The organism is Hyunsoonleella aquatilis (genome assembly GCF_014270105.1).
Taxonomy (GTDB): domain Bacteria; phylum Bacteroidota; class Bacteroidia; order Flavobacteriales; family Flavobacteriaceae; genus Jejuia; species Jejuia aquatilis.
In genome coordinates, this window is the sequence record NZ_JACNMF010000002.1 from 115343 (window position 1) to 346028 (window position 230686).

The 230686-nt window shown below is 39.1% G+C and carries 199 protein-coding genes, 3 tRNA genes, 1 pseudogene and 1 riboswitch (1 of these 204 only partly in view); of the genes and pseudogenes, 81 read left to right on the plus strand and 122 right to left on the minus strand.

The genetic code is table 11. The features are described 5' to 3' along the window. Positions 1 to 127 precede the first annotated feature (127 nt). The 9 genes from porN to H7U19_RS06000 all read right to left on the minus strand — a co-directional run bounded on the left by porN (position 128) and on the right by H7U19_RS06000 (position 11282). The gene (porN, locus tag H7U19_RS05960) at positions 128 to 1018 is read right to left on the minus strand and encodes a type IX secretion system ring subunit PorN/GldN (RefSeq protein WP_186560134.1); all 891 of its coding nucleotides are present in this window, start codon (positions 1016 to 1018) and stop codon (positions 128 to 130) included. 56 nt (positions 1019 to 1074) lie between these two features. Then, complete coding sequence (porM, locus tag H7U19_RS05965) at positions 1075 to 2637, minus strand: type IX secretion system motor protein PorM/GldM (protein WP_186560136.1); 1563 nt, start codon at positions 2635 to 2637, stop codon at positions 1075 to 1077. A 45-nt stretch (positions 2638 to 2682) separates the two neighbouring features. Then, the gene (porL, locus tag H7U19_RS05970; protein ID WP_186560138.1) at positions 2683 to 3312 is read right to left on the minus strand and encodes a type IX secretion system motor protein PorL/GldL; all 630 of its coding nucleotides are present in this window, start codon (positions 3310 to 3312) and stop codon (positions 2683 to 2685) included. A 70-nt stretch (positions 3313 to 3382) separates the two neighbouring features. Beyond that, positions 3383 to 4750 (minus strand): T9SS ring complex lipoprotein PorK/GldK, encoded by a 1368-nt coding sequence (porK, locus tag H7U19_RS05975; protein WP_186561500.1) that lies wholly within the window; start codon positions 4748 to 4750, stop codon positions 3383 to 3385. Positions 4751 to 4913: 163 nt separating this feature from the next. Continuing rightward, positions 4914 to 6080: a formimidoylglutamase gene (locus H7U19_RS05980; protein ID WP_186560140.1), complete on the minus strand. Its 1167-nt coding sequence runs from the start codon at positions 6078 to 6080 to the stop codon at positions 4914 to 4916. Positions 6081 to 6095: 15 nt separating this feature from the next. Beyond that, positions 6096 to 8603: a type I DNA topoisomerase gene (gene topA / locus H7U19_RS05985; RefSeq protein ID WP_186560142.1), complete on the minus strand. Its 2508-nt coding sequence runs from the start codon at positions 8601 to 8603 to the stop codon at positions 6096 to 6098. A 137-nt stretch (positions 8604 to 8740) separates the two neighbouring features. Continuing rightward, positions 8741 to 9508, minus strand: a complete 768-nt coding sequence (locus H7U19_RS05990; RefSeq protein ID WP_186560144.1) for a hypothetical protein — start codon at positions 9506 to 9508, stop codon at positions 8741 to 8743. Positions 9509 to 9599: 91 nt separating this feature from the next. Beyond that, positions 9600 to 10847, minus strand: coding sequence for an LVIVD repeat-containing protein (locus H7U19_RS05995; protein ID WP_186560147.1), 1248 nt, complete (start codon positions 10845 to 10847; stop codon positions 9600 to 9602). A gap of 36 nt (positions 10848 to 10883) precedes the next feature. After that, a complete protein-coding gene (locus H7U19_RS06000) occupies positions 10884 to 11282 on the minus strand; it encodes a hypothetical protein (protein WP_186560149.1) in 399 nt (132 codons plus the stop codon). 256 nt (positions 11283 to 11538) lie between these two features. Between H7U19_RS06000 and miaB the strand changes: the two genes are divergently transcribed. From miaB to groL, 9 genes are all read left to right on the plus strand, one after another. Further along, entirely contained in the window at positions 11539 to 12987 is a 1449-nt protein-coding gene (gene miaB / locus H7U19_RS06005) for a tRNA (N6-isopentenyl adenosine(37)-C2)-methylthiotransferase MiaB (RefSeq protein ID WP_186560151.1), read from the plus strand. Between the two features lie 6 nt (positions 12988 to 12993). After that, positions 12994 to 13335 carry an avidin-fold protein gene (locus H7U19_RS06010; RefSeq protein ID WP_186560153.1) on the plus strand — a complete coding sequence of 114 codons (342 nt, stop codon included), beginning with the start codon at positions 12994 to 12996 and terminating at the stop codon, positions 13333 to 13335. Then, positions 13336 to 14604, plus strand: a complete 1269-nt coding sequence (locus H7U19_RS06015; RefSeq protein WP_186560155.1) for a sigma-54 interaction domain-containing protein — start codon at positions 13336 to 13338, stop codon at positions 14602 to 14604. Between the two features lie 108 nt (positions 14605 to 14712). Next, positions 14713 to 15216 carry an LPS assembly lipoprotein LptE gene (gene lptE / locus H7U19_RS06020; RefSeq protein ID WP_186560157.1) on the plus strand — a complete coding sequence of 168 codons (504 nt, stop codon included), beginning with the start codon at positions 14713 to 14715 and terminating at the stop codon, positions 15214 to 15216. Positions 15217 to 15240: 24 nt separating this feature from the next. Continuing rightward, the gene (gene lptE, locus H7U19_RS06025) at positions 15241 to 15747 is read left to right on the plus strand and encodes an LPS assembly lipoprotein LptE (protein ID WP_186560159.1); all 507 of its coding nucleotides are present in this window, start codon (positions 15241 to 15243) and stop codon (positions 15745 to 15747) included. A 15-nt stretch (positions 15748 to 15762) separates the two neighbouring features. Further along, the gene (locus H7U19_RS06030) at positions 15763 to 16704 is read left to right on the plus strand and encodes a hypothetical protein (RefSeq protein ID WP_186560161.1); all 942 of its coding nucleotides are present in this window, start codon (positions 15763 to 15765) and stop codon (positions 16702 to 16704) included. Further along, positions 16704 to 17069 carry a preprotein translocase subunit SecG gene (secG, locus tag H7U19_RS06035; RefSeq protein WP_186560163.1) on the plus strand — a complete coding sequence of 122 codons (366 nt, stop codon included), beginning with the start codon at positions 16704 to 16706 and terminating at the stop codon, positions 17067 to 17069. Before H7U19_RS06030 ends, secG begins: the two co-directional genes overlap by 1 nt. A 167-nt stretch (positions 17070 to 17236) precedes the next feature. Further along, positions 17237 to 17512 carry a co-chaperone GroES gene (locus H7U19_RS06040; RefSeq protein ID WP_186560165.1) on the plus strand — a complete coding sequence of 92 codons (276 nt, stop codon included), beginning with the start codon at positions 17237 to 17239 and terminating at the stop codon, positions 17510 to 17512. Between the two features lie 105 nt (positions 17513 to 17617). Next, positions 17618 to 19249, plus strand: a complete 1632-nt coding sequence (groL, locus tag H7U19_RS06045) for a chaperonin GroEL (RefSeq protein ID WP_186560167.1) — start codon at positions 17618 to 17620, stop codon at positions 19247 to 19249. Positions 19250 to 19363: 114 nt separating this feature from the next. On the opposite strand, the gene H7U19_RS06050 is transcribed toward groL, so the two are convergent. The 8 genes from H7U19_RS06050 to xrtF form a co-directional block, all read right to left on the minus strand. Continuing rightward, positions 19364 to 19726 carry a DUF2200 domain-containing protein gene (locus tag H7U19_RS06050; protein ID WP_186560169.1) on the minus strand — a complete coding sequence of 121 codons (363 nt, stop codon included), beginning with the start codon at positions 19724 to 19726 and terminating at the stop codon, positions 19364 to 19366. A gap of 18 nt (positions 19727 to 19744) precedes the next feature. Continuing rightward, a complete protein-coding gene (locus tag H7U19_RS06055) occupies positions 19745 to 20095 on the minus strand; it encodes a ribose-5-phosphate isomerase (RefSeq protein ID WP_186560171.1) in 351 nt (116 codons plus the stop codon). 20 nt (positions 20096 to 20115) lie between these two features. Next, the gene (locus H7U19_RS06060) at positions 20116 to 20481 is read right to left on the minus strand and encodes a heavy-metal-associated domain-containing protein (protein WP_186560173.1); all 366 of its coding nucleotides are present in this window, start codon (positions 20479 to 20481) and stop codon (positions 20116 to 20118) included. A 100-nt stretch (positions 20482 to 20581) separates the two neighbouring features. Further along, a complete protein-coding gene (locus tag H7U19_RS06065) occupies positions 20582 to 22819 on the minus strand; it encodes a TonB-dependent receptor (RefSeq protein WP_186560175.1) in 2238 nt (745 codons plus the stop codon). Further along, positions 22820 to 23542: a heavy-metal-associated domain-containing protein gene (locus H7U19_RS06070; RefSeq protein WP_186560177.1), complete on the minus strand. Its 723-nt coding sequence runs from the start codon at positions 23540 to 23542 to the stop codon at positions 22820 to 22822. A gap of 128 nt (positions 23543 to 23670) precedes the next feature. Further along, positions 23671 to 24072, minus strand: coding sequence for an HYC_CC_PP family protein (locus H7U19_RS06075; RefSeq protein WP_186560179.1), 402 nt, complete (start codon positions 24070 to 24072; stop codon positions 23671 to 23673). 58 nt (positions 24073 to 24130) lie between these two features. After that, positions 24131 to 24559 carry an exosortase F system-associated membrane protein gene (locus H7U19_RS06080; protein WP_186560181.1) on the minus strand — a complete coding sequence of 143 codons (429 nt, stop codon included), beginning with the start codon at positions 24557 to 24559 and terminating at the stop codon, positions 24131 to 24133. Continuing rightward, positions 24552 to 25103, minus strand: coding sequence for an exosortase family protein XrtF (gene xrtF / locus H7U19_RS06085; protein ID WP_186560183.1), 552 nt, complete (start codon positions 25101 to 25103; stop codon positions 24552 to 24554). The genes H7U19_RS06080 and xrtF overlap by 8 nt, the downstream gene beginning before the upstream one ends. A gap of 64 nt (positions 25104 to 25167) precedes the next feature. On the opposite strand from xrtF, the gene H7U19_RS06090 reads away from it, so the two are divergent. From H7U19_RS06090 to H7U19_RS06130, 9 genes are all read left to right on the plus strand, one after another. Further along, positions 25168 to 25629 carry a GAF domain-containing protein gene (locus tag H7U19_RS06090; protein WP_186561502.1) on the plus strand — a complete coding sequence of 154 codons (462 nt, stop codon included), beginning with the start codon at positions 25168 to 25170 and terminating at the stop codon, positions 25627 to 25629. 254 nt (positions 25630 to 25883) lie between these two features. Continuing rightward, positions 25884 to 27416 (plus strand): bifunctional phosphoribosylaminoimidazolecarboxamide formyltransferase/IMP cyclohydrolase, encoded by a 1533-nt coding sequence (purH, locus tag H7U19_RS06095; RefSeq protein WP_186560185.1) that lies wholly within the window; start codon positions 25884 to 25886, stop codon positions 27414 to 27416. A gap of 266 nt (positions 27417 to 27682) precedes the next feature. Then, positions 27683 to 28711: a rod shape-determining protein gene (locus H7U19_RS06100; protein ID WP_186560187.1), complete on the plus strand. Its 1029-nt coding sequence runs from the start codon at positions 27683 to 27685 to the stop codon at positions 28709 to 28711. A gap of 20 nt (positions 28712 to 28731) precedes the next feature. Beyond that, entirely contained in the window at positions 28732 to 29550 is an 819-nt protein-coding gene (mreC, locus tag H7U19_RS06105) for a rod shape-determining protein MreC (RefSeq protein ID WP_186560189.1), read from the plus strand. Then, a complete protein-coding gene (locus H7U19_RS06110; protein WP_186560191.1) occupies positions 29543 to 30049 on the plus strand; it encodes a rod shape-determining protein MreD in 507 nt (168 codons plus the stop codon). Before mreC ends, H7U19_RS06110 begins: the two co-directional genes overlap by 8 nt. After that, complete coding sequence (mrdA, locus tag H7U19_RS06115) at positions 30046 to 31989, plus strand: penicillin-binding protein 2 (protein WP_186560193.1); 1944 nt, start codon at positions 30046 to 30048, stop codon at positions 31987 to 31989. Before H7U19_RS06110 ends, mrdA begins: the two co-directional genes overlap by 4 nt. Continuing rightward, positions 31982 to 33259 (plus strand): rod shape-determining protein RodA, encoded by a 1278-nt coding sequence (gene rodA, locus H7U19_RS06120; RefSeq protein ID WP_186560195.1) that lies wholly within the window; start codon positions 31982 to 31984, stop codon positions 33257 to 33259. The genes mrdA and rodA overlap by 8 nt, the downstream gene beginning before the upstream one ends. 126 nt (positions 33260 to 33385) lie before the next feature. Beyond that, complete coding sequence (def, locus tag H7U19_RS06125; protein WP_186560197.1) at positions 33386 to 34015, plus strand: peptide deformylase; 630 nt, start codon at positions 33386 to 33388, stop codon at positions 34013 to 34015. A gap of 112 nt (positions 34016 to 34127) precedes the next feature. Beyond that, positions 34128 to 36413, plus strand: a complete 2286-nt coding sequence (locus tag H7U19_RS06130) for a hypothetical protein (RefSeq protein WP_186560199.1) — start codon at positions 34128 to 34130, stop codon at positions 36411 to 36413. Positions 36414 to 36575: 162 nt separating this feature from the next. Here H7U19_RS06130 and H7U19_RS06135 read toward each other — a convergent pair whose 3' ends face one another. From H7U19_RS06135 to H7U19_RS06145, 3 genes are all read right to left on the minus strand, one after another. Continuing rightward, positions 36576 to 37655, minus strand: coding sequence for a hypothetical protein (locus tag H7U19_RS06135; RefSeq protein WP_186560200.1), 1080 nt, complete (start codon positions 37653 to 37655; stop codon positions 36576 to 36578). A 135-nt stretch (positions 37656 to 37790) separates the two neighbouring features. Beyond that, positions 37791 to 38564: a hypothetical protein gene (locus H7U19_RS06140; RefSeq protein WP_186560202.1), complete on the minus strand. Its 774-nt coding sequence runs from the start codon at positions 38562 to 38564 to the stop codon at positions 37791 to 37793. Beyond that, entirely contained in the window at positions 38551 to 39126 is a 576-nt protein-coding gene (locus H7U19_RS06145; protein ID WP_246454653.1) for an RNA polymerase sigma factor, read from the minus strand. The genes H7U19_RS06140 and H7U19_RS06145 overlap by 14 nt, the downstream gene beginning before the upstream one ends. A gap of 239 nt (positions 39127 to 39365) precedes the next feature. On the opposite strand from H7U19_RS06145, the gene H7U19_RS06150 reads away from it, so the two are divergent. The 3 genes from H7U19_RS06150 to H7U19_RS06160 are packed head-to-tail and all read left to right on the plus strand — an operon-like array spanning position 39366 to position 42737. Then, complete coding sequence (locus H7U19_RS06150) at positions 39366 to 40808, plus strand: circularly permuted type 2 ATP-grasp protein (RefSeq protein ID WP_186560204.1); 1443 nt, start codon at positions 39366 to 39368, stop codon at positions 40806 to 40808. A gap of 10 nt (positions 40809 to 40818) precedes the next feature. Next, complete coding sequence (locus tag H7U19_RS06155) at positions 40819 to 41742, plus strand: alpha-E domain-containing protein (protein ID WP_186560206.1); 924 nt, start codon at positions 40819 to 40821, stop codon at positions 41740 to 41742. Between the two features lie 8 nt (positions 41743 to 41750). Further along, positions 41751 to 42737: a transglutaminase family protein gene (locus H7U19_RS06160; RefSeq protein WP_186560208.1), complete on the plus strand. Its 987-nt coding sequence runs from the start codon at positions 41751 to 41753 to the stop codon at positions 42735 to 42737. A gap of 33 nt (positions 42738 to 42770) precedes the next feature. Here the strand turns inward: H7U19_RS06160 and H7U19_RS06165 are convergent, their stop codons facing one another. Next, positions 42771 to 43748, minus strand: coding sequence for a polyprenyl synthetase family protein (locus tag H7U19_RS06165; RefSeq protein ID WP_186560210.1), 978 nt, complete (start codon positions 43746 to 43748; stop codon positions 42771 to 42773). 155 nt (positions 43749 to 43903) lie between these two features. On the opposite strand from H7U19_RS06165, the gene H7U19_RS06170 reads away from it, so the two are divergent. Together H7U19_RS06170 and H7U19_RS06175 are read left to right on the plus strand one after the other, a co-directional pair. Continuing rightward, positions 43904 to 44920: a T9SS type A sorting domain-containing protein gene (locus H7U19_RS06170; RefSeq protein WP_186560212.1), complete on the plus strand. Its 1017-nt coding sequence runs from the start codon at positions 43904 to 43906 to the stop codon at positions 44918 to 44920. 138 nt (positions 44921 to 45058) lie between these two features. Continuing rightward, positions 45059 to 46078 carry a T9SS type A sorting domain-containing protein gene (locus H7U19_RS06175; RefSeq protein WP_186560213.1) on the plus strand — a complete coding sequence of 340 codons (1020 nt, stop codon included), beginning with the start codon at positions 45059 to 45061 and terminating at the stop codon, positions 46076 to 46078. Between the two features lie 55 nt (positions 46079 to 46133). Here the strand turns inward: H7U19_RS06175 and rlmN are convergent, their stop codons facing one another. The 9 genes from rlmN to H7U19_RS06220 form a co-directional block, all read right to left on the minus strand. Continuing rightward, entirely contained in the window at positions 46134 to 47174 is a 1041-nt protein-coding gene (gene rlmN / locus H7U19_RS06180; protein WP_186560221.1) for a dual-specificity RNA methyltransferase RlmN, read from the minus strand. A gap of 207 nt (positions 47175 to 47381) precedes the next feature. Beyond that, on the minus strand, positions 47382 to 48431 hold the full coding sequence (gene queA / locus H7U19_RS06185; RefSeq protein WP_186560229.1) for a tRNA preQ1(34) S-adenosylmethionine ribosyltransferase-isomerase QueA: 1050 nt from the start codon (positions 48429 to 48431) through the stop codon (positions 47382 to 47384). A 90-nt stretch (positions 48432 to 48521) separates the two neighbouring features. After that, positions 48522 to 49745: a 3-phosphoshikimate 1-carboxyvinyltransferase gene (locus tag H7U19_RS06190; protein ID WP_186560231.1), complete on the minus strand. Its 1224-nt coding sequence runs from the start codon at positions 49743 to 49745 to the stop codon at positions 48522 to 48524. Positions 49746 to 49814: 69 nt separating this feature from the next. Beyond that, complete coding sequence (locus H7U19_RS06195; protein ID WP_186561505.1) at positions 49815 to 50141, minus strand: nucleotide pyrophosphohydrolase; 327 nt, start codon at positions 50139 to 50141, stop codon at positions 49815 to 49817. After that, positions 50141 to 52063: a transglutaminase family protein gene (locus H7U19_RS06200; RefSeq protein ID WP_186560233.1), complete on the minus strand. Its 1923-nt coding sequence runs from the start codon at positions 52061 to 52063 to the stop codon at positions 50141 to 50143. The genes H7U19_RS06195 and H7U19_RS06200 overlap by 1 nt, the downstream gene beginning before the upstream one ends. Positions 52064 to 52065: 2 nt before the next feature. After that, the gene (locus H7U19_RS06205) at positions 52066 to 53976 is read right to left on the minus strand and encodes a DUF3857 domain-containing protein (RefSeq protein WP_186560235.1); all 1911 of its coding nucleotides are present in this window, start codon (positions 53974 to 53976) and stop codon (positions 52066 to 52068) included. Positions 53977 to 54109: 133 nt separating this feature from the next. Then, positions 54110 to 54562, minus strand: a complete 453-nt coding sequence (gene dtd / locus H7U19_RS06210) for a D-aminoacyl-tRNA deacylase (RefSeq protein ID WP_186560237.1) — start codon at positions 54560 to 54562, stop codon at positions 54110 to 54112. Then, complete coding sequence (rsgA, locus tag H7U19_RS06215) at positions 54559 to 55509, minus strand: ribosome small subunit-dependent GTPase A (RefSeq protein ID WP_186560246.1); 951 nt, start codon at positions 55507 to 55509, stop codon at positions 54559 to 54561. Before rsgA ends, dtd begins: the two co-directional genes overlap by 4 nt. A 43-nt stretch (positions 55510 to 55552) precedes the next feature. Beyond that, positions 55553 to 56188, minus strand: coding sequence for a carboxypeptidase-like regulatory domain-containing protein (locus tag H7U19_RS06220; RefSeq protein ID WP_186560255.1), 636 nt, complete (start codon positions 56186 to 56188; stop codon positions 55553 to 55555). 186 nt (positions 56189 to 56374) lie between these two features. On the opposite strand from H7U19_RS06220, the gene H7U19_RS06225 reads away from it, so the two are divergent. Beyond that, positions 56375 to 56824, plus strand: a complete 450-nt coding sequence (locus H7U19_RS06225) for a hypothetical protein (RefSeq protein WP_186560257.1) — start codon at positions 56375 to 56377, stop codon at positions 56822 to 56824. Between the two features lie 46 nt (positions 56825 to 56870). Here H7U19_RS06225 and H7U19_RS06230 read toward each other — a convergent pair whose 3' ends face one another. The 4 genes from H7U19_RS06230 to H7U19_RS06245 form a co-directional block, all read right to left on the minus strand. Then, positions 56871 to 57953 carry a bifunctional 3-deoxy-7-phosphoheptulonate synthase/chorismate mutase type II gene (locus H7U19_RS06230; protein ID WP_186560259.1) on the minus strand — a complete coding sequence of 361 codons (1083 nt, stop codon included), beginning with the start codon at positions 57951 to 57953 and terminating at the stop codon, positions 56871 to 56873. A 213-nt stretch (positions 57954 to 58166) separates the two neighbouring features. Next, the gene (locus H7U19_RS06235) at positions 58167 to 59018 is read right to left on the minus strand and encodes a prephenate dehydrogenase (protein WP_186560261.1); all 852 of its coding nucleotides are present in this window, start codon (positions 59016 to 59018) and stop codon (positions 58167 to 58169) included. A gap of 174 nt (positions 59019 to 59192) precedes the next feature. Beyond that, positions 59193 to 60338 (minus strand): pyridoxal phosphate-dependent aminotransferase, encoded by a 1146-nt coding sequence (locus H7U19_RS06240; RefSeq protein ID WP_186560275.1) that lies wholly within the window; start codon positions 60336 to 60338, stop codon positions 59193 to 59195. Then, the gene (locus H7U19_RS06245) at positions 60335 to 61162 is read right to left on the minus strand and encodes a prephenate dehydratase (RefSeq protein WP_186560277.1); all 828 of its coding nucleotides are present in this window, start codon (positions 61160 to 61162) and stop codon (positions 60335 to 60337) included. Before H7U19_RS06245 ends, H7U19_RS06240 begins: the two co-directional genes overlap by 4 nt. A gap of 281 nt (positions 61163 to 61443) precedes the next feature. On the opposite strand from H7U19_RS06245, the gene gldA reads away from it, so the two are divergent. The 3 genes from gldA to H7U19_RS06260 all read left to right on the plus strand — a co-directional run bounded on the left by gldA (position 61444) and on the right by H7U19_RS06260 (position 65795). After that, a complete protein-coding gene (gene gldA / locus H7U19_RS06250) occupies positions 61444 to 62337 on the plus strand; it encodes a gliding motility-associated ABC transporter ATP-binding subunit GldA (protein WP_186560279.1) in 894 nt (297 codons plus the stop codon). Positions 62338 to 62515: 178 nt separating this feature from the next. Then, positions 62516 to 64606 (plus strand): phosphate acetyltransferase, encoded by a 2091-nt coding sequence (gene pta / locus H7U19_RS06255; protein WP_186560281.1) that lies wholly within the window; start codon positions 62516 to 62518, stop codon positions 64604 to 64606. 1 nt (position 64607) lies between these two features. Then, a complete protein-coding gene (locus tag H7U19_RS06260) occupies positions 64608 to 65795 on the plus strand; it encodes an acetate/propionate family kinase (RefSeq protein WP_186560283.1) in 1188 nt (395 codons plus the stop codon). Here the strand turns inward: H7U19_RS06260 and H7U19_RS06265 are convergent. The 22 genes from H7U19_RS06265 to H7U19_RS06370 all read right to left on the minus strand — a co-directional run bounded on the left by H7U19_RS06265 (position 65781) and on the right by H7U19_RS06370 (position 91906). Then, complete coding sequence (locus tag H7U19_RS06265; protein ID WP_186560285.1) at positions 65781 to 66530, minus strand: head GIN domain-containing protein; 750 nt, start codon at positions 66528 to 66530, stop codon at positions 65781 to 65783. The two genes, H7U19_RS06260 and H7U19_RS06265, sit on opposite strands and share 15 nt — an antisense overlap. Positions 66531 to 66533: 3 nt before the next feature. Further along, positions 66534 to 66932: a VOC family protein gene (locus tag H7U19_RS06270; protein WP_246454657.1), complete on the minus strand. Its 399-nt coding sequence runs from the start codon at positions 66930 to 66932 to the stop codon at positions 66534 to 66536. A 29-nt stretch (positions 66933 to 66961) separates the two neighbouring features. Continuing rightward, positions 66962 to 68062, minus strand: a complete 1101-nt coding sequence (locus H7U19_RS06275; RefSeq protein WP_186560287.1) for an acyloxyacyl hydrolase — start codon at positions 68060 to 68062, stop codon at positions 66962 to 66964. Between the two features lie 30 nt (positions 68063 to 68092). Continuing rightward, positions 68093 to 69049 (minus strand): methylenetetrahydrofolate reductase [NAD(P)H], encoded by a 957-nt coding sequence (gene metF, locus H7U19_RS06280; RefSeq protein WP_186560288.1) that lies wholly within the window; start codon positions 69047 to 69049, stop codon positions 68093 to 68095. 276 nt (positions 69050 to 69325) lie between these two features. Next, a complete protein-coding gene (gene metH, locus H7U19_RS06285) occupies positions 69326 to 72001 on the minus strand; it encodes a methionine synthase (RefSeq protein ID WP_186560290.1) in 2676 nt (891 codons plus the stop codon). 7 nt (positions 72002 to 72008) lie between these two features. Beyond that, a complete protein-coding gene (locus H7U19_RS06290) occupies positions 72009 to 73028 on the minus strand; it encodes a homocysteine S-methyltransferase family protein (RefSeq protein WP_186560297.1) in 1020 nt (339 codons plus the stop codon). A 57-nt stretch (positions 73029 to 73085) separates the two neighbouring features. Then, positions 73086 to 73976: a cysteine synthase CysM gene (gene cysM, locus H7U19_RS06295; RefSeq protein WP_186560299.1), complete on the minus strand. Its 891-nt coding sequence runs from the start codon at positions 73974 to 73976 to the stop codon at positions 73086 to 73088. Continuing rightward, positions 73960 to 74703, minus strand: a complete 744-nt coding sequence (gene epsC / locus H7U19_RS06300) for a serine O-acetyltransferase EpsC (protein WP_186560302.1) — start codon at positions 74701 to 74703, stop codon at positions 73960 to 73962. The genes cysM and epsC overlap by 17 nt, the downstream gene beginning before the upstream one ends. A 131-nt stretch (positions 74704 to 74834) precedes the next feature. Further along, entirely contained in the window at positions 74835 to 75890 is a 1056-nt protein-coding gene (locus H7U19_RS06305; protein ID WP_186560303.1) for an NAD(P)/FAD-dependent oxidoreductase, read from the minus strand. Between the two features lies 1 nt (position 75891). After that, positions 75892 to 76476 carry a precorrin-2 dehydrogenase/sirohydrochlorin ferrochelatase family protein gene (locus H7U19_RS06310; RefSeq protein WP_186560305.1) on the minus strand — a complete coding sequence of 195 codons (585 nt, stop codon included), beginning with the start codon at positions 76474 to 76476 and terminating at the stop codon, positions 75892 to 75894. Between the two features lie 3 nt (positions 76477 to 76479). Then, on the minus strand, positions 76480 to 77241 hold the full coding sequence (gene cobA / locus H7U19_RS06315) for a uroporphyrinogen-III C-methyltransferase (RefSeq protein WP_186560307.1): 762 nt from the start codon (positions 77239 to 77241) through the stop codon (positions 76480 to 76482). 8 nt (positions 77242 to 77249) lie between these two features. Continuing rightward, on the minus strand, positions 77250 to 79355 hold the full coding sequence (locus H7U19_RS06320) for a HEPN domain-containing protein (protein WP_186560309.1): 2106 nt from the start codon (positions 79353 to 79355) through the stop codon (positions 77250 to 77252). A 9-nt stretch (positions 79356 to 79364) separates the two neighbouring features. Then, positions 79365 to 80612, minus strand: a complete 1248-nt coding sequence (locus H7U19_RS06325; protein ID WP_186560317.1) for a sulfate adenylyltransferase subunit 1 — start codon at positions 80610 to 80612, stop codon at positions 79365 to 79367. Positions 80613 to 80733: 121 nt separating this feature from the next. Then, entirely contained in the window at positions 80734 to 81639 is a 906-nt protein-coding gene (cysD, locus tag H7U19_RS06330; RefSeq protein WP_186560324.1) for a sulfate adenylyltransferase subunit CysD, read from the minus strand. 117 nt (positions 81640 to 81756) lie between these two features. Further along, on the minus strand, positions 81757 to 82377 hold the full coding sequence (locus tag H7U19_RS06335) for a phosphoadenosine phosphosulfate reductase domain-containing protein (RefSeq protein ID WP_186560332.1): 621 nt from the start codon (positions 82375 to 82377) through the stop codon (positions 81757 to 81759). Between the two features lie 12 nt (positions 82378 to 82389). Next, the gene (locus tag H7U19_RS06340; protein ID WP_186560334.1) at positions 82390 to 82647 is read right to left on the minus strand and encodes a DUF2061 domain-containing protein; all 258 of its coding nucleotides are present in this window, start codon (positions 82645 to 82647) and stop codon (positions 82390 to 82392) included. Between the two features lie 168 nt (positions 82648 to 82815). Then, positions 82816 to 83229 (minus strand): RrF2 family transcriptional regulator, encoded by a 414-nt coding sequence (locus tag H7U19_RS06345; protein ID WP_186560335.1) that lies wholly within the window; start codon positions 83227 to 83229, stop codon positions 82816 to 82818. A gap of 16 nt (positions 83230 to 83245) precedes the next feature. Beyond that, positions 83246 to 84043 carry a PhzF family phenazine biosynthesis protein gene (locus tag H7U19_RS06350; protein WP_246454658.1) on the minus strand — a complete coding sequence of 266 codons (798 nt, stop codon included), beginning with the start codon at positions 84041 to 84043 and terminating at the stop codon, positions 83246 to 83248. A gap of 4 nt (positions 84044 to 84047) precedes the next feature. Next, positions 84048 to 85217 carry a trans-sulfuration enzyme family protein gene (locus H7U19_RS06355; protein WP_186560345.1) on the minus strand — a complete coding sequence of 390 codons (1170 nt, stop codon included), beginning with the start codon at positions 85215 to 85217 and terminating at the stop codon, positions 84048 to 84050. 39 nt (positions 85218 to 85256) lie between these two features. Continuing rightward, a complete protein-coding gene (gene thrA, locus H7U19_RS06360) occupies positions 85257 to 88655 on the minus strand; it encodes a bifunctional aspartate kinase/homoserine dehydrogenase I (protein ID WP_186560347.1) in 3399 nt (1132 codons plus the stop codon). A 103-nt stretch (positions 88656 to 88758) separates the two neighbouring features. Continuing rightward, the gene (locus H7U19_RS06365; RefSeq protein WP_186560349.1) at positions 88759 to 90033 is read right to left on the minus strand and encodes an O-acetylhomoserine aminocarboxypropyltransferase/cysteine synthase family protein; all 1275 of its coding nucleotides are present in this window, start codon (positions 90031 to 90033) and stop codon (positions 88759 to 88761) included. A gap of 118 nt (positions 90034 to 90151) precedes the next feature. Continuing rightward, a riboswitch (SAM riboswitch) is annotated at positions 90152 to 90276 on the minus strand. 79 nt (positions 90277 to 90355) lie between these two features. Continuing rightward, entirely contained in the window at positions 90356 to 91906 is a 1551-nt protein-coding gene (locus H7U19_RS06370) for a hypothetical protein (RefSeq protein ID WP_425489554.1), read from the minus strand. Positions 91907 to 92055: 149 nt separating this feature from the next. On the opposite strand from H7U19_RS06370, the gene H7U19_RS06375 reads away from it, so the two are divergent. Together H7U19_RS06375 and leuB are read left to right on the plus strand one after the other, a co-directional pair. Beyond that, positions 92056 to 93231 (plus strand): 2-isopropylmalate synthase, encoded by a 1176-nt coding sequence (locus H7U19_RS06375; protein WP_186560353.1) that lies wholly within the window; start codon positions 92056 to 92058, stop codon positions 93229 to 93231. Between the two features lie 10 nt (positions 93232 to 93241). Next, positions 93242 to 94360: a 3-isopropylmalate dehydrogenase gene (gene leuB / locus H7U19_RS06380; RefSeq protein WP_186560354.1), complete on the plus strand. Its 1119-nt coding sequence runs from the start codon at positions 93242 to 93244 to the stop codon at positions 94358 to 94360. A 101-nt stretch (positions 94361 to 94461) separates the two neighbouring features. Here the strand turns inward: leuB and argH are convergent, their stop codons facing one another. From argH to H7U19_RS06470, 18 genes are all read right to left on the minus strand, one after another. Then, a complete protein-coding gene (argH, locus tag H7U19_RS06385; RefSeq protein ID WP_186560356.1) occupies positions 94462 to 95736 on the minus strand; it encodes an argininosuccinate lyase in 1275 nt (424 codons plus the stop codon). A 95-nt stretch (positions 95737 to 95831) separates the two neighbouring features. After that, positions 95832 to 96914, minus strand: coding sequence for a M20 family metallo-hydrolase (locus H7U19_RS06390; protein WP_186560358.1), 1083 nt, complete (start codon positions 96912 to 96914; stop codon positions 95832 to 95834). Beyond that, positions 96911 to 97687, minus strand: coding sequence for an acetylglutamate kinase (argB, locus tag H7U19_RS06395; RefSeq protein ID WP_186560360.1), 777 nt, complete (start codon positions 97685 to 97687; stop codon positions 96911 to 96913). The genes H7U19_RS06390 and argB overlap by 4 nt, the downstream gene beginning before the upstream one ends. 33 nt (positions 97688 to 97720) lie before the next feature. Further along, entirely contained in the window at positions 97721 to 98197 is a 477-nt protein-coding gene (locus H7U19_RS06400) for a hypothetical protein (protein ID WP_186560361.1), read from the minus strand. Positions 98198 to 98228: 31 nt separating this feature from the next. Then, positions 98229 to 99167 carry an N-acetylornithine carbamoyltransferase gene (locus H7U19_RS06405; RefSeq protein WP_186560363.1) on the minus strand — a complete coding sequence of 313 codons (939 nt, stop codon included), beginning with the start codon at positions 99165 to 99167 and terminating at the stop codon, positions 98229 to 98231. A gap of 37 nt (positions 99168 to 99204) precedes the next feature. Continuing rightward, a complete protein-coding gene (gene proB, locus H7U19_RS06410; protein ID WP_186561509.1) occupies positions 99205 to 99966 on the minus strand; it encodes a glutamate 5-kinase in 762 nt (253 codons plus the stop codon). A gap of 4 nt (positions 99967 to 99970) precedes the next feature. Beyond that, positions 99971 to 101167, minus strand: a complete 1197-nt coding sequence (locus tag H7U19_RS06415; protein WP_186560365.1) for a glutamate-5-semialdehyde dehydrogenase — start codon at positions 101165 to 101167, stop codon at positions 99971 to 99973. Between the two features lie 24 nt (positions 101168 to 101191). Continuing rightward, the gene (locus H7U19_RS06420; protein ID WP_186560367.1) at positions 101192 to 102340 is read right to left on the minus strand and encodes an aspartate aminotransferase family protein; all 1149 of its coding nucleotides are present in this window, start codon (positions 102338 to 102340) and stop codon (positions 101192 to 101194) included. 2 nt (positions 102341 to 102342) lie between these two features. Further along, the gene (gene proC, locus H7U19_RS06425) at positions 102343 to 103137 is read right to left on the minus strand and encodes a pyrroline-5-carboxylate reductase (protein WP_186560374.1); all 795 of its coding nucleotides are present in this window, start codon (positions 103135 to 103137) and stop codon (positions 102343 to 102345) included. A gap of 172 nt (positions 103138 to 103309) precedes the next feature. Next, on the minus strand, positions 103310 to 104293 hold the full coding sequence (gene argC / locus H7U19_RS06430) for an N-acetyl-gamma-glutamyl-phosphate reductase (RefSeq protein ID WP_186560376.1): 984 nt from the start codon (positions 104291 to 104293) through the stop codon (positions 103310 to 103312). Between the two features lie 157 nt (positions 104294 to 104450). Further along, a complete protein-coding gene (locus H7U19_RS06435) occupies positions 104451 to 105626 on the minus strand; it encodes an argininosuccinate synthase (protein ID WP_186560378.1) in 1176 nt (391 codons plus the stop codon). Continuing rightward, the gene (locus H7U19_RS06440; protein ID WP_186560380.1) at positions 105627 to 106253 is read right to left on the minus strand and encodes a GNAT family N-acetyltransferase; all 627 of its coding nucleotides are present in this window, start codon (positions 106251 to 106253) and stop codon (positions 105627 to 105629) included. It abuts the gene before it with no gap. A 465-nt stretch (positions 106254 to 106718) separates the two neighbouring features. After that, the gene (locus tag H7U19_RS06445; RefSeq protein WP_186560382.1) at positions 106719 to 107813 is read right to left on the minus strand and encodes an adenylate/guanylate cyclase domain-containing protein; all 1095 of its coding nucleotides are present in this window, start codon (positions 107811 to 107813) and stop codon (positions 106719 to 106721) included. Between the two features lie 111 nt (positions 107814 to 107924). Beyond that, positions 107925 to 108719: a 3-keto-disaccharide hydrolase gene (locus H7U19_RS06450; protein WP_186560384.1), complete on the minus strand. Its 795-nt coding sequence runs from the start codon at positions 108717 to 108719 to the stop codon at positions 107925 to 107927. A 2-nt stretch (positions 108720 to 108721) separates the two neighbouring features. Further along, positions 108722 to 109774, minus strand: a complete 1053-nt coding sequence (locus tag H7U19_RS06455; RefSeq protein ID WP_186560386.1) for a sugar phosphate isomerase/epimerase family protein — start codon at positions 109772 to 109774, stop codon at positions 108722 to 108724. Positions 109775 to 109911: 137 nt separating this feature from the next. Next, entirely contained in the window at positions 109912 to 111060 is a 1149-nt protein-coding gene (locus H7U19_RS06460; RefSeq protein ID WP_246454670.1) for a Gfo/Idh/MocA family protein, read from the minus strand. A 7-nt stretch (positions 111061 to 111067) separates the two neighbouring features. Beyond that, a complete protein-coding gene (locus H7U19_RS06465) occupies positions 111068 to 112240 on the minus strand; it encodes an MFS transporter (RefSeq protein ID WP_186560388.1) in 1173 nt (390 codons plus the stop codon). 23 nt (positions 112241 to 112263) lie between these two features. Then, a complete protein-coding gene (locus H7U19_RS06470) occupies positions 112264 to 113229 on the minus strand; it encodes a sugar phosphate isomerase/epimerase family protein (protein WP_186560390.1) in 966 nt (321 codons plus the stop codon). 177 nt (positions 113230 to 113406) lie between these two features. Here H7U19_RS06470 and H7U19_RS06475 point away from each other — a divergent pair, with 177 nt between their 5' ends. Genes H7U19_RS06475 through H7U19_RS06490 form a run of 4 tightly spaced genes read left to right on the plus strand, consistent with a single transcriptional unit; the run spans position 113407 to position 117252 of the window. Beyond that, on the plus strand, positions 113407 to 115116 hold the full coding sequence (locus H7U19_RS06475) for a GMC oxidoreductase (protein ID WP_186560392.1): 1710 nt from the start codon (positions 113407 to 113409) through the stop codon (positions 115114 to 115116). Then, the gene (locus H7U19_RS06480; protein ID WP_186560394.1) at positions 115113 to 115700 is read left to right on the plus strand and encodes a gluconate 2-dehydrogenase subunit 3 family protein; all 588 of its coding nucleotides are present in this window, start codon (positions 115113 to 115115) and stop codon (positions 115698 to 115700) included. Before H7U19_RS06475 ends, H7U19_RS06480 begins: the two co-directional genes overlap by 4 nt. A 10-nt stretch (positions 115701 to 115710) precedes the next feature. Beyond that, positions 115711 to 116505, plus strand: coding sequence for a 3-keto-disaccharide hydrolase (locus tag H7U19_RS06485; RefSeq protein ID WP_186560396.1), 795 nt, complete (start codon positions 115711 to 115713; stop codon positions 116503 to 116505). A gap of 15 nt (positions 116506 to 116520) precedes the next feature. After that, positions 116521 to 117252 carry a ThuA domain-containing protein gene (locus H7U19_RS06490; RefSeq protein ID WP_186560398.1) on the plus strand — a complete coding sequence of 244 codons (732 nt, stop codon included), beginning with the start codon at positions 116521 to 116523 and terminating at the stop codon, positions 117250 to 117252. Between the two features lie 14 nt (positions 117253 to 117266). Here the strand turns inward: H7U19_RS06490 and azu are convergent, their stop codons facing one another. The 8 genes from azu to ilvD all read right to left on the minus strand — a co-directional run bounded on the left by azu (position 117267) and on the right by ilvD (position 127251). Further along, positions 117267 to 117785 (minus strand): azurin, encoded by a 519-nt coding sequence (gene azu, locus H7U19_RS06495; protein ID WP_186560400.1) that lies wholly within the window; start codon positions 117783 to 117785, stop codon positions 117267 to 117269. Positions 117786 to 117894: 109 nt separating this feature from the next. Further along, positions 117895 to 118368, minus strand: a complete 474-nt coding sequence (locus H7U19_RS06500) for a hypothetical protein (protein WP_246454671.1) — start codon at positions 118366 to 118368, stop codon at positions 117895 to 117897. Between the two features lie 30 nt (positions 118369 to 118398). After that, on the minus strand, positions 118399 to 119991 hold the full coding sequence (locus H7U19_RS06505) for an NADP-dependent glyceraldehyde-3-phosphate dehydrogenase (protein ID WP_186560402.1): 1593 nt from the start codon (positions 119989 to 119991) through the stop codon (positions 118399 to 118401). 253 nt (positions 119992 to 120244) lie between these two features. Beyond that, a complete protein-coding gene (gene ilvA / locus H7U19_RS06510) occupies positions 120245 to 121504 on the minus strand; it encodes a threonine ammonia-lyase IlvA (protein WP_186560404.1) in 1260 nt (419 codons plus the stop codon). 183 nt (positions 121505 to 121687) lie between these two features. Beyond that, a complete protein-coding gene (gene ilvC / locus H7U19_RS06515; protein ID WP_186560406.1) occupies positions 121688 to 123163 on the minus strand; it encodes a ketol-acid reductoisomerase in 1476 nt (491 codons plus the stop codon). Positions 123164 to 123233: 70 nt separating this feature from the next. Further along, positions 123234 to 123767 carry an acetolactate synthase small subunit gene (gene ilvN / locus H7U19_RS06520; protein ID WP_186560408.1) on the minus strand — a complete coding sequence of 178 codons (534 nt, stop codon included), beginning with the start codon at positions 123765 to 123767 and terminating at the stop codon, positions 123234 to 123236. 22 nt (positions 123768 to 123789) lie between these two features. Further along, a complete protein-coding gene (gene ilvB, locus H7U19_RS06525; protein WP_186560417.1) occupies positions 123790 to 125523 on the minus strand; it encodes a biosynthetic-type acetolactate synthase large subunit in 1734 nt (577 codons plus the stop codon). 42 nt (positions 125524 to 125565) lie between these two features. Then, positions 125566 to 127251 carry a dihydroxy-acid dehydratase gene (ilvD, locus tag H7U19_RS06530; protein ID WP_186560419.1) on the minus strand — a complete coding sequence of 562 codons (1686 nt, stop codon included), beginning with the start codon at positions 127249 to 127251 and terminating at the stop codon, positions 125566 to 125568. Positions 127252 to 127852: 601 nt separating this feature from the next. On the opposite strand from ilvD, the gene metK reads away from it, so the two are divergent. The 3 genes and pseudogenes from metK to H7U19_RS16860 all read left to right on the plus strand — a co-directional run. Then, positions 127853 to 129106, plus strand: coding sequence for a methionine adenosyltransferase (gene metK, locus H7U19_RS06535; protein ID WP_186560421.1), 1254 nt, complete (start codon positions 127853 to 127855; stop codon positions 129104 to 129106). A 170-nt stretch (positions 129107 to 129276) separates the two neighbouring features. Next, a complete protein-coding gene (locus tag H7U19_RS06540; RefSeq protein WP_186560423.1) occupies positions 129277 to 131070 on the plus strand; it encodes a carboxypeptidase-like regulatory domain-containing protein in 1794 nt (597 codons plus the stop codon). A gap of 292 nt (positions 131071 to 131362) precedes the next feature. Beyond that, positions 131363 to 132442 (plus strand): annotated as a pseudogene (locus H7U19_RS16860) (YCF48-related protein); the annotation flags it as partial. Between the two features lie 197 nt (positions 132443 to 132639). Here H7U19_RS16860 and H7U19_RS06550 read toward each other — a convergent pair. The 3 genes from H7U19_RS06550 to H7U19_RS06560 all read right to left on the minus strand — a co-directional run bounded on the left by H7U19_RS06550 (position 132640) and on the right by H7U19_RS06560 (position 137208). Beyond that, positions 132640 to 135345: a carboxypeptidase regulatory-like domain-containing protein gene (locus H7U19_RS06550; RefSeq protein ID WP_186560440.1), complete on the minus strand. Its 2706-nt coding sequence runs from the start codon at positions 135343 to 135345 to the stop codon at positions 132640 to 132642. Positions 135346 to 135369: 24 nt separating this feature from the next. Continuing rightward, the gene (locus H7U19_RS06555; RefSeq protein WP_186560442.1) at positions 135370 to 136227 is read right to left on the minus strand and encodes a GLPGLI family protein; all 858 of its coding nucleotides are present in this window, start codon (positions 136225 to 136227) and stop codon (positions 135370 to 135372) included. Between the two features lie 120 nt (positions 136228 to 136347). Continuing rightward, positions 136348 to 137208 (minus strand): GLPGLI family protein, encoded by an 861-nt coding sequence (locus H7U19_RS06560; RefSeq protein WP_186560444.1) that lies wholly within the window; start codon positions 137206 to 137208, stop codon positions 136348 to 136350. A gap of 149 nt (positions 137209 to 137357) precedes the next feature. Between H7U19_RS06560 and H7U19_RS06565 the strand changes: the two genes are divergently transcribed. The 3 genes from H7U19_RS06565 to H7U19_RS06575 all read left to right on the plus strand — a co-directional run bounded on the left by H7U19_RS06565 (position 137358) and on the right by H7U19_RS06575 (position 140949). After that, entirely contained in the window at positions 137358 to 138143 is a 786-nt protein-coding gene (locus H7U19_RS06565; protein WP_186560446.1) for a hypothetical protein, read from the plus strand. A gap of 3 nt (positions 138144 to 138146) precedes the next feature. Further along, positions 138147 to 138761, plus strand: a complete 615-nt coding sequence (locus tag H7U19_RS06570) for a deoxynucleoside kinase (RefSeq protein WP_186560456.1) — start codon at positions 138147 to 138149, stop codon at positions 138759 to 138761. Positions 138762 to 138897: 136 nt separating this feature from the next. Then, positions 138898 to 140949, plus strand: a complete 2052-nt coding sequence (locus H7U19_RS06575; RefSeq protein ID WP_186560458.1) for a protein-disulfide reductase DsbD family protein — start codon at positions 138898 to 138900, stop codon at positions 140947 to 140949. A 126-nt stretch (positions 140950 to 141075) separates the two neighbouring features. Here H7U19_RS06575 and H7U19_RS06580 read toward each other — a convergent pair whose 3' ends face one another. The 6 genes from H7U19_RS06580 to hutH all read right to left on the minus strand — a co-directional run bounded on the left by H7U19_RS06580 (position 141076) and on the right by hutH (position 149978). Then, positions 141076 to 143433: a sodium-translocating pyrophosphatase gene (locus H7U19_RS06580; RefSeq protein ID WP_186560460.1), complete on the minus strand. Its 2358-nt coding sequence runs from the start codon at positions 143431 to 143433 to the stop codon at positions 141076 to 141078. A 134-nt stretch (positions 143434 to 143567) separates the two neighbouring features. Beyond that, on the minus strand, positions 143568 to 144098 hold the full coding sequence (locus tag H7U19_RS06585) for an inorganic diphosphatase (RefSeq protein WP_186560462.1): 531 nt from the start codon (positions 144096 to 144098) through the stop codon (positions 143568 to 143570). 178 nt (positions 144099 to 144276) lie between these two features. Then, on the minus strand, positions 144277 to 145242 hold the full coding sequence (gene hutG / locus H7U19_RS06590) for a formimidoylglutamase (RefSeq protein WP_186560464.1): 966 nt from the start codon (positions 145240 to 145242) through the stop codon (positions 144277 to 144279). A 2-nt stretch (positions 145243 to 145244) separates the two neighbouring features. Next, positions 145245 to 146483, minus strand: a complete 1239-nt coding sequence (gene hutI / locus H7U19_RS06595; protein WP_186560466.1) for an imidazolonepropionase — start codon at positions 146481 to 146483, stop codon at positions 145245 to 145247. After that, the gene (locus H7U19_RS06600; protein WP_186560468.1) at positions 146483 to 148480 is read right to left on the minus strand and encodes a urocanate hydratase; all 1998 of its coding nucleotides are present in this window, start codon (positions 148478 to 148480) and stop codon (positions 146483 to 146485) included. The genes hutI and H7U19_RS06600 overlap by 1 nt, the downstream gene beginning before the upstream one ends. A 7-nt stretch (positions 148481 to 148487) precedes the next feature. Next, positions 148488 to 149978, minus strand: coding sequence for a histidine ammonia-lyase (gene hutH, locus H7U19_RS06605; RefSeq protein ID WP_186560470.1), 1491 nt, complete (start codon positions 149976 to 149978; stop codon positions 148488 to 148490). Between the two features lie 83 nt (positions 149979 to 150061). Here hutH and H7U19_RS06610 point away from each other — a divergent pair, with 83 nt between their 5' ends. After that, a complete protein-coding gene (locus H7U19_RS06610; RefSeq protein ID WP_186560472.1) occupies positions 150062 to 150955 on the plus strand; it encodes a LysR family transcriptional regulator in 894 nt (297 codons plus the stop codon). Between the two features lie 264 nt (positions 150956 to 151219). Here H7U19_RS06610 and H7U19_RS06615 read toward each other — a convergent pair whose 3' ends face one another. The 3 genes from H7U19_RS06615 to H7U19_RS06625 form a co-directional block, all read right to left on the minus strand. Continuing rightward, complete coding sequence (locus tag H7U19_RS06615; protein ID WP_186560474.1) at positions 151220 to 152755, minus strand: NADP-dependent isocitrate dehydrogenase; 1536 nt, start codon at positions 152753 to 152755, stop codon at positions 151220 to 151222. Positions 152756 to 153087: 332 nt separating this feature from the next. After that, the gene (locus H7U19_RS06620; RefSeq protein ID WP_186560476.1) at positions 153088 to 155595 is read right to left on the minus strand and encodes a DUF5686 and carboxypeptidase-like regulatory domain-containing protein; all 2508 of its coding nucleotides are present in this window, start codon (positions 155593 to 155595) and stop codon (positions 153088 to 153090) included. A 161-nt stretch (positions 155596 to 155756) separates the two neighbouring features. Continuing rightward, positions 155757 to 156734, minus strand: coding sequence for a pyruvate dehydrogenase complex E1 component subunit beta (locus tag H7U19_RS06625; RefSeq protein WP_186560478.1), 978 nt, complete (start codon positions 156732 to 156734; stop codon positions 155757 to 155759). Between the two features lie 130 nt (positions 156735 to 156864). Here H7U19_RS06625 and H7U19_RS06630 point away from each other — a divergent pair, with 130 nt between their 5' ends. From H7U19_RS06630 to H7U19_RS06665, 8 genes are all read left to right on the plus strand, one after another. Next, the gene (locus H7U19_RS06630) at positions 156865 to 157941 is read left to right on the plus strand and encodes a T9SS type A sorting domain-containing protein (RefSeq protein WP_186560480.1); all 1077 of its coding nucleotides are present in this window, start codon (positions 156865 to 156867) and stop codon (positions 157939 to 157941) included. A gap of 125 nt (positions 157942 to 158066) precedes the next feature. Beyond that, on the plus strand, positions 158067 to 158819 hold the full coding sequence (locus tag H7U19_RS06635; protein ID WP_186560482.1) for an electron transfer flavoprotein subunit beta/FixA family protein: 753 nt from the start codon (positions 158067 to 158069) through the stop codon (positions 158817 to 158819). 73 nt (positions 158820 to 158892) lie between these two features. Then, positions 158893 to 159852 carry an electron transfer flavoprotein subunit alpha/FixB family protein gene (locus tag H7U19_RS06640; RefSeq protein ID WP_186560484.1) on the plus strand — a complete coding sequence of 320 codons (960 nt, stop codon included), beginning with the start codon at positions 158893 to 158895 and terminating at the stop codon, positions 159850 to 159852. Between the two features lie 124 nt (positions 159853 to 159976). Next, complete coding sequence (locus tag H7U19_RS06645) at positions 159977 to 160594, plus strand: bifunctional nuclease family protein (protein ID WP_186560492.1); 618 nt, start codon at positions 159977 to 159979, stop codon at positions 160592 to 160594. 15 nt (positions 160595 to 160609) lie between these two features. After that, positions 160610 to 162139, plus strand: a complete 1530-nt coding sequence (locus tag H7U19_RS06650; RefSeq protein ID WP_246454673.1) for a NupC/NupG family nucleoside CNT transporter — start codon at positions 160610 to 160612, stop codon at positions 162137 to 162139. Between the two features lie 275 nt (positions 162140 to 162414). Continuing rightward, positions 162415 to 162753: a hypothetical protein gene (locus H7U19_RS06655; RefSeq protein WP_186560494.1), complete on the plus strand. Its 339-nt coding sequence runs from the start codon at positions 162415 to 162417 to the stop codon at positions 162751 to 162753. Between the two features lie 213 nt (positions 162754 to 162966). Further along, on the plus strand, positions 162967 to 163821 hold the full coding sequence (locus tag H7U19_RS06660; protein WP_186560496.1) for a thymidylate synthase: 855 nt from the start codon (positions 162967 to 162969) through the stop codon (positions 163819 to 163821). Positions 163822 to 163926: 105 nt separating this feature from the next. Beyond that, positions 163927 to 165135: an acyltransferase family protein gene (locus H7U19_RS06665; RefSeq protein WP_186560498.1), complete on the plus strand. Its 1209-nt coding sequence runs from the start codon at positions 163927 to 163929 to the stop codon at positions 165133 to 165135. A 268-nt stretch (positions 165136 to 165403) separates the two neighbouring features. Here the strand turns inward: H7U19_RS06665 and H7U19_RS06670 are convergent, their stop codons facing one another. After that, on the minus strand, positions 165404 to 165700 hold the full coding sequence (locus H7U19_RS06670) for an isoamylase early set domain-containing protein (RefSeq protein ID WP_186560500.1): 297 nt from the start codon (positions 165698 to 165700) through the stop codon (positions 165404 to 165406). Positions 165701 to 165704: 4 nt separating this feature from the next. Continuing rightward, on the minus strand, positions 165705 to 165836 hold the full coding sequence (locus H7U19_RS16975; RefSeq protein ID WP_281386150.1) for a hypothetical protein: 132 nt from the start codon (positions 165834 to 165836) through the stop codon (positions 165705 to 165707). Between the two features lie 145 nt (positions 165837 to 165981). On the opposite strand from H7U19_RS16975, the gene H7U19_RS06675 reads away from it, so the two are divergent. The 4 genes from H7U19_RS06675 to lspA are packed head-to-tail and all read left to right on the plus strand — an operon-like array spanning position 165982 to position 168944. Beyond that, a complete protein-coding gene (locus H7U19_RS06675; RefSeq protein WP_186560502.1) occupies positions 165982 to 166914 on the plus strand; it encodes a dihydrofolate reductase in 933 nt (310 codons plus the stop codon). A gap of 30 nt (positions 166915 to 166944) precedes the next feature. Next, on the plus strand, positions 166945 to 167487 hold the full coding sequence (locus H7U19_RS06680) for a sugar O-acetyltransferase (protein ID WP_281386152.1): 543 nt from the start codon (positions 166945 to 166947) through the stop codon (positions 167485 to 167487). Positions 167488 to 167531: 44 nt separating this feature from the next. Then, a complete protein-coding gene (gene fabD / locus H7U19_RS06685) occupies positions 167532 to 168425 on the plus strand; it encodes an ACP S-malonyltransferase (protein WP_186560506.1) in 894 nt (297 codons plus the stop codon). Further along, complete coding sequence (gene lspA / locus H7U19_RS06690; RefSeq protein WP_186560508.1) at positions 168426 to 168944, plus strand: signal peptidase II; 519 nt, start codon at positions 168426 to 168428, stop codon at positions 168942 to 168944. A gap of 43 nt (positions 168945 to 168987) precedes the next feature. Here the strand turns inward: lspA and H7U19_RS06695 are convergent, their stop codons facing one another. The 6 genes from H7U19_RS06695 to H7U19_RS06720 all read right to left on the minus strand — a co-directional run bounded on the left by H7U19_RS06695 (position 168988) and on the right by H7U19_RS06720 (position 178476). Beyond that, positions 168988 to 169692, minus strand: coding sequence for a DUF4843 domain-containing protein (locus tag H7U19_RS06695; RefSeq protein ID WP_186560510.1), 705 nt, complete (start codon positions 169690 to 169692; stop codon positions 168988 to 168990). A gap of 22 nt (positions 169693 to 169714) precedes the next feature. Further along, positions 169715 to 171175, minus strand: a complete 1461-nt coding sequence (locus tag H7U19_RS06700; RefSeq protein ID WP_186560511.1) for a RagB/SusD family nutrient uptake outer membrane protein — start codon at positions 171173 to 171175, stop codon at positions 169715 to 169717. A gap of 11 nt (positions 171176 to 171186) precedes the next feature. Next, the gene (locus H7U19_RS06705; RefSeq protein WP_186560512.1) at positions 171187 to 174312 is read right to left on the minus strand and encodes a SusC/RagA family TonB-linked outer membrane protein; all 3126 of its coding nucleotides are present in this window, start codon (positions 174310 to 174312) and stop codon (positions 171187 to 171189) included. A 240-nt stretch (positions 174313 to 174552) separates the two neighbouring features. Next, the gene (locus H7U19_RS06710; RefSeq protein WP_186560513.1) at positions 174553 to 176079 is read right to left on the minus strand and encodes a helix-turn-helix domain-containing protein; all 1527 of its coding nucleotides are present in this window, start codon (positions 176077 to 176079) and stop codon (positions 174553 to 174555) included. Positions 176080 to 176297: 218 nt separating this feature from the next. Further along, positions 176298 to 177323 (minus strand): UDP-glucose 4-epimerase GalE, encoded by a 1026-nt coding sequence (gene galE / locus H7U19_RS06715; protein WP_186560514.1) that lies wholly within the window; start codon positions 177321 to 177323, stop codon positions 176298 to 176300. Further along, positions 177316 to 178476: a DegT/DnrJ/EryC1/StrS family aminotransferase gene (locus H7U19_RS06720; RefSeq protein WP_186560516.1), complete on the minus strand. Its 1161-nt coding sequence runs from the start codon at positions 178474 to 178476 to the stop codon at positions 177316 to 177318. Before H7U19_RS06720 ends, galE begins: the two co-directional genes overlap by 8 nt. Positions 178477 to 178626: 150 nt before the next feature. On the opposite strand from H7U19_RS06720, the gene H7U19_RS06725 reads away from it, so the two are divergent. After that, a complete protein-coding gene (locus tag H7U19_RS06725; protein WP_186560518.1) occupies positions 178627 to 179862 on the plus strand; it encodes a 3-deoxy-D-manno-octulosonic acid transferase in 1236 nt (411 codons plus the stop codon). Between the two features lie 136 nt (positions 179863 to 179998). Then, complete coding sequence (locus H7U19_RS06730; RefSeq protein ID WP_246454675.1) at positions 179999 to 180325, plus strand: hypothetical protein; 327 nt, start codon at positions 179999 to 180001, stop codon at positions 180323 to 180325. 167 nt (positions 180326 to 180492) lie between these two features. Here H7U19_RS06730 and H7U19_RS06735 read toward each other — a convergent pair whose 3' ends face one another. The 6 genes from H7U19_RS06735 to H7U19_RS06760 form a co-directional block, all read right to left on the minus strand. Next, positions 180493 to 181740: an NAD(P)/FAD-dependent oxidoreductase gene (locus H7U19_RS06735; RefSeq protein WP_186560522.1), complete on the minus strand. Its 1248-nt coding sequence runs from the start codon at positions 181738 to 181740 to the stop codon at positions 180493 to 180495. Next, positions 181741 to 184005 (minus strand): S9 family peptidase, encoded by a 2265-nt coding sequence (locus H7U19_RS06740; protein WP_186560524.1) that lies wholly within the window; start codon positions 184003 to 184005, stop codon positions 181741 to 181743. 10 nt (positions 184006 to 184015) lie between these two features. Then, positions 184016 to 185026, minus strand: a complete 1011-nt coding sequence (locus H7U19_RS06745; protein ID WP_186560526.1) for a 4-hydroxyproline epimerase — start codon at positions 185024 to 185026, stop codon at positions 184016 to 184018. Next, positions 185019 to 186779, minus strand: a complete 1761-nt coding sequence (locus H7U19_RS06750; RefSeq protein ID WP_186560528.1) for a DUF885 domain-containing protein — start codon at positions 186777 to 186779, stop codon at positions 185019 to 185021. Before H7U19_RS06750 ends, H7U19_RS06745 begins: the two co-directional genes overlap by 8 nt. 14 nt (positions 186780 to 186793) lie before the next feature. Next, entirely contained in the window at positions 186794 to 188326 is a 1533-nt protein-coding gene (locus tag H7U19_RS06755; RefSeq protein WP_186560530.1) for an aldehyde dehydrogenase (NADP(+)), read from the minus strand. Between the two features lie 72 nt (positions 188327 to 188398). Then, complete coding sequence (locus H7U19_RS06760; RefSeq protein WP_186560532.1) at positions 188399 to 189355, minus strand: dihydrodipicolinate synthase family protein; 957 nt, start codon at positions 189353 to 189355, stop codon at positions 188399 to 188401. 164 nt (positions 189356 to 189519) lie between these two features. Here H7U19_RS06760 and H7U19_RS06765 point away from each other — a divergent pair, with 164 nt between their 5' ends. Further along, positions 189520 to 190362, plus strand: coding sequence for an AraC family transcriptional regulator (locus tag H7U19_RS06765; RefSeq protein WP_186560534.1), 843 nt, complete (start codon positions 189520 to 189522; stop codon positions 190360 to 190362). On the opposite strand, the gene H7U19_RS06770 is transcribed toward H7U19_RS06765, so the two are convergent. The 4 genes from H7U19_RS06770 to mutS form a co-directional block, all read right to left on the minus strand. After that, complete coding sequence (locus tag H7U19_RS06770) at positions 190359 to 190496, minus strand: hypothetical protein (protein ID WP_186560536.1); 138 nt, start codon at positions 190494 to 190496, stop codon at positions 190359 to 190361. The two genes, H7U19_RS06765 and H7U19_RS06770, sit on opposite strands and share 4 nt — an antisense overlap. 378 nt (positions 190497 to 190874) lie before the next feature. After that, positions 190875 to 190959, minus strand: a tRNA-Leu gene (locus tag H7U19_RS06775). 52 nt (positions 190960 to 191011) lie between these two features. Then, positions 191012 to 191083 (minus strand) — tRNA-Gly (locus tag H7U19_RS06780). Positions 191084 to 191177: 94 nt separating this feature from the next. Then, a complete protein-coding gene (mutS, locus tag H7U19_RS06785; RefSeq protein ID WP_186560538.1) occupies positions 191178 to 193790 on the minus strand; it encodes a DNA mismatch repair protein MutS in 2613 nt (870 codons plus the stop codon). A gap of 221 nt (positions 193791 to 194011) precedes the next feature. On the opposite strand from mutS, the gene H7U19_RS06790 reads away from it, so the two are divergent. Both H7U19_RS06790 and H7U19_RS06795 read left to right on the plus strand, forming a co-directional pair. After that, a complete protein-coding gene (locus H7U19_RS06790; RefSeq protein WP_186560540.1) occupies positions 194012 to 194548 on the plus strand; it encodes an RNA methyltransferase in 537 nt (178 codons plus the stop codon). After that, complete coding sequence (locus tag H7U19_RS06795) at positions 194549 to 195211, plus strand: class I SAM-dependent methyltransferase (protein WP_186560542.1); 663 nt, start codon at positions 194549 to 194551, stop codon at positions 195209 to 195211. A 102-nt stretch (positions 195212 to 195313) separates the two neighbouring features. Here H7U19_RS06795 and H7U19_RS06800 read toward each other — a convergent pair whose 3' ends face one another. Both H7U19_RS06800 and folK read right to left on the minus strand, forming a co-directional pair. Continuing rightward, a complete protein-coding gene (locus tag H7U19_RS06800) occupies positions 195314 to 196249 on the minus strand; it encodes a hypothetical protein (protein ID WP_186560544.1) in 936 nt (311 codons plus the stop codon). 192 nt (positions 196250 to 196441) lie between these two features. Then, positions 196442 to 197581 (minus strand): 2-amino-4-hydroxy-6-hydroxymethyldihydropteridine diphosphokinase, encoded by a 1140-nt coding sequence (gene folK / locus H7U19_RS06805; RefSeq protein WP_186560546.1) that lies wholly within the window; start codon positions 197579 to 197581, stop codon positions 196442 to 196444. Positions 197582 to 197650: 69 nt separating this feature from the next. On the opposite strand from folK, the gene H7U19_RS06810 reads away from it, so the two are divergent. The 3 genes from H7U19_RS06810 (at position 197651) to rpsU (ending at position 201379) form a co-directional block, all read left to right on the plus strand. After that, entirely contained in the window at positions 197651 to 198355 is a 705-nt protein-coding gene (locus H7U19_RS06810; RefSeq protein WP_186560547.1) for a queuosine precursor transporter, read from the plus strand. An 88-nt stretch (positions 198356 to 198443) separates the two neighbouring features. Continuing rightward, positions 198444 to 201110: an AsmA family protein gene (locus H7U19_RS06815; RefSeq protein ID WP_186560549.1), complete on the plus strand. Its 2667-nt coding sequence runs from the start codon at positions 198444 to 198446 to the stop codon at positions 201108 to 201110. Positions 201111 to 201184: 74 nt separating this feature from the next. After that, the gene (rpsU, locus tag H7U19_RS06820; protein WP_186560551.1) at positions 201185 to 201379 is read left to right on the plus strand and encodes a 30S ribosomal protein S21; all 195 of its coding nucleotides are present in this window, start codon (positions 201185 to 201187) and stop codon (positions 201377 to 201379) included. Between the two features lie 73 nt (positions 201380 to 201452). On the opposite strand, the gene H7U19_RS06825 is transcribed toward rpsU, so the two are convergent. Both H7U19_RS06825 and H7U19_RS06830 read right to left on the minus strand, forming a co-directional pair. Beyond that, entirely contained in the window at positions 201453 to 201671 is a 219-nt protein-coding gene (locus tag H7U19_RS06825; protein WP_186560553.1) for a hypothetical protein, read from the minus strand. 66 nt (positions 201672 to 201737) lie between these two features. Beyond that, positions 201738 to 202532: a DUF2797 domain-containing protein gene (locus H7U19_RS06830; protein WP_186560555.1), complete on the minus strand. Its 795-nt coding sequence runs from the start codon at positions 202530 to 202532 to the stop codon at positions 201738 to 201740. Positions 202533 to 202575: 43 nt separating this feature from the next. Between H7U19_RS06830 and H7U19_RS06835 the strand changes: the two genes are divergently transcribed. The 3 genes from H7U19_RS06835 to H7U19_RS06845 all read left to right on the plus strand — a co-directional run bounded on the left by H7U19_RS06835 (position 202576) and on the right by H7U19_RS06845 (position 206595). Then, positions 202576 to 204090, plus strand: coding sequence for a GH3 auxin-responsive promoter family protein (locus H7U19_RS06835; protein ID WP_186560557.1), 1515 nt, complete (start codon positions 202576 to 202578; stop codon positions 204088 to 204090). A 128-nt stretch (positions 204091 to 204218) separates the two neighbouring features. Then, positions 204219 to 205823 (plus strand): OmpA family protein, encoded by a 1605-nt coding sequence (locus H7U19_RS06840; RefSeq protein WP_186560559.1) that lies wholly within the window; start codon positions 204219 to 204221, stop codon positions 205821 to 205823. 265 nt (positions 205824 to 206088) lie between these two features. Further along, on the plus strand, positions 206089 to 206595 hold the full coding sequence (locus H7U19_RS06845; RefSeq protein WP_246454676.1) for an alpha-ketoglutarate decarboxylase: 507 nt from the start codon (positions 206089 to 206091) through the stop codon (positions 206593 to 206595). A 2-nt stretch (positions 206596 to 206597) separates the two neighbouring features. Here the strand turns inward: H7U19_RS06845 and H7U19_RS06850 are convergent, their stop codons facing one another. After that, positions 206598 to 207029 (minus strand): RrF2 family transcriptional regulator, encoded by a 432-nt coding sequence (locus tag H7U19_RS06850; RefSeq protein ID WP_186560561.1) that lies wholly within the window; start codon positions 207027 to 207029, stop codon positions 206598 to 206600. Positions 207030 to 207146: 117 nt separating this feature from the next. Between H7U19_RS06850 and H7U19_RS06855 the strand changes: the two genes are divergently transcribed. The 8 genes from H7U19_RS06855 (at position 207147) to H7U19_RS06890 (ending at position 214095) form a co-directional block, all read left to right on the plus strand. Beyond that, complete coding sequence (locus H7U19_RS06855) at positions 207147 to 207641, plus strand: c-type cytochrome (protein ID WP_186560563.1); 495 nt, start codon at positions 207147 to 207149, stop codon at positions 207639 to 207641. Positions 207642 to 207647: 6 nt separating this feature from the next. After that, on the plus strand, positions 207648 to 208220 hold the full coding sequence (locus H7U19_RS06860) for a fasciclin domain-containing protein (protein ID WP_186560565.1): 573 nt from the start codon (positions 207648 to 207650) through the stop codon (positions 208218 to 208220). A 29-nt stretch (positions 208221 to 208249) separates the two neighbouring features. Beyond that, positions 208250 to 210214 (plus strand): Sec-dependent nitrous-oxide reductase, encoded by a 1965-nt coding sequence (nosZ, locus tag H7U19_RS06865; protein WP_186560567.1) that lies wholly within the window; start codon positions 208250 to 208252, stop codon positions 210212 to 210214. 100 nt (positions 210215 to 210314) lie between these two features. After that, positions 210315 to 210905 carry a hypothetical protein gene (locus H7U19_RS06870; protein WP_186560569.1) on the plus strand — a complete coding sequence of 197 codons (591 nt, stop codon included), beginning with the start codon at positions 210315 to 210317 and terminating at the stop codon, positions 210903 to 210905. Between the two features lie 36 nt (positions 210906 to 210941). Beyond that, positions 210942 to 211379 (plus strand): nitrous oxide reductase accessory protein NosL, encoded by a 438-nt coding sequence (locus H7U19_RS06875; protein WP_186560571.1) that lies wholly within the window; start codon positions 210942 to 210944, stop codon positions 211377 to 211379. Positions 211380 to 211383: 4 nt separating this feature from the next. Further along, positions 211384 to 212619 (plus strand): nitrous oxide reductase family maturation protein NosD, encoded by a 1236-nt coding sequence (locus tag H7U19_RS06880; protein WP_186560573.1) that lies wholly within the window; start codon positions 211384 to 211386, stop codon positions 212617 to 212619. Beyond that, a complete protein-coding gene (locus tag H7U19_RS06885; RefSeq protein WP_186560575.1) occupies positions 212613 to 213320 on the plus strand; it encodes an ABC transporter ATP-binding protein in 708 nt (235 codons plus the stop codon). The genes H7U19_RS06880 and H7U19_RS06885 overlap by 7 nt, the downstream gene beginning before the upstream one ends. Beyond that, complete coding sequence (locus H7U19_RS06890; RefSeq protein ID WP_186560577.1) at positions 213313 to 214095, plus strand: ABC transporter permease; 783 nt, start codon at positions 213313 to 213315, stop codon at positions 214093 to 214095. Before H7U19_RS06885 ends, H7U19_RS06890 begins: the two co-directional genes overlap by 8 nt. Here the strand turns inward: H7U19_RS06890 and H7U19_RS06895 are convergent. Together H7U19_RS06895 and H7U19_RS06900 are read right to left on the minus strand one after the other, a co-directional pair. Then, positions 214092 to 214442 carry a hypothetical protein gene (locus H7U19_RS06895; RefSeq protein WP_186560579.1) on the minus strand — a complete coding sequence of 117 codons (351 nt, stop codon included), beginning with the start codon at positions 214440 to 214442 and terminating at the stop codon, positions 214092 to 214094. The genes H7U19_RS06890 and H7U19_RS06895 overlap by 4 nt on opposite strands. Beyond that, complete coding sequence (locus H7U19_RS06900) at positions 214443 to 215417, minus strand: polyprenyl synthetase family protein (protein ID WP_186560581.1); 975 nt, start codon at positions 215415 to 215417, stop codon at positions 214443 to 214445. It lies immediately after the preceding gene. 502 nt (positions 215418 to 215919) lie between these two features. On the opposite strand from H7U19_RS06900, the gene H7U19_RS06905 reads away from it, so the two are divergent. Beyond that, positions 215920 to 216870 (plus strand): IS1595 family transposase, encoded by a 951-nt coding sequence (locus H7U19_RS06905; protein ID WP_186560583.1) that lies wholly within the window; start codon positions 215920 to 215922, stop codon positions 216868 to 216870. A 254-nt stretch (positions 216871 to 217124) separates the two neighbouring features. Here H7U19_RS06905 and H7U19_RS06910 read toward each other — a convergent pair. Together H7U19_RS06910 and H7U19_RS06915 are read right to left on the minus strand one after the other, a co-directional pair. After that, a tRNA-Arg gene (locus H7U19_RS06910) sits at positions 217125 to 217198 on the minus strand. Between the two features lie 21 nt (positions 217199 to 217219). Beyond that, positions 217220 to 217666, minus strand: coding sequence for a hypothetical protein (locus H7U19_RS06915; RefSeq protein ID WP_186560585.1), 447 nt, complete (start codon positions 217664 to 217666; stop codon positions 217220 to 217222). 377 nt (positions 217667 to 218043) lie between these two features. Between H7U19_RS06915 and H7U19_RS06920 the strand changes: the two genes are divergently transcribed. From H7U19_RS06920 to H7U19_RS06955, 8 genes are all read left to right on the plus strand, one after another. Continuing rightward, complete coding sequence (locus H7U19_RS06920; protein ID WP_186560586.1) at positions 218044 to 218649, plus strand: TetR/AcrR family transcriptional regulator; 606 nt, start codon at positions 218044 to 218046, stop codon at positions 218647 to 218649. Position 218650: 1 nt separating this feature from the next. Further along, positions 218651 to 219964 carry a TolC family protein gene (locus H7U19_RS06925; RefSeq protein WP_186560588.1) on the plus strand — a complete coding sequence of 438 codons (1314 nt, stop codon included), beginning with the start codon at positions 218651 to 218653 and terminating at the stop codon, positions 219962 to 219964. Positions 219965 to 219972: 8 nt separating this feature from the next. Continuing rightward, positions 219973 to 221151, plus strand: a complete 1179-nt coding sequence (locus tag H7U19_RS06930) for an efflux RND transporter periplasmic adaptor subunit (protein WP_186560590.1) — start codon at positions 219973 to 219975, stop codon at positions 221149 to 221151. 18 nt (positions 221152 to 221169) lie between these two features. Continuing rightward, on the plus strand, positions 221170 to 224709 hold the full coding sequence (locus tag H7U19_RS06935; protein WP_186560592.1) for an efflux RND transporter permease subunit: 3540 nt from the start codon (positions 221170 to 221172) through the stop codon (positions 224707 to 224709). Positions 224710 to 224928: 219 nt separating this feature from the next. Further along, positions 224929 to 226683, plus strand: coding sequence for an aspartate--tRNA ligase (gene aspS, locus H7U19_RS06940; protein WP_186560594.1), 1755 nt, complete (start codon positions 224929 to 224931; stop codon positions 226681 to 226683). A 110-nt stretch (positions 226684 to 226793) separates the two neighbouring features. Continuing rightward, the gene (locus H7U19_RS06945) at positions 226794 to 227441 is read left to right on the plus strand and encodes a DUF6503 family protein (RefSeq protein ID WP_246454682.1); all 648 of its coding nucleotides are present in this window, start codon (positions 226794 to 226796) and stop codon (positions 227439 to 227441) included. Then, positions 227438 to 229219: a chloride channel protein gene (locus tag H7U19_RS06950; protein ID WP_186560598.1), complete on the plus strand. Its 1782-nt coding sequence runs from the start codon at positions 227438 to 227440 to the stop codon at positions 229217 to 229219. Before H7U19_RS06945 ends, H7U19_RS06950 begins: the two co-directional genes overlap by 4 nt. 2 nt (positions 229220 to 229221) lie before the next feature. Next, positions 229222 to 229458: a hypothetical protein gene (locus tag H7U19_RS06955; protein ID WP_186560600.1), complete on the plus strand. Its 237-nt coding sequence runs from the start codon at positions 229222 to 229224 to the stop codon at positions 229456 to 229458. Between the two features lie 95 nt (positions 229459 to 229553). On the opposite strand, the gene H7U19_RS06960 is transcribed toward H7U19_RS06955, so the two are convergent. Next, the gene (locus tag H7U19_RS06960; RefSeq protein ID WP_186560602.1) at positions 229554 to 230003 is read right to left on the minus strand and encodes a nucleoside deaminase; all 450 of its coding nucleotides are present in this window, start codon (positions 230001 to 230003) and stop codon (positions 229554 to 229556) included. Between the two features lie 39 nt (positions 230004 to 230042). Between H7U19_RS06960 and dxs the strand changes: the two genes are divergently transcribed. Beyond that, a protein-coding gene (dxs, locus tag H7U19_RS06965; protein WP_186560603.1) for a 1-deoxy-D-xylulose-5-phosphate synthase crosses the window boundary here: on the plus strand, positions 230043 to 230686 show its start. It continues 1114 nt past the right edge of the window; 644 of the gene's 1758 nt are visible here — the first part of the coding sequence; it begins with the start codon at positions 230043 to 230045; its stop codon lies beyond the right edge, outside the window.

Consider the following 230686-nt stretch of genomic DNA (forward strand, 5'->3'; position numbering starts at 1 on the left):
GAAGGGGAGGAGTTGGTTATCTACTAATTTTTGGGTTTTCGAATGCCATAAATAATAGCTCATAAATTCTGTGCAAATAAAAACGCCCGCTAAAAGCGGGCGTTCAAATTATACTTTAGGTTTTAAACTAGTATGTCCACATATCCAATTCAAAATCCCTGATTTTTGTTTTGATGCGCTCAGATTCAAGAAGCTGCATTAAAGCATTATCCGAAACGTATTCGCTAATCTTTCTATCGCCCTGCACATTTTCTTCTTTATAAATATAACCTTGAAAACGTCTGGCATTCAAGATATGATCAAACGAATGCGGAATGGCACTATTGGAATTGTTAAAGGCTTTAGCCTCATGCAATACTTCTCGGGCATCTGGAAAAAATACCCAGAATAACTCTACTAAATCTGGATTATCATCATCGATGAAGTTAACATCTGGCGCTACTGGAGCAATTCCCAAAAGTCTGTACTTCATTTCAGCGTGACGCTTATCGAAATACCAAAGTCCCTTAATATGGTACTCTTGAATTTCGGCGGCAGTAATTTCCCTTACGTCTATATACTCATCTGATAATTCTTCACCTGCATTCAACTGTTCAATACCCAATTCGGTAGTATCAATACTTTTCAATGCTGCTTGAATATCTTTAAGTGTACGCTTAGTAGTAAAATAAGAATCATCATAAATGTTTTTGATTTTCCCATTTTTGATGTTCTTCATCAAAACATCGTAAAGAGATCTCCTGTCGTTTCCAATATTATTTGTGTCTATTGGATAATACAATGGAAAGTTGGCGCGCTCATCAAGAACAACTTTTTCCCACGTCATTTTAGAAAAAAGGATATCTCTATCGTCAACATATCCATATTCCAATGGCTTATCGTTGTCAATTTCCTTTTGTTCCGCCGTTCTTACCCCGATTTCCTCAGGACTTTTGGCATTTAATATATTCGCTTGGGCAAATACACTAGATACCGTAAAAACAGCAACAACAGCTAACAAAACACTTTTCAAATTCATCTTATTTTCAATTTTATAAATATTGGGCCAACCGAGGTTAGCCCAATAGTTTCTTTTTAATTTGTAAGCTCAATAAATACTGGGGATACCTTTTTAAGTATCACACTTACGCCACTGGCTTTAGCTTCGATATCAAATATCTGAACACCAGAACCACGCTTGGCCTTACGCAAAGCACTTTTGGCTCTACTATCTAACTTACTTCCTCTAACATTTATTGTTGGTTGTCCAGGAACTTTAAATTTAAATCCTGTAACACGCAATGGTAATTCAAAGTCAAAGTCTTCAAACATAGCACCAACAGTAGATTTTTCTAAACTCTGACGTTGCATTTTTGCAGAAGTTTCACCTCTAATAGTACCTGTTGGTCTTGGTAAATCCTTAATTCTGAAGGTTGCTCTATCTGAAACAGGTTTACCATCAGGTAATTTCCCCGTAACGTTAATAGTTATTTCTCTACCTTTAGCTAATGTAGCATCCATAACATATTTGCTTCCACTAACTCTTTTTAAGTATTGTCCAGCACTAGCCGAAACTTTGTTATCAGGAATACCGGCGAAAGAAATCGTCATTGGGTTTTTTACACCACGGTACACTACGTTCATTTTATCAGCAGAAATAGTTGCTGAATTTGGTTTTGCCACAGTAGCGAAAGATGAGTTTACAGGAACTTTAATTTCCTCTCCACCTTCACCAAAAATAAGGTCACCTGTGATTTTGTGCTCTCCAACACCACCAGTTCCTAATTTCAATTTCACCTTACCATCTTCAATTGTATATTGGTTTTCAGAAAGCGGTCTGCCATCCAATTTTAATTCTACTCTTTTAGGCTTGGTTGTAGCATCTTTACGACCTAGTACTATCTGACCATCAAACTGCTCTCCATTAAAGTAGGCAGATTTAGAGGTCTCCATTAAAGTGGTATAATTTGTCATAGATACCTGGCTAGACAACTCACCCTCTAACATTTTTGATAAAATCTCAGATTCGGTAGTCTTGATATCAGCTTGTAATTGTGTCATCTTGGTTAAAGAAGCTACCAATGGGAACCCTTTGTAGTGGTAATCCAACCAATCTACCTTGATTCCATCACGGTTTACTTCTTGCTCAGTACTAAATTTGTCCTGAACTTCCTTGATGATGCCTTCCATAGCTTTGTCACCTGAAAGTACTTTAATTACACCATCTCTAAATCCATTGATCTGATTTAGGAACTCCTCTCCTTCAGGTTTCAGCTTGTCCCCTTTAAAGAAGTTTTGATCTAGGTAATCGCCCTTATCCATGATTTCATAATCTGTAGGGTCGTCTACCGTAGCGGTCATCTTACCCTTTAAATCCACTAAATAAGAATCAAACTTATGCGCTAGAGCATCAATCTGATCTGCTTTAGCCTTTAAAGGCTTGTATTTTTCAGGCTGATCTGAAGCCTTTTGATCCAAACTAGCTACGAAACTCGCGTTTCTAGCCTCGGTAGCCTCATTAGACTCCGTAAGCTTTTCGTTCATTAATCCGAAGGCTGATAAAACTTCCTTTGACATATTTAATGCGAGCATCGCAATAAATATCAAATACATTAAGTTTATCATCTTCTGTCTTGGTGATAAATTTCCTCCTGCCATGTTAATTAGGTTTTAATGGTTAATTAAATTTGGGTTAACCCCTAATTACTTTTTGTTCATTGCAGACAACATACCACCGTACACACCGTTAAGTGAGGATAAATGAGACGCTAAAGATTCCATTTGTTCTTTTACCTTGGCTGCGTTTTCAACAGACTCTTCGTTGATAGAAGCTTGTTTGTTAATGCTATCCAATTGAACTTTATATAAGCTGTTCAAAGATTCCATTTGAGCGGCCGCTAAAGATAATTCTTCACCATATTTTTGAGTAGCTTGAATTGAATCTACTGTAGGAGAAATGCTTTTAGCAGCACCTTCAAAGTTCTTAATGCTATCGCCTAAACTGGCCATTAATTCTCCATCAATCTTAGCTTCCTTTAATAATTCATCTAATTTTTGAGATAATACACCTTTAGGGTTCTCTTTTTCCTTAGCAGATCCTCCAGCTAATTCTGGGTATACTAAAGACCAATCTAAATCGTCATCTACTGGTTCAAACGCTGAGAGCGCGAATATAATTGCTTCGGTAACAAGACCTATCGTTAACATAACGTTTCCGGTAAGGAATCCAATTTCAAAGTGTGTAATTTTGAATAAAGCTCCAACAATTACAATTGATGCTCCCAACCCGTAGGCCATATTCATGAACCTTTTACTTGCTTTTGACTGTGCCATAATTTCTGGTTTTTAATTTTGAGTAGTCTAACTACTCAAGTAGGTTAAATTAATAGTTATTATTTTGATTTTACTTGTTTCTTGCGTTCCGGGTTACGTTTGTCCCCATGTAATCCTGAACTGTTCTGAAACCTATATAACTTCTCGCAGAATCTGCGTATTCGTAATCTCTAGTACTTACCTGTAAAAAGTAAGCCACATCTTTCCAAGACCCACCACGTATGATTTTACGCTTGTTGTCTGGATCATTAACGCTTGGGTTAATGGTTGAATTATACTCATATGATGCAGGGTCGTATGATGCGTTTACCCATTCAGCAACATTACCTGCCATATTGTATAAGTTGTAATCGTTTGGTTCATAGCTTTTCGCCTCTACCGTGTACAATGCTTGATCTGCTGCATAATCTCCGCGTACTGGCTTAAAGTTAGCCATAAAACATCCTCTATCACTTTTGGTATATGGGCCTCCCCAAGGATAAGTTGCCGCTTGCAGACCACCTCTGGCTGCGTACTCCCACTCTGCCTCGGATGGCAATCTAAAGGTATTGACCATAGCCGCTCCTTTTCTTGATTTTTGATAAGAATTCTTGTTGATGGTTCTCCACTCACAGAAGGCCTTGGCCTGTTGCCAAGTTACACCTACTACAGGATAGTCTCCATAAGCCTCGTGCCAGAAATAATCATTGTGCATTGGCTCATTATAAGAGTATTGAAAATCGCGGATCCAAACGGTTGTGTCCGGATAAATTTCGATTTCTTCCTTTTTAATTACTTTACTTCGCTTTACACCTCTATTCCTAGCAGCTTCCTGAATGTCCATAAAGCTATACTGGAACTTGAATTTCTTCACATCCCAAGTGCGTTGTCCGTTATAAGATTCTTCCAAAGGCAAATACATTGTATCCATTACCTCTGCATAGAATTCATCCGGATAGTCTGCTGTATCCAAAATCAAATCGATATCTCTATTGATTTTTCTACCTTCATAACCAGTCGGGCCCAATCCAGTATAGTTTTCAAACATATATTTTTCGTAAACGGACATATTAGCAGTATCAGCATCCTTAAATGCAAACTCACCAATACCACCATCTTCAGGAGTTTTCCCAACTTCATCGGCAAGAATTGCCAATTTCATACGTAATATAGAATCTCTTACCCAATGAACGAACTGTCTGTATTCGCTATTTGTAATTTCGGTAGCATCCATATAAAAGGCTCTAACCGTCACGGTTTGACCAGGAGCATCATTTACCCCGGCAAGATCATCGTCAGCTTTACCCATTATAAAAGCACCACCAGGCACCAATTCCATACCATAAGGTTTTTCTGGATGCCATTTTTTTCCTTTAACTCCTACCAGTTCACCCTTATCGTTAGAGCCACAACTAGTGAGCAGAGCTAAAACTGCGGTTAATAAAACAAACTTCTTCATATTCATAGAAAACTCGAGGTTAATTATTTATGCTTCAATTTTGAGAGCGTAAACATATTTATATATTTTAAGAAAAACAACTATTTGTCTAAAAAATTAACGTTTCATCGTGAAAAGAAAGCATTTCATCGATAAAATTAACCGTTTGACCATACTTTGTCTATTACACGGAATTCTTCTGGAACGCTTTATACCAGCGGTCTGGGACCGTATTTTTAGTGGCATCTACATAATCCTGGTGCGTGCATGGTAATAACGTATGTCTTTTTAATTTATTATTCACTTCTGATAAAAAAGGAATCTCAATCCACCAACGCCCCGTTTTATTGCTTTTATAAAAGACAAGCTCTTGTTCTTCAACCAATACGGTAAACTTTTGATAGCTACTTTCATCCGTGAAATCATCATCCTTCACCCGGCAGTTAACACCTTCGATAAAATACCAAATGATTTGAGCTACAAGCATCGACGAAAGGGCATCGTCACTTGAAGGTTTATATTCATAAATACCGAAAGAGCTGACTTTATTACTGATGCCAGCATAACGGGCAATGGCACAAACCTCTTTGCCATCCAATCCATTAGGCGAAAACTTTTGGCGCAAACTCACTTCGGCGCCCTTTACGCATCTTAAATCTAAGCTTACGATATTGGCATCCCGCAATACAGGCTCTACGACGGTGATGTCCTGATTAATTTGCCCCAGGCGATAGGATTCAAAGTAGAGGCGCTCCATCAAATCGATTTCTTCCTGTGAATTAAAATAGGTTTGGTACCCAATATTGGAATAGTTGAATAGATTATAGGGTTCGTCGAGAATAATTTTCCCAACATAGCTATTGTTTTTGATGGGCTTAGCCGAATCGCCCAAATCGAACTTGCAATCTACATTGACCAAATTCACCATTGGGATAACACTATCATAGGCCCTATAGTTGGCATAGGTCAAATCCTGACTGCCTCCCAACAAAATGGGAATGATATTTTTCTTTACCAGAATGGCAATGGTTTCCTGAAGAGCAAAATAAGTATCTTCAACACTTTCACCGGCATTGATATCTCCCAAATCTGCAATGGTTGTAGACCAACTTCCCGGGAACAGGGCGTAAAGGGATTTTCTAACTTCATCCAATTCAAAGGTCCCACCAATATAATCTACATCATTTCTATTTTCAATGATGCCCAATAAGGCGATATTGACCCCGTCCAAATCCGGAATACCGTGCTGATTAGAATGCACCCGTAGCTTCCTTCCCAGGCCTTGCATCGACAATAATTCGTTATGGGCTAAAACATTGTCAGATACTGGGGAGAGAAAATTGAAGTTCATGTTTGGGTATTGTGTTTATTTTTTTGCGCTTGCTTTTTTTGTAGTTCGCTTTTTGGTCGCTCTTTTCTTTGGTGCTTTTGTCTCGATATGGGCTTTGGCTTCCTCCAAGGTCATATCCGTAACATCAACGGTTTTGGGCAATTCTACTTTTATTTTGCCTTTGATGACATTGTGCCTGCCCCAGCGAGCCTTCTCAACTCGGATACCTTCATCTTCCCAATGGTGAATCAATTTATCCTTTTCCTTTTGAATTTTATCTTCAATCAATTCCACAATATCGGAATCAGACAAATTATCCCAATCGTACTTTTTGTTCACATTGATGAACATATTGTTCCATTTGATGAATGGTCCAAAACGCCCTTTACCTTTTTGTACCGGCAAATCCTTATACATATATATAGGTGCATCCGCCTTTTTCTTTTCTTCTATTAAATTAATCGCTTCGTCAAGCTCCACACTTAAAGGATCGACACCTTTTGGCAAGGACACGAATGACGAACCAAATTTAACATAAGGCCCAAAACGCCCATTGTTCACCTGAACCTCCTCACCCTCATATTTTCCCAGGGTTTTTGGTAGTTCGAACAAAGCCATGGCCTCATCGTAAGTGATGGTATTCAATTGCTGGTCTGGGCTCAGGCTGGCAAACAATGGCTTTTCTTCGTCATCCACTGTACCTATTTGAACCATTGGTCCAAATCGTCCAAGTCGAACACTGACTTGTCGCCCTGTTTTTGGGTCTTCACCTAAAATACGTTCACCAGATTCCCTATCGGCATTCTCTTTTACATCTTCCACCACGGGGTGAAATTTCTTGTAAAATGATTGCATCATTTCCGTCCAATCTTCCTTGCCATCTGCAATGTCGTCAAAATCCTCTTCAACTTTGGCCGTAAAATTATAGTCTAAAATAGCTTCGAAATGGTTTACCAAGAAGTCCGTTACTATCATTCCTATATCGGTTGGGACCAATTTTCCTTTATCGGCTCCCGTTTTTTCGGTAAGGTTCTTTTCTTTAACAGTCCCGCTTTTAAACACAAATTGCTTGTACTTTCTTTCAACACCTTCATTGGAACCTTTTTCAACATAATTTCTATTTTGAATGGTGGAAATAGTTGGCGCATAAGTTGACGGACGACCGATACCCAATTCCTCTAATTTCTTTACTAAAGATGCCTCGGTATATCTGGATGGAGGGCGGGTAAAGCGCTCCGTTGCCGTGATGTATTGGTTATTTAGGGTTTCACCAACTTTCATATCCGGTAAAATACCATCCTGCTCCACATCTTCGTCATCGGTACCTTCTAAATACACCTTTAAAAAGCCGTCAAAGGTGATGATTTCACCATTGGCCACAAATTGCTGACTAACAGCCTTTGAACTGTTGACTTTGATTTTCAAATTGGTACGCTCCAATTCAGCATCACTCATTTGAGAGGCGATGGCACGTTTCCAAATCAATTCGTATAATCTAGCTTGGTCCCTTTCGATAGCCAAGGAATGTCTTGAAAAATCAGTTGGACGAATGGCCTCATGTGCTTCCTGCGCTCCTTTGGATTTGCCCTTATAATTTTGAGGTCTGCTGTATTTATCACCATAGGCCGAAAGAATTTCGGCTTTTGCCCCGGCCCTGGCCTCATCAGATAGATTCACACTATCCGTTCTCATATAAGTAATCAAACCTGCCTCATACAAACGTTGGGCATTGGTCATGGTCCTACTCACAGAAAACCCAAGCTTTCTGGAGGCTTCCTGTTGCAAGGTTGATGTTGTAAATGGGGGTGCCGACGTCTTTTTTGCAGGTTTCTTTTCTAAATCTGAAACCTGATATGTGGCACTGATATTTTTATTTAGAAACTCAAGGGCTTCCTTTTCGGTTTCAAAATTCCTTGGCAATTTCGCCTTAAAGGTCTGACCGTCTTCATTTGAGAATTCTGCATCGATTCTATAAGAAGCAACCGGCGTAAATCCTTCAATTTCCCTTTCTTTTTCAACAATCAATCGTACCGAAACGGATTGCACCCGTCCGGCAGACAAACCGCCTTTCACCTTTCGCCATAAAACGGGGGACAATTCATACCCTACAATTCTATCCAGCACACGACGCGCCTGTTGCGCATCCACCAAATCGTAATCGATACCTCGTGGATTTTCAATTGCTTTTTGAATGGCCGATTTGGTAATTTCATGAAACACGATACGCTTCGTTTTGGATTTATCCAATTTCAGCGTTTCGGCCAAATGCCATGCAATAGCTTCTCCTTCCCGGTCTTCATCACTGGCCAACCAAACCATTTCAGCTTTTTTGGCAAGTTCTTTCAATTTTTTTACAACATCTTTTTTGTCTCGGGATACTTGATATTTCGGTTTAAAATCCCCATCCACATCAACGCCCAACTCCTTTGAAGGGAGGTCAGCAATGTGTCCGAAACTGGATTCTACCTTAAAATCCTTTCCTAAAAATTTCTCTATTGTTTTGGCCTTTGCAGGTGACTCAACTATTACTAAATTCTTCGCCATACATCATTTTTGAGGCTACAAATGTATATGAAAAAAAGTTTATCTACCTAATTTTCGGATGAACTGTATATTAATTAAATAAAAAAAGCCCGCTTTTAAATACTAAAAAGCGGGCTTTAAATTTTGGCTTTGGAATATTATATTTCCCCAGTCCCTATGCGGTCTATATCGGTTTTCTCATCAAAGCCTACGGATTCTTTATAAATGTAATATAAAGGTATATAAGCAAATGCAGAAGTAGCAAGGATTCCAATAAAGCACATCAAAAATCCGACTAAGGATGCCAAAATGCCTGCAACTATCATCAAGCCAAAGGTGATTAGCCATTTTTTATTTCCAAGCTTAAAACCAGCTTTAACTATATCAGAAGTTGATAAATCAGGGTTAAAGGCGTAAATCACATTTATAATAGAAATGGGCACAACTGCGTAAATAATGGGCAAGAAGCACAGCAAATACGCCCCAATCATAATACCAAAGGAGATGGCTCCTACACCGAACGTTTTCCCGAAATAAGGTTTCTTGAAGAAATAAAAGTAGTCGTCATTTTTAGCTTCGTTGAAATCCTTCTGTTTGCATATTCTGAAAAATGCACCTTTAAGCCCAACACCGATAATCGTTGCAAAAAATGAAAATACGGCGCCCAAAGCATAAAAAGGAATAAGCACCGATATATCCGGTTGCCCTCCACTGTTGAAAGACTCTGAATCCATCATTCCTGAGGCAATAAGTGGCACATACATTAAAAGGTAAAAGGGCATCATTAAAAGCATGGTTAACAAAATGGTGACCAAACCCTGTACCCAAACCTTCTTAAACAGTTCTATAGATTGATTAAAAATAGTACCAAAGTCCAAATCCTTGGCATTCTCTATCCTTTCTAATAAAACATTGATTGCATTCATTTTTAATAATTTGGTTAGTATCTAATTTCAATACAATAATACACAAAAAAAATCTGCCCGAAGGCAGATTTTCCAACAACGTTTAGTTTATTTAGTTGAGTCTGAAAGAGCTAATTAGCCCTACGTTGTTTGCCATGTATTTGTATTGATAAAGGGTATTGTCCCCAATCATTATTAGACTGTTTTCTAAAGGAATCACATCCGTTGCTTGTATATTCTTTAGATTTCTCACCATGTTTAACTCCACTGGTGTTTCGCGTTTAAATAGCTTCAAACCAGCTGTACCGTCGCACACATAAAGCATATTCCCTTTTACGCCCAGCCCGTATGGGTTTTCTAAAGTGTAGCGTTTCGCCAAGGTTGGATTTCCTTTATCACTGATATCAATCACTTCAAGTACACTTTCCAGTTGCCCGCATAAATTACCTCCTCTTAAAGTTAAATAAGCATAATCGCCATCCACAACAACGGGATCGCAACCTTCCCAGTGCACAAATTCGGATACATATTCCGGGGAGGCTGGATTCTTTAAATCATAAATGTACATCCCGTTTACACTACCGAGGTACAAATAATTATCGGCAGCAAACATGGTTTCAATATTCCAACCTGCGCTTTGAGTGGCCTCTAAAGTGGGATTGGCCAAATCTTCAATATCAAAAATCGCCATACTGTAAGAACCCACAGTATATAGATACTTATCCACTATTTGAAAACGCGCCAAAGACCCCCCTGTCCCAACGGTATTGGTAGACTCCAGAACCCTAGGGCTACCATCAAAAGCAACATCAATCCACAAAAGTTCCTCAACATCTTCCCTGCGCTCTTGCTTTGTAGTCCATCCTACGATAATGTCGGTTTCATAATTAAATTCAGCCCAATCAGTGGCTTCGGCTTCTAATGGCACATTATAATTGTAGCGCTCAAACACATCCTCCAAACGCTCCACCATTTTAATCCCATTGATATCCGAAAGATCAAACACCACCAGATCCGTAGCACTATCGGCATATAAAAAATTATTCTTCACCGAAATATCTTCGTTTCCGGGAATGGTTAAATATTTGATAGCCTTTGGAAACTTTGGGTTGGTATTATCAATAATATGCACACCTTTATTGATGTCATTCACAAAAAGATAGTCGCTGTAGGCATAAATTTTACCGGGAGTCTGTATCGGCTGTGGCGGCAGGATGTCCACAGATTTTCTGAATTGTGATTTGCTCATGATTTCGGGCGTAGCCACAGTGACCAAATCAAGGTTTTCATCGTCGTTGCTATCGCATGAAATACATGTGAAGGCAATAAAAAAGACGCAAATGGCAAATTTTAGTTTCATTTTAGTTTGATTTTTTAGTTTTTAGCTAACTTTTATTTAATAGTTATAGGTTAAACTCTCTGAGAACCCCTCAATATTCAAAATGATTTGATTACTTCCTTCAATTTGTAAGGGTCTTATATCAAAACTTTGCTCTCGGGTAAAAAATGCCAAACAATCTTCATTATTAACAAGTTGAAATTTCAAAAAACGCTGTTCCGGCAAGGATTCGGCTACGGCTCCAGAATCTACCATCTTGTACTCCCAAGAGCTACCGCTACATCCGGAGGCACCGAAATTTATGATGAGACAATCTCCCGCTATAGTTGCACTGCTTAATCTATAAGTGTCCGAGGAAGTATTTTTATACAATTCCGAATCAATTATAACCACATCCTGACATATGGTATCTTCTGGCAAATCCACATCATCATCATCATCATCTTTACATTGCATGTTCAAACAGCAAAGTGATATTGACGATATGAACAGCAGTTTTTTCAATAAGTTAAAAGTCATAGCTAGTTGATTTGAAGTTTATTTTATAGATACCCAAAAGTAAAAATGGTTGCGTTATATCTTGTTTTATTTCTGAAAAATCAGGTCTAAAAATAAACTGCCACTTTGTCATAAGAAACGATTTAATTGTATCTTTGCACCCTCCTGATTCAGCAGGGCACGAAAATTGACCCACAGTGGTTTCAAGCAAGATATGGAAAAGATTATTGACGAAAGTAAGCAAGGCGAATCCTTAGTTCTGGATAAAAAAGAGGGCAATACCCGCAAACTTTTTATCGAGAGCTATGGTTGCCAAATGAATTTTAGTGACAGTGAAATCGTGGCTTCCATTTTGACCGAACAAGGATACAATACCACCCAAAGTTTGGAGGAGGCCGATTTAGTTTTGGTAAACACCTGTTCCATTCGTGATAAAGCGGAACAGACTGTCCGAAAACGTTTGGAAAAATACAATGCCGTAAAGCAAGAACTGAACCCAAATATGAAAGTTGGGGTATTGGGCTGTATGGCAGAACGTCTGAAAAGCAAATTTTTGGAGGAAGAAAAAATCGTGGATCTGGTGGTTGGCCCTGACGCTTACAAGGATTTACCTAATCTTTTGGCCGAAGTTGAGGATGGGAGGGATGCCATAAACGTAATTCTTTCCAAAGAGGAAACTTATGGCGATATTTCGCCAGTGCGATTGAATTCCAATGGGGTAACAGCATTTGTATCTATTACCCGTGGCTGTGACAACATGTGTACCTTTTGTGTGGTACCCTTTACCCGTGGACGTGAGCGCAGTCGCGACCCGCAGAGCATTATTGAGGAAATCAATGGACTTTGGGACAATGGCTTTAAGGAAGTAACTTTACTTGGCCAAAATGTGGATAGTTATTTATGGTACGGCGGTGGGTTAAAAAAGGATTTCGATAAAGCCAGTGAAATGCAAAAGGCTACCTCCGTAAACTTTGCCATGCTCTTGGATATGTGTGCCAAAGCACAGCCCAAAATGCGCTTTCGTTTTTCTACCTCAAATCCTCAGGATTTTACTTTGGACGTAATTGAAACGATGGCCAAACATCGCAATATTTGTAACTATATTCATTTACCTGTTCAAAGTGGTAGCAATCGTATTTTGAAGGCTATGAACCGTCTGCACACCCGTGAAGAGTATTTTGAATTGATTGATAACATCAAGCGTTTAATTCCCGATTGTGCCATTAGCCAGGATATGATTGCCGGTTTTCCAACGGAAACGGAAGAGGACCACCAAGATACCCTGACTTTGATGGAGTACGTCAAATACGATTTCGGATTTATGTTTGCTTATTCCGAAAGACCAGGCACTTTAGCCGAACGCAAAATGGAGGATGACATTCCCGAGGATGTGAAAAAACGTCGTTTGAATGAAATCATCGCACTACAGCAAAAACATAGCTTATTGCGCACCAAAGCCCATGTTGGTAAAGTTGAAGAAGTGCTAATTGAAAAACCATCAAAACGATCCGACGCCCATTGGTCAGGCAGAAATACGCAAAATACCGTGGTAGTTTTTCCAAAAGAAAATTATGAAGTTGGAGATTTTATAAACGTAAGAATTACGGATTGCACGAGTGCCACATTGATTGGAGAGGCTGTGGGATATTCAGAAAACAACTAAATTCTCATGTCAGAATTCAACTTTAACGACAAAGTTTTTTCGCTTTTAGACAACTCTGAAAACGGAAAGGTGAATTCCGACACAAAGTTCTACTATAAGCAAAACGGACATTTGATAACGGCCGACTACTATGGAGGAACGATAAAATATGGCAAAATTATCGGGCATTTAAAAAACGATAAAATTGAAATGCTGTATCAGTGTTTAACCACTGAAAATGAATTGAAGGCAGGGAAAGCCTTGGCTTCAATAAGCAAAACACATACAAATAAATTAAAACTGAAGCTGGATTGGGAGTGGCTAAACGACGCCAATGAAAAAGGAACTTCAGAATACATAGAAAATTAAATGGAATCCATTCAAGCAATAAAACAGCGCTTTGGCATTATTGGGAATACCCCATCGCTTAACCGTGGCATAGAAAAAGCCATTCGTGTGGCGCCCACCGACATTTCGGTTTTGGTTACAGGGGAAAGCGGCGTGGGAAAGGAAAGCATCCCTAAAATTATTCATTCCCTTTCGCACCGAAAGCACAACAAATATATCGCGGTAAACTGTGGCGCCATTCCCGAAGGCACAATTGACAGCGAATTGTTTGGCCATGAAAAAGGGGCCTTTACAGGTGCCACACAAACGCGTAGTGGTTATTTTGAAGAAGCTGATGGCGGTACTGTTTTTTTAGATGAAGTTGGAGAACTGCCTTTAACAACACAGGTGCGATTGCTTCGTATTTTGGAAAATGGCGAATTCCTAAAGGTAGGATCGAGCAAGGTGCAAAAAACCAATGTTCGCATCGTAGCTGCTACCAACCTCAATATGATCGAAGCCATTGAAAAGGAAAAATTCCGCGAGGATTTGTACTATCGTTTAAGTACTGTGGAAATCCATTTGCCACCACTTCGAGAGCGACAAGAGGATATCCATTTGCTGTTCCGAAAATTTGCCAGCGATTTCGCTTTAAAATATAAAATGCCAACCATAAAGCTTACGGATAGCGCTATACAATTATTACTAAAACACCGTTGGGCGGGAAACGTTAGGCAGTTGCGCAATGTGGCCGAGCAATTATCGGTGTTGGAACAGGATAGAACTGTTACAGCTGAAACGTTGCGAAGTTACCTCCCGGCTTCGGCTTCCACTAACCTGCCGGCCGTTGTTAAAACCTCCAAAAGCGAGAGCGATTTTAGTAGTGAGCGTGAAATCCTATACAAAGTGCTTTTCGATATGAAAAGTGATTTGAACGACCTTAAGAAGCTCACTATGGAATTGATGAAAAGTGGCAACTCAAAGGATGTGGAGCGCGACAACGAGCATTTGATTCAAAAAATATATGGCGACAATACTGATGCTGAAGATGATTTCTCTTTTGAAGAGGAGGTTGCCGAAAGCCCAGAAGTATTATCCATTCCAGAGCATGTAAACGATACTAACAGCTCGGATAAATACCACTTTGCTGAGGAAATTGAAGAAGAAGAAACTTTATCGCTTCAAGACAAGGAGCTCGAATTGATTAAAAAATCATTGGAACGCCACAACGGAAAACGTAAATTGGCTGCCGCGGAATTGGGCATTAGCGAACGTACGCTTTACAGGAAGATTAAGCAGTATGACCTTTAGTTTAGTTGGCAGTGCCCAGTTGGCAGTAGGCCAGTTCGCAACATATTCAAAAATTAATCGTTACAATTAACTAATCTGTCATTCCTGCGAAGGCAGGAATCCATTCAAATGAAATTGAAGTCGTTCTACGCAATCATTATACTTTTTCTTTTTTCAACAAATTGTAAAGTAAGATATTCTCAGACAGGAATTAATATTGGAGATGCCAAGACCTTTCAGGTGAATTTATTCGAAAACAATGCCAACCTAATTGAACCAGGGATTCATAGAGATTTAACCCTGAACTTACAAGATTTTATTTTGAATCAAACACCTTTGCAATTGGTAAAATCCAATGGAGATATTTTTTATGAAGGTGAAATTTCGGAATATCGCATTTCACCTACAACAGCAACATCACAGAATACGGCGGCACAAAATAGACTAACGGTTTCCGCAAAAATCCATTTCATCAACAAAATCAAAAACAAGGAATTCGATAAGGTTTTCTCTTTTTTTCAAGATTACCCGGCAAACAGCCAATTAACAGGAAACCTAAAAAATGAAATTCATCAAGACATTTTAAATCGATTGTCTCAAGACATTGTTAATGCCTCTTTGGACGACTGGTAAAATTCATTTAAATTGACCCCTCAAATGAAAAACATAAAATTTATAGCCCTTATTTTAATTGCAGCTTTGGTTTCAAGTTGTGGCATATACTCCTTTACAGGTGCCTCCATTTCACCTGACACCAAAACATTTCAGGTGAACCGATTTGAAAACAATGCGCTGTTGATTGAACCGGGACTGGACCTTTTGGTAAGAAACACGATGATTGAGATTTTGGAAAATCAAACCAATCTCAACAACGTAAACTCTAATGGTGATATCGTTTATGAAGGCGAAATTACAGAATACCGTATTTCTCCCACAACGGCTACTTCACAAAATACGGCTGCCCAAAACCGATTGACCATTAGCATTAAAGTGCATTTTTATGATAAAAACGACCCAGAGGCCGAATTTGACAAGTCTTTTTCGTTTTTCCATGATTTTGACGGAAGTGCCCAACTAATTGGTGCCCAGAAAGACACGGCGCATGAGGAAATATTGGAACGTATCACGCAGGATATCTTTAACGCGTCATTGGCCAAATGGTAAGCATAAATTTTTAATTTGAACAGTCACGATTTTACATATCTGCTACAAAATCCCAAGGAGGTTAACCTTCAGAAAACTGAGGCATTACGGTCTATTTTAGAAGACTATCCCTATTTTCAATCTGCAAAAGCCCTTTATTTAAAAGGACTAAAACATCAGGAAAGCAGTGATTATAATCAGGCCTTAAAAACTACTGCAGCCTATACGACAGATCGAAGTATTCTCTTTGATTTCATTACTTCCGACAGTTTTGTTCAAAATGAAATTTCAAAAGCGATAAAGAAAAATGTAACCTATCTCAATGATATTGAGGTTGTGGCCGATGACATTTCGGTAAACAAAAGCACCACGATTGATGATGCGTTAAAACAACAAATCAAAGAAACCTCTGGGGTTTTGGATCCCGAATTGTTTCAACCGAAAGACCCTTCAGAAAAACGGACAGTGCCTTTCAAATTGGACGAATCCGAAAAAATCGAAGACGTTACCGGAAACACCAAAACTCAGGAAGCCAGCGCAGAGGATATTTTAAACCTCGGGAAGCCCTTGCAATTTGATAGACGCGAATCGCATTCCTTCAACGAATGGCTGAAACTCACCAGATATAAGCCCATCAAAAGGGATGAAAGCCAAAAAATATCGGAACCTCCGAAGACGGAACAAAGCCGTGAAAAAACGAAAAAATCAGAACTTATTGATAGGTTTATTGCAGAAAATCCGAAAATCACACCTTCAAAATCCCCATCAATAAAAGGCAATCTGGCAAAAGCGCAAATGATACAGCCCGAAACCTTGATGACAGAGACTTTGGCGCGTATTTATGTAGAGCAAAAAAACTATAAAAAAGCCATTCAATCCTATAAAATTTTAAGTTTGAAATATCCAGAAAAAAGTAGTTTCTTTGCAAACCAAATTAGAGCTGTAGAACAATTACAGGAACAAAATAAAAAAGAATAATGAGCACGTTTACAATATTTTTAATACTTATCATATTTGTAGCATTTTTGCTTATAGTAGTCGTTATGGTGCAAAACCCTAAAGGAGGCGGATTATCATCTTCATTTGGAGGCGGTGGCACACAACAATTGGGAGGCGTTAAAAAAACCACAGACTTTTTGGATAAAAGTACATGGACGCTGGCCACGTTATTATTGGTGTTGATTTTATTATCAAACGTAGCCATACATGGTGGTGGTGATACTACTGACTCTAAAGCCTTGGATCCAAATGCGCAAAGCACCCAACCATTGCCATCACAAGATGGAGCGGTTCCACTTCCTACTAATGACAATAGCACAACTACTGTTGGAGATTCGCTTTAAAAAACAAAATAATCACAAAAAATGCCAACTTTACAACGTTGGCATTTTTTGTTTCTGCCTATCTTCAATCAAGTCTGAAAGTTTGTCAGTTTCCCCGCCATGGCACATTTTTGGCTTAAAGAATAATCGTTAAATAATAACCTTAATAAATAAAATATAAAACAAAAATGGGAGTAAACATCAAACCATTAGCAGATAGAGTTCTTATTGAACCTGCTGAAGCTGAGACCAAAACAGCATCAGGAATTATAATTCCAGACAACGCCAAAGAAAAACCACAAAAAGGAACTGTTGTTGCGGCCGGGCCTGGCACCAAAGACGATCCAATTACCGTAAAAGTTGGTGATACCGTTTTATATGGGAAATATGCCGGAACCGAATTGAAATTTGAAGGCAACGATTATTTAATCATGCGCGAGAGTGATATTCTTGCGATAATCTAAAAGACAATTAGCTATTAGCCCTTGGCTTTTAGCTCCAAAAAATTAATCAATAAACTTCACGCTAATAGCCAATGGCTAAAGGCAAAAAGCTAAAAAACATTAAAAATGGCAAAAGACATAAAATTTGATATTGATGCTCGCGACGGATTAAAACGCGGAGTAGATGCATTAGCAAATGCAGTAAAAGTAACCTTGGGCCCAAAAGGGCGTAACGTAATCATCAGCAAAAGTTTTGGTGCACCTCAAGTCACCAAGGATGGAGTTACTGTTGCAAAAGAAATTGAACTGGATGACGAGCACGAAAACATGGGTGCTCAAATGGTGAAAGAAGTGGCTTCCAAAACCAACGATTTAGCAGGTGACGGTACTACTACAGCTACTGTTTTGGCTCAGGCTATCGTTAAAGAAGGTTTGAAAAACGTAGCTTCTGGCGCTAATCCAATGGATTTGAAACGTGGTATCGACAAAGCTGTTGAGGCTATCACTGCCGATCTTCAAAAACAATCCCAAGAAGTGGGCAATTCTTCTGAAAAAATAAAACAAGTTGCTGCAATTTCTGCAAACAATGATGATACCATTGGTGAATTGATTTCAAAAGCATTTGAAAAAGTTGGCAAGGAAGGTGTGATTACCGTTGAGGAAGCCAAAGGTATGGACACCTATGTTGACGTTGTGGAAGGTATGCAGTTCGACAGAGGATATTTATCCCCATATTTCGTTACCGATTCTGATAAAATGATCGCTGATTTGGAAAATCCGTACATTTTATTGTTCGATAAAAAGATTTCCAACTTACAGGAGATTCTTCCAATTTTAGAGCCTGTGGCGCAATCTGGCCGTCCATTGTTAATTATAGCCGAGGATGTTGATGGACAGGCTTTGGCAACTTTGGTAGTAAATAAATTACGTGGTGGGTTAAAAATCGCTGCAGTAAAAGCTCCAGGATTTGGTGATAGAAGAAAAGCGATGCTTGAGGATATTGCTATTTTGACAGGCGGTACCGTTATTTCAGAAGAAAGAGGCTTCACTTTGGAAAATGCCGACTTAAGCATGTTAGGTACTGCGGAAACGGTAACGGTTGATAAGGACAATACTACCATCGTAAATGGCTCAGGCGACGCAGAAGCTATTAAAGCTCGGGTAAACCAAATCAAAGCACAGATTGAAACTACCACTTCAGATTACGACAAAGAAAAACTGCAAGAACGTTTGGCTAAATTGGCCGGCGGTGTTGCTGTATTGTACGTTGGTGCGGCTTCTGAAGTTGAAATGAAGGAAAAGAAGGACCGTGTGGATGATGCGCTGCATGCCACTAGAGCTGCCGTTGAAGAAGGTATTGTTGCCGGTGGTGGTGTAGCTTTGGTGAGAGCGAAATCAGTTTTGGAAAAATTGGAAACGGTTAATTTGGATGAAACCACAGGTGTTCAAATCGTAAATAAAGCTATCGAAGCACCATTAAGAACCATTGTTGAAAATGCAGGTGGAGAAGGTTCGGTTGTTATCAACAAAGTCTTGGAAGGCAAGAAAGACTTTGGATACGATGCCAAGTCTGAGGAATATGTAGATATGCTAAAAGCTGGTATTATCGATCCTAAAAAAGTAACGCGTATTGCTTTAGAAAATGCGGCTTCGGTTGCTGGAATGATTTTAACAACAGAGTGTGCTTTAATCGACATAAAAGAAGATGCGCCTGCTATGCCTCCAATGGGAGGCGGCGGTATGCCAGGGATGATGTAAGTCGAGAGGCTCGATAATCAATTTATACAAAAACGCTTCCACAAATGGAAGCGTTTTTTCTTTAATACTATCGTCTCTATTTAATATATTAGGAAAAACATTCTCAGAATTGTGTTAAGACCGCAAGATTTTTTCCATTTTTCGGCCTTTTGCCAATTCGTCTATCAACTTATCCAAGTACCTACACTTCTTCGTTAATTCATTATCGATTTCCTCAATACGATAACCGCAAATTACGCCCTTAATTAATGTTGCATTTGGGTTAAGATTTGCTTCATTAAAGAACTCTTCAAAAGTAACTTTCCTTTCTATAAGCTCTTGTATTTTGGCTTCATCAAACCCAGTCAACCATTCAATTACAGCATGCAGCTCTTCTTTGGTTCTTCCCTTTTTCTCAACTTTCGTAACGTAGTGGGGGTACACTGAAAAGAACTTCATGGTCCTTATACGTTCGTTGTGCTCTAGCGTAGTTTTCATACTATAATTATTTAAGTTTTAATTAAACCAAACCGCATAACCCTTTCTGCGTAATTCCAAAGCTAAGGCTTTTTCCTTTTTTAATGCATCCGCTCTGGAGGACATTGGGTCAATATGATTATACAAGCTGGGTCTCAAATACGACCCATATTTCTCGACAATATTGGAAGATAGTTTATATCCTTTTTTATTTCGGTATCCCGATTTATGTTGCAAAAATCGCTCTTTAGGCGTTTTACTGGTCATCCCCACATACAAACATTCCAAAACACCGTTGAATTGCGGATTGGCATTTCTGAATTTGGCATTTTCCGTAAACACACGTTTCTTCAATTCAATGACATAAATGCGATATTCGGTTTTGGGCATACCTAAATCAATGGGGTACTTTAAGACTTCTTTTCGCCCTCATGAGCATCCTTAATAGCATCATCTCGATACTGGCAACAGGGATGTACTTGCGCGTAGGCCTCATCAGTTGCCTTTTGCTCCTGAACGTCATGCCCAGCTTCCAAAACACTATTTGTAATAATTGCCGTATTCGTTTTACGTTCATCAAAAATCAGCTTCAATTCGTGGGTATCGATATTCCACTGGGCATATTTCACCCCTTTGGTATTTAAACAGGCTTTTTCGATTCGAGCTTTGCACATGCCGCATACGCCATCCACCTCCATCGAAGCTTTGGCGTTTTTGTTTTGGGCAAAGGTTGTTGTTGCTATCAGTAATAGTACTATTGTTATTATGTTTTTCATTTTGTTTTTCATTTTGTCATTGCGAGGAGGTACGACGTAGCAATCTAGGATTTTGTATTTCTTTAGAGATTACTTCGTCCTTCGTCCTCGTAATGACGGTTTAATTCAATTTGTATCGCAATCCAGCATAATACATACTCCCAAAAATGGGGCCGTACACAAAAGTGGAATCAAAATTCGCACCAAAGGGATCATCCGCACCTAAAATGGGGTTGGGTTGTCTAACATTCGTTACATTTTCCCCTCCTAAATATACTTCAAATTTAGGAGAAAACACTTTTGTGATCTGGGCATTCAATGTTGCTACCGTGGGTGTTCGTTCTGGTAATCGGTATTGTATAGGGTTACTTTCAGTGGACGCAAAACGTTGATCTCCCAACCAATTGAAGGTGGCATCAAATTTCCATCGTCCACCATTTTCCTTTGCTTCAGTTTTGTAACCCGCATTGGCAAAAAACCGATGCCTTGGCGTTAACGGGCGCTCCAATCTACCTGGATTGTAATCCGTTTTCACGTCGTAAAACTTATAGGCAGTACGAATATCGGCACCTTCAAAAGGACTATAATTCAGTTCCACCTGAAAGCTGTTGGCAAAACTTTTTCCTTCCAAATTGTAAAAGCTAATTTCCTGAGGATTTTCCCAATCCACCACAATTTGATTGGTGAAATCGGTTTTATAAAAATCGAAAGTGATATCGCCTTCCCGTCCGAAAAGATTAAATCCTTGAAGGTAGGACACTCCATAATTCCAAGCAATTTCAGGGTCAAGTCCGTAAATTTCACCACCGGAATTCATCACATTGATTTGCCGTGAAGTAGCGAACAGTTGCTGGTTTTCCGTAAAGATATTGGCACTTCGTTTTCCTTTTCCGAAGGAGGCCCTAAAGGCCGATTTCGACCATGGCGAATAGCGCAGGTGAAATCGTGGGGTAATGAAAGTTCCCAATAAATTATGTCGATCAATCCTAATTCCTGCGGTTAAATTCAACAATTCCAAATTATCGTAACTGTATTCGAAAAATGCCCCGACGGAGTTCTCGGTTCGCTCATAATTGTTTGTGTTCACCAATTCATCATAATGGTCGTAAGTATAACTCAAACCGGTCTTAATTTTATGCCTGGAATCGCTAATTATGGAATTATAAATCGCATTGGTATACAGGCTGTTGTGTCGAATCTCATAAATATTTATCCCAAAATAGGAGTCTTGTTTATGATGACTAAATGCCGTTTGAATCCCTAAACTCTGCCAAGGTATTTCGGGATTGACGTAGCCCATTTTTGCAGAGGCTTCAAAACGTCTTGTATCAATTTCACTACCCCAACTGTTCGTTGTGAATTTATCCAAATCCGGATCAAAGTCCAATTGACCCGTTTGTTTTTCATCATTTAAAAATTTCACATTAATGAAACTTACGAACCCATTTTGAGCATCGGTATATTGCCAACGATTCATCACATTAATTTGACTGGAAATTGGCATATCCAAAAACCCGTCATCATTCACGTCATGCTCCTGTTGTAAAGTGTTTCCATGGATGTATAATCCTGAGTGCCATCTGTTGCCAATCTGCGTATTCAAATGGGTATTCAACTCTAAACGCGAGCTATTGGCCCCGTATAAATTAACAAATACCTTATCATCCGTCGATGGCTTTACTAGCTCCGTATTGATTTGCCCCGCGATGCTTTCAAAACCGTTGACCACACTACCGGCACCTTTTGTGATTTGAATGCTTTCCACCCAAGTCCCCGGAATAAAACTTAGACCATAAGCTTGCGATGCCCCCCTTACGGATGGAATATTTTCCGTAGCAATCAAAATGTACGGACTGGTCAAACCCAGCATTTTGATTTGCCGTGTCCCGGACACCGCATCGGCAAAATTCACATCAATAGACGGATTGGTTTCAAAACTTTCAGACAGATTACAACAGGCCGCTTTTAGCAATTCATCACTGCTGACAACAGAAACGTTTTCAGCCTTTAAAAAAGATTTCGCCGTGGCTTGTTTTCTGGTAGTTACTGTAACTTCCTCCAAATCATCCGTTGGTTGCAACCAATGACGAACAAACCTTGGCGCATCAATGGTGAGGGTATCCGTTTTGAAACCCACGTAACTAATAATGAGTTTTTTGTACCACGGCTCATATGAAATGGTAAATTTTCCATCAATATCCGTCACTGTTCCCACTTCGGTATTCAGCCAATACACATTGGCACCAGCCAAACCTATACGCTCGTTTTCGGGGTTGGCCTCCATCACCATGCCGTTGATATGGTCTTGTGCAAACCCAACAAATGAGCATAACATTATAAAATATATAGCCCGTTTCATTTAACTGTAAATTTTAATCAGCATCAAAATCGCCATCACAATCATAATGCTGTTTTCAATAAACGTAGCTTTGGTCATCGGGAGTTTTAATGCCGTTCCCAAGCAGGCGCATTGAATCGTTTTTTTATCCAATAATTCCTTAGTAACCCCAATGGTGGTTACTCCTAAAACAAGGAGCGTGGCGATTAATACAATTGGAATTTCAAAACGCATTAAAAACATAAGCCCCAGCGCCACCTCGATAAATGGATAAATCCAAGCATACACAGGCACAACCTTTGCCAGCGGGTCGTACTTTCTGAATGATGCCGGAAATCCTTTTAAGTCCAATAGCTTAAAAAAGCTAAAAACAATATAAAACAGCCCCATAAAATCGAGCATAAAGCTATTGGTGTTCCAAGGGTTTCGGTTCAATAAAACAGAAGCAATTGTGATGTATCCAAAGATTAAAAACAATGGAAATAATTGTTGCAATTCGCTTTTTTCTTCGACTTCGGTAGTCTTGCCAACATCGAAAATATTTTGTTCCGAAATGGAATATTTATCAGAAAGTGCTTGTTGCAGTTTCACTGTTGAAATGTGTTCGGTCATTTCAATAATTGCTTTGGAAGCTTCTAAATCCACTGAAGCCTTTTTTACTTCGGGAAGTGCATTTAAAGCCTCTTCCACTGAAGTTTTGCATCCGTTACAGGTCATTCCTGTAACTGTATATGTATGTTTCATTTTGAAATGTTTTGATTTGATGTATTTAATTAGACTTGTCATTCCTGCGAATCCCGATAGCAATCGGGAACGAATCCATTAAATTTCCAATCTTACTTGGACGAGATTCCCGCGTACGCGGGAAGTAATCAAATCAAAAAAACCTGGTCTAACACCTGAATGTCGTGGACCAAATTGGGTGGTGAGTAATCTTTATGGGGGATGACCTGCCTTGGCAGGCTTTCAAAAAGATTGATATAAAATTGGGTGAATGCAACCAAGAATTGTTGCTGTTCTATCTCTAAATCTTCAAATAAAGTGATTTTGAGTTCGTCCTGTCCTTCAACAATATCGACTTCGTCTTTACAACAGGATTTTTTTTGAGCCATTGCCATGGCCTCCATACCACATTTTTCAGCTTCAGCAAACACGGAAGCATCCACTAAAACATCACCGCAATAGTGCTTTTCAATAGTAAAGGATACCGTTGAAAACAGCACTAAAAAAGAGAGTGCAACTGAAAATAACTTATGTGCAATGGTTTGAATCATCGGTGCAAATTTACAAAAATTGGATTTTAACCTTTAATGTTTATCAAATCCTTAACACTCAGGATTTCAGCTTATGGTAATAAAATGCCGGTAACAGCAGTATCAAAATAATGGGTTGAATCAAAAAACGGCGTACGTTAAAAAACAGGTAGTAGTCTTCTTGCCGTGGGTTTACCACAAAATACAAGTAAATGGCCATCAACACCACAAAGGCAATACTATAAATTATCCCAGAGAATTTCACAATACTTTTATCTTTAAATACCACGAACAAAATAGCTAACGAAATCAGTGTATTCAAAGCAAAGCGCAATGTGGTAAAACCCACCAGTTTTGCAACTTCCCTCCTAGGACTGTCAATGTACAGGTAGTCATTTTGAAAAAATTTCAAATAGGGGTCGTAAAACAATGCGTCTTCAAAAAAGCGGATTAAAACCAGTAACCCCACCAGCAAAATTAGCCCTATAAATTTCATCGGTTTACGCATGTTTTCGATTTAATTTTGAAAACCGATTCACCCAAAAAATCCAAAGTAAAAACACCATGCCGTAAATTATCGCTGGGAAGATTACAGTATGGAGCACATCTTCATATTGGGGGTAATGGTAAAGCCCAATGGTCAACAGTACAATGCGAATCAAATTCACCACATAAATCAGAACGCTACCCGAAAGGATGTAAAAAAAAGTAGTTTTTAATTGCCCCGAAAATGCTACAATAAAGGACAAAAACAGAATGATGACACTTATGGAATTACAACCCTCAACCACCCTTGCCAAATAGTTGCCATTGAGCATCACTTTTAAGGAAGGTTCATCCGCGTGAGGGAGTAATTGGGCTTGGTAACCAAAATTGTTTAACAAAACTTCGGTTTGTAATCCCACTAAATTTGTAAAATAATCGGGGTAGAATTTTGAGCCATCCGAATATTGCAAGTAAAATTTATAAATGACCGCACAGGCAATATACACCACCAAAAAGGTCAAAATAAATTTGATGACCGACCTGTATTTTATGAAAAGTGCTTTCAAGTATTTTAATTGTGAAGATCGAAATTACGCCTTTTTAAATACTTTTGCCAAAATTCTTGACCATATGATTTTTGAAACCCTAAAACCTCAAGTACTTGCCATTGTTGAAAACCAAAAACAATCTGTAGATGAACGTTTATTGGCCATCTGCAAATTACTGGAAACCCATGTGGACTACTACAACTGGGTAGGCTTTTATTTTCGGAATGGCAACAAGGAAGAGTTAGTTTTAGGCCCTTATGTTGGCCCACCTACGGACCACACGGTTATTCCTTTTGGAAAAGGTATTTGTGGACAAGTGGCCGTGAGCAACCAAAATTTTGTGGTGCCTGACGTTTCGGCTCAGGACAATTATATAGCCTGTAGTATTTCGGTGAAATCTGAAATTGTTATTCCGATTTTTGTGGACGGTAAAAACATTGGGCAAATTGATATTGATTCCGAAACTCCTGACCCCTTCACGGAAGATGATGAGCGGTTCTTAGAATTTGTCTGCGGGAAAGTATCTGAGTTACTTGAACCCTAAAATCATAGACCATTATTCATTTTTTTTCGAGTCTTGACCAACTTTAAACCTTGAACTTTAAACTTGGAACTTTTAAGTGTTAACAACTTCCCTTTTTCGTTAAAAAAAGCCAATCTTTTTGCAGATTTCCCAATTGAAATTCTAAAGGAAATAACTACTTTTGCACTTTATTAAAAAATCAGAGGTAACTCCCTGAAAAACAATAACTATTTGGTTCCTTTCAAAAGGAATATAAAACATTTTATTACAACAACATGAGCAACGAAAAACGTATCAAATCGGCATTAATTTCTGTATTTAGCAAGGACGGTTTAGCGCCTATTGTAAAAGAATTGGATAAACAAGGGGTTACCATTTATTCTACCGGTGGTACAGAAAAATTCATAAACGATTTGGGCGTAGGTGTGGTTCCCGTTGAGGACGTTACCTCCTACCCTTCCATTTTGGGTGGTCGCGTGAAAACATTGCACCCAAAGGTGTTCGGCGGTATTTTGAACAGACAAAACCACGATGGGGATGTTGCTGAATTGGCTGAATACGAAATTCCTCAAATTGATATAGTGATTGTGGATTTATATCCGTTTGAAAAAACTGTTGCATCGGGTGCTAGCAATCAGGATATTATCGAAAAAATCGATATCGGTGGTATTTCTTTAATTCGAGCAGCAGCAAAAAATTATGCGGATGTGATTTGTGTGTCTTCCGTTGATGATTACGCTGAATTTTTAGAATTGATTTCTGAAAACGATGGCACCATTTCGGAAGAAGACAGAAAGCGTTTTGCGGCTAAAGCTTTTAACGTGTCGTCTCACTATGATTCTGCGATTTTCAATTATTTCAATCAGAGTAATGAAGAAACAGTTTTAAAAATCAGTGAAAGCAACGGCAAGGTGTTGCGTTACGGTGAAAACCCACATCAAAAAGGGTTTTTCTTTGGAAACTTTGACGAATTATTTACTAAACTTCACGGCAAAGAATTAAGTTACAACAACCTTTTGGACGTGGACGCGGCGGTTAATTTGATGTTGGAGTTTAAAAATGACGCACCAACTTTTGCCATTTTAAAACACAACAACGCTTGTGGTTTGGCGCAAAGGGACACCCTACACCAAGCTTATGTGGATGCGCTTGCCGGCGACCCGATTTCTGCTTTTGGTGGTGTATTAATCAGTAATACTGAAATTGATTTGGCCACTGCCGAAGAGATTCACAAGTTATTCTGTGAAGTTGTGATTGCACCTTCTTTTTCAGCTAAAGCTTTGGAAATTCTTAAAGGCAAGAAGAATAGAATTTTGCTACAAATCCACGATGTAGAAATGCCTCAAACCAACGTCAGAAGCTGTTTGAATGGTATTTTGGTTCAGGATAGAAATAACATTACCGATAAAGCCGAAGATTTAAAAACGGTAACCAGTATTGCCCCAACAGATGCCCAAATAGACGATTTACTTTTCGCTTCAAAAATCTGTAAGCATACCAAATCCAACACCATTGTTTTAGCTAAAAACAAACAATTGTGCGCTAGTGGCACAGGACAGACCAGCCGTGTGGATGCTTTGCAACAAGCTATTCATAAAGCAGGAACTTTTGATTTTGATTTAAACGGTGCGGTGATGGCCAGTGATGCGTTTTTCCCGTTCCCGGATTGTGTCGAAATTGCCGATAAAGCTGGCATAACCGCTGTAATCCAACCAGGAGGTTCCATTAAAGACCAATTGAGCATCGATTATTGTAATGAAAATGATGTGGCCATGGTAATGACGGGCACTCGCCATTTTAAACACTAATTTATTAGGACTGGATTAAAATGTTAACCACTAACGGCTCATAAAAAGCCGAAGTTCCGCGTTAGGGATTGAACGTCCCGATAGCTATCGGGAGTGGGTAACGCCCAAATAATAAATTACAACATCCAAACATCGACGAACGACGTATAAATCAAAGTTGCATTGATTTAAAAAAGATTTTGAAGCCCCGAATAACTTATATATTTATGAAGTTTTATTACATTTACGGGATTCGTTTTTAAACCGCCAAAAATTATTAATAGCACATGGGATTTTTTGACTTCCTAACTGAAGATATAGCCATAGATTTAGGTACCGCAAACACATTAATTATCCATAATGACAAGGTTGTTGTGGATGCACCGTCCATTGTGGCCCGCGACAGGGTTTCAGGAAAAATTATTGCTGTGGGTCAAGAAGCTAGTTTGATGCAGGGAAAAACCCATGAAAATATTAAAACCATTCGTCCTTTGAAGGACGGCGTAATTGCCGATTTTGATGCTTCAGAGCAGATGATCAGTATGTTTATCAAAAACATTCCTGCCTTAAAAAAGAAGTTTTTCGCACCGGCCTTACGTATGGTAATTTGTATTCCATCAGGTATTACGGAAGTGGAAATGCGTGCGGTTAAGGAAAGTGCCGAGCGTGTGAATGGCAAGGAGGTATATTTGATTCACGAGCCTATGGCGGCGGCTATCGGTATTGGCGTGGATATCATGCAACCGAAAGGAAATATGGTGGTGGACATCGGTGGTGGCACAACTGAAATCGCCGTGATTGCCTTAGGGGGTATTGTTTGTGACAAATCTGTTAAAATAGCGGGTGATGTGTTTACCAACGACATTGTGTATTATATGCGAACGCAACACAATTTGTATGTGGGCGAGCGCACTGCAGAAAAAATAAAAATCCAAATTGGTGCAGCCACTGAAGATTTAGAATTACCACCTGAAGATATGAGTGTTCAAGGTCGGGATTTGTTGACCGGAAAGCCAAAACAGGTCTCTATATCTTTCCGAGAGATTGCAAAAGCTTTGGATAAATCCATTTTACGTATCGAAGATGCCGTAATGGAAACCTTATCCCAAACACCACCAGAATTGGCTGCGGATATTTACAATACAGGAATTTATTTAGCTGGTGGAGGTTCCATGCTACGCGGACTGGACAAACGTTTATCACAAAAAACGGACTTACCGGTTTACATCGCTGAAGACCCATTGAGAGCAGTGGTTCGCGGTACCGGAATTACACTAAAAAACTTACCGAAATACAAAAGTGTATTGATAAAATAGGGCAACAACAGCCGTAACCCATGCAGCAGATTATAAATTTTATAATACGGAACAAAAACTTTTTATTGTTCGCGTTGCTCTTTGGGATTTCCCTGATTTTCACTATCCAATCGCATTCATACCACAGAAGTAAGTTTATCAATTCGGCCAATTTTTTAACCGGCGGTATTTATAATTCGGTGAACAATGTGAGCTCCTATTTCAACTTAAAATCTCAAAACCAGTTATTGGCTGAAGAAAATAATAGATTGAATGCTCGTCTCTTCAACCAAAATATGGAATCGGATTCCATTCCAACGGATAGCAGTTCGACTTTAAAATATAAGTTTACGCCAGCTAATATTATACGAAACAGTTATGCCTCAAGTTCTAATTTCTTGTTATTGAACAAAGGTAAAAACGACAGCATTCAGGAAGATTTTGGGGTTATTTCGTCCTTGGGACTGGTTGGAATTATTGATCACACCTCTGGCAATTACGCCACAGTTATCTCGATTTTGAATACCAGTAGCCAGATTAGTGCACAGTTGCAGAAGACGAATCATTTTGGTACACTGAAATGGGATGGCAAATCCCCAGAAATTGTGCAATTAATCGATATCCCAAAGGCGGCCACTTTCACAAATGGCGACACGATTGTGACTTCAGGGCGCTCCTCTATTTTCCCAAAAGGCATTCTTGTTGGTACGGTTGAAAATTCAAAACTGGATGTTGCCGAAAATTTCTATGAAATTAATGTGCGATTGTTCAATGACATGACCAATCTGGAACACGTTTACATTATTGAAAATAAGGATAGGGAAGAAATTGAAAACCTTTTGAACACCGCAGATGAATAGCTTGGTTACGGCACATATCATCCGATTTGTCCTGCTTGTACTCTTTCAAGGGATACTGTTTAACCATATAAACTTTTTGGGGTATATCAACCCCTTTGCTTACATCCTGTTCATCATCTTTTTCCCGGTGAAAAACAATCGGTTAGCCTTTATTTTTATAAGTTTCATTTTAGGGCTCACCATTGATATGTTTACCGATTCCGGGGGCATTCATGCGGCGGCCTCGGTGACTATTGCATACATCAGACCCGTCTTTTTAAAGTTTGCCTTTGGCTCCATGTACGAGCACCAAAACATAAAGTTTGACAATACCGACTTTAGCGCCAAAGTGGTATACATCGCCATCTTGACGATTCTGCATCACATTATCCTGTTTTCATTGGAAATTTTTAATATTTCCAACATACTATCCATCCTTCAAAAAACGTTATTCTCTGGAATATTTACTATCTTAATGATTGTACTGTTATCCATCATTTTTAGTCGAAAAACCAAATGAGGCAACTCTTACTTTTTTTATTGGTCATTTTATGCGGTTTTACCTTTATAGGGCGATTGTTCTATCTGCAGATTTATAAGGGCAGTTCCAGCAACCTCTATGAGGATAATGCCATCAGAAAGGTATTTGATTTGCCCAAACGGGGCTTTGTTTATGATAGGAACGGCAAACTTTTGGTGTCCAATCAGCCCTCCTATGACGTGATGGTGATCCCCCGTGAAGTGGAACCTTTAGATACTTTGGAATTCTGCAGGCTGCTGAAAATTTCAAAAGAAGATTTCATTAAAAAATACAACAAGGCACGTCATTATTCACCCCGTTTGGAATCCGTTTTTGTATCGCACTTATCCAAAGAAGACTATGCTGTATTGCAAGAAAAAATGCGAAAATACAAAGGGTTTTATATCCAGAAACGTTCGTTGCGACATTATGAAACCACGATTGGGGCGAATGTTTTAGGTGATATTGGGGAAGTAAACAATCGTATTATTAAGAAAGACCCATATTACCGAATGGGCGATTTGATTGGCAAACAGGGTATCGAGGCTTCTTACGAAAAAACCTTGCGCGGTGTAAAAGGCATAAAATTCATTCAAAAGGACAGGTTCAATCGGGATATTGGGCCATATAAAGATGGTAAGTTTGACACCATTCCAGAGCAGGGAAAGGACATTACCATCACCATTGATGCCACATTACAGGAGTACGGCGAACTACTGATGAAAAACAAACGCGGTGGTGTAATTGCATTAGAACCTTCCTCGGGCGAAATTTTAGCGATGGTGGCGGCCCCAACCTACGACCCCAACATTTTGGTGGGACGAGAGCGTTCGAAAAATTTCAACAGGTTATTGCGGGATTCTATTGCCAATCCTTTATTCAACAGAAGTATTCAAGGTGTTTATGAACCTGGCTCTCCTTTTAAATTAATGAATGCTTTGATTGGTCTTCAGGAAGGTGTAATCACGCCAAATGAAACCGTAACTTGCTATATGGGGTACAGATACGGCAACCGTATTATGAAATGCCACTGCAATTACGGCACACGAAACAACCTTATTGGAGGTATTCAACGCTCGTGCAATGCTTATTTTGCAACCACTTACAGAAAGATTCTGGACAAAAATGGCAACGCCTCCGAAGGCATCGATACTTGGAGCAAACACGCACAAAGCTTTGGTTTGGGCAACTTTTTGAATAACGATTTATACGTCGGCCAAAAAGGGAGAATTCCTGACAGGGATTATTATAAGCGTATTTACCCAAAAACGTTTTATTCCACTTATACGATTTCCAATGCCATCGGCCAGGGAGAAGTAGCTACTACTCCGATTCAATTGGCAAATATGGCGGCCGCAATTGCCAATAGAGGGTATTACTATACGCCTCATGTTATTAAAAAAATCGAAGGCGAAATCCTCCCGGAGAATTTTACGAAACCAAAACGAACAACAATTGACAGAGCGCATTTCGAGCCTGTAATTGAAGGCATGCTTCAGGTTTACAAAAAAGGGACGGCAGCTTCCCTTCAGGTGAAAGACATTGAGATTTGTGGAAAAACAGGAACGGTGGAGAATTTTGCAATTATTGATAGTTTGAAAACACAGCTGACCGACCACTCTATTTTTGTGGCCTTCGCACCCAAAGACGACCCTAAAATTGCTATTGCGGTATTTGTGGAAAACGGGTATTGGGGTAGCCGATTTGCGGGCAAAGTAGCCAGTTTAATGATTGAAAAGCATATCAAAGGCTATATCACTAGAACCGACCTTGAAGACTGGTTATTGAGACATTCGCTTGAGGACGAATATGCCAAACCTTATTCTGGAGAGCCTTTTAGAATCAATGGGGAAACGAAGCTACAGCTTGTGGACGACAAAGAATACCATCGCCTAAAGAAAGAATTGAAACGACTGAACGCAACTACGGAACATGGTTAGGGAAACAAACAAATATTTTAAATTCGATTGGGTAACCATTGTTTTGTTTTTGCTTCTGACCGGTTTTGGATGGCTTAATATTTTATCGGCATCACATACAGGGGCAACCGTCAACTATTTTGATTTCTCACAACCTTTCGGAAAGCAATTGATTTTTATTTTCCTTACGTTCATTTTGATTATACTGCTACTTGCTATTGATGCTAAGTTTTATGAGCGCTTTTCAAGTATTATTTATATCGCTTCCATGCTGTCCTTGGTAGGCTTGTTCCTCTTCGGAAAAACTGTAAACGGGGCAACTTCTTGGTACGCCATCGGGAGTTTTACTCTTCAACCCAGCGAATTTGCGAAGGCTGCTACAGTTCTGGCTGTGTCGAAATACGTCAGTGATTTAAATACCAACATCAACAATTTTGGTGACCAACTGCGCACCTTTGCTATCATACTGATTCCGGCCCTATTGGTATTGCTTCAAAATGACACAGGAAGCACTGTCGTTTATGGAGCATTCTTTTTTGTACTATACCGTGAAGGATTACCAAAGATCTACCTCATCATAGGCGTATTAGTTGTATTGCTTTCTGTTTTGGCTTTAAAATTTGGAGCCATTATTACGACTATAATTGCAACCGTAATTACATTAGTTTTAAGGTTTTTCAATAAAAGAAAGCTGTCGATTTTACAATCGGCATTTGTTATTATTTTAAGTGCTTTACTGTGTTTTGGTGTACAATTCTTTTACAAGGACGTTTTAAAACCGCATCAGCAGGACCGAATTAGCTTATGGCTGCGTTTGGAAAAAGATCCTCAAAAACTGGAGGAAATGAAGCGCACATTTGCATACAACCTCAACGAATCAGAAAAGGCCATTAGTTCGGGCGGATTTACCGGTAAAGGCTTTTTGGAAGGCACGCGCACCACAGGAAAATTTGTGCCAGAACAGCATACGGATTATATTTTTAGTACCGTTGGCGAGGAATGGGGCTTCTTGGGGAGTACCTTCGTGGTTGTACTTTTTGTGTTGCTATTGTTGCGTATTCTGCATTTAGCCGAACTTCAAAAATCACAGTTTAGTCGCGTGTATGGTTATGGGGTAGCCTCCATTATTTTTATGCATTTTATGATTAATATCGGAATGGTGATGGGCCTGATTCCTACTATTGGTATTCCTTTGCCTATGTTTAGTTATGGTGGTTCGGGACTCTGGGCATTTACCATTTTACTATTTATTTTTATTAAATTGGATTCCAATCGCATCAACGAATGGTGAGTCGATAATCGACATTAGATTATCTCACTCGGACGGGAATTGACACGTAATGTCATGTTGAGCCCTTCGACTGTGCTCAAAATGACAAGTGCGTATTTTTTAGTTACAATAGTTACATCATTACTTATGAATAGAATTGTAATAATTGCCTTAATTGGACTTTTTTTTGTTGGATGCTCAGGTTCGAAAAACCTGAAATCGGATGGGTTTTCTTCGGAGGAAAAAGGACTCATTTTGAAGGCCGATAGTTTGAAACCCATGCGTGTTTATAAAATCACCAATACAAGCGATTCCCTGTTATTACGCAAAAAAAGCACCTATATCAAACCCGACCCGAAAAATAAAACACTTCAACAATTTGTAAAACGGTTGTATGCCACCGTAACCGATAGCCTGTCGTTGGGCGTGGGTATTGCTGCGCCACAAGTCGGTGTTTTAAAAAACATCATATGGGTACAGCGTTTGGATAAGGATAACTTACCTTTTGAAGTATACCTCAACCCCAAAATCGTTAAATATTCTGAGGGGACGCAAACCGTTAGGGAAGGCTGTTTATCAATCCCTGATAGAAGTGAAACCCTCAACAGTCGCTCGCAAAACATTAAAATTGAGTACTACACCATGAAGGGCGAGCACCAATCCGAAACTGTGGAAGGCTTTACCGCCGTAATCTTTCAGCATGAAATTGACCATTTAAATGGGATTTTGTATTTGGACCATTTAGAACGGGAGATGAAAACTTCCAATTTGAAATAGAAAGACAACTTGACTTTGTAGAAATTTTCCGCTAACTTCGCCTAACAGACGATAAAGTTCATTAAAACGCAACTCTATCTTAGTGTTACATGCAAGCCAAAAAAAATCTTCAATGGAAATCAATAAAAGATTAAATTACATTTTAGTATGTCTCTATTTTGTTTCTTGTGTACTCCATTCACAAGTTAATAGAAATGTCATAGATACTATGGCAGATAATTTCCAAAAATTAACAGACAACCAATCCTTAGATAATATTTACCTTCAAACAAGCAAGGATATTTATGAAACCGAAGACGACTTATGGTCCAAAGCCTATATTTTAGATGCAGAACATCTTATTCCTTCTCAAAAAAGTAAAACACTTTACGTACAGTTAATTAATAAAGAAACACAACAAGCCGTTTGGGAAGAAAAATATGAAATAGAAAATGGCTTTGTTGATGGGCATATTTATATTCAAAATTCATTAAAAACAGGACAGTACGTTCTTGTCGCTTATAGCGAACATTCATACTTTGAAAACCAAAAAGCACTTTATGCACTTAAAAAAGTTCACATTGTTAAAAATATAAAAGAATATATCAAAGCTACTTCCATTAAAAATGATACCATATCTCAATTTTCATTATTTCCAGAAGGGGGTTATTTAGTTTCTGGTTTAGAAAACAAACTTGCATTTAAAGCTATAAACAATGAAGGACTACCTGTAGAATTTTCAGGAACTTTATACGAGAACAGTTTACCCATTTTTAATATTAAGAGCGCGCATGCAGGAATGGGAAGTTTAAATTTTACACCAAAAAAAGCAAACACTTATTATATCAAACTATCTGAGTCTGATAAAAAATATCAATTACCTAAAATTAAAACTACGGGAAAAACACTAGGTTTAACAGAAAGCACAAGAGATTTTTTAACCTTTAAAATATCTCAAAGTAAAAACCAAAAACCAGAAACTATATACTTAAGGCTACAGATAAGAGGTGTTATTTACAGTATAGCATCTGCTAAATTAAATGAAGAAATAATTGTAAAAATGCCTTTAGAAGATGTGCCTCAGGGCATTGCAGAAGCAACCCTCTTTAATTCTGATTTAAAACCAATTGCTGAACGATTAGTTTATGTAAAACAGGATCAAAAATTAAACATAAAAACAATTTTAGATAAAAGTGAATATGAAACCCGAGAAAAAGTAACCTTAAAAATAATAACTACTAATGAGAACGGAGAACCCGTTATGGCACATTTAGGTTTAAGTGTTTACGACAAAGTTTATCAAAATAAATTTGAACCAAAAAATATACTCACCCACTATCAACTATCTACGCAATTATATGGAAATATTTATAACCCGATTTATTATTTTAATGAAGATAACAAAAATAGATACGAAGCTTTAAATCTACTACTGCTCACACAAGGGTGGAGACGGTACGTATGGAATGAAGACAACTTAAAAGAAAACAAAAAACTAAGAAAAAAGATACTTTCAGACACCATTATTGGTAAGGTTCGATTAGCAAAAATAAAGAAGCAACCAGAAATACAAGGACAACAACTTGTAGCGTACTTTGCCCCAGAATCTCCAAAGGAGCAGGATACTTTCGAGACAGATTCCATGGGGGTTTTTACCATAAATTATAAACATTTAAAAGCGACAGAAAAGGGTTATTTTTATTTGAAACCGTTAACACCAAAAAAACCTAAATATGTTATTGATATTACAGATACTTCATTTAATATTATTGATAAGAATAATGAAGCAGTGACAACAAATTATCCGTTTCCAAAATTAATTGAAGAAAAATTTGAATATGTAAGACCACCATTAATTGTATCGGATGACGTTAATAAGCTTGACGAGGTTGTCGTTTCAGCAAAGAAAAAGCAGGTGTTCAGAGATAAGTTTTTAAGCTCTTTGGCCAATTCACTACCATCTCCAGATTATGTCTGTGGCTATGGTTTATTAAATTGTGTAAATTGTATAAGTAATAATCAACGATTCAAAATTAGAAAACCTATTGATGGTGAGACATACATAGCTGAGGATAGACGAAGTAAAATTATATACAGAAAAAACAATAATCTAAACTATACAGAAGAAGAAGTTCTAGAAAAGTTCAATCTAAAAATAATAAAAGGGTACTACGGTAAACGAGAATTCTACCAGCCTATTTATAATAATGAAACTATAAATGACCCTTTCCCTGATTACAGAAATACCGTGTTTTGGAAACCAGATATAATTACTAATGCAAAAGGCGTAGCTAGAATAGAGTTTTATTGCTCTGATATAAATACTATTTTTACAGGAACTATTGAGGGAATTGGTGGTACTGGCTTACTTGGTGCTGAAGGTTTTAATTTTAAAGTATATAAAAGAGAAATTAAATAAAAGCCTGTGTAACACCTTTTAAAAATAATTTCCTGGTTCTTGGCTCCCTGAAAAAAACCTGAAAGATTTTCATCTGGCTCGTTTCATTTTTGGCAAGTTTGCTACTTAATTAGGCAACTATTCTTATACGCACGGTTAAACGAAACAACCCAAAATCGAGCCTCAATCCATATCAAATCGTACCCCTACCGAAATATTATTCTGGTCAATCATTTGGTCTTTAAAAATGGGGGATAAATCATATTTTACGTAAAGGGCAGTGTCTCCAAAGGCAATATAACCGCTAAGGCCGTACACAAAATTACTGGTATTAAAACTACGTTTTTCTTTGTCCTTTATCCTTTGACCATCCAATTCGTATTTTAGTTTTTGGCGCGTCCCAATATTAAATCCGGCGTAGCCCCCTAACCCAATTTTAAATTGGCTGTGAGTGGAATACCTAAAATAGGTATCCTTTTCAATCTTTTTGGAAGGCCCAAATTCAAAATGTACTGGAAAGACCAAATTGCTTATCGTCAGTTTGGATTTATCCAAGTTTTCTTGAAACTCTTCCAATCGGGTAGTATTGCCATCCATCACAAAATACTGGTTGTTGTCCGGTTTTAGTCCATTGATCTGCACGGACGCCCCGTATTTAAATCTCATAAAATTGGTGTTTTGAAACACACGGGTGCGCCAGGCCCACCCGATTTCAAAGAAGCGGGAACCTCCAATTTTATAGGGCGTATCGTCAAAACTTTGCCCATCAATAATGGCATTGTTAAACCCAAGCGCCAATACAAAATCGCTTTCTGTGCGTCGGTCATACTTCTTCGGTTTATTTTCCTTTTTGATTTTGAATCCGGCAAAACTACCTTCGTCATTGCCAATGCTAATGCCTACCTTATCCATATCTTCTTCATTAACGATAACGTAGCCCTCGTCATTCCTTTCTAAAAGCGCAATTTTGTTAGATAAAATTGCTGTACGGTTTTCAATATTCAATGCCCGCTTTTTCGCCACTTTCATTTTTAGATCGCTGGCTTCCTCGGCAGTGATTTCACCCTTTTCCAATCGCAAATTTATGGCTTCTACCTCCAGCTTTAAATACTCCTTTTCCTCTGCTTCAATTTGGGCTTTTGTTGTTTTTAGAATTTTGATGCGCTCGGCATTCGGTGTTGCGGGAATACTATCCTGTGCGTTGATGAGGTGCACGCTTAAACTTAAAATTAATAGAATAGAATACTTAATAATGGTTTGCATAACTGTTCGTTTTCGCCCACACTGGGCTTTGATTAATGATGAATTTATTTTGATTGATGATGAATTTTGTTGTCTAAAACTATTATGAGATTCCTGCTTTCACTTCGACTCCTCTCAGCGACCGCACAGGAATTACTAATCATTTCGATGGGCTATGGCTGTTTTTACAGAGCCATAGCTTTTCTTGAGGGTTTCAAATACTTTATCCCTAAAGGATTTATCCAGTTCGAATTCCACTTCCTGCAAGAGCAGGGCGACATCTACGACAGCTTTGTTCTCCCCCTTCATTCTGTCCAGAAGTATTTCACGTTGCGCCACCTTCAGCAACGAATCAATATTCTCGCTGGTAACACCGGAATCGGTTTCACTTAAATTAAAAATGGCATCTGCCACCTCCTGCACTTTTTTAGTTTCAAAAGTTAAGGCCTCGGCATTTTTAATGGGTATAACTTCTTTTTCCAGTTCCTCCTTTTGAACGGTCTCTTCTTGAGCGATCTGCACCGAAGCTTCCTTTGGCACTAGTAATTGTTCCTTAGATTGACTCCGAATCCTTTGCTTGGAGCCCACTTGTTTTTGAACTGGAACTTCAGTTTCAACAGCAACTGTGCTTTTTTCAGCATTCACTAACTCAACATCCTGCTCCTTCTTGGGTTCAATAACACTATCCTTAGTATCCACAATCACAGGTGACTGCTGTTCCGTTTCCCTATTGAAAAATTGAAATGCAACAAATAATAGTCCTACAACACTGGCGGCCACGGCAAACCACCAAATGCCCTTGGACTTTTGGGTTTCGCCGTCTGCTTCATCCAATTGCGCCGACAGTTTTTCCCAAGCATCTTCGGAAGGTTTAATTGTACGCTGGTCCAACTTATCTTTAAAATCGTCTTCAAATTTAATGGGTGCCATAGTTTGTTTTATTTACTATTTTTATCTGTTCCTGAAGCATCTTTCGTGCTTTAAACAATTGTGATTTTGAGGTGCCCTCACTAATATTGAGTGCATCGGCAATCTCATGATGCTTATACCCTTCAACGGCATACATCATAAATACGACGCGATAGCCTTCGGGCAAATCATCGATAAGCTTTTGAATGTCGTTGACTTCCAAATCAGTTTGAATACTAGCACTATTATCGCTCGAACTCACATCTGCGTCGGATAAAAACTCAACCTGTTTTTTATATCTGAGATATGAAATGGACTCCCGCACCATTATCCGTCTTATCCAACCTCCAAAACTGCCTTTGCCCTTAAAGCTTTTCAAATTTTTAAAGACTTTGAAAAACCCGTTCAACATCGCTTCCTCGGCCTGATGAATATCCTTGATATAGTAGCGACAAACACTCAACATTTTTGGAGCATGCATTTCAAAAAGCACGCGTTGTGCCTCGCGATTGTGCTTTATCGCTTTATTTATCAATGCACTTTCGTTTTTATGCAGTGGTATAACCTTCAACAAGGATTTCATTTAGTGTTCTATGTATTAAGACGCAAAAAGTTTGAAAAGGGTTGCCTGTTATTTTATTTTTTAAAGTAAATGATTTCTGTAGACTTTTTAAAGATTCACATTTTATCAAAATTATTTTACTGAAAAATCATTTTTATTCAACGAATTAAATATTTTGATAATTTATTTTTATTAGAATAGTTAAATTTTTGAAAACAATTTAGCAATACCTATCTTTGAGAAGCAAGATTATCCAGTGTATGCACAATTCTCCGCTTTTTTCTTCATATGATTTCCTCAAGGATACTTGGGACGAAATGTATACCAACGACGCCAAACTCAGGTTGCAATACCAAACTATTATCGATTACCTGAAAAAAACGCCGATTGATGAACTAAGGAAAAAAGAGGACCTATCAAAAACCCTTTTTATGAATCAGGGTGTTACATTTACCGTGTACAGCGATAAAAAAGGCATCGAAAAAATATTTCCCTTCGATATCTTGCCCCGTATTATTACCCACGACGAGTGGGCCAAAATTGAAAAGGGCATCAAACAGCGCCTAATTGCCCTAAACCTTTTTATCAAGGATATTTACCACGATCAATTTATTTTGAAGGACAAAGTTATCCCTTCTGAATTGATTTATTCCTGTCCGTACTTTTTAAGGGAAATGAAGGATTTGGCGCCTCCGTTTGATATTTACACGCATATTTCGGGGATAGACCTGATACGAAACAATGATGGCGAATTTTATGTTTTGGAGGATAATCTGAGAACCCCTTCTGGGGTGAGCTATATGCTGGAAAACAGAGAAATTTCTAAACGGATTTTCCCGGGGGTGTTGCCACAAAACAATGTGCTGTCGGTATCTAACTATCCCGATTTACTATATAAAAAATTACAAGGTTGCAGTAATCAGAGCAACCCCAACGTGGTACTGCTAACACCAGGTATTTATAACTCCGCTTATTACGAGCATACTACCCTCGCAAGAATGATGGGCATTGAGCTTGTTGAAGGTACAGATTTGGTGGTGAACAACCATTTTGTGTACATGAAGACGACAAATGGCCTAAAAAGGGTAGATGTGATTTACAGACGGGTGGATGATGATTTTTTAGACCCCTTGGAGTTTAATCCCAATAGTGTTTTGGGCGTTGCCGGAATCATGTCGGCCTACCGAAAAGGTAATGTTACCATTGTGAATGCTCCCGGTACCGGGGTGGCGGACGACAAGGCCATTTACATATTCGTTCCGGATATGATTCGGTATTATTTAAATGAGGAGCCTATCTTGAAGAACATTGAAACATATCAACTGGGCAAGCCTGATGAATTGGAGCATGTTAAAAAGAACATCTCCAAAATGGTAATTAAAAAAACAGACGGCAGTGGCGGTTACGGTATGCTCATGGGGCACGAAGCCAGCGAAAAAGAAGTTGCGGATTACTTCAAAGTTGTAAAACAAAATCCTTCGGCATTTATCGCCCAGCCCATTTTAAGGCTGTCCACCGCCCCGTGTTTTATTGATGGAACTTTATCCCCACGTTGTGTGGATTTAAGGCCTTTTGCGCTTTATGGCCCAGATGGCATTGATATTTGTCCAGGCGGGCTGACACGGGTGGCACTTAAAAAAGGCTCCTTGGTGGTCAATAGTTCGCAGGGGGGAGGCAGTAAGGACACGTGGGTAATCAAATAACAGAATCAGTATGCTAAGCAGGGTTGCAAATAATTTGCTTTGGATGAACCGTTATATGGAACGCGGTTATGGCATCATTAGGTTGCTTAAGGTTAACTTTTACGCCAATCAGGATTCACCAGAGTTGTTTTGTTGGTCGCCAATTATCAAAAATTATACGGATGCTAGCAATACATTTTCTACCGAAAACACCATTGAATGTATCGATTTTATGGTATTCAATCTGGATAACCCTAATTCAATAATCAACTTGGTTACAAAATCCAGGGAAAATGCCAGAAGCGCGCAGGAGCACATCCCACGGGAATTGTGGCTGGGTTTAAATAGCTACTTTTTATATTTGACAGATCAAAACCTGCCCAACAGGCTGTACACCGAAGACCCTTTAGACTTGCTGGACAGTCTTTTAAACTATCACCTGCTTCACTATGGCAATATAGACATCACCCAAGAACGCGGTGCGGCCTATTATTTTATGAATGTTGGGAAATTTTTAGAACGTGTTACTCTTATTTCCGATTTAACATCTATGAAGCTCAGGGAAATTGAGAAAACTTCTGACGAATTGGAACGTAGCTCCCATTGGAAAAATCTTTTGCTATCCATTGGGGCATCTCAGTTGTTTTTGAAAAAATACAAATCTTCGTTTCAAAAGGATTTGGTAATCAAAACCGTTTTTCAGGAGGAACTATTCCCAAAATCCATGTATTACTGCATCAATAAATTAAGCCGTCATATCCAGGAGCTTATCCGTATGAAGGAATTGGAAGGCTATGAAATGGAATTTTTAATAGGAAAGTTGGAAAGCACGGTAAAATACACTACTATTGATAGTATCAACGAGCAGGGTCTGGATAATTTTATCGAAAGCATTAAAGCGGACATTAGAAATATTTCCGTGACCATAAACAAGGTTTATTTTTCTAAATACTAAGGGTTAGCATGTCGTTATACTATATTAAGCATATCACTAAGTATGATTATAGCGGATACGTGTATGATGGTGCCAATCAGATAAGGCTATACCCTTTGAACAATGAATTTCAAAAGGTAAATTGGCAAAGGATTACCATAAATGGTAACCCCGATGTTCATAATTATCAGGATTTTTATTCGAATAAAGTAGGTTCGTTTTCTTTAGTAGAACCGCATAGTAACCTTTCCATTGTTTCGGATATTGAAGTAGAAACTTTTCCTATTGTGTTTCCAATGGACTCAAAGCCAGTTTCGGAACAATGGCAGGAGCTGGAATCCATAAAGTTTGATACGCAATTTATGGATTACCTAAAGTACATAACTTTTGATGGCACTAAGGAAATCTTTGAAATGATACAAACTAAAGATCTTTCTCAATTATCACCATATAAGATTGCCCTTGAATTTTGCGAATTTATTTACACTAATTTTAAATACCATCAAGGGATTACCAATGTAGATTCTAAACTAGACCATGTTTGGGCACTTCGGGCAGGCGTTTGTCAGGACTTTACTAATATTTTATTGCAGATGATGCGGATGCTTGGTATTCCTGCGCGCTATGTTAGTGGGTACATTTGTCCGGGTGGATCAAAAACCCGCGGTGAAGGCGCCACCCACGCCTGGATTGAGGTGTTTATCCCTTTTTATGGCTGGCTGGGACTAGACCCTACCAATAATTTGATAGCTTCGGACCACCATGTAAAACTAGCCGTTGGCAAAAACTACAAAGATTGCGCACCCATAAAAGGTGTCTATAAAGGATTGGTAAAAGACACCCTTTTCGTAAAAGTGCACATCAGTACAACAAAAACATTCGAGGAAGAAATTACTGTGTCTCCATATGACGTGGAGAAGTCGAAAACAGAGGAAAAACCAAAACAGAAAAACAGCTACCGGCAACATTTGGAGTTCATCCAACAACAGCAACAGCAACAATCCTATTTTGATTGATTGTAATTAATGAAATATTTTAGGATTGGTCTCCTATTTCTTCCTATCAATCACATAATTTACCATCAATTCCAACGAATTTTTATAGACAGAATCTGGATAACTTTGCAATAATTGGAGTGCCTCTTCCTGAAACCCTTTCATTTTTGAAATGGCATAGTCCAAACCACCATTGTCTTTTACAAAAGCAATGACTTCTTTAACTCGCTTTTTGTCTTTGTTGTGATTCTTTATGGAATTTATGAGCCAGTTTTTATCTTTTTTGCTAACATTATTTAAGACATATATCAAAGGCAAGGTCATTTTTTGCTCTTTGATATCTATACCCGTTGGCTTCCCGATTTCTGTCTCACCATAATCGAACAGATCATCTTTAATCTGGAAGGCCATTCCAATGAGTTCTCCAAATTTCCGCATGGTATCCACATGTTGGGATTCCGGCTTTACGGAAGCGGCGCCAAGGCTACAACAAGCTGCTATTAAAGTCGCTGTTTTTTGACGGATTATGTCATAATACACGGCCTCCGTAATGTCCAGTTTTCGGGCCTTTTCAATTTGAAGTAATTCTCCCTCGCTCATTTCCCTAACAGCAATAGAAATGATTTTTAGCAAGTCGAAATCATTATTGTCAATAGAAAGTAAAAGTCCTTTCGATAAAAGATAATCCCCAATCAACACCGCAATTTTATTCTTCCAAAGTGCATTTACTGAGAAAAAACCACGTCTTCTATTGCTATCATCCACCACATCATCATGCACCAGCGTTGCCGTATGAATCAATTCAATAACCGAAGCCCCACGATAGGTACGTTCACTAACCTCACCTTCGGACACCATTTTAGCCACCAAAAACACAAACATAGGGCGCATTTGCTTCCCCTTTCGGTTTACGATATAATGGGTAATCCGGTTTAAAAGTGCCACTTTGCTAGACATAGAAAGCTGAAACTTTTGTTCAAAAAGTTCCATTTCAAAGGCTATGGGCTGTTTTATTTGCTCTACGATTTTCAAAGCGAAGTACCGTGTTTGATTCGACAAACCTACTAAAAAAGCGGATGAATTCCATAAATAATTTCGCCCCTCTAGCAATTAACATTTTGATTTCCAAATCCTCAATTTTATTTTATATATTGTTACTCTATTAATCCATTCATTCTCTATTGCTTATGAAAAAAATTACTTTATTTACCACCACCCTCTTTCTTTTTTTAAGTTTTAATTTAAATGCCCAATTACTTCAATCCATAGACTTAGAGGGACTTGTTATTGGTGATGTAGGCACGGATATTAACGGTGTTACACCAGGCCAAGACGGCTTGTTTACCCTCACTAATTCTGGAGGAAACTCAGACTTTCAGATTGTTAGTATTGGAGGCGTTATTGGTCAGGCCCTTCAAATTACTGGTTCAGATTCGCCTACAGGCTCAAAGTTTGTTTGGAAGGACGGACTTGGTACCGCTTGGGCATCGCGCACTACAGGAAATGATTACATACAAGTAGAATACAATTTCTATACTGGCAGCGCCACTACAAGTAAAAATGTTGAGGATGTTTTGCTCTATAATAGTGATTATTCCATTCTAATTGCGGGATTACGGTTTATACCCGAGACAAAAGAAATTTTAGGACTGGCCTATTTCGATAATGCTGGAACTCTAGATACGTTCCTATTCAACCTTGCGGCATCTCCCGTGGTTTTGACAGCAGATACTTGGTATCGAGTTGGTTTTGCATTTAATCCTACCAATGGTGAGGTGATTTGGAGAGGTGTCGATTTTTATTCGGGCGTTATGGGAGCCGCAACAGGAGTCGATCCATTTGAGGTAGATTTATCCGTTCTCCCTGGAACCGGAAATGCAGTATCCTCTACCTCCTATTTTGATAATATCAGAGTAAAAGCGGAAGCCACTGAAAACTTGCTTTTAAGCATTGAGGACAACCAGATTTCGAAATCTATTGCGTTGTTTCCAAATCCTGCGAATGATGATATTAATTTAACAATTCCTACGGATGTTAATGTGACCAAAATTGAAGTTACCGATATTAGTGGAAGGACGATTAAGACTATTGGAGAGAAGAACATTAATTCACCGATCAACGTTTCAGACCTAAGTAGCGGTCTCTATCTCTTAAATATTTATTCGCCCATAGGAAAAGCCACAAAAAGGTTTATGAAAAACTAATAGTATTCTTTTAAATTTATAAATAAAAAAAGCTGCATATGCAGCTTTTTCTTTTTAGTGAACCAAGAGCCACGAAATGCCCCCTTATATTATATTTCCTATATTGCACCTCCGAATCAACCTAAAATTATACCACTTATGAAAAAAAATACTTTTTTACTTTCTTTGTTTTCATTTGCCTTTTTAATTTGGAAGGCTAACGCTCAAGTTTTACAATCTGATGACTTTGAAGCACTAACTACTGGAAATGTAGGCACTCATATTAACGGCTCCACAATGGGGCAGGGAGGCTATTATACGCTGACCAGCAATGGACAAAACTCTGATTTTCAAATTGTTGATATCGGAGGTTCTAACTCAAAAGTACTACAGATTACCGGCTCAAACAGCCCTACCAATTCAAAATTTGTCTGGAAAGATGGCCTGGTCGGTAGTTGGGCATCAAGGACATCTGGAAATGATATTCTTGAAATAGAATACGATTTTTATACCGGTGGTATCACCGCAAGTAAAAATGAATCCGGTGTAGATTTCTTCAACACTTCCTTTGTTGTAGTAGCAGGCTTTGTCTTTTACCCGGAGACTAAAATCCTTGCTGGTCGTGCTTATTACAACAAAGCAGGAGATTTAAATACACATGTTATTAAGTTGGGCGCGGGAGATACGGATCTTGTTTTGACAGCCAATACATGGTATAGGGTTGGTTTCTCATTTAACAAATCAACTGGCGAAATAAAATTCAAAGGATCTGGATTTGACGTAAATCAAGCCGGAGATGCCACTGGTACGGATGCAGCAGAGATTGATTTTACGGTCAATCCCGGAAGCAGTAACGCGGTGTCCTCCATAAACTGGTTTGATAATCTTGTTGCAACAGCTAAGGATGCAGGAAGCTTATTGCGCAATGAACTTAATGAAATTAATCAGCCTATTACACTACATCCTAATCCTGCCGATGGTTACCTGAGTCTTACAATAAAAAAAGATATTCAACTATACAGTATTGAAATAAATGATATTAGCGGCAGAACTGTTAAATCCATATCCCATAAAGACCTTAGTAAGCAAATAGACGTCTCAGACTTAAGTAGCGGTTCATACCTTTTGAACATCCAGTCTTCATTAGGAAGAGCCACTAAAAAGTTTATGAAAAAATAGGAAAATTTCAGATTGAGATTACCATAAAAAGAGCTGCGTTCGCAGCTTTTTTTATTTAACTTTTGTTGGCCAATTGCCCACATGCCGCGTCGATATCCTTCCCTCGGCTTCGGCGGATGGTCACGGTTATATGGTTGGCTTCCAAAACATTTTGGTACATTTCAATGGCCCCGGAACGGGCTTGTTGAAACTCGCCATCATCAATAGGGTTATATTCAATTAGGTTGACTTTGCTTGGTGCAAACTTACAGAATTGCACCAAAGCATCCACATCTTTGCGCTGGTCATTGATCCCTCTCCACACTACGTATTCATAGGTAATTCTGTTTTTGGTTTTTGCATACCAATATTCCAGTGCTTCCCTTAAATCCGCCAACGGAAAGGTTTCATTAAATGGCATTATGGAAGTTCGCACTTCGTCTATGGCCGAATGCAAAGAAACAGCCAATTTGAACTTTACGTTATCGTCAGCCATTTTTTTAATCATTTTAGGCACTCCCGAGGTTGAAACCACAATACGTTTTGGTGACATACCCAAACCTTCAGGCGAGGTAATTTTATCAATTGCTTTTAAAACGTTTTTGTAATTCATTAGTGGTTCGCCCATGCCCATAAAAACAATATTACTCAACGATCTATTATGGTACAATCTACTTTCCTTATCAATGGCTACTACCTGATCGTAAATTTCATCTGGATTCAGATTTCGCATACGCTTTAATCGGGCTGTTGCACAGAAGCGACAATCCAAACTACAACCTACTTGACTGGACACGCAGGCAGTGGTTCTGGACGCCGTCGGTATTAATACGGACTCCACCACCATTCCGTCGTGTAAGCGCACGGCGTTTTTAATAGTGCCGTCGCTACTGCGTTGCATGGTATCTACCTGGATATGGTTGATGACAAAATTGTCCTCAAGCATTTGTCGGGTTTGTTTTGAGATATTTGTCATGGCCTCAAAACTATGTGCAGACTTTTGCCAGAGCCATTCGTAAACCTGGTTACCCCGAAAGGCTTTATCTCCCTGACTTACAAAAAAATCCCTTAGTTGTTCTTTGGTTAATGCGCGTATGTCCTTTTTGGAAATGTTCATTATGCCTGCAAAAGTAATGAATGAAACGTCGAATTACGAATTATTAAGCCTGCACGGCGTTAGGGATTGAACGGCATGTTTGAAATCCCCGATCCCGATAGCTATCGGGAGAGGGATTGAGTAGTGAAAGCCCCACCCTCCCGATAGCTATCGGGAGTGGGTAACGCCCAAAAACTAAAAAGCCCTAAATTAACAGGGCTTGCAATGTTATAATATCAGCATAGCGTCGCCATAGCTGTAGAATTTATACTTTTCCTTAACGGCTTCTTCGTAGGCATGTTTTATAAAGTCATGGCCTGCAAATGCCGATGCCATCATCAATAGAGTGGATTTTGGCGTATGAAAATTGGTAATCATGCAATTAGCAATACTAAAATCGTAAGGTGGGAAAATGAATTTATTGGTCCAACCTTCCATCTCGTTTAAGAGACCATTGGAGGACACAGCACTTTCTATGGTACGCATTGCAGTGGTTCCCACGGCACAAACACGTTTTTTGTTCAAAATCCCCTTGTTGATGGTGCTCACCGCTTCAGGGCCGATAAAAATTTCTTCACTATCCATTTTATGTTTGGACAAATCTTCAACTTCAACAGGATTGAAAGTTCCCAAACCTACATGCAAAGTCACTTCTGCAAAATTTACACCTTTGATTTCCAATCGCTTCAAAAGGTGCCTTGAAAAATGCAACCCAGCTGTTGGTGCGGCCACAGCACCTTCGTTTTTGGCAAAAATGGTTTGATATCTATCTTCATCTTCAGGCTCCACCTCTCTTTTGATATACTTTGGCAATGGGGTTTCACCCAATTCCCTCAATTTTTTTCGAAATTCCTGATAAGAACCGTCAAAAAGAAAACGTAAGGTCCGTCCTCGCGAAGTGGTGTTATCAATAACCTCGGCAACAAGATTTTCATCTTCGCCAAAATAGAGTTTGTTTCCAATTCTTATCTTTCTAGCAGGGTCTACCAATACATCCCACAAACGTTGCTCCTCATTGAGTTCCCTTAACAAAAACACTTCAATTCTTGCCCCGGTTTTTTCTTTGTTACCATATAAACGAGCAGGAAACACCTTTGTATTGTTCAATATCATCACGTCATCCTCATCAAAATAATCAATAAGGTCCTTGAACAGTTTGTGCTCAATTTTCTCACCATCTCGGTGCAATACCATTAAGCGGGATTCATCTCTGTTTTCTGAGGGATATTCTGCCAACAACTCGGGCGGTAAGTTAAAACCAAAGTGTGATAATTTCATGGATTAGATGTTTTCTTTAACGTTATAATTTTTCACAAAGTTGCAAATATACAACCTGCGAACTGGGGTTGTCAAGTAATTAAGGGATTATTATTCGGTAATTTTAAATCCGAGGGATTTCAGGTCTTCCCAAAACGCTGGGTAGCTTTTTGAAACCACAGCTGCATCCTCAACCTTTAGAGATTGCTTTATAGCTACAGGTGCAAATGCCATAGCCATTCTATGGTCATGATAGGTACCAATGGACACCATTGGATTAATGTTTTTTGATGCCGCCAAATGCAGTGATTTATCGGTGACTTCAACTTCGCCTCCTAATTTTTCGATTTCAGTTTTAAGAGCTTCCAAACGGTCAGTTTCCTTAATTTTAAGGGTATGCAATCCCATCAAATCACATGGTATGCCCAAAACGAAACAAGTAACCGCAATGGTCTGCGCGATATCAGGGGCATTTTTTAGATTGAGCGATAAGGGCTCCAACGCTTTTGCTTCTTTTCTTAAGATGAGTGTGTTCTCCTTATAGCTAGACGTTACTCCAAAATGTTTATAAATCGTCACCAAACAGGAATCGCCTTGTAATGAGCTTTCTTTATATGACGACAAGTGTATCTCAGTTCCAACTTCACTTATGGCCAATATACTGAAATAATAAGATGCGGAAGACCAATCGGATTCAACGGTCAATGTATTCACTTTTGGTATTTCATTAAAAGGCGATACTTTAATCACATTATCATTAAATGAAGTTTCCACGCCAATTTCATCCAAAAGGCTTAAGGTCATATTGATATATGGCACTGAAGTGATGTCACCTTCCAAAGTCAATTCGATGCCGTTTTCCAATTTTGGAGCAATCAACAACAAAGCCGAAATATACTGACTGCTCACGTTTGCTTTGAGTGACACCTTGTTTTTATCCAGCTTCTTTCCATTAAGTTTTATGGGTGGATAGCCTTCGTTTTCAACATACGAAATATCAGCACCCAATTCGCGCAGGGCATCCACCAAAATTTTGATAGGGCGTTCCTTCATTCGCTTGGAACCCGTCAAAATGGTTTCCCTACCTTCCTGCACGGCAAAATATGCTGTTAAAAAACGCATGGCCGTACCCGCATGGTAGATGTCCACAAGGGTTTCGTTGGAGTTCAACGCCTTAGCCATTAGCTTACTATCGTCCGAGTTTGAAACGTTTCTTAATTCAATTGCAGGAAATAAAGCTTGAAGCAGCAGTAATCTATTGGATTCACTTTTAGAACCTGTTATTGCTATATATGACTTCCTTTGAATTGATGATTTGTGAAGGGTGATATCCATTATAACCTATTAAAAAACGCCTCTAATCCCGATAGCTATCGGGATAGAAGCGTCAAATATAAATATAAATTATTTTAATTTCTGGTTATTGTGATGCCTATCGTGGTCGCGTTTGGCCTTTTTGTCCATCCGTCTATTAAATGCTTCCTGTAAGTCTACACCTGTTTGATTGGCCAAACACAATACTACAAAAAGCACATCCGCCAGCTCTTCCCCCAAGTCTTTGTCCTTATCACTTTCCTTTTCGCTCTGCTCCCCATAACGGCGGGCGATGATTCTTGCAACTTCGCCTACTTCTTCCGTTAATTGAGCCAGGTTGGTCAGCTCGTTAAAGTAACGAACGCCATGCGTATTAATCCAATCGTCAACTATTTTTTGTGCGTTTTTTATGTCCATCATGCTTTTGTAAGTACAACCTGCTCCGCCTCTTTTGTAATCATTTTATGAAATAATTGTTTTAAAAAAGGAAAATCCACAATAGTTATTATTGCTTTATTTATTTCAAAATTAACTAATAATTGTAAACTATCTCCCGTGGGCCTGGTTCTATACACAAACTTACCTAAGTTTTTTGGCATTTTCATAGCAACTGCCTCTGGCTGGGACTCTACAATATATCCGTCTGGGAGTTTGATGTTAATGATATATTTCTGACTGAAAGGCGCACCAAAATCAATAGGGCACTCCCTTTTATCTTGCTTAAAAGGGTTCTCTTCCATCGCAAAAAACATGAATGGGTTAAAAAGTAGTTTATCCCCAACTACGTCCACTGCATTTTCGTAGTAAAAATCAAAAGATTCATTTACAAACCCTTCGTGGTTATTTATGTTTTCTAATTCATATTCTGAGATTTCTATATTCTCCAATGCGGATTCCCTTTCGGCAATAAAAGCCTCCAAATCTCTATTCTTAAATTTCTTTCTCATCTTGAGGGCACTATGTTTTGAGCATCTTGCACTTAAGTGTCCTTCTATGCTTCCGTCTTCATTTAGCTTTGTCTGAACCATATACTGTTCTTTTGATTGCTCAGGTTGCCTAATATCAATTAAGGTCCATCTTTTTTTTGCATTATTTATGTAAATGCCTTTCCAATTATAATCCTTTATTGGAAGAACGTTAATATCACTGAATTCATCAGTAGCATCTAAGAAGTATGTCTCATCCCCAATTTTGGCATAGGCAATTACATAATTTAGCCTGTCCACTGTAGGGAAAAAAGGTATAATATTATCTTTTGTGCTTAAAACAACTGGATTTGCATCTATACCAGCATATCGCAACATGGCTACAAGGGTCAAATTAATATCCGCTACATTACCTTTTTTTTCTTTTAACGCTTTTTTTACACCATTGTAAAAGTATTTACCGTCAATACCATTCCATGTCATATTATCTTTTACGTATTTAAAGAGAAGTTTCATTTTCTCTTCTGGCTGGCTCAATCCTTTTAAGAGTATATCTAAATCATCATCGAATGATCTTGTTTTATCAAGTTTATCTTTATAATCTTCAGAACTACCAATTGTTTTAGCAACATCTGACCAACTAGTAGCATAGGTACGTGGTACTTCTCCTGGTATAATTATTGAAACCAGTTCAAACATTACTCCGGTCCTGTAATTGTCCATATTATCAACGTAGGGTTCTTCTTTTAAAGCTGGAACATTTACCATATTGTATTTAACATTCTTCATGTCAGTACCATGAAAACCAGATTGAGATTTAATAAATAAAAACCCTTTTTGAGTGGCTCTAAAATTAAGCACGTCTGGTGTTCTAAGTTCAGCATCTACTTTCTTTATCGGAATGTCGTACTGAAATTTAAATTCATCGATATTCCAAACAAAAGGCGATGTGATTTTATATTTAAATTCTATAACAGAACCTTCTTTAATATTTGGCATTGTAAAACTGACGCCCCTGTAGTTATAGCTTATTTCCTCATCAAAAATTTGATCTTTATCGAGTTTAGTTTTTACAATCTCCCCTTTTTCAAGATTATAGGTATAGGCTCTTAATCTGGTAAGCATTTCTCTGGTTGAACGTGATTTAAAAAGACTTATTTGTTTGGTGGCATAGTCAAAACCTTCTTTATTGTAAATTTTTATACGTTCGTGCACTTCTGTAATTAAATCGAAATTGCCTGAATAATATGTAAGCCTATTTTTGTAAAGAACGACGGCATTGGCTGATTTATCATGTACATATTCCTTTTCTAGTAATTCATTCATTGTTACCTCTCCAAACTTAATTTCAGTTTGAGATGGCAAAAATTGAGCACATATTAGTAGTAGTGCTAAAGCATAAAATGTTTTCATTTTTAGGTGGTTTTCTTCAGTGCTATTTTCAAATTGTCGTTTCGGGAGATAGATTTTCTAAACATCCTGTAAGCCTTGTATTCAGTCTTAGGGTAATCCCCCTTTTTTATCAATAATTTCCTTGTAACTCTAATTATGTTGTTTTCCTTACTAAAGCTTATCTGATACTCCCCGTATTTATTCGTTATGGTTTGGTTTTCAGGAAGAGCTTCCACTGTGTATCCAGAAGGAATTTTAATTTCAAAAGTATCTTCATCAACATAACCTCTTTGGATTTTAAAGGGCAGTGTTCTATTTCGATATCTATCTGGGACAAAACTATTTCTATTGAATACGTTGGCATTAAAAATAAGTCTGTCTCCTATTTTTGACGCATAATTCCTAGCGTAAACCGTTAAATCTTCTTGAAACTCAACATCATTTTTATCATTCTTGAACTTATAGACTTCTATATCCAAACCATTAACGTATCCCCAAAGCTCCTTATAATATTCTAAAATATCTCTTTCCGATTGATTCTCTAGAAAAAACCTATTATCATATTGGACACCTCTTGTTTTTATTTTCAAAGAAGCTTCCATACTCGTGTCCTCTTTCAAATCTATTTTAGCTGAAATAGATTGGCGATTTATGTCTGCTGGATAAAATTCAGTTTTTATGATTTTGCTATCATCTTCCTTAACGACTAATACTGACCTGTCGTCGGTAAAGTCCCCTATAAAACCAAACGGATGTGTCTGGCTAGTACATTCTAACCATATCTTGTCTTCTTTATCAGGGATGCATAGAATGATATGGTTTCCTTGGGCTAAGGAGGGAAAATCTTCCTCAAAATCTATGATGTCTTGACCGGCCTCTACAATGGTGTAATAGGACTGAACACCAACAAGATTCAAAAGGGCTTGTGTGTAATTAGTAAGGCCTTTACAGTCGCCATATTTAAGCTCATCTACTTCGCTGGCAGCTATGGGCTGAATGCCTCCAATACCTACCTGAACACTAATATATCGCGTGTTATCCTGAACATAGTTATAGACGAGTTTTGCTTTTTTTATGGGATCTTGCACACCTTCAACCAATTTTAGGACAATATTCTTGGTCTCTTCTGAAACTTGGTCTCTTCCATCTAACAAATCACTTTTAATCCAATCTCCCATTTCCTTCCAGTTGCTCGCATTTCCATCCAAACCATTATAATGAAATATTTCTGACATAATTAAAGCACTCGGAACTATTTGAACTAAGGATGGACTTAAATCTTCAGGTCGTAAAGCTTTAATATTCTCAGCGCTATATTGCAATGTATTGGTGCTTTCCTCAAAAGTAACAGAGCTGTAATTTTCAAAGTTTTTTTCTTTATGCTTTAATCCAAGATTTGCGTTATCAGTAATTTTGTAGGTGCTCTTTTCTATACTTACAAAGTAGCCGCCAATGGGATACCAAGACGGAATAGCTGCCGTATTTGGTGTTTTTACTTCGCAAATAAACTCAACCGTGTAAGGATAATTTGTTGGTGTGTATCCCATAAATAAAACTCTAGAGTCTGAATATAAGGTACCGCCATCAACAGCACTGTGATCTATAAAATCCTTCTTCTTAAACTTTTTGATCTGCCTACCTGTTGCGTCATAAATAATAGCATCTATCCCCTTTACTTTTCTATAATTGTCATATCCAACAAAAGCCTCAACATACTTATTCCCTGCTTTATTTAAAACTGTAACTACTCTTTTTTGTGTTACAACCATATTATTTCTGGACTCTATATTTATTATAGATTCATCTAGTCTCACAACCGCGTTGGCGTGTTCTTGTAAACTATTCGGTATAGATGTACTTGAATAAGAAAACTCTTGAGATATGGATTTAACCGTAAATAAAAGACACACTAAAAGTACCATGTTTTTTAGCATAATACGGATATTTTTAAGGTATAAAAGTAGATAAACGTCAATAACTAGTTAATGACAAATGTCATATTAATCTTTTCAAATTAAATAAAACTCGTACAATTAAAATAATGAAATATTGAAAAATCGACAAACGTCACCTTTTATCCTTTGTGTCCATGATAATTGTTACAGGCCCATCGTTAACAAGATTAACCTGCATCATGGCCCCAAATTCACCAGTTTGTACTGGTTTTCCTAAAATACCCTCTAATGTTTGTACAAATGCTTTATACAACGGAATAGCCACATCAGGTTTTGCGGCCTTTATATAGCTGGGTCGATTCCCTTTTTTAGTCAGCGCGTGCAAAGTGAACTGGCTCACAACAATTACTTCACCTCCCACATCCATTAAGGATTTGTTCATTACACCATTGTCATCCCCAAAAACCCTTAGATTTGCTATCTTATTACATAGCCAATCAATATCCTCTTTTGTATCTTCATTAACAATTCCTAAAAGTATTAATAGGCCGTTGCCAATAGAAGCCACCTCCCCATTGTTAATGGTAACGCCTGCTTTTGACACTCTTTGGATCACTACCTTCATTCGTTATCCCAATTATCGGTTCTATAGGTTTCATCATCGCCTTCCAAAATTTGCACGTAACTGCGATACCGCGAAAAGGCAATTTCGTCATTGTCCAAAGCATCTTTTACAGCACATTTTGGTTCCTGTAAATGCAAGCAGTTGTTAAACTTGCAATCCTGTTTTAAAGCAAAAATCTCAGGAAAATAATCACCTACCTCCTCTTTGTCCATATCTACCACTCCAAAACCTTTTATCCCGGGTGTATCAATGATTTTTCCTCCAAAGCTGGTGTCAAACATTTCGGCAAAGGTGGTGGTGTGCTGGCCCTGCATATGCTGGTTTGAAATTTCTTTGGTTTTTAAATCCAAAGAAGGTTCAATGGCATTGACCAAAGTGGATTTCCCAACGCCCGAATGCCCCGAGAACATACTCACCTTATCTCGCATTAAGGATTTTACTTTCTCAACATTTTTTCCCGTTTTTGCCGAAATTCCAATGCATTCATAGCCTATTTTTCGATACACATGGGCTAAATATTTCACTTCTAAAAGGGTTTCCTCATCGTACGTATCAATTTTATTAAAAAGCAAAATGGTTTTAATAGAATACGCTTCGGCCGTTACCAAAAATCGATCTATAAAACTTGTGAAAGTAGGCGGGTTATTAATCGTAACCATCAAAAACACCTGGTCGATATTTGCCGAAATGATATGGGTCTGTTTGGAAAGGTTTACCGATTTCCTAACGATGTAGTTTTTCCTATCGTGAATATTATGAATAATCCCCGAAACCTCATCGTTTTTGGTTTCCAATTCAAAATCCACGACATCACCAACCGCAATAGGGTTAGTGCTTTTGATGTCCTTAATACGAAATTTACCCTTTATGCGACATTGGTAGAACTCCCCCAATTGGGTCTTTACCGTGTACCAGCTTCCTGTAGATTTATAAACGCGTCCTGTCATGCATAATGTTGAAGTACAAAATAACGATATTTAAATCAAAAAATTACTGAATAATTGCTTTTTTGGAGGCGATTTGCTTGCCATTGGCATTCAAATTTATAATGTAGATTCCTGACGAATATTCACTTAAATCCAAGCTCATGGTCTTATCCGAGGGTTTATTTAACAAGCCTTTTATAAATTGACCCGTAATAGTGTATATCTGAATGTCCACCTGCTTAAAATCTTTTAAAAGCTTTAGTTGAAATCTTCCTGTTGTAGAGGGGTTTGGGTAGAGTTTTTCAGTTATCACATCTGATTTGAACCCCATCATATATTCAGATTTGATTACTCCTATACAACAACAAACAGTTCTGCACATGTGGCTTCCATAAGCTGTAATTCTTACTTCGTCCAATGCGATATTTCCATCTAATTTCACCTCCAAATCCTCTTGTTTTCCAACCATTATTTCTTTGGAATCATACCCCAAATAAGTAATAACAAGGGTATCTCTGGGTTTCACAACAATTTGAAAATTGCCTTCTAAATCTGAAGTTGCACCCTTTTGGGAATCTTTTATTATGATATTTGCTCCCGCAAGTGGTCCGTCATTATCAGAAACATTGCCACTAATTTTAGTTTGCGAAAAAAGTACATTGACAACAAGCAGAAAGCTAAGTGTAATGATAGGCTTCATAGTTTAAAAAATTTTGGTTAATACTATAAACCTAAACCAAACCCCAGCAAAATGAAACTTTAATTGAGTGAATGCAACCTTCCGATTAGGGAACTGTCAATAAAAGTACAATGATCAGTTTCATTAACTTTGAAAAGGATGATAAATATCCGCTTCGTTTAATCTTTAGTTTAAAAATACAACACCATGAAAAGAGTAATTTTAGTATTGGCAATTGCCATGTTTAGTTTTATTGAAACCAGTGCCCAAGTTGAATATAAAATCGTTACGAGCGTGGAATCCATTGTACCCAGCGGACTTGGACGTTCACGCTTAATTTCCGCCAGCGTTGATAGGGATTACGAATCGTTTACTTCGGAACAAACCGAAGAAGACAACACCAGAAACAAATCAAAACGAAAGGATATCCGTGTCAAAGACTTTGAGGAAACCAAACTTTTAAATTTCTTCAATTTAGCAGGTATCCGATTTCAAAATATTGCCTCAAATGACGCGCTTGTAAGCTCCAAACTTAGTACTATGGCAGAAGAGGGCTGGGAATTGGCTTTTGTCACCAGCGGTGTGGAAAGCGATAGTGGCAAGGACGATGGCCAGGGTATTTTTATAACTCGCTATATTTTTAAAAGAAACAAATAAGCTACAAACAAAAAGCCCCGCATTGCGGGGCTTTTTAATCGGAAAACTATCCGTTAATAATCTTCTCCTGATGGTTTATGGATTCTTGGTGAATCGCTTTAAACATCTTCAAAATAAAATCCTCGCTCAAGCCATGCTCCTCGCCTTCCAACACCATGCGTCCTAAAATTTCATTCCAACGCTTGCTTTGCAATACAGCAACATTCTTTTGCTTTTTTAGTGCGCCAATACCGTCTGACGCCTTCATGCGTGTGCCCAACAATTCAATAATCTGATTATCCACCACATCAATCTGAGCCCTCAATTTATCCAACGCGGTATTATATTCAGACTCCGCATCGGTTTCCTTTCTAATTTTTAAATCTTTCATAATCTGAACCAAAGTTGCAGGGGTTACTTGCTGTGCCGCGTCACTCCAAGCATTGTCAGGATCAGTGTGTGTTTCAATCATCAACCCGTCAAAATTCAAATCCAACGCCGTTTGTGATACGTCAAAAATCATATCTCGCTTACCGGTGATATGAGATGGGTCATTTATAATCGGTAAATCTGGAAATCTACGTTGTAGTTCAATGGCCAATTGCCATTTCGGTTTGTTTCTATATTTGGTCTTTTCATAAGTGGAAAACCCTCTATGGATCACACCTAGCTTTTTGATATCGGAAGCATACAAACGCTCAATAGCCCCAAGCCACAAAGGTAAATCTGGGTTAACTGGGTTTTTCACCAAAACTATTTTGTCAGTACCTTTTAAGGCATCTGCAATTTCCTGAACAATAAACGGACTCACCGTTGAGCGAGCACCAATCCACAACAAATCAATGTCGTGCTCTAGGGCCAACTTCACATGCGCCGCATTGGCTACTTCTGTTGCAGTTTTCATACCTGTTTCCGCCTTAACCTTCTGTAGCCATTTTAAACCCAAGTGCCCAACGCCCTCAAAATTCCCAGGGCGGGTTCTAGGCTTCCAAATTCCAGCACGGTAATAATTAACGTCCGTGTCCTTCAGCTCATGTGCAATTTTTAAAACCTGCTCCTCGGTTTCTGCGCTACAAGGCCCGGCAATTACCAACGGATGCTCCAATCCTAAGTCATCCAGCCAAGCTCTCATTTCCTTTTTGTTTTCCATTTTTACTTAATATTTAGCTACTTCAGCTATTGCGTTTACTATTTATTTATGTTGTTTTATTCTTCTTTTTTTGGGCGTTACCCACTCCCGATAGCTATCGGGAGGGTCGGGCTTTCCGTTCCAAGTCCTCGCTCCCTCTTTCAGGAGGCGCTGTGGGCTTTCCTCTACAATCCCTAACGCAGATCAACCAGCCAACTTCCTGCTTCCTGCTCCCTATATTATTCCGTTCAAAATATCCTTAATATGATTGGTGTTTTTCATTTCGTCATAAATCGCCCCAAAATCATCATTTTTCATCAGCTCCTTAAAGTGCGTCAAATTGTTGATATATTCCTCTAAAGTTTCAATCACATTGGTTTTATTCTGCTCAAAAATCGGTGTCCACATTTCTGGCGAACTTTTTGCCAAACGCACCGTGGAAGCAAATCCACTGCCTGCCATATCAAAAATATCCCGTTCATTTTTCTCTTTGTCAATCACTGTTTTTCCCAACATAAACGAACTGATGTGTGATAAGTGAGACATGTAGGCAATGTGCCTATCATGCTCCACTGGGTTCATATACCGCATCCGCATCCCGATATCCGTAAACAATTTAAGTGCAGGTTCCTGCAGTTTAAAAGCCGTTTTCTCAACCTCACAAACAATATTGGTTTTACCCTTAAATAATCCTGCTACGGCGGCAGTCGGACCTGAATGCTCGGTTCCCGCGATTGGGTGCATAGCCAAGAAATTCCTTCGTTTCGGGTGGGTTTCAACCACCTTGCAAATATCCGCTTTGGTTGACCCCGCATCTACGACCAATCCAGCATCGGGAATCTTATCCAAAATAGTCGGCAACAATTTCACCGTAGCATCCACGGGAATTGATATAATCACCAAATCGGCATTCTCAATATCATCTAAGGTCGCCTTTTGGTCAATCAGCCCTAATTCCAAAGCAGTCGTTAAGGTAGCATCCTTTCTACTCACACCATGTATCACTGCGTCAGGGCGATGGGTCTTGATATCCAAAGCAAGACTACCACCTATTAAACCTACTCCTATGGCATATATATTCTTCATAAAACAGCCCCTCCTAACCTCCCCAAAGGGAAGGAACTCAACTCAGACGGATTTTTATTCTTTAAAATTCATTATCAATTCAACCTAAACTACTTCTATCTTCATTCTTCATGCTACGTGCTTCAAACTTCTATCTAGACTAAAACTGCCTACTGCCTACTGAACACTGCCAACTTATTTCACTCGTGCCAAAGCTTCTTCTAAAATCTCCGTTGAAGCACACAGCGAAAACCTAATGTACCCTTCGCCCTGGCTACCAAAAATGGTTCCCGGGGTAATAAACACATGATTGTTCTTCAACACTAAATCTATAAACTCTTCAGACTTTAAATATGGCGGCAACTTTGCCCACACAAACATACCAGTGGCATTTTTATCATATGTGCAGTTTAAAGCCTCGGCCATTTGCCATACCAATTCGCGTCGTCTTTTGTAAACACTATTCAAAGTCACAAACCACATTTCCGAACATTTTAAAGCTTCAATAGCGCCTTTTTGAATGCCGTAAAACATTCCAGAATCCATATTGCTTTTTACCTTTAAAATATTGCTGATATGCTCACTATTTCCCAAAACCATACCCACGCGCCATCCGGCCATATTAAAGGTTTTGCTAAGTGAATTCAATTCCAAACACACATCCTTGGCACCTTCAACTCTTAAAATACTTTTTGGATTCTCATTCAGCACAAAACTATAAGGATTGTCATTGACAATCAAAATATTATGGCGCTTGCCAAAAGCTACCAATTCTTCAAAAACGGTTTCAGTCGGTGTTGCCCCTGTTGGCATATGTGGATAATTTACCCACATTAATTTCACCCTACTTAAATCCTTTTGCTCTAAATCCGCGATGTTGGGCATCCAATTATTGGAGGCATCCAAATCATAGGTTACAATTTTAGCACCCACCAATTTCGTAACCGATTGATACGTGGGGTATCCCGGGTTTGGAATCAGCACCTCATCGCCTTCATTGAGATAAGCCATCGAAATATGCATAATACCTTCCTTACTTCCCATTAAAGGCAAAATCTCATTGGCTGCATTCACTTTAACCCCAAAATGCTCTTTATAAAAGGCCACCATTGCCTCGCGCAATTCGGGCAACCCCTGGTAACTTTGGTATTTATGAGCCGTGGCATCGCCTAAACTACCCGAAATAGCATCTATCACTTTCTGCGGTGGTTGCAAATCCGGACTACCAATGCCCAAGTTAATGATAGGCTTTCCGCTCGCAATCAACAAGCCCACCTCTCTCAATTTTCTAGAGAAGTAGTATTCTTCAACCGTATGTAATCGCTTCGCTACTTCAATCATAACTTGGCATTTTTATATTCCCCGAGCAACTTAAAACTCGGGCTCATAATTTCAATTAAAGACTTCGCCTTTAAAAAATCTGCATAAGCGTCAAACGTCACATCCACAAAAAAGGCATATTTCCAAGGTGTTTCAATAATGGGCAAGGACTGAATCTTTGTTAAATTCAACTTACAATCACTCATCACATTCAATATCGTTGCCAAACTCCCGCGCTTATGGTCCGCCTCAAATTTAATCGAAGCCTTATTAATTTCGTTTTCAGGTACTTCGGAATTCGTCCGTTTTACCACCGCAAAACGCGTTTCATTATGTTTTATCGTTTGGATGCTATGCGCCAAAACATCTAGTTCAAAAATTTCGGCCGCCAGCACGCTGGCAATCGCGCCAATATGTTTCAACTTATGTTTTTGAATACGATCTGCAACCTCCGCCGTGTCCTTATCCTCTACTAATTTAATATGCGGATGTCCCCTAAAAAATCTTTTACACTGCAATAACGCCATCGGGTGCGAATACACCTCTTTTATATCTTCAATTCTTTGACCCGGCAGTGCCATTAAATTGTGCTGAATATCCAAATAATGCTCCCCAACGATATGCAAATAATTGTTATCAATCATCGCATAATTAGGAATAATCGAGCCCGCAATAGAATTTTCCAAAGCCATAATGGCCGCATCGCACTCACCGTTAATAAGTGCTTCCACAACCCTGTCAAAAGTCATACACTCAATAATATCCACAGGTTTTTCAAAAAATTCCCGAGATACGATGTGGTGAAAACTCCCTTTAACTCCCTGTATGGCTACCGTATTAATCATAAAAAAAGTCTCGATTTTCATCGAGACTTGCATTAAAATATATTGTTACTATTTATACACACAACGTCTCGATTTCTTTCCCAAAAAAGAAATAAAAAAAGCTAAAGTATGTATAAAATGTTGTCGTTCTCATAATTACGTCGGCTAAAGTAATTAATATTTCAAGAAATCAAAGCACTCCAAAACGTTTTTTTTGACTTTTTAAAAAAGATTTAAAGAATTTACAGCAAAATTAGAATTGCATTATAGAATCGCTATTTTTGACAAAACAAATCAATCAAATGTCTATTGAAGTCAATGGTGTTTCCAAATTGTACGGCAATCAAAAAGCCCTAAACAACATTTCATTCAACGTGGCACAACCTGAAATTGTAGGCTTTTTAGGCCCCAACGGCGCGGGCAAGTCCACTATGATGAAAATTTTGACCACTTACATCCAGCCCACCTCGGGCAATGTAAAAGTGAATGGTTTTGGTACCGATCAACGCCAAGATATTCAAAAAAGTGTGGGATATCTGCCCGAACACAACCCTTTATATTTAGACATGTACATAAAGGAGTATTTAGCTTTTAATGCGGGCATTTACAAAATAGACAATGCAAGAATTGCCGAAGTCATCGAAATGACGGGATTAACGCCCGAAATCCACAAAAAGATAGGCCAACTCTCCAAAGGCTATCGCCAGCGAGTAGGTTTAGCAAGCGCTTTATTACATGACCCGGAAGTTCTAATTCTGGATGAACCCACAACGGGATTGGACCCCAATCAATTAATTGATATCAGGAACCTTATCAAATCCATCGGCAAAACCAAAACCGTTTTCCTGTCCACGCATATTATGCAGGAAGTGGAAGCCATGTGCGATAGGGTTATCATTATCAATAAAGGTGAGATTGTTGCCGATAAAAAACTGAAAGACCTTCGCAACGAAAAAGTCCAAACCGTAATTGTGGAATTTGATTACCGTGTGGAGGATGCCTTTCTTTTAAAGCTCCCAAAAGTTGAAAAAGTGGTAAACACCTATGATTTTGTTTACGAAATTACATTTAAGACCTCCGAAGACATGCGCTCCTATGTGTTCGATTTTGCGCACGATAATCAATTAAAGATTTTACAACTCAATCAAAAAAATGCGAGTTTGGAGTCACTTTTTAGAGAATTGACATCAAAATAATTTGGACTACCCTCATCAATCCCAGAAATTTTGTTGCATAAAATTAAAGTATGATAAAAATCATCTTCCCATAAACAACAAGGCTGTAATTTTGCCGAGCAAATCACAAAATAGTTATAGTTATTTTCTGGTTAAAACACATAAAAAACTATCTTTGTAAATCTACAAAATATCAACAATGAGCAAGGGAATTTATGTAGCAACCATCGAACCCAACAGTGGAAAATCCGTGGTTGTTCTGGGCTTAATGCGCATGCTTTTAGGTAAAACTGCTAAAGTGGGCTATTTTCGTCCCATTATCGAGGACACGAAGGAAGGAGAACCGGACAACCACATCAATACGGTAGTCTCCTATTTTGAACTGGATATTAACTACAAAAAGACTTTTGCTTATACGAGAAGCCAGGTTTTGGATCTGTACAACAGAGGAAAATCCGGTGATGTCATAGACGAAATCATTAAAAAGTACAAACATCTTGAAGAACGTTTTGACTTTGTATTGGTTGAGGGCACTGATTTTTCGCATGAAAATTCTAGTTTGGAGCTTGATATCAATATTTTGATTTCAAAAAACCTTGGATTGCCCGTGATTATTGTTTCACAGGGGGATAAAAAAGAGCTTTCTGAGATTGTAGAAAACGTGCAATTAGCCCACGACACCTTTAAAGAAGAAGTGGACGTACTGTCAATTATGACCAATAAGATTGACCCCAAAGATGTCGGCACCCTAAAAGGGCTGATAAAGTCCCGAATCAATGAAGGCACGGACATTACCGTCATTCCTAAAATTGGCAGTCTGGCAAGCCCAACGGTTAAGGAAATTGTTAGAAAACTAAAGGGTACGGTGCTTTTTGGCCAGGAAATGATCAACAATCAATCCGAAAACTACAGCGTGGGTGCCATGCAATTGCGCAACTACTTAACACATTTAAAAGAAAACGCGTTGGTGATTACCCCTGGCGATAGGGCAGATATAATTTTGGGAGCCTTACAGGCAAACATTTCGGCTAATTACCCAAAAATATCCGGCATTATTTTAACTGGTGGCCTCATTCCAGAAAAACCCATACTTAGACTAATAGAAGGCCTTTCAAGCGTTGTACCGATTATCAGCGTAAAAGATGGTACTTTTTTTGTCACCAATGCAATTGGCAAAATAAAATCCAGAATTTATGCCGAAAACATTGAAAAAATCGAAACCTCGATTGCTACTTTCGAGAAGCATGTAGATACCAATAAACTGGCGGAGGATTTGATAACTTTCAAGTCCGATATTTTTACTCCAAGAATGTTTCAGTACAATTTGTTACAACGGGCCTTAAAGGATAAAAAGCATATCGTTTTACCGGAAGGCTATGACGAAAGGGTTTTGAGAGCAGCGGTCCGGCTTATTGATGCGCACGTGGTGGATTTGACCCTAATTGGAGAAAGAGAAAAAATACAGGAGCGCATTGACAAACATGACATTCCTTTGGACTTAAACACCGTTAATACTGTTTTTCCAATAGAATCTCCAGATTTTGAAGATTATGTTCAAACTTTTTATGAGTTAAGAAAGCACAAAAACGTTAATATGGATATGGCCAGGGATGCCATGTCCGACGTGTCGTATTTCGCCACAATGATGATATATAAAGGGCATGCAGATGGAATGGTTTCAGGAGCCCTGCACACCACTGCACACACCTTAAGGCCGGCCTTACAATTTATCAAAACAAAGCCAGGCGTGAATATAGTATCCTCTGTATTTTTCATGTGTTTAGAAGATAGAGTTTCCATTTTTGGAGACTGTGCCATCAATCCGAATCCGAATGCCGAGCAATTAGCAGAAATCGCGATTTCATCCGCTGAAACGGCCCGTAATTTTGGGGTTGAACCGAAAGTAGCAATGCTATCCTATTCCTCAGGTGCCTCCGGAAAAGGTGAAGATGTAGATAGGGTAAGAAAGGCTACCGAAATAGCAAAAGCCGCCGCCCCAGACCTTAAAATCGAAGGCCCCATACAGTACGACGCAGCCGTGGATATGCGCATTGGAAAAAGTAAATTACCAGATTCTGAAGTTGCGGGACAGGCCAGCGTGCTGATTTTCCCTGATTTGAATACTGGAAATAATACCTATAAGGCCGTACAGCGCGAGACAGGTGCCTTGGCCATAGGCCCAATGTTACAAGGCCTAAACAAACCAGTTAATGACTTAAGTAGAGGCTGCACTGCTGATGATATTTATAGCACCGTAATCATAACCGCAATCCAAGCTCAAGATTTTTAATATGCAGGTACTCGTTTTAAACTCAGGGAGTTCATCTCTAAAATTTCAATTGTTTTCAATGCCTGATACTAGGATTTTGTGTTCAGGAATAATTGAGCGCATCGGTTTTGAGGATGCCATTTTCAAATTCAAAACAGATAAAGATACTATTGAAGTTGTGGAATCCATTCCCAACCATAAGGTAGGCCTAGAAATGGTTTCCAAACAATTGTTGGACAAAGATACTGGAATTATCAAATCAGCGGATGCTATTGATATTGTGGGGCATCGTGTGGTACACGGAGGCAAGCATTTCAGCAATACAACTGAAATCACAGCAAACGTTAAAGCAAAAATCAAAGCTTTATCCTCTTTGGCTCCTTTACATAATCCTGCCAATTTGGAAGGTATTGAAGTTGCCGAGGCCATTTTTCCAAAAGCCAAACAGGTGGCGGTTTTTGACACAGCATTTCATCAGTCCATTCCAGAACACGCCTATAAATATGCCATTCCTAATGAATATTCAGACATGCATAATATTCGGTTGTATGGATTCCATGGCACGAGTCATAAATATGTGTCCGCGAAGGCCATCGAATACTTGGACAAAGCACATTCAAAAATCATCACAATTCATCTTGGGAATGGTTGTAGCATGACCGCCATTAAAGATGGCAAAAGTATTGACCATTCGCTAGGGTTTTCGCCCGTAAGCGGTTTAATTATGGGTACACGCTCTGGAGATGTAGACCCTTCCATTATTTTTCATATGGCCGAACGTTTTAATCTCAGCCTTTCAGAAATCAATACCATTCTTCAAAAGAAAAGTGGTATGTTGGGATTGACAGGACACAGCGATATGCGAGAAATTCAGGCAAAAGCAGACAATGGGGACAAAAATGCACAACTAGCACTGGACATGAATGCCTATCGGATAAAAAAATATATCGGTAGCTATGCCGCGATTTTGAACGGTCTAGATGCTATCGTATTTACTGCGGGTATTGGAGAAAATTCAATAGATATGCGCCGACGCGTTTGTAGTGAATTGAATTACCTAGGAATCGTCTTGGATGAAGACAAAAACAAGGTAAGACCAGATAAACTTACAGACGTAAGTGCTGAAACTTCCAAAGTAAAAGTACTGATTATCCCCACCAATGAAGAGCTTGAAATCGCGAAACAGTCAGTGGAATTATTCAAAAATTAGGCGTCCTTTGTAGAGTTCTTCAACCTCTACAACTGGTGGCCGGTTTACAGCTATAACATTTCCAGTACTGGATATTGTACCTGTTATTTCAGCCTGCGGATTAACCACCATATCATTGGAACCACGATTAAGTACCTCAACGTTTTGAGCAATTAAGTTCCGCCCCTCAAACCTTCCGTCGCCAGCAAAAAAAGAAACATTCAAATTATTTACCGAACCAGAAACAAAACAGCTGGACAACCCATTAAATGTCGCTCTAAAAGTGTTACTATTTACCTCGAGAATAAAATCCCCGACCGTAAAAGTACCTGGAGTATTAAAATCTTCAGACAGCACATTGATTTCAGGATAAGTCAACACGCCATCAGATTTGATACTGTATTGGGTGGAACTTCGTATCTCTCGAATATTTGGTGAGGTGATATAAACTTTGGTAATGCCATAATCGCGAACGTAATTGCAGTTGTTATTATCCGTCAAGGTAATTCTTCCGTTTATGACCGACACCTCAACATCGTTCAATAGATTTTCACCGGTTTCTACAACCACCTTTTGTTCAGCACCATCTTTCAGTATCAATTCTACATCGCGATTTACTAAAATCTTATCAAAAGATTCAACAATCAATTCCTTTTGAACCAGTGGCCCGGCAGTTTGAAAACAGTCGTTGGCATTTTCGCTGTCACAAGCAAAAACTAATAAAATTAACGATATGCAAGCTATTCTTTTCAGCATAAACTAAACTTCAGATGTATTACCCTTCTCATCCATCGGCAAGAATGGATTGAATGCTATTTCCCATAAATTTCCATCCATGTCTGCAACATAGCCACTATAGCCACCCCAAAACACTTCTTCAGCTGGTTTAACTATAGCAACCCTTTTTTGCTTCAAATCTTCAAAAATGGCATCCACTTCTTTTTTTGACCGTGCATTATAAGCCAGGGTAAAGCCTTTAAATCCGTTGCCCTCATGAGACACTTTGGCATCTTCGGCTAACTTCTCCCTTGGGTATAAGGACAACAAGATGCCATTCATTTGGAAAAACGAAATACCGTCATTGCTTGATTCGGTTTTCTTCCAACCAAATTTTTCTTCATAAAACTGAGTTGCCGATTTCAAATCGCTTACACCCAAACCTACAATTGTCAGTCTCTGTTCTATAATTATAATCTTAGGCCAACCCCAAATTCAACCGCTTCTGCCCTAAATCCATGTGATTTTAAGGTTACGGCCCCAAACCACTTTTTGCCAAAATAGCGTTTTAATCCCGCTCTGATATAAGTTCGACCTTCAAATTCAAATGGATAATACACATAATACCCCACTTGGCTTAACAAGCTCAATTTGTTGATGAACAATTCGTGGCCAACAAACACGCCTACTCTTTTAAAGTCTTCATCACCTGAAACGTTTTCCTCAGGAAATGCCACGCTTCTAAATTTAATTAATTCCTTCAAAAAATTAGAAAAGAACAGATCTGCCCCCAACTGCAAGGCACTTTTTCTATTGATACGTTTGTCGGCATAGGCCGATAAAATATAAAAAGGATATTGCCCACTACCAATCAAGTCGCTTTCATTAACCCCTCCTCTGAATACCACATTGTATTTGATTGGTTCGGTAAATTTTCTGTCTGCTTTTCGGTCTAAAGTACGCTGATATTCCAGATTTTCGTCATCCAAATTATACGTTACCCCGACATTAAATGCAATAGTATTAGTGCCATTGTTCGGTGCCTTAACATTGGCGTTGGAATAGTGAATCAGGGAAAATCCAGCCTGCAACCCAAATTTATCAAAAATCCGTTCCTTTTTATACTGCAACATGGCATAAGTACTACTCATAAATGTAGAGCCGAAAGCCACATTCTTAAAGTTGGTTTCCCTGTCGTAAGGATTGGAATTATAGGCCATCCCCTGACCAATCCGAAGCATTAAATTCCGGTTGAAAAAGTAAAAATTATAGTGGGCGTAAACCGAAAGGTTGTTTCCTAAAACAGAATTGTTAAAGTTTTGATAGGCTAATGAAAATCCTAAGTCTGGGTAGCCAAAACGTTGTTCCCAATCCTCGTAACCAAAGGTTTTTTTATTCCAGCTTACAATAATACCTTGGGGATGTTCCTGAATTAAATGCAGTATTTCATCGTTGTGAAGCCCAATGTAGCCTGAGAAATAATTGACATCCAGATAGGACGTATGGGTTTTGTCTTGCGCCAAACATACAGCACAAATCAACCACAACAGGCCGGTATAAAATAGCTTCATTTTGGGGAATCTGTACTGCAAATGTACTATTTAAAACAATGCTTTTGCAATGGCATGAATATTATCGCTCTTGCCCATTGAATAATAATGCAATACAGGTACACCAAAATCCAACAGTTCCTTGGATTGCTGAATTGCGAATTCAATTCCAACCTGACGTACTGCCTTATTATCCTTGCAATCTTCGACGGCATCGATCAAATCCTGGGGCAAATCTATTTTAAACACCTGTGGTAACAATTGCAAATGTCTCTTTACCGCAATCGGTTTAATCCCTGGAATAATGGGCACATCTATCCCCATTTCCCGAGCCTTTTCCACAAACTCAAAATACTTTTGGTTGTCAAAAAACATTTGGGTCACCACATAATCCGCTCCGGCATCTACTTTGGCTTTTAAACGTTTTAAATCGGTGGCCAAGGATGGTGCTTCCATGTGCTTTTCCGGATAACCGGCCACGCCGATACAAAAATCGGAGTAATGCTCCACCTCAATGTCATCGTGCAAATATTTACCACGGTTTAAACTTGCAATTTGCTCCACCAATTCGCTGGCATAAGCATGCCCGCCATCACAAGGCTTAAAATAAGGTTCATCCTTCATAGAATCGCCACGAAGAGCCATCACATTATCCAACCCTAAATAATGGCAATCCACCAACACATATTCCGTCTCCTCCTTTGTAAAACCACCACACAACAAATGCGGAATCGCATCCACCTGATACTTATGCATAATGGAGGCACAAATCCCAACTGTTCCGGGTCGCATCCTGGTAATCCTTTTATCCAAAAGGCCGTTACCTTTGTCAATATATACATACTCCTCCCGCGAAGTGGTCACGTCAATAAACGGTGGTTTAAACTCCATCAACGGGTCAATGTTATTGTATAAATCCTGAATATTCTTCCCCTTCTTCGGTGGAATTACCTCAAACGAAAACAACGTCTTTCCGTTGGCGTTCTTAATATGGTCTGTTACTTTCATTCTACTTTCCTGCGAAAGCAGGAATCTTATTTAGTTATACTTTTTTATTTTTTGGGCGTTACCCAAAGGGTCGGGCTTTCACTACTCGCTCTCTCCCGATAGCTATCGGGAGAGGAGCTCAAACATTCCGTTCAATCCCTAACGCGCCACTCTTGCTCTTAAACCCATCCCTAGCCCATCTACGGAGGGGAACTGTTGCGGTTATCAGACCCGTCAGGATTTAAAAAACTGATAGGTCTCACGCGCACGAGTAAGAGTCCCTCCCCTTCGGGGAGGTTAGTAGGGGCTTATATTAGGATGCAGCCACTTCCGTGCCTTCTCAATGTCAATGCCCTTTCGCTTCGCATAATCGGTTAATTGGTCATCAGTAATTTTACCTAAACCAAAATATTTCGCTTCTTTGTTTCCAAAATAGTAACCTGAAACCGCAGCTGCTGGCCACATGGCTAAACTCTCGGTTAAGGTAACACCAATCAATTTTTCAACTTCCAACAATTTCCAAATGGTTTCCTTTTCCAAATGGTCTGGACACGCAGGATATCCCGGTGCGGGACGAATGCCTTTATAACTCTCTTTTATCAATTCATCATTGCTCAAATCCTCGTCTGAGGCATAGCCCCAATGTTTCGTTCTAATTTGTTTGTGTAAATATTCAGCAAAAGCCTCGGCAAATCGGTCTGCAATGGCTTGGGCCATTATAGCGCTGTAATCATCATCTTTGGCCTTGTAACTGTCCGCCAATTCTTGAGCACCAAAAATGGCAACACAAAACGCTCCAACATAATCAGTTTTACCCGTACTTTCGGGTGCAACAAAATCAGCCAATGCATGATTTGGAACACCTTCGCGCTTTTTTAACTGCTGGCGCAAGGTTCTAAACACCGCAATTTCTTCCCCTTTTTTCTTTACTGAAATATCATCTTCATTAATGGTATTGGCTTCAAATAAACCAAAAATAGCTTTGGGCTTCAACAATTGCTTTGCCACAATTTGCCGAATCATCTCTTGCGCATCTTCATATAACTGACTGGCTTGTTCGCCAACCACCTCATCCTTCAAAATGTCGGGGTATTTCCCATGCAGATCCCAACTCCTAAAAAACGGACTCCAGTCAATAAATGGCAACAGATCTTTTAAACTCAATTGCTTTAGAATTTGAACACCCATTTCCTTAGGCTTCACTATTTCTGATATGTCCCAATCAATTTTAAACTTCTTGCTTCGCGCTTCTTTAATCGAAATATAAGACTTCTCTTTACCTCGTTTTAAAAACTTGGTTCTGAATTCTTCGTAGTCTCGCTTTAACTTTGCTACATATTCATTTGACGTTTTCTTGTTCAACAAATCCCCAACAACGGTCACGGCTCTTGAGGCATCATTAACGTGTACCACCGCATTTTCATATTGCGTATCAATCTTAACGGCCGTATGTGCTTTAGACGTTGTAGCACCACCAATCAAAAGCGGAACTTCAAAATTTTTGTTTTGCATTTCCTTGGCTAAATACACCATCTCATCCAGCGACGGTGTAATCAAACCGGATAAGCCAATAGCATCCACACCCTCACTGATTGCGGTTTCAATAATTTTTTCGGGCGGTACCATCACTCCTAAATCCACTATTTCATAATTATTACACGCTAATACCACACTCACAATATTTTTTCCAATATCATGAACATCACCTTTTACAGTTGCCATCAAAATCTTTCCAACGGGCTCTGATTTATCTGATTTTTCTGCTTCAATAAAGGGATTCAAATAGGCCACGGCCTTTTTCATCACTCTAGCTGATTTCACCACTTGGGGCAAAAACATTTTACCGGCTCCGAATAAATCGCCAACCACATTCATTCCAATCATTAAGTGACCTTCAATAACTTCAATAGGTTTTGAAGCTTCTTGTCTGGCTTGTTCTACGTCTTCAATAATAAAAGCGTCAATACCTTTAACCAAAGCATGTGTAATTCTATCTTGAATGGAACCTTCACGCCAGGTTAAATCCACTGTTTTTTCAGCTTTCGTGCCTTTTACGGTTTCAGCAAATTCCAATAAACGCTCTGTAGCATCATCGCGTCTGTCCAAAATAACATCCTCAACATGTTCCAATAAATCCTTTGGAATATCATCGTAAACCTCCAACATTGCTGGGTTTACAATACCCATGTTCATGCCGTTTTGAATGGCATGATATAAGAACACGGAGTGCATCGCCTCCCTTACTGTGTCATTTCCCCTAAAAGAAAAGGAAACATTACTTACACCTCCACTTACACTTACGTTTTCTAAATTTTGACGCACCCATCGTGTGGCCTCAATAAAATCGATGGCATTTCTGCGGTGCTCCTCCATACCTGTTGCCACAGGGAATATATTCAAATCGAAAATGATATCTTCTGACGGAAAACCAACTTTGTTCACCAGAACATCGTACGACCGTTTAGCAATTTCAATTCGTCGCTCATAATTATCGGCTTGGCCCACTTCATCAAAAGCCATCACAATTACGGCCGCACCGTAACGCTTAATCTGAGTAGCCTCCCAAATAAATTTCTCTTCACCTTCTTTCAATGAAATAGAATTCACCACACATTTCCCCTGCACTACCTGCAATCCTGCTTCAATAATTTCCCATTTTGAGGAGTCGATCATAATGGGTACGCGACAAATATCAGGTTCGGCAGCGATCAAGTTTAAGAAACGCACCATCGCTTCCTTTCCATCAATCAAACCATCGTCCATATTGATGTCGATAATCTGAGCACCACCGTCTACTTGATGTCTCGCGATATCAAGCGCCTCATCAAATTTTTCTTCTTTTATTAAGCGCAAGAACTTTCGAGAACCTGCCACATTGGTGCGTTCCCCGACGTTAATAAAATTGCTGTTCTCGTTTAAAACCAAAGGTTCTAAACCAGAGAGCTTCATGTATTTGGTTTGTTTTATTTTCATTTTGAAATTAATGAGACGCTTCGACTGCGCTCAGCGTGACAATTTTCCGGGGTTGATATTTTGAGGCGATATCTGCTATAACACTGATATGCTCTGGTGAAGTACCACAGCAACCACCAATAATATTGATTAAATTCTTTTTTAGATATTCTTCAATTTGCTCTCCCATTTGTTCTGGGGTTTCGTCATATTCCCCAAAGGCATTTGGTAATCCGGCATTTGGGTGCGCCGAAATGGCAAAATCCGTTTTATTGGCAATGGCCTCTAAATGGGGTTGCAATAAATTGGCTCCCAAGGCACAGTTGAATCCGACGGATAACAAGGGCACATGCGATACTGAAATTAAAAATGCTTCTGCGGTTTGCCCGGACAGGGTTCTTCCCGATGCATCGGTAATCGTGCCACTTAGCATAATTGGAACATCTATATTTCGCTCAGCTTTTACTTCTTCAATGGCAAAAAGCGCAGCCTTCGCATTTAATGTATCAAATACCGTTTCAACCAATAACAAATCCGCACCACCATCAAGCAAAGCTTCAACTTGTTGCTTGTATGCAATTCGTAACTCATCAAAAGTTACGGCTCGATATCCAGGGTCATTTACATCTGGGGACATGCTTGCCGTACGGTTTGTTGGGCCAATTGAACCCGCTACAAAACGTGGTTTGTGGGGTTCCCTGGCCGTGAATTCATCAGCGACTTCCTTGGCTATTTTAGCCGACTCATAGTTTAATTCATATACCAAATCCTCCATTTGATAATCGGCCATGGCAATTGTGGTGCCTGAAAACGTATTGGTTTCAATAATATCGGCACCAGCCTCAAAGTATTTCCCATGAATGGTTTTAATAGCGTCGGGCTGCGTAATGGACAGCAAGTCGTTATTCCCTTGCAAAGGAATAGGGTAATCCTTAAATCGCTCACCCCTGAAATCTTCCTCAGTGAATTTATAGGCTTGAAGCATAGTACCCATGGCACCATCTAAAACCAAAATTCGCTCTTTTAAAGCTTTTCTAATATTTGACATTTTCAAACATTTAATACCTACAAGGTTTCGGAAACCTTGCAGGAAGTTTAATTTTTTTTATTCAAACAATGTTGAGGATAAATACCTATCCCCTCTATCGCATATTATCGCAACGATAACCCCTTCTTCAATTCGTTCAGCAATGGTTAAGGCACAAAACACAGAACCTCCACTGCTCATTCCTGCAAATACACCTTCTTCTTTTGCCAACTTAATTGTGGTGGCCTTGGCGTCATCTTCAGATACATCTACAACAATGTCCACACGTTCTGGCTCAAAAAACTTGGGAACATACTCTGGCGACCACTTTCTGATGCCAGGTATTCTAGCACCGTCTGCTGGTTGTGCTCCAACAATAGTTATGTCTTTGTTTTTCTCTTTTAAATATTTTGAAACGCCAGTTATGGTTCCTGTTGTTCCCATGGCCGACACAAAATGGGTTACTTTACCTTCGGTCGCTTCCCAGATTTCTGGACCGGTGGTTTTATAATGGGCTTTCCAGTTGTCGTGGTTTTCAAACTGATTTAAAAGGGTGTATCCTTTTTCATCTCTCAACTTAAATGCTAAATCTCGAGAGCCTTCGATACCGATATCCGCAGGGGTTAAAATCACCTCTGCTCCATAGGCCCGCATGGTTTTCACCCGTTCTTCAGTAGAGTTTTCAGGCATAATTAAAACCATTTTCAACCCCAACAATTTTGCGATAAACGCCAAAGCAATACCTGTATTTCCACTAGTTGCTTCCACCAAAGTGCCTCCTTTTTTGATATCACCTCTTTTCAACGCCTCATTTATCATATTGAAAGCAGGTCTGTCCTTAACACTTCCTCCGGGATTATTCCCTTCCAACTTCAAAAACAAACGCACACCTTTTTTATTGATAAGATGCGTCGCTTCCACCAAAGGCGTATTCCCTATTTGACCTATGATACTATTTTCGAATCCCATTCTTTTTCGGTCTTATTTTAATTTCAGTTTGATAGGTGACCAACGAATTCTCGGGTACCGGCTCAGTAATCCATACGTTTGCTCCAATAATACTATTGGCACCAATTACAATATCGCCACCTAAAATCGTGGCATTGGCATAGATGCAAACATCATCTTCAATAGTGGGGTGACGTTTGGTTTTAGCCAAACTCTTCGCCACTGAAATACCTCCTAAAGTAACCCCTTGATAAATTTTTACACCCTTGCCAATAATCGAGGTTTCACCAATCACAATACCTGTACCGTGGTCGATATAGAACGATTCCCCAATGGTAGCACCGGGGTGAATATCAATCCCCGTAATACCGTGAATGTATTCACTCATCATTCTGGGTAAAATATGCACATTGCGATTATAAAGCGCATGACTTAAACGGTAAATCGAAATGGCATGGAAACCAGGATAGGCCAGATAAATTTCTCGCAGACTATGGGAAGCCGGGTCGTTCTTCTCAAAGGCGATAGCATCCAAATCCAATTTTTGTCTTATTTCTGGAAGCTCGGCTTTAAAACTGGCCCAAATTTCTGTAACGTTTTCAATCTCCAACGCCGAAAGTATCTTAAGGAATGTCTCCTCTAAATATTCACCATGGGCTTCTTCCTGCTCACAATCGAATAAAGAGTAAAACAGTCTTTTTGTAAACGTCTTCACCGTGTCCTTTAAGCAAACGTTGTAACTTTTCATTCCCTTGATTACATTTTAAAAATTTCAGTGGATAAAAATATAACTTATCCCTAACAATCTGGTGTATTTAAACATTAAATCCCGCGAACTTAAAAGAAAACTCGCGGGATTTTTATTTATAAAGCTTAAACTTAATTTATAGCTTGAACTACCGCTTTTGGTGCTTCCTTTCTTGTGCCGTCGAAACCGTTAACCCCAGAAACTGTTGTATATTTTAGCACGAACTTCTTTCCTGGATTAATAATTTTGTAGGCCGCTTGGCACATTATAGTCGCTTCGTGAAAACCACAAAGAATCAACTTTAACTTACCGGGATAGTAATTACCGTCCCCAATTGCAAAAATGCCGGGTATATTGGTTTGGTAATCTAATGCATTATTTACCTTAATCGCATTTTTCTCAATCTCCAAGCCCCAATTGGCGATAGGGCCTAATTTAGGAGACAACCCAAATAAAGGTATAAAGTGGTCTGTTTCCAACCTAAAAGGTTCCTCGTCTTTTTTCGTGATTTCGATTGCTTCAACTTTACCATCACCCATAATGTCGGTAACCTCAGCCGGGGTAATCAAATTGATTTTACCATCATCTTTGAGCTCCTGGACTTTTTCAACTGAATCCAAATGCCCCCTAAACTCATTACGCCTGTGTATTAATGTTACGCTTTTAGCAACATCAGCTAAAAAGATACTCCAATCCAATGCAGAATCCCCTCCACCGGCAATCACAACATTTTTATCCCTATACATTTCGGGCTCTTTAATCATATATTCAACGCCTTTATCCTCGTAATCCACAAGGCTGTCAAGCGCTGGCTTTCTAGGTTCAAAACTACCTAATCCACTGGCAATAGCCACCACCGGAGCTTGATGTTTTGTCCCTTTATTTGTGGTAACAATAAATGTTCCATCCTCTTGTTTTTCAACTTTATCGGCACGTTCTCCTAAAGTGAACCCTGGCTCGAACTGCTTACCTTGTTCCAGTAAATTTCTAGTTAAGTCACCTGCCAAAATCTCTGGGAACCCTGGAATATCATAAATGGGCTTTTTGGGATATAATTCTGAACATTGTCCTCCTGGTTGAGGCAATGCGTCAATTAAGTGACACTTCAACTTTAACAATCCCGCTTCAAATACCGTAAACAACCCTGTTGGACCAGCTCCTATGATAAGTATATCCGTCTTAATCATTTTATGATTCTCTTTTTTGTATTAATCCTTTTGTGAATTCATTGAGGGTCTCTACTTTTTCCTCAAAATCACCTTTTATGGTTTTTCTATATTCGTTTAAATTCTTCACCAAATCGTCAATGTTTTCAGGAATGACTTCCTCAAAAAATTGTCTCAAACGTTTGGCCGTTGTTGGCGATTTTCCGTTGGTTGAAATCGCTACTTTTACATTGCCTTTTGTTACAATGCCACCCATATAAAAATCACAGTATGGTGGGTTGTCGGCTACATTTACCAAAATGCTTCGCTTTCTACAATGTTTATGCACCTTCACGTTTACCTCTGGCACATCTGTCGTAGCAACAACAATATGTTTACCCTTCAGATACTTCTTTTTATAGGTATCCTCAATCAGCTTTACATCTCCTTTTTCAGCCAGATCTATCGTGCCTTCCCTAAACATAGGCGACACCATAGTTACATGGGCATCTGGACTTGATTTTAATAAGAAAGTTAATTTTTCTTCAGCAACGAACCCTCCACCAACAATCAACACATTTAGGCTTCGTGCCTTTAAAAAAATGGGATATAAATTATTCCTTTCCATAATTTAACCCTGGGTCACTTCACTATAAATAGAACTCAAAACCGCTCTTTCCTTAACTACATCTCCGATAATAATAATTGCCGGGTTGGCCAATTGCTTTTCTCGGGCAATGCTCTCGATAGTTTTGATAGTCCCAATACCTACATTTTCATCTTCCCTAGTTCCATTTTGAATAATAGCTACGGACGTATCCGCTTTTCCTTCTTTTGAAAAAATCTCCACGATTTCCACTAATTTGCCCATCCCCATCAATATCACAACTGTTGCGGTTGACTTAGCTGCCAAGGCCACATCGGCCGATAGTTTGTGTTGTTTTGTGGTTCCTGTGATTACCCAAAAACTTTCGGAAGCACCTCGTTTTGTTAACGGAATGCCCTGATATGCTGGAACTGCAACCGAAGATGAAATCCCCGGTACTACAAAAGTTTCCAAACCAAATTGCCGTACATAATCAATCTCCTCTGCACCGCGACCAAAAATAAATGGGTCACCCCCTTTAAGCCTTACCACATGTCCCTTTTCTTTCGCTTTTGAGACTATCAAATCGTTAATTTGCTCTTGTTGAAACGCATAACACCCCTTACGTTTCCCAACAAAAATAAATTCGGTAGCTTCCGAAGCATACTTTAGCAAGGATTCGTTGATAAGCGCATCGTACAGAATGACATCCGCTGATTCAATAGCCTTAATCGCTTTAAGGGTAATCAAATCCTCGTCACCAGGCCCTGCACCTACAACCGTTAATTTTGGGGTTTTTATACTCATTTGAATTATTAAACGGCTTTTTTAGCTGTGTTCAACTCCAATTCTCGGTATGCTCTTGTCTTATCTAAAAAGTCTTGAGCGCTTTCTATATATTGACTAGCAAACTCAGCGTTTGGTACAAATTTATTGATTTGATAAACGATGTCAGTAAAAGAACCTTCTAATTTTATAGCTCCCGTTTCCACAAACAACTCATCAAATTGCTTGATAATTCCGGAATGCGTGTTTGTTTTTTTATTCTCTGCGGTCAACAACGCCTTAGCGGTATTTACCATTGAACTGTAAGCGTGGTAAATAGCTCCAGAATACACTTTGTTTCCCAAAGATTCTTTGGCATTTTCAATTTTCTCTTCACTTTCTAAGAACAAGGTTGCTACTAAATCGATTACCACACCGGCACATTCGCCGACACCAATTTCCTTAACATACTTTTCATCCGTTCCCCAATCAATAAGATCGGCGTCAGTTAAATTGCTGACATCTTGTAAATCTTGAAGGAAATCGTAGAAATACTTCTCCCCTTTTTCTTTATAGTAGTCAACAAATAATTTTCCATTGGAATTAGCCTCGTAATCGTCTAAAATTCTTCGCAATGCCTCTGGACCTCTTTTACTAGGTACTTTTACCACTTTATCTGCAAACACGCCATTGCCATCACCTAAGTTTCCACCCCCTAAAAGCACTTGTAACGCAGGCGCTACCAATTTATCAGGTGTACGAACAGACATCCCTTGGAAACCAATATTCGCCATATTGTGCTGTCCACATGCATTCATACAACCACTGATTTTAATCACTAAATCTTCGTTGTTTAAATACTGAGGATATTCGGCTTTAATCACTCGCTCCAACTCATCAGCAATACCTGTACTACTTGCTATACCCAAATTACAGGTATCTGTACCTGGGCATGCAGTGATATCCACGGCTTTATTATAACCAGCTTCTACAAAACCTAATTTTTCCAATTCGGTATAGAAAAATGGCACTAATTCTCTTTTCACAAAAGGAATCACAATATTTTGACGTAACGACAAACGAATTTCACCAGCGGCATAGTTCTCTACTAAATCAGCTAATAACCTCGCCTTGTCCGTATAGAAATCACCTAACAACACCTTGATACCGATAGCCACATAACCTTCTTGTTTTTGAGGAATTAAGTTAGTTGACTTCCAAGTTTCAAAAGCCTGTTGGTCTTTAATAGTTACTTCTGGAATTTCAGTGATTTCAACTGGAACAGACGCTTCAAAGGCATCAGCATCGATAGCAACCGATTTTAATTCAATCGCATTTTGCTCAGCTTCAACCAATTCCTTAAAAGCATCCAAACCTATATCCTTAATTAAAAATTTCATTCTCGCTTTGGCGCGACTTTTACGCTCACCGTGACGGTCAAAAATTCGCAACACACCTTCCATTACTGGAATGATTTTATCAGTTTCCAGAAAATCATATAGCACATCAGCATGACGTGGTTGCGAACCCAATCCACCACCAATCATCACCTTAAATCCGCGAACACCATCTTTGATTTTAGCAATAAAGCCTAAATCGTGCATGTATGACAACCCTGTATCTTCATCGGAAGACGAGAAGGACACTTTGAATTTACGACCCATTTCCTGACAGATCGGGTTTCGCAAAAAGAACTTGTATAATGCATCAGCATAAGGCGATACATCAAAAGGTTCATTGGGGTCGATACCCGCAGTTTCAGAAGCTGTCACGTTTCTTACTGTGTTGCCACAGGCTTCGCGAAGTGTTACGTCATCACGCTCCAATTCCGCCCAAAGCTCAGGTGTCCTGTTTAAATCCACATAGTGGATTTGAATATCCTGACGCGTAGTTATATGCAATCTTCCTCTCGAATATTCATCAGAAACATCAGAAATTCTGTGCAATTGATTGCTTTTTACCTTTCCGTAAGGCAATTTAATACGAATCATTTGCACGCCTTCTTGACGCTGACCGTAAACCCCACGTGCTAAACGTAAGCTTCTAAATTTTTCTTCATCTATTTTTCCGTTGTGAAACAGCTCAATTTTATTGGCTAATTCAATAATATCTCTCTCAACAACTGGATTTTCTATTTCTGTTCTAAAACTCTGCATTTTCTTTTTCTATTGAATGAAACCAGCGCCAACAGTATTGTTAGACTGTGTATCTATTATAATGAATGACCCGTTAGTTCTATGGTTTTTAAACTGATCGTAAAAAATTGGTTTATTCAACTTGAATGTTACCGAAGCAATATCGTTGATTCCCAAACTTGTCACGCCCTTTTCAAAACCAGAATAGTCAGGGTTGATTTTATGATTGATACGATCGACTTTAGCCAACACTTTATTGATACCATGTTGTACAATATATTTGCCACCAGGCACTAATTCATCAGTATCCATCCAACAAACATTGGCTGTAAATTGTTTATCGATGGTTGGCAAATCACCTTCCTTTACAATCATATCACCACGGCTTACGTTAATATCGTTTTCTAAGGTAATCGTTACTGAAGAACGTCTTGACGCCGTTTCGTAGTTCTCATCATAAAAGAAGATATCCTTAATTTTTGAACGCGTTTTTGATGGCAATACAATGATGTCATCACCTACACTTAAATCGCCTCCGTACACTTTACCAGCATATCCTCTAAAATCGTGGTAATCCTCAGTTTTAGGGCGAATCACGTACTGCACAGGAAAACGTGGCGTACCAACATTAAAAATATCGGCCTTATCCAACCGCTCTAAATGCTCAAGCAACGCCTCGCCTTTGTACCAAGGCATTTTGTTGGATTTGTGAACTACGTTATCCCCTTTCAAAGCACTTACCGGGATAAATGATATTTTCTGGTCTTGATAATCACGTTTACTCATCAAAACTTCAAAATCTGCCTTAATTCTATTGTAAACTTCTTCCGAATAATCAACCAAGTCCATTTTATTGATAGCCACTACAACATCCTTAATTCTCAATAAATTATTGATAAAAAAGTGACGATTGGTTTGCTCAATCACTCCCTTTCTAGCATCAATCAAGATAATAGATGCTTGGGATGTTGAAGCTCCAGTAACCATGTTTCGTGTGTACTCCACATGACCTGGGGTATCCGCGATGATGTAGCTTTTATTTTTTGTTGAAAAATAGATGTGTGCCACATCAATTGTAATACCTTGCTCTCTTTCTGCTACTAAACCATCCGTGGCTAGAGAAAAATCCAAGTAATCGTATCCGCGCTGTTTACTTGTTTTTTCAATGGCTTCCAATTTATCCGTAGTTAATGACTTTGTATCATAAAGAATACGCCCGATAAGTGTACTCTTTCCATCATCTACACTTCCTGCTGTTGCTATTTTTAATACTTCCATATTTTTATGGCTGTTAGCCTTTAGCTTTTGGCTCTTGGCTTATTTATATTTTAAATTTGTTTTCAATTTTCAGCTAAAAGCTAATAGCCAATAGCTAAAGGCAAAATTTGCTATTGCAAATTTAAAAATACCCCTGTTGTTTACGTTTTTCCATGGCTGCTTCGGAGCGTTTGTCGTCAATACGAGCACCACGTTCTGAAATTGAAGAATCTCTAATTTCTTCAACTACTTTTGAAATTGAAACCGCATCTGATAGCACAGCCGCCGTACAACTCATATCTCCAACCGTTCTAAAACGCACCATTTCCTCAAATACCTCTTCCTCTTCATCACGGTAAACGATATCATCCTCAGCAGACCAAATCAAACCATCTCTTAAAAACACTTTACGTTTGTGTGCAAAATAAATTGATGGGATTTCAATGTTTTCTTTTTCGATATAAGACCAAACGTCAAGCTCTGTCCAGTTTGAAATTGGGAATACACGAACATTCTGTCCCAAATCGATCTCCCCGTTCAACATATCGAATAACTCTGGTCTCTGATTTTTTTCATCCCACTGACCAAAATCATCACGTACGGAGAAAATACGTTCTTTTGCTCTTGCTTTTTCTTCATCTCTACGCGCACCACCAATGGCGGCATCAAACTTGAATTCTTCCAAAGCATCTAAAAGCGTAGTGGTTTGCAACATATTTCTACTGGCGTAACGCCCGGATTCTTCTTTCACTTTTCCTTCATCTATAGAATCCTGAACATTGCGCACAATCAATTCCAAACCTAATTCTTTCACCAAACGGTCTCTAAATTCAATAGTTTCAGGGAAGTTATGTCCCGTATCAATGTGCATCAACGGAAATGGGATTTTAGCTGGATAAAATGCTTTTTGGGCTAACCTTACTAAGGTAATGGAGTCTTTCCCACCTGAGAACAACAACACAGGCTTTTCAAACTGTGCCGCTACTTCTCTAAAAATGTATATCGCTTCGTTTTCTAGTGAATTGATATGTGATGTGTCTTTCTTCATAATAAAGGCCCCTCCTAATCCCGCTGAGGCGGGACATTCTTACTCGGGCGGAGCAAGAGTTTTTGTTATTATTTTAATTTCCTATCTGTTTCACTGGTTACTGTAACTGCCTACTGATTATGCGTGTAAACCGCACTCTCTATTTTCTAATGCTTTAGTTGGGTCAAAATATTTAAACTCGTTTGGCAAGTTGTTCTCTTCTAAATAAGTATCCAATTTTTCGTCAGACCAATAATAGAATGGGCTAACTTTTAAAACACCATCCTTACTTAAACTGAAAATACCGATACTGTCTCTAAAAGCCGTTTGCCCCTGACGCAGGTTAGTGAACCACACATTTGGCTGATGCTCGTCCATTGCCCTTTTGAATGGCTCCAATTTCACTTGCTCCGTAAACTCTGCATGTTTTGGGTCGTCAATAGAAGGAATGCCCATCACTACGTCGCGATGTGCTGAAGTTTGCTTTGGCACATATAAAAAGACATTCAAATCCAAATCCTTAATCACCTGTTCCGCGTGACGGTAAGTATTAGGCGTATTATAACCTGTATCACACCAAACTACTGGAGTTTTAGCTTCCACCTGGCTAACCGCATGAAGGATTGCTGCCTCATAAGGTCTAAAATTAGTGGTAACAACAGCTTTGTTATTCAGTTCAAAAGCCTTTTGAATAATTTCAGCAGGCGTTGAAGTTTCAAACTCTTTATTTAATGCTTCTATTTGATTTTCTGTAAACATACCCATATCAATTTATTTCCCCCATTTGATAAGATTCCAAAAACGCTCGTGAAAGAAGTACAAAATCAACTTCGTCACAAAATCCACGGATGCTATTGAAGCGGCAAGAGATATTCTTCCTGTTAAAATATACGAAACCAAAAGCGTATCCAAAGTCCCTACTACCCTCCAACTTAACGCCTTGGCAACACTTCTAATTGGTTTTTCGCCGGCACTATCTTCCTTATAAGTGGACTTCTCTTTACTTTTTAATAACATCTGCGCAATCATTTGTCGTTATTTTATATTAATCCTATCAATTTAATAGGGATTACAAAAGTAATACTTTTTTCCGCTCTACAAAGGTTCGAGCTTACTTTTTAGAATATTGGAGTATTTTGACGATAAAATGAACAAAACTTACAAGGAAATGGCGTTATACTATTAATTTTTCAATGGCTAAACCCTAGATAAATCTGCTAAAGTGGTATTCCTAAACACTTTAAGGGTGCTATCACGTACCTCAATCATCAATCTGTGCACGCTACATTTATGCTCGTCCGGACAATCATCACACTTTTCATAATAGTTCAAACTTACACAAGGCACCATTGCGATTGGGCCTTCCAAAACACGCATGACGTCAGTCATTTTGATTTCAGAAGGTTTGTTTCTCAGATAATAACCTCCATGTTTTCCTTTTTTAGAACCTAAAACTCCTGCTTTTCGCAAGGTTAATAAAATACTCTCCAAAAACTTCTGAGGAATTTGCTCGTTTTTCGCTATAGCACTAACCTGAACTGGAACATCATCCCCACTTCTTGCGATAAAAGTTAGAGCTTTTAAGCCGTATTTTGTCTTTTTGGAAAGCATCGTGCTAAGATATAAATTATAGCTTCAATTTTGCCTCAAAAATGGTAATTGCTTTTCCCTTTATTTCTACTTTCTCGTCATTTAAGACAAGGTGCAAAATACCCCCTCGCTTAGAAATCTGATGAGAAATCATTTGATTTTTTCCGAGTCTTTCGGCCCACAAAGGGGCCAAAGCACAATGCGCGGACCCCGTAACTGGATCTTCGTCTATGCCCGCTTGGGGCACAAAACAGCGCACCACAAAATCAACATCTTCTGATTTTCCCTCAGAAGTTACCATTAATCGACCGAGTCCGTTTGCTTTGAGAGCATTGAAATCGGGCGTGCAGTTTTCAATAGCTTTCCGGTTTTCGGCTACTGCCACAATCCAATCGTAATCACTTTGATACATGGCAATTGGCTCAAAGCCCACTAAGCCATAAAAGTTTTGGGGAGTTTCAATTTCTGAAAGGTTATATTTTGGAAATGTCATTCCGATAAAATCCCCTTGTTTGGAAATAGTTAAACCCCCACCTTTTGCTCTAAAGTGAATCAACTCATTGGTTGTTTTAATTCCCAATTGATACATAATGTGGGCAGAAGCCAAAGTAGCATGCCCGCATAACGCAATTTCAACCGTTGGCGTAAAATATTTAATATCATAACCGAGACCATTTGGCACAACGAAAGCTGTCTCAGATAAATTCATCTCCATGGCCATGTTTTGCATCCATGTTTCAGAGGGCAATTCATCTAAAATCATTACTCCTGCAGGGTTACCTCCAAAAGCCTCGTCCGTAAATGCATCAACTTGATATATGGTTTTGTTACGCATCAATTTAACCGAGAGCTTGTTCAATATCAGCAATAATATCATCCACATGCTCTAAACCAACGGAACACCTTACCATACCGTCCGTAATGCCGGCGGCAGTCTTCACTTCTGGCTCTACCTTTGCATGGGTTGTACTTGCAGGATGAGTAACAATCGTTCTTGTATCCCCAAGATTGGCCGATAAGGAACACATTTTAATGCCATCCAAAAATTGCCTTCCAGCCTCTAGTCCACCTTCCACTTCAAATGCCACAATATTTCCTCCTAATCGCATTTGCTTTTTAGCAATCTCATGTTTAGGATGTGACTTTAAAAAAGGATATTTTACCCATTTTACTTTGGGACGGGTTTCCAAATATTCGGCTAATTTTAATGCATTATCACAATGCTTTTCAACGCGAATGGCCAACGTTTCCAAAGATTTTGACAATACCCAAGCGTTAAAGGGACTCATGGATGGGCCTGTCAATCTGGAGAATAAATAAATCTCCCGGATCAATTCTTTTTTGCCAACGGTGATGCCTCCTAAAACGCGACCTTGACCGTCCATCAGTTTCGTCGCTGAATGAATGACCAAATCTGCACCAAATTTTATAGGATTCTGCAGATAAGGCGTAGCGAAGCAGTTATCAATCACCAATAACAAATCATGCTTTTTGCAAATGGCACTTAAAAATTCCAAATCCAAAACATCAACCCCAGGATTTGTGGGCGTTTCAGCATAAATAAATTTGGTGTTTGGCTGAATTAAGCTTTCAATGGAGTCCAATTCATTAATGTTGAAATACGAACATTCGATATTCCACTTCGGGAAATATTTGGTAAACAATCCGTGGGTTGCCCCAAACACCGAACTACAGGATACCACGTGGTCACCTGCATCCAACAGTGTGGCAAAGGTGGAAAACACGGCCGCCATGCCGCTTGCAAATGCAAAACCGTCTTCTGCGCCTTCCATCTGGCAAACCTTTTCCACAAATTCGTTAACGTTCGGGTTGCTGTAGCGACTATATAAATCGCGGTGTTTTTCCTCGGCAAACGAGGCTCGCATATCCTCGGCGTCATCAAATACAAACCCCGATGTTAAATATAAGGGTACAGAATGCTCCGAAAATTGTGTGATTTCAGATTGCGTTCGTATGGCTTTGGTTTCGAATTGTTTTTTCTTGCTCATTTTATTTCTTCAAGAGGTTTAAAACCCTTGGAACCAATTTTAATTTATATGTTTAGACAGCCTCAAAATATCTCCAAACACCCCACGTGCAGTAACTTCCGAACCTGCACCTGCACCTTGAATCACGATAGGTTGCTCCCCATAGCTTTCAGTAAATATCTCGAAAATGGCATCGCTCCCTTTTACATGGCCTAAAGTACTATCTGCTGGAATCGATACCAATTTCACTTCCAAATGGCCTTTGTCCTGAGACAAATCCCCTGACAAATCCCCAACATATCTGAGTACGTGTCCTTCTTTTTGTTCATCCTTCAATTTTTGATATTGCGCATCCAACACTTCTAATTGCGACAGGAAGTCTTCTACCGAAATATCGCGATAGGCTTCTGGAATTAAATTCAACACGGCAACATCCTCAAATTCATTTTGTAAATCCAACTCTCTTGCTAAAATTAATAGCTTTCTTGCCACATCATTTCCAGAGAAATCCTCCCTTGGGTCTGGCTCGGTAAATCCCTTTTCCACAGTTTCTCTAATAATGGCACTAAAGGGTTTGTCATGCACCGAAAAGTTATTAAATAAATAACTCAACGTTCCCGAAAACACCCCTCTAATTCGAGTGATATTTTCACCCGATTCGTGCAACAACTTAATCGTATCAATCAAAGGCAAACCGGCACCAACGGTGGTTTCGTACAAATATTCTTTATTGTGTTCTTTCAACTGCTCACGCAATTCTGTATAAAACTCATGCGAAATGGTATTCGCAATTTTGTTGGACGATACCAAATCAAAACCTGCTTCAATCAACGGGATATAATTGTTATAAAACACATCACTCGCCGTATTGTCCACAGCAATTAAATTTTCCAAATGGTGGTTTTTCGCGTAGGTGATAATATCAGCAATAGAACTGTCATAAGTACTATGTTTGATGGCTTCCTTCCAATTTGAAGCAACGCCATTCTTGTCCAAAATCAACTTTGTGGAATTGGCAATGGCAAATACATTTAGATTGATACCTTTCCTTCGTTCAATCTCATTTTTCGATTTTAAAATCTGATTGATAAGCGCTCCACCAACCCCGCCATGACCAAATATGGCTATATTAATTTTCTTCGAAATCCCGAAAATTTCACCATGGATCACATTAAGCGCCTTATGCAATTGTGATTTTTTCAACACCAAACTTACGTTCTTTCCTGTGACTGTATTGTTGAACAATAACGGCGTAATCTGGTTTCGAATCAAAGCATTGAAGGGTTTATGGAACGAACTCAATTCAATACCCACAATGGAAATCACCGCCACGTCATCTACCACATCAATTTTGTTCACATCCTGTGAATAGAAATCGCTTTCAAATTCACGCTCCAAGGCAATCACTGCTTGGGTAGCTTGATCGGCATCAATGATCAGCCCAATGCCCCGCTCTGAAGACCCCTGTGAAACAATACTCACGCTAATGCCATAATTACTCAACGCACCAAAAATTCGTGCGTCTACGCCAATTTTACCTAATAAGCCACGCCCTTCTAAATTCAACAAGGCTACATTATCCAAAACGGATAACGAGGTCACTTCTTTGTTACTCGGTCGTGCCGTGATCAAAGTACCTTCATCATCAGCATTAAAGGTGTTTAAAATCCTGAGGTTGATATTTTTTTCCACCAAAGGAATAATGGTCTTGGCGTGCAACACCGAAGTACCAAAATTGGCCAACTCGTTCGCTTCACTGTAAGACAATTCCCTGATTTGTTTTGCATCGGAAACTAAGCTCGGGTCGGCCGTATAAATACCGCTGACGTGAGTGTAGTTTTCCAACTCCTCAGCATCCAAGAAATTGGCCAGTAAAGCGGCTGTATAATTGCTACCATTTCTACCCAAAGTAGTTGTTTCATTCTTCAAATTTGAAGCGATAAAACCAGTAACCACATTTACGGCATCCTTGTGCTTTTTGAAATATCCTAGTATATTTTCCTTGGACAATTTTGACAGCGGTTGCGCATTTCCAAAGGCCTCATCGGTTTTTATCAACTCCCTTGCGTCCACGGCATTGGCCTTTATACCTTTGGCGTTCAAAATTTCGGTAATCAGCTTTACGGACAGCAATTCACCCTGCGCCAATATGGTGTCTTTGGTCTTTTTGCTGTAATCCCGCAACAAGCTTACACCTTCAAAAAGCTTGTCTAAAACTGCAAATTCCTTTGAAAAATCCACCGATTTTAGAGGCTCCACCTGATACGCTTTAAATGCTTCAAGTTCCTCCTTATAAGCTTCACCTTTTAAAGCTTTGTTTAAAAGCCCTTCCAAATCGTTGGTAGCAGACCCTCTTGCCGAAACCACAATGCTAATCCGTTCGCCAGCATTTACCTTATTTTCAATAATTGAAAGCACGGTATTCAGCCCTTTTCCATTAGCCAAAGACTTACCTCCAAATTTTAAAATCTTCATACGTTTACGTTTAGAATCGGGCACAAAAATGCCCTCTACTATTTCCTCTAATTGGTCATATTCCATTAAAAAAGCATCATGTCCGTGCACCGAGTGAATCTCATTATAAGTCACGTTGGGATGAGCCTGCGCCAATTGGCGATGCGTTTCCCTATTTTCTTCCGCAGTAAAAAACAAATCCGAGTCCACCCCAACAATATGGATGTTGGCCTTGATATTTTCAAGCACATTAAAATTGCTTGCCCTACCTTTGGTGACATCGATCGTTTTCAACAACTGATTCATCAATTTATAGGCAGACAGTTGAAAACGTTCCTGCAATTTTTTTCCGTGGTGCAACAACCAGCTTTCCACATTAAAAATTTCCAGATCCTCATTTTTAGACCGTTGGAAACGCTCCTTAAACGACTCTGGCGTACGGTAACACAGCATGGCATGCATGCGTGCATCGTGTACCGGATTCTTCGAATTCAACAGAAACTGCTCCTGAATTTGGCAATTTGCAATCAACCAATCCGTAGATTTCCAATCCGTGGCCACCACAATTAAATGCTCGGTAAAATCAGGTGCCAAAGCCGCCATTTCCCAAGCAATACCACCACCCAAAGAACCTCCAATCGTTGCAAATAATTGGCCCGTTTTCAAGATTTCCAAACCTTTCAAAAAGATATTCGCAACGTCGCGCGCCACAAAATCCTTATAGTTGTCGATCACAAAACCGTCAAAGCCATTTCCGGGAATATTAAATGCCAAAATGGTGTACAATTTGGTATCAATCACCTTGTCCACACCAATCAAATCCTGCCACCAACCATCATCACCGGCCACGTTACTATTCCCAGTCAGCGCATGGTTTACCAAAACAATTGGCGCACTCCCCAAAGCTTGCCCAAACACCTGATAACTCAATTTTATCTCAGCATTTAGCGCACCACTTTCAGTAGTGTAATCTTTAATGATGATATGTTGTAAATCGTTTTTCAATCTATTTTTATTTGGGCGTTACCCTGCGGGTCGGGCTTTCACTACTCGCTCTCTCCCGATAGCTATCGGGACCTCCAAGGAGGGGAATGGTTAACCCTATGTTTTAAATCTTAGCAAACGCCTGTTTCAAATCTGCTTTCAAATCCTCAACATCCTCAATACCTACGGACAATCGGATCAAATCTGCCGATACCCCAGCCGATTCCTGTTGCGCTTCATCCAATTGCTGGTGTGTCGTACTTGATGGGTGAATAATCAAAGATTTAGTATCTCCGATATTAGCCAATAATGAGAAAATTTGTGTTTCGTCGGCCACTGTTTTGGCCGCTTCAAAGCCTCCTTTTGCACCAAATGTCACGATACCACTTTGTCCATTTGGCAAGTATTTATCGGCCAAAGCTTTATATTTACTGCTTTCCAAACCTGGATAGTTTACCCAAGCCACTTCGGGCTGCGCTTCCAACCATTTAGCAATTTCCAAAGCATTTTCGCTGTGTTTTTTAATACGAACCGGTAAGGTTTCCAAGCCTTGGATTATGTTGAATGCATTCGTCGGACTCATAGCGCCACCAAAATCCCGTAATCCTTCTAAGATTAATTTAAAGGTATAAGATGCCGCCCCTAAAGTTTCGTGATATTTTAAGCCATGATAGCCTGCTGATGGCTCAGTAAATTCAGGGAATTTCCCGTTAGCCCAATTAAAAGTTCCTGCATCAATAATTGCTCCACCCAAAGAAGTTCCTTGGCCACCAATATATTTGGTTAAGGAATGAATTACGATATTCGCTCCATGTTCAATCGGATTCAACAATGCGGGAGTAGCCACCGTATTGTCCACAATAAATGGCACACCGGCCACTTTAGATTGTTCTGCAATGGCCTCCAAATCCAACACATCTAATTTTGGATTTCCTAAAGATTCTACAAAAAAGGCCCTAGTATTATCCTGCACAGCATCTGCAAAGTTTTGCGCATCCGAGGCATCCACAAAAGTTGTTGTGATGCCCAATCTTGGTAAAGTTACGTTCAGTAAATTATAAGTACCACCGTATAAGCTACTTGAAGCCACAATATGATCGCCAGCCTTTAAAAGGGTTAACAACCCTGTTGAAATTGCCGCTGTTCCGGAAGCAAACACTACAGCCCCAATACCACCTTCAACTGCCGCCAAACGTTCCTGTAAAACCTGATTAGTGGGGTTGTTTAATCGGGTGTAAATAAACCCTAGTTCCTGTAATGAAAACAGGTTGGCTGCATGGTCTGAATTGTTAAAGACGTAAGACGTGGTTTGATAAATTGGCACTGCCCTAGTACCCCCGTTGGCTTTTACATCGTGTCCTGCATGCAATGCATTTGTCGCTAATTTTTGTTCGCTCATTTTTCTAGTTTTTTTCGATTTAATAAATAAATTAATTCAAAAGTCAAAATACACTTTTAAAGCGTACTTAATAGAAAAATGTTATGAAGAAGTTTGAAATTACAGTGTGTAATTTGTTTGGTTATCTATCCAAGCTTCGATAAATGAATCGGGGCTTAAGTAGAATTTAGCACCTTCTTTAGTAAGTCTAAAGGGTTGCTAAGGCTTCACCGGGTCTAATCCCTCCACCTTTCTTGATAACATTTCAATACCTGTCTGAACTTTTGTGAATGCAAATATTCAAATAGAATCCGTTAATTTCCAAATTTTTCGAACAAAATTTTTATTTTTTTTCCATGCTATTTTGAAATTTGTCCCTAATAACCTCACCAATTGGTCTATTTTCAATTTTGGATTCCAACCAGGAAATAATATCTAAATACAAGAAAGCGCGGCTCTGGTATGGATCATCCTCAAACTCTTTTAGTTTTTCATGAAGTTTGATAAATTCCCGTTTTACTTCATGTGGATAGATATCACCCAACACACGTAAAAACTTAATAAACTCTTTTTGCACTTCGTACAAATCTTCCATTTTAATAAGGAACTTGTATGTGCTTCTGATCAATACATCTAAATTGTAATCTAGCCCAGCTTCATAATGGGCTACCAAGTTCAAAATTCTGGAAAAACACAACAAATCCTCTCGCATTTGCAACGATTTATTATTGATGATTTTTTCCAGATAATGTATGCATTTTCGGTTTTCTCCCGCCCCAAAATACATGCTTGCTATCTTATAATAAAACACCATAATATGATGCTCATCGATACGATTTTGGTAACTTTTCAACTTTTCCAAAACCTCATCAATCAACCGCAGGCCTTCCTGAAAACTGCCCTCGAAAAAATGAAGGTTGAATTTGTTGGTGTAGATATACAAAAAGGCCAACGACTCATTATTGTCATCCAGCGGAAACCATTTTTCAGTAACAACATCTTCAAAATTGGACAGCGTATCCTTAAACTTTTCATATTTACGCAGGTAGAACAATGCTTCCAGTAAATAATGATTTCCCCTGAGGAAAAACACAGGGTTGAGCACAATCATATCCTTGTTTTCATAAAACAGATCCACCCATTTTGAGGCGTATTTATAACATGATAGAAAATCCACCGTTAAGAAACTATACCACAGATATGATTTGTATAACCACAGCTTCTCCCTGAAACCAAGCCTGTTGATGTCATAGGCGGGCAACCTGTCGTTAAAATACTTGGTGATAATTTTATGTTCTTCGTCATTTTTGATGTAGCCAGTTTTCAAAAACAAGCCATACAGTTGTAATGACAAATTAGAAAGTTTACTGGCTACTACATTTTGCAAGCTCAATTCTTTGGCCTGAATGGTCAACTCGTCTGCCCTGTTACTAATGCTCCTTGTAATATATTGTGACTCAATTACTTTCTCTAATTCTACGATTTCGTATGCCACATTTTTTTCTTCGTGGGCGATCGCTAAGTTTTTGGCTTTGTCCAATATTTTCAAACTCTGTTTGTAAAGTCCTTTGTGGTACAAAATCGTTGCAAAATCAAGCTGTTCCCTGATTTGGATTCTAACATTTTGATGAGAGGGGTTTAGACGTAAACTGATCAATATTTGTTTGTAGAGATGAGCTTTTAGGTTAGATAGTTGCTGTTTCTTTACAATGCCCTTTTTTAAAATAGACGCCTCATCATAAAACTTCAACTTATCCAAAATATTGAACAACATCAGAAACTTGGAATCCTCGTTAACCCCTAGTCTTCCTACATAAAGCTTGAATTGTCGCTTTTCAGACTTGGAAAGCGATTTTACCAAAACAAATAAATTATCTTTTTGCTCTTTTAGCATAGTCATAAAATCAGATTTAAAAATCTGATTTTCAGTTATTTAACATAACAACATACAAGTTAAACATCGTAAAAAAAGCTATTGCAGTAGTAGTTTTTACGAAACCAAAATATACATTCGTAACACAATAAGAAAATATATTCTAATAAATGTCTGATAATCACGTTCAAATTTTTGACACCACGCTACGCGATGGTGAACAAGTTCCTGGCTGTAAGTTAAATACTGACCAGAAATTGGTTATTGCCGAACAGCTTGACCAACTTGGGGTAGATATTATTGAAGCAGGTTTCCCCGTGTCAAGTCCAGGTGATTTCAAATCCGTTGAGGAAATTTCAAAAATAGTAAAAAATGCAACTGTTTGTGGCTTAACACGATCGGTTGAAAATGACATAAAAGTTGCTGCAGAAGCCTTAAAATATGCCAAAACACCAAGGATTCATACAGGTATCGGCACTTCAGAATCGCACATAAAGTTCAAATTCAAATCTACTCAGGAAGATGTGATTGATCGTGCGGTAAAAGCCGTGAAATATGCAAAATCCTTTGTGGAAAGCGTAGAGTTTTATGCCGAGGATGCAGGCAGAACCGATAACGAATACCTCGCTCGCGTGTGCGAAGCCGTAATAAAGGCCGGTGCAACAGTACTCAATATTCCCGATACTACGGGCTATTGCTTACCAAGTGAGTACGGAGCAAAAATTAAGTACCTAAAGGAAAACGTTAAGGGGATCGAAAAAGCCATTATTTCTTGCCATTGTCATAACGATTTAGGTTTGGCAACGGCCAATTCCATCGAAGGAGTAATTAATGGCGCGCGCCAAATAGAGTGTACGATTAACGGTATTGGTGAGCGTGCCGGAAATACGGCCTTGGAAGAGGTAGTAATGATCTTAAGGCAACATCCTTACCTTAATTTGGATACTAAAATAAAATCTGAAATGCTTTACGGCATCAGTCAATTAGTTTCAAACAGCATGGGTATTTATACCCAACCGAACAAGGCCATCGTTGGTGCCAATGCGTTTGCGCACAGTTCAGGTATCCATCAGGACGGAGTGATTAAGAATCGGGAAACGTATGAAATTATAGATCCCAAAGATGTCGGCGTAACGGAATCCGCGATTGTGCTAACGGCAAGGAGCGGCAGGGCCGCGTTAGCATACAGGGCGAAAAACGTAGGCTATGAATTGACCAAACTGCAATTGGACGAAGTTTATGCCAAGTTTTTGGAATTTGCTGATCAGAAAAAGGAAATTGATGACAGCGACATCCATCAAATAGTAGAATCAACAAGTGTTTATAACGAAATCATTTCATCATAACTATTAAATAATGAAATTGAACATTGCCGTATTACCAGGAGATGGTATTGGCCCTGAAGTAACCGCTGAGGCGGTAAAGGTCCTCAAGGCTATTGGCTTGGCCTTTGAGCATACGTTTAATTTTGATTACGGGTTGGTGGGTGCAGCGGCCATTAAAGAGCACAATAATCCTCTTCCTGAGGAAACTATTGCGCTTTGTAAAAAAGCAGATGCCGTGTTGTTCGGGGCAATTGGAGATACGGCCTACGACATTGACCCCGACGCCAAAGTACGTCCTGAACAGGGTTTATTAGGCTTGAGAAAAGCTTTGGGGTTGCATACCAATATCCGTCCGGTAATTGCTTATGATGATTTGTTGAACAAATCATCACTTAAAGTCAAGCAGATAAAGGACACAAATATTTTGATTTATCGTGAGTTGACCGGGGGTATTTATTTTGGTGAGCGCAAACTAAGTGAAGACGGTAATACGGCTTCCGATTTGTGCGAGTATCACCGTTACGAAATAGAGCGAATTGCCCATGCCGCCTTTAAGGCTGCACAATCCCGAAAACGAAAACTAACCTTGGTTGATAAAGCCAATGTTTTGGAAAGCTCTAGGTTATGGCGTCGTGTGGTTTTGGAACTGGCCAAGCAATATCCCAATGTTACCATGGATTTTATGTTTGTGGATAATGCCGCTGTGGAACTCATTAAAAACCCGAGACAGTTTGACGTAATTCTTACGGAAAATATGTTTGGGGATATCCTATCAGAAGAAGCTAGCGTTATTGTTGGTTCTATCGGTCTTTTGGCTTCGGCCTCTCGCGGGGATAAACACGCGATGTTCGAGCCCATCCATGGGGCGTACCCAAAAGCCACCAATAAAGGTATCGCCAATCCGATTGCGTCAATTTTGTCGGCAGCATTATTACTGGATCATTTTGATTTATCTGATGAAGCAGCACTTGTTCGCGAAGCGGTGGATAAATCGTTGCAATTACATATCACAACTCCGGATTTGAATACGCGATACAATAATATTACCACTAGTAAGGTCGGTGAATTTATTGAGGATTTTATAAACAATCCAGAAGAAACAAATCTAAACTTTACCAACATTCACCTAGGACAATCCACCATTATTTAATTATTTGAGTTAGTCACCGATGCAATTAAATATACTAAACTAAAAGGAGACGTCCAGAAAACGAGAGCCCAATTCTAGGGCTCTTTTTCTTTAGTAAAAGCTTAAACAGGAAACTTATTTCTGATCTTATCCAAACTCAAATTATGGATACTGCCAATATGCGTGTGCTTTTTTGAAGTATCAGGCTTGTAAGTTCCGTCCTGAACTTGTCCACCAATTTTTTGATAGGCTTCCCTAAAACTCTTGCCTTCTACTACCAAAGTATTAATATTATCCACAGTGAAGAGATATTTGTATTTGTCGTCATTCAAATCCACATCCTTTACAATGGCTTGTTGAATGGAATAATTGAAGATATCCAAAATGTCCTTTAACTCCTCAAAAGCCGCAATCATGTTTTCTTTCAGCAATTGAAAATCCCTGTGATAGCCACTGGGCAAATTATTGGTAATCAAAACCATTTCAGTCGGTAGCGCCTGTATCTTATTGCATTTGCCACGTATCAATTCAAAAACATCAGGATTCTTTTTGTGGGGCATAATGCTACTTCCCGTGGTCAATTCATCAGGAAAGGAAATAAAATCAAAATTTTGGCTCATGTACAAACATGTATCCATTGCAAATCGCGCCAAAGTATTGCCCAAGCTTGCTAAAGCGACCGCAATTGTGCGTTCGTTTTTACCCCGACCCATTTGGGCGGCCACCACGTTGTATTTTAGGGTAGAAAACTCCATTTCCTTGGCAGTCAACTCCCGATCAATAGGAAAAGAACTACCATATCCAGCTGCGGAACCTAAAGGGTTTTGGTCCACGGTTTTTAAAGCCGCGTTTAACAGATACACATCGTCTATCATCAATTCGGCATAGGCCGAAAACCATAGCCCAAAAGAAGACGGCATGGCCACCTGCAAATGCGTGTAACCCGGTAATAGTTTGTATTTGTGGGTTTCGGCTAAATCCAATAGCGTATCAAAAAGCGTTTTTACCTTGGATAAAATCAATTGCAAATTCTCCTTATAATACAACTGACAAGCCACTAAAACCTGATCGTTTCTGGAACGCGCCGTGTGGATTTTTTTTCCAACTTCCCCAAGCGATTTGGTGAGTTCAAATTCAATTTTAGAATGCACATCTTCAAATTGGGCATCAATTTCGAAAGTACCGGCTTCAATTTGTTGCGCCAAAACATCCAGCCCACCTAATAATCGTTCCAATTCTTCTGAAGATAATATCCCAATACTTTCCAACATTTTGGCGTGCGCCTTGGAAGCAATTACGTCGTATTTCGCGATATGGATATCAATTTCACGGTCGTTTCCAACAGTAAATTGTTCTATTTTTTTATCAATGGATATGCCTTTGTCCCAGAGTTTCATAAATTCCTGAGAAAGCAGGAATCTCTGCCTTCTTTTTAAGTTAATATTTTAGACCTACAAGGTTTTTTGAAACCTTGCAGGAGTACTTGTCATATTTAGATTCCTGCTTTCGCAGGAATTAGTACCCGATTCAACAATTCAACATATATCTTAATCCCTTCTTCTATTTCGTGTAAATGGATAAATTCATCTGCCGAATGTGAGCGCGTGCTATCCCCTGGCCCCAATTTCAATGAGGGGCAGGACAATACTGCTTGATCGGATAAAGTTGGCGAGCCATAGGTTGTTCTACCCATGGCAATACCAGCCTGCACTAAAGGATGCTCCATTGGAATGGAAGACGAATTTAATCGTAAGCTACGTGGTGTAATGCTAGTTACCGGGGCTTCTTTTTGCAAAATTTCAGCTATTTCTTCATTGGAATACGCATCATTCACACGTACATCAATTACCAAACTTAAATCGGCCGGAACGGCATTATGCTGTTTCCCTGCGCTGATTTGGCTTACAGTGAGTTTTACATCACCGAGAGCATCAGACCCTTTCTCAAATCTAAAATCTTTGAACCACTGCAAGGTTTCAATCGACTTATAAATCACATTGTCGTCATTAGGATGTGCCGCGTGACTTGGCGTTCCTGTAAGCACCACATCAAAAACCACTAACCCCTTTTCGGCAACAGCCAAATTCATAAGTGTTGGCTCACCAACAATGGCTACGTCAACATTTGGAATAATTGGCAACATACTGTTCAGCCCATTTGGCCCACTGCTTTCCTCTTCCGCGGAAGCGACAATTACTAAATTATATTTTAAATTGTCGTGATTATAATAATACGTAAACACAGCAATTAAAGACACCAAACATCCACCTGCATCGTTGCTTCCCAAACCGTATAATTTACCATCTTCAACAATGGCTTTCAACGGATCCTTGGTATACGCGGAATTCGGCTTTACGGTATCGTGATGGGAGTTTAGTAACAAGGTCGGCTTACCTTCCTCAAAGTTCTTATTGACAGCCCAAACATTATTTCCATTGCGTTTGTACGCGATTTTATAACGCTTAAACCAATCTTCGATATGTGAAGCCGTCACCTCTTCTTCGGAAGAAAAAGATTGAGTTTCGATAAGCTGTTTTAAAAGCTCAATAGCCCCTTTTGTAAGTTGCTCTATCATAAATACAAGGTAGTAAACTTTTGCTCTTTATTACTTATCACCGTTGGGTTTCCTATAAACACCCTAGACACACCGGATTCGATGGCGTGAAAGCTATTATCCAATTTGGGAAGCATCCCGTCATGAAATGTGCCTTGATGTTTTAATATCTCATAGGTGCCGTAATCCATATATTCAATAACCGAATTTTCATCTTCAACCGACTTTAGCACACCATTTTTTTCAAAACAATAATACAACTCCACATGATACAATTTTGAAAGCCCGATGGCTAATTCAGAGGCTATCGTATCCGCATTCGTATTCAGCAATTGCCCATTGCCGTCATGGGTAATGGCACAAAATACGGGCGTAAAATCAGCTTCAATTAATTTATTAATTGACTTATGCGCCACAGTTTTAACGTCTCCCACATAACCAAAATCAATTTCTTTTACAGGTCTTTTTTCAGAATAAATACTGTTAATATCTGCACCTGTTAATCCAATCGCGTCAACATTCAATCCTTGGAGTTTAGCGACAATATTTTTATTCACCAAACCACCATAAACCATGGTAATGACTTCCAAAGTATCGGCATCGGTAATTCTTCGGCCGTTCACCATTTTGGACTCAATTCCCAATTTGGATGCAATATGGGTAGCTCTTTTGCCACCACCGTGTACCAAAATTTTTTTGCCTTCTAACTTCGAAAATAGTTTTAAAAACGTATTTAGAGCGTTGGCATCTTCAATAACATTGCCTCCTATTTTTACTATGGATAGTTTTTCCATTTTATTATTTTGTAAAGCTGAAATTCAATACTATCAATGCAGATCTTTATAATTTATTTTACTTCGATTAATCTTTTTCATTTTATATAGAAACAATTCCTTCAGTCTTTGATTGAATTCGTGCTTTTTATTAAAAGCATCATTTCCTTGAGAGTCAAAAATCATTAAGCAGGCAAAATAGTCATTTATAGTTTCTGTACCATCCGCGACAATGGTAAAAACCTCTTCAGAACTCTCAAACAGTTTTAAATCCTCCCAAATAAATCTCTTAATATTTTTTTGGTACTTCCCTTCCGCTTCTTTATCCCAAGTACCATAGTTTTGATTTATCAAACCAATTCCATCCAATGCAGATTTAATGTTGTAAAATCGTAATTCATTAAGGAACAATGTATCTTTTTCATTCTCATAAACGAATGGCACTTGGACTATTTCATATTTAACGTCATTCTTTTTCTTATCAATATTTTTAGCTACTGAACAGTTTAAATACGTTAAAAGTGTCAACATAAACAGAACGTTTTTCATATGCTAAACGCGCTTACAAATTCTCCAATAATTTTTTCAAAACCAATTGCGCCGCATAAGTCCTGTTATTGGCCTGTTGAATTACTAACGAACTATCAGAATCCAGTACCGCATCTTCAACCACAACGTTTCGTCTAACTGGCAAGCAGTGCAAAAATTTAGCTTTGCCAATTTCATCTTTTGTAATCATCCAATCTGAGTCTTTTTTGATAACCTTCCCATAGCTTTCATACGAACTCCAGTTTTTGGTGTACACAAAATCGGCATCCTTAAAGGCCTCCTTTTGATTATGGAAAATGGGTGTGTCGCCAGTGATTTCAGGATTTAGGTCATAGCCTTCCGGATTGGCAATCACAAATTCAACATCCATCTTTTGCATTGCTTGAACAAAACTATTTGCCACTGCATGAGGCAATGCTTTAGTGTGGGGTGCCCAACTGAGTACTACTTTTGGTTTTGAAACCTGAGCATGCTCCGAAATTGTCAAAGCATCCGTAAGCCCTTGTAATGGATGTCCCGTGGCACTTTCCATATTCACAATTGGGACGGAGGCATATTTTACAAACGATTTTAACACCTGCTCACTTTCATCCTTTACTTTGTCCGTTAAGGTTGGAAACGCCCTTACCGCAATAATATCGCAATATTGCGATACAACGGCCGCCGCTTCCTTAATATGTTCTGCAGTGGTACCATTCATCACAGTGCCATCTCCAAACTCAATGCCCCAAGCATCACCCGATACATTCATCACAATAGGGTTCATCCCCAAATTCAATGCTGCTTTTTGTGTGCTTAACCGGGTACGCAAGCTGGAATTAAAGAATAACAAGCCTATGGTTTTGTTTCGGCCTAATTCGACATGTTTTAGCGGATTCGCCTTTAATGCCTTGGCTTCCTCTATCCAATTGCCCATATCGTCTATATCGTGAATGGATGTATAATGTTTCATTTTCTTAATTTTTCAGACCTGGCAGGTCTCAATTTCGTCATTTTATTTTGGTAAGTGGCACTTTGCCTTCCATAGCATTCACTATAAAATTGTCTTCTAAACCATTTACTATCCAAGTTTCAATATTTGATGCTTTGGCTACCTGAGCTGCCTCTATTTTACTCTTCATACCACCACTCCCATGGGAGGATTTCGAATTGATCACCTCATCGGCCAACTCATCAAAATCACTTACATTTTCAATGGTTTTTGGTGTCCCATTTCCCATAGATGCCTTTGTATAAATACCATTGGTGTTGGTTGCTATGATAAATAAATCTACATCCAAAAGCGAGGCTGTTAAGGCGCCCAACTTATCGTTATCGCCAAACTTGATTTCATCTGTTGCCACCGTATCATTTTCATTAATGATCGGAATATAATTATTGTTCACCAACACATTGATGGTATTCATAATGTTGGTCCGGCTTTCCTTTTTCTCAAAGTCCGAATACGATAGCAAACACTGCGAACTCAACAAACCATATTCCCGAAAAATCTCCTGATAAATTCTTATTAAATGGGGCTGACCAATGGACGCCAAAGCCTGTTTTACAAAGATTTCCTTTCGCTTGCTTTCCAATTTCACAAACTGCTTGGCCACCGCAATTGCTCCAGAACTCACGATAATAAATTCACAGGAATCCTTTAATTGAGCAATTTGACTAGCAATATCCTCAATCTTTCCTCTTGAAATATTGTCGGTTTCCTTGGTAAGCGTATTGGAGCCTACTTTTAGCAATATGCGTTTCTTTTTCAGCATTCTATCGTATTTGACCGTTACCATGAACGTACCATTTATTGGTGACCAAATGTTGTAATCCGATTGGTCCTCTTTGGTGTAATTTATCGGTACTTATTGCCAATTCTCCTCCTAGCCCTAACTGACCTCCATCCGTAAAACGGGTAGAGGCATTGTGATAAACTGCTGCGGTATCTACATTAGCCATAAAGGTTTGTGCTTCGGTTTCATTTGTGGTGATGATAGACGATGAATGCCCTCCGGAATAGGTATTAATTTTTCCGATGGCATCTTCGTTCGAACCAATTTCACCAATCACGATTTTATAATCCAAAAACTCCTCATACCAAATATCATTCGATTCATATTTTGAAACCCCATCTATTTGTGAAGTCGCTTCATCACCTAAAATCTCAACACTGAATGACTTTAATTTTGAAATCAATGTTTCAACAAACTCATCTTTATTCGGAAGATTGGCATCAATCAAAACTTTGTCTACAGCATTGCAGGCAGAAATTTTTGCTGTTTTTCCATTAACGATCACATCTGTCGCAATGTCTAAATCGGCTTCCTTGTGCACATACACAAAGTTATTACCACGACCGCTGACAATCACCGGACAGGCTGCATGCCGTTTTACAAAGGCAATCAAACGCTCGCCACCACGAGGTACAATTAAATCTACACGTTGCGTTGGCTTTTCCAAAAATGCTTGGGTTTCTGTTCTGTTGAATTGCAGATATTCCACCCAATCCGTAGAAGCGCCTTGTTCTTTTAAGGCTTGATGCCACAATTCCACAATTTTCAGATTGGAACGTAGCGACTCCTTGCCTCCCTTGAGTAATATTTTGTTGCCGGATTTAAAAGCAATCCCGGCAGCCTCTACAGTAACATCAGGCCTAGATTCGTAAATAATCAATATGGTTCCAAACGATGCAGTTTTATTGTACACCTGCATCCCGTTTTCATGCTTGAAGCTGAAGCGCTCTACACCCACAGGGTCATCTTGTGAAGCCAAATGGGTTACTGCCCTTTTCATTTCATCTACTTTGGAATCGTCTACTTTTAAACGGTCAAACATGGAAATATCGTCGCCATCATAACTATCTAAATCGGTTTTGTTGATGGCAATGATTGCCTTTCTTTCCTGTTCCAAAAGTTCGGCCATTCTTAATAAAACGGCGTTTCTGGTTTCTATGGATAATAATGTGTTCATCTTATCTAGTTTTCAGTCGCAGTCTCAGTTTACAGTTTGTTCAACTTCGTTTAAAGCTTTCTTTAGTGCCTCAAAAAATTGATCAATATGCTCTTTTTTCACATTCAACGGTGGCAAAATTCGCAATAACTTTTTATTCGAAGCTCCTCCAGTAAAAATCTTATGGTTATAGATTAATTCCTTTCTTAATTCGCCCACTTCAAAATCAAATTCCAACCCCAACATTAAACCCCTTCCTTTGATTTGCTTTATCTGAGGGATTGCTTTCGCCTTTTCAACAAAGTAAGCGCCCATGTTATTCACATTGTCCGGCAAGTTTTCAGATTCAATCGTGTTTAATACGGCTAAACCTGCCGCACATGCCAAATGATTGCCACCAAAGGTGGTTCCCAACATGCCATATTTGGCTTCAATATCTGGGTGAATCAAGATACCTCCAATTGGGAATCCGTTACCCATGCCTTTAGCCAAGGAAATGATATCTGGAGTAACATTGTAATGTTGAAATGCAAAAAACTTTCCAGACCTGGCGTAACCACATTGAATTTCATCTGCTATAAACATGGTGTTGTTTGCCTTGCACAACGCATCCACTTGCTCAAAGAACGCAGCCGTTCCTTGGTCAAGTCCACCAATTCCCTGAATAAACTCTACAATTACCGCACAAACATCCCCTTTTTCAAGCTCTCGTTTTACACCTTCAACATCATTCAGTTCTAAAATTGTAACCTCTTGCTGTGCATTTATTGGTGCAATAATATTTTTATTGTCCGTTGCCGCTACCGCTGCCGAAGTTCTTCCATGGAACCCTTTGGTAAAAGCAACTACTCGTTTTTTACCTGTTTTAAAGGAAGCCAATTTTAAAGCATTTTCATTGGCCTCCGCTCCCGAATTCACTAAAAATAATTGGTAACCTTCACAACATGATAGTTTTTCTAATTTGGAAGCCAACTCCTTTTGTAATGGATTTTGAATGGCATTGGAATAAAATCCTAAGGTCTGCACTTGGCTTGTAACAGCCTTTACATAATTTGGGTGCGCATGCCCAATTGAGATTACGGCATGTCCGCCATAAAGGTCTAAATACTCAGCGCCCTGGTCATCATAAACATGGATGCCTTTACCCGAAACCGGGGTAACATTGTATAATGGATAAACGTCAAATAATGGCATGGCTAACTGTTTTTAATTTGATTAATTTTTTCAAATGAAGCGTTAATCCCTTTGATTAAGGATGAACTTAATCCTTGGTGCTCCATTTCATTCAACCCTTCAATAGTGCATCCACTTGGTGTGGTTACCCTATCGATTTCCGCCTCTGGGTGTCTGCCCGATTCTTTCAGTAAGCTTGCCGCCCCGTAACAGGTCTGCAAGGCTAGTTCATGGGCTTCTTCTGCTTCAAAGCCTAATTGAATAGCACCTTGGGTAGTAGCCCGCACCAAGCGCATCCAAAAGGCAATACCACTCGCACAAATTACTGTAGCCGCCTGAATTTGCTCCTCAGGAATCACCATGGTAGTTCCCAACTGATTGAAAATATCCTTGGCCATTCCCAATTTATGTTCGCCGCTATCATTAGCCGAAAGGCAGGTCATGGATTTACCAATGGAAATCGCTGTGTTTGGCATTACACGGATGATTTGTTTATCGCTTCCTATAATACCCTCTATCCTTGAAATCTCAAACCCAGCCGCTACCGACATGACCACGTGATCATCAGTTATCAAAGGCTCGACTTCTTTTAAAACACCTTCAATATGACGCGGTTGCAACGCAAAAATTACCACATCGCTATTCTCCACTGCCGTGGCATTGCTATTCGTGATTTTTACGTAGGGCTCATCCACAAATTGATTCACCGCCGAGGTGTTTTTATCACTTAAATACAACGCCGAAAAGGACTTGTTTTTTATCAGCCCCTTTGCAATGGAACTCCCTAAATTCCCAGTACCTATAATTGCTATTTTCATAATTAAATAAAAGCCTCCCCCAACCCCTCCGAAGGAGGGGAGTACTTACTCATATTTTAAAATTATTATTTCATTTTTAGCTTATCTACTTTTATCTTTTTTGTCGTTACTCAAACGTAAAACTCCGCAAGAGTTTCCTCCCCTTTGGGGAGGTTAGGTGGGGCCTGAGGCTTTAGAAATACGTTGCCTTTAATCCTAACCCTGCGGTTTCTTCCAAACCAAACATCAAGTTCATATTTTGAATTGCTTGACCAGAAGCACCTTTTAATAAATTATCAATAATACTCGTTACTAGTAATTTACCATTGTGTTTATGCAGATGAATTAAACATTTGTTAGTGTTGACCACTTGCTTTAAATGCAATTGATTCTCAGAAACAAAAGTAAATTTCGCGTCCTTATAATACTCACTATATATTCTTATGGCATCTTCAACAGAACCGCTAAAATCCGTATAAATAGTAGCAAAAATACCTCTTGAAAAATTACCCCGATTGGGCATAAACAATATTTCTGAGTTAAACCCTTCTTGCAATTGATTCACGGATTGGTTAATCTCTCCCAAGTGCTGATGCATAAAAGGCTTGTAATACGAAAAATTGTTGTCCCTCCATGTAAAATGCGTGGTAGCTGACAGTGATGTCCCTGCTCCCGTAGCTCCAGTTACGGCATTGATATGCACGTCGGTATTCAACAATCCTTTATCTGCCAATGGCAACAAACCTAATTGAATAGCCGTTGCAAAACATCCTGGGTTTGCAATATAATTTGCACTTTCAATAGAGGACTTGTTCAATTCTGGCAACCCGTAAACAAATGTTTTTCCATCAAATACCTTATCGGCTTCCAATCTAAAATCATTACCTAAATCGATGATTTTGGTGTTTTCAGAAAAAGAATTTGCTTTTAAAAACTTTACTGAATTCCCATGTCCCAAACACAAAAACAATACGTCCACATTAGGGTTTACCGTATCAGTAAAAGTCTTATCTAAAGACCCCACTAAATCTTGGTGTACTTTAGAAATTTGATTTCCTGCATTAGATGTACTATATACAAAATTAATCTCCGTTTCAGGGTGATGAATCAATAACCTAATTAATTCACCAGCCGTATAACCCGCACCACCTATGATTCCAACTTTTATTTTTCTCATTTATATTTTATTTCCTTTGTCATGTCGAAATGAGGAACGATTGAGACATCGCATCATCAAAATTACGTGATTTCTCCATTCGTCGAAATGACTTTAGTTCTTCATTATTATTTCAAACGTACTGAGATGCTGAAACAAGTTCAGCATGACAAAATGATCAAGAGTTTACTTGTTGATAAATCTTGTTTTGATTACCTAGGATTTTAATAAACCCTTTAGCATCATCGGCAGTCCATGCTTTGTTTTCCTCGCCATAGCTTCCAAACTTTGCACTCATTAGGTCGTGCTTGGAAATAATGCCATCCAATGCAAAATGGTACGGCTTCAAAGTAACGATAACATCACCTGACACCTTTTCCTGACTGCTCTCCAAAAAGGCCTCAATATTTCGCATCACTGGATCCAAATACTGTCCTTCGTGCAAATGCATCCCGTAAAAACTGGACAGATAATCCTTGTGTTGCAATTGCCATTTGGTTAACGTATGTTTTTCCAAAAGGTGATGGGCTTTCACAGTAATCAAAGCGGCAGCAGCCTCAAAACCAACCCTTCCTTTGATGCCCACGATGGTATCGCCAACATGAATATCCCTGCCAATAGCATAGGCCGAAGCAATATCATTTAACTTTTCAATATTCACTTCCGGGGCATTCCTTTCACCATTAAATGCAACAAATTCACCCTTATCAAAAGTCAAAGTTACCTTTTCCTCTCCTGTTTTTTCCAATTGGGATGGATAGGCTTCCTCCGGCAAAGCTTTTTCAGAAGTTAAAGTCTCTGCCCCACCAACGCTGGTACCCCAAAGTCCTTTATTGATGGAGTATTTTGCCTTTTCCCAAGACATGTCAATACCATTGGCCTTCAAATAGTCGATCTCCTCCTGTCTTGTCAATTTTTGATCCCGAATTGGAGTGATAATTTTTATCCCTGGCGCCAAAGTTTGAAAAATCATATCGAAACGCACTTGGTCGTTTCCAGCGCCTGTACTGCCATGGGCGATATATTCCGCATCGATACTTTTGGCATATTCAATAATCTCAATCGCCTGAATGATACGCTCAGCACTCACAGATAACGGATACGTATTGTTCTTCAATACATTTCCAAAAATTAAGTACTTCACCACTTTTTGATAAAATGTGGGTACTGCATCAATATTTTTATAAGTACTTACGCCCATTTTATAGGCGTTGCTTTCAATATGTTGAATTTCTTCGGCAGTAAACCCACCTGTGTTAACGCTTACAGCATGCACGTCATATTCCTTTGACAAACTTACTGCGCAATATGAGGTATCCAATCCGCCACTGTATGCAATTACTAATTTCTTCATCTATCTATCCTTATTTTTATCTTTTTTAAGGAACAAAGCTTCCTTTATTCTTTTTAATCTTTTAAATGTCCTAGCTTTTATCTGAGTTTTCTCCTCTTTTTCCACTTTTTTAGGGTCGTAGAGCATCCCTGTACATAAGCACATTTTACGACTGGTTCTGGACAACACATCGTAATTTTTGCAAGTTTGACAGCCATCCCAAAAGGTTTGGTCATCAGTTAATTCTGAAAAGGTAACAGGTTTATAACCCAAATCGCTATTCATTTTCATTACGGCCAAGCCTGTGGTAATACTGAAAACTTTGGCATCCGGAAACTTCTCTCTGGAATGCGCAAAAACCTTAAGTTTTATCTTTTTGGCTAAACCTTGGCCTCTGTAATTTGGATGCACAATCAACCCCGAGTTGGCCACAAATTTACCGTGGCCCCATTTTTCGATGTAACAAAATCCCGCAAATTTATCACCGTCCAATGCAATTACTGCGTTGCCGTTTTCAATCTTCTTGGATATATATTCCGGGGTCCTTCTAGCGATACCAGTACCCCTAACGGAAGCAGACTCTGCAATGGTCTCGCAAATTTCCTCGGCGTATTTTATATGTGATGTGTCGGCTATAACAACCTTCATGTCTGTCGTCTTTGTGTTTCTGTTAAAGTGTTTTCTGTGGAATACTGAACCGGACGCACCTGGGTTCAAAAATAAATAATATACCCTTACGGGCGACGGGGAAAACGACGACGCATCATAAGCCCTTGGTTAATTGTTGAATTAACTTTGATTTGATTTACTATGATTTGGATTTTTGACACTGTGTTGAAAAATTAAAAATGACGTTTTAGGTTTACTTCGCTTTAGGGCATTAGAAGCGACGGCGCCTGCGCACGGGGAAACCGGGAGTGGTAAAACGTATGTTGTTTTTTAAATTTTTCATGCCGTAAAACTAAGACATTATTTTCTAAACGCCTAAAAATGACTCAGTTTTTAGAAATAATTGAGGAAATTTCAATTTTAGGAAGATTTTGTTTCAAAAAATTAAATATTTCTTGGAATAGCTAAAAAAACAAGCATTGCAGAACTAAAACAAGTCTTCAACTAAAGTCTTGTTACACTGTATAATTGAACTTCGGATGTCTTTCCCCTTAATAGCAGTTTATCGACTTCTTCAAATGAAAAAACATCCGCATCACCCAATCTCTCTCTAAGTTCTTTCGATATCAAAACTTTAGAATTCAATGCATTGCATTTATCCTGTATACGAGAGGCGGTGTTTAGTATATCGCCTGTATGAACTATATCCTTTTTTATGATTCCTATTTCACCCGTTGTTACTTTGCCTATGTGATACCCGGCCTTAAATTCTGGCACCAAACCAAATTTCTTTTGATAATAGGATTTCTTCCTATTCACAGCATCTTCAATCTTAAAAAAACAATGCAAACAGTTGTTATTCTCAATACCTGATTTTTCATTCCATGTAACTACAATTTCATCACCTACATATTGATACACTTGCCCTGAAGTCTCTAATATAGCGTTAGACATGTTTGCGTAGTATGCCCTTAATAACTCAAAATACGTTTCGCTGCCCAAACGTTCCGCAATCGTTGTGGAGGATTTCATATCCAAAAACATAAAAGTACACACTTCCTCTTTCGGCCTGTGATACCTGCCCATATATTTAGGCAACAAATCCGTTCCAAAATATTCTTCCATTTCAGAATAAAATAGGGCCACATCCAATGCAAGCCCAACGTAAATAACAATAGCCCAAAAAGAAAATGTTTGGACAAATTGCGTAATCAACTCCAAAACAAAAGGATCAAAAACCGAAACTTGATTGACCCTGGCCGTATATACCAAACCAAAAACCAATAAAAACGTGACGGTAAGTGCCAGGTAAAACACGCTCTTAAAGAGCATTTTTACCCATAAAGATTTATTTCGAAATTGCTTTTTGAGCCATAATACCTCAATACCACCTTGGATAAATCCCATTAAAAATGAGCCGATGCAGATCGCAACCAGTGAAGACCTGAAATGGTATTTATTCCCAGTAGCTGGATAGAAGCCCGTCCTACCAATAATTCCATACTCCAACAGTGCATAGCAAAAGCCGAAAAACAACCAAATTACAGCAAACGACAGGATAAGCCGAATATTACGAATATGGTTGGCATGAAGTGACATTTCGTAAAATTAAGCAAACCCAAATATAAAATCGAAGGAAATGGAAGGATTACGTCTTCATAAATTGAGCCTTCAACAATTGGGCAAATCTCTTGATCACAACTTTAACAACTAATCCAACTCCCGAACCCAAATATTGCGGTAGCTCACACGACTATTATCCCCATGGTCTTGAAGTCTCAAAGAGGCTTTTCCATGTGCTTCGTTTTTTGGCCATCCAGTATATTCGGTGGTACCTTTGATTTCAAAAAGATCTTGAATTAACACCCCATTGTGAAGCACTGTTATTGTCGCCGATTTGGTTTTTTCACCTTTATCATCAAACTCTGGCGCATGATAGATAATGTCATAACTATTCCATTCCCCCGAAGGTACCGAAGCCATAGCTAAGGGTACAGACTGTTTATAAATGGAACCAACCTGCCCATTTACATAGGTATCATTATTATTGTTGTCCAATACCTGCACCTCGTATCTACCTTGTAAAAACACACCGCTGTTCCCTCTGTTTTGTCCTTTTCCCTGGATTTCTTTAGGCGATTGCCATTCAATGTGAAGCTGGACACTGCCAAATTTTTGCTTGCTTTGAATATCGCCTGATTTATCCTTAACGGTCATCGAACCGTACTCATTTAAAATCCATTCCACGGGTCTGCCATCCTTAGAATGTTCCCAAGCTTGAAAGCCAGACCCATCAAACAAAATAATGGCATCACTTGGCGCACCATTTTGCCCAAATGGATTTACCGTGGGTGGTACCGGTTCGTAAAATTCGGTTGCCTCTGGTTTCGTAGGCTCCGCAGGAACCTCAACTTTCTTTTCAGATTTCTGTTTGGCTGATGTATCATTATTTTGAACGCAGGCAAAAACAATCAAACAAGAAAGAAAAAAACATAATCGATGCATATCTATATCCCCAAAACACTCTTTAAATAATCCTCATCAATATCACCACCAGCAAAATCATCAAAACTACGGGTTGCCGCCTCGATAATATGCTTTTGAATAAATGGCGCTCCCTCTCTGGCGCCTTGCTCGGAGGATTTTATGCAACACTCCCATTCCATAACGGCCCATAAATCCAATCCGTATTTGGTCAGCTTAGAAAAGATCGCCCCAAAATCCACTTGTCCATCTCCTAAACTTCTAAAGCGTCCTGCGCGGTCTTTCCAATCTGCATATCCTCCATAAACCCCTTGTCTGCCTGTCGGATTAAACTCTGCATCCTTCACATGAAACGCTCGTATTCGTTCGTGATAGATATCTATAAAATCCAAATAATCCAATTGTTGCAGTACAAAATGGCTAGGGTCGTATAATAAATTAGCTCGCACATGATTCCCCGTAGCTTCCAAAAAACGCTCATAAGAAATCCCATCGTGCAAATCCTCCCCCGGATGGATTTCATAACATACATCAACCCCTTCTTCATCAAAATGGTTCAAAATAGGCAACCACCGATTTGCCAGCTCCTTAAACCCCATTTCCACCAACCCATTCGGTCGTTGTGGCCAGGGATACACCGTATGCCACATCAATGCGCCCGAAAACGACGCGTGAGATTTTAATCCCAATCGCCTGCTGGCTGTTCCACATTTTTTAACAAAATCAATGGCCCATTCTGTTCGCGCCTTGGGGTTGCCCCTCACCGCTTCTGGTGCGAATCCATCAAACATAGTGTCATAAGCCGGGTTTACAGCCACCAATTGCCCCTGCAAATGGGTCGATAATTCCGTAATTTCCAAACCATAAGAATTTACCTTTCCTTTTAGTTCATCACAGTAGGTTTGGCTTTCGGCAGCTTTTTCAATATCAATCAAACTCGCTTCCCACGTAGGGATTTGAATTCCTTTGTACCCCAAATCCGAAGCCCATTGACACATCCCGTCCAATGAATTGAATGGCGCTTCACTTCCCGCAAACTGCGCCAAAAATACCGCTGGTCCTTTTATGGTTTTCATGCTTTTAAATATTTTTGGGCGTTACCCTGCGTGCCGGGCTTTCGGGAGTCACTCTCTCCCGATAGCTACCGGGAGAGAGCTTCAACAAACCCCTCAATCCTTAACGCAGGCCTATCCGCCAACTTTAATTGTTGTAGTTATTTAATCTCTGTCCAAGCCGCGTTGTTGCTATCACTTTCTACCGCAGCGTAAATAAATTTCATGCCGCGAACGCCATCTTCCACCGTTGGGTAATCAGGATGTTCAATAGATTCACCTGTATTTATAGCATTCAAATGCGTTGCGAAATTCTTGTAAATCGTTGCAAAAGCCTCCAGATATCCCTCAGGATGTCCCGCTGGAATCCGACACACCTCCAAAGCTTCAGGATGCAAACCATTACCATTTGGTGTGTAGGTTTTTTTAGGTTCTTCCAACCAACGTGTAATTAATTCATTTGGGTTTTCCTGATACCATTCCAAGCTACCCTTAGTGCCATATACCTTAATGCCCAGATTATTTTCTTCACCTAAAGCAATCTGCGAAATCGAAATCGTTCCTTTTGCACCATTCTCCATTCTGATCAGCATATTGCCATCATCATCAAGTGTTCGGCCTTCTCCAAATCGGCCCAAATCGGCCGCAATCTCTTTGATTTTTAGTCCGGTGATATATTCAATTAAATTTTCGGCGTGTGTTCCAATATCGCCCAAAGCACCACCAATACCTGAGCGTTTTGGGTCTACCCGCCACGCCGCTTGTTTCTGCTCCGTTTTTTCTATAGAAGTAGATAACCACCCTTGAAGGTACTGCGCCTGTATTTTTCTGATGGTGCCCAACTCTCCCTTTGCTACCATAGCTTTGGCTTGTTTTACCATAGAGTTGCCTGTATAATTATGGGTGAGCGCAAACAACTTTCCGCTTTTAGCTACAATTTTTTCAAGTGCTTGCGCTTCTTCTAAAGTCAAAGTAACCGGTTTATCAGATACGACATGGAATCCATGTTCCAAAGCCATTTTAGCAGGTGGAAAATGCATGTGGTTTGGCGTTACGATAGCCAGAAAATCCATGCGTACACCATCGGGCAATTCGGTTTCCTTTAGAATCATTTCCTCAAACGTGCCATAGCATCTGCTCTCATCCAAACCAAGGGCTTTTCCGGAGGAAATCGACTTTTCAACAGTACTACTAAATGCACCGCATACCAATTCTATCATACCGTCAATGGCAGCCGCTTTTCTATGGACATCGCCAATGAACGAACCGGCACCTCCGCCAACCATTCCCATTCTTAGTTTTCTACTCATAAATATTTTATACTGCTAAAGTTTTACTTCTTTTTTTCATGTAAATATGTAACCCTAAAAATGCCACAATCAGTATAGCGGGTAAGATAGACATTGTCCTAAGCGCTTCACCTGCACTAGCATTGTCCATTAAATTCCCCATTACAGGTAGCACGATGGACACAGAAAACATACCTGCCCCGCCCATAATCGAAAGCCCCAAGGCTCCAGTTTCGGGCAAGTATTCTGCCACAAAACCAAGCATTGTCGGCCAAAAGAATGTGACACCAATGGCAAAAACCGCTGCGGCTACAAATGTCATTCCACCGGTTGTTATGGTCAACATCCATAACCCCACAAATGTAAAAATTGCTGAATACAGCAACATTCCCGAGGGACTTAGCTTATGAACCACTTGACCCGCGGACAGACGCCCCAATGCCATGATTCCGTTGATAAACGCCAACACCAAAAGTGGTTTAGCAACCGACTCTTTTAACAGGGATTCAATGCGTTGGGTTGTTCCCAATTCCGATGCAGCCGTCAAAAACATACACGCCACCATGAACAAAAATAGTGGTTGAAGTACACTTGAAAACATCTTCTTATTACTGATACCCATCTGCACTCGCTCGGTAACCGGTATGTTTTGTCCCCAAAACAAAATACCATAAATTATCAAAGGGATAAACAGTGTGCCCACCATGATTTGCCAACTTAAACCTAGCACATCCATCACGAGCCACCCTACCAATGCCCCAATAACAATACCTCCCGGAAACCAAACATGGAACCTATTTAACATTTTGGTCTTTTCTTCTGGATACATGGAAGCTACCATTGGATTTAATGCCGCCTCAACAAAACCATTGCCAATTCCAATAAATAATGTGGCAACAAACAATGACGTCATCGAGTCTGCCAATAAGGTAAGCACAATACCAACGGCATGGGTTATAAACGCCATCCAAGTAATTTTTTTGATGCCCAATAAATCTACTAATGGTCCACCAATTATCATGGCGATTGTAAATCCAAAAAATGCGGGCGCAAAGGCATAGCCGATCTGTTCTAAAGTAAGCCCAATGCCCTCAGGCCCAAACACGGTTTCCAAACGCGCTCTAATCGCAAACGTCATCGCCGTAGTTATTAAGGCTAGGCAACTTCCTAAAAACAATCTATTCTTATTGATATTTTCCATATATCCAGTTTAGTCAAAATTTTTTAAGTCAGTTCTTTGCCAACTTTAATCAGCAAGTCACGTGTGGCCCTTATGCCTTCTTCTTCTGGAATTGTCTTACCTTCAAACTCCACACCAACAAAGCCCTTATATCCGGAATCCTTTACCATTTGCATGACGCGTTTATAATCAATTGTGGTTTCATTCCCGTCGGCATCAAAAGCGTAGGATTTTGCACTTACCGCTTTGGCAAAGGGTAATAACTCCTTCATGCCTTTATACCTGTCATAGGCCTCCAAACAATTTCTGTCCTTATCTTTTTCAATACAGAAGTTTCCAAAATCGGGTAAAGTGCCACAATTTTCATTTTCTATTTGCGAAAACACCTTATGCATCCATTCCCCATTTGAAGAAAATCCGCCGTGGTTTTCTACCAAAATATTGATGTTGGATCCTTTGGCAAATTCTGACAGTTTTATTAAGGAATCCACCCCGCTTTTAATAGCATTTTCATAATTTATTCCTCCCGCGAGATTCACACGAATGGCATGACATCCCAAAAAATGGGCAGCCTCCACCCACTTGTAATGGTTTTCAATAGCTTTCAATCGCTTCGATGCATCGGCATCAGCCAAGCTACCTTCACCATCTATCATAATCAACACATTTTGTTGTCCTTCAGCATTTGCCCGAGCATTCATTTCTTTAAGGTAGGCCATATCCTTGGCTTTATCCTTAAAAAAACTATTCACATATTCAACACCTTCAAACCCCATGGCACTTGCTTTTGATGCAAAGTCAAGATTTTTCATCTCTCCTTTTTGTAGGGCCCTGTGCAAAGACCACTGCGCTAAGGAGATTTTAAAGAATAGTTCATTTGTTGCTCCCGTATCACTTACCTCATCGGCAACCACTTTTTTTTCTTTTGAATCTTTACAAGCGTACCAGCCAAGTGCCGAAAGTACAATACCTGATTTTGAGGTTTTTATTATAAAATCCCTTCTTTTCATAAAACGTAAATATAAACTGGATTAGACCTCCACATGAACTATTTAAATAGAACCTTTTGAATTATTAGTAGGCACAAAATAGCCATTTTTCCAATTATATTGATATTTTTATAAACTTATCACAATAAATCTGTTAAGTTATTACCATATTAATACATTAAACACAACCCTCAAAACATGACCGATACATTAAAAATGGCCAGTACAAAATTTGACGCGATAGTTATAGGCTCTGGAATGACCGGTGGCTGGGCAGCAAAAGAACTATGTGAAGGCGGCCTTAAGACTTTGGTACTGGAACGAGGACGGATGGTGGAGCATATTAAAGACTATCCAACAATGAACTTAGACCCATGGGATATGGAACTTCGAGGCGACCCAACTGCCGAACAAAAAGCGAGACAATATAAACAGGCCAGAACAAGCTATGTTGTAAAACAGGATTCCCGACATTGGTTTGTTGATGATATTGACCATCCCTACAATGAAAAAAAACGATTTGATTGGATTCGCGGCTACCATGTTGGCGGGCGTTCCATAACCTGGGGAAAACAAACCTACAGATTGAGCGATTTGGATTTTGAAGCCAATAAAAAAGACGGTTATGGCGTAGATTGGCCCATTCGCTATAAAGACATAGAACCATGGTACAGCTACGTAGAGCGTTATATCGGTATTAGTGGCGAGGCTCTGGGCTTGCCTCAATTGCCTGATAGTGTTTTTGAGCCGCCGATGGAGCTGAATTGCGTGGAACAGCATCTTAAAGCACAAATGGCGAAAAACCAAGGTCGGGTTTTAACCATTGGCAGGGTAGCACATATTACGGGAGATGAACCCCACGAAGGGCGTGGCAAATGCCAATACCGGCATAGATGCCGACGAGGATGTCCTTACGGCGCCTATTTCAGTAGTGTTTCTTCTACTATTCCGGCCGCAGAAAGAACTGGTAATTTAACGTTAAGGCCAAATTCCATAACCTATCAGATCATTTATGATGAATCGACTAAAAAAGCAAAGGGAGTAAAGGTAATTGACGAAAAAACAAAGGAAAAACTGGAGTTTGAGGCAGATATCATTTTTTGCTGTGCCTCGGCCATTGCTTCAGCTTCTATTTTAATGCAGTCCAAATCCGATAGGTTTCCAAATGGATTGGGAAATGACTCAGGCGAATTAGGTCATAATATTATGGACCATCATCTAGGGTCGGGCGCCTCGGGTACAATTGATGGGTTTGAAGACAAATATTACAAGGGAAGAAGGCCCAACGGCATATACATTCCCCGTTTTAGAAACCTTGGCGACAAGGAAAGCAGACAAAAATCATTTCTAAGAGGTTACGGCTACCAAGGCGGCGCTGGCAGACGTGGTATTTCCGAGCATGTTGCCGAACTGGGCTATGGTGCCGAATTTAAGGAAGAACTGTTAAAACCAGGGCCATGGCGCATGCACCTTGGCGGTTTTGGAGAATGCCTTCCTTACCATGACAATAAAATGACCTTGGATTATGATAAATTGGACCAATGGGGATTACCTACCATAACCTTTGATGCCGAATGGAAAGAGAACGAGCTTAATATGAGAAAAGATATTATCGAACAAGCCGTGGACATGCTTGAAAAAGCAGGATTTAAGGACATTCAAACCTTTGATAGACCGTCCGGGCCTGGCATTGGCATCCACGAAATGGGTACTGCAAGAATGGGAAGAGACCCCAAAACTTCGCTGCTTAACAAATACAATCAAATCCACAGCGTGCCCAATGTATATGTTACCGATGGGGCGTGCATGACTTCTGCAGGTTGCCAAAACCCCTCCTTAACCTATATGGCATTAACGGCTAGGGCCGCAAACCTTGCCGTTAAAGAATTTAAAGCCAAAAACTCATGAAACGAAGAGACGCATTAAAAAATATAGGTGCAGCCATCGGCTACACTGTTGCTTTACCCAGTGCTTTCAGTTTATTGCAAAATTGTACATCCGAAAAAGAAAAATGGATACCACTTTTCTTTTCAGCAGATGAAGCCATCGTGATCAAAAATTTGGTAGATCTCATTCTTCCAAAAACGGATAAAACTCCAGGGGCACTAGATGTTAATGTCCCCCAATTTATCGACTTGTATGCCCACAACGTTTACGTTGAAGAAGAATTAGAGGAATATCGACTTGGCATCGATAGTATTCTTAAGGCATTAGCTATCCCTGAAACTGGGGCAAAAGATCTTAAATACGAAGACTACGATAACCTGTTAAAAAAATACCTTAAAGCCAGCAAGGAGAAAAAACAACACTATATCGCAGAAGAAAATATAACTTTTGAAGCTCTGATGAATTTAAGAAACCAATCTGTTTGGGCTTATAAAACCAGCAAAACTATCGGAAAAGACGTATTAGCTTATGACCCCATACCGGCCGTTCAAAAAGGATGTATTTCTGTTGAAGAAGCTACGGGGGGAAAGGCTTGGTCCTTATAAATATTTTAAAATGAAAGATTTTTTAATCCAACTTACAGTTATTTCGACATTGCTCTATTTCACTTTATCATGTAAGCAAAAACCTGAGAATTCCATCTCAAAACCAGAATGGATAACCCTTTTTAATGGCGAGGATTTAGACGGATGGACACCAAAAATAATGGGTTTTGAATACGGCAATAATTACAAAAACACGTTTATAGTTGAAGATGGCCTATTAAAAGTTTCGTATAAAGCTTACGATTCATTTAATAATGCCTTTGGACATCTGTTCTACAAAACGCCATACAGAAACTACAGATTTAAGATGGATTATCGCTTTACTGGCGAGCAAGTTGCAGGTGGAAAAGCTTGGGCATTGAGGAATAGCGGGATTATGATTCATTGTGAAGACCCAAAAGGCATGGGGCTAAGTCAAAACTTTCCAGTATCCATTGAAGTCCAACTGTTGGGGGGCAATGGCATCGATGAACGTTCCACCGGAAATTTATGTACGCCGGGGACACATGTATATTACAAAGATTCTCTGGTAACAGAACACATCATTAAGTCCTCATCCAAAACCTATCATGGCGATCAATGGGTAAATGTTGAAATCGAAGTACGAAACGATTCCATGATAAAGCATTTTATAAATGGAAAAGAAGTATTGATGTATCACAAACCCCATATTGGGGGCGGTGCCGTAAACACAGGCGATAAATGGAAAGCCAAAGAAAATCAGCCCTTAAAAGGCGGTTATATTTCCCTGCAAAGTGAAAGCCATCCCATAGAATTTAAGAACATCAAATTGCTCGAACTTTAAATTTCAGTGCACTTAATGAAACGTTTTGCCGTATTTATTTTCCTAAGCCTCTTTTTGGTGCATTTTAATAGTGCAAATGGCCAGGAGAAATCCCAACCATTGGTATATGTGTTTTCTAAAACAACAGGGTTTAGGCATACCTCTATTGAGCCCGGCATTGAAAGTATTAAAAAATTGGGCAGCACAAACAGCTTTAGGGTTAAGGCCACCGAAGATGCTGATGAATTGATTTCCAACTTAAAGAAAATTGACGCCGTTGTTTTTTTGAGTCCTTCAGGGGATATTTTAAATGATAAACAGCAAAAAAAGTTTGAAAAATTCATCAAAAAAGGAGGAGGCTTTGTAGGCATACATGCCGCCACTGTGGCCGAGACAAACTGGCAATGGTACAATTCTTTGGTGGGCGCCCAATTTAATGGCCACCCAAAAGAAAAACAAAATGCTGCTTTAAGTGTTTTGGATAAAACACATCAATCCGTAGCCTTTTTGGATGGCGAAAACTGGATAAAGTTCGACGAATGGTATAACTTTAAAAACATGAACTCCAACGTAAAGGTAATCCTAACCGTTGATGAAGACAGTTATAGGGGCGGAAAACATGGTAAGTTTCACCCCATTGCTTGGCACCACGAAACGCTTGGTGGTCGTGCCTTTTATACTGCCTTGGGTCATACGAATGAAAGTTATTCAGAACCATTATTCCTGCAACATATTTTAGGCGGCATTTTATACGCCATTGGGGAATAACAGTAATTGGCTTGCTATTGCTCAACAATAAACTTCCCTTTCATTAAGGCATAATGACCAGGGAAACTACAGATAAAATCGTAAGTACCAGGAGCAGGCGCATCAAATTCGATGGATGTGGTTTGGCCACCACCTATCATATTCGTGTACGCAATAATATCGCCTTCAGCACCAGCAGGAATGTATTTTGTGTCTCTCGCGGTAGCTGCTTTACCAGCAAAAGCTGAAATGTCCACACCTTGTTTTAATATAACAACATTATGCCCCATGACATTAACATCCATCTTACCAGTGTGCCTTAATGTTAATTTTACCTTTTGGCCTGCTTTTACCCTTAGCTCTTTTTTATCAAATTGCATGGCATCAGTCCCAGCAATGACTAGGTTGGCAACATTGCCATCTACTTTTTTTTCTTCTTTTTTGGTACCTAATTTTATTTTTTCCTTCGGGGCTTCTTTCTTTTTATCACCACCGCAATTGAATAAAAGTGTTGTCACAAAAACTGCCGTTAACAGGTATTTTAAGGTTTTCATTTGATATATAATTTTAGTGATTTTTTGCCTAACAAAGATAATTATTACTGCTCGATTATTGTAAAGTTTTATACGGTGAAAGGCAATAAACTTGTTATCGATTCTGTTTTTAGTCAAAAAAATGAACATATAAAAATGTCATTTTTGTTTCTTTATTTACCCATAAATAATACTCACTAAAAGTATGGTCTAAAAAATCTCGTTTATAATAAACTAATTCAGTGTTTTCATTTGGTATTTGCATCCATTTAGGATGATGGGCGTCCCTCTTCAATTCTTCAATTATGTGAAGAAATTCAGAACTATTTTTTTCAGCTACATTAAGAGGTTGGTCATGTGCTATTATTTTACTAAAAACCTCAGAATCGTATGTAAATGACATCCAATGAACCTCGGTATCGTACATCCCCCAATTCTTCAGCTTTATTTTTTCAACAGATTGAGGTGGTTTAAATCCAAAATTATCCTCGAAAGAGGATACTAGCTTTTCCCTATTTTGTGACTCAAAGGCACATCCATAGCTAAAAAGGAAAATAAATAACACCCATGATTTTAGAAATGTATTCAACCCTTTTCCTTTCATCAATATTATTCCCACTTTATTTTTTACAACCTATAAAATATAATCCGTACTAATAAAATTGGAGGTTTTCTTATCCAGCAACTCATTTAGAATTGCATTATTGTAGTCGTTGTCCTTGGAGGCCACGAAAGTTCTGATAGAAAACGAACGTAGTGCATCGGTAACACTTAAAGTTCCAACAGCAGAGTCTTTCCTTCCCGTGAATGGGTAAACATCTGGCCCTCGCTGACAAGAGCTGTTCAAATTCACACGACACACCAAATTTACCAAGGTATCGATTAATGGGGAAAGGGTATTCACGTTCTTTCCAAATAGACTGACCTGTTGACCGTAATTGGATTCGGCCATGTCATTCAGCGGTTCTTCAATATCTGAAAAGGGAACCACGGGAATTACTGGACCAAACTGCTCTTCTTCAAATACTCGCATGTCTTTAGTTACAGGAAACAACACTGCTGGAAAAATAAAATTCTCAATAATTTCACCGCCTTTTTTATTCAAAATTTGAGCGCCTTTTTTGGTAGCATCGTCAATCAATTCTTGAATATATGATGGCTTATCTACTTCTGGTAGTGGTGTTAATTTTGCACCATCCTCCCATGGGTTTCCAAATTTTAATTGATCTACTTTATAAGCAAAACGTCTGTTGAATTCTTCCACAATCGACTCGTGTACATACAACACTTTCAATGCCGTACAGCGTTGCCCGTTAAAGGACAAGGTACCCGTGATACATTCCTCAACGGCCAAATCCAAATCCGCATCGGGCAAAACAATTGCCGGGTTTTTGGCCTCCAAGCCCAACACCATACGGAGCCTGTTGCCCTTTGGGTGCTGACTTTGTAGTGCGTTAGCAGATTTACTATTGCCAATCAATGCCAAAACATCCACCTTGCCAGATTCCATTATTGGTGTAGCCAAAACACGACCACGGCCGTAAACAATATTCACCACACCTTTTGGGAAACTGTTTTGAAAGGCTTCCAACAAAGGTGAAATCAACAACACTCCCAATTTTGCGGGTTTAAAAATGGTAGTATTTCCCATCATCAGAGCAGGAATCAGCAAACAAAATGTTTCATTCAGTGGATAATTATAAGGCCCTAAACACAGTACAACACCCAGAGGGCCTCTACGAATATGGGCATGTACTCCCGAATGTTTTTGAAAACGTGCTGAATCCCTGTCTATATCCTTGTAAGCTTCAATGGTATCGTAAATGTATTCTATGGTTCTGTCGAATTCCTTTTGGGAGTCTGGCAGGTTTTTGCCAATTTCCCACATCAAGAGTTTCACCACCTCATCCCGTTTGGCCTTCATTTGCTCCACAAATTTTTCCATACAGGCAATTCTATCTTCCACCTTCATGGTTGGCCACAATCCTTGCCCATTGTCATACGCCTTTACGGCCGAATCCAAAGCTTCCATAGCCTCATACCCCCCCAACTGTGGAATAGTGCCCAACAACGTTGGCTTGTATTTTTCTGTTGAAGATATGGTGGAATAAATCTCGGCAGTAGCTCCATTCCATTGTTTTAATTCACCATCCACCAAATAAGTCGTTTGGTGCAATAACGATTGGATTTGAAATTCTTCTGGAATACGTATTGATGTTTTATTCATTGTTTTAGTTTTTAGGAGTGCTAAGATACCCATTATTTAGGATAACTTCTTTTAATTGAAGTCGTCAAAACAGAATAAAACTTAGGATTTAACAGCAATTTTACGTTGAAAATCGCCTATATCGATTGCGAGGGTATTACAATGGTAGAGTACCATTTTATGACACACCCCTTCCCAATAACTATCGGGATCCCATCTTCTTAGAGGGGACGCTCAAACGCAACCAAAATTATGTATTAATTTGATGAATAGATCAAACCAAAAATCGGAACAAGTCGGGAGAGTTGTTGAGATAATCCCCATAAAAGTTTCGCTCTTTCATTTTGGTAATCAGTGGCTCCAAATCTGCAGAAGATTTCAGTTCAATACCAACCACCGCTGCGCCATTCTCACGGTTGGTTTTTTTTGTATATTCAAAATGGGTGATATCATCATTTGGGCCTAAAATATCCACCACAAATTCCTTTAACGCTCCGGCCCGTTGGGGAAATTTTACAATAAAGTAGTGCTTCAGGTTTTTATAGAGCAATGCTCTTTCTTTAATTTCAGGGGTTCGGGTGATGTCGTTATTGCTACCGCTAACGATGCATACCACGTTTTTGCCTTTGATCTTATCGGCATAAAAATCCAAAGCGGCCAAACTTAAAGCCCCGGCAGGCTCAACTACAATGGCATCCCGGTTGTACATCTCCAAAATGGTTTGGCAAATCTTTCCTTCTGGCATCGTGATAACATCGTCAAGATTCTGTTGACAAATCGGAAACGTTAAATCTCCAACACGTTTAACCGCAGCACCGTCCACGAACTTGTCTATCTTTTCAAGTGTGGTGTTTTTGTTGTTCTTAAGCGATGTGACCATAGAAGGCGCTCCTTCCGGTTCTACCCCAACAATCTTTGTTTTTGGAGACAATTTCTTAAATACCGTTGAAACCCCGGCAGCCAGTCCACCGCCACCAATAGGCATGAACAAATAATCTATCTGATCCTTGGACTGCTCCAAAATCTCCAGGCCAATTGTAGCCTGTCCTTCAATGACTTTATGATCGTCAAACGGGTGTATAAATGTTTTGTTGAGTCGCTCGCATTCTTCTTTAGCAGCGTAAAAGGCATCATCAAAAGTATCTCCAACCAGCTTTATTTTAATAAAATCCTCACCAAACATTTCCACCTGTTCTACCTTTTGTTTAGGGGTAGGTGTTGGCATAAAAATAGTACCTTCAATTTGAAGCAACTTGCACGACAGAGCTACACCTTGGGCGTGATTCCCTGCGCTGGCGCATACCACTCCTTTTTTTGCTTCTTCAGCAGACAAAGAGCTGATTTTATTATATGCTCCACGGATCTTATAAGAGCGTACCTGTTGCAAATCTTCTCGTTTCAAAAACACGTTTGCACCGTACTGTTTGGAGAATCTTAAGCTTTTACCCAAAGGCGTCACCTCCGAAATATTTTGAATGGTAACAGCCGCTGTTTTGATATCGCTAATATTTGGAAAATAGGTGGTACTGTGCATGATATAAACCGAAACTTTTCAACCTTGAAAACTGATGGACAATTTTAACTGCAAGTTACGCAAATTAATATTTTGAGATACCCTTAAACACATCTTTAAAAATTTATGCATAAAAAAATCCCCATGTGAATTCACGTGGGGATTTCGCAACATTTTTCAATGTGCCATATAGTTTAGTTTAGCTTAAACGATTGGCTTCATGGCGGTCATGGACTCTCTTAAGAATGTACCGATTTTTTCAACTGGGTGATTTCTTAAAGCCGCATTAATTTCAATTAACTTAGCATTATCCACGCCTTCACCGTTGTCCTTGGCATAAGGCTTTCCAATAACATCTACATCAATACCCTTCATGAAGTCTTTCAATAAAGGCTTACACGCGTGGTCGAACAAGTAACAACCGTACTCCGCAGTATCTGAAATCACACGGTTCATTTCATATAATTTCTTTCTAGCGATAGTGTTTGCAATTAATGGTGTTTCGTGTAAAGATTCGTAATAAGCAGATTCATCGATAATTCCTGATTCAATCATAGCCTCAAAAGCTAATTCCACACCTGCTCTTACCAATGCTACCATCAATACACCATTATCATAGTATTCCTGCTCTGAAATTTCAACATCACCTGCTGGCGTTTTTTCAAAAGCGGTTTCGGCAGTTTCAGCTCTCCAACCTAACAAATTAGCATCATTATTAGCCCAATCAGCCATCATCGTACTTGAGAACACACCTTCCATAATGTCGTCCATGTGCTTTTGGAACAATGGACGCATGATGTCCTTCAACTCTTCGGACAATTCGAAAGCTTTGATTTTTGCAGGGTTGGACAATCTGTCCATCATGTTTGTAACTCCACCATATTTTAAACCTTCTGTTACGGTTTCCCAACCATATTGGATTAATTTTGAAGCATATCCTGGATCGATACCTTTTTCAATCATTTTATCAAAACAAAGGATAGAACCGGTTTGCAACAATCCACAAAGTATGGTTTGCTCTCCCATTAAATCCGATTTTACCTCAGCTACGAAAGACGATTCTAAAACACCTGCTCTGTCGCCACCAGTTGCCACTGCGTAAGCTTTTGCTTGTGCCAAACCTTTTGCTTCAGGGTCGTTTTCAGGGTGAACTGCAATCAATGTAGGTACACCGAATCCTCTTTTGTACTCCTCACGCACCTCAGAACCTGGTGACTTTGGAGCACACATGATTACAGTGATATCTTCGCGTACTTTCATTCCTTCTTCTACAATATTGAAACCGTGGGAATAAGATAAGGTAGCTCCTTTTTTCATTAAAGGCATTACGGCATTCACCACATTGGTGTGCTGCTTGTCTGGAGTAAGATTTAACACTAAATCAGCCGTTGGGATCAACTCTTCGTAAGTCCCCACTTTGAATCCGTTTTCAGTAGCGTTTACGTAAGATGCACGCTTTTCTTTTATGGCGACCTCACGCAAAGTATATGAAATATCCAATCCGGAATCCCTCATGTTCAATCCTTGGTTCAACCCTTGGGCTCCGCAACCTACAATCACAATTTTTTTGCCTTTTAATGCATTTACACCGTCAGCAAATTCCGAGGCATCCATAAATCTACATTTAGACAATTGGTTTAATTTCCCAGCTAATGTAAGTGTGTTAAAATAATTTTCCATTGTTATTTATTAATTTAATAGTCTGTTCGCATCTTTAATTTTTGAGATGCTTTTATTTAATTTTGATTTGTTATTGATTTCTAAATTCTTCTAGTATTTCAGAAACTTTCATTTCATCCTTGGTAACGGCAATACGCCCCGAACGCACAAATTGCATGATACCAAAGGCATCCAATTTCTCTCTTAACTTTTCAATTTCATGACGTCTTCCAGTACTTTCCAATACAAAAAATTCACGATTAACAGTAACGATCCTTGATTCACTGTCTTTTATAATATTTTGAATTTGCGGTTCTTCAAAAAGCAATTCACTCCTTATCTTGAACATGCAGTTTTCAGTAAAAATGGTTTCTTCATTCGTATGATAATACGCCCGAATAGTTTCTACTTGCTTTTCAATCTGACGTACCACTTTAATGGCTTGGTCTTCAGTAATTTTTACCACAATTACAAAACGATTGACGTCTTTAATTTCAGATTGCGATGTGGTTAAACTTTCGATATTGATATGCCTACGTTGAAAAATAGCCGAAATACGATTAAGTAGTCCGATATTATTTTCAGTGTAAACCGATATTGTGAATGTTTTAATGTCTTGACTCATTGTAATCTTTTTAAATACTGACTTAACTTAGCCTAATGTCTGAAACCGAGGCTCCCGAAGGAATCATTGGGAATACATTATCTTCTTTTTCCACACAAACTTCCAAGAAGTATGATGCATCAGATTCAATCATTTCCTTAACAGCATCGGCTAGCTCTTCTCGCTTTGTAACGCGCTTGGCATCAATATGATAACCTTTAGCAATAGTTACAAAATCGGGGTTGGTCATTTCAGTAGAGGCATAGCGTTTGTCAAAAAACAACTGTTGCCACTGACGTACCATTCCTAAAAATTCGTTGTTTAACACCACTATCTTAACAGGCACCTTCTGTTGGAAAATTGTTCCAAGTTCCTGAATGTTCATTTGGTAACCACCATCGCCAATAATGGCAACAACCTCTCGACTTGGTTCTGCCATTTTTGCACCAATCGCCGCCGGCAAAGCAAAGCCCATTGTACCCAAACCACCTGATGTGATATTACTTTTAGACTTATTGAACTCTGCATAACGGCACGCAATCATCTGATGTTGCCCAACATCCGAAACAATGGCCGCATCACCATTAGTACAATTATTGATTTCCTTTAAAACCTCACCCATGGTAAGGCCTTCCTTCTCAGGTAATAAATCATTTTTGATGACGGCTTCGTATTCAATGGCATACAAATCCTTAAATTCCTGGAGCCATTCGTCATGGGAGTTCTCTTTTAGTTCATTAAGCAACATGGCCAAACTCTCTTTTGAATCTCCCAAAACTGCCAGATCAACTTTTACATTCTTGTTGATTTCGGCTGGGTCAATATCAAAATGAATTATCTTAGCCTGTTTTGCGTAAGTATTTAAATCACCAGTAACACGGTCGTCAAAACGCATCCCAATAGCAATGAGCACATCACACTCATTCGTCAATTTATTTGGCCCATAGTTACCGTGCATGCCCACCATTCCCACATTTAACGGATGCGATGTAGGAATTGCCGAAGCCCCCAAAATTGTCCATGCTGCCGGAACGCCTGATTTTTCAACAACCGCTTTTAGCTCTTCTTCGGCTTTACCCAAAATAACGCCTTGCCCCCAAACAATCATAGGTTTCTTTGCATTATTGATGATTTCGGCTGCCTCCTTTACAGCATTTATATCCGTTTTCGGGGTAGGGTTGTAGCTTCTTACCGCCGTACACTTCTCATATTTAAAATCGAATTCCTCAAATTGGGCATCTTTCGTAATATCAATAAGTACTGGTCCTGGCCTACCGCTTTTGGCTATGTAAAAGGCTTTTGCCATTACTTCAGGGATTTCTGAAGCTTTTGTGACCTGAGCATTCCATTTTGTTACAGGAGTTGAAATACCCACAATGTCCGTTTCCTGAAACGCATCGCTTCCCAACAAGTGTGAGGGCACCTGCCCAGTAATGCACACCAATGGTGTAGAATCGATTTGTGCATCGGCAATGCCAGTAACCAAATTGGTTGCCCCAGGACCGGAAGTCGCCATAGCTACGCCCACTCTTCCAGAAATCCTGGCATAGCCCTGGGCGGCATGGGCCGCGCCTTGTTCGTGGCGTGTCAGCACGTGATGAATTTGCCCTTGGTATTTGTACAACTCGTCATAAACCGGCATTATCGCCCCTCCGGGATAACCGTAAAGGATATCAACGCCTTCGGCAATCAAACATTTGATAATAGCCTCACAACCTGTGATACGTTCTGTTTTTGCCGATTTATTTTCTTCTTTTTTTATGGTTTCTGTATTCATAATCCCCACTTAAATTTATGAGATTTCTACATTCGCAGAAATTTAGAATGCATCCGTTACACAGCCTTTGGAAGCTGAAGCAACCGATTTTGCAAACTTATAAAGTATTCCTTTTTTATGTTTTAATGGTGGTTCTACCCACGCTGCTTTTCTTTTAGCCAATTCCTCCTCTGACAATAGAACGTTAATTGAATTGTCTTCCGCACTAATCCTGATTCGATCCCCAGTTTTTACTAATGCAATAGCACCTCCAGACTGTGCTTCGGGGGTGATGTGTCCCACCACAAATCCGTGGGTACCTCCAGAGAAACGTCCATCTGTAATTAATGCTACTGATTTACCCAAACCGGCACCCATAATCATAGAGGTGGGCTTCAACATCTCTGGCATTCCCGGTCCGCCCTTAGGGCCGACATAACGGATAACGACAACATCCCCTTTCTCCACATCGCCATTGCTTATCCCTGTATTTGCCTCTTGCTCGCTATTGTAAACGACAGCTTTTCCTTCAAAAACCAAGCCTTCATTTCCAGAGATTTTTGCCACAGCACCTTCAGTTGCTAAATTCCCGTATAAAATCTGTAAATTACCCGAAGGTTTTAAAGCCTTGTCCGCTGGATAAATGACATCTTGGTCGTCTTCAAATTCCAGTGGTTCTACGTCAGCTAAATTCTCAGCTAAAGTTTTCCCGGTAACGGTTAAACAATCGCCATGCATATAGCCTTTTTCCAACAAATATTTCATCACGGCAGGTATGCCTCCAACGCCATGTACGTCCTCCATCAAATATTTACCGCTTGGTTTTAAATCGCCTATTAAAGGTGTTCTATCACTTACACGCTGAAAATCCTCCAGCGTAAAATCGATATCAGCAGCAAAGGCGATGGCCAAAAAGTGGAGCACCGCATTGGTAGAACCCCCAAGGGCATTCACCACGGTAACAGCATTTTCCAAGGACTTTTTAGTGATGATATCCATAGGCTTTAAATCCCGTTCCAACAGGTTTTTGATGGCCCTTGCATATCTTTCTGCTTCCGATAGCTTATTGGGATTTTCAGCAGGAATGGAGGAGTTATATGGCAAGGCAAATCCCATGGCCTCAATGGCTGATGCCATCGTATTTGCAGTGTACATCCCTCCACAAGCTCCAGCTCCTGGGATAGACCGCTTGATAATTTCCCTGTATTCCTCTTCATCTATTTCACCGGCAACTTTCTGTCCTAAAGCTTCAAAAGCGGAAACCACATTCAATTTTTTACCCTTGTAGTTTCCAGACTTAATGGTACCCCCATACATCATAATGGAAGGTCGGTTTAACCGTAACATCGCGATTACGGCACCTGGCATATTTTTATCGCAACCCACTACCGGAATTAGCGCATCATAGCTTTGCGCTTGCATCACAGTTTCAATGGAATCCGCAATTAAATCACGTGATGCCAAGGAATAATTCATCCCTGAGGTTCCCATCGAAATACCATCGCTTACGCCAATAGTATTAAACCCCAAACCAACTAAACCAGCAATATTGCATTCCGTTTTCACCTCTGCCGCAAGACCGTTCAAATGCATGTTGCAGGGGTTGCCATCATAACCCGTGCTAGCAATGCCCACTTGCGCTTTTTTCATATCTTCATCGGTCAAGCCTGCCGCATACAACATGGCCTGCGACGCCGGCTGAGATTCATCCTGGGTCAGTCTTTTGCTATATTTGTTTAGTTCCTTCATTTTTATTGAAAATAGTTTTAGGTTATAGTTGATTTAGTTGCGAATATTTCTATTTCATTAAGAATTTTAACAATAATCCTTTAATTCAAGAAACGAAAATACTTCTTTATGCCGTTCCTTGAATCCCTTCTCATTTTAACAGGTTAAATTCACTGCATTAAAAATTTTAACAAACAATTGATTTACAGTTAATTAAACTCAATTTTTTATGATGTTCAAATGAAAAAAAAGTCGTAAAAAAAACCTTCCCAATAAATTAGGAAGGCTTGTATATTTTTTCTCGTATTAAATAGCACTTCCTATCAATGTGAAATAATCACAATCACAATAATAGAAATGATATTTAAAACTTGTTTTTTCATTTGAGAATAACAAATATTTGGAAATAAAATGAATTGACCTAATTTCAATATGAAAAAAACTAAAATCCCCATTCTTTTTCTTTAATTTTTTTACTTTTGCACCTCATAAATCACAGAGGAAAGATTTGACTGATTGCAACCTCTTACATCTTATCTTAAAAGATGTAGAAAAAATGCTAAAGGCAGTGTAAACTCCTGAGACGTTTTCCGTCAAATCTTGCTTCTTTAATTATAGTAATATGCCATATTTATTTACTTCGGAAAGTGTTTCTGAGGGACATCCAGACAAAGTCGCTGACCAAATTAGCGATGCACTAATCGACAACTTTTTAGCCTTTGATGAGAATTCAAAAGTAGCTTGTGAAACCTTGGTTACTACTGGTCAGGTAGTGCTTGCGGGAGAAGTAAAATCCAAGACCTATTTGGATGTTCAAAAGATAGCTCGAGACACCATCAACAAGATTGGCTATACGAAAGGAGAATACATGTTTGACGGCAATTCCTGTGGTGTGTTTTCAGCAATTCATCCCCAATCTCCAGAGATAAACCAAGGTGTTGATCGTGCCTCTAAAGAGGAACAAGGTGCTGGTGATCAAGGGATGATGTTTGGTTACGCCACCAACGAAACCGAAAACTATATGCCTCTGGCTTTGGATTTATCGCATCGTATTTTAATTGAACTTGCTGCCTTACGACGCGAAAACAAGGACATTACCTATTTGCGCCCGGATTCCAAAAGTCAAGTAACTATTGAATATAGTGATGACAACGTGCCTCAGCTTATTGATGCTATCGTGGTATCCACCCAGCATGATGAATTTGCGGATGACGACACGATGCTAGCAAAAATCAGGGAGGATATTATAAATATCTTAATCCCAAGAGTGGTGGCCAAACTGCCAGCGCACATCCAAAAGTTATTTAACACGGATATTGTCTATCACATTAACCCAACTGGAAAATTTGTTATTGGCGGGCCACATGGCGACACAGGCCTAACAGGCCGAAAAATTATTGTGGACACCTATGGAGGTAAGGGGGCACATGGTGGTGGTGCATTTTCAGGTAAAGACCCAAGTAAAGTAGATAGAAGTGCCGCTTATGCCACGCGTCATATTGCGAAAAATTTGGTGGCCGCTGGTGTAGCTGATGAAATTTTGGTTCAAGTTAGCTACGCGATTGGTGTTGTAGAACCTATGGGTATTTTTATCGATACATATGGCACCTCAAAAGTGGATGCTACTGATGGCGAAATTGCTAAAAAGGTTTCCGAAATTTTTGATATGCGACCTTATGCTATTGAAACGCGCTTAAAATTGCGCTCTCCAATGTATAGTGAAACAGCAGCATACGGACACATGGGGCGCACCAACAGAACAGTAACCAAAACGTTTAGTCAAGCCAATGGAGCGAATGTAACCGTGGACGTGGAACTGTTTACTTGGGAAAAGCTAGATTATGTGGACAAAGTTAAAGACGCATTTAACCTATAATCCACCGTTATAATACTTCGAAAAAAATCCTTTGAGCAACGACGCCCAAAGGATTTTTTATTTTTTATCGGCCTAGAGGGTAGGAATTTATCGATGTAAACTGTTATATTAGCAGATGACTGCTATAGCAGTCATCACCCAAATTGTTTAACCTACAAATAATCATGATTATGAAACTTAAACTATTGTTTGCCCTTTGTCTTTTGGGGACGGTTTTGTCCTGCGACAAAGACAACGTTTCTGGTGACGACCAGCAAAACAACGAACAGACCAATTTCAGTGAAAATTTTGGCAGTGAAATTACAAGATCATTCCTGGGGAATGTTGTGGACACCAACGGCAGTCCTTTAGAAAATGTAACCATTACCATTGGTGCAAACCAAGTGCAAACCGATGAAAATGGTGTGTTTAGCATCGAGGATGCCCAAGTGAACCAACGCTTTGCTTACGTCAAAGCTGAAAAAACCGGATACATTCACGGCTCGCGTGCTTTGGTACCAACCAATGGCGTGAACAAAGTAAGCATTATGCTTTTAGCCGAAACCGTTGCGGGCACAACGTCCAGTGGCACAGAAGAAACTATTGCCATCCCGAATGGTGCTTCCGTAAGTTTAAAAGGAGATTACATTAAAGCCGATGGTACGCCCTACTCTGGAAATTTAGATGTCATCATTCATCACCTCGACCCTACAGACGAGAATGTGAACATGCAAATGCCAGGTATGCTTTATGCTGCAAACGCATCCAATGAAGAGCGCATGTTGCAAACCTTAGGGATGCTTGCCGTGGAACTGCGAGGAACCGGTGGCGAGGATTTGAATTTAGGAGAAAATAGTTCAGCAGAAATCAAAATTCCGGTGGATGCAAGTTTGTTGTCTATGGCTCCAAGCACCATCCCGCTTTGGTATTTTGATGAGGATAAAGGCTACTGGATCGAAGAAGGCGAAGCAAATTTGGTGGGCAGCAATTATATCGGAACGGTGAAACACTTTTCGTTCTGGAACTGTGATATTCCGGCCGAAGCCATCAACCTTTGCGTTACCGTAATGAATAGCGATGAAACGGCCTATGCCAATACCAGAGTTACCATTACCAGTACTACATTTGGAACCCGTAGCGGTTACACCAATGAATTAGGTGAAGTTTGCGGATTAGTCCCCAGCGGTGAAACTCTGGAAATTAATGTTTATGATTTTGCAGTTTGTGGTTCAAATGTGATTTACACCTCCATGATTGGCCCTTACAACGCCGATGACAACATCACTGTAGTAGTCCAGGAAGACACCAATATTATCAGTGAAACGGTGATTGGCACCTTTGCCGATTGTAATGAAACACCAATTACCAACGGATATGTGGTATTAACTTATGGCGATCAAACTTTTTATGATAGCGTTACCGATGGTGCTTTTGAAATCAATTTGCTACGTTGTGCTACCTCCGACAGTTTTACCATCGAAGCAATCGATACCGATAATTTGCAAACCACAGGTGCTATTAATTATACCTTCGATACCGAAGCCACAAATTTAGGCAACCTATTGGCCTGTGATGCTGTATCCGAATTTATACAGTACACCGTTGATGATACTGAAGAGTTATTAATTACTACTAATATCCAAGCCAGCTTTATGGCTACAGGAGGCAATAGTGACAATAGCTTAAACATTTCTGGACAAACAGAAAGTGGCACCAATAACGGTTGTTTCTATCTATTTGGAACCTTAGACGATGCCCCACACACTGGCACATATGACACCCTGGATTTTCAAGATATGAACGACACCGGTATCTTTATTGGCGAGTGTATCTCCATTTCCGAAAACAATAATAACATCATGTACAATGTAACCGCCCTAGGCAATGTTGGTGAATATATCGACATTAACTTTAGCGGTAGCTATGAAGACCGCCAAGGCAATCCGCATACCATTACGGGTGTGATTCATGTGTTGAGAGATTAATTTTTAGAATTATTATAGTATTGAAAAAGGCCACTGTTTAGTGGTCTTTTTTAGTTATTTTCAACTTGACTTTGTAGAATTTTTCCGCTAACTTCGCTTATCGGATGATATAGTTCATTAAAACGGAACCATATCTTGATTGCTAGCAAATATAAAATGAAAATATATAACGATGAAAAAGACAAAACTATTTATCCTACTTTTTTTAAGCGGTATTTCTGCATTTACCCAAGAATGGGAAATTCAAAATGAAGTGCCTCTTGGCAGTCGATTAAGATAGGTATCTTTTGTATCCGAAAACGTAGGTTATGCTGTTGGGGAGAATGGTAAAATATTAAAAACTACTGATGGTGAAACTTGGGAAGATATATCACTTAGCACCCCAACTTATATTTTTTCTGTACATTTTATAGATGCTAATACAGGCTATATTGCAGGAGCATTGGGTATGTTGAAAAAAACAACAGATGGAGGGTTAAACTGGGTAGACCAGGAAATAGAAACAGATGAATACTTATACTGTGTGAGTTTTTTAAACTCAAATATAGGTTTTGCTGTTGGTGCAAAAGGCACAATATTAAAAACTAGTAATGGAGGAGAGAATTGGGTGGATCTAACGAAACCCAGCTTCGGTGCAGATATAAATGATGTTCATATTATTGATTCAAACATTATTTATCTCGCTGTTTATAGTAGTGGCGGGTCTGATAGCCTTCGAAAAACTACTAATGGAGGTCAAGATTGGGTGTCATTATGGACAGGAACTAATGGACCTCTTTCCTCTGTCCACTTCTCCAATAAAAGTAATGGTGTAGTTGTAGGAGAAAGAGGTGCATTATCTAGAACCATCGACCATGGGGAAAATTGGCAATTAACAAGTAGCAAAACACCTTGGGACTTGTGCTCTATTGACTTTATAGATGACAATCATGGGTATGCAACTGGTCATTTAGGTACAATTAGCAAAACAATTGATGGAGGAGAGACTTGGGAGAAAGAATCAAGTGGAACTAATAATATTTTATACGCAGTTGAAATGATTGAAAACTCAATTTATGCCGTTGGAACCCAATCTATAATACTGAAAAAAGTTGATGAAAATTTGTCTATAAATGAGAATTCTAAAAGTAATAAAATATTATTATATCCAACGATTACAAGTGGTAAAGTAAAAGTGTCTACAAGTTTAACTCAGACTTTATCCCATATCAAAATAATTAATTTACAGGGAGAGATAGTTCAATCTGCCGATCTAAACTTAACAACAGATGAAACTATTACGCTTAACCCAACATTGCAAAATGGGTTATACTTCATTAGAATCTCAATGGGTAATTCAATAATTTCAAAAAAGATTATACTAAAAAAATAATCATTCTTTAAAATGGCAATTTCAGAATCTGTAACGCAAACCAAATTACGTTTACAAACTCAAGACGTGTATATTCAATTGCTAGCTTCTTACCTACTAGTAAAAATCATCGCTGATTTTCTATTTAGTCCGTATTTGTTGTTTTTAATGCCTAAACATCGCATCTGAAACATATACAAAAACGATAAGCGAGACCCCTAAATCTCATACCGCAATCGAAACGTCACAAACCGAGGTTGTATAAAATACTCCGAAGCAAAAACCGATACATTGTTATTACCGTTTTGCACTTGCCGTGTGGTGTTTAGCAAGTTGGTAGCTTTAATGGTATATTCCCATTTGGCATCCCTATTCTTTCTATAAGATAGCGAGGCGTTCCAAATTTCAAATTCCTGTGGGGAGCCGTTGGGGTTGCTTTGGCGGTTATAGGTATAGTCGGTTAAAAACGTAAATTTCTTCCAGATATAGGCATCAAAGTCGATGGAAGGCGCATTCGTGGTAAACTTGGTGCTTCTGCCTCCTTGTTCGTTGTTATTTACAGCATATCGGTATCGAATTCTAAAGTTTGGGGCTTCCTTAAAATTACTGCGAATCTCTGGCGTGTAGCTTTGGGAAAAACTTTCGTTTATGGAGCGTTCTCCTTGCACGAACTGATTGAACTTACTATAACTAACCCTCGCGTTTAAGCTCAATCGAAACTTACCAAATGTGCGCTGTATTCTTCCAAAAGAAGATACACTTTCGTCCGCAAAACCTGAATTAAAAAAGTTGTTGGTCCGAACTACACTTTCAAAGTCCGCAATAGACCGAATTTGGTCTACCGCATTGCTATAGGTCACCGAGGCAAACACATTGGTGTAATTAAACAGGTTAAAACTGCGATAAAACAAGCTGACATTATTGGTTACCGCATTTTGCAATTCCGGATTCCCAATGTTAATACTGTTAAAACTATTCAATACTATACCACTGGCCAAACGGGTCACATCAGTAAACTGGTTGCGCATATTATAGCGCAAAGTCAGACTTTCGCTCTTTTTAAACTGGATTCGGGTTTCAAAACTTGGCAATACCAATCCAAAATTATCCTGGGTTTCTACTCCAAACTGTTCGTTGCCGTAACGGTAGGCATGCGCCGAAACACCCGGGGTAAAAGTAAAGATACCCGCCTTCAAAGTGTATTTCACTCCCAAATAATAATCGCTAAAATTGTATTGAGTATCGTTGGTATCCAGTCCGTCATTATCCGTTGGAACGGGGTCAAAACTGCTACCATCATCCAATAGCTGAAACAAGTTGGAATTGAAATCCTGTCGGCTCACCATGGCGCCAAGGGTGAAATTGATATTACTGCGATCGTTCAAAATGTTCCAATAATCCAATTTGGCGTCCATTTGATTGGACTTTACGCGTCTGTTTTGATTCACATTATAACCTATTTGATCGGGGTCGAGCCCTAAATTATCTGCAATGCTTCCATAATTATCCTTATCCTCTAAAATGGCGTTGTAAAACGGATCTTCATCCTGCAATAAATGTTGTACCTCTAAAGCGAAAATATTATCGTCATTCAAAGTGTAATAATAGTTCAAATTCTGACTGATGCTGTATGGCGTATTATCTTCAATCTCATTTGTATTCCCTAATACAAAGGACTCTAAATTCTGTTCTTGAGATTCTTTGGTCAACCGCCCTAACACATCATAATCCAATTGATTATTAATATTTGGCTTATAGACAGTGCTTAATTTCAACAGGCCAATATCCGATCGTTGGGTGGTCATTTGGTCGGTTTCATCATCCGGTATCCCTGAATTAGGATTGGAATATTGGATAGACCGTTTTTGGCGAATATCCACACGACTGCTATTAAAAATACCAAACCCGCTAATATCCAAAGCTTTAGTGGGCGAATAACTGAAATTACCCGAGGCCAATTTGTTTTCAATATCCTGGGCACGATTATTTTGTGTTGCCAAAAATCCTAAACTATTATTACCTAAACTTAAATTGGTACCGCTATCTCTACTTGGCGGACGAAAGCCCCCTCCAAATCCCCGTAAATCACTTCGCGTAAGTGCGGGTTCTCCGGTATTGTTCAAATCGCCAATTAGGTTGATGCTGTATTTTGGGCTGTAGTAAAACAGTTTTGGTTGAAATAAATACAGTTCATTGTCCGTTGAAGCCCCGCCTCCGGCCGTCACATTCCCAAACCAAAAACTCTTTTTGCCTTCTTTTAGTTTAATGTTAATGGCGTAGTTATCCTGATTGTTGGTTACGCTACTTAACTGTCCCACTTCGGCATAATTCTTTAGCACTTGTACTTTGTCCACCGCATTGGAAGGTATATTTTTAGTGGCCAGCTTTGAATCGCCATCAAAAAAATCCTTCCCTTCTACCATCACCTTAGAAACGCGTTGTCCTTCCACTTCAATTTGGCCTTCATCATTCACCTCCACCCCGGGGAGTTTTTCTAGGATATCCTCCAGCTTACGCTCGGTGCCATTTTTAAAGGAATCGGCATTATAAATTAGGGTATCCCCACTAATGGTTACGGGCATTTCATAGGTGAGTTCCACGACATCCAATTGGTTATCCGAAACCATACTTATGTCCTTATCAATATCTTCGGTAGTGGTCTTTAAAATCTCCTCATATGTTTTCATCCCGATATAGCTCACCTGTAATTTATAGGTGGAATTTTTACTTAGGTTGAGGATGAACTTGCCCTTATCGTTAGTGATGCCATAAGATTCCAAAGCACTGGTTTCTTGATTAATGGCTACTACATTAGCAAGCTCCAAAGGGTTACCAATACTGTCTTTTACAACACCCTGTAGTTTAATTTGAGAATATCCTAGTGACACTACAAAGGCCAAAATTATGGTCAGTTGTTTTTGCATTTGCTTTTGATTTGTGTTATTGGATTAGCCCCGTTGTCCTCCTCTTCGGCCACCGCCCCGTCTGAAGTTTTCCCGCATTTCCTGAAACTTTTGGGTAGCGAGTTCAATATATTCTTCCTTGGTGACCTCCTTACCTTTTGTTGGCTCTTTTATGTTGGCCTTATCCTCGGGGTTCAGCACTATTTTCGAACATAAAATCGTCGTTTTATCCGAACTTACTTCGAGGATAAGCCCAGGCAATCCCCAATAATTTCCGGGACCTTGGTTCACAGGGATTTGCATCGTGTACCAAGCGGTAATTTCAGTTTCCTTTGGGGCTTCCTCCGTTTCAGGTTCTTCACTTTCAGCTTCATCTTCGTTTCTTGGAGGCCTTCTAATTGAACTAAAATCAAAATCTTCCCATGTTTTTATAGCTGTCGCCTTAAAGCACATATAATTGCCTATTTTTTTGGTTTCGCCTGTAATTTTCCAATTCAATTGGGGCAGTTCTTCTTTCACCAAAAAGAGTTTGCCGAAGAGTTCCATTTCTGTAAGCGACGCTTTCTTTTGTATGTTTTTGTACTGAATACCTTCCAAAGCACCAGACATCATAGCCCCAAATCTAAATCCACCTTGGTTAGGAGCTTCCAACTTTTCTTCTTCTTTATAAATAGATTCTGTTCGGTTAAAAGTGAGTACAAATGTTTTCTCAAACATAGTTTTTAAACGTTCTTCCATACGTTTGCGCTGTTCCTCGCTCATCTCGGGTCGTCCAAAAGTGCTCATGTCCACCGAAGTTTTGGACATATAAATGGCTTTACCTTGAAAGTCTTGGGCATTTATAAATACTGAAACAAATAAGAAAAGGAGTATAGGGATGTGTTTAAGGGAAATAAATGTCATAATGAAATTTCAATTGGATAGGGTTAACAAATTGCCCAAAAAACGTTTTGAACATTCATTTGACATCAATTAAAGCCCTTGGTTTAAACCAAAACTATTAAATATATGTTAAAAAATTGACTAAGACCTGTTGTATCGTCTTCCCCCTCTGTTATCCCTGAATTCCTTCATCTTTTGGAAAATGATGTCTTTATATTCCTTTTTGGTAGCTTCCTGTCCCTTTTTTGGTGCCTCAATTTTTATTTTCTCTTGGGGATTAATTACGATTTTAGAGCACAGAATGGTGGTGGTGCCGATATTGAGTTCCAAAATTAATCCAGGAAGCCCCCAAAACTCAGACGGCCCTTGGCTAATTGGGATTTGCGGAGTGTACCACGCCTCCACCTCGGTCATGGGAATTTCTTCCGGTTCTTCCTTTTCGTCCGAACTTGCCTCAGCAGTTTCCACTGAATCCTCTTGCGTTTCCTGGCGCAACCTGCCCCATGAAAATTCCCAAAAAGCCAATTCCGAAGAAGGTATCAATGCCATTGCCTTAAAGCAATTGTAGTTACCAATTTGTTTGGTTTCAGCATCCATTTTCCAGTTGATTTCGAGTAGCTTATCCTTAATCAAAAAACGTTTTCCATAAAACTCCTGATCTTGCACAAAGGTGTTAGTCTTTAAATTTTTATACTGTTCCCCTGGCATAAAATTTTTGCCCCATGAGTCTGTCGCCCCAGAGAGGGCATCCAACTTTTCATATTCGTTGTACACAGAAGCTTCTTTATTAAAATCTAATATATAAGTCTTCTCCAGCCTGTTTTTCAACCGAGCGGCCACTTGTTTTTTTTGAGCCTCGCTCATTTTCGCCCCCCATCGGCCCAAATTCATTTGTGCCTTGTAAACGTATTCCGCCCTCCCTTGAAATTCTTGCGCAAAATTTAAGGAAGGTAAACAAAACAGGAGGGTAAGGATAGTGATTTTTATGACGGTGGTTTTCATGTTTTAAAATTTTGTTTAACAAATATACAAAATTGTTGAACATTAATTTTGGTGAAATCTAAATTCGTAACAATTGAAAGCATTATGAAACGTTTATCAAAACAAGATACGTCCAATAATGGTTCAATTTTTGTACTTTTCAATCTGAAATGAAGCAGACCCTTTTTCTTGTTTTTATATGCGTTTATTGCAGTGTTTTTTCTCAAAACCCTGTTGAACTGTTGCAGACGAAAACATTAACGCTGAAAGCAGACCGTATCGTCGGTATTGATAATTTTGGCACCATTTTTTACACCAAAATTAATACCATCTACAAAAAAAATAGGGACACTACGATTAGTTACAATAATTTACAATTGGGGAAGTTGACCACAGCGAACAGCTTCAACCCTTTGAAAATCAATTTATTTTATCACGACTTTAATACCGTAATTATTTTAGACAATCGTTTAGCCGAAATTTTCAAGGTAGATTTCAATACACTAAGGAACTATAGAAATATTTCCCACGTTTCTACAGGTTACGACAATACGATCTGGATTTTCAATCAAGATACTCAATTATTAGAAGTTTTCGATTACAAAACAGGCATCACCAAAGCCCAAACTTTGAAACCTATTGACAGCCCGATTTTAGATTTGAAGAGCAATTATAATTATGCCTATTTATTGACTGAAGATGCGCTTTGGGTTTATAACTATTTTGGGAGTTTGGTGAAAAAAATCAAAAATGATGGTTTCACCGAGATTGCTGAGAATAATGAAGCCATCTATCTAAAAAAGGAAAATACACTTTCCTATTTGGCCAAAGATGCCAAGGAATCGATTCCCATAGAAACTGATAATATTTTGATACCTCAGTTTTTTGTAACCAATGAAACCTTGTATATTTACAACTTTGAATCTCTCCAAGAATTCCAAATAAAAATGAAATAAACTATGCATATTGCTGTTGCCGGAAACATTGGCGCTGGAAAAACTACCCTGACAAAACTCCTAGCAAAACATTACAGATGGGAAGCCCAATTGGAAGACGTCGTGGACAATCCGTATCTGGATGATTTTTATAACCAAATGGAACGTTGGAGTTTTAATTTGCAGGTTTACTTTTTGAACAGCCGATTCCGTCAGGTACTGCAAATTCGTGAAAGCGGGAAGAATATTATCCAAGATAGGACCATATACGAAGACGCCCATATTTTTGCGCCCAACCTGCATGCCATGGGCTTGATGACCAACAGGGATTATGAAAACTACAGGACGCTATTTGATTTGATGGAATCCTTGGTGCAAGGGCCTGATGTATTGATTTATTTGAGAAGTTCCATACCAAATCTGGTAGCCCAAATCCATAACCGTGGGCGCGATTATGAAAATTCTATCAGCATAGACTACCTCAGCAGACTGAACGAACGCTACGAGGCGTGGATTCATGGTTATGACAAAGGAAAATTACTAATTATGGATGTGGACAAACTCAATTTTGTGGACAATCCAGAAGATTTAGGGCACGTTATCAATACCATTGATGCTGAGATTAACGGGTTGTTTTAAGGCGACCTTCTCGATTTTGCAGTTAAAAATCTATTAAATATTCCGCCATCTTTCGTCAAAGTAGATTTATTACTGTTATTTTGTAATGATGCAACCAATAAATCGCCTAATCTACACATACAGATTTAAGCTCAAGATGAAACAATTCCTATTTGTATTTTTACTTTTATGTTCCAGTTTGGGGTTTTCCCAGTTGTACAACCCGGTAAAATGGAGCACTGAGTTAGAGAAAATTTCGGATTCGGAATACAACTTAATTTCGATTGCAACGATTGAGGCAAAGTCGCATTTGTACGCTCAGGACATTCCAGAATTTGGCCCTGTTCCAACGGAGTTCACCTATATAAAATCTGGTGAAGATTTCGATTTAATTGGAAAGACAATAGAGGAGGAAGGCGTTACCGTCTTTGACTCGGTGTTTGAAATGACCATCAAATACTTCGAAAAAACGGCCATTTTTAAGCAAAAGGTTAAACTCCTAAAAGAAGTTGAAATCATTAAAGGTTCCGTTTTGTTTATGGCCTGTGATGATGAAAAGTGCACGCCCCCTACAGATGTTGAACTAATTTTCAATTTAAGTGGCAACACACAAACAAATAATACCTCCGGCATTGTCCCCAAAATAGATAATGACGAAGCCAATGAACTACTGTACGGGATGTCCCCTACTGATGTTCAAAAAGCGGATTTCAAATGTGAAAATGAGACTAGCGCAACAGCCTTGGAAGTAGATTCCAGTTCCAATTCATTATGGCGGATTTTTGGATTAGGGTTTTTGGGAGGGCTCCTAGCATTACTGACTCCTTGTGTATTCCCTATGATTCCTTTGACCGTTAGTTTTTTCACAAAAAAAGGTACTTCTAATCAGGGTGCTGGTATTTCAAAAGCTTTGCTTTATGGGTTTTTTATTTTTTTGGTGTACGTGCTTTTAAGCATACCGTTTCATTTACTGGATTCCGTCAATCCCGACATTTTAAATGAGGTGTCCACCAACGTTTGGCTTAATATCATTTTCTTTTTGATTTTTATGTTCTTTGCCTTTTCGTTCTTCGGTTATTACGAATTGACACTGCCATCAAGTTGGACTACGAGAACCACCCAAGGTGAAAGCACAGGCGGTTTGGTAGGTGTATTTTTTATGGCGTTGACTTTGGCCATTGTGTCCTTTTCGTGTACGGGTCCCATTTTAGGTTCGTTATTGGCAGGCTCGTTGACCTCTGATGGAGGGGCATGGCAATTGACCTCTGGAATGGCCGGTTTTGGGGTATCCCTAGGTTTGCCTTTTGCACTTTTCGCGATGTTTCCTAACATGCTTAATGCCTTGCCAAAATCCGGAGGGTGGTTAAATTCAACAAAAGTTGTTTTGGGTTTTTTAGAACTGGCTTTGGCCTTCAAATTCCTTTCCAATGCCGATTTGGTAGCCCATTGGAATCTTCTTAAAATTGAACCATTCCTCATTATTTGGATTCTCATTTTTGCTGGATTGGCCTTGTATATCTTCGGAAAAATTAAATTCCCACACGATTCACCGATTAAAAAACTATCCTTTTTCCGAATAGCTACAGGCATTATGGTGGCTTCTTTTGTCATTTATCTGGCTTCTGGTTTTAGGGTAAACAAAGACACCAATACGTTTACGCCGTTGACTTTATTAAGTGGCCTCGCACCTCCTGTAGGTTATAGCTTTTTATATCCTAACGACTGCCCCAATAATCTGGATTGCTTTAAGGATCTAAAAGAAGGGCTGGCCTACGCCAAAAAGGAGAACAAACCTGTGATGATTGACTTTACAGGTTTGGCCTGCGTGAATTGCAGAAAAATGGAAGAGCACGTTTGGCCCGACAAAACTATTGACAACTATTTACGAAATGACTTTGTATTGATTTCCCTATATGTAGATGACAAAAAAGAACTTCCGGAAAGCGAGCAAATTTTTGTGGAACGTTTGGATGGCGGCACAAGAAAACTCAAAAACTACGGGCATAAATGGGCACATTATCAAACCCAGTTCTTTCAAAAGAACTCCCAGCCATACTATGTATTGTTAAGCCCGGACGCTAAGACCATTTTGAATGTTCCAGTGGCCTATACGCCTAATGAACAGGAATACGCCTCATTTTTGGAATGTGGATTAGAAGTATATCTTAAATTGAGTGAGACAACTCCCCAATTCTTTACATCGAACTAAGCTTAATCGCTAAATGTTGATCGCAACACTTGCCTTACACTTACTACTTACCGGGAATAAAAAAAGCCACGCAAAACGTGGCTTCAAAAATCAAAAAATAGTTGTTTAGTTTAGTTAGTTTCCTATTTAGGAAGCATCTTTGATTTTTAGTGCTTGAATTTTAGCCTCAACCTCAGCTTTCTTTCCGGTAATCGTTTCATATGTGGTGGACGTTTCACCATTTTCAACAGTTGTGGTAGTCACTACAGCTTTTACTATACCTTCTTCATTAGTTTCGGTCAATTCTACTTTCATTTCCTTTTGGATTTCAACTTGCTCAATTTGATTGTCCTCAGAAACATAGGCAGTCACTGCATCAGCAGATAAGGCAATACTTGGCGCAATCACCAATGCCACAACGGACATCAATTTCAAAAGAATATTTAATGAAGGCCCTGAAGTATCTTTGAATGGATCGCCAACGGTATCGCCAACAACGGCTGCTTTGTGTGCGTCAGTCCCTTTTCTGCCTTGCTCCTCAATCATTTTTTTAGCGTTGTCCCAGGCACCACCAGCATTAGATTGGAATATTGCCATTAGCACACCACATGTGGTTACACCTGCTAATAAACCTCCTAGCATTTCAGCGCCACCTATAAATCCAACTGCAACAGGCACTGCAATGGCCAATAAACCTGGCAGTACCATTTCCTTGATGGAAGCTTTTGTTGAAATAGCAACACATTTATCGTATTCCGCAACACCATCGGCTTCATCAAAAACCTTTCTTTGTGCATCAGTCGCCTTAGACATGTCTGAATCTACCGCACGCATCACCTCCAAAGCTGCTTTCAATTTTGGGATGTCCCTAAACTGACGGCGCACCTCTTCAATCATGGCCATGGCCGCACGACCTACAGCGTTCATAGATAAAGCAGAGAATACAAATGGCAACATACCACCTACTAATAATCCTGCCATGATTTTCGGTTGTGACACGTCAATAGCCTCAACACCAGCTGTCTCCATAAAAGCAGCAAATAGAGCTAAAGCCGTTAAAGCCGCAGAGGCAATAGCAAATCCTTTGCCGATAGCAGCAGTTGTATTTCCAACAGCATCCAATTTATCGGTGCGCTCTCTAACTTCACTTGGCAATTCGGCCATTTCAGCAATACCGCCCGCATTATCAGAAATTGGCCCATATGCATCAACTGCCAATTGGATCCCTGTGTTGGCAAGCATACCAACTGCCGCAATTGCAATTCCGTATAAACCAGCAAAGTGATGAGATACCAAAATCGCCGCAGCAATTAAAAGAATTGGAATCATTGTAGACATCATACCTACGCCTAACCCTGAAATTATATTAGTTGCGGCGCCTGTTTCAGATTGTCTTACAATAGACGTGACTGGTTTTGTACCCGTACCTGTGTAATATTCGGTCACTTTTCCAACGGCTAAACCAGCGACTAAACCAGCTATAGTTGCCCAAAACACACCCATCGAACTATACTCAACATCTTTAAAAATATACGTTTCGGGAATTAATGCGTTAATAATAAAATAGGATGCCACAACCATTAATCCAGCAGAACCAAATTCTCCAAGGTTTAATGCCTTATGAGGCGAACCACCATCCTTTACTTTAACAAATAAAGTTCCGATGATAGACATTATAATTCCAACAGCAGCTAAAACCAATGGTAAGTAAACAGCCCCGATGCCATCAAAATCTGAACCTGTGGAGATTAATGCCCCCAAAACCATGGTACCAATAATAGAACCTACATAAGATTCAAATAAATCGGCACCCATTCCGGCAACATCTCCCACGTTATCTCCAACATTATCGGCAATAGTTGCAGGGTTCAATGGATGATCCTCCGGGATACCAGCTTCAACCTTACCCACTAAATCCGCACCAACATCGGCAGCTTTGGTATAAATACCACCACCCACACGAGCAAATAGGGCAATAGAGGATGCTCCTAATGAAAAGCCTGAAAGCACATTCAAAACTTCATTTAAGCCCCAGCCCATTTCACTATAAATCATAAATAAACCGCTAAGTCCAAGTACCCCCAATCCAACAACGCCAAGCCCCATTACGGCACCTCCGGCAAATGCAACTTCCAATGCTTTTCCGAGTGATGTTCTTGCAGCACTTGTAGTTCTCACGTTAGCTTTGGTCGCTACTTTCATACCGATAAAACCAGCCAATGCCGAACATATCGCTCCGATAATAAATGACACTGCCACCATACCGTTTGAGCCTACTTCATTGCTTCCCTTAAAGAATAACAGCACAGCAACGGCAACCACAAAAATGGCTAAGATTTTGTACTCCGCCTTTAAGAAGGACATGGCACCATCAGCGATGTTCTTCGCTATCCTTTTCATCTTATCCGTACCTTGATCCTGTTTGCTTACCCATGCACTCTTTATAAAAACGAATAGCAAGGCCAACACTCCAAACGCGGGCAATCCTTTTATTAATAATTCCATCTGATTATTACTTAGTTTTTGGTTAATAGATTTTTTTCAATGTCGCCAAAAATAGGAAAATCTATGTGATAAAAAAAACCACCTTTGATTAAAGATGGCTCAATTTTTTTTGCGATAAATTATCAATTTGATAATTAGATTACGAAGGTACGCTTTTTCTTATGCTCACTTTCTTCATAACGCTTAACGCACTCATGATAAATTTTACGAGCTTCCTCAGCATTGCTCCATCCACCTGTATCTACCTTTTTCTTCTCAAGGTCCTTATATACTTGGAAAAAATGCTCTATTTCCTTTAGCCTATGGGGGTTCAAATCGAGGATATCACTGCGGTGGCTCCACACAGGATCGGTCACCGGAACACAGATGATTTTTTCATCCGGCCCTTTCTCATCGGTCATGTGGAACACGCCTATTGGCCTCACTTCCATAACCACCATTGGATAGGACGGTTCAGTTGAAAGCACCAAAACGTCCAACGGATCTTGATCTAAAGCTAAAGTCTCCGGAATGAATCCATAATCTCCTGGATACATCATCGATGAAAACAATGTACGGTCAAACCTAATTTTATTTAATGTAAAATCGTATTCGTATTTATTTCTGCTGCCTTTCGGTATTTCGATCAATACGTCAAAGGTCAATTCATTTTTATTTTTAGCCATAGTCATAGATTTAGGCCTCAAAGGTATGGATTGACAGCCCATTTAACAATAAATGTGATACCTTTCAAGCTTTTTCAGAGTGCTTTTATCTAAATCGAAAAAAAGCGATGACCGTATTAGCTTTTTGACAAAATCGACAAGAATTACATAAAGAAATTAGACAATTGGTCATGGAATCTTAAGAAAAATGATTTACAACCATAAAATCCACCAATCTTGAAGCCAATAACGCCGTTTGTGTATCCCTATCAAATTGCGGATTAAGCTCTGCAATATCAAAGGACATCACCTTTTTACTTTTTAGAAGAACCTTTAATGTTTCGAAAACGAATTGTGGCGTAAAACCTAATGGCGAAGGTGCGCTAACTCCTGGTGCATAAGCCGAAGCAAAACCATCCATATCAATGGTGACATACAAATAATCATTATTGTCCGAGATCGAGCGTAATTTTTTATGAAGTTGTTTGATACCCGTTTTTGAATGGAGTTCATCATGCAACATGAAGTCAATATTAAACTTTTTCGCTATTTCAAATAATTCTTTTGTATTGGATTGCTTTTGAATACCAATAGGGAAATAATCCACATTATCATATTGCTGAAGAATTTGATAGAAAGGCGTTCCAGAATTCGGCTGATGTTCCACGGGACGCAAATCAAAATGCGCATCAAAATTGATGATACCGATGCGCTTATCTGGGAAGGTATTTTTCAATCCTCTATAATGCGCAAAGGCCATATCGTGCCCTCCTCCAATTCCGATGGGAAATACATTATTTGAAATAAGTGTCGCAATACTTTTTGAAAATGCTACCTGACAGGATTCCAAATCGTCGCCATTACAGATAACATCCCCAAAGTCAACGACTTTTTTATTTTCAAAGTGAATAGGCACACCTCCTAATTTCGCCCTTAAGCACCTTGAACCGTCTTTAGCTCCCGGCCTCCCCAAATTTCGCTTCACACCTTCATCACAGGCATAGCCAATAATTCCGAAACCAAAGGCATCCTTGCCAATTCCTCTTATATCTTCACATTGAATTGCTTGACACCAATATTGTGCCCCTAAATCCGGGTTGGTCGGTCTTCCTTTCCAATCTGATTTATCTCCGGGTCGATATGTAATATTGAGATCAGCAAACATGGTCACACTATTTCTTTTCCTTTCAAATACACCTTTTCAATATGATTTGAGCCGAAGGCATAAGGTATGTAACTATAAGACGGTATTGGCCTTGTTAAAATTAGATTAGCCAATTTTCCTTTGGTAATAGATCCTACTTCATTTTGAAGCCCCATGGCATAAGCCCCATTTATGGTACTGGCATTAACGGCTTCTTCTGGTGTCATTTTCATTTTGACACAAGCCGAAGACACTGCAAAATTCATATTGCCAGACGGCGCAGAACCTGGATTATAATCTGTGGCCAAGGCCAAGGGCAATCCGGCATCCATCATTTTTCGAGCGGGGGTATATGGGATCCCCAAAAAATAGGAACACCCTGGAAGCGCGACGGGCATGGTACGTGTATTTTTTAATGATTGAATATCCGCATCCCGCATTTCCTCAAGATGGTCAACCGAAAGGGCATCATATTTTACGCCAACCTGCACCCCCCCAATTGCGGTAAATTGATTCACATGGATTTTAGGTATCAATCCAAACTGTCTTCCAGCTTTTAAAATTGTATCGGTATCTTCTACCGAAAAATAACCTGTTTCGCAAAACACATCTATAAACTCGGCCAACCCCTCCTTGGCAACCCTTGGAATCATATCTTCAATTAACAATTTCAGATAGCCTTTCTTATTAACTTTAAATGCCTTTGGAAAAGCATGTGCCCCTAAAAATGTTGCTTTAATTGGAATGGAATAATCCTCTTTTAGACGTTTAATGACCCGCAACATTTTCAATTCTGCATCCAAGGTTAACCCGTATCCCGATTTGATTTCAATAGCACCCGTACCTAATTTGACCACTTCTTCCAATCGAACTTTGCTTTGTTGGTACAAATCTTCTGCTGAGGTTTTTTGGAGTTGTGTTGCTGAATTTAGGATACCGCCACCGCGTTTGGCGATTTCTTGATACGACAACCCTTTTATCCTATCTACAAATTCAGCTTCTCGATGGCCAGCGTAAACTAGATGGGTATGTGAATCGCACCAGCTTGGCAATACCATTTTTCCAGTAGCATCTATGGTTTTATCGGCTTCAATTTTAGGGCAATTTTCCATTGCACCAAAATCTTCAATGTTGCCATTTTTTACCAGCAAATATGCGTTCTTGATAGTTGGCAAAACGGCCATATCCACACCCGAAACAAAATCAATTCGTTCCTCCCTAACCTGCAATAATTCTTTTATGTTTTTGAATAACACAGTCATTAAAACAAAGATTTTAAAATAGAATTGTCCACCCTATTCGGTAGGGTTACCTTCAGGTTTGGGGTGCGCTCCATTTCTCGTTTTATGGCAAAAAGGGCGCCTTCATTTCTGGCCCAACTTCGTCTGGAAATTCCATTATTTACATCGTAAAATAACATATTCTTAAGTCGGTCTTCTGCTTCTCTAGTGCCGTCCAACAGCATGCCAAACCCACCATTAATGACTTCGCCCCAACCCACTCCGCCACCGTTGTGGATGGACACCCAAGTAGCACCTCTAAAACTATCCCCAATCACATTATGAATGGCCATATCTGCTGTAAACTTACTACCATCATAAATATTTGAGGTTTCCCTATAAGGGGAATCTGTTCCGCTCACATCGTGATGATCCCTACCCAAAACCACTGGGCCAATTTCTCCGTTAGCAATTGCTTTATTAAATGCCAAAGCAATTTTTGAACGCCCCTCAGCATCAGCATACAAGATACGTGCCTGCGAGCCAACTACCAATTTATTTTGTTTCGCATTTTTTATCCATGTGATATTGTCCTGCATTTGCAACTGTATGTCTTTTGGAGCATTACCTTTAATGCTTTGCAAAACTTCCAAGGCTATCTGGTCCGTTTTATCCAAATCTTTGGGGTTTCCTGAAGTACACACCCAACGAAATGGCCCAAAGCCATAATCAAAACACATGGGACCTAAAATATCCTGTACGTAGGATGGATATTTAAAGTCAATGCCGTTTTTAGCCATCACATCTGCTCCAGCCCTTGAGGCTTCCAGTAAAAATGCATTCCCATAATCAAAAAAATAAGTGCCTTTTTTTGCGTGTTTGTTTATGGCTTCAGCATGTCGTTTTAATGATGCCTGTACTTTTTCCTTGAACAAAACCGGATTATCCTTTATCATAATGTTTGCCTCCCCAAAGGTGCAATTCGCTGGATAATACCCTCCCGTCCAAGGAATATGCAACGAGGTTTGGTCCGAACCCACATGCACAAAAATATTTTCCTTATCAAATTCCTCCCAAACCTCAACTACATTTCCGATATAGGCAATAGATACTACCTCTTTTTCTGCTTGGGCAGTTTTTACAAAATCTATTAATTCATTGATATCTTGTATCAAAATATCCACCCAGCCCTGTTCATGTCGTTTTTTGGCCGCTTTGGCATTCACCTCGGCACAAACCGTGATACACCCTGCAATATTTCCCGCTTTGGGTTGTGCACCGCTCATGCCTCCCAAGCCAGAAGTTAAAAATATTTTTCCCTCAGGTGTTTCTCCTTTTGGAAGAATTTTTCGAAAGGCATTCATGACGGTTATCGTGGTGCCGTGCACAATGCCCTGCGGGCCGATATACATATACGACCCCGCCGTCATTTGCCCGTATTGTGTTACGCCCAAAGCATTATATTTTTCCCAATCGTCCGGTTTTGAATAGTTAGGAATCATCATACCGTTGGTCACCACAACCCTCGGCGCTTCTTTGGAGGACGGAAACAAACCCATGGGATGACCAGAATACATGTGCAGGGTTTGCTCATCGGTCATGGTTGCTAAATATTGCATCGTCAACACATATTGCGCCCAATTTTGAAATACCGCACCGTTGCCACCATAAATAATCAATTCCTCCGGATGTTGCGCCACTTTGGGATCAAGGTTATTCTGAATCATCAGCATAATGGCCGCCGCTTGCTCTGATTTGGCTGGATAGGCATCTATTGACCTTGCATATATTTTATAATCCGGCTTGAAGCGATACATATAAATACGACCGAATTCTTTAAGTTCCTCAGCAAATTCTATAGCTAATTCCGCGTGCCAATCCTTAGGAAAATAGCGCAATGCATTTTTAATTGCCAATTGCTTTTCGGCTTTGGTCAATACATTCTTTCGTTTTGGTGCTCTGTTGGTATCCTTTGGATATGGCTTTTGTTTTGGCAACGTAGCTGGTAAACCTTGTAAAATTTGTTCTTTAAAGGTCATCTTCAATTTATTTTAAAATGAAAGCCTGATTTGCCACCAATTCAATCATGGCATCAATATCATCCTTCAACAGCCGATCGCCTTCTAATTTTGGCACTTTTTCACGGATGACTTTAAAATTCGCCTCGATAATATCAGAAAAGGTATTGGGCCTCCTAAATTCCAATGCCTGTGCCGCATACATCAATTCAATAGCTAAAATCTTCTCTAAATTCCCCAAAACCTGATTGAATCTTCTGCCCGAAATACTGCCCATGGAAACGTGGTCCTCTTGGCCCAATGCCGTTGGTACGCTATCGGCTGAAGCCGGAAAACACAAGGATTTATTCTCCGTAACCAAAGCTGCAGTGGTATATTGTGGAATCATAAAACCGGAATTCAGCCCTCCTCCAGTAGTTAATAGTCGCGGTAATCCGAATTTGCCTTCTAACAATAGAAAGCATCGTCTGTCCGAAATATTCCCCAGTTCCGAGGTGGCAATTGAACCATAATCCAATGACATGGCCAAAGGTTGCCCATGAAAATTCCCTCCTGAAACGGCTTCGGTATCGCTTAAAACAATAGGGTTATCGGTTACGGAATTCAACTCGATTTCAGTGAGTTCCCGTAAATGATAAAAGGCATTTCGGGATGCCCCATGGACCTGCGGAATACAACGCATAGAATATGGATCCTGCACACGCTCGCAATTTTCATGAGAATCCACATTTTGCGACCTATAAAGCAAAGCGAACATACGTTCGGCCACCTCAATAGTTCCCGGAAAAGGTCTGATTTTGTGCAATTCATCCTTAAACGGGGCCGAACTACCTTGATAGCCCTCAATACTCATGGCTCCTGCCACATCGGCCAAATCCAGCAGGTATTCCATTTTTTTTAGGCCAGTGACTGCGTGCGCCAAAATAAACTGGGTGCCGTTTATTAAGGACAAGCCTTCTTTGGCTTTTAGTTTGATAGGTTTTAAATGATGCTGAATTAAAACTTCTTTTGCCGGAACAACAGTATCATTTGCCCAAAATTCCCCTTCGCCAATTAACGGCAAAAACAGATGGGATAATGGTGCTAAATCTCCCGATGCCCCTACCGAACCTTGCTCAGGGACCACCGGCAGAAGATCATTTTCAATAAAATATAAAATACGTTCGATGACTTCCAAACGAATGCCCGAATAGCCTTGGCACAGTGAATGTACCTTGCAAATCATCATGAGTTTGGATAGGGTTTTATCAATGGGCTTACCCACACCAACGGCATGCGTCAGCAACAGATTTTTTTGCAAAAGATTGGTTTCGTCCGTTGAAATTCGAACGTCACATAACGGGCCAAAACCAGTGTTAATACCATAAACGGGCTTGTTGGCATTTGCAATTACCTCAACTTTTTTTCTACAAGCAATGACTTTTTCTTTTGCCTCTGAAGTTAAGGTTGCTTCCAAATCACCATTGGCAATTCGGATTACCTTTTTTACGGTTAATTCATCTATGCCATATCGGAACATCGGTTAAATTTTTAATAGATTATTACAAAGTTATCCCTATTTTTGATGTTTAAAAAGACTATTTATGTTACTTTTTGATAACTATGGGTAATCAATTAGAATATCGACATTTGAATTATTTTTTGGCTGTTGCCGAAGAACTACACTTTAGAAAAGCGGCCGAGCGCCTCTATATTTCGCAACCTGGCTTAAGCAGACAGATCAAACAAATGGAGGAGGGTTTGGGGGTGCAACTTTTTGAGCGACACAACCGGAAAGTTATATTGACCAAAGCTGGCGAATATCTAAAGCGCGAACTCGTCATCAATCTAAAGCAGCTTGATGATATTTTAAATCACACTAAACTTTTGGGGCACGGCAAAAAAGGTCAACTGAAGTTTGGATATGTGGGCTCAGCAATGCAACGTATCATTCCAGAATTGCTATTGCACTACCGGGATACAAATCCGGATGTGGTGTTCAGCTTAAAGGAAATGGACAATCAAAAACAGATTGAGAATCTGTTGAATTTTAAAATTGATGTCGGTTTCGTGCGTTTGGAGCATATCCCACCTTCCATTAAGATAAAACGTGTATTGAGCGATACCTTTTGTTTAGTATTGCCAAAAAACCATCCGCTAGATACCTCAAATTTTGAGGATTTGTGCCAACTTAAAGAAGAATCCTTTATTCTTTTTGACCCCCAATACAGCCAATCGTATTACAATAATGTCATGCAGGTTTTTCGGGACAGTGGTTTTGCGCCTTTGGTAAGCCATCTTACTATTCATGCCAGCTCTATATACAAACTGGTAGAAAATAATTTTGGGATTTCCATAGTTCCAAAATCTTTAGCCTCAAGCCATATTAAAGGGATAAAGTTTATTGAACTGGATATGATGCCACAGCGGACCGAGCTATCCATGGTTTGGCATAGTGAAAATCGCAACCCTATTTTAATGGGATTTCTGGACGTTGTAAAACAACAAAATCCATGATAATGTCATGGATTTTGTTCTGATTTCAAAAGGGGAAATCATGCTATTGACCAACTCAAATCATCTATTATGAAGATAATCTTTTGAAGATTTTTATAATCTTACATTGTAAAGTTACAACTAATTTTAGATTAATTTTTATTTATATTTTTTATAATATTCATTTAAATAAATTATGATTATACTCAAAGGAAAACCCACGAAAATTCATGGGTCTTCAACAACAACATTTAACTATTAACTAAACTAAACCAACCAAATATTTTATTCCCCTTGCCCCAATGAAAAAGCGCGTTTTCCATTGAATTCATAAAGGTTTTCTGTTTTTATGACGTCCATGCCTTCATTATGCAATTTTGATAACAAAGCGATAACCTGCTCATATTCCACGGGTTCGTAAACAGGTTCGGTTTTATCAATATTCGCATCCATCGCCACAAATCGGCATCTCCAGTGGTCTGTACAATAGGTTTCCTTTAGCCCCCTTGGGAACACTTTAACCCCCCTATTGGTAATCATTTTAAGCTTGAGCTTATAAACGCTTATGTTTGAAAGCATTTCACCTATTTCCTCAGGGTTTGAGCCTTTCCAATCCATAAAAACATCCACTCCCAGTAATTGCTTTTCGGCCTCTTTGCGCTTATATTCTGGAATTGTAATTTTTCCAGTACCACTGGCCATGCTACTTTTCGGTAATTTTACAGGGGACTCCCCTAATCTAGCAATAATGGCATCGGCGAATTCACTAGTGGACACTCTTTTTATACTGTATTGATTATTGTAAATGTCCGCAGTATGGTAGCCCTCTTCCAATGTAGTTAACCACGCATTTTTTATGTTATCCGCTATTTCAGTTTGACCTATATAAGCCAACATGTTGATTGCGGCATTTAATAACCCAGACGGATTGGCAATATTCCGCCCCGCAATATCAGGTGCAGAGCCGTGGATGGCTTCAAACATAGCAATATTTTTCCCAATGTTGGCCGAACCAGCCATCCCCACGGAACCTCCAACCTCGGCCGCGATATCAGAGATAATATCCCCATATAAATTTGAAGTAACGATCACATCATATCGCTCAGGGTGGGCCGCCAGATGGGCCGCGCCTATATCAATAATCTGGGATTCGTTAATGATATCCGGGTATTCCGCCGCTATTTCTAAAAACACTTTATGGAAGAGTCCATCGGTCAATTTCATAATATTGTCCTTAATCATACAGGTAACCTTCTTTCTACCAAAAGCTCTGGCATACTCAAAAGCATAACGTACGATGCGCTCACAACCCGGCCTGGTAATCAGCTTTAAACATTGTACAACGTCGTCTGTTTGTTGATGTTCTATACCGGCATAGAGGTCTTCCTCATTTTCACGCACAATCACCACATCCATATCTGGGAAGTTAGTCTTTACATAAGGATGCAAGGCCGTTACGGGACGCACATTGGCAAACAACCCAAGTGATTTTCTTAAGGTAACATTCAAGCTTTTATAGCCCTTCCCTTGTGGCGTAGTTACTGGCGCTTTTAGTATAATCTTTGCATCGCCGATAGTTTCCCATGCTTCAGGTTTGATGCCCGAGGTATTCCCGGATAAATACACCTGCTCGCCCAATTCAATAAAATGAGGCTCAATTTTGGCGCCTGCTGCCTTAAGGATTTTTAGGGTAGCCCCCATAATTTCGGGGCCAATACCGTCGCCTTGGGCAACGGCTATTTTTACCTTTTCATTGCTTTTCCTAATACCGTTTTCAGACCTCTTTTTGTGAAAACTGCCGTTTAATAATTCTGCTTCCATATCTTTTTATTTAGAACAGTTCAAAATTATAAAAAGAAAATCATATATTTTTATTTATATTTTTTATTTAAATAATAAATAATTTTAATGATTAATCAAAAACTCCAAAGTAGGAAAAGCTGAATCTATCAGAAAATCACGAATTTCGTTCCTGCAGATAAGTAGATAGGCTACCGTCGACAAACTTTATTAAAATACTAACTTAAGGTGTACAAACTACGGCGGATTTCAATGCGTCCAAATTTATTAGGAATAACCAAATCCAGTGTCAAATCGAAATAAACGCTAATCTAATCCATAACTGGCTATGATAGGAGTCCACTAAACACGCCCTAAAAATTAAACCCAAAGCGCCCCGTGATACCAAACTTTCGTGCATTGGGATATTGCTCAGCGCCTTTGTAGTTACCTCGGAAGTTAAAATCGAGCCTAAACACCTTAAAAATATTACCAACACTTAGGCTGTACTCGTAGTAGGGCTCTTTTGACGGTGCTACCAATAAGAGGTTTGCTGGATTGCTGGGGACGTTGCTCAATGCAATATTTTCATCTGAAATACTAGCCAGAACACCTCGAACACCAATAATTTCGCGCAGATTCAGCTTTTTTAACAGCGGAATCCTAGAAAATATGCGACCGTTAAAATTATGCTCTATATGAAATGAGGCATAAGTATCCGAAACGAATTCATAAAAATCCAGTTGGGAAAAGGTGTTGTAAATAGAAAAATACGTTTGGTTCCCAGGAATGACACTAAGCAGCCCCAAAGGCACTTCCCCAAAGGTTTTCCCCACCTCAACAGAAGTGGTCAATCTTCCAAAACCACCAATTTGCCATGGCTGTAAGTAAGACAACTGCACTTTAGTATAATCAAAATCGCTTTCTAAAATACTTCGGTCCGCCCGGCTGACCTGAGCAAAAAAGCGGGCAAAATCATAATTTGCGGTTCGGCGTTCCACTCCAAAACCTGTCATCTTTCTTCCCGGGTAATACTCCAGGGACAAGGTAGTCTCAAATTGCTTGATTCTGGAACGGACACCATCAGGGGTATTATAATCCAAACTAAAGGTAGGGGATGCCGACTCCAAAGTACGGTAGTTACCACCAAGCCTAAAGATCAGATTCCGAAAGGGCTCGGTTTCCACAGCAAAACTAGTGAGGTTAATAGCCGTTAATTTATCATTGGAACCCGTATTGGCCACCGAAGAGGATGCCAAACTTCTTCCCAGCACATCTGAACTGGTGGTTAAACTTGCCCCGATTTGTTCAATATCTCGGCGATTACCTCCCGATAAGATTACTCGATTCTTTTTATCGACCATCCATTTACCTGAAATGCCGTATTTAAACTTATCGTCCCTGAACCCATAAGCCATAAAGCCTTCCAGTCGCCATAAGTCATTCTGTCCGAAATAGGTGCGCCCTCCAGCCCTTACGCGCCAACCCTCTACATCATTAAAACCAAATGAGGAAAAAATAGGCCCATAATCCAAAGGCAAGGAGTTAAATTCAATATAGCCAGAAGCCAAAATACTTCCCAAATTATAAAGGCGCTGGAATTTCTTTACCGTTTTTAGGGTGTCCAGCATTTTATAAACGGCCTTTTCATCCTTGCTCAATTCTTCCATACGATTGGCCTTCCAAAAGGCATCATCCCTGTCGTAGGCATCCACGTTATAATTGTACACCTCGGTCTCATAGAATTTTTCATCCTTAGGAATATCAAACGCATAATTATCGTAAAGCGTGGTACGTTTCCCATAAATACCTCTGGCCTTTTCCTTTTTACTAAAGGAGAAATCACTCATCATATAGTCCCGCTTAATTAAAATCAGGGAATCATTCAACACATCGTACTCCTGTTCAATATAAATATCCTTTACCCAGTTGATATTGGCACTTTTTGAAGCCTGAAGATTAATTTCCTTGATGGCATAAGTGGTATCGGCTACCCAAAAATCGCCCTTAAAGGTTAGTTCGTTGGTTCGTCTTGGGTAATATATAATATTGAAGCACCATTTATCGTCAATGAATGTGCTGTCAGATAGTACGTAATTATAGGTATTGATTCCTGTTCTGGATAATGGGCTGACAAAGCTCTTATCAAAAAACTTCAAATAATTGTCATAAATATTGAAATCGGAGTACAAATCGCCCACAAAATCAATAATGACCTGATTATCACTAAACCCTGAGTTTTTATTGCCTTGTAATACCTCTTTTTCCTTATTGGTGGTGTTGTCTCCATATACCTTGGAAACTGCCTCGTTGATAAACATGGGTAAATAGGTTTTCCCCGTAACGCTAGAGGTGTCCACTTCGTCAAAAACAAACTCCATCCCCCTAAAAAGGCGACTTTTTATAAGCCCACTGTCAATACTATTGATATCAAACTCTACTTTTTCGTATTTATCGTATTCGTACTGCTTGAACTGTTTCAGCCCATTTTGGCGTTTATGTTCCCAAATCTTTCTCAGAATATCGATAGCAGGATTATTCTTTTTGGATTGTTTTCCAGAAACGATAACGACCTCGTTTAGCTGGGACGCTTCTTCCTTTAAAGTGAATTTTAAATTATAATTGACTTTTTTGGTCAGTGGCACTTTTAACGTATGATACCCTAAAAATGAGACGGTAAGTCCATCCCGAGTTTCATCGGATTCCAAATAAAACTTACCATTTTCATCCGTAATAGTTCCTTCGGAAGTGCCCGTAAAAATTACGTTGGCAAAGGAAACCGGCTCGTCAGTTTCATCAAACACGTAGCCGCTCACCTTAGTTTGGGCCATGGCAATACCAATGCTGAAAAGAAAAAGGGCAAAAAGCAGGTTTATCTTCATTCAAAAAACTTTATTTCCTTTTATAAGACAAACAAAATTGATATTGGTTGCATGGGTTGGCAAATAGGGCTTGGTTCATCTTAAAACAAAAACTTCACCAACAACCGCGCAAATTCTATGCCGATAGTGGATGAAGTTTATATAACGTAAAACGTCAGAATTTATTTGTAAAGTACTTTCTTTACCGCTTTGATCACATCCTCGTGGTTTGGCAACCATTCTGCCAATAATACTGGCGAATATGGGGCCGGGGTGTCGGCGGTATTAATTTTCACAACCGGAGCATCCAAATAATCGAATGCTTCGCTTTGCACCAAATAGGTAATTTCAGTCGCCACATTTCCAAAAGGCCATGCTTCTTCTAAAACTACCAGACGGTTAGTTTTCTTAACGGATTCCAAGATGGCTTTTCTGTCCATCGGACGCACGGTGCGCAAGTCTATTATTTCACAGGAGATGCCTTCTTTTTCAAGCTCATCAGCTGCTTTGTAAGCCTCTTTGATAATTTTTCCAAAAGATACGATGGTTACGTCATCACCTTTTCTTTTGATCTCGGCAACACCAATTGGTAAAATATATTCACCTTCTGGCACTTCGCCTTTATCGCCATACATCTGCTCACTTTCCATGAAGATAACAGGGTCGTCATCGCGAATGGCCGCTTTCAACAAACCTTTAGCATCGTAAGGATTTGATGGCACCACCACTTTTAAGCCCGGGGTATTGGCAAACCAATTTTCAAAAGCCTGGGAATGCGTTGCACCTAATTGACCCGCCGAAGCTGTTGGCCCGCGAAATACGATGGGGCATTTAAATTGCCCGCCAGACATTTGTCTAATTTTTGCTGCATTGTTTATAATCTGATCAATTCCAACCAAAGAGAAGTTGAAGGTCATATATTCCACAATAGGCCTGTTACCTGTCATGGTGGAACCGATGGCCACACCAGCAAAACCAAGCTCGGCAATAGGGGTATCTATAACCCGCTTTGGTCCAAATTCGTCCAACATGCCTTTGGAAGCTTTATAGGCCCCATTGTACTCCGCTACTTCCTCACCCATTAAATATACACTTTCGTCTCTGCGCATTTCCTCGCTCATGGCTTCGCAGATCGCCTCTCTAAACTGAATTGTCTTCATAAACTTGCTTTTAAGTCAGACTGCAAAAATAACAATATTTCATTAGAAACATGACAAAAATTTAACGTAAAAATATACCTACGGAATTATGTTTTTTCGTACATTTATAACGTCTCTTTAATTCATTTTTATGAAACGACGCTACTTCCTTTTAATACTTTTTGCTATTTCCTTGCTTGGAAATGCTCAAACCAACCTATTATGCCCTTCAATTGTAGAAGGTATGTACTTTAAAGACGAACCCTTAATTACAGAAAACAACGATGGCACATTGACCTTAACCCACCCAAATCAAACGGTAACAGAAATATTTGCCAAATACAAAATATTCGACTTCTATGAAGCTTGGAGTAGCAGAAAAATCTACGGCGTAGCTTTTAATAGCAAAGATTTGGTTGTTGAAATTGAAGATAAAGTTGCTCGAGAAATCATGTATATCTCGTACGGTTTTCTTTCTCCCTACACCTATACGTCTTCCACCATAAATGCTGAAATTATTGAATTTTTAGATGGTAAAAAATTTAGTTTTAACAAATATTGTGATGATATACCTGGCTTTGGCCCAGATTGCTCCCTTAATGAAAATAGTGTCCCGCAGGATTTTTCCTTACAATTAACGTTTGATTATGATGAAACCGAAGACATATTGTTGGCTAGAACAGATAACTTAACCCCTTGCGGCAATTCATTTTCTATTAAATTAAAGGGAGGGGCAACGGATAACACATTAACACTATGGGAAGTGGAATCCGGGACTGCCTCCGAGAGCACGAATGAACAGCCATGTTATTCTATTGAGCAAAGACTTTATTCAGTCCTTGACATCACCTGTATTCCTTCTGGAGCTATTGGATACATTTATGTCGATTTAGATATTGATAACAAAGTTTTTACTTTAGAAAGAGCTTTCAACGTATTTACTGGTACCATAGTTAAATTTGAAGAAGAAGTATTGTCCAGTAAAAACTTTCAGTTGAATGATATCGAATTCTTCGAAACTAGAGCAAACTCTTATCTACATATTTCAAATATGCCTCATCAGCCTCTATACACCGAAATGCATACAATTACAGGTCAAAAAATTAGGAAAAGGCAAATATTGGTGGATAATAAAATCCCAATAAACACTTTAAGTAGTGGGCTATACCTACTAAAAATCTCGAACAAAGAGAACCACTTCAAGGTCTTTAAATTCATTAAAAGGTAAATAGTAAGCATAAATTCAAACTATTATACAAAATTCAAAATTTATTATGCGTGCATAGTATTTTTCAAATAAAATACCTACCTTCGTGCAGTTAAAAATAAACGTATTTTAATAGTAATAATGTTATGAAAATATTAGTTTGTATAAGTCATGTGCCGGACACAACTTCGAAAATAAATTTTACGGGGGGCGATACAAAATTTGACACCAATGGCGTACAATTTGTGATTAATCCCAATGACGAATTTGGGTTGACACGAGCCATGTGGTTTAAAGAAAAACAAGGTGCTAACGTTACTGTTGCCAATGTGGGAGGTGCTGAAACCGAACCTACATTGCGCAAAGCGCTGGCCATTGGTGCTGACGAGGCGATTAGAGTAAACACTCCTGCCACGGATGGTTTTTCAGTGGCAAAACAATTGGCTAAAGTTGTTGCCGACGGAGGTTATGATTTGGTGATTGCTGGGCGCGAATCCATTGACTATAATGGCGGTATGGTGCCAGGTTTACTCGCCGGGTTGACGGGTGCCAATTTTGTAAACAATTGCATCGGACTTGAAGTGGATGCTTCGACAGGCTCAGCAACCGCTACAAGGGAAATTGACGGTGGGAAGGAAACCGTTTCTACAGGTTTACCACTGGTGATTGGAGGCCAAAAAGGATTAGTTGAAGAAAGTGATTTGAAAATCCCCAACATGAGAGGGATTATGATGGCACGTAAAAAACCTTTGAACGTTTTAGAACCTGTGGATACAGATGCAAAAACCCAATCGGTCTCCTTTGAAAAGCCTGCTCCAAAGGGTGCCGTAAAATTGGTATCTCCGGATAATTTGGATGAATTGGTGGATTTACTTCATAATGAAGCGAAGGTGATTTAATAACCAAATTCCAATTACTAAATTCCAAATGTTTGGGATTTGTTTTTTGGGATTTATATTTTGAAAAAATATTATGTCAGTTTTAGTATATACAGAATCAGAACAGAATAAGTTTAAAAAATCGGCTTTTGAGGTGGCATCTTATGCCAAGGCAGTAGCCGACCAGTTAGGCACTACCGTAACTGCAGTGGCCATTAATATTGATGACACTTCTGCCCTTGGCAATTATGGCGTGGATAAGGTTTTGAACGTATCTAATTCAGAATTAGATAGTTTTAATGCGAAAGCTTATGCCTCGGTCCTTCAACAGGGTGCAGAAAAAGAAAGTGCCAAAGTTGTGGTACTAAGTTCCAGTGCGGACAGTAAATATCTGGCACCTCTTGTAGCCGTTGGATTGGACGCTGGTTATGCCTCAAATGTCGTGGGTGTTCCGTCAAGCTCCAGTCCCTTTACAGTTAAGAGAACTGCCTTTACCAATAAGGCGTTCGAAAATACCGAAATTACGTCCGATGTAAAAATCATTGGAGTTTCCAATAATGCTTTTGGACTGGTTGAAAACAGTGGGAGCGCGTCTTCTGAAAGTTTTGCACCTTCTTTGCCAGCTTCAGACGTAAAGGTAGAATCCATCGATAAAGCCACTGATAAAGTAACTATTGCCGATGCTGAAATTGTGGTGTCTGGTGGCCGAGGCCTAAAAGGCCCAGAAAATTGGGGTATGGTGGAAGAATTGGCCGACGTACTTGGAGCGGCAACTGCCTGCTCAAAACCTGTTTCAGATTTAGGCTGGAGACCCCATGGTGAGCACGTTGGGCAAACAGGTAAACCTGTGGCTTCCAACCTTTATATCGCCATTGGCATTTCAGGAGCCATCCAACATTTAGCTGGGATAAATGCATCAAAAGTTAAGGTGGTGATTAATACCGACCCCGAAGCCCCTTTCTTTAAAGCCGCAGATTATGGGGTGGTTGGTGACGCTTTTGAAGTGGTGCCACAACTCATAGAAAAATTGAAGGTTTTTAAAGCCCAGCAATAAAATATTTTATAACTTGTAAGTTCGAAAGACGAGGAACTGTTTAAATTTGGCGAATTAATTGTAAATCTGCCTATGGCAGTTGGTAAATTCCAAATTTAAGCAGTTCTTTGCGTTTTAAAATAGTATGAGTTTAGTAAGATTGAACATAAAGGGCATTTCCTATAGCCAGACCCAGAATGGAGCGTATGCCCTGATATTGAATGAAATTGAGGGCGACCGAAAACTTCCTATCGTCATTGGTGCTTTTGAAGCCCAATCCATAGCCATTGCTTTAGAAAAGGAAATCCGCCCACCACGACCTTTAACTCACGACCTTTTTAAGAATTTTGCCGATAGATTTGATATCGTAGTAAAACAGGTCATCATCCATAAATTGGTAGATGGCGTTTTCTATTCCAGTTTGATTTGCGAACGCGATAAGATTGAGGAAATCATCGATGCCAGAACGAGTGATGCCATTGCTCTGGCCTTACGTTTTGACGCTCCTATTTTCACTTATAAAAATATCTTGGATAAGGCTGGTATCTATTTGAAAGTCGACACCAAAAAAGAAGACGAAGACGAAACAGAGGACAGCGTTTTAGTGGATGATGTCTTAGCTGGTGAGCTGGAACCTGCCACCTCCCAAACGGACTATTCTTCAAAATCTTTGGATGAACTTCACAAGCTATTGGACGAAGCCGTAGCTAATGAGGACTATGAAAAAGCTGCACACATCCGGGATGAAATCTCCAAACGGTAATTAAACATTTCTTTTATGAAGCAATTGGTTTTCAGTATCATGTTTATCCTTTGCTTGATTACAACACCTTCATTTTCACAAAACGACACTGCACTTACCGAAGGCAATCCCACTGAATTAATTTCGCAGGTTGAAACGGAAATCAATACGACTCTTGTTGGCGACACCACTGCCACTGCGACTGCCAATACCAAACTTAAAAATACCTCCGCAGACTCGCCTGACGAAATTATTCCTAGTCAGGGCTTTTCATTCAACAGCCTTTGGCGCGGTATTTTGGGTATGCTATCCTTGGTGTTTATCGCCTTTTTATTCAGCAGTAATCGCAAAGCGATCAACTGGAAAATTGTGGGTATGGGATTGGCGCTGCAATTGCTAATTGCAATTGGCGTGCTAAAAGTGCCATTTATTGAAAGCATATTCGAGTTTCTCGGAAGCATTTTTGTTCAAATTTTGGAATTCACAAAAGCTGGAAGCGATTTCCTTTTCAGTGGCCTAATATCGGATACGCAAACCTTTGGCTATATATTTGCATTTCAAGTCTTACCGACGATTATATTTTTCTCGGCGCTCACTTCTGTATTGTTCTATTTAGGCATTATTCAAAAAGTGGTAAAAGCCATGGCATGGCTGTTAACCAAAGCCTTAAAAATATCGGGGGCGGAAAGTCTTAGCGTGGCAGGGAATATCTTTTTGGGACAAACTGAAGCCCCATTATTGATAAAAGCCTATTTGGAGCGCATGAACAAATCCGAAATACTGTTGGTGATGATTGGTGGGATGGCCACAGTTGCGGGCGCTGTTTTAGGCGCATATATCGACTTTTTAGGTGGAGACAGCGATGTGTTAAAGTTGTTTTACGCCAAACATTTATTGGCCGCTTCAGTGATGGCAGCACCTGGCGCGATTGTGATTTCCAAAATACTTTATCCCCAAACAGAAACCGTAAATACGGATGTGTCCGTATCACAAGAAAAAATTGGTTCTAACTTTTTAGATGCCATTGCTAATGGCACTACTGAAGGTCTTAGGCTTGCGGTTAATGTTGGTGCCATGTTATTGGTATTTTTGGCGTTCATCGCCATGTTCAACGGTATTCTTTTTTGGATTGGCGATATCACTTCTTTTAATGGGTGGATTGCCAATAATACCATTTATGATGAATTTTCTTTAGAGCTTATTTTGGGGTATCTATTCGCTCCTTTAATGTGGTTAATAGGTGTGGCCAAGGAAGATATGGCCTTAATGGGACAACTGCTGGGCATCAAATTGGTCGCCAGCGAATTTGTAGGCTACATCCAGTTGGCGGACCTGAAAAACGCATCAAAAGCCGTTCATTTGAATTATGAAAAATCTGTGATAATGGCCACATACATGCTTTGTGGTTTTGCCAATTTTGCATCCATTGGTATCCAAATTGGAGGCATCGGTTCCTTAGCGCCTGGGCAACGTAAAACGTTATCCAAATTTGGAATGCGCGCTTTACTGGGTGGCACAATTGCATCGTTGATTTCAGCCACTATTGCAGGGATGATTATTGGATAAAAAACACCCAATTTGCTCAAAATATTTGGAATAATAGAGGTGCTTCACTAATAATACTTTCAGTCTCTAAATCAACGATGTTTGTTTTAGAAATAATTTATCATTTTAACATAATCAATAAAATATAAATATGTTTATTATTAATATTTTGAGATATTCATTTTTTTTTCATTGAATTATAACGATTATTTTTACAATGATTCAGATTATTTTGTAAATTGTAGCAGTTCAAAGTTTTTTTTGAACACAAACCTTCTCCTTTAAACTAAATAATTATGACTACTTACATTACTTTAGGCATAATCTTGTTACTATTTTTAGCAATGTATGCATACGCCTATGGCTCTGTGTATTTAGAGTCCCTCAGAAAAGAACGCTCATTAAAACAATTAGAGGAACGGCAAGAAGCGAACCGCAGATTAAAAATGAGCAAACAACGGCAACGCGAAGAAAAGTTACAGAAAATCCGTCAACGAAGTCGAGAAATTAAAGAGCGTATAAAAGAAGTAGAACGCGAAAGGGCTTTGGTAGCTCAAAAATTTAAAAATACGGTAAAAGTAGAGCTTATTAAAAGCACATTACAACAGGACTCCACGCAACAGCAAGCGGGCTAACCAACCTTTTAAAAACAAAAAAACCGTTCATTCTAAAGATAGAGTGGTTTTTTTGTTTTGAAACAACATGACTTATCGTTAATAACTTTTTGATATTCTCCCTCATATTAATGAAAAATTAACTTGTCTTTTTCTTTAAATTCGTGACCGCTGTTATTACAATGCAGCCTATGTTTAATCTTAAAGAGATTCCCGTGTCCATGGGAAGTTAATATGAAGCAGTACCACGACTTAGCAAAACACGTTTTAGAGCATGGCAATGAAAAATCGGACCGCACGGGTACGGGCACCAAAAGTGTGTTCGGATATCAAATGCGATTTGATTTAAGCGAAGGGTTTCCGATGGTAACCACCAAAAAATTGCATTTAAAATCGATTATTTACGAACTGTTGTGGTTTTTAACGGGCGATACCAATATTAAGTACCTAACAGAAAACGGAGTGCGGATTTGGAATGAATGGGCCGATGAAAACGGTGATCTTGGACCAGTGTACGGGCATCAATGGCGTAACTGGAACAGTGATGAAATTGACCAAATCAAAGACGTTATCCACAGCTTAAAGCACAACCCCAACAGCCGACGCATGCTGGTGTCTGCTTGGAATCCATCGGTATTGCCGGACACTTCAAAAAGCTTTAGCGAAAATGTAGCCAATGGCAAAGCGGCACTGCCTCCATGCCATGCGTTTTTTCAATTTTATGTAAGCCCCCCAGCCCCCGAAGGAGGAGCAAATAAAAAGCCTAAATTATCTTTGCAACTCTATCAACGCAGTGCGGACATTTTTTTAGGCGTGCCCTTTAATATTGCTTCCTATGCATTATTTACCATGATGATGGCGCAGGTTTGCGGTTACGAAGCTGGTGAGTTTATCCACACCTTTGGTGACGCCCATATTTACAGTAACCATTATGAGCAGTTGGAATTGCAATTATCCCGTGATATCCGACCATTGCCAAAAATGATTTTAAATCCCGAAGTAAAAGATATTTTTGATTTTACCTTTGAGGATTTTACTTTGGTGGATTACAATCCGCATCCGCATATTAAGGGGGTTGTGGCGGTGTAAACTACCATGATTTAGTATTTTATTTTTTTGTCAGAAAATATTCTTATACTATAGGGACTCAATAAACAATGGCTGCTTTTTAGTTGCCATTAACAAACCAACCAAATGAAAACCACACTGACAAAAACTAGGAGAATACACTCCATGGACTCCCTGCGGGCTATTATGATGCTTTTAGGTCTGGTATTGCACTCAGTTATAACCTATGGCACCTTTGATTACAAGGTTTGGCAGATCCAAGACCCCAATACTACCCACCTTTCAAACGACTATATGGTTGGCTTGATTCATGCCTTTAGAATGCAAATATTTTTTATGGTGGCCGGATTTTTTGGCGCCATGCTATTCTATGAGCGCACGCCTATAAAAATGATAAAAAATCGCCTAGAAAGGATCCTATACCCCTTTTTGGTTTTTGTGGTTTTACTTTGGCCAACCATTGTATTTGGTTTTGCTTATACGGGACGTATTTTTCAAGGTAACGCCAATGCTTTGGAAGACACTTTGTCCCTGTTCACCAACTTGGGCATATATATTCCCCAAAGCACATTTCACCTGTGGTTTTTGTACTATTTAGTTCTGATAACTGCGGTCTCTGTGCTATTCGGTTTTATATTTAAAAAGCTCCCAATTGTTTCACTTAGAATTTCAAATGGATTTAACTGGGTTATTAAAAGGCCTTTACTTCGTATTTTGGTTTTGGCAAGTATCTCGGCCTTAGTCTATATTATAATGGGAGTTTCTTATGTATCCACATCGATCTCTTTTGTTCCTGAGTTTAACACCTTTATTTATTACTTCACCTTCTATAGTATTGGCTGGGTATTGTATCAATCTAAACATCTATTACATGTTTTTATGAAACACGATTGGATAAATACCTTATTTGGTGTCATCCTGTTTAGCGTATATTTTTTCATGCGTAGTTCCATTGGTTACGAAGGACTAATCATCTTAAAATCCGTAATGGTTTGGTTCTTTATTTTCGGCATCACGGGTTTATTTATTCGCTATACCAGTAATCATTCCGCAAGAATGCGATATATTTCCGATGCTTCTTATTGGGTATATCTGGTGCACGTTACTATAGTGGTAATGCTTCCGAGTTATCTTGTGGATTGGCCAGTAGCCTCCACTATTAAAACGCTAGTTGTAGTCATTAGTGCCGGGGTTATCAGTTTTGCAAGCTATCATTATTTAGTCCGGTCTACTTTTATTGGAAAGTTTTTGAATGGTAGACGCTATTCCAAAAAGTTATCGGATATAAAGAAAGCTGAGGCATTAACCAACTTAAAACCGCTATTAGATAATTAAGGAGTACCCCGAAAAGGGTTGTTTCTTCCAATGCTTCCGCGTTAGGGATTGAAGCGGCCGCTTTTGGGGAGACGTGCTCCCGAAAGCTTCCGGGAGAGCCAAAACTATGAGCGGAAAGCCTGCCTGACGGCAGACAGGCCCGACCCCTTAGGGTAACGCTCAAAACATCCCAGCGCCCTAAAGTAAATTTAGGCCGTTAGTTAAAATGGGCGTAAAACAAAAAAGCACCTCCAAAAGAAGGTGCCTTGTGTAAATGTTTTAGTAAAACTTATACGGTTACAACGCCGTTTTCAGCACCTGCAAAATCGTTCCAGGCATAAGAATCTGCTTCAGAATCGTTAACATAAGCACCGTCAACAACATACTTAAACTCGTAAGAGCTGTCTTTGTCTAAATCAACGGTACCTTTAAACGTACCGTTCTTTAATTTTTTAAGTGGTGCTTTTTTAGCATTCCAATCGTTGAAACTTCCAACTACAGATGCTTTTTTTGCGTCTGGAGCTTCTACCGTGAAAGTTACTTTACATATAGGTTTACTCTTTAAATACTGTTTTTTAATAGCCATAATTCTAGGTGTTTTTTATTGGTGCAAATTTATAAAAACTACCAGAACTGGTATATGATAACCCGCTTATTTTTAAATAATTATCAATTTGATAATCTGTGTTTCGCATTACTTTAAAGTATGCAAATAATCCCATTGAAATTTATGTTTTATGCAATTTTTGAAGGCATTTATAATTGATTATCAGGCCATTTGTTTTTTTGGCGTGATAACGCAGTTAAATTCCTATTTTTGCGCTCCAGTAATTAAAAAACTTTAACTTTACTTTTTAAACGTTGAACATGTTCGGGAAGAAAAAACAAGCACCTCAAATAGATAAGGAACAACTGGAACTTATTGAAAACGCCCAAAGACGGGTAAAACAGAAAAAAAGGCTGTATGCGCATTTTGTACTGTTTTTGATTGGTTGTGTTTTTCTAATCGTGGCCAACACGGTTCTTGGTATTGGCAAGGATTTTACCATTGCTGGCATCAACTGGTTTGTTTATGCGATTTTGATTTGGCTTTTCCTGTTTCTATACCATCTCTTCAACGTGTTTGTGACCCACAAATTTATGGGGAAGGCATGGGAGCAACAACAAATGGAAAAATTGGTAGCCAAACAGCAGGAGCGCATTGATAAAATGAAAGAAGGGTTTAGAAAAGAGGAAGAAATCAAAGCGAAGAGCGAGGTGTACAACGAAACCTTGGCCACAACTGAAAAAACCACCCCCAAAAAAAAGACCTCTGAACTCACTATAATTGCCGCGGCCGCGGAGAACGATGCCATCGGCAGGGGCAATCAGTTGATTTGGGATTTAAGTAATGATTTAAAACGTTTTAAGTCATTAACAAGTGGACACCACATCATCATGGGACGAAAAACCTTTGAAAGCTTCCCCAAACCCCTGCCCAACCGCACCCATGTGGTGATAACAAGACAAAAAGATTATAAAGCTCCTTCAGGAGTTATAATAGTGCATTCCTTGGAAGATGCCATTGATGCTTCAAGAAATGACAGCCAGCCGTTTATTATCGGTGGTGGACAGATTTATGAACAATCCATGGGAATTGCAGATAAAATTGAACTCACCCGAGTACACGAAACCTTTGAGGCAGATGCCTTCTTCCCAAAGATTGATACTTCAGTTTGGAAGGAAACCGAAAATGTTTTCCACCAAAAGGATGCAGAGCATGACCATGATTTTTCGTTTATTACTTACGAAAGAATTTAGTGCTTTTTTCAGATGACCGAAAAGGAAAAAATGATTGCTGGGGAAATGTACAACCCCAAGGATGAGCAACTGGTTGAAGAGCGCCATATGGCTAGACTACTTTTTCAAAAAGCAAATAGTCTGAATGACGATAACAAAACAGAACGAAACCGGTTGCTGTACCAACTTATGCCCCAAGCAGGCAAAAACCTATGGATTGAACCTCCTTTTTATTGTGATTATGGCTACAATATAAAAGCTGGCGACAATGTTTTTATGAATTTCAACTGTTGTATTTTGGATGTTTGCCCAGTAAACATTGGCGACAATACCATGTTTGGACCCAATGTTCAAATCTATACAGCTACGCATCCATTGGAGCACAAAGCACGTAATAGTGGCAAGGAATTCGCAAAACCCATAAACATTGGAAAAAATGTTTGGATTGGTGGTAGCGCAGTGCTATGTCCCGGAGTTTCTATTGGCAACAACGTGGTGGTAGGAGCGGGTGCCATAGTTACCAAAAGTTTTCCGGATGATGTGTTTATTGCTGGCAATCCCGCAAAAATTATCAAAACCATTGATAATAGCTAATTATTATTATTTTTACTAAACAGAAACTGACTAATCAACTAACTATGAAAGCATACGTATTCCCTGGACAAGGTGCCCAATTCACTGGAATGGGACTGGATCTTTACGAGAACTCGCCAGAAGCCCAAGAACTTTTTGAAAATGCCAATGACATTCTGGGCTTTAATATCACAGATATTATGTTTGAAGGTTCCGCTGAGGATTTGAAACAAACTAAGGTAACCCAACCCGCTATATTTTTACATTCCGTAATACTTGCAACAACTTTGGGCGATTCGTTTCAACCTGATATGGTTGCTGGACACTCCTTGGGCGAATTATCAGCGTTGGTAGCTAATGGCACACTGACTTTTGAAGACGGCTTAAAACTGGTTTCAACACGTGCTATGGCCATGCAAAAAGCCTGTGAATTACAACCCAGCACTATGGCGGCCGTTTTAGGTTTAGAGGATGATATTGTTGAAAAAGTATGTGCTGTGACAGAAGGTGTTGTTGTTGCCGCCAATTACAATTGCCCTGGACAATTGGTGATTTCTGGTGAAATCGATGCCATAAACAAGGCCTGCGAAACCTTAAAAGAAGAAGGTGCGCGTCGTGCCTTAGTTTTACCGGTTGGAGGTGCATTCCATTCACCATTAATGGAGCCTGCACGCGAAGAGTTGGCAGCAGCAATTGAAAGCACCACATTTAGCACACCGAAATGCCATATTTATCAGAATGTTACGGCCAGTGCCGTAAGTGACGAAAATGAGATAAAAGCGAATTTGATTTCCCAATTGACTGCTCCGGTGCGATGGACACAATCCGTACAGCAAATGATAGCCGATGGTGCTACTTTATTTACCGAAGTGGGCCCAGGGAATGTATTGCAAGGCTTGGTAAAGAAAATCAATAGAGAAGCACAAACTGCATCTGCAACTTTTGAAGCCAATGCCTAAATGAAAATCACACGTCGCTCCGCGTTTATTTTTATTACTACAATTGTCACTATTGCAGTGGACCAGATTTCTAAAGTTTTGGTTCGAGCAAATGTTGAGCCCGGCTCTTCATCACCAATTGTCGGCGACTATCTTCAACTGATGAATGTTGAAAATACCGGTGCCTTTTTGGGAATGGGCAGTGAGCTAAATGGCACTTTGAAAATCATTTTACTTTTAGTGTTACCCGTGATAGTCTTGGCTCTTGTCATGCGCCATATACTGAAAGACAAAAGTTTGGATAATTGGTCTTTGTTTGCATTTGCCAGTATCATCGGTGGTGGTATTGCTAATGTTTATGACCGGTTTGCTTATGGAAGCGTTACGGACTTTTTATATTTGAGATTAAACGATACGTTAAGGACAGGCATCTTTAATCTGGCCGATTTATCCGTAACTACCGGCATGATTATTTTGGTGGTGATGATGTTTCGAAATAAAAAGAAAACAAAAACCGAGGAAACCAGTTCCTCGGCTTAAGTCAACACTTAGGTATAGCTTAGTTTGGTTGATTTTTCAGTAGCTAATTTATTTGAAAGGTCTGTTCTTCTCCAAAGCCATAGGCCCCATCACCCGAAATGATGACGTTGTCATTATTGGTAATAGTATAAGGGCCTCCACCATCTCCGAAAGCATCCAACATGATTAGCTTGTACGTCCCAGATTGCAAACAAAACGATTGGCTAAATTCGGTTTGGTCAGGATACGGTCCACCAGAAAACAGCAAACTATCACTGGCATCATACAATTCCCAAGCTTGCTCCTCTGGAAAGCCATCAAAAGTAATGCTTAATGTGGTTTCGGGAACTGGGCAAATTTGTTTGATATTCAAGGTAATAGGTTCGCCTATAAAAAGGCCGTCTTCATTTTTAAAAACTAGTACTAAAGTTTCTCCTTCCGCACTAATATTTATATCTGAAATGGTAATGGGAAGTTCTCCAACATTGGTATTGGCTGGCACAATCACGGTTGAAGGCACTGTGTAAGCTGATGGGTCAACCGATGAAGCTTCGGCATCTACTTCCACACTGAACTGCCTATCACTTCCAGAAAGTTGTGTGGTGTACACTTTTATTTGGTTTGTGCTACTCCCTTGGATATCCACTCCAAAATCATAAACTGTGTTTTCAAATGCTATGTAATTAATAAGTTCAAAATCCTGAGACTCCTTACAGTTGAACAGCGTCAATACCATAAGAAATAGAACTGCTTTTATGGTTTTTTTCATAATAATTCTTGGCTTAAAGATGTTATTGATTTATACTGTCGTCCATATTTGGATTCGCGTCAATTTCTGATTGTGGAATCGTTAAATAGAACAATTCGCTATCCGCAGGCACATTCACCACCACACGATGGACAGCATCTCTATTTATGGGCATTCTCAACCTTTTGGCATCAAACCATTCCACTCCCATTTCGCCATAGAGCTCCTTCCTTCGTTCTAATAAAATTTCCTGTAAAAGGGCATTCCCTGAATTTGTGGACATGGTTGCATTCGGATCCCTCGCACTCTGCAGGGCGAATAGCAAACTTCTAGCCTCTCCTTCATCTCCTAAACGATACTGCGCCTCGGCATCTACCAATACCATTTCCGATTTTCTCATAAATGGTACGTCCGAAGCAAAAGTGAAGTTAAACTTGGTGGTGATAAATTCCCGATACGGTGTTGAAGACCCATAAAAATCTTGGAATAATTTCCTAACATCGGTATCCGAAAAGGTGTCCCTAAAATTAGTATTGATGTAGGCCGCATTGTAGGACAAATTCATATGATCGAACATAGCATGTGGCGACAACCAGAAAAAGTTGGTTTCGTTGGAGCCGTCCTGAAACATGCCCCATAGCCAATCTTGATCAGTTAAATCATCAAAACCTTCACCCCAGTTTGTGGATGCCACAGCTATACTGGCATCCCCCCCATAGGCTTCCCGTGCCGAAGATGAGGCCAAGGCCCAATCGTCCTGGGTGACTTGTAACACCCGAGCCAAAATACCATTGGCCACCGTTTTGTTGATGTAACTTTTACCCAGCCTTTCCTCTGGTAAATCTTGAATCGCATCTTTCAAATCGGACAAAACCATATTATACACATCACTTAAAGGACTTGGCGCGTTTCCTTCCGAAGCGCCCGTTGCAGGTTTCGTATAAATTGGTATTCTGGCCACCGATCTGTCATTGTTATAGTTCGGTGCAAATTCTAAGGCCAGTTGAAAATAATGAAAGGCTCTTATAGCCTTGCCCAAGGCAATAAACTCTTTTTTGGTAGCTTCATCCAAGCTTGGGCTACTCTCTACACCATTAATGATAACGTTGGCATAATTGATAATTTCATAATTAAAGGTCCATGTAAAACTTGTTCTTCTGAAAGTTGGCGACCGATTCTCGTGCGCATAGTCAAATAAAAACCACGAGGGCGCTTGAATGACATCGTTGCCTTTAACGGTTCTTGCATAATACATTGCGTATAATCCTCCTGTATCGGTATTTGAATTATTAACCCCATCGGTTAAATCATCGTCCCATTGCCCTTTGTACCTAGCATAAATTCCTGAGACAAAAGATTGCACAATCTCCCTATCGGAAAACACCACTGATTCTGGAAGACCCGCAGTATTCCTTGGTTCATCTAAAAATTCTTTGGAACAACTCCATAATACCGTCGCCAAGGTCAGCACCGTAATAATCTTGTTTGATATAAATGTTTTCATTTTCAATTTTTTTAAAATTCGATGATTAGTCCCGAAGTAATCGTCTTGGACAAGGGCGACCGATTGTTAGCCACGCCGTTAAAGGCCTGCTCTGGGTCGATCCCTTTGTGCGATTGCCAGGTGAAAATGTTATCGGCCTGCAAAAAGAGCCTCAGTTTGGACAGCCCAATACGCGACACAGTGGACTCCGGCAGATTGTACCCAAACGTTAAACTCTTCAGCCTTACGTAATCATTTCTAAACAGGAAACGCGTAGAGCGCGACGCGTGATCGTTATTGCTGGCCAGCAATAATGGAAAATCGGCAATATCCCCGGGGGTTTGCCAAGCATTGAAATTATCTGGATGTGCACTGATACCAGGGTTTTCAAAGGGATTTATTAAGCCTGAATAGTCATTATCCAACAAATATTGCCCAAAACTAAAGTTGAACAGTACATTTAGGTCAAATTGCTTGTACCTTAAGAAGGATGTGAAGCCCCCTTCTATATCTGGCAAAGAACTTTTGCCTTGATCGTACCGGGTAGCATCATCATAGCTTTTGGTGGTAACTTTATCGGTTACCACCCCATTGGCATCCACCACATCCATAAACCACATGCCACGCCCATCGGCAGGATCTACACCTGCCCACTCGCGAATAAAGAAGTCAAAAATAGAACCTCCGACCACGTAGCGTTTTGAGCCGTCCAAAATTTCATCCTGTGGCAATTTGGTCCATTCATTCTTATTTAAAGCGAAATTAATTCCGGTACTCCAAGTGAAATCCTGGGTATTGAAATTCATAGAACGTAGGGACACCTCCCATCCAAAATTTTTGATGGAACCGATGTTGGTTACAATCTTATTGACGCCCAATGACCTTGGTAAAGGTTTATCCAAAATCAAATCGACGGATTCTTTTTCATAGTATTCCACCGTTCCTGAAATTGCCCCGTTGAACAATTCAAAATCGGCACCAATATTTAATGACTCCACTTTTTCCCATCTTAAATCCACATCCGAAACACCTTCCAGTAAAATTCCTGAATTGCCTTCGTTGACAAACCCTGTCTGGAAAACCGATTGGAAAGGAAAACGACTTGTAGTCCTGTTGTTTCCCAACTCCCCATAGGAACCGCGAAGCTTTAGGTATGTCAATGTATTGCTTTCGCTTAAAAAATGCTCCTTGGAGACTACCCAACTTAAACCCCCGGCCAAAAAGTTACCCCATCGGGTATCCTCATTAAATCTGGTAGAGCCATCCCTTCGGAATGAAAACTCACCAAAATATTTTTCACCAAAATTATAGCTTGCTCTACCTAAATAACTATTGATCCTTGAGGTGATCACATTGCCACCTAAGGTTTCGGGTACTGTGGCACTATTTAAATTTTCCACACCGGGAAGAAATCCAGTACCTTGCGCGTTCAGATCGTCCTGCGTATTGGTATAGGCTTCAGTAATCACATCTACCGAAATATTATGATTGCCAAAACTATTGGTATAGTTTAAGGATTGGATGGCATTAAGCGTAGTGGTTAAATCCCTGTCCTGATCCACCCTCCCCTGCACATTAGAAGCAATCCCTATCTTGTCATCATCAAAACTAAAGGAGTCGAACAGATAGTTTTCATAACTTAACCGAGACCTAAATGTGAGTTCCGGAATAATTTTGACTTCAGCAAAAGCATTGGCCAAATAATTGGTTCGTATTCGTTTTTCCCTGCCCAGGATTAAACTTGCCAACAGGTTTTCACCTCCAAAAATAGGTCTCGTGTTGTTTACAGGCTGGCCCGGTGCTTGACCGTTTCCTAAATCGTAAATCAACTCTCCAGCACTATCCCTAACAAAGTCCCCATCAACATCTCGTAAATAAATAGGGTAAATACTGGCAATACCATAAATCCACGAAATGGCTTGTATAGTGCTACCACTGGTTTGATCGGGGTTATTGGAATTGGAACGTGAAAAACTGGAATTCAAGCCCACTTTAAACCAGTCGTTTACCTGAGTTTCCAAATTTAAACGCGTTGCCACCCTTTCAAAATTGGATGGGATTACTGGGCCATCTTCATCTAAATAATCAAAGGACAAGAAGTATCGCGTTTTTTCGCTACCACCAGAAATACTTAAATTATGATTCACCCTGAGATAATCGTTTCTAATGACTTCTTCTTCCCAGTTGGAATCCCACAGCAAATTGGCACCAGCTACCAAGTTTCCATTGGTATCAATTGGATTTGTAACACTATAGGGATTATAACCCAAATAATCAATGAGTCCGTTGGTAGCGCTTTGGGCCGCCTCGGAAGCGGTCTGTCCGTTTTCGTATTGATTGGTGTTTTTTAGGGCTTGCCATGTTAACTTTAAATAATCCTCTGGCCCGGCTAAATCGTGGATTCCAATAGTAGGATTTGAAATTCCGACCTGAGAGCGAATAGTAACCTTTGGTGTAGCACCGACGCTCCCTCTTTTAGTAGTTATCAAAATAACGCCACCTGAAGCCCTTGAACCGTACAATGCCGAAGACGAGGCATCTTTTAATACCGAAACGCTTTCGATTTGATCCTGGCTTATGGTGTTCAGATTTCCGGAAAATGGAGCGCCGTCCACAACAATTAAAGGCCCTTGCTCCAAACTCTCACTGGAAATTCCACGTATTCTAATGATTGGATTCGTGCCAGGTTGCCCACCGTCCGTTAACAAACTTAATCCTGGAACAGCACCTTGGAGGGCTCTCAAGGGAGAGGTTACCTGTTGGGTCTCGATCACACCACTGGACACCACGTTTACCGCACCCACGATAGATTCCCGGGTTTGGGAACCATAGGCGACGACCACCACTTCCTCTAGCGCCGTGGTATCTTCCAGAAGCGTTACACTGATCGTATTTCCTGAGCTAACAGTAATCTCCTTGGTAGCATAACCCACAAAACTAAAAACCAAAGTTGCACCTTGACTCACCGTTATGATGTAATTACCATCAAAATCCGTCGTAGTTCCCGCAGTTGATCCTTTGATTAGGACCGTAGCTCCAGGCAGGGGAAGATTGTTTTGATCTACAACTTTGCCCGAAACTGCCTTTTCCTGTGCCAATGCAGATAGCAAACCAAATATTACCAGCATTAGCGCTAAATAGTAATTTTTTAATCTCATAAGTAAGTATTTGAATTAGTCTATGCAGATTGAAGAAAGGGGGGCAAAAAAGATTTTTTAAGTGACTAATTCAAAAAATTATACTTTACAGGAACAAAGCTTAGTGTAATTCCAATATATTATGTAAAGCTCTTAGTCGCCCCACCTTTGACAATTGCATTGATAAAAGAAAGGATTATGAAAGTTGACGGGGGTAAATCTTATAATAGTTTACCCTACCGAAGAAAACTTACTTATGGTTTACCCCAGTTTTTTACGAAGTCTTAATTTGGATTGTATATATTCAGAAGGTGTTTGCGAAGTTTCTTTTTTAAAGGCTTTATTAAATGTGACCTTATTGTTGAAGCCCACCTCATATGCAATATCAATGATATTAAGGCTACCATGAACATCATTATCCATAATGCTGAGGGCTTCCTTAATTCTGAAAGTATTAATTAGTTCGAAAAAATTCATATCGAAATGCTCATTAATGATTTGGGAGGTGTTATGACGCGTAGTATTTAGTTCTTCAGAAAGCCTCTCCAAATTGATGTTGCTTTGCTTGTAAATCTTGTCTTCCACAAGTAATTTAACTAAGCTTTCTTTAAGTTCTTTAGAAAGCCCTTTGGTCAGCCCTGACTTTTGGTATTTTTTAGTGAACAGTCCATCCACAGGGTTAAACTCATTGGTAAAAATACTCGGTTGCACACTCGCTTTGTAGGCAATATAAATCACCATAATAGACATGGCACCAACTTGAAAGTAACTTAGAAAATCAGAAGTAAACACCAAAATACCACTTACGGGCAAACCATAAATCACATAACTAATGACGTACGCCACATGTAAACGATAAATAGTTTGTTTCCACTTGTAAATGGGTTGACCGGTATTACTAGAAAGTATCTCATTATTCTTAGTCGCATATTGCAATTTCCGAATCAAAATAGCATAAACGGAAAGTGAAATTACCTTCGAAATAAAAACAACATACCTATTTATATCATAGGACGTATTGAGTTCTAACATGATTTCAATCTTCTCTGAACCCGACAGTGCATACATTGGAAAGAGATACAGCACCAAAATTATATTGGGCACAAAATGCAACGCATCCAAAGGCTTGAACTTGTAATTATGGGTGGCGCTTTTAAAGTAAAAATAAAGCAACGGACCATATAATAATGCCGTACTTGCCGCCATTAAGTACACATGTGGATACTCATAGCGATAGTTAGACAAATACATGACAAACTCCAAAATAAATAGGGAATGCACCCCAACAAAACCGCTAATAAACAACTTGGCACGCGTATTGGCCTTACCTGACAAATTGATAATGACCATAAAGAAGAAACCAATCAGCGAAGCGTAAAAAAATAGAAATGTAACGAAATTGACCTTTTTAACGAACTTGTCGGCAATGGTTTTATAGGCTTTGGAAGTCTTAATGGTATCGTACGCACTATCATTTAGAATATCAAAATCCAGTGTATTGTTGATATACTTTTTGGTGTAAAGAATGGAGTTTTCAGGTTGATTGAGTTTTGCATTGAGGAGTGCGAGATTTTTGAAAATGGCTACCGAATCATGGCGCTGTTCTTTAATAGCTTCTTGGTACAGTACCAATAAATCCTTACTGCCCAAAACTTTATCGGCATCCTTTTTTTGGATCGAACTATCTATTGGTGCTGGTGAAGTCTCGGAAAACGCAAATAAACCACTTATACTTCCGTAAACCACAAGGCAACAAAAGAAATGCAGTATTTTTGCTTGGTTGACCATTAACTTAGTTTGAAAGTAAGAATTTAAAAACAACAACGGGATATTGTAGCCACTTTTTATGAATTTATAAATTATGTCGTCGTCAACTCTTAAAAATATCTTAAAATGGTAACCCCCGATAATCTTTTACCTTCTGATTCAAAAAATAAAATTGAAAAACCCCATTCCTAAATTTAGCAATGGGGTTCAATATGTTTGAATAAAAATATTCTAATTTTCTATGACTTACCTCTCACTTTTTGCTCCCATTTCCATGCGGAGCGAATAGCATCGTCCAAGGATAATTTGGTCTTCCAACCCAATTCATCATTTGCCTTGTTGGTATCAGCATAGGCCGAAATAATATCGCCCTCTCTTCTTCCTACAATCTTGTAGTTCAACTTTTCTCCTGATACCCGCTCAAAAGATTGCACAACTTCCAAAACTGAACTTCCTTTTCCAGTACCCAAGTTGAAGGTTTCGTAATTCGATTTATTTTTGTTTTGAAGCAATCTTTCTAACGCTACTACGTGCGCTTTTGCCAAATCCACCACATGGATATAATCACGAATACATGTGCCATCCGGTGTTGGATAATCACCTCCGAATACCGATAACTGGTCTCTTAAACCGATAGCTGTCTGGGTAATAAAAGGCACCAAATTCTGTGGCACCCCAATGGGCAATTCACCAATTTCCGCTGATTCATGCGCACCAATCGGATTAAAATAGCGCAAAGCAATCGCCTTTAAATCTGGTACTACCTTGCAAGTATCTTGAATAATTTCCTCCCCAATCTGCTTAGTGTTTCCATAAGGGGACTCTGCTTTTTTTACAGGTGCACTTTCCGTAATCGGCAATTCATCTGACTGCCCATAAACCGTACAAGATGAACTGAAAATAAAGGATGCCGAAGACAATTTCTTCAACTCCTTCAAGACATAAACCAAAGTGGCTATGTTATTTTCGTAATACAACAATGGTTTTTGCACACTTTCACCCACCGCTTTACTGGCGGCAAAATGAATTACGCCTTTAACATCGTTATGCTTGGCGAAAAATGCCTCGACACCAGCCTTATCCTTTAAATCCAGTTTTTCAAAGATGGGTTTTTTTCCTGTGATGGCCACGATACCATCCAGCACCTTTTCAGATGAATTTGACAGGTCATCAATAATGACTACCTCATAGCCTTCGTTCTGCAATTCTACTACCGTATGCGAACCGATAAACCCTAGCCCACCAGTTACTAATATTTTATCCATTAATAAATTTTATGATTGTTGATGTAATAAATTCAATCTGTTCGTAATCCAGTTCAGTATGCATCGGTAATGAAATCACCTCTTTTACCAATTGATTCGTTACTGGAAAGTCGGCTTCATTATATCTCTCATCCGCATAGGCCTTTTGTTTGTGTAAGGCAATAGGGTAATATACGCCACAAGGTATGCCTTGTTCGTTCAAATGTTTTGCCAAAGCATCCCTATCTACACCAATCACTCTTAATGTATATTGATGAAACACATGACAATCGCAGTTCTCACAAATACTACCTTCACCACAGCCCCCGGTAATTTTTGGGGTAATTATTTTATCTACATTTTCGAATGCCTTGTTGTATTTCTTTGCCGCCATTTGCCGGGCTTTATTGTAGTTGTCCAAATTAGGTAGTTTGGTATCCAAAACCGCCGCCTGTATGCTGTCCAACCTCGAATTTACACCAACCACATCATGGTGATAGCGCTCATACATACCATGATTGACAATACCCCTTATGGTATGTGCCAAATCGTCATCATTGGTAAAAATTGCACCACCGTCACCATAACACCCTAAATTTTTTGATGGAAAAAACGAGGTGGCACCCACATCGCCAATCGCTCCAGCCTTTACTTTTGATCCATCTTTATAAGTATAATTTGCCCCAATAGCCTGAGCATTATCTTCAATTACATACAAGTTGTGCTCCTTCGCAATTTTCAAAATAGCCTCCATATCGGCACATTGACCAAATAAATGCACTGGCACAATAGCTTTGGTTTTTGGAGTAATTGCTTTTTTAATGGCCTCAATATTGATATTAAAATCGTCTTCATTGACATCAATTAAAACGGGAGTCAATTGTAAAAGCGCAATCACTTCAACGGTGGCAGCAAAGGTAAAATCGGCCGTAATCACCTCATCACCTGGCTTTAAACCCAATCCCATCATGGCTATTTGTAGGGCGTCAGTTCCATTAGCACAGGGAATCACATGTTTCACCCCTAAATATTCCTCAAGATTCTTTTGAAATTCGTGGACCTTCGGTCCGTTTATAAATGCAGTGTTTTCAAGAACCTCCTGAATAGAGATATTAACAGTTTCTTTTATACCATTATATTGCCCTTTGAGGTCAACCATTTGGATTTTCTTCATCTTAAAAATTTGAAGACCTTTTTGCCTGAAAAGCAATGGTCGGTTAGTTTAGCTTAGATTATTTTCACAGCCCATAAAATTACAAAATTCACCAACGCAAGCCATAGATTTATTCCAAAGAAATGTATTTTAGCACGAAACTCGAAGAGATTGCGTTTCATCTATAACATAGGCATTGGCATAACTGGTTTCGTCCTAAAATGTATTGGGCTGTTCAATGAGAAAATTAAAAAAGGGGTAACAGGCCGCAATGCAGCTTTTGAGATTTTAAAATCCAATTTATGTGCATCCGATAAAACGCTTTGGTTCCATTGTGCATCCTTGGGCGAATATGAGCAAGGACTTCCCGTGTTCCAAAAACTAAGGAAACACTATTATGATTATAAAATCATTTTGAGCTTTTTCTCCCCTTCGGGCTACGATATTCGCAAAAACTCGCCTATTGCTGATGTGGTGGTATACCTGCCTTTGGACACCAAAAGAAACGCAAAACGGTTTTTGGACTTGGTACATCCCAAATTGACCCTATTTGTGAAATATGATATTTGGCCAAATTTTTTAAAAGAACTGGGGCATAGAAATTTAAGGGCGATCCTGATTTCGGCTTCTTTTAGAAAGACTCAAATCTATTTTAAGCCTTACGGCGGACTATTCAAAAAAGCACTGCTCTCATTTGAACATATTTTTACTCAAAATGAAAGCTCGAAATCCCTATTGGAATCCATAGGCTATCAAAACGTAACAGTTTCGGGCGATACGCGCTTTGACCGTGTGACAAGTCAGTTGGAAAGTGATAATACCCTGGGATTTGTTGAAGCCTTTAAGCAAGACAAATTATGTGTGGTTGTGGGCAGTTCGTGGCCTGAGGATGAGGCTCTTTTTATTGAGTTCATAAACTCTAGAAGGAATTTGGGGGTTAAATACATTGTAGCACCTCACAACATTAAATCCGGCCAAATCCAAAATTTTGCTTCAAAATTAAGGGCAAAAACGGTTCTATATTCTGAAAAAGATAACGAAGAGTTAAAGCATTTTGATGTTCTAATTATTGATACCATCGGCCTACTCTCAAAAATTTATAGTTCTTCGGATATCGCTTATGTGGGCGGTGCGATGGGCACAACCGGGTTGCACAATATTCTGGAACCAGCTGTATTTGGCCCACCAATTGTTATCGGAAAAAATTACATTAAATTTCCTGAAGCTCAGGCCATGATTGATAATGGAGGTGTTTTTTCAGTATCAGATCAAATGGGCTTTAATGCTATTCTAAGAAAACTTATTGCGGATAGTGACTTTCGTCGATTATCCGGGTCTAAAAATACAGAGTTCATCAAAAAAAATACGGGTGCTGTGATCCAAATACTTAATTACTTACGTATATAAAAGAGTTTTGATGAAACCGAAAAGAATTGTGCTCACCTGTAAAATAAGCCAGTTTTGCACAACTAAATAATTAACACTAAAAACAAAAACAATGAGAAAATTAGTTTTAGGAACAACTTTAGTACTAGCTTTAGGTATGTTTTTTACATCTTGTAGAGATGAAAAGAAATCTGCTGGTGAGCATTTAGACAACGCTATCGAAGCCACTGAAGACGCAGCTAAATCTGCAGGTGACGCCGTTAAGGATGCTACAAAAGCAACAGGTGATGCTGTTGAAAACGCTGCTGAAAAAGCTGGGGATGCCGTTGATAATGCAGTGGACGCAGCAGGTGATGCGGTAAACAATGCTGCTGACAAGGCTGGAGAAACAGTTGATAAAGCTGTAGACGCTGCTGGAAAAGCCGCTGATGATGCTGCGAATGCCGTTAAAGACGAAGCAAATAAACTGAAAACCGAGCACTAATTCTTGGTTTTACAAGTTTATACATTTTAAACCACCTGTTCAGGGTGGTTTTCTTTTTGCCCCAAAACTAAAAAGCCTTTTCAATTTTAATTGAAAAGGCTTTGTTCATTACTTTTTACATTACATTGACCTGTTTTATCTGTAGACCAGAAATATCTTGAGAACCACTAAAAGCTTCTTTCAGGATGAAAAGCAAATACATCCATCTCAGTCTTTCTCTCAGAAATTATATCTGAGACTAGCTTTCCAGTTGCTGGGCCTAAGCTCCAACCCATCATAGCATGCCCTGTTGCAATAGTTAGGTTTTTGTATTTTGAAGTTTTACCGATATAAGGCAAACCATCAGGGGTACAAGGGCGCAAACCGCATTTTGCCTGTTCTTTTTCTTCAATAGTTATATTTAGTTGATTATAATACTTAGCACTTGCTTCCGCAATGGCTTTTACACGTGCAGGATTAACTCGATGATTAATCCCTGAAAGTTCCATAGTACCAGCAAAACGCGTAAAACCATCCATTGGCGTTACTGCCACTTTTGCTTCGCACAATATAGCTGGAATCCTAATGTTAGTGTCTTGCCTTACGTTAATGCTATACCCCTTGCCTGCCTGAACGAGCAATTTTAAACCTAACTTTTTTCCAATTTTTGGACTCCAACTTCCAGTTGCCAAAACCACTTCATGGCATGATAACTTTTGGGTACTGGTGATTACTTTTGAAATGTTTTGATTGTCCATTTCGAAATCAACCACTTCTTCCTTCTTAAAAATTGAAACACCACTTTTTTTCAAGTGAACAATCATTTCTTCCATAAAGTTATTTGGTGTCATGTGGGCATCAGAGTGGTAGTAAATGGCACCTTTAACATTTATATCTGCTTTAGGCTCTAATTTCGAAACCTCATTTTGAGACAAATGCTCCACCTTAAGCCCTTCTTGTATGCCACGTTTACCTACCTCCCATTCTTCTTCGCCTACTTTATCTGTCTTGTAGCACATTAAAAGGCCTTTTTTTTCATAGTGAAAACTAAAGTCTCCGGATTGATTCAAATCTTCATATAATTCCCTACTAAGCAAATTGATATCCAATAATGGTTTTATGGACTTTTCTACTTTTGAAGGTGTTGCAGATTTTTTAAACGACCAAGACCATTTCAAAAACTCTAAATCTAATCTTGGTTTTATATAAAGCGGACTTTTAGAATTAAACATCCATTTAATGCCTTTTGACAAAGTACCCGGCGAGGCCATGGAGATAAAATGACTAGGCGTGATGTAACCCGCATTGACATGGGATGCTCCGGAATCCATGTTAGATTTATCAATAACCGTAACTTGATGTCCTTCTTTATGAAGATAATAGGCCGAACACAAACCTATAATTCCACCGCCTATAACAATAACAGTTTTGCTCATTTATAGCTTTAGACTAAAATTCCAAATGGGCTTTTCACCTAAGAGGTGTTCAACAAAATAATTCCAACGCCTTTTAATGAAATAATCTCGGTACTTGCCAACATAACCATGTCGCTGACTTGGAATTATTAACATGTCAAAATCCTTATCTGCCTTAATTAAAGCTTCAGCAAACTTAAATGTAGCCGAGGGGTTTACATTATCATCTAAACCACCGTGAACTAACAACAATTTTCCTTTTAAATTTTTGGCATTGGTAATATTTGACACGGCTTCGTAAGTTTCATCCACCGGCCAACCTTGGTACATTTCTGGCCACCACGCTTTTTCCATTCTAAAATCATGGTCTCCAGAGCTAGCCACACCAACTTTATAAACATCAGGAAATGCAGTCATGGCCCTTCCTGTGTCATAACCACCAGCAGAGTGCCCAAATATGCCAACTTTTTCAGTATCTATCCATTTGTATTTTTCTCCTAAATATTTAATAGCTAAAACATGATCTTCCAAATTATTGCCCATGTCTTTATAAGAGTGATTTAAAAATGCTTTAGAGCGCCCAGAAGTGCCCAAGCCATCAACTTGCATTATTATAAAACCTAATTCTGAAAGGTCTTGATTGTAAAATGCAGAACGGAAAGATTTAGGGAATCTTTGTGTATGCGGTCCTGTGTATGTAGCATCTATTATGGGGTACGATTTTAAGCTATCAAAATTTGTGGGCTTCCAAATAGCACCGTAAATAGTGGTTTTACCATCTTTAGCTGTAAGCTGAAAAACCTCTGGTGCCTTCCATCCTTTCGAAATGACCTTAGATACATCCGCTTGTGTCAATTTTGCTAAAACTTTACCATTTTTAGAACTCCTGACAACCGTTTTTGTTGGAATTTGAACGGTTGAATAATTATCTGCAAAATAGAGTCCATCCTCAGAAAAGGAAATATCATGGTGTCCTTTTTCGGGGGTCAATAAGGTTACTTCCCCTTTTAAGGATACTTTGTATAACTTTTGATGATATGGATTTTCACCATCTTCTTTACCTGATGCCAAGAAATAAACCACGCCATTATCTTCATCGATGTAACTTATATCATTTATAAAATAATTACCGTTTGTAAGCGGTGTGATTTTACTAGTTATTAAGTCCAAACTATAAAGCTGTCGCCATCCGCTTTGTTGAGAAAGAAATATTAATCTACCTTTCTTTTCTAGAACTTTATAATAAAAATTATCAATATTAGTTTCGCTAGTTTCCTTGATTAGGATACGTTCGGAATTTGTGCTCAAATTAACTTCTTTAACAAACGAAGTTTTGAAACCTCGCTCCATATAATCAGCGTAAAAAATACCCGAACTATCTGACCAGCGAACTGAAACCTGATTAATATGAGTGTTTTTTGGAAGCTTTGTTTTCACCTCCTGCTTCGCTTCAATATTATAAAATACAGGTTGCACATGTACCATTGTTGTATCTCCTGGAGAGCCACGGTAGTAGGATAATAATTTTGGCTTGTACAAAGAATCTATACTCCAATCTAAGAGATACATTTTTTCTGCCTGTTGCAAATCAATAACATTTGTAGCCAGCCATTTGGAGTCTGGAGACCAATTGACCTCAAAGCGTTTTGGCCGCTCACCATTTTCACCTTCCATTTTATCATACCAACCATAATAACTGGCATACTCATAATTCTTTTTGCCATCATTACTCAGCTTATACTCCTCATCAGTAGCTACAGATTTTATAAACAGGTTATAATCCTTTGTGTAGGCTAGCCATTTTCCATCGGGGGATTTTTTCTCGAATTCATTCTCAAGTTCTTTTTGCCTTTCTGTCTCTTTCAGCTCGAGCTCGTAAGTCTCTAAATTTAAATGGAATGTTTTATCAAATGCGCTAAAAGAAAGTAATACGTCGTCTATTAATTCAATTTTGGACAGATTTAATTCATTGGCGCTTACAGTGTCCTTCAAAATATTACTAAGCGAATTTGCAAGCTTGTTATGATCAAAAAACAGCTCGGTTTTGTTTCTTTTAAAGCTGTACTTTTTGTACTGCCTCCCTTCATCTGAATACTCAATAAACCACAGGCCAGATTTATTTTTAAACCAGTTAACTTCCGTATGCAAATTGAAGACTGATTTATTGTAGGCATTGCTATAACTATAGCTTACAGCTCTTTCATAATCTTCCATGGTTAAACTTTGCCCATTACCAAAGTAAAAACCTAGAAAAGCAAAAAACACAAAATTGATAAGATATTTCATCCATTAAAAATTAAATTACCTGAAAACCATGCGCATAGGGATCATCTTCCTCATCTATAATTATGGTATTATACCCATAAATTTTAGCCCAGCCTTGAATACTTGGTATGATTGCTGGATTCTCCCTGATAGAGGTTGCAGCCTCCACACGACCAATAAATTTACTCCCTATAAAACTCTCATGAATAAATTCCTCGCCCACCTCTAGCTTACCTTTAGCAAAAAGTTGCGCCATTCTTGCCGATGTTCCTGTACCGCAAGGACTTCTATCGATAGCTTTATCACCATAAAACACAGCATTTCTTCCAGAAGATGTGGGGTCTATCGGTGTCCCTGTCCAAAGTAAATGGGATACCTCTCTGATGGTCTCGTTTTCCGGATGTATAAATCTATCGGGATATTTTTGATTGATAGCCTCACGTATTACTTGTGAATACTGAATTAGTTTACTTGCTGAAAAATTTTGAATGCCAGAGAAATTTTTTTGAGGATCAACAATAGCATAAAAGTTTCCACCATAAGCCACGTCAAAAATCAATTCACCTAATTCGGGACAATCTATCGTCAAACCTTCCTCGGCCAAATAACTTTTTACATTTGTTAATCGCACCCAATCTACTTTATTACCTGTCTGTTGATATTTGATTTCCACTAAACCTGCTGGGGCTTCCATTTTAATTTTTCCAGGTGTTTTAGGAGTTATCAAGCCTTCTTCAACAGCAATAGTAATCGTACCAATAGTCCCATGACCACACATGGGTAAACACCCAGAAGTTTCTATAAATAGAATCGCAAAATCGTTTTCGGGATCGTGTGGCGGATACAATATACTCCCGCTCATCATATCGTGACCTCGAGGTTCAAACATTAAGCCTTTTCGAATCCAATCGAATTCCTTTAAAAAATGCTGTCTCTTTTCGCTCATGTTGGCACCCATCAATTCAGGACCGCCATGTTTAATCACTCGAACTGGATTTCCGCAAGTGTGGCCATCAATACAAACAAAAGTACTTCTACTCATTTTTCACACGATCTATATAGCTGTTGACACGATTTTCTAAAATGGGCAAAGTAACCGTCCCTTGTTCTAAAACAATCTCATGAAATTCTCGAATATCGAACTTTTGCCCCAGTGCTTCCTCGGCCTTTTTACGAAGCGCCCTAATTTTAAGTTCTCCCATTTTATAGGATAGGGCTTGTCCTGGCCAAGAAATATAGCGATCTGTTTCTGTATTTATTTCGTGTATGGATAGCGCTGTGTTTGAAGCCATATAATCTAACACTTCTTCTCGCGTCCAGCCTTTAGCATGAATACCAGTATCTACCACCAATCTACACGCACGCCACATTTCATAAGTAAGTCTTCCAAATTGCTCATAGGGTGTTGTGTACATCCCCATTTCATCCGCCAAAAATTCAGAATATAAGCCCCAACCCTCACCATAAGCAGATAGGTATAAATCTCTTCTAAATTTGGGGATACTGTCTCCCAATTCGTTATTCAAAGTAATCTGAAGGTGATGGCCTGGCACAGCTTCGTGTACCGTTAATGAAGGTAACGTGTATAATGGGCGACTAGGCAAATTATAAGTATTTACCCAATAATAACCGGGGTCTGTGCTCTCCTTAGTCGTTTCCACATAGCGCCCTCCAGTATATTTTGGAGCTATGGCATCTGGCACTGGATTAACACCGTAGGGTTTTCTAGGTAAAGTTTTAAAGAATTTGGGCAATTGTGCGTCGGCTCGCTTAGACATGTCTCTGGCTATCATCAACAATTCTTTTGCACTTTTAGCATAAAATTGTTCATCTGATCTTAAAAATTGCAAGAAATCCAGAAAATCCCCATTAAAATTAAGGTCGTTTATTATGGCCTGCATTTCAAGCTTTATGCGAGCTACTTCCCTTAGTCCTATTTGGTGGATATCATCAGAGGTGTATTTTGTGCTTGTGGTGTAGTAATTAATTCTATTTTGATAAAAATCTTTTCCATTGGGTAGGTTTAAAGCTCCTAAACTGGTTCTTGTTTTTGGAAGGTACTCCGTCTCAAAAAAAGATTTTATTCTCTTGAATTGAGGCGTTACTATGTCTTCAATAACAGCTTTAGCAACTCTAAGGACCGAATCTTTTTGAGACTGAGTTAAACTTTGTGGAAGATTTTTAAATGGGGAATAATAAAAACTATCTTTATAATCATCAACAATATGGTCATTGTATGTTGACTCATAACCGTTGAAAACAACCCTAGATTGTGAAATACCTTTTTCTAATCCTTCACGTAAATTCGCGAAATGCTGATCTACAAAATCAGGAATCGCATTAAGCGTATTCAAATAGGTTTTTATTTGATTGTAATTTGTCAAAGGTCTTACGTTATAGGTTAAATTATTATGAAATCCAGAATCAGAAAGCAATGGATTTAAGTAACATTCAAATCTATAGAAGTCAATTTTATCCTGAAGCACAAATTTGAGAAGCTCATAAGAAATCTGCTCAGTTTCGGTTAATTCATCAACATTAATGTTTGATAGCTCTTCCAACTTCGATAGGGCAAAGTCGGCTTCATTTTTGTAATATTCTTTCGTAAAGACCCCTAAAGGAAATTCTTTTTCGTCAAAACCCTTATGATCCTGATAGCTGTTTATAATATTTTTTAAAAACTCAGAATTATTGACGTTTTGGGAGGTAGTATGTGAAACAAAAAGCAAAAACGATATGAGCAGAACTATCCTAAAATTTTTGCTTTTGGTAAAAATAAAATCTATTCTATTCATGTCGATTTTGTTGTTTAGTACTGGCTTTTCAAAGCCTCTGGTAATAATGCCTTCGGAAAGGATTGATAACTCACAGGGCGCACCCAGCGTTTTATAGAATTAGTACCAACTGCTGTAAATCTAGAATCGGTTGATGCCGGATAAGGGCCTCCATGTTGCATGGACGGACACACCTCTACCCCAGTTGGCACACCGTTAAAAATGAGGCGTCCTACTCTGTCCTCAAGAGCGTCAACAATGTTATGAAGTTTAGCATATTCGTCTTCTTCAGCAATGATAGTTCCTGTTAACTGACCTTCTAAATTTTCTATTATTTTGATAAGTTCTGCCTCATCCTTAGCTTTTACGACTAATGAAAAAGGGCCGAACACCTCTTGTTGCAACTTTGGATTGTCTAAAAAGTCTTTTCCTGAGACACTAACAACTTGTGATGGTGCGTAATTGGGTGCAACTTCGGTTTCAATTTTAGCAATAGTTTCAGCACCTTTTTGAGATGATACCTTGGCGCCATTGTGCACAAAACCCTCTTTAATATTTGGATGCAACATACATTGCGCCTCTATATTTACCGTTTTTTTAGCCAAATCTTCAATAAAAGCCTGACTGCACTCACCGTCAATAGTCAAAATTAAGCCTGGATTTGTGCAAAATTGCCCTGTACCCAAAGTAATAGAATTGGCGTATTGCGTTGCCAAAGCTTCGGAACGTTTTTCGAGAGCTTTTGGTGTGATAACCACAGGATTGACACTTCCCATTTCGGCAAAAACTGGTATGGGTTCTTCGCGTTTAGAAGCCAAATCGAACAACGCTCTTCCGCCCTTAGCGCTCCCTGTAAAACCTACAGCTTTTACTTTTGGGTGCTTTACTAAAGCGGTGCCCACCTTAATACTTTTCCCGTTTAAATTTGAAAATACGCCATTGGGCATACCCGTAATTTTCATGGCTTTTATAATTGCACTGGCTACCAATTCGCCTGTACCCGAATGCATGGGATGCGATTTTACGATAACTGGACAACCCGACGCCAAAGCACTCGCGGTATCGCCCCCGGCGGTTGAAAATGCCAATGGAAAATTACTCGCTCCCAATACCACTACTGGCCCTAATGGAATAGAGGTTTTCCTCAAATCTGCTTTGGGTAGTGGCTCTCTGTTGGGTTGTGCTTCGTCAAAAATATTATCGCGCCAATCTTCATTATGAATTAAATCCGCAAATGAACGTAACTGAAAAACAGTTCTACCACGTTCACCAATAGCACGTCCTTCAGGTAGTCCAGATTCAGACATATACATATCGATAAGCGTTTGGTCCAACGCTAAAATTTCATCGGCTATGGCGTTTAAAAATTCTGCACGTTTTGCGCCCGAAACTTTTCGGTAAACTTTAAAAGCATCCCAAGCTAGGTTTACAGCTTCGTTAATTTCGCTATTTGTTGCATCGTGAAATTTAGTTGGATTCTCGATGTTTAGTTTCGGATTTACGGTTTTGTACGTATTAGTTCCTGAGGCTTTTAAGGTTTGCCCGATATAGTTTTTTCCGGTAATCATAATGACTTATTTTTTATTCTTTATCCAAATTTACTCGTTTGCAAACTTCCTTTTTTTGATAATTTAAAAGAATCAACTTGTTAAATCCAGTGCTTCAAGTCTTTCTTTTGCCAGAAGATATCTTGCACGGACATCATCAATTTGTTGTTTAGTTAATTTCTTACCAAAAGTACGCAGTCCTCCGGCAATATCATTATGGTGAATTCCCATAGCAAGTTTAAGATATTCCAAAAGCAGAGGCTGAGCATCCAGATACGATATGGAATTTAAAGCCTGAGAAATTTTATTTGCCTCAGTCCATTCACCATTTAAAACATACTCCTGCATGGTAACACTTGCTTTTGGGAAGATATTACCTACACCTGTAATCCCACCACATGCTCCAGCAAGTCCTGCATGTACAGTGACTGTATCTACTCCTGCCAAAACTTTTAAATCTTTGTTCTCTAGCATCAGCGTTTCAATAATTGAAACATCTATAGTCGATATTTTAAGAGCAGTTACTTTAGGAAGCACAGAAAGTCTTAAAAGAAGATTAGTTGAAAGCGAATGATATCCAGCTGCATCAGGATTGTTATAAGGCATCATTGTTACACCTACATTGTTTGCAGTTGCTTCGGCATGTTCATAATACTCATACATTTTTGTTTCAGAAGGAACCGTTTTAGTTTTTGGTGGCATGACCATAACTGTATCAACTCCAACTGTTACAAGTCCTTCAATGATTTTGGCAAGTTCTTCCTTAGTTTCTGCTGAAGCACCACTGATTAACGGAACATTGCATTCTTTAGCAACCTCAGAAAGGGATTTGAGTAAAGAAAGACGCTGTTGGGTACTTAGGTAGCTATTCTCACCTAGAGTACCAGAACCAACAAGTCCGCTCATTCTGCTTCCTCCCTTTCCTTGAGCTTTTAAAATACCTGCCGCCTGTTTTTGTGTGGTATCAAAGTCAATTTCAAGAGTGCCAGATTTTGACTCTTTCAACCATGTAAACACTGCAGGCATTACACCATCCCAATTGGATTTCATATTATTTTATTCTTTTTAATGAATTGTAAAACTATATAAATATTGCTAGCAACAATACTACTAAATTACTCCTTTATAATATTATATTATCCATTTATTAACATATTATTTATATTTTTGGAGTATTATTCATGTATTTTTAGCATGAAAATTGAGAATAAACCATGAAGGTTTTACCCTTTAAAATACCAAAGCCTGAGTTAAATGCTGTTGTTTTTCAAGAAGACAGGGGAGCGACTTTTTTTGGAAAATTACATCAGCATGAAGAAATCCAAATTAGTTTAGTCCTTTCGGGTGAGGGCAATTTGATAGTTGGAGACACCATTAATCGGTATAAGGAAGGTGATATTTTGGTAATTGGGAGCAATATTCCGCATGTATTTAATAGTGATACTCAAAAGAAAAAACAATCTAGAATGTTCACGGTATTTTTCTCAAAACGGTTATTGGGCGATGCCTTTTTTAAGTTGAATGAGCTAAGAGAAGTTTCCAATTTTTTTAAGCGTTCAAAATATGGATTCAAAATTAATTCTAATAAAAGATGGGCTACCGATTTAATTCTAAAAACCGAAACTGCTAGTCAATTAGAGCGTCTTATCATTTTAATCCAACTCCTAAAAGTTGGAAGCGAATCGCGATACACACCGCTTTCTACGTTCATATATGCCAGGAATTATACTGATAATGAGGGTAACAGAATACGTGATGTTTTTGAATATACTATGACCCACTACAAAACCGCTATCACTTTGGAAACCATTGCCAATGTTGCTAACATGACCAAAAACGCTTTTTGTAAATATTTTAAAAAACGCACCAACAAAACCTATATTACGTTTTTAAATGAAATCCGCGTGGAGCATGCCACACGATTATTGGAGCAACAAACCGATTTGCCGATTGTTGAAATTGCCGAACTCTCAGGGTTTCAAAATTTATCAAATTTTAACAGGCAATACAAGCAGGTAAAGGGATATGTACCCTCTCAAGTAAGGAAGAGAGTTTAATCATTTATATTTCGATTCTTAAAGGCTGGACTCCAAATATCTTTATAATCTGGCTCCTTATTTTGCATGAGCTGTTTGCGGATATGATAGGTTACCTCCATCCATGGTTTACTTTCATCACCCAATGGTGCCATTAACGTGGTCTACCTAGACTGTATAAAGCCTTTAATTCGTGAAGTTCGTTATTATGTATTGAAGAAAGGTCTTTGGTTTCGGTTTAGCAATGGTATATTGAATATGAACAAAAGCGGCTCTGATTCTCTACTTTTAACTGGTTCCTAATTTGGAAAGAGATGACATAGTATCAAGAACCCAGTACAATTGGTTATTGTAAGAACAGCTAAATTAACCAAAATATAAAAGATTGGAATTTGGATTTTCAAAAAACAATTATGGTTCCCAAATCACTTATAAAATACTTTTGAGGCTACATAACAATACCGAAATCATACCAAAATGATATTTGACAAAATAAAAACCCTTGAAAATCAAACGATTAACAAGGGTTACAGTACTGAAGGCGGGACTTGAACCCGCACGGCCATAATGGCCATTGGATTTTAAGTCCAACGTGTCTACCAATTCCACCACTTCAGCATAATTCGACAGTGCTATTGCACATTGAATTGGTACATTTTGAAAAAATCAGAGCGAAAGACGGGATTTGAACCCGCGACCCTCACCTTGGCAAGGTGATGCTCTACCCCTGAGCTACTTTCGCATTATTTAATGAACGTATAATCCTGAGATTGCGGATGCAAATTTAAACTATTTCTAGGAAATCCAAAGTCTTTTAGAAAATAAATCCAACTTTTTTAAGCGTGCTTTTTCTTCACCAACATGCGCTTAATCTCATTCAGTTTCATAAGCGCTTCCACAGGAGTTAATGTGTCAATATCCGTGTGTAGAATTTCATCTTTAATGTTTTCCAATAAAGGGTCGTCCAAATTAAAAAAGCTCAATTGCATATCGTCATGCAGGGTTTTTACCTTATCCGTGAGCTCTTCACTGGAGTGCGATTTCTCCAATTTTTCAAGAATTTTATTGGCCCTTCGCAACACTTGCTGTGGCATTCCCGCCATTTTAGCCACATGAATTCCAAAACTATGGGCGCTACCGCCTTCAACCAGTTTTCTTAAGAACAATACGTTGTCCTTTAATTCTTTTACCGAAACGTTAAAGTTTTTGATACGTACAAACGTTTCACACATTTCATTCAATTCATGATAATGCGTTGCGAAAAGTGTTTTTGGTTTTGAAGGGTGCTCATGTAAATATTCACTGATGGCCCAAGCAATAGAAATACCATCGTAGGTACTGGTACCACGCCCAATTTCATCCAACAACACTAAACTTCTATCCGAAATATTATTCAAAATGGAAGCCGTTTCATTCATTTCTACCATGAATGTGGATTCGCCCATCGAAATATTGTCACTTGCACCAACTCTTGTAAATATTTTATCTACTAATCCGATTTTTGCTTCTTTAGCAGGTACAAAACTTCCTATTTGTGCCAACAAAACGATTAATGCGGTTTGCCTTAAAATAGCAGATTTCCCGGACATATTTGGCCCAGTAATCATGATAATTTGCTGAGATGTTCTGTCTAAAAACACATCGTTCGCAATATAAGATTCTCCGATTGGCAATTGCTTTTCAATCACTGGATGGCGACCATCTTTGATATCCAAATCAAAAGAATCATCTATTTTCGGATATACATAATGATTGTCCTTTGCCAATTGCGCAAACCCGCACAAACAATCCAGCTGACCTATCAAATAAGCATTTTGTTGCACTGCTTTGATATACTGATTCATCCAGCTCACCAATTCAGCAAACAATTGTTGCTCAATAGCCAAAATACGCTCTTCCGCCCCTAAAATTTTAGCCTCATATTCTTTGAGTTCTTCTGTAATATAGCGTTCGGCACTTACTAAGGTTTGCTTTCGAATCCAATCCTCGGGTACTTTGTCCTTATGCGTATTTCGCACTTCAATATAATACCCAAATACATTGTTAGAAGCAATTTTCAGTGAGGTAATTCCGGTACGCTCACTTTCCCGCTCCAGCATATTATCAAGATAATCTTTCCCAGATTTGGACAAGTTTCTAAGTTCATCCAATTCTGTTGAAAACCCTGAAGCTATGGTATTACCCTTTAAAACATTTACGGGCGCTTCTTCATTTAAAGTTGCTTTAATTTTTTCACGTAAGACTTCACAGCTCTGCAAATTATCGCCAATAATACACAAAGACTCATTCTTAGCATTTGAAGCAATACTTTTAATGGGCACAATGGCTTCCAAGGAATTTTTAAGCTGAATCACCTCGCGCGGGTTTACCTTCCCTGTTGCAGTTTTAGAAATAAGACGCTCTAAATCCCCAATATGTTTGATATGGTTTTGAATCTTTTGAAGTACCTCATCATTTTTAGCGAGAAAATCCACCACCTCGTGACGTTGCTTGATTTTTTCAATAGTTTTAAGTGGCAATGCTAACCAACGCTTTAATAAACGTCCACCCATTGGTGAGATGGTTTTATCAATTACGTTTAAAAGGGTTACCGCATTATTATTGGTGGAATGGTATAGCTCTAAATTTCGAATGGTGAATTTGTCCATCCACACATAGTCATCTTCGGCAATTCTTGAAATTGATGTAATGTGTTGCAATTTATGATGCTGGGTTTCGCCTAAGTAATGTAAAATAGAACCTGAAGCGATAATGCCTTCATATAAATCCTCAACGCCAAAACCTTTTAACGTTTTGGTATCAAAATGCTTGGTTAAGGTTTCGTAGGCATAATCCGTTTGATATACCCAATCTTCCAAATAAAAGGTGTGGAAATCATCGCCAAAAATCTCGTTGAAAAGTGTTCGTTTTTGTTTGGACACCAATACCTCACTTGGACTAAAATTTTGAAGCAGTTTGTCAATGTATTCTGCATTTCCCTGAGACGTTAAAAACTCCCCGGTTGAAATATCTAAAAAGGAGACTCCAATATATTTTTTATCAAAATACACCGAGCATAAAAAGTTGTTGGATTTGGAAACCAGCACCTCATCGTTCAATGCTACACCGGGTGTCACCAACTCGGTTACACCTCGTTTTACGATAGTTTTGGTTTGCTTGGGATCCTCCAATTGATCGCAAATGGCAACCCGCTCACCCGCTTTTACCAACTTGGGCAAATACGTATTTAAAGAATGATGCGGAAACCCGGCCAACTCGGTTTCACTGGTACTGCCCGCACCTCGTTTTGTCAAAATGATACCCAAAATACCTGCCGCCTTCACAGCATCTTCCCCAAAGGTTTCATAAAAATCGCCCACACGAAATAGCAACAAAGCATCCGGATACTTAGCCTTGATGGCATTGTACTGTTTCATTAACGGAGTTTCCTTTTTCGCTTTTTTAGCCAATGGACAAATGGTTTTTTAGTCTTACTTTTGTGAAAATTGTAGCATGCAATGTACTATTAATTTCATGTTTTTTGAAGTTGAAAAACCACAAGTTATCTACAATTGAAGGGAGATTTCAACAATGCTTTTGTCTTTTAGAACAAAACTAAAGATTTGAAATTTGCAAGGCGCTTCGTCCCGATAACTATCGGGAGCGCTCAGCGTGACAAAGAATTTAAAAAATGCGAAAACTAAAAAATAACGAACTGGACAGATTAAGTGTTGATGGTTTCAAACGGGCAGAAAAAACACCTGTCATCATCATTTTGGATAATATCCGAAGCCTGAATAATATTGGCTCGGTATTTAGAACGAGCGACGCATTTTTAGTTGAAAAGATTTATCTATGCGGTATCACGGCACAACCGCCACATAAGGACATCCACAAAACCGCTTTGGGAAGTACCGAAACTGTGGATTGGGAATATGTTGAGAGCACCTTAGATTTGATTGAAAGATTAAAAACGGACAACGTTAAAATCTGCGCCATCGAGCAGGCCGAAAATGCCGTCATGTTAAACGAGTTCAAAGTCGAAAACAACAACAAGTACGCGCTTATTTTTGGCAATGAAGTTAAAGGTGTTTCGCAGGATGTGGTTTCGGCTAGTGATATAGTGATAGAGATTCCGCAATACGGCACCAAACATTCCTTAAACATTTCGGTAAGCTGTGGCGTGGTTGTTTGGGATGTATTTAGCAAACTGCAGCGGCTTAAATAAATGTCTAAAAAAGCAAAAATGCCTTGGCCTACCAAAGAGGTAATGACCCAAATTTACGAGAAGCACTTTTGGGGCGGCAAAGGCCATGATTTTTATTCCGGTTGGGGTTCACACGACACAAAAATCACAAAACCTTATTTAGATAACGTTACCTCATTTTTAAAATCATTTCCAGAACCTTTAACGGTTTGCGATTTAGGCTGTGGCGATTTTAATATTGGAAAGCAACTTGTAAAATACACCAAAAAGTATATTGCTATTGATATTGTTGACACCCTGATTGAAAGAAATAAGACACTTTTTAAAAGTGATTGTTTAGAATTTCATTGCTTAGATATAGCAAAGGATGAACTCCCGAATGCTGACTGTATTATTTTGAGACAAGTATTGCAACATTTATCGAATACTGAAATTAAAAGCATCCTAAAAAAAACCAAAGATTACAAATATATTATTCTGACTGAACATATCCCAACAGGTATTTTTATTCCAAATAAAGATATTATTTCTGGACAGGGCAACCGTGTAAAACATAATAGCGGAGTTGATGTATTAAAACCTCCTTTTAATTTAAAAATTAAGGATGCGAAACACCTAAGGACATATTATTTGGAGAGCCCCACTAAAAGTAAAATTACCACCACAGTATATCGATTACCCTAAAAGGTTTCATATTCGCTTGTGTCCCTAAACAAACAAGGCTGCCTGAGAAGGCAGCCTTGTTTGTTTTACATATACTGAATACTCTTTTAATTCAAGTTCAAATTAGTTTTGAACTCTTTCATGCGTAGTATTCGCCCATCTAATTTGTGCTCTTCCGCCTTTAACTCGGTATGCACCGTATCTAATTTTCGATTGCGTCCCTCTTTCTGGATCGGGAATATTCCATGGATGTGCTTCACCTCCAATTATGGCATTGCAATAATGTATTTTCTTAGTACTATCGCTTGGATCTTCTTTAAAACCAACCTCTAACACAAAAGAAGTTATTGCATTTTTATCTACTGTTGTTAGATAAACAACTTCTCTGCCATTGCTTCCTGATCCTCCACGCTCTTTGATACGCTCTGCATAAATATCAAACGCCACTTGTATGTTTGCATTAACACCTGTACCATATTTGGGCTTTGCTAAATATAAACAAATAGCCGGGTCAGGAGAACCTCCACCACCAGTATGCTTCCCTTTGGCCTGTGCAATGTAAGTACCATTTTCAACATCAGACCCTGCATCACCCACTTCAAGAATTCTAAAATCCCCTGTGAATTTTGTAAACGACCCTACATTACTGTTGGCTATAGGCAATGCGCGTTCAATTCGCGGTTGTAATGTTGTACCAACATTATTTGAACCATCTGTGATATTATATACACCCCATGTAACGCCACCAACAATACTTTCTTTGTAATCAGCATAACAACTCCTGTCATCGATGGTACCAACATTTACAGCATTTGGTATATCTGCGAATTGTCCACCTTCCCCATCTGAGTTACAAGTGGTGTAAGCACCTATATCTTCATCCTCTGCTACCAATAGACCGGAATCTGGATCTGGATCCGGATCCGGATCTGGATCGTTCTCAATCGCTTTTATCGGTTTGGTGAGATCTATCTCATCAGTTGCACAAGAAAAGAAGGCTACAAAAACAATTAATGACGTAATTGTTAATATCTTGTAAATAGTCTTTGTTTTTTTCATAATTTTTTAAGTTTGTAGCAAAATTAAGGCTTAAAAGAAAACAATCCATCCTGACCTATCCTGCCTGTTTTTAGCGGTTTAACTCTAAGTTTTAATTGAAATCACGAAAGTTCAGTAAATTCCTTTCAATAAATAACTGAATTATTAGTCGATTTATTGTTTACAAATTGCGCCTGAAGTAGATTTTTTTTGTTACCGTAAAGAGTTTAAAAATATTTCATTCAGCACCAACAAATAATCAGCGCGATTACCAACAAAATCCCTTTCTGAAACATCAATGATTTTGATCTCAAAATCAGTTTGTGTTTTTAAGAATTTTAGATAGCCAGCATTGATATTTTCTAAATAGTCATCGGCTATGTTTTGTTCATAATCGCGTCCACGCTTTTTGATATTTTCCTGCAAACGGGCAGTGTTTTGATACAAATAAATGTATAAATCGGGTTTTGGCACGTCCTTATACATCAAGTTGAACAGTCTTCGGTACAACTGAAATTCGTCATCATTAAGAGTGATTTTTGAGAAAATCAGGGATTTAACCACGTAATAATCGCTCACTTTAAAATTTTTGAACAAATCAAGTTGTGACAAATCATCCGAAATTTGTTGATAGCGATCCGCCAAAAAAGACATTTCTAAAGGAAAAGCGTATCGGTTGGCATCCTCATAAAACTTGGGCAAAAAGGGATTATCGGCAAACCGTTCCAAAATCAATTTCGCATTAAAATCTTGGGCAATTTTAATAGCTAAACTTGTTTTTCCAGCACCAATATTACCTTCGATAGCAACATAATTATAGTTTGAAAAATTGAACTGCTTACTTGGGTTTTTTAACCAAATATTGATGGGTTCCAATACCGAATTGTCTTCACATTCTTCCAATAAAACAGACACTTCTTTATACAATTTTGGGTGTACAACTTTAGATGCAATATCATTTAGGGGCATTAGCACAAATTTCCGCTTTTGCATTTCAGGGTGCGGTAGCTTAAGGGTTTTGGTGCCAATAATAGCTTCACCAGCGAATACAATATCCAAATCGATGGTTCGGGCTTCGTAGCCTTTGGTTTTGCTTCTAGTTCTGCCTAATTCTGTTTCAATTTTAAGCAGATGGTTCAGTACTTTTTTGGGCTTCAAATCACTTTCCAGCACCAAACAGCAGTTTAAAAAATCCTCCCCCTCAAACCCAAAAGCTGGCGATTTATAGACTTTGGAAATCAGCTTGATAGCGCCAATGCGTTCAAAGATAGCATCCACAGCCAGTTGCAGGTTTTTAAATTTGTCGCCCTTGTTACTTCCTAGTGCAATATGATAGGTTGTAGGTCTCGTCATTGACGGCAAAATAAGCAAAACAATTTTTATTCCTTTATATTTACAAAACGTATTTATCCACAATTATAAATGACCCTAAAAGACAAACTCCTAGCCCAACGCATTTACCTTTTGTTGGGCGGACTGTTCATCACCTCATTAGTAGTTTCCAACTTAATATTTCAAAAGTTTTTTTATTGGTATCCATTTGATATTGAGGTTTTTGGAAGCAAATTGTTCGAGATTTCCGTTGGGATTTTGCCCTACCCTATTACCTTTTTAATCACCGATTTAATCAGTGAAATTTATGGTAAAAAACGCGCGAATGATGTGGTAGTAGTTGGGATTTTTGCCTCGTTGTTTTCGCTTTTGATTATTTATACTGGAGCAAATGTTCCCGCTACTTCGTGGTCGTATGTTGACGATGCATTATTTAGAAAAGTATTTGGAAACTCGGCCATCGCCGTTTTTGCAAGTATGCTTACCTATTTGTTTGCACAGTTTGTTGATATCCAAATTTACCATTTCTGGAAACGGCTCACTAAAGGGAAACATCTCTGGCTCCGTAATAATTTCTCGACCTGGTTTTCGCAATTTGTGGATACGTTTACCATCGTATTTCTGCTATGCTCTTTTGGTATTATCGATTGGGCTAACTTTAAAGGCCTTTTGGTCAGCGGATTTTTATTCAAGGTTTTTGTCGCCATTTTAGATACACCACTGCTGTATCTGGGCGTGTATTTTTTTAGAAAACGCTTCAGTTTAAAAGTGAACGAGGAAATCAATTTGCTCTAGTTATTTAACAATATATTCACTGTTTTCAATCTTTTAGCTCCATTTTTGCGTATATATTTGTGTACGTTAAATTTCTAAATGCTCCACTTTGAAGAAAGCTTTTAAGATTATCGGCATTACTCTTTTGATTATTGTTGCACTTTTGGTAGCCATTCCTTTTGCATTTCAAGGGCAAATCAAGGACATGGTGAAACGCTTCATCAACCAAAACCTAAATGCCAAAGTAGAATTTAGCGATGTCAGTTTAAGTTTTATCAAAAGTTTTCCCCAAGCTCATATTGGCGTGAGTGATTTGGTCATCACCAATTTTGAACCGTTTAAGGACGAAACCTTTGCCACGGCGAAGGATATTTCGTTTACGATGTCGGTCAAGGAATTGTTCAAAAAAGCTAGTGATGGCCCCATAGTGGTGAATACTATCAACATCAATGAAGCATTGTTAACATTGAAAACGGACAAGTTCGGCAACAATAATTACGACATCACCAAGGAAAAAGAAAACCAAACTTCATCCGAAAGCGATGGTGGATTTGCCTTCGATATTGAGGACTATCAAATCAAAAAAAGTGCTTTCACCTATATTGATGAAAGTTCGGATATTTTGATCCACATAACCGAATTGAACCACGAAGGCCATGGTACCTTTTCTGCAGAAACCTCGGAATTAAATACAAAAAGCGAAGCCAACCTGAGCATCACTTTAGATAGCACGAATTACCTCACCAGCAACCCCATAAAATTGGATGCACTTATTGGTTTGGATTTGGAAAATGAAACTTACACTTTTAAGGAAAACAAAGGCTACATTAACGAATTGCCCATTGAATTTGAAGGGTTTGTGCAACTAGTCGAAAACGGGCAACAAATTGATATTTCGTTTGAAAACCCAGAATCAGACTTTAAAAACTTTTTAGCCATCATTCCTAAAGAATATTCAAAGAACATTGAAGATGTGCAGACTACCGGAGATTTCAAAGTGAAAGGATTGATAAAAGGGTTGAGTTCTGAAGAAACCATACCGAATTTAGACATCAGCATCACCTCTAATAATGCGTCTTTTAAATATCCAGATTTGCCGAAACGGGTGAGTAATATTTCGATTGATACCCGCATTAAAAACGAAACTGGAAAAACTGATGATACTTATATCGATATTAAAACATTAAATTTTAAAATTGATGAAGATGTTTTTAAGTCGTCAGCAACACTAAAAAACCTGACCAAAAATATGCTGGTGAATGCCAATATTGATGGTGTACTTAATTTGACAAACATCACAAAAGCGTACCCCGTGGAGTTGGAAAATGCCCTCACTGGTATTTTAAAAGGCAAACTGAATACGGCTTTTGACATGAATGCCATCGAAACCAATGCCTACGGACGTATCAAAAATAAAGGGAATGCAAGCATAACCGATTTTGTGTTTTCTTCTGAAGACATCGTTAATCCCATTCATATTTCACAAGCGGATATGACCTTTAATCCTGGCACCGTTAACCTAAATAATTTCAAAGCGCAAACGGGTGATAGCGATTTGAATGCTACCGGCACCATCAATAATTTATTGGGGTTTTTGTTGAGTGACAATACTTTGAAAGGGAATTTTAATGTGAATTCTAACCTGTTTAAAGTAGGTGATTTTATGACCGCAGACGAGGTCAATGCTGAAAGTAATAAAACAACAAGCGACACCGAATCCCTTAAAATCCCCGCATTCTTGGAATGTGTTATCAACGCCAATGTAAATACGGTGATATACGATAACTTAAATTTAAAAGACGTTACCGGAAAACTTTATATCAAAGACCAGCAAGTCGCCATTAAAGATATGTCCTCCAATATTTTTAGTGGCAAGTTGTTGGTAAATGGGGATGTTTCCACTAAAGAAGAAACGCCAGTGTTCCATCTCGATTTGGGCGCCAATGATTTTGATATTGCACAATCCTTTCAAGATTTGGAGTTGTTTCAAAATTTAGCCCCAATTGCTGAATTGTTTCAAGGCAAATTGAATACCACTTTAAATCTGTCTGGGAGTCTGGACCAGGAATTTTCACCCGTTTTGAATTCCGTATCCGGGAGTGCCATGGCGGAGTTGCTTACAACGAAAATCAATACACAAGATGGGCTTTTAAGTCAATTAGAGGGCGCTTTGTCCTTTATCGATTTTGATAAATTGGATTTAAAAGACGTGAAAACCAAACTGGATTTTGCTGATGGAAAAGTGGCGGTTAAACCTTTTAAATTGAAATATCAGGATATTGATATTGATGTTTCGGGGACGCACGGTTTTGATAAAAGCATCGATTACAACGCTGTATTTAATGTACCAGCAAAATATTTGGGTAGTGAAGTGAACAGGTTGATTGGCCAAATCAATGATTCCGAAGTCAAAAACATCACGATTCCCGTTACGGCTAATATTACTGGGATGTTTACTAGCCCAAATGTAAAAACCGATTTGGCCAGCGGTATTAGAAACTTGACAAATCAGCTTATTGAAATTCAAAAGCAAAAATTGTTGAACCAAGGCAAGGACAAAGTGAAGGATTTAATTGGTGATGTTATCGGCGGGAATAAAACCAAAACCGATTCCATTAAAAAACAGCAAAATAATACGGTAAATGATGTTTTAAAGGATATCATAAAAACCAAAACTCCTCAAGATTCTACAGTGAATTCGACCGAAAAAGTGATTAATAATGTATTGGGAGGGCTTTTGGGCGTAAAGAAAAAACAAAAAGACACAATAAATTAGGTTTTCGCAATTAAAAGCCTGAACTTCGCCGTCCCTAAGGATTATTCCTAAATTAAATAAAACACATAGAATATATGCTAAAGATTATTGTAAAGGATGGCGAAAATATAGAGCGTGCCTTAAAACGCTATAAAAGGAAGCATAGAAATATTAAAGTAATGCAAAACTTAAGAGAAGGTCAGTTTTTTACGAAACCTTCTGTAAAGCGCCGCCGAGAAATTCAAAAGGCCGCTTATATTCAAAATTTAAGAGACCAAGAGGATATTTAACATTCTTCTTTCTTGATAAAACAAAAGTCCCGATTGCCCAAAAGCCATCGGGACTTTTGTTTTTTTATCTGTCTTAATATTGAATGGGATAATCCTCATAAAAATGCTCGAAGGTTTTGTCCGTGGTATACCGGTCTTTTAAAACTTTGTACACCATAACAACCACCAAAGCCTGACCTAAACACATCGTGTAAAACACCCAAGTGAAAGCCATATCCATGGAAACCATTACAGTTAAAAGGATCAACAGAAATGTTGTAAGTGCCACATAAAATAGTGCTGGAATTTTCATTTTTTTCTTTACAAGATACTAAAGAATCCCGGTAATCTATGTTAGTAACTAGTTAAAATAATTACTCTAAAATATTGAAATCTCAACAACCAACCCCTCATTAGCCCGCACATTAAACACCGTTTGGTCTTCAAAAATGAGATACTGCCCTTTTACGCCCACCAAAGTACCTTCGAAAGATTCTGCTTTTAAAATATTTAAGGATTTTGGCTTTTCGGGATATTGATGCACTGGAAACTCCAAATTAGTTTCCGAATTGCTTTCAATAAAATAGTCTTTCGCCTCCTCAGGAATATGCGATTTTAAACGCTCACGCCACTCCACCAAATTTTCATCTTTAATTTCATTTTTAAGCATGGTGCGCCAATTGGTTTTATCACTTACATGGTCTTTTAAGGCCACCTCGGTAATGCCTGCCAAATACCGATTGGGTACTTCCACAATTTCAATGGCCTCGTGCGCACCTTGGTCTATCCAACGGGTGGGCACTTGACTTTTCCGCGTCACCCCAACTTTCACATTGCTGGAATTGGCCAAATACACAACGTGAGGCTGTAATTGCACTTGCTTTTCATATTCCAAATCGCGGTCTTCTTTTCCTAAATGGGCGGTGCTCAACTCGGGTCGCATAATCCATTCTCCTGCTTGAGCGGTTTCATAAAAGCATTGTTTGTCAAAACCTTGGCGATAGATGGGTTTGTCCAATCCACAATTCAAACATTGGTACTTTACAAACTGCATTTTTATGCGTTTGTTAAGCAGTTGGTTGACATTAATAAAATCATCATCAAACACCAAATAGTATTGAATTGGACTGGAAAATTCGGTTTCCATTTTCCGTAAAACACCCTGATAGGTCATATAAAAAAAAGTATTATTTTAGAAACCTAAAGATAGCATAAAAATGCCAATTCCGTTAGTTAATTCCATTGCGTCCTGGTTCCTCAAAAAGCGATTTCATCAAATTGAATTGTTTTTAAAATACCCCAATGAAGTCCAGAATGAATTGTTAATAAATCTGATAGATTTTGCTAAAAATACCGAAATCGGCAGGCAATATGGGTTTAACTCAATTAAAGACTATAAAACCTTTGCTGAACGTGTTCCAATTAAGAATTATGATGGCTGGCAGGATATTATAGAGCGTTCGCGCAGAGGGGAACCCAACCTATTTTGGCCCACCCCAATTAAATGGTTTGCAAAGTCTAGCGGGACTACTCGTGCAAAAAGCAAATTTATACCCGTAAGCGAGGAATCTTTGGAAGATTGCCACTATGCGGCCAGTAAAGATTTGTTGTGCATGTATTTGAACAACAATGAGGACTCTCAATTGTTCACGGGAAAGAGTTTACGCCTGGGCGGAAGCAAAGAATTATACAAGGAAAACGGTACTGTTTTTGGCGACCTTTCGGCCATTTTGATTGACAATATGCCTTTTTGGGCAGAGTTCAGCAGTACGCCAAGTAATAAAGTTTCTTTGATGAGCGATTGGGAACACAAAATGCAGGCCATTGTGGATGAAACCATCGAAGAAAACGTGACGAGTTTGGCCGGAGTGCCCTCATGGATGCTGGTACTATTAAACAATGTTCTGGAAACTACCGGGAAACAGAGTTTATTGGATGTTTGGCCAAATCTGGAAGTGTATTTTCATGGAGGCGTCAGTTTTGTGCCGTATGCAGATCAGTACAAAAAAATACTTCCAAAGAAAGATTTTAAGTATTATGAAATCTATAATGCCTCTGAAGGCTTCTTTGCGATTCAGGACCAAAATAATTCTGATGAACTTTTGCTGATGCTGGACTATGGGATATTTTACGAGTTTATCCCCATGGATATTTATGCCACATCTGATGAAAAAGCGATTCCGCTGAGCGAAGTCCAGCTCAACAAAAACTATGCGGTGATTATTACTACTAATGCCGGTTTGTGGCGCTATAAAATTGGAGACACTATTCGGTTCACCTCTTTGTATCCTTATCGGATTAAAATTTCGGGAAGGACTAAACACCACATCAACGTCTTTGGTGAAGAATTGATTATCGAAAATGCTGAAAGCGCCCTTAAAAAAGTGTGCCACCGCACTGAAGCGGAAATTGTGGATTTTACGGCCGCCCCAATTTTTATGGAAGGCAAGGAAAAAGGTGCCCACGAATGGCTGATTGAGTTTAAAACACCCCCAAAGGATTTGGACTATTTTAATGAACTGTTTGACAATGCCTTGAAATCGCTGAATTCGGATTACGAAGCAAAACGCTACAATAATATTACCTTAAACAAACCCACCATAAACGTAGCCCGGCCAAAACTTTTCCACGACTGGTTGAAGCAAAATAATAAATTGGGAGGGCAACATAAAGTGCCCCGGCTTTCAAACACCCGGGATTATTTGGACGACTTATTAAAGCTGAACGTCTGATTTTTGTTGTCAGAATCCTCTCAACACCAGACAGTTAACGAATTAACCTGCGATTAGTCCAAGTTTTTTCATAACCTCTTGAATCTCTGATACTTTTGTATTTAAGTTAATCCTTAAACCCTCGCTTTATGAGAACCAAGTTACTGTTACTAGCCCTATTTGCGTTCAATTTTTCCATAGGTCAAAGTACTTCTTCAGATTTTACCGCCGAGATCAATTTGCCAAATATTCCAGATGTTTCAAGTGAAGCTGAAATCGGTGCAAACGGATTTCAATTCGAGGTTTTAGGCGCCGGCGTAAATACCAAATATTCTGAATTCGGTTCGGGCTTTTTTATGAATAAATTGATTATGGTATCCTCAAAAAAGATTGGAGGATTGGCCAAAATTGACCCAAAAACCAATGAGGCTTATAAGGATTTGTTCTGTTTGGATATTGAGGATAACGGCCAATTGAGTTCTCCGTTGCTCTTTTCCAGGATATTGAATACGAAGGATAGCGAGGATCAACTTACCTTTTCACCGGACAGAAAAACGGTTTATTTTACCAGAAGCTCACAAGAAAATTCATTGGAGTACAAATTATACAAAGCGGAGCTGGAGCAAGATTCCCATGGCAACTGGATTAACCAAAAACTGCTAAGCATTAACGATAAAAATGTATCCATTGAAACGCCTTATATGAGTCCGAAAGGGGATAAACTGTATTTTTCTTCCAATCGCGCAGATTCGTTTGGGGGTTATGATATTTATGTTTCCGAGGTGATGCCTGATGGCTCCTTGGGCACGCCAAAAAATCTTGGACCCAATGTCAATACTGCATCAGATGAAAAATATCCTGCTCTGTCTTTGGATAGTAAATATCTTTATTTTTCGTCAAAAGGGCATCAAAATATTGGTGGCTACGATGTTTTTATAAGTAGAATTTTGAAAACGGGGTATAAGGCTCCAAGAAATTTAGGGAATACTATTAATACGAGATTTGACGAGGTGGCATATTTTCTGGCCGCAAGATACAAAGGCTATATGTCCTCAAACAAGCCTAATGGTAAAGGGAGACATGACATTTACACCGTAACCCGAAATAAGGTTGAGCAATCCCTAAAAGGTACGGTTGTGGATTCCGAAACGCGGATAAAACTTCCAAATACTCTTGTTATAGTTAAAGACGAAGATGGTATTGAGGTTGCCAGAAAGTTAACAGATGAAAGCGGCCGTTTTAGTTTTGAAGTAGTCCCGTTTGAAAACTACACCATTTCTACGGAGAAAGATGGCTTCATCAATAAGACGTTTAATTTCTTTTCCAGCAAGGGTTTTGACACCGTTTACAACAAAAACCTGGAGCTTGAGACTACCGAGCCCGTGATAGCCGAAGTTGATGATAAACTGGCCATAGTAATTGAAAACATTTATTTTGATTTTAATAAATGGAATCTTAAGGAAGAATCTCATATTTCGATGAACAAGATTGTAAAGGTACTAACGGAAAACCCCGAAATGAAACTGGCCATAAATGCACATACTGATAATAAGGGTAGCGACAGCTATAATCTAAAACTATCTGACAGGCGCGCAGTTTCTGCGGTAAAGTATCTCATCAAAAATGGTATCAGCAAAAACAGATTAAAGTCTAAAGGCTATGGCGAACGTGAACCAATAATAGATTGTAAAGCCAATTGTACCGATGAGGAACTGCAAGCCAATAGACGGGTAGAGTTTATAATTTTGGATTAAACAAAAGCGGGCTACACTAAATTATCGATGAATAGATTAACGGTATTTCATTTTAGGCTTTAAACGAGTAATTTGCCCTGTCGTCTAAAATTAGAATTTGAAGGTTGTCACTAACATATAGTAACTCTATTTTTGACTCTGAAATTAAATACAGACGAAAACATTCAGTATTAATTAATATCCATAAAAATATACCGCGCTACACCAGCGTGGTTTTTTTATGCCCAAAATCCACTATCTTTAGTAAAAAAAGAAGATGCTATTTATGAAACAAATCCTATGCGCCTTTTTAATTTCTGCAGTTTGTTTTTGTGGCCACTCCCAACAGGATCAAAATGAATTTTGGAAAAAAGTAAGATATGGAGGGGGTTTAGGACTTAATTTTGGGAACGGGTTTTTCAGTGCCACAATAGCGCCCAGTGCCATTTATCAATTTGACGAACAATTTGCTTTGGGTTTAGGCTTAAATGCCACATTTAACAATCAAAAGGATATTTTCAAAACCACGGTTTTGGGCGGCAGCCTAATTGGGCTTTACAACGTTATCCCAGAAATACAACTTTCTGGTGAATTTGAACAACTCAATGTCAGCCGAAGATATGATATCAATATAAATGCCGAAGACGATAATTACTGGTCGCCAGCCTTATTTCTCGGGGCAGGATATAGAAGTGGCAATGTAATTGTTGGCGTGAGATATAACGTGCTTCATGACAGCGACAAAAGTATTTATATAGACCCATGGGTACCGTTTATTAGGTTCTTCTTTTAAAATCAAAGGGGCAAAAACGTACGACCTGATTTTACACTAAGGGCCAAATCCTTTATGGACTTTGTTTGTAATTGTTCTATGATGTGGTTTCGGGAAACGCTCAAGATATCATGTAGCGGACAAGGTTTTCCTTCATTACAATTTTCCAAACTCAACAAACATGAGGTTAGCCTTTTTTTACCATCAATCACTTTAATGATACTGATAATTGACTGCTCCAAATCTTCTTCACTTAAATAAAACCCACCCTTGGGCCCTCTAGTTGAAGAAATAATGCCCTCTTTTGCCAAAGCCTGCAACAATTTTGCAATATAAGCCTGAGGTACATTTATAGGATCTGCAATATCCTTTACACTTACTTTGGCACCCTCACTAGAATTCAAGGCCAAGAAAAGAACTGCCTTTACGGCATATTTTGATGAATTTGAAAGCATACCCTAAATTAATCAAAAATTCAATATATAAAAAGGATCTTTTTATCCTAAATATGATTTTAATCATATTTTTTTTCAGTATTGAAATCTATTTTTGGTGGATTAAAGACTACTCATATGAAAGCACTAAAACTAACGGCCCTAATCTGTATCATGTTAATTCTAAGCTGTGGAGGCAAAGACGAAAAAAAGAAAGAAAAAATCAAGCTACCTACAAAAACTGAAAAGAAGGCAGATAAAATTGCCGACAAAACACCTGCATCAAAAACCATTGATCTGGACAACAAAGGCATAGGGCCTATCAAATCTTTAACTCTCCCCTCAGAGATAGACCAAGCCATGGCAACCAAGGGCGCCGATGTATTTAAAAAACTGTGTACCGCCTGCCATCGTGCGGATAAGAAATTTATCGGGCCAGCACCTAACGGAATTTTGGAGCGTCGTTCCCCTGAATGGGTCATGAACATGATTTTAAACCCAGAGGAAATGACCCAGAAAGACCCTCTAGCCAAAGCTTTATTGATTGAATTTAACGGCTCCCCCATGGCAAATCAAAATCTAACTGAGGAAGAGGCCAGAGCCGTATTGGAATATTTTAGAACACTCAAATAACTAAATATGAAAACTCTAAAACATCTGTGTTTCGTTTTTATGGTGACAGCATTACTCTGCGCCTGTAAAAATGAAACCAAAGCAACATCTTCGACCTCAACAGATACAAATTCTGAAACATCAACCGAAAAGACAGGGCAAGCCTTTATTGAAGATGACGAAGGCACGCCAAACTGTTTGCAAATTGCCATTGGTTCACCCAACCATAAAACACTTGTTGCCGCTGTACAGGCCGCCGAAGTAGAAAACGCTTTGGTAAACGTTGGGCCTCTTACTGTTTTTGCTCCAACAGATGAGGCTTTTGCCGCCCTACCCGAAGGCACTGTAGAAAACTTGGTGAAATCCGAAAACAAAGGCACTTTGGCCAATATCCTTAAATACCATGTTACGCCAGGAAATTTAAGCACAACCATTTTGACCAAGCTCCCCAAACTGGGGCAAGCTAATAATCAATATATAAAGGTTGAAGTTGTTGACGGTAAACCGGTAATTGGTGGCGCAAATATTTTGGGCACTGTTAAGGCCGGTAACGGCGTCGTGCATGTTATTGATAAAGTATTGTTACCTCCATCTGAATAACCACTATTTCTAACTAAAAAATATAAGACATGAAAACCATATTAAAATCAATTGTTACAACACTCTGTTTGCTTGTTGGGATAACAAGTTGCAACACCACTTCTGAAAAAAAATCAGGTGCACTTGCGGGCAATGTAGCTGAGAAAGTTTATGTTGCTCCCGGTGAACACGATGAGTTTTACGCCTTTATTTCTGGTGGATTCAGTGGACAATTATCCGTTTACGGGTTACCTTCCGGAAGATTGTTTAAAGTGATTCCTGTATTTTCACAAGATGCTGAAAAAGCCTATGGTTACAATGAAGAAACAAAACCAATGTTAAATACATCACACGGTTTTGTGCCTTGGGACGATTCCCACCACCCCGATATTTCACAAACTAAAGGCGTTATAGATGGACGCTGGGTGTTTATAAATGGAAACAATACCCCTCGTATTGCAAAAATCGATTTATCAACGTTTGAAACCACTGAGATTATCGAAGTGCCAAACAGTGCCGGCAACCACAGTTCTGCTTTTGTTACCGAAAACACTGAATATGTGGTTGCTGGGACACGTTTTTCGATTCCGATACCTCAAAAAGATATGCCCATTAAAGACTACAAGGGCAACTTTAAAGGTGCTTTGACGTTTATTTCTGTTGAGCCAGAGCACGGCCACATGGACATTAAGTTCCAATTAATTATGCCAGGTTTTGATTATGATTTATCACACCCAGGTCGAGGAAAATCCCATGGATGGTTCTTCTTCTCTACATATAACACAGAGGAAGCCAGTACGCTTATGGAGGTAAACGCTTCACAAAACGATAAGGATTTTATTGCCGCTGTAAACTGGAAAAAAATCGAAGAATATGTCAATAATGGCGGCGGTAAAATGGCACCTACAAACTATGCCCATAACGTATATGATGAAAGCACACACATGGCAACTTCTACTATGAAAAAAGAAGTACTTACTGTAAACCCATTGGATGTTCCGGGTGCCGTATTTTTAATGCCAACACCAAAATCACCCCACGGATGTGATGTTGACCCAACTGGAGAGTACATCGTAGGTAGCGGTAAGCTATCCGCTAATTTGACGATACACTCGTTTACTAAAATGTTAGCCGCTATTGAAAATAAAAGTTTCGCGGGTGATGCATACGGTATTCCTATCATAGATTTTGAAGCTTCATTGGCTGGTGTCGTAGAGCAACCAGGCTTAGGGCCTCTGCATACCGAATTTGACGGTAAAGGCAATGCTTACACCACATTCTTTATTTCTTCGGAAGTTGTAAAATGGAAATTAGGCACTTGGGAAGTTGTTGACAGACAGCCTTGCTACTATTCGGTAGGCCATTTGATGATTCCAGGTGGCAATTCCAAAAAGCCATGGGGCAAATATGTAGTGGCTATGAATAAAATCACAAAAGACCGCTACTTGCCTACAGGCCCTGAAGTTACCCAATCTGCACAGCTATATGACATCTCTGGTGAAAAAATGGAACTGTTACTGGATTTCCCAACCGTGGGCGAACCACATTACGCCGCAGGGTGCCCAGCAGATTTAATAAAACCACGTTCTAAAAAGCTGTTCAAATTAGAGGACAACAAACATCCTTACGCTGCTAAAAGCGAAGCTGATACTAAAGTTGTTAGAGATGGAAAAACTGTTCATGTTTACATGACCACCATTAGAAGCCACTTCTCCCCTGACAATATTGAAGGAATAAAAGTGGGCGACAAAGTGTATTTCCACATCACTAACCTAGAACAGGATTATGATGTGCCGCACGGCGTAAGTATCATCGGAGCCAACACTTCTGAACTATTGATTATGCCCGGGCAAACCGAAACATTTTTATGGGAGCCCAAGCAAGTTGGCGTGTGGCCATTTTATTGTACAGATTTCTGTTCGGCATTGCATCAGGAAATGCAGGGTTATGTTCGCGTTTCTTCGGCTAACTCAAACACGCCCTTAAAATGGTCCCTAGGGGAAGACATAGAGTAAATTCTGGGAGATTTTTGTTTTAGTGTTTATTTCCCATTTTAGGCGAGAGTGAAGCTTCTTGCTCTCGCCTTCTTTTTAAAAATCATAATAAACCTCAACTATGAAAAGGTCCAACATCATCATGCTTATTGCAGCCATCCTACCTTTAGGGCTGTTTCTATTCCCCTTATGGCGCATTACATTGGAAGCCCCACAATACCCCATTCCATTGGCTATGAATATTCATATTAATGATTTTTCGGATGTACATCCTCACGACATCAAAAACATCAATTTGATGAATCACTACGTGGGCATGAAATACATCCCAGAGGCCATTCCAGAGTTTAAAATTTTCCCAATAGGGATTATTATCACCACCATTATCGGACTTATCATCGCCTTCAAAGGCAACTACAAATGGTTTTTGTACTGGTTCATTTTAATGGTTTTATTGAGTGCCGCAGGACTGTATGATTTTTATCTATGGGAACACGATTACGGCCATGATTTAGACCCGAAGGCCATCATGAAATTTACAAACCCAGATGGCTCAATAATGGGCTTTCAGCCTCCCCTTTTCGGGAGTAAAGATATTTTGAATTTTACCGCACACTCTTATCCGAGGTTGGGAGCATTGTTTTTAGGTCTCGGCATAGTCTCTTCATTCTTTGCCTATTTAATTGGAAAAAAAAGACATAAGAAAACATAACCCTCCATATTTTGAAAACACTAAAAAACACTAAAAATGAAACGTTTAATCCACTTTTGCGTATCTGGACTGCTACTTTTGGTCTTAAGTTGCAACTCAAACCCACAGCCTATAAATTACGGCAATGATGGTTGTCATTTTTGCAAAATGACGATAGTTGATAAAGTGCACGCCGCAGAAATTGTGACCCAAAAAGGAAAGGCATACAAATTTGACGCCACCGAATGCATGATCAGTTTCATGAAAGAATTTGATACCACTCAAATAAAGCTGTATCTGTCCAATGACTATAATACCCCCGAAGCGCTGATCGACGCTACTAAAGCCACATTTTTAATCAGCGAAAACATCCCAAGCCCTATGGGTGCTTATCTATCAGCATTCAAAACGAAACAAGAAGCCGAAAAAACCTTAGCAAAAAAAGGAGGCCGGTTGTATACCTGGGACCAATTGTTGGTAAAATTAAAAGGTTAGTTTCATGAAAAAAATCCTTGCTTTCATGTGGGTCATCACAATGACCGTTACTGGTTATGCTCAACAGATTGAAGTGTGCAACACCTGCCCTATCGCTTCAATCAAAAAGGCTGTTCTAGCGGCAAAGGATTTTGACACTATCCAAATTAAAAAAGGCCATTACAAGGAGCATGATATCATTGTGGACAAACCCCTAACCCTTATTGGCGAAAACTATCCGATAGTTGATGGGGAATCCAAAGGCGAAATCATTACGATAGTTTCAGATGATGTTACAATCGACGGCTTGTTCATCATAAACGTTGGAACCAGCTATACCGAAGATTATGCGGCCATTCGTGTGAAAAAAAGTAAAAATTTCACGCTTCAAAATCTAGTCTTGGAAAAACTGTTTTTTGGCATTTATATAGAAAAATCAAACCATGGTAAAATCTACCACAACAAGGTGATTGGTGATGCCGTTGAAGAGCATAATTCAGGAAATGGCATACAATTGTGGTATAGCAATCATATTGAAATTGAACATAATTATGTGGAGCATGTGCGTGATGGTATTTATTTGGAATTTGCCAATCATTGCTTAATAAAAAACAATGTGAGTGCCGAAAATTTGCGGTATGGCCTTCATTTTATGTTTTCGAACAATGATATTTACCAAGACAATATTTTTGAAAACAACGGTGCAGGCGTAGCCGTTATGTTTTCGAAACAAATAAAAATGGTTGATAATATTTTCAGGAAAAACTGGGGTACGGCGTCCTATGGCATGCTTTTGAAAGAAATAAATGATGCCGAAATAAAAGGCAATACTTTTGAGGAAAATACTATTGGGATTAACATTGAAGGCTCCAACAGGATTAACTATACCAACAACGATTTCAAAAATAACGGATGGGCGGTAAAAGTACGCGGGGCATGTTACGGCAATGCATTTAGGAGCAACAACTTTTTGTATAATTCGTTTGACATATCTTATAATAGTAAGGTGAACGACAATAGTTTTAACAGGAATTATTGGAGCAACTATACGGGTTACGATTTGGACAAAGACGGTATTGGAGACGTGCCCTACCGACCTGTAAAACTGTTTTCCTATATTGTGAATAAAACGCCAGAAACTATCATTTTGCTAAGAAGCTTGTTTATCGATTTAATTGATTTTTCTGAAAAAGTCTCACCTGTTTTCACTCCAGACAATTTAATGGATCGATACCCACTAATTAAAAAGGCAACATGGTAAGTATTCAAAATCTACATAAAAGCTATCAAAAAAATGTTGTGCTAGACGGCATTGAACTCGATATTAATAGTGGTGGTATTTTTGCGATTTTAGGACCTAACGGATCAGGAAAAACCACGTTGATTAAATCTATCTTGGGCATGGTGATTCCAAAAAAAGGAACCATTTCGGTACTTGGCAAAAACATTAAAAATGATTCTGAATACAGGCATCAAATCGATTACCTTCCCCAAATTGCCAACTTCCCGAACAACTTAAAAGTCAAGGAACTCATCAAAATGATAAAAGACTTAAGAGGGCAAACGGACCTTGATAAAGTACTTATCAAGCGTTTTGAATTGGAACCCTTTTTAGATAAAAAATTAGGAACACTATCCGGCGGGACCAAACAGAAAGTGAATATCATTTTGACCTTTATGTTCGACAGTCCGTTGATTATTTTGGATGAGCCTACCACTGGCCTCGACCCTATTTCTCTCATCCATTTAAAGGAACTCATTCAACAGGAAAAAGCAAAGGGAAAGACGATTTTAATCACATCACATATTATGAGTTTTGTGGAGGAAGTCGCCGATGAGATTGTATTTTTATTAGAGGGCAGAATATATTTTAGAGGTTCTATCGATTCCTTAAAGCAAAAAACAAATCAGCAGGATTTTGAACGTGCGATAGCCAATATTTTATCAGAAAACCATGCTTAAAATATTAAAATACAGCTTTTATGATTTAATGCGTAGCCGTTGGAGCTACATATACTTGGCATTTTACTTGTTGCTCGGTCTTGTGTTACTTTTTTTGAATAACGACCTTTCAAAAGCCGTAATCACTTTAATGAACGTCATCATTATTTTAGTACCATTGATTGGGACAATTTTTGGCGTCATGTATTATTATAATTCCAAAGAGTTTACCGAGCTATTGCTGGCACAACCTTTAAAGCGTTCTTCGATATTTTTAGGTCAGTATCTGGGGGTGTCTATCTCCCTATCCATGAGTTTGATTTTGGGCTTGGGGATACCTTTTATACTGTACGGCCTTTTTGAAAGTGCCACAATTTGGGATTTTTCACTGTTGTTGATTACGGGATGCTTTTTGACATTTATTTTTACCGCCCTCGCTTTCAACATAGCCCTTTCTAACGAAAATAAAATCAAGGGATTTGGTTTTGCTATCCTGTTATGGCTGTTCTTAGCGGTAATCTATGACGGTTTATTTTTGATGTCCTTAATTCTATTTGAGGAATATCCTTTGGATAAATTTTCATTGATAGGCACCATGCTCAATCCAATTGATTTATCTAGAACCTTAATCCTTTTGAAACTTGATATTTCAGCATTATTGGGCTACACTGGGGCTATTTTTAAAAAATTCTTTGGCACCAATTTCGGGTTGATTGCTTCATTTATCATGTTGGTGCTGTGGATTGTTTTGCCCGTAATAAGAATTCGCCTTAAGGCAAGAAAAAAGGATTTCTAAGAATATTTCGCCTTAAAAATCACCTTTTGCAATTCTCTTTTTAAAATTAAAAAAGTAACTTCTTCGGATAGTTTTACAACATCAAAACCGTCCAACTGCTTCACTTCTTTTTCAGGCACATCAACAATATATAGCAGATTGAGGTATTCCGTAAATTTCTGATTAATCAGTTGAAATACGGTATCCTGAAGCACTAATTTTAAGCTGGAGGGCAAAACCTCCTCATGCAAGTCCAATTCGAGATTAGCCAATAAAAAATCTTTGTTTAACTGACGAATAAGTTTTTTATATAAATCCAAATGGCTGGCCCTTTCTATCAGGCCGTCGAAGGTATTAGGCAGTTGCATCTAAACGGTTCGGTTCATAAGGTTAGTTCCAAAGCCTTTAAGAATTGCCTTTTTCTCATCAGATATATTGAGGGGTTCCAATCCTGAAAATGCCAAAGACGTATAGTCTGCAATGGCCTGTTTTGTAGCGTCGGCAGAACCTGAATCCACAAAAATCTTCTTAACAATATCGACTTTAGCTTCCGAATCTTTCAATGCTGTGGAAAACAATTCCGTTAGTTTTATTTTATCTTCATCCGAAGAAAATTCTAAAGCTTTTAAATACAAATAGGTTTTTTTATTCTCGATGATGTCACCGCCCACCTGCTTTCCGAAAGTCTTTGGGTCGCCAAACGCATCCAAATAATCATCTTGCAATTGAAAGGCAATGCCCAAGTTTTTCCCAAATTGGTAAATATGGTTTTGGTCTGCCTCGGAAGTCTCTGCAACAATAGCCCCCATTTTCATGGCCGCCCCTACCAAAACCGCAGTTTTATATTCAATCATTTTTAAATACTCAGGAATGGTCACATCGTTTCGGGTTTCAAAATCCACATCGTACTGTTGGCCTTCACAAACTTCCAGGGCCGTTTTACTAAATAATTTGGCCAAGGCCTGAAACGTTTCCGGTTCATAATTTTCAAACAATTGATAGGCCAAAATCAGCATGGCGTCCCCAGAGAGTATTCCTGTATTCACATCCCACTTTTCATGCACTGTTTGCTGACCTCTTCGCAATGGGGCATCGTCCATAATATCATCATGTACCAAGGAAAAATTATGAAACACCTCAACACTCAAAGCGGCATTTAGAGCTTCTTTATAATTACCATTAAAAACATCAGCAGTCATCAAAGTAAGTACAGGCCTTAAGCGTTTGCCCCCCAATCTCAAAATATAACTGATGGGCTCGTACAGGTTTTTGGGCTCTTTTTCGGTGGAATATGCTTTTAAATAAGCAATAAATTCCTGTTGGTATTTTTCTATGGAAAGCATCGCACAAAAATAATGGAATTCAATTTATAAGCGAAGTCAATTTAAAAAAGTTCAAAAAGAATGTCCTCCAGATTCCATAGTAAAACGTTATTAAAGTGAACCGAATGTTAAATAATGGCAATGATATACTTGTGTAACCCCTGAACCCATAAGGAATGTATGATTTAGGGGAATGTTAAATTTTTGTTATTTCAGTTCCTAAAACACTTTTTGTATGTGAAACTCTACCCCTTTAGAGTTTGTAAACATTATATAGTCCGTCTTTTGGAACTTTCGATAATGATATTGATAATTCCTTGTTTCTGGTTCAAAATCATTTAAAAGCTGAACAAAATCTTTAAGGTTCGTCTCGAACAGGACAACCTTGTTCCCGATTATGAGCGTATATAAGTTTCTAAGGTCTCTTAACATAGTGTAAATGTAAATAATTCCATAAATATTTACAAATATATTTGATTATGTAAATTAATCTGTGTATATTTACATATCTAATTAACAGACCATGTGCAACAAGACAAAAGACTTAAGGGATTTCGATAGCTTATATGAATTACTGGATTATTTCACCACGGATGAAATCTGTGAGGAATACTTAGCTGTTCTACGTTGGAACGGTGAGCCTACTTGCGCCTACTGCGAAAGCAACAAGGTCAAAGCTTTGAACGGAAAAACTAGGCGTTACAAGTGCTACGGGTGCAAAAAACAGTTCAGCGTTAAGGTGGGAACTATCTTCCATGACAGCAAGATATCCCTAAGAAAATGGTTTGTTGCCGTATATCTTGTTACCGCCCACAAGAAAGGGATTTCATCGCACCAATTAGCGAGAGACCTTAAGATTACCCAAAAAACGGCATGGTTCGTTCTGCAAAGGATTAGAGAAGTTTACAAGCCTGATAACGAGAAATTTACCAACGAAGTGGAGATTGACGAAAGTTGGATAGGCGGAAAGGAAAAAAACAAACACGCCAACAAGAAAACTAAGGCTTCGCAAGGTAGAAGTACTAAGACCAAGACCCCAGTTTTGGGCATATTGGAAAGAAACGGCAAGGTTTACGCTATTCCCGTTAAGGACACGAGAACACCAACGCTAGTGCCTATTATGGTAAATAAAGTTGAGGAAGGCTCTAAAATATATACCGACGAATACAGGGCTTATAAGTTTTTGGGGAACTTCTACGAGCATAGTTTCGTTAGGCATTCCGCCTCGCAATACGTTGACGGCGTTGTACATACCAACAGTATCGAAAACTTTTGGTCTCACCTTAAAAGAGGTATTGACGGTATATATCACCATGTTTCCAAAAAACATTTGGATAAGTACATCAATGAATATACCTTTAGGTTCAATAACAGAAATCTAAGCGAGGGTTCTAAGTTCGATGTGGCTATTGCCAACGGCGTGAACAAGCGTTTGGACTATAAAACTTTGATAGGTGAGCAAAACAAAGAATGACGAGATAGAACGTCCAAAAAAAGATGTAAAAATAGATAAGAGGAAGCCCAAATTTAAAGAGGTATTGGGTGCTATCGTAAACAAAAAACCTCCTGAGCCAAAAAAATAATCTATATTTGTAAATGAAAAAAGGGAGCGACCGCTAAATCAACTCCCTTTTCCGACATTAAGTTAAAAGCCCTATCCTAATGAGAGACGGCACACTTTTAACCGCTTGTCTGATACTTCCAAATGATGGAAGCCTTATATTTTAGAACCCTCGGCAAGAATCGAACTTGCAACCTACGGTTTCGGACACCATTGCTCTATCCATTTGAGCTACGAGGGGATTAGGACTGCTGGCACAGTCCTATTTTTTTGCCATATAAACTGCTTTTTTGCTCCCTTCTGGGTAATCTCTGTCAATTATACCTTCACTATACAATAAGGACAGATTAGACCTTGCCTTTTTGTACGCATAATCCTTGTTCATATTTTCCAATTTTGCCAATATTGCCCCAACATCATACGAAAGGGCTGTACCTAGATGATTTAAAATACGTTCCACTTTCTTTTTATAGGTATCGTTGCTTTTGTACCCTTCAATAACAGGCGCATCCTCTTTATCAAAATCAATTTCTATATCCTTAGGCTTGTTTTTGATTTCAGTAGGTTTCTCAGTTTTCTTTTTTTCCTCCTTAATTTTTCCAGTACCCGAGGGCTTGTAGTACTCCTTAAGGTTTTGAATGTTTTTCAGGGCTTTAAGCAGTTCTTCCTCTTGCTTTAGCAATTCGTGATAAAAAGATTCTTTTCCCATAATTATAAATTTTTGTATATTTGAATAAATAAAAAGCTTGTTCGGCAACACCGAATATGTTTTTCGAAAAAAGCGGAAGTTTTAGTTTGACGGCTAACTTCCGCTTAATTTTTGTAAATATAGACAAAAAAAACACAATAGGCGGAAATAGGCGGAAAAACTTTTCAACAGGTTTTTTGTCGATTATTTTTTATGATATTGTGTTTTTTTCAAAGAAGTGAGAAGAAAATATATTAACAAAAATTTAACCTGCCCGTCAATCCCTTGATATTTCTGGAATATTAGGTTACACAAGTATATCATTGCCTAAATAATTATTAAAACTATGGAAACTTTTTGGGTTTTTAAAGTTTCCTAGTGTACTTTTGCTCCCGATTATGAGAGACAAGATACTTCATGGTGCTACAGAACTGTTTTTGAATTACGGATTTAAAAGCGTTACTATGGACGATATTGCCACTAGTTTGGGCATGTCCAAAAAAACCATTTACCAACATTTTGATAACAAAACCAAATTGGTGGAGGCTACAACCATGGCTTTATTTGAGGTAATTTCGGCGGGTATTGACGGCATTTGTGCCATGGAGAAAAACCCGATAGAAGAGGTTTACAGCATCAAGCAATTTGTAATGCAACACTTAAAGGATGAAAAATCTTCGCCTTTGTACCAACTTCAAAAGTATTACCCTACCATTTTCAAAAACTTAAAGGACAGGCAATTTTGTGTCATGCAAGATTGCGTAATAGATAACTTAAATAAAGGGGTTGCCCTCGGTTTGTATAGAAAAGACCTTCATGTAGATTTCATCTCGAGAATCTACTTCAACGCAATGGTCGTCATAAAAGATGATGATTTATTCCCAAGGGATAAATTTTCCATCCCCATGCTGATGAGCAATTATCTAGAATATCATTTACGTGGCATTTGCACTCCAAAAGGCCTAGACTTTTTAAACAATTACATCAATTCTAATCAATCATAAAATGAAGCACAAACTGATTCTATGCTTTGGTTTATTATTCTTGTTCATTTCTAACGCACAAGAAAATCCACGAAGTTTTTCACTGGATGAGGCCATTGCTTATGCATTGGAAAACAACAGGAACATTAAGAATGCAGACCTGAGTATTTTGGCCGCTGAACATCAGGTTTGGGAAACCAAGGCTCTTGGTTTGCCCCAAATTAATGGTAGTGTTGATTACACCTTCAATGTGGTAAGACCAATTGAACCCGTAGCAGGTGATCCTTTTTCTTTTTTCTTTCCAAAACATCAATTGACGCCAAGTGTTACCCTTAATCAATTAATTTTTGATGGCGGTTACCTAGTGGGATTGCAATCCAATAAGGTGTTCTTGGAAATTTCCCAAAACGCCAAGGACAAAACGGTAAACACCATAGAGGCCAACGTGGTAAGCGCATATAACAATGCTTTATTGACTAAGGAAAGTATTGAAATCACCAAAAACAATATCAAGGTCCTATCTGATAACCTAGAAGAAACCAAAAAGATATTTGAAAACGGACTAACCGAAGAAGAAGACGTTGAGCAATTGCAATTAACACTCTCCAGCTTGCAAAATAACCTAAGAAGTTTGGAGACACTTTATGGTATTTCAAAAGGGTACTTAAAAATATTGCTTGGCATTGACCAAAGTGAAACTATCGAATTAACGGATACTTTGGAATCCCTTATTGTGGAAAATATTTCTTTGAATTTGATTAGCGATACGCATCCAATAAGCAACAATATTGACTACAAAATAGCCGCTAATGATACCGAAAGTAAGCGATTGTTATATAAACTGGAAAAGTCAGAGCAACTTCCAAAAGTAAACGCGTTTCTCAATTCAAATTACCTGGGTATTTCTGAATCATTTGGTAATTATTTTGAACCTGAACAGGAATGGTTTTTCTCTACGGCCACCGGGGTTAGTATCAAGTTTCCCATTTTCAGCTCTTTTGGAAAAAAATCAAGGAGACAAAGGGCAAAAGTTGAATGGGATGTGGCAAAAAATGACCTGATTATTATGGAAAATCAGTTGACCCTTGAATTTAAAAATGCCAAAAACGAATATCAATTAGCCATTGACACCTACGACAATAAACAGAAGAATTTGGCGCTTGCCGAAAAAATCGAAAGAAAAAATACCATAAAATTTAAAGAAGGTATTGCCAGTAGTTTTGATTTAAGACAAGCTCAAACCCAGCTATACAGTAGCCAGCAGGAATATTTGCAATCCATTATTGACGTCATCAATAAAAAAGCGAATCTTAAAAATCTATTAAATCTAAAATAATTGCCATCATGAAATATACAGTTGTAATATTATTGACCGCCATTTTACTGACTTCTTGTGGTGGAGATAAAAATAAATCGGTTGAAGACATTATAGCTTCAAAGGATTTAGAACAAATTCGTCAAAAGAAAGCTGAATTGGACGCATCTGCCCTGGAGATTGCAACACAATTGAAGCTCTTGGAAAAGGAAATTAAAACTCTAGATCCATTGGAAAAAATACCATTAATCACAACATTTGATGCCAAGGAAACAGAGTTCAATCACTTTGTAGAACTCCAAGGAAACGTAAGCACAAAACAAAATGTGGTCATAATGGCGGAATATGCCGGAGTACTTTCTAAGGTTTATGTAAAAGAGGGACAAAAGGTAAGCAAAGGGCAAACCTTGGCAAAAATTGATGATGGCGGTTTAAGCCAGCAACTGGCCCAGGCCAAAATTCAAGCTGATTTGGCTAAAACTACATTTGAACGCCAAAAGCGCTTATGGGACCAAAAAATTGGTAGCGAGATTCAATATTTACAAGCCAAGTCCAATTATGAGGCTCAGGAAGAAATGGTAAACCAGATTCAACAACAGGTAGGCAAAACCTTGGTTCGTGCTCCTTTTTCGGGAACAATTGATGATGTAATTACAGACCAGGGTAGCGTGGTGGCACCAGGGCAATCCCAACTTTTTAGAATTGTGAACTTGGACGATATGTACATTGAAACGGACGTGCCAGAACGTTATGTGGCAAATATTGTTCCAGGGAAATTGGTAAAAGTAAACTTCCCCGTTTTAGGCAAAGATATCGAGGCCAAGGTACGTCAAGCTGGAAACTTTATAAATCCTGACAATAGAACGTTTAAGGTTGAAGTGGCTCTTCCGAAGAACGATGCCTCCATTAAACCTAACCTTACGACAAAACTAAAGATTAACGATTATACCAATGAAAAAGCGATTTTGATTCCACAGAGTATCATTTCGGAAAATGCGGAAGGCGACCAATACGTTTACACAATTTCTGATAAACAGGGCAAAATGGCCAAAGCGAAACGTACCATTATTACAACTGGAAAAACTCAGGGAGATGATATCGAGGTACTTTCTGGCATTACAAACGGTGATGAAATTATTATGGAGGGGGCGCGTAGTGTTAAAGATGAACAGGACGTGAAAATTTTGGAACTGGTAACTGCTAACTAATCCAAAGACCAAGAAGCAATGACAAAAGATTTAAAAAACAAAAAAGTAGATAAGGAATTTCCGTTATCCTCTTGGGCTATCAACAACAAAACCACTATGTATGTTTTGATAGCCGTGATTTTGATGCTGGGTGCCAGTGCTTATTTTAGCATGCCACGCGAGAATTTCCCAGAGGTGAAGGAAACGAAAATATATATTAGTTCTGTATATCCAGGAAATACCGCAGAGGATATAGAAAAACTAATTACCGACCCCATCGAGGATAAATTAAAAACGGTAAGCAATGTGGTCGAAATCACATCAACCTCCCAGGAGGATTATTCACTTGTGGTTGTTGAGTTTGATGAAAATATTACGGTTGAAGCCGCAAAGCAAAAGGTAAAGGATGAAGTAGACACCGAAACCTCAAGCGAAGACTGGCCTACATTTAATGGTGCGAAGGTAGAACCCAACATCTTCGATTTAAGTATGTCCGAAGAAATGCCAATTCTCAACATAAATATTTCTGGAGACTATCCTGTAGATAAGCTCAAAGAGTATGGCGAATATTTAGAAGATGAAATAGAAAGTTTACTTGAAATCAAACAAGTGGATATTCGTGGTGCACAGGAAAAAGAGGTGGAAGTAGCTGTCGATATTTATAAGATGATGGCGGCAAAGGTCAGTTTTAGGGACATTACAGATGCCATCAGAAATGGAAATGTGACCATATCCGCTGGTAATTTAATCGCAAGTGGCCAGAGGCGTACAATTAGAATTATAGGTGAAATTGAATCTCCTAATGAGCTTGAACGCTTTGTGGTCAAATCCGAAATGGGCAACTCCATTTACCTCAAAGATGTGGCAACAGTCAATTTTAGAGACAAGGACAAAACCACCTACGCTAGAGAGTTTGGCCATCCAGTGGTAATGCTTGATGTAAAGAAGCGCGCCGGCGAAAACATGGTTGCGGCAGCAGACCAAATCAAAGTAATTGTTGAAACCGCCATTGCAAATGTATTCCCACCCGATTTGGAAGTTACGATTTCCAACGATCAGTCTTCAAAGACCATAGGACAAGTAGATGATTTGGTAAACAATATCATCTTCGGGATTATTCTAGTGGTTACGGTGTTAATGTTCTTTTTAGGGTTTAAAAACGCTCTGTTTGTGGGCTTTGCTATCCCAATGTCCATGTTCATGTCTTTAATGATTTTGAATACGCTTGGCTACACCATGAATACCATGATTTTGTTTGGTTTGATTATGGGGCTTGGAATGCTCGTGGATAACGGTATCGTGGTAGTAGAAAATGTGTACCGTTTGATGAGCGACGAGGGCATGAGCCGCATAGAAGCGGCTAAAAAAGGCATTGGAGAGATTGCATTCCCCATTATAATTTCAACCGCAACCACTGTAGCTGCCTTTATTCCTTTGGGGCTTTGGCCGGGTATTATGGGAGAATTTATGATTTATTTCCCAGTAACCCTTTCGGTGGTTTTAGGGTCTTCGCTGTTCGTAGCCATATTTTTTAACTCCGTATTAGTATCGCAGTATATGACAACAGAGGATAAGGAAATGCCCCTTCAAAACATTATTAAAATATCTGCGATTGTAGGCGGTATTGGTTTACTAATTATGATTTTTGGTGGCGAAAACCGTGCCTTTGGAAGTTTAATGGTGGTTGCGATAATTTTACTTTGGATATACCGCCTGTTTCTGCGCTCATGGGCCAATAGCTTTCAAAACAAAGTATTGCCAAAATGGGAGCGCTTCTATGAAAAGATATTGCGCAGTGCCTTAAGCGGCAGAAAGCCGGCATTTATTGCCATTGGCACTGTAGTACTTTTATTTATTGCTTTTATGGGATTTGGTGCCTCCGTTGGAAGTCAACGAACCAAAGTAGAGTTTTTCCCTGACAACACACCCAATCAAATCATTGTTTACATTGAATATCCTGAAGGCACGGACATCGAAAAGACTAATGCGATTACCAAGGATATAGAGGAACGTGTTTATAAAATCTTAAACGAAGAGGCCTACTTAAAAGGCGACTTCAATTTCCTGACTGAAAGTGCAGTATCCCAAGTGGGTGCTGGTGCCGGAAATCCGCAAACTGATGGTGGTTCCCAAGCAGAAATGCCCCACCGTGGCAAAATAACGGCCACCATGCGCGAGTATAAACTCAGGGATGGTGCCGACAGCAACGTTCTCTTGAAAAAAGTTCAGGAAGATTTGCAGGGCATTTACCCCGGCGTAGCCATTTCCGTTGAAAAGGATGCCGTTGGCCCTCCTGCAGGATATCCTATCAACCTAGAGCTGGAAGGCAATGATTACAGCGAACTGATTGCCACGGCTGAAAAAATGCGTGATTTCATCAATTCTAAAAACATTCAGGGCATTGATGAGTTAAAAATTGATGTGAACAAGTCCAAGCCCACAATGCAGGTAGAAGTGGACCGAAAAAAGGCTGGTGAATTGGGCGTTAGCGCAGGACAAGTAGGCTCACAGTTGCGAAATTCTATCTTCGGAGAAAAAGCAGGAATCTATAAGGAGGACGGCGAGGATTATGACATTTATGTCCGTTTTAATGAAGAGAATCGCTATAACACCAGTGCGATTTTCAACCAAAGAATCACCTTTAGGGATATGGCCTCTGGCAAGATTAAAGAAATCCCTGTATCTACAGTGGCCCAACAAAAGAATAATTCTGGATTTAGTGCCATCAAACATCGGGATGTACGTCGTGTAGTTACCTTGTATTCGGCATTGGCCCCAGGGTATACAGATGCAGGGGCTATCGTTTCAAAGATTCAAAATGAAATGAAAAGCTTTACTGAAAAGCCAGATAGTGTAAAAGTAGATTACACTGGTCAAATTGAAGAGCAAAACAAGCAGATGGCCTTCTTGATGGGGGCGTTCTTCACAGGATTAGGTTTAATTTTCTTTATTCTGATTTTCCAATTCAATTCTGTTTCTAAACCAGCGATAATCATGCTGGCCATATTCTTGAGTTTAATTGGCGTATTTGGCGGTATCGTCATCACGGGTAGTGCTTTTGTAATAATGATGACGATGATGGGGATTATCTCGTTGGCCGGTATTGTGGTGAACAATGGTGTGGTATTATTGGATTACACCCAACTGCTTATCGACCGTAAAAAGGTACTTTTAGATTTGGAGGATGAGCAATATTTACAGCAGGATGATTTAATTGAAGCCATCGTGAAAGGTGGAAAAGCTCGTTTGCGTCCTGTATTGTTAACCGCCATCACCACCATTTTAGGGTTGATTCCTTTAGCAACTGGTTTTAATATCAACTTCTTTACATTGCTCAGTGAATTCAATCCAAACATTTATATGGGAGGTGATAACGTAATTTTCTGGGGACCTTTGGCCTGGACTGTAATTTATGGTTTATTCATAGCAACGTTCTTAACGTTGATTGTCGTACCGATTCTGTTTTTCTTATCCACTAAATTCAAAATGTGGTTGTTCAAGAGGCGCAATGCCAAGGTAGGCCTGGTTTCCACTCAACAGGAAGTATTTAATGTCTCTGAACGTTTAGAAGGAGCATAAAAAATTGTTTTTAATTGTTGTTTGACTAACTCGATTAATAGCGGGAAGGAGCCACAGTTTTTGTGGCTCTTTTCATTTGACTTTGAAGTTTGAAAATGTCACCCTGAGCGCAGTCGAAGGGTTGTTTTAGAATCTCATCCCAACAAGCGCAAATTCAATCTTCAAATTCACTATAATAGTAATAACTTACGTAAATTTGCACCTCAATTTTTCACGACAATGTACAGAAGTCATACCTGTGGCGAATTAAGGGCGTCACATATCAATACAGAAGTGACCTTGGCCGGATGGGTGCAAGGCGTTAGGGACAAAGGATTCATGGTGTATATGGATTTACGGGACCGCTACGGCATCATACAATTGTATTTTGACGAAGAGCAAACCCAGGCCGCTTTATTAAAAAAGGCTCAAAAATTAGGACGCGAATTCGTGATTCAAATTACAGGCAAAGTTCAAGAACGGGCCTCAAAAAATCCAAACATCCCAACAGGTGATATCGAAATTTTGGTTTCGGAATTGAACATTTTGAACGAAGCCCTTTTACCGCCTTTCACTATTGAAGATAAAACCGATGGTGGTGAGGATTTACGGATGAAATATCGCTATTTAGACATCCGCCGAAATCCTGTGAAAGACAGTTTGATTTTTAGACATAAGGTAACACAAGAAGTTCGAAACTACCTTTCAAACGAAGGATTTATCGAAGTGGAGACGCCTTATTTGATAAAATCTACGCCAGAAGGTGCTCGTGATTTTGTGGTGCCTTCCAGAATGAACGAAGGTCAGTTTTATGCCCTACCACAATCGCCTCAAACATTCAAACAGTTGCTGATGGTTGGTGGCTTGGATAAATATTTCCAAATCGTAAAGTGTTTTAGGGATGAAGATTTACGGGCCGACAGACAGCCAGAATTCACTCAGATTGATTGTGAAATGGCATTTATTGAACAGGAAGATATTTTAAACACTTTTGAGGGACTGACACGTCATTTACTCAAGGAAATCAAAGGAATCGATATCGATAAATTCCCAAGAATGCAGTATGACGATGCCATGCGCTTGTATGGTAACGACAAACCCGACATTCGTTTTGAGATGCGATTTGGAGAGCTTAATGAAGTTGCACAGCATAAAGATTTCAATGTTTTCAATAAAGCGGAATTAGTCGTTGGAATTGCCGTTCCCGGAGGCAATAGCTACACTAGAAAGGAAATAGATAAACTCATTGATTGGGTAAAACGCCCACAAGTTGGCGCGCTTGGCATGGTGTATTGCCGTTGTAATGAAGATAGCTCTTTTAAATCGTCCGTCGATAAATTTTATGACCAAGAGGATCTTGGAAAATGGGCAGAAGCAACAGGTGCAAAACCGGGTGATTTAATATGCGTGCTTTCAGGGGAAACTCACAAAGTCCGTACCCAACTCAGCGCACTAAGAATGGAATTGGCAGAGCGTTTGGGCTTACGCAAGCCGGATGAGTTTGCTCCTTTATGGGTCATGGATTTTCCATTGTTGGAATGGGACGAGGACACAGAGCGCTACCATGCCATGCACCACCCGTTCACGGCTCCAAAACCGGGGCAAATAGAATTATTAAAAACGGATCCGGGAGCAGTAAAAGCCAATGCCTACGATTTGGTATTAAACGGCAACGAAATTGGCGGTGGTTCTATCAGAATTCACGATAAGGAAACCCAATCCTTAATGTTCGATTATTTAGGCTTTACGCCAGAAGAAGCCAAAGCGCAATTTGGTTTCCTAATGGATGCCTTCCAATATGGCGCGCCCCCGCATGGTGGACTTGCTTTTGGACTGGATAGACTCGTGGCCATTTTAGGCGGACAGGAAACCATAAGGGATTTTATAGCCTTCCCAAAAAACAATGCGGGACGTGATGTGATGATTGACGCCCCCGCTCCAATCGATGATGACCAATTGGAAGAATTGAGCTTAAAATTGAACTTAAAATCTTAAAAACTAAATCCCGTTAATGCGGGATTTTTTGTTACTTTTATTTCATTCACATGAAACAATTTTTTCTACTTGTAACGCTAGTGTTATCATCGATTGTATTCTCACAAAATATGACTGGGGAACAACTTTTGGAAAAAGCCATCGCCTATCACGACCCAAATGGCAATTGGAACAGCTTTAAAGGTGAACTTAACATCACCATGGAAATCCCGGAAAAACCCAATCGGGATAGCGAAATCCTTATCGATTTGCCCGGGCAATATTTTTCAATGACTTCCAAGGTAGAAAACGACGCTACAAAGTATTTTATACGCAAAGACAGTATCACTGTTATTTTCAATAGTGACAAAAGCCCTTCCGATCCCATTATAAAAAAACATAAAAAGCGGGCGCAATTTTTCAAAAACTACTATACCTATTTGTACGGTTTGCCAATGAAACTGAAGGATCCTGGTACAATTATTCACAATGAAGTGCAAAGCAAAATCTTTAAGGGTGAACCCTATTGGGTGCTAAAAGCAACTTATGAAGCATCGGTGGGCAAGGATATTTGGTATTTTTATTTCAACAAGGAAAATTATGCCATGGAAGTGTATCAATTTTTTAGGGATGAATCCAAAAATGACGGGGAGTATATTTTATTGACCGAAGAGGAAACTATCAATGGCATAAAAATGCCGAAAGTGCGGGCTTGGTTTATGAACAAGGATGATAAATATTTAGGTACAGACATTTTAAAATCACCCGGACAACCATGAAATTTAGAGCCCTTTTACGAAAATTTTTAATCTGGAAATACAAGCATATTTCTGAGCGCCAGTTCATTTATATCCTCAGTATTTTGGTTGGGTTTTTGGCCGGAATGGGCACGGTGGTACTCAAAAACCTGACACATACCATAAGGCATCTTTTTAACCTATATGTTTTTAAAGATTACCAAAGTTCACTCTATTTTATTTTACCTATCATCGGTTTGTTATTGGTGTATATCATTAAGCAAACCTGGCTAAAAAAACACATTGGCCATGGGATTTCCACCACCTTACATGCCATTTCAAAATTGAATGGCATTATTCCAAGATATAATATTTACGCCGCCTTGATTACCGCACCGCTTACAGTGGGTTTTGGTGGTTCAGTCGGGTTACAGGGTCCTGCAGTTAGCGTTGGATCGGCATTGGGCTCAAATGCCGCGCGTTTGTTTCACATGAACACAAAAACGCGACTATTACTCATTTCATGTGCGGCCGCCGGAGCTATGGCATCTATGTTTAAAGCACCCATTGCCGCTATTATTTTTGCCATTGAGATTTTTAGTTTGGACATTGCCTTTGCCTCTCTGATACCTCTTTTGCTAGCTTCCGTTTCTGCGGTGGTTACTTCCTATTTCTTTCTGGGAACAGATGTGTTGCTGCGCTTTGAACTTACAGACGAGTTTCAAATTAATGACCTTGGGTTTTATGCAGTTTTAGGAATTGTTACGGGATTGATGTCGGTATATTTTTCAAAGATTTTCTTTAGCATTACCGATTTTTTCAAGCGATTTGAAAGTCGAGCAAAGCGATTGCTCATAGGTGGTTTGGCCATTGGCACCATGTTGTACATAATCCCGCCCCTTTATGGTGAAGGTTACGGCGTAATGAACAACCTGTTAAAAGGCGACCATATTGCTGCAATTGGGACTACACCGTTTAATTTGGACTTGGAAAATATTTGGATAGTCATAGGCCTACTTTTAGGTATAACTATTTTTAAAGCCATTGCCATGACCACCACTTTTGGCGCAGGAGGCGTTGGCGGGGTGTTTATACCAACCTTGGTGATGGGTAGTGCATTAGGGAATGCCTTTGCGAAAGTTATCAATAATCTGGGCCTGGACTTTCATGTTTCCGAATCCAATTTCACCTTAATAGGAATGACAGGGCTTATGGCCGGGGTACTGCACGCGCCACTAACTGCTATTTTCTTGATTGCCGAAATTACCGGAGGTTATGAATTGTTTGTACCTTTAATGCTCGTGGCGGCGATTTCCTTCTCGATCACCAAATATTTTGTGTCCCATTCCATTTACACTTTGAAGTTGGCAAAACGTGGCGAACTAATTACCCACGACAAAGACAAAAATGTGTTGATGATGATGGAAATCGATAAGGTTATCGAGACCAATTTCATTATCCTAAAACCAGAAATGAAACTGAGGGAAGTACTGGAAAATGCAGTGGCCAAATCATCGCGAAACCATTTTCCTGTGGTAAGTAAAAACCATGAATTTTTGGGTGTGATCCGGCTGGACGATATCCGTCATATAATGTTCAACACCGATTTATATGATAAAGTAGATGTAGAAAGCCTGATGCATGCCGATGCGGGCATTATCAATTACGAAGAGGATTCCATGAACGATATTATGAAAAAATTCAAGACCAGTGGCGCTTGGAATTTGCCCGTTATCAAAGAAGGGAAATACTATGGCTATATTTCAAAATCAAAACTATTAACGGCTTACAGGCGGCAATTGATTAATGTGACTCAGTAGAAATGAAATACCTCATCCTCATATTGTTTCTTGCTTCCTTCGGATTGATTATCTGCGGTTTTGTTTTGGAAACCGAAAACGCTCAGAAACTTATAGGTTCAGGAGTGGCAGTGCTTTTTTTATTGGTCTTTCCGTTGTTTTCCTATTACCGCTGGAAGGATAAAAATTTAAAAGATTATATGCTCACCAAAGAGAATATGGACAAAATGCGCGAGAGTCAAAAAAGGAATAAACTTTAAATTTCGTCATTGCGAACACAGTGAAGCAATCTAGGGTTAGGTTTTTTTAGATGAGATTACTTCGTCGCTCGTTCCTCACTTCTCGTAATGACGTTTTAATTCAAATTCCGCCTCGTAATAAAAAACCGCTTTAACAAAGCACCGGCTTCCTCGGCCAAAACATCACCCTCCAGTTTTGTTTTTGGATGTAGTTTTGTTTTTAGGTTAATACAGCCACGCTCCAAATCCCTAGCGCCGTAAACAATCCTTGAAATCTGGCTCCAATATAGCGCTCCGGCACACATCTGGCAGGGTTCCAAGGTCACATAAAGGGTGCAGTCTTTGAGATACTTACCTCCTAAAAAATTGGCGCCTGCAGTAATAGCCTGCATTTCTGCATGAGCGGTTACATCGTTTAGTGTTTCGGTTAAATTATGGCCACGAGCGATAATTTTATTGTCAACTACAATCACCGCCCCAACTGGAACCTCCCCTTTTTCATAGGCAAGTTCTGCCTCTTGGAGCGCTTTCCGCATAAAATAGCTGTCGTCAAAAGGTTCTATCATAAACGTAAAAATACAAATTCATTCTTGTACTTTTGTCTTGTGGAAAACAATCTCCTAAAACATATAAATTCACCGAAAGAACTCCGCCTTCTAAACCAAAAAGACCTGACTCAACTTGCGAAGGAACTTCGGGAATTCATCATCAACATCGTTGCCACAAAAGAAGGCCATTTAGGGGCGAGTTTGGGCGTGGTGGAGCTGACCATTGCCATACATTATGCATTTGACACCCCAAACGACTTGTTAATTTGGGATGTAGGCCATCAAGCTTACGGCCATAAAATTTTAACCGGAAGAAAGGATAGTTTTCACACAAACCGTCAATTGGGTGGCATAAGCGGCTTTCCAAAGCGGGACGAAAGCGAATTTGATGCTTTTGGCACAGGCCATTCCTCCACTTCCATTTCGGCTACATTGGGAATGGCGATTGCTTCTAAATTGAAAGGCGAGGACAAACAGCACATTGCCGTAATTGGAGATGCTTCCATCGCCAGCGGGATGGCTTTTGAAGGCTTGAACCATGCTGGGGTAACCGATGCAAACCTTCTGGTTATTCTTAATGATAATGCCATTGGAATTGACCCAAGCGTAGGTGCCCTAAAACAATATTTAACCAACGTAAAAAAGGGTACGCAAAAGCGCAACAACATAATTGAAGCCTTAAACTTTGACTATTCAGGCCC

What these genes read in the sequence shown, in the direction of transcription:
- porN (WP_186560134.1), bottom strand. Translation starts at nt 1,018, where the DNA reads ATGAATTTGAAAAGTGTTTTGTTAGCTGTTGTTGCTGTTTTTACGGTA.
- porM (WP_186560136.1), bottom strand. Translation starts at nt 2,637, where the DNA reads ATGGCAGGAGGAAATTTATCACCAAGACAGAAGATGATAAACTTAATG.
- porL (WP_186560138.1), bottom strand. Translation starts at nt 3,312, where the DNA reads ATGGCACAGTCAAAAGCAAGTAAAAGGTTCATGAATATGGCCTACGGG.
- porK (WP_186561500.1), bottom strand. Translation starts at nt 4,750, where the DNA reads ATGAAGAAGTTTGTTTTATTAACCGCAGTTTTAGCTCTGCTCACTAGT.
- H7U19_RS05980 (WP_186560140.1), bottom strand. Translation starts at nt 6,080, where the DNA reads ATGAACTTCAATTTTCTCTCCCCAGTATCTGACAATGTTTTAGCCCAT.
- topA (WP_186560142.1), bottom strand. Translation starts at nt 8,603, where the DNA reads ATGGCGAAGAATTTAGTAATAGTTGAGTCACCTGCAAAGGCCAAAACA.
- H7U19_RS05990 (WP_186560144.1), bottom strand. Translation starts at nt 9,508, where the DNA reads ATGAATGCAATCAATGTTTTATTAGAAAGGATAGAGAATGCCAAGGAT.
- H7U19_RS05995 (WP_186560147.1), bottom strand. Translation starts at nt 10,847, where the DNA reads ATGAAACTAAAATTTGCCATTTGCGTCTTTTTTATTGCCTTCACATGT.
- H7U19_RS06000 (WP_186560149.1), bottom strand. Translation starts at nt 11,282, where the DNA reads ATGCAATGTAAAGATGATGATGATGATGATGTGGATTTGCCAGAAGAT.
- miaB (WP_186560151.1), top strand. Translation starts at nt 11,539, where the DNA reads ATGGAAAAGATTATTGACGAAAGTAAGCAAGGCGAATCCTTAGTTCTG.
- H7U19_RS06010 (WP_186560153.1), top strand. Translation starts at nt 12,994, where the DNA reads ATGTCAGAATTCAACTTTAACGACAAAGTTTTTTCGCTTTTAGACAAC.
- H7U19_RS06015 (WP_186560155.1), top strand. Translation starts at nt 13,336, where the DNA reads ATGGAATCCATTCAAGCAATAAAACAGCGCTTTGGCATTATTGGGAAT.
- lptE (WP_186560157.1), top strand. Translation starts at nt 14,713, where the DNA reads ATGAAATTGAAGTCGTTCTACGCAATCATTATACTTTTTCTTTTTTCA.
- lptE (WP_186560159.1), top strand. Translation starts at nt 15,241, where the DNA reads ATGAAAAACATAAAATTTATAGCCCTTATTTTAATTGCAGCTTTGGTT.
- secG (WP_186560163.1), top strand. Translation starts at nt 16,704, where the DNA reads ATGAGCACGTTTACAATATTTTTAATACTTATCATATTTGTAGCATTT.
- H7U19_RS06040 (WP_186560165.1), top strand. Translation starts at nt 17,237, where the DNA reads ATGGGAGTAAACATCAAACCATTAGCAGATAGAGTTCTTATTGAACCT.
- groL (WP_186560167.1), top strand. Translation starts at nt 17,618, where the DNA reads ATGGCAAAAGACATAAAATTTGATATTGATGCTCGCGACGGATTAAAA.
- H7U19_RS06050 (WP_186560169.1), bottom strand. Translation starts at nt 19,726, where the DNA reads ATGAAAACTACGCTAGAGCACAACGAACGTATAAGGACCATGAAGTTC.
- H7U19_RS06055 (WP_186560171.1), bottom strand. Translation starts at nt 20,095, where the DNA reads ATGCCCAAAACCGAATATCGCATTTATGTCATTGAATTGAAGAAACGT.
- H7U19_RS06060 (WP_186560173.1), bottom strand. Translation starts at nt 20,481, where the DNA reads ATGAAAAACATAATAACAATAGTACTATTACTGATAGCAACAACAACC.
- H7U19_RS06065 (WP_186560175.1), bottom strand. Translation starts at nt 22,819, where the DNA reads ATGAAACGGGCTATATATTTTATAATGTTATGCTCATTTGTTGGGTTT.
- H7U19_RS06070 (WP_186560177.1), bottom strand. Translation starts at nt 23,542, where the DNA reads ATGAAACATACATATACAGTTACAGGAATGACCTGTAACGGATGCAAA.
- H7U19_RS06075 (WP_186560179.1), bottom strand. Translation starts at nt 24,072, where the DNA reads ATGATTCAAACCATTGCACATAAGTTATTTTCAGTTGCACTCTCTTTT.
- H7U19_RS06080 (WP_186560181.1), bottom strand. Translation starts at nt 24,559, where the DNA reads ATGCGTAAACCGATGAAATTTATAGGGCTAATTTTGCTGGTGGGGTTA.
- H7U19_RS06090 (WP_186561502.1), top strand. Translation starts at nt 25,168, where the DNA reads ATGATTTTTGAAACCCTAAAACCTCAAGTACTTGCCATTGTTGAAAAC.
- purH (WP_186560185.1), top strand. Translation starts at nt 25,884, where the DNA reads ATGAGCAACGAAAAACGTATCAAATCGGCATTAATTTCTGTATTTAGC.
- H7U19_RS06100 (WP_186560187.1), top strand. Translation starts at nt 27,683, where the DNA reads ATGGGATTTTTTGACTTCCTAACTGAAGATATAGCCATAGATTTAGGT.
- mreC (WP_186560189.1), top strand. Translation starts at nt 28,732, where the DNA reads ATGCAGCAGATTATAAATTTTATAATACGGAACAAAAACTTTTTATTG.
- H7U19_RS06110 (WP_186560191.1), top strand. Translation starts at nt 29,543, where the DNA reads ATGAATAGCTTGGTTACGGCACATATCATCCGATTTGTCCTGCTTGTA.
- mrdA (WP_186560193.1), top strand. Translation starts at nt 30,046, where the DNA reads ATGAGGCAACTCTTACTTTTTTTATTGGTCATTTTATGCGGTTTTACC.
- rodA (WP_186560195.1), top strand. Translation starts at nt 31,982, where the DNA reads ATGGTTAGGGAAACAAACAAATATTTTAAATTCGATTGGGTAACCATT.
- def (WP_186560197.1), top strand. Translation starts at nt 33,386, where the DNA reads ATGAATAGAATTGTAATAATTGCCTTAATTGGACTTTTTTTTGTTGGA.
- H7U19_RS06130 (WP_186560199.1), top strand. Translation starts at nt 34,128, where the DNA reads ATGGAAATCAATAAAAGATTAAATTACATTTTAGTATGTCTCTATTTT.
- H7U19_RS06135 (WP_186560200.1), bottom strand. Translation starts at nt 37,655, where the DNA reads ATGCAAACCATTATTAAGTATTCTATTCTATTAATTTTAAGTTTAAGC.
- H7U19_RS06140 (WP_186560202.1), bottom strand. Translation starts at nt 38,564, where the DNA reads ATGGCACCCATTAAATTTGAAGACGATTTTAAAGATAAGTTGGACCAG.
- H7U19_RS06145 (WP_246454653.1), bottom strand. Translation starts at nt 39,126, where the DNA reads ATGAAATCCTTGTTGAAGGTTATACCACTGCATAAAAACGAAAGTGCA.
- H7U19_RS06150 (WP_186560204.1), top strand. Translation starts at nt 39,366, where the DNA reads ATGCACAATTCTCCGCTTTTTTCTTCATATGATTTCCTCAAGGATACT.
- H7U19_RS06155 (WP_186560206.1), top strand. Translation starts at nt 40,819, where the DNA reads ATGCTAAGCAGGGTTGCAAATAATTTGCTTTGGATGAACCGTTATATG.
- H7U19_RS06160 (WP_186560208.1), top strand. Translation starts at nt 41,751, where the DNA reads ATGTCGTTATACTATATTAAGCATATCACTAAGTATGATTATAGCGGA.
- H7U19_RS06170 (WP_186560212.1), top strand. Translation starts at nt 43,904, where the DNA reads ATGAAAAAAATTACTTTATTTACCACCACCCTCTTTCTTTTTTTAAGT.
- H7U19_RS06175 (WP_186560213.1), top strand. Translation starts at nt 45,059, where the DNA reads ATGAAAAAAAATACTTTTTTACTTTCTTTGTTTTCATTTGCCTTTTTA.
- rlmN (WP_186560221.1), bottom strand. Translation starts at nt 47,174, where the DNA reads ATGAACATTTCCAAAAAGGACATACGCGCATTAACCAAAGAACAACTA.
- queA (WP_186560229.1), bottom strand. Translation starts at nt 48,431, where the DNA reads ATGAAATTATCACACTTTGGTTTTAACTTACCGCCCGAGTTGTTGGCA.
- H7U19_RS06190 (WP_186560231.1), bottom strand. Translation starts at nt 49,745, where the DNA reads ATGGATATCACCCTTCACAAATCATCAATTCAAAGGAAGTCATATATA.
- H7U19_RS06195 (WP_186561505.1), bottom strand. Translation starts at nt 50,141, where the DNA reads ATGGACATAAAAAACGCACAAAAAATAGTTGACGATTGGATTAATACG.
- H7U19_RS06200 (WP_186560233.1), bottom strand. Translation starts at nt 52,063, where the DNA reads ATGAAAACATTTTATGCTTTAGCACTACTACTAATATGTGCTCAATTT.
- H7U19_RS06205 (WP_186560235.1), bottom strand. Translation starts at nt 53,976, where the DNA reads ATGCTAAAAAACATGGTACTTTTAGTGTGTCTTTTATTTACGGTTAAA.
- dtd (WP_186560237.1), bottom strand. Translation starts at nt 54,562, where the DNA reads ATGAAGGTAGTGATCCAAAGAGTGTCAAAAGCAGGCGTTACCATTAAC.
- rsgA (WP_186560246.1), bottom strand. Translation starts at nt 55,509, where the DNA reads ATGACAGGACGCGTTTATAAATCTACAGGAAGCTGGTACACGGTAAAG.
- H7U19_RS06220 (WP_186560255.1), bottom strand. Translation starts at nt 56,188, where the DNA reads ATGAAGCCTATCATTACACTTAGCTTTCTGCTTGTTGTCAATGTACTT.
- H7U19_RS06225 (WP_186560257.1), top strand. Translation starts at nt 56,375, where the DNA reads ATGAAAAGAGTAATTTTAGTATTGGCAATTGCCATGTTTAGTTTTATT.
- H7U19_RS06230 (WP_186560259.1), bottom strand. Translation starts at nt 57,953, where the DNA reads ATGGAAAACAAAAAGGAAATGAGAGCTTGGCTGGATGACTTAGGATTG.
- H7U19_RS06235 (WP_186560261.1), bottom strand. Translation starts at nt 59,018, where the DNA reads ATGAAGAATATATATGCCATAGGAGTAGGTTTAATAGGTGGTAGTCTT.
- H7U19_RS06240 (WP_186560275.1), bottom strand. Translation starts at nt 60,338, where the DNA reads ATGATTGAAGTAGCGAAGCGATTACATACGGTTGAAGAATACTACTTC.
- H7U19_RS06245 (WP_186560277.1), bottom strand. Translation starts at nt 61,162, where the DNA reads ATGATTAATACGGTAGCCATACAGGGAGTTAAAGGGAGTTTTCACCAC.
- gldA (WP_186560279.1), top strand. Translation starts at nt 61,444, where the DNA reads ATGTCTATTGAAGTCAATGGTGTTTCCAAATTGTACGGCAATCAAAAA.
- pta (WP_186560281.1), top strand. Translation starts at nt 62,516, where the DNA reads ATGAGCAAGGGAATTTATGTAGCAACCATCGAACCCAACAGTGGAAAA.
- H7U19_RS06260 (WP_186560283.1), top strand. Translation starts at nt 64,608, where the DNA reads ATGCAGGTACTCGTTTTAAACTCAGGGAGTTCATCTCTAAAATTTCAA.
- H7U19_RS06265 (WP_186560285.1), bottom strand. Translation starts at nt 66,530, where the DNA reads ATGCTGAAAAGAATAGCTTGCATATCGTTAATTTTATTAGTTTTTGCT.
- H7U19_RS06275 (WP_186560287.1), bottom strand. Translation starts at nt 68,062, where the DNA reads ATGAAGCTATTTTATACCGGCCTGTTGTGGTTGATTTGTGCTGTATGT.
- metF (WP_186560288.1), bottom strand. Translation starts at nt 69,049, where the DNA reads ATGAAAGTAACAGACCATATTAAGAACGCCAACGGAAAGACGTTGTTT.
- metH (WP_186560290.1), bottom strand. Translation starts at nt 72,001, where the DNA reads ATGAAAATAAAACAAACCAAATACATGAAGCTCTCTGGTTTAGAACCT.
- H7U19_RS06290 (WP_186560297.1), bottom strand. Translation starts at nt 73,028, where the DNA reads ATGTCAAATATTAGAAAAGCTTTAAAAGAGCGAATTTTGGTTTTAGAT.
- cysM (WP_186560299.1), bottom strand. Translation starts at nt 73,976, where the DNA reads ATGGGATTCGAAAATAGTATCATAGGTCAAATAGGGAATACGCCTTTG.
- epsC (WP_186560302.1), bottom strand. Translation starts at nt 74,703, where the DNA reads ATGAAAAGTTACAACGTTTGCTTAAAGGACACGGTGAAGACGTTTACA.
- H7U19_RS06305 (WP_186560303.1), bottom strand. Translation starts at nt 75,890, where the DNA reads ATGATTAAGACGGATATACTTATCATAGGAGCTGGTCCAACAGGGTTG.
- H7U19_RS06310 (WP_186560305.1), bottom strand. Translation starts at nt 76,476, where the DNA reads ATGGAAAGGAATAATTTATATCCCATTTTTTTAAAGGCACGAAGCCTA.
- cobA (WP_186560307.1), bottom strand. Translation starts at nt 77,241, where the DNA reads ATGAGTATAAAAACCCCAAAATTAACGGTTGTAGGTGCAGGGCCTGGT.
- H7U19_RS06320 (WP_186560309.1), bottom strand. Translation starts at nt 79,355, where the DNA reads ATGCAGAGTTTTAGAACAGAAATAGAAAATCCAGTTGTTGAGAGAGAT.
- H7U19_RS06325 (WP_186560317.1), bottom strand. Translation starts at nt 80,612, where the DNA reads ATGGAAGTATTAAAAATAGCAACAGCAGGAAGTGTAGATGATGGAAAG.
- cysD (WP_186560324.1), bottom strand. Translation starts at nt 81,639, where the DNA reads ATGAAGAAAGACACATCACATATCAATTCACTAGAAAACGAAGCGATA.
- H7U19_RS06335 (WP_186560332.1), bottom strand. Translation starts at nt 82,377, where the DNA reads ATGTTTACAGAAAATCAAATAGAAGCATTAAATAAAGAGTTTGAAACT.
- H7U19_RS06340 (WP_186560334.1), bottom strand. Translation starts at nt 82,647, where the DNA reads ATGATTGCGCAGATGTTATTAAAAAGTAAAGAGAAGTCCACTTATAAG.
- H7U19_RS06345 (WP_186560335.1), bottom strand. Translation starts at nt 83,229, where the DNA reads ATGCTTTCCAAAAAGACAAAATACGGCTTAAAAGCTCTAACTTTTATC.
- H7U19_RS06350 (WP_246454658.1), bottom strand. Translation starts at nt 84,043, where the DNA reads ATGCGTAACAAAACCATATATCAAGTTGATGCATTTACGGACGAGGCT.
- H7U19_RS06355 (WP_186560345.1), bottom strand. Translation starts at nt 85,217, where the DNA reads ATGAGCAAGAAAAAACAATTCGAAACCAAAGCCATACGAACGCAATCT.
- H7U19_RS06365 (WP_186560349.1), bottom strand. Translation starts at nt 90,033, where the DNA reads ATGAGCGAACAAAAATTAGCGACAAATGCATTGCATGCAGGACACGAT.
- H7U19_RS06370 (WP_425489554.1), bottom strand. Translation starts at nt 91,906, where the DNA reads ATGCTAAAAGAGCAAAAAGATAATTTATTTGTTTTGGTAAAATCGCTT.
- H7U19_RS06375 (WP_186560353.1), top strand. Translation starts at nt 92,056, where the DNA reads ATGTCTGATAATCACGTTCAAATTTTTGACACCACGCTACGCGATGGT.
- leuB (WP_186560354.1), top strand. Translation starts at nt 93,242, where the DNA reads ATGAAATTGAACATTGCCGTATTACCAGGAGATGGTATTGGCCCTGAA.
- argH (WP_186560356.1), bottom strand. Translation starts at nt 95,736, where the DNA reads ATGAAACTCTGGGACAAAGGCATATCCATTGATAAAAAAATAGAACAA.
- H7U19_RS06390 (WP_186560358.1), bottom strand. Translation starts at nt 96,914, where the DNA reads ATGATAGAGCAACTTACAAAAGGGGCTATTGAGCTTTTAAAACAGCTT.
- argB (WP_186560360.1), bottom strand. Translation starts at nt 97,687, where the DNA reads ATGGAAAAACTATCCATAGTAAAAATAGGAGGCAATGTTATTGAAGAT.
- H7U19_RS06400 (WP_186560361.1), bottom strand. Translation starts at nt 98,197, where the DNA reads ATGTTGACACTTTTAACGTATTTAAACTGTTCAGTAGCTAAAAATATT.
- H7U19_RS06405 (WP_186560363.1), bottom strand. Translation starts at nt 99,167, where the DNA reads ATGAAACATTATACATCCATTCACGATATAGACGATATGGGCAATTGG.
- H7U19_RS06415 (WP_186560365.1), bottom strand. Translation starts at nt 101,167, where the DNA reads ATGAACACATTATTATCCATAGAAACCAGAAACGCCGTTTTATTAAGA.
- H7U19_RS06420 (WP_186560367.1), bottom strand. Translation starts at nt 102,340, where the DNA reads ATGCCATTATTTGACGTTTATCCATTATACAATGTTACCCCGGTTTCG.
- proC (WP_186560374.1), bottom strand. Translation starts at nt 103,137, where the DNA reads ATGAAAATAGCAATTATAGGTACTGGGAATTTAGGGAGTTCCATTGCA.
- argC (WP_186560376.1), bottom strand. Translation starts at nt 104,293, where the DNA reads ATGAGAAAAATAAAAGTTGGAATCATAGGTGGTGCGGGTTATACGGCT.
- H7U19_RS06435 (WP_186560378.1), bottom strand. Translation starts at nt 105,626, where the DNA reads ATGAAGAAATTAGTAATTGCATACAGTGGCGGATTGGATACCTCATAT.
- H7U19_RS06440 (WP_186560380.1), bottom strand. Translation starts at nt 106,253, where the DNA reads ATGAAGGTTGTTATAGCCGACACATCACATATAAAATACGCCGAGGAA.
- H7U19_RS06445 (WP_186560382.1), bottom strand. Translation starts at nt 107,813, where the DNA reads ATGTCACTTCATGCCAACCATATTCGTAATATTCGGCTTATCCTGTCG.
- H7U19_RS06450 (WP_186560384.1), bottom strand. Translation starts at nt 108,719, where the DNA reads ATGCATCGATTATGTTTTTTTCTTTCTTGTTTGATTGTTTTTGCCTGC.
- H7U19_RS06455 (WP_186560386.1), bottom strand. Translation starts at nt 109,774, where the DNA reads ATGAAAACCATAAAAGGACCAGCGGTATTTTTGGCGCAGTTTGCGGGA.
- H7U19_RS06460 (WP_246454670.1), bottom strand. Translation starts at nt 111,060, where the DNA reads ATGAGTAGAAAACTAAGAATGGGAATGGTTGGCGGAGGTGCCGGTTCG.
- H7U19_RS06465 (WP_186560388.1), bottom strand. Translation starts at nt 112,240, where the DNA reads ATGGAAAATATCAATAAGAATAGATTGTTTTTAGGAAGTTGCCTAGCC.
- H7U19_RS06470 (WP_186560390.1), bottom strand. Translation starts at nt 113,229, where the DNA reads ATGAAAAGAAGGGATTTTATAATAAAAACCTCAAAATCAGGTATTGTA.
- H7U19_RS06475 (WP_186560392.1), top strand. Translation starts at nt 113,407, where the DNA reads ATGACCGATACATTAAAAATGGCCAGTACAAAATTTGACGCGATAGTT.
- H7U19_RS06480 (WP_186560394.1), top strand. Translation starts at nt 115,113, where the DNA reads ATGAAACGAAGAGACGCATTAAAAAATATAGGTGCAGCCATCGGCTAC.
- H7U19_RS06485 (WP_186560396.1), top strand. Translation starts at nt 115,711, where the DNA reads ATGAAAGATTTTTTAATCCAACTTACAGTTATTTCGACATTGCTCTAT.
- H7U19_RS06490 (WP_186560398.1), top strand. Translation starts at nt 116,521, where the DNA reads ATGAAACGTTTTGCCGTATTTATTTTCCTAAGCCTCTTTTTGGTGCAT.
- azu (WP_186560400.1), bottom strand. Translation starts at nt 117,785, where the DNA reads ATGAAAACCTTAAAATACCTGTTAACGGCAGTTTTTGTGACAACACTT.
- H7U19_RS06500 (WP_246454671.1), bottom strand. Translation starts at nt 118,368, where the DNA reads ATGAAAGGAAAAGGGTTGAATACATTTCTAAAATCATGGGTGTTATTT.
- H7U19_RS06505 (WP_186560402.1), bottom strand. Translation starts at nt 119,991, where the DNA reads ATGAATAAAACATCAATACGTATTCCAGAAGAATTTCAAATCCAATCG.
- ilvA (WP_186560404.1), bottom strand. Translation starts at nt 121,504, where the DNA reads ATGCACAGTACCACCTATTTTCCAAATATTAGCGATATCAAAACAGCG.
- ilvC (WP_186560406.1), bottom strand. Translation starts at nt 123,163, where the DNA reads ATGGAAAATTATTTTAACACACTTACATTAGCTGGGAAATTAAACCAA.
- ilvN (WP_186560408.1), bottom strand. Translation starts at nt 123,767, where the DNA reads ATGAGTCAAGACATTAAAACATTCACAATATCGGTTTACACTGAAAAT.
- ilvB (WP_186560417.1), bottom strand. Translation starts at nt 125,523, where the DNA reads ATGAATACAGAAACCATAAAAAAAGAAGAAAATAAATCGGCAAAAACA.
- ilvD (WP_186560419.1), bottom strand. Translation starts at nt 127,251, where the DNA reads ATGAAGGAACTAAACAAATATAGCAAAAGACTGACCCAGGATGAATCT.
- metK (WP_186560421.1), top strand. Translation starts at nt 127,853, where the DNA reads ATGCCATATTTATTTACTTCGGAAAGTGTTTCTGAGGGACATCCAGAC.
- H7U19_RS06540 (WP_186560423.1), top strand. Translation starts at nt 129,277, where the DNA reads ATGAAACTTAAACTATTGTTTGCCCTTTGTCTTTTGGGGACGGTTTTG.
- H7U19_RS06550 (WP_186560440.1), bottom strand. Translation starts at nt 135,345, where the DNA reads ATGCAAAAACAACTGACCATAATTTTGGCCTTTGTAGTGTCACTAGGA.
- H7U19_RS06555 (WP_186560442.1), bottom strand. Translation starts at nt 136,227, where the DNA reads ATGACATTTATTTCCCTTAAACACATCCCTATACTCCTTTTCTTATTT.
- H7U19_RS06560 (WP_186560444.1), bottom strand. Translation starts at nt 137,208, where the DNA reads ATGAAAACCACCGTCATAAAAATCACTATCCTTACCCTCCTGTTTTGT.
- H7U19_RS06565 (WP_186560446.1), top strand. Translation starts at nt 137,358, where the DNA reads ATGAAGCAGACCCTTTTTCTTGTTTTTATATGCGTTTATTGCAGTGTT.
- H7U19_RS06570 (WP_186560456.1), top strand. Translation starts at nt 138,147, where the DNA reads ATGCATATTGCTGTTGCCGGAAACATTGGCGCTGGAAAAACTACCCTG.
- H7U19_RS06575 (WP_186560458.1), top strand. Translation starts at nt 138,898, where the DNA reads ATGAAACAATTCCTATTTGTATTTTTACTTTTATGTTCCAGTTTGGGG.
- H7U19_RS06580 (WP_186560460.1), bottom strand. Translation starts at nt 143,433, where the DNA reads ATGGAATTATTAATAAAAGGATTGCCCGCGTTTGGAGTGTTGGCCTTG.
- H7U19_RS06585 (WP_186560462.1), bottom strand. Translation starts at nt 144,098, where the DNA reads ATGGCTAAAAATAAAAATGAATTGACCTTTGACGTATTGATCGAAATA.
- hutG (WP_186560464.1), bottom strand. Translation starts at nt 145,242, where the DNA reads ATGTTTGCTGATCTCAATATTACATATCGACCCGGAGATAAATCAGAT.
- hutI (WP_186560466.1), bottom strand. Translation starts at nt 146,483, where the DNA reads ATGACTGTGTTATTCAAAAACATAAAAGAATTATTGCAGGTTAGGGAG.
- H7U19_RS06600 (WP_186560468.1), bottom strand. Translation starts at nt 148,480, where the DNA reads ATGACCTTTAAAGAACAAATTTTACAAGGTTTACCAGCTACGTTGCCA.
- hutH (WP_186560470.1), bottom strand. Translation starts at nt 149,978, where the DNA reads ATGTTCCGATATGGCATAGATGAATTAACCGTAAAAAAGGTAATCCGA.
- H7U19_RS06610 (WP_186560472.1), top strand. Translation starts at nt 150,062, where the DNA reads ATGGGTAATCAATTAGAATATCGACATTTGAATTATTTTTTGGCTGTT.
- H7U19_RS06615 (WP_186560474.1), bottom strand. Translation starts at nt 152,755, where the DNA reads ATGGAAGCAGAATTATTAAACGGCAGTTTTCACAAAAAGAGGTCTGAA.
- H7U19_RS06620 (WP_186560476.1), bottom strand. Translation starts at nt 155,595, where the DNA reads ATGAAGATAAACCTGCTTTTTGCCCTTTTTCTTTTCAGCATTGGTATT.
- H7U19_RS06625 (WP_186560478.1), bottom strand. Translation starts at nt 156,734, where the DNA reads ATGAAGACAATTCAGTTTAGAGAGGCGATCTGCGAAGCCATGAGCGAG.
- H7U19_RS06630 (WP_186560480.1), top strand. Translation starts at nt 156,865, where the DNA reads ATGAAACGACGCTACTTCCTTTTAATACTTTTTGCTATTTCCTTGCTT.
- H7U19_RS06635 (WP_186560482.1), top strand. Translation starts at nt 158,067, where the DNA reads ATGAAAATATTAGTTTGTATAAGTCATGTGCCGGACACAACTTCGAAA.
- H7U19_RS06640 (WP_186560484.1), top strand. Translation starts at nt 158,893, where the DNA reads ATGTCAGTTTTAGTATATACAGAATCAGAACAGAATAAGTTTAAAAAA.
- H7U19_RS06645 (WP_186560492.1), top strand. Translation starts at nt 159,977, where the DNA reads ATGAGTTTAGTAAGATTGAACATAAAGGGCATTTCCTATAGCCAGACC.
- H7U19_RS06650 (WP_246454673.1), top strand. Translation starts at nt 160,610, where the DNA reads ATGAAGCAATTGGTTTTCAGTATCATGTTTATCCTTTGCTTGATTACA.
- H7U19_RS06655 (WP_186560494.1), top strand. Translation starts at nt 162,415, where the DNA reads ATGACTACTTACATTACTTTAGGCATAATCTTGTTACTATTTTTAGCA.
- H7U19_RS06660 (WP_186560496.1), top strand. Translation starts at nt 162,967, where the DNA reads ATGAAGCAGTACCACGACTTAGCAAAACACGTTTTAGAGCATGGCAAT.
- H7U19_RS06665 (WP_186560498.1), top strand. Translation starts at nt 163,927, where the DNA reads ATGAAAACCACACTGACAAAAACTAGGAGAATACACTCCATGGACTCC.
- H7U19_RS06670 (WP_186560500.1), bottom strand. Translation starts at nt 165,700, where the DNA reads ATGGCTATTAAAAAACAGTATTTAAAGAGTAAACCTATATGTAAAGTA.
- H7U19_RS16975 (WP_281386150.1), bottom strand. Translation starts at nt 165,836, where the DNA reads ATGGGATTATTTGCATACTTTAAAGTAATGCGAAACACAGATTATCAA.
- H7U19_RS06675 (WP_186560502.1), top strand. Translation starts at nt 165,982, where the DNA reads ATGTTCGGGAAGAAAAAACAAGCACCTCAAATAGATAAGGAACAACTG.
- H7U19_RS06680 (WP_281386152.1), top strand. Translation starts at nt 166,945, where the DNA reads ATGATTGCTGGGGAAATGTACAACCCCAAGGATGAGCAACTGGTTGAA.
- fabD (WP_186560506.1), top strand. Translation starts at nt 167,532, where the DNA reads ATGAAAGCATACGTATTCCCTGGACAAGGTGCCCAATTCACTGGAATG.
- lspA (WP_186560508.1), top strand. Translation starts at nt 168,426, where the DNA reads ATGAAAATCACACGTCGCTCCGCGTTTATTTTTATTACTACAATTGTC.
- H7U19_RS06695 (WP_186560510.1), bottom strand. Translation starts at nt 169,692, where the DNA reads ATGAAAAAAACCATAAAAGCAGTTCTATTTCTTATGGTATTGACGCTG.
- H7U19_RS06700 (WP_186560511.1), bottom strand. Translation starts at nt 171,175, where the DNA reads ATGAAAACATTTATATCAAACAAGATTATTACGGTGCTGACCTTGGCG.
- H7U19_RS06705 (WP_186560512.1), bottom strand. Translation starts at nt 174,312, where the DNA reads ATGAGATTAAAAAATTACTATTTAGCGCTAATGCTGGTAATATTTGGT.
- H7U19_RS06710 (WP_186560513.1), bottom strand. Translation starts at nt 176,079, where the DNA reads ATGGTCAACCAAGCAAAAATACTGCATTTCTTTTGTTGCCTTGTGGTT.
- galE (WP_186560514.1), bottom strand. Translation starts at nt 177,323, where the DNA reads ATGGATAAAATATTAGTAACTGGTGGGCTAGGGTTTATCGGTTCGCAT.
- H7U19_RS06720 (WP_186560516.1), bottom strand. Translation starts at nt 178,476, where the DNA reads ATGAAGAAAATCCAAATGGTTGACCTCAAAGGGCAATATAATGGTATA.
- H7U19_RS06730 (WP_246454675.1), top strand. Translation starts at nt 179,999, where the DNA reads ATGTTTTTTACATCTTGTAGAGATGAAAAGAAATCTGCTGGTGAGCAT.
- H7U19_RS06735 (WP_186560522.1), bottom strand. Translation starts at nt 181,740, where the DNA reads ATGAGCAAAACTGTTATTGTTATAGGCGGTGGAATTATAGGTTTGTGT.
- H7U19_RS06740 (WP_186560524.1), bottom strand. Translation starts at nt 184,005, where the DNA reads ATGAAATATCTTATCAATTTTGTGTTTTTTGCTTTTCTAGGTTTTTAC.
- H7U19_RS06745 (WP_186560526.1), bottom strand. Translation starts at nt 185,026, where the DNA reads ATGAGTAGAAGTACTTTTGTTTGTATTGATGGCCACACTTGCGGAAAT.
- H7U19_RS06750 (WP_186560528.1), bottom strand. Translation starts at nt 186,779, where the DNA reads ATGAATAGAATAGATTTTATTTTTACCAAAAGCAAAAATTTTAGGATA.
- H7U19_RS06755 (WP_186560530.1), bottom strand. Translation starts at nt 188,326, where the DNA reads ATGATTACCGGAAAAAACTATATCGGGCAAACCTTAAAAGCCTCAGGA.
- H7U19_RS06760 (WP_186560532.1), bottom strand. Translation starts at nt 189,355, where the DNA reads ATGAAATCCAATTGGGATGGTGTAATGCCTGCAGTGTTTACATGGTTG.
- H7U19_RS06765 (WP_186560534.1), top strand. Translation starts at nt 189,520, where the DNA reads ATGAAGGTTTTACCCTTTAAAATACCAAAGCCTGAGTTAAATGCTGTT.
- H7U19_RS06770 (WP_186560536.1), bottom strand. Translation starts at nt 190,496, where the DNA reads ATGGCACCATTGGGTGATGAAAGTAAACCATGGATGGAGGTAACCTAT.
- H7U19_RS06790 (WP_186560540.1), top strand. Translation starts at nt 194,012, where the DNA reads ATGCGAAAACTAAAAAATAACGAACTGGACAGATTAAGTGTTGATGGT.
- H7U19_RS06795 (WP_186560542.1), top strand. Translation starts at nt 194,549, where the DNA reads ATGTCTAAAAAAGCAAAAATGCCTTGGCCTACCAAAGAGGTAATGACC.
- H7U19_RS06800 (WP_186560544.1), bottom strand. Translation starts at nt 196,249, where the DNA reads ATGAAAAAAACAAAGACTATTTACAAGATATTAACAATTACGTCATTA.
- folK (WP_186560546.1), bottom strand. Translation starts at nt 197,581, where the DNA reads ATGACGAGACCTACAACCTATCATATTGCACTAGGAAGTAACAAGGGC.
- H7U19_RS06810 (WP_186560547.1), top strand. Translation starts at nt 197,651, where the DNA reads ATGACCCTAAAAGACAAACTCCTAGCCCAACGCATTTACCTTTTGTTG.
- rpsU (WP_186560551.1), top strand. Translation starts at nt 201,185, where the DNA reads ATGCTAAAGATTATTGTAAAGGATGGCGAAAATATAGAGCGTGCCTTA.
- H7U19_RS06825 (WP_186560553.1), bottom strand. Translation starts at nt 201,671, where the DNA reads ATGAAAATTCCAGCACTATTTTATGTGGCACTTACAACATTTCTGTTG.
- H7U19_RS06830 (WP_186560555.1), bottom strand. Translation starts at nt 202,532, where the DNA reads ATGACCTATCAGGGTGTTTTACGGAAAATGGAAACCGAATTTTCCAGT.
- H7U19_RS06835 (WP_186560557.1), top strand. Translation starts at nt 202,576, where the DNA reads ATGCCAATTCCGTTAGTTAATTCCATTGCGTCCTGGTTCCTCAAAAAG.
- H7U19_RS06840 (WP_186560559.1), top strand. Translation starts at nt 204,219, where the DNA reads ATGAGAACCAAGTTACTGTTACTAGCCCTATTTGCGTTCAATTTTTCC.
- H7U19_RS06845 (WP_246454676.1), top strand. Translation starts at nt 206,089, where the DNA reads ATGAAACAAATCCTATGCGCCTTTTTAATTTCTGCAGTTTGTTTTTGT.
- H7U19_RS06850 (WP_186560561.1), bottom strand. Translation starts at nt 207,029, where the DNA reads ATGCTTTCAAATTCATCAAAATATGCCGTAAAGGCAGTTCTTTTCTTG.
- H7U19_RS06855 (WP_186560563.1), top strand. Translation starts at nt 207,147, where the DNA reads ATGAAAGCACTAAAACTAACGGCCCTAATCTGTATCATGTTAATTCTA.
- H7U19_RS06860 (WP_186560565.1), top strand. Translation starts at nt 207,648, where the DNA reads ATGAAAACTCTAAAACATCTGTGTTTCGTTTTTATGGTGACAGCATTA.
- nosZ (WP_186560567.1), top strand. Translation starts at nt 208,250, where the DNA reads ATGAAAACCATATTAAAATCAATTGTTACAACACTCTGTTTGCTTGTT.
- H7U19_RS06870 (WP_186560569.1), top strand. Translation starts at nt 210,315, where the DNA reads ATGAAAAGGTCCAACATCATCATGCTTATTGCAGCCATCCTACCTTTA.
- H7U19_RS06875 (WP_186560571.1), top strand. Translation starts at nt 210,942, where the DNA reads ATGAAACGTTTAATCCACTTTTGCGTATCTGGACTGCTACTTTTGGTC.
- H7U19_RS06880 (WP_186560573.1), top strand. Translation starts at nt 211,384, where the DNA reads ATGAAAAAAATCCTTGCTTTCATGTGGGTCATCACAATGACCGTTACT.
- H7U19_RS06885 (WP_186560575.1), top strand. Translation starts at nt 212,613, where the DNA reads ATGGTAAGTATTCAAAATCTACATAAAAGCTATCAAAAAAATGTTGTG.
- H7U19_RS06890 (WP_186560577.1), top strand. Translation starts at nt 213,313, where the DNA reads ATGCTTAAAATATTAAAATACAGCTTTTATGATTTAATGCGTAGCCGT.
- H7U19_RS06895 (WP_186560579.1), bottom strand. Translation starts at nt 214,442, where the DNA reads ATGCAACTGCCTAATACCTTCGACGGCCTGATAGAAAGGGCCAGCCAT.
- H7U19_RS06900 (WP_186560581.1), bottom strand. Translation starts at nt 215,417, where the DNA reads ATGCTTTCCATAGAAAAATACCAACAGGAATTTATTGCTTATTTAAAA.
- H7U19_RS06905 (WP_186560583.1), top strand. Translation starts at nt 215,920, where the DNA reads ATGTGCAACAAGACAAAAGACTTAAGGGATTTCGATAGCTTATATGAA.
- H7U19_RS06915 (WP_186560585.1), bottom strand. Translation starts at nt 217,666, where the DNA reads ATGGGAAAAGAATCTTTTTATCACGAATTGCTAAAGCAAGAGGAAGAA.
- H7U19_RS06920 (WP_186560586.1), top strand. Translation starts at nt 218,044, where the DNA reads ATGAGAGACAAGATACTTCATGGTGCTACAGAACTGTTTTTGAATTAC.
- H7U19_RS06925 (WP_186560588.1), top strand. Translation starts at nt 218,651, where the DNA reads ATGAAGCACAAACTGATTCTATGCTTTGGTTTATTATTCTTGTTCATT.
- H7U19_RS06930 (WP_186560590.1), top strand. Translation starts at nt 219,973, where the DNA reads ATGAAATATACAGTTGTAATATTATTGACCGCCATTTTACTGACTTCT.
- H7U19_RS06935 (WP_186560592.1), top strand. Translation starts at nt 221,170, where the DNA reads ATGACAAAAGATTTAAAAAACAAAAAAGTAGATAAGGAATTTCCGTTA.
- aspS (WP_186560594.1), top strand. Translation starts at nt 224,929, where the DNA reads ATGTACAGAAGTCATACCTGTGGCGAATTAAGGGCGTCACATATCAAT.
- H7U19_RS06945 (WP_246454682.1), top strand. Translation starts at nt 226,794, where the DNA reads ATGACTGGGGAACAACTTTTGGAAAAAGCCATCGCCTATCACGACCCA.
- H7U19_RS06950 (WP_186560598.1), top strand. Translation starts at nt 227,438, where the DNA reads ATGAAATTTAGAGCCCTTTTACGAAAATTTTTAATCTGGAAATACAAG.
- H7U19_RS06955 (WP_186560600.1), top strand. Translation starts at nt 229,222, where the DNA reads ATGAAATACCTCATCCTCATATTGTTTCTTGCTTCCTTCGGATTGATT.
- H7U19_RS06960 (WP_186560602.1), bottom strand. Translation starts at nt 230,003, where the DNA reads ATGATAGAACCTTTTGACGACAGCTATTTTATGCGGAAAGCGCTCCAA.